The organism is Flavihumibacter cheonanensis (assembly GCF_022352215.1).
Classification (GTDB): Bacteria; Bacteroidota; Bacteroidia; order Chitinophagales; family Chitinophagaceae; genus Flavihumibacter; species Flavihumibacter cheonanensis.
This window is the reverse complement of the sequence record NZ_JAKRWF010000001.1, coordinates 1,787,004-2,017,689: the sequence shown is the minus strand read 5'-3', so window position 1 is coordinate 2,017,689 and position 230,686 is coordinate 1,787,004. Positions and strand designations below refer to the sequence as shown.

The 230,686-nt window shown below is 44.4% G+C and carries 208 protein-coding genes and 4 tRNA genes (2 of these 212 only partly in view); 110 read left to right on the top strand and 102 right to left on the bottom strand.

The genetic code is table 11. The annotated features are described in order from the left end of the window. The 7 genes in view from MD536_RS08920 to MD536_RS08890 are tightly spaced (at most 35 nt apart) and all read left to right on the top strand, a layout consistent with a single transcriptional unit that may run on beyond the window. Positions 1–838, top strand: partial view of an Mrp/NBP35 family ATP-binding protein gene (locus MD536_RS08920; RefSeq protein WP_239597971.1) — the 3' portion only. Its footprint begins 257 nt before the window's first position; only the last 838 of its 1,095 coding nucleotides appear in the window; its start codon lies beyond the left edge, outside the window; the stop codon is at positions 836–838. Positions 839–847: 9 nt separating this feature from the next. Further along, complete coding sequence (locus MD536_RS08915) at positions 848–1,633, top strand: SDR family oxidoreductase (RefSeq protein ID WP_239597970.1); 786 nt, start codon at positions 848–850, stop codon at positions 1,631–1,633. Positions 1,634–1,651: 18 nt separating this feature from the next. Continuing rightward, positions 1,652–2,908: a kynureninase gene (gene kynU / locus MD536_RS08910; RefSeq protein ID WP_239597968.1), complete on the top strand. Its 1,257-nt coding sequence runs from the start codon at positions 1,652–1,654 to the stop codon at positions 2,906–2,908. 20 nt (positions 2,909–2,928) lie between these two features. Next, a complete protein-coding gene (pyrF, locus tag MD536_RS08905) occupies positions 2,929–3,732 on the top strand; it encodes an orotidine-5'-phosphate decarboxylase (RefSeq protein WP_239597967.1) in 804 nt (267 codons plus the stop codon). Between the two features lie 35 nt (positions 3,733–3,767). Further along, on the top strand, positions 3,768–4,946 hold the full coding sequence (locus MD536_RS08900) for an acyl-CoA dehydrogenase family protein (RefSeq protein ID WP_239597965.1): 1,179 nt from the start codon (positions 3,768–3,770) through the stop codon (positions 4,944–4,946). Further along, a complete protein-coding gene (locus tag MD536_RS08895; protein ID WP_239597963.1) occupies positions 4,933–5,454 on the top strand; it encodes a shikimate kinase in 522 nt (173 codons plus the stop codon). Before MD536_RS08900 ends, MD536_RS08895 begins: the two co-directional genes overlap by 14 nt. Then, positions 5,447–5,839: a DUF423 domain-containing protein gene (locus MD536_RS08890; protein ID WP_234864484.1), complete on the top strand. Its 393-nt coding sequence runs from the start codon at positions 5,447–5,449 to the stop codon at positions 5,837–5,839. Before MD536_RS08895 ends, MD536_RS08890 begins: the two co-directional genes overlap by 8 nt. Here MD536_RS08890 and MD536_RS08885 read toward each other — a convergent pair. Then, positions 5,819–7,759 (bottom strand): sensor histidine kinase, encoded by a 1,941-nt coding sequence (locus tag MD536_RS08885; RefSeq protein ID WP_239597961.1) that lies wholly within the window; start codon positions 7,757–7,759, stop codon positions 5,819–5,821. The two genes, MD536_RS08890 and MD536_RS08885, sit on opposite strands and share 21 nt — an antisense overlap. 75 nt (positions 7,760–7,834) lie before the next feature. Between MD536_RS08885 and MD536_RS08880 the strand changes: the two genes are divergently transcribed. Together MD536_RS08880 and lolA1 are read left to right on the top strand one after the other, a co-directional pair. Beyond that, positions 7,835–10,381: a DNA translocase FtsK gene (locus MD536_RS08880; RefSeq protein ID WP_239597959.1), complete on the top strand. Its 2,547-nt coding sequence runs from the start codon at positions 7,835–7,837 to the stop codon at positions 10,379–10,381. A 113-nt stretch (positions 10,382–10,494) separates the two neighbouring features. After that, entirely contained in the window at positions 10,495–11,148 is a 654-nt protein-coding gene (lolA1, locus tag MD536_RS08875) for an outer membrane lipoprotein periplasmic chaperone LolA1 (protein WP_239597957.1), read from the top strand. A gap of 2 nt (positions 11,149–11,150) precedes the next feature. Here lolA1 and MD536_RS08870 read toward each other — a convergent pair whose 3' ends face one another. Both MD536_RS08870 and MD536_RS08865 read right to left on the bottom strand, forming a co-directional pair. Further along, positions 11,151–12,086: an AraC family transcriptional regulator gene (locus MD536_RS08870; RefSeq protein ID WP_239597955.1), complete on the bottom strand. Its 936-nt coding sequence runs from the start codon at positions 12,084–12,086 to the stop codon at positions 11,151–11,153. A gap of 88 nt (positions 12,087–12,174) precedes the next feature. After that, positions 12,175–12,744, bottom strand: a complete 570-nt coding sequence (locus MD536_RS08865; protein WP_239597953.1) for a UbiX family flavin prenyltransferase — start codon at positions 12,742–12,744, stop codon at positions 12,175–12,177. A gap of 34 nt (positions 12,745–12,778) precedes the next feature. On the opposite strand from MD536_RS08865, the gene MD536_RS08860 reads away from it, so the two are divergent. Then, complete coding sequence (locus MD536_RS08860; RefSeq protein ID WP_239597951.1) at positions 12,779–13,303, top strand: thioredoxin family protein; 525 nt, start codon at positions 12,779–12,781, stop codon at positions 13,301–13,303. A gap of 840 nt (positions 13,304–14,143) precedes the next feature. On the opposite strand, the gene MD536_RS08855 is transcribed toward MD536_RS08860, so the two are convergent. Then, a complete protein-coding gene (locus MD536_RS08855) occupies positions 14,144–15,400 on the bottom strand; it encodes an aminotransferase class I/II-fold pyridoxal phosphate-dependent enzyme (protein ID WP_239597943.1) in 1,257 nt (418 codons plus the stop codon). 78 nt (positions 15,401–15,478) lie between these two features. On the opposite strand from MD536_RS08855, the gene pafA reads away from it, so the two are divergent. Together pafA and MD536_RS08845 are read left to right on the top strand one after the other, a co-directional pair. Continuing rightward, on the top strand, positions 15,479–17,131 hold the full coding sequence (pafA, locus tag MD536_RS08850; RefSeq protein WP_239597941.1) for an alkaline phosphatase PafA: 1,653 nt from the start codon (positions 15,479–15,481) through the stop codon (positions 17,129–17,131). 106 nt (positions 17,132–17,237) lie between these two features. Further along, positions 17,238–20,087: a M16 family metallopeptidase gene (locus MD536_RS08845; RefSeq protein WP_239597940.1), complete on the top strand. Its 2,850-nt coding sequence runs from the start codon at positions 17,238–17,240 to the stop codon at positions 20,085–20,087. Between the two features lie 40 nt (positions 20,088–20,127). Here the strand turns inward: MD536_RS08845 and fbaA are convergent, their stop codons facing one another. The 4 genes from fbaA to MD536_RS08825 all read right to left on the bottom strand — a co-directional run bounded on the left by fbaA (position 20,128) and on the right by MD536_RS08825 (position 25,196). Then, positions 20,128–21,195 (bottom strand): class II fructose-bisphosphate aldolase, encoded by a 1,068-nt coding sequence (gene fbaA / locus MD536_RS08840; protein ID WP_239597938.1) that lies wholly within the window; start codon positions 21,193–21,195, stop codon positions 20,128–20,130. Between the two features lie 85 nt (positions 21,196–21,280). Beyond that, positions 21,281–22,387: a hypothetical protein gene (locus MD536_RS08835; protein ID WP_239597936.1), complete on the bottom strand. Its 1,107-nt coding sequence runs from the start codon at positions 22,385–22,387 to the stop codon at positions 21,281–21,283. A 12-nt stretch (positions 22,388–22,399) separates the two neighbouring features. Next, entirely contained in the window at positions 22,400–23,206 is an 807-nt protein-coding gene (locus MD536_RS08830; RefSeq protein WP_239597933.1) for an ABC transporter substrate-binding protein, read from the bottom strand. Between the two features lie 628 nt (positions 23,207–23,834). After that, a complete protein-coding gene (locus MD536_RS08825; RefSeq protein ID WP_239597932.1) occupies positions 23,835–25,196 on the bottom strand; it encodes a pyridoxal-phosphate dependent enzyme in 1,362 nt (453 codons plus the stop codon). Positions 25,197–25,235: 39 nt separating this feature from the next. Between MD536_RS08825 and MD536_RS08820 the strand changes: the two genes are divergently transcribed. From MD536_RS08820 to MD536_RS08805, 4 genes are all read left to right on the top strand, one after another. Next, complete coding sequence (locus MD536_RS08820) at positions 25,236–25,895, top strand: alpha/beta fold hydrolase (RefSeq protein WP_239597929.1); 660 nt, start codon at positions 25,236–25,238, stop codon at positions 25,893–25,895. Between the two features lie 52 nt (positions 25,896–25,947). Beyond that, positions 25,948–28,197, top strand: a complete 2,250-nt coding sequence (locus tag MD536_RS08815; RefSeq protein WP_239597927.1) for a Tex family protein — start codon at positions 25,948–25,950, stop codon at positions 28,195–28,197. A 287-nt stretch (positions 28,198–28,484) separates the two neighbouring features. Next, positions 28,485–29,339 carry an aminotransferase class IV gene (locus tag MD536_RS08810; RefSeq protein ID WP_239597926.1) on the top strand — a complete coding sequence of 285 codons (855 nt, stop codon included), beginning with the start codon at positions 28,485–28,487 and terminating at the stop codon, positions 29,337–29,339. A 45-nt stretch (positions 29,340–29,384) separates the two neighbouring features. After that, entirely contained in the window at positions 29,385–30,695 is a 1,311-nt protein-coding gene (locus tag MD536_RS08805; RefSeq protein WP_239597924.1) for a cryptochrome/photolyase family protein, read from the top strand. On the opposite strand, the gene MD536_RS08800 is transcribed toward MD536_RS08805, so the two are convergent. From MD536_RS08800 to mqnB, 3 genes are read right to left on the bottom strand one after another with little or no spacing between them, the layout of a single operon-like run. Further along, positions 30,671–31,477: a 1,4-dihydroxy-6-naphtoate synthase gene (locus MD536_RS08800; protein WP_239597922.1), complete on the bottom strand. Its 807-nt coding sequence runs from the start codon at positions 31,475–31,477 to the stop codon at positions 30,671–30,673. The genes MD536_RS08805 and MD536_RS08800 overlap by 25 nt on opposite strands. Then, the gene (locus tag MD536_RS21935) at positions 31,474–31,605 is read right to left on the bottom strand and encodes a hypothetical protein (RefSeq protein WP_262915926.1); all 132 of its coding nucleotides are present in this window, start codon (positions 31,603–31,605) and stop codon (positions 31,474–31,476) included. Before MD536_RS21935 ends, MD536_RS08800 begins: the two co-directional genes overlap by 4 nt. Before the next feature lie 13 nt (positions 31,606–31,618). Next, on the bottom strand, positions 31,619–32,275 hold the full coding sequence (mqnB, locus tag MD536_RS08795) for a futalosine hydrolase (RefSeq protein WP_239597920.1): 657 nt from the start codon (positions 32,273–32,275) through the stop codon (positions 31,619–31,621). Between the two features lie 154 nt (positions 32,276–32,429). Between mqnB and MD536_RS08790 the strand changes: the two genes are divergently transcribed. Genes MD536_RS08790 through fabD form a run of 3 tightly spaced genes read left to right on the top strand, consistent with a single transcriptional unit; the run spans position 32,430 to position 34,430 of the window. Then, positions 32,430–32,846 (top strand): 6-pyruvoyl trahydropterin synthase family protein, encoded by a 417-nt coding sequence (locus MD536_RS08790; RefSeq protein WP_239597917.1) that lies wholly within the window; start codon positions 32,430–32,432, stop codon positions 32,844–32,846. A gap of 60 nt (positions 32,847–32,906) precedes the next feature. Beyond that, positions 32,907–33,503: a GTP cyclohydrolase I FolE gene (gene folE / locus MD536_RS08785; protein ID WP_239597915.1), complete on the top strand. Its 597-nt coding sequence runs from the start codon at positions 32,907–32,909 to the stop codon at positions 33,501–33,503. A 36-nt stretch (positions 33,504–33,539) separates the two neighbouring features. After that, positions 33,540–34,430: an ACP S-malonyltransferase gene (fabD, locus tag MD536_RS08780; protein WP_239597913.1), complete on the top strand. Its 891-nt coding sequence runs from the start codon at positions 33,540–33,542 to the stop codon at positions 34,428–34,430. Positions 34,431–34,508: 78 nt separating this feature from the next. Here fabD and MD536_RS08775 read toward each other — a convergent pair whose 3' ends face one another. Together MD536_RS08775 and MD536_RS08770 are read right to left on the bottom strand one after the other, a co-directional pair. Then, the gene (locus tag MD536_RS08775; RefSeq protein ID WP_239597911.1) at positions 34,509–34,955 is read right to left on the bottom strand and encodes a GNAT family N-acetyltransferase; all 447 of its coding nucleotides are present in this window, start codon (positions 34,953–34,955) and stop codon (positions 34,509–34,511) included. 16 nt (positions 34,956–34,971) lie between these two features. Next, positions 34,972–36,198: a trans-sulfuration enzyme family protein gene (locus MD536_RS08770; protein ID WP_239597909.1), complete on the bottom strand. Its 1,227-nt coding sequence runs from the start codon at positions 36,196–36,198 to the stop codon at positions 34,972–34,974. Positions 36,199–36,240: 42 nt separating this feature from the next. On the opposite strand from MD536_RS08770, the gene MD536_RS08765 reads away from it, so the two are divergent. The 3 genes from MD536_RS08765 to MD536_RS08755 are packed head-to-tail and all read left to right on the top strand — an operon-like array spanning position 36,241 to position 38,373. Next, positions 36,241–36,738 (top strand): DinB family protein, encoded by a 498-nt coding sequence (locus tag MD536_RS08765; protein ID WP_239597907.1) that lies wholly within the window; start codon positions 36,241–36,243, stop codon positions 36,736–36,738. 40 nt (positions 36,739–36,778) lie between these two features. After that, entirely contained in the window at positions 36,779–37,330 is a 552-nt protein-coding gene (locus MD536_RS08760; RefSeq protein ID WP_239597906.1) for a hypothetical protein, read from the top strand. Next, positions 37,327–38,373 carry a nucleoid-associated protein gene (locus MD536_RS08755; RefSeq protein WP_239597904.1) on the top strand — a complete coding sequence of 349 codons (1,047 nt, stop codon included), beginning with the start codon at positions 37,327–37,329 and terminating at the stop codon, positions 38,371–38,373. Before MD536_RS08760 ends, MD536_RS08755 begins: the two co-directional genes overlap by 4 nt. Before the next feature lie 454 nt (positions 38,374–38,827). Here MD536_RS08755 and MD536_RS08750 read toward each other — a convergent pair whose 3' ends face one another. Next, entirely contained in the window at positions 38,828–39,820 is a 993-nt protein-coding gene (locus MD536_RS08750) for a beta-ketoacyl-ACP synthase III (RefSeq protein WP_239597902.1), read from the bottom strand. 55 nt (positions 39,821–39,875) lie between these two features. Here MD536_RS08750 and ruvA point away from each other — a divergent pair, with 55 nt between their 5' ends. The 5 genes from ruvA to MD536_RS08725 all read left to right on the top strand — a co-directional run bounded on the left by ruvA (position 39,876) and on the right by MD536_RS08725 (position 49,716). After that, positions 39,876–40,460: a Holliday junction branch migration protein RuvA gene (ruvA, locus tag MD536_RS08745; RefSeq protein ID WP_239597900.1), complete on the top strand. Its 585-nt coding sequence runs from the start codon at positions 39,876–39,878 to the stop codon at positions 40,458–40,460. Positions 40,461–40,553: 93 nt separating this feature from the next. Further along, positions 40,554–47,744, top strand: coding sequence for a T9SS outer membrane translocon Sov/SprA (gene sov, locus MD536_RS08740; protein ID WP_239597898.1), 7,191 nt, complete (start codon positions 40,554–40,556; stop codon positions 47,742–47,744). A gap of 58 nt (positions 47,745–47,802) precedes the next feature. Further along, positions 47,803–48,639, top strand: coding sequence for an alpha/beta fold hydrolase (locus tag MD536_RS08735; protein WP_239597897.1), 837 nt, complete (start codon positions 47,803–47,805; stop codon positions 48,637–48,639). Then, positions 48,636–49,139 (top strand): RNA polymerase sigma factor, encoded by a 504-nt coding sequence (locus MD536_RS08730; protein WP_239597895.1) that lies wholly within the window; start codon positions 48,636–48,638, stop codon positions 49,137–49,139. The genes MD536_RS08735 and MD536_RS08730 overlap by 4 nt, the downstream gene beginning before the upstream one ends. After that, complete coding sequence (locus tag MD536_RS08725) at positions 49,129–49,716, top strand: hypothetical protein (protein WP_239597893.1); 588 nt, start codon at positions 49,129–49,131, stop codon at positions 49,714–49,716. The genes MD536_RS08730 and MD536_RS08725 overlap by 11 nt, the downstream gene beginning before the upstream one ends. A gap of 131 nt (positions 49,717–49,847) precedes the next feature. Here the strand turns inward: MD536_RS08725 and MD536_RS08720 are convergent, their stop codons facing one another. The 10 genes from MD536_RS08720 to MD536_RS08675 form a co-directional block, all read right to left on the bottom strand. Further along, positions 49,848–50,345 carry a hypothetical protein gene (locus tag MD536_RS08720; protein ID WP_239597892.1) on the bottom strand — a complete coding sequence of 166 codons (498 nt, stop codon included), beginning with the start codon at positions 50,343–50,345 and terminating at the stop codon, positions 49,848–49,850. Positions 50,346–50,487: 142 nt separating this feature from the next. Then, positions 50,488–51,246, bottom strand: a complete 759-nt coding sequence (locus MD536_RS08715) for an SDR family NAD(P)-dependent oxidoreductase (protein ID WP_239597890.1) — start codon at positions 51,244–51,246, stop codon at positions 50,488–50,490. A gap of 19 nt (positions 51,247–51,265) precedes the next feature. Beyond that, on the bottom strand, positions 51,266–53,917 hold the full coding sequence (locus MD536_RS08710) for a PKD domain-containing protein (protein WP_239597888.1): 2,652 nt from the start codon (positions 53,915–53,917) through the stop codon (positions 51,266–51,268). A 17-nt stretch (positions 53,918–53,934) separates the two neighbouring features. Next, positions 53,935–54,699 carry an alpha/beta fold hydrolase gene (locus MD536_RS08705; protein WP_239597886.1) on the bottom strand — a complete coding sequence of 255 codons (765 nt, stop codon included), beginning with the start codon at positions 54,697–54,699 and terminating at the stop codon, positions 53,935–53,937. Continuing rightward, a complete protein-coding gene (gene lnt, locus MD536_RS08700) occupies positions 54,699–56,309 on the bottom strand; it encodes an apolipoprotein N-acyltransferase (protein WP_239597885.1) in 1,611 nt (536 codons plus the stop codon). The genes MD536_RS08705 and lnt overlap by 1 nt, the downstream gene beginning before the upstream one ends. A gap of 29 nt (positions 56,310–56,338) precedes the next feature. After that, a complete protein-coding gene (gene guaB / locus MD536_RS08695) occupies positions 56,339–57,841 on the bottom strand; it encodes an IMP dehydrogenase (protein ID WP_239597883.1) in 1,503 nt (500 codons plus the stop codon). 58 nt (positions 57,842–57,899) lie between these two features. Continuing rightward, on the bottom strand, positions 57,900–59,006 hold the full coding sequence (dprA, locus tag MD536_RS08690) for a DNA-processing protein DprA (protein ID WP_239597881.1): 1,107 nt from the start codon (positions 59,004–59,006) through the stop codon (positions 57,900–57,902). A 58-nt stretch (positions 59,007–59,064) separates the two neighbouring features. Continuing rightward, entirely contained in the window at positions 59,065–60,999 is a 1,935-nt protein-coding gene (locus MD536_RS08685) for an OmpA family protein (RefSeq protein ID WP_239597880.1), read from the bottom strand. Between the two features lie 42 nt (positions 61,000–61,041). After that, positions 61,042–61,623, bottom strand: coding sequence for a 7-carboxy-7-deazaguanine synthase QueE (locus MD536_RS08680; protein ID WP_239597878.1), 582 nt, complete (start codon positions 61,621–61,623; stop codon positions 61,042–61,044). An 89-nt stretch (positions 61,624–61,712) separates the two neighbouring features. Continuing rightward, positions 61,713–62,588 (bottom strand): bifunctional 5,10-methylenetetrahydrofolate dehydrogenase/5,10-methenyltetrahydrofolate cyclohydrolase, encoded by an 876-nt coding sequence (locus MD536_RS08675; RefSeq protein ID WP_239597877.1) that lies wholly within the window; start codon positions 62,586–62,588, stop codon positions 61,713–61,715. Positions 62,589–62,830: 242 nt separating this feature from the next. On the opposite strand from MD536_RS08675, the gene MD536_RS08670 reads away from it, so the two are divergent. The 6 genes from MD536_RS08670 to MD536_RS08645 all read left to right on the top strand — a co-directional run bounded on the left by MD536_RS08670 (position 62,831) and on the right by MD536_RS08645 (position 71,877). Next, positions 62,831–66,049 carry a SusC/RagA family TonB-linked outer membrane protein gene (locus MD536_RS08670; RefSeq protein WP_239597875.1) on the top strand — a complete coding sequence of 1,073 codons (3,219 nt, stop codon included), beginning with the start codon at positions 62,831–62,833 and terminating at the stop codon, positions 66,047–66,049. Between the two features lie 33 nt (positions 66,050–66,082). Next, positions 66,083–67,540 carry a SusD/RagB family nutrient-binding outer membrane lipoprotein gene (locus MD536_RS08665; protein ID WP_239597874.1) on the top strand — a complete coding sequence of 486 codons (1,458 nt, stop codon included), beginning with the start codon at positions 66,083–66,085 and terminating at the stop codon, positions 67,538–67,540. Between the two features lie 37 nt (positions 67,541–67,577). Then, on the top strand, positions 67,578–68,546 hold the full coding sequence (locus tag MD536_RS08660) for a DUF1735 domain-containing protein (protein ID WP_239597872.1): 969 nt from the start codon (positions 67,578–67,580) through the stop codon (positions 68,544–68,546). Positions 68,547–68,689: 143 nt separating this feature from the next. Next, positions 68,690–69,490: a hypothetical protein gene (locus tag MD536_RS08655; RefSeq protein ID WP_239597870.1), complete on the top strand. Its 801-nt coding sequence runs from the start codon at positions 68,690–68,692 to the stop codon at positions 69,488–69,490. Continuing rightward, positions 69,483–71,516: a hypothetical protein gene (locus MD536_RS08650; RefSeq protein ID WP_239597869.1), complete on the top strand. Its 2,034-nt coding sequence runs from the start codon at positions 69,483–69,485 to the stop codon at positions 71,514–71,516. Before MD536_RS08655 ends, MD536_RS08650 begins: the two co-directional genes overlap by 8 nt. A gap of 46 nt (positions 71,517–71,562) precedes the next feature. Then, on the top strand, positions 71,563–71,877 hold the full coding sequence (locus MD536_RS08645) for a DUF3467 domain-containing protein (protein WP_234864432.1): 315 nt from the start codon (positions 71,563–71,565) through the stop codon (positions 71,875–71,877). 2 nt (positions 71,878–71,879) lie between these two features. On the opposite strand, the gene radC is transcribed toward MD536_RS08645, so the two are convergent. Further along, on the bottom strand, positions 71,880–72,572 hold the full coding sequence (radC, locus tag MD536_RS08640) for a RadC family protein (protein ID WP_239597867.1): 693 nt from the start codon (positions 72,570–72,572) through the stop codon (positions 71,880–71,882). Positions 72,573–73,000: 428 nt separating this feature from the next. On the opposite strand from radC, the gene MD536_RS08635 reads away from it, so the two are divergent. From MD536_RS08635 to MD536_RS08605, 7 genes are all read left to right on the top strand, one after another. After that, positions 73,001–73,969 (top strand): ribose-phosphate pyrophosphokinase, encoded by a 969-nt coding sequence (locus MD536_RS08635; RefSeq protein WP_234864429.1) that lies wholly within the window; start codon positions 73,001–73,003, stop codon positions 73,967–73,969. A gap of 31 nt (positions 73,970–74,000) precedes the next feature. Continuing rightward, complete coding sequence (locus MD536_RS08630; RefSeq protein WP_239597865.1) at positions 74,001–74,585, top strand: 50S ribosomal protein L25; 585 nt, start codon at positions 74,001–74,003, stop codon at positions 74,583–74,585. A gap of 113 nt (positions 74,586–74,698) precedes the next feature. Further along, positions 74,699–75,277, top strand: a complete 579-nt coding sequence (pth, locus tag MD536_RS08625; protein WP_239597863.1) for an aminoacyl-tRNA hydrolase — start codon at positions 74,699–74,701, stop codon at positions 75,275–75,277. 134 nt (positions 75,278–75,411) lie between these two features. Further along, complete coding sequence (locus MD536_RS08620) at positions 75,412–76,023, top strand: fumarylacetoacetate hydrolase family protein (RefSeq protein WP_239597861.1); 612 nt, start codon at positions 75,412–75,414, stop codon at positions 76,021–76,023. Positions 76,024–76,080: 57 nt separating this feature from the next. Next, the gene (locus MD536_RS08615; protein WP_239597859.1) at positions 76,081–78,147 is read left to right on the top strand and encodes an alpha-ketoacid dehydrogenase subunit alpha/beta; all 2,067 of its coding nucleotides are present in this window, start codon (positions 76,081–76,083) and stop codon (positions 78,145–78,147) included. A 149-nt stretch (positions 78,148–78,296) separates the two neighbouring features. Then, positions 78,297–78,941: a hypothetical protein gene (locus tag MD536_RS08610; RefSeq protein WP_239597852.1), complete on the top strand. Its 645-nt coding sequence runs from the start codon at positions 78,297–78,299 to the stop codon at positions 78,939–78,941. A 135-nt stretch (positions 78,942–79,076) separates the two neighbouring features. Continuing rightward, a complete protein-coding gene (locus MD536_RS08605; RefSeq protein WP_239597850.1) occupies positions 79,077–79,625 on the top strand; it encodes a fasciclin domain-containing protein in 549 nt (182 codons plus the stop codon). Here the strand turns inward: MD536_RS08605 and MD536_RS08600 are convergent. The 7 genes from MD536_RS08600 to MD536_RS08570 are packed head-to-tail and all read right to left on the bottom strand — an operon-like array spanning position 79,595 to position 86,283. Then, on the bottom strand, positions 79,595–79,990 hold the full coding sequence (locus MD536_RS08600; RefSeq protein WP_239597848.1) for a group III truncated hemoglobin: 396 nt from the start codon (positions 79,988–79,990) through the stop codon (positions 79,595–79,597). The two genes, MD536_RS08605 and MD536_RS08600, sit on opposite strands and share 31 nt — an antisense overlap. A 14-nt stretch (positions 79,991–80,004) precedes the next feature. Next, complete coding sequence (locus tag MD536_RS08595) at positions 80,005–80,772, bottom strand: ABC transporter permease subunit (protein WP_239597846.1); 768 nt, start codon at positions 80,770–80,772, stop codon at positions 80,005–80,007. Continuing rightward, positions 80,769–81,488: an ABC transporter ATP-binding protein gene (locus MD536_RS08590; protein ID WP_239597844.1), complete on the bottom strand. Its 720-nt coding sequence runs from the start codon at positions 81,486–81,488 to the stop codon at positions 80,769–80,771. Before MD536_RS08590 ends, MD536_RS08595 begins: the two co-directional genes overlap by 4 nt. After that, complete coding sequence (locus MD536_RS08585) at positions 81,485–82,717, bottom strand: nitrous oxide reductase family maturation protein NosD (protein ID WP_239597835.1); 1,233 nt, start codon at positions 82,715–82,717, stop codon at positions 81,485–81,487. The genes MD536_RS08590 and MD536_RS08585 overlap by 4 nt, the downstream gene beginning before the upstream one ends. Beyond that, positions 82,714–83,730, bottom strand: a complete 1,017-nt coding sequence (locus tag MD536_RS08580; RefSeq protein ID WP_239597833.1) for a nitrous oxide reductase accessory protein NosL — start codon at positions 83,728–83,730, stop codon at positions 82,714–82,716. The genes MD536_RS08585 and MD536_RS08580 overlap by 4 nt, the downstream gene beginning before the upstream one ends. A gap of 48 nt (positions 83,731–83,778) precedes the next feature. After that, a complete protein-coding gene (gene nosZ / locus MD536_RS08575; RefSeq protein ID WP_239597825.1) occupies positions 83,779–85,782 on the bottom strand; it encodes a Sec-dependent nitrous-oxide reductase in 2,004 nt (667 codons plus the stop codon). 24 nt (positions 85,783–85,806) lie between these two features. Continuing rightward, positions 85,807–86,283, bottom strand: coding sequence for a c-type cytochrome (locus MD536_RS08570; protein ID WP_239597823.1), 477 nt, complete (start codon positions 86,281–86,283; stop codon positions 85,807–85,809). Positions 86,284–86,514: 231 nt separating this feature from the next. Between MD536_RS08570 and MD536_RS08565 the strand changes: the two genes are divergently transcribed. Further along, the gene (locus tag MD536_RS08565; RefSeq protein ID WP_239597821.1) at positions 86,515–87,117 is read left to right on the top strand and encodes a Crp/Fnr family transcriptional regulator; all 603 of its coding nucleotides are present in this window, start codon (positions 86,515–86,517) and stop codon (positions 87,115–87,117) included. Positions 87,118–87,181: 64 nt separating this feature from the next. Next, on the top strand, positions 87,182–88,417 hold the full coding sequence (locus MD536_RS08560) for a hypothetical protein (RefSeq protein ID WP_239597820.1): 1,236 nt from the start codon (positions 87,182–87,184) through the stop codon (positions 88,415–88,417). Here the strand turns inward: MD536_RS08560 and dinB are convergent. Further along, positions 88,386–89,537: a DNA polymerase IV gene (dinB, locus tag MD536_RS08555; RefSeq protein ID WP_239597818.1), complete on the bottom strand. Its 1,152-nt coding sequence runs from the start codon at positions 89,535–89,537 to the stop codon at positions 88,386–88,388. The two genes, MD536_RS08560 and dinB, sit on opposite strands and share 32 nt — an antisense overlap. 52 nt (positions 89,538–89,589) lie before the next feature. Beyond that, entirely contained in the window at positions 89,590–92,610 is a 3,021-nt protein-coding gene (locus MD536_RS08550; protein ID WP_239597811.1) for a DNA polymerase III subunit alpha, read from the bottom strand. 116 nt (positions 92,611–92,726) lie between these two features. Here MD536_RS08550 and MD536_RS08545 point away from each other — a divergent pair, with 116 nt between their 5' ends. Both MD536_RS08545 and MD536_RS08540 read left to right on the top strand, forming a co-directional pair. Further along, positions 92,727–93,401, top strand: coding sequence for a carbonic anhydrase (locus MD536_RS08545; protein WP_239597809.1), 675 nt, complete (start codon positions 92,727–92,729; stop codon positions 93,399–93,401). Between the two features lie 79 nt (positions 93,402–93,480). After that, on the top strand, positions 93,481–94,029 hold the full coding sequence (locus tag MD536_RS08540) for a cupin domain-containing protein (protein ID WP_239597806.1): 549 nt from the start codon (positions 93,481–93,483) through the stop codon (positions 94,027–94,029). Here the strand turns inward: MD536_RS08540 and MD536_RS08535 are convergent. The 5 genes from MD536_RS08535 to MD536_RS08515 all read right to left on the bottom strand — a co-directional run bounded on the left by MD536_RS08535 (position 94,019) and on the right by MD536_RS08515 (position 99,018). Beyond that, positions 94,019–94,312: a hypothetical protein gene (locus tag MD536_RS08535; RefSeq protein WP_239597805.1), complete on the bottom strand. Its 294-nt coding sequence runs from the start codon at positions 94,310–94,312 to the stop codon at positions 94,019–94,021. The genes MD536_RS08540 and MD536_RS08535 overlap by 11 nt on opposite strands. Positions 94,313–94,329: 17 nt before the next feature. Beyond that, positions 94,330–94,902 (bottom strand): methyltransferase domain-containing protein, encoded by a 573-nt coding sequence (locus MD536_RS08530; protein WP_239597803.1) that lies wholly within the window; start codon positions 94,900–94,902, stop codon positions 94,330–94,332. Between the two features lie 31 nt (positions 94,903–94,933). Beyond that, positions 94,934–96,235: an exo-alpha-sialidase gene (locus MD536_RS08525; protein ID WP_239597802.1), complete on the bottom strand. Its 1,302-nt coding sequence runs from the start codon at positions 96,233–96,235 to the stop codon at positions 94,934–94,936. After that, positions 96,235–98,577, bottom strand: a complete 2,343-nt coding sequence (locus MD536_RS08520; protein ID WP_239597800.1) for a TonB-dependent receptor — start codon at positions 98,575–98,577, stop codon at positions 96,235–96,237. Before MD536_RS08520 ends, MD536_RS08525 begins: the two co-directional genes overlap by 1 nt. Before the next feature lie 99 nt (positions 98,578–98,676). After that, on the bottom strand, positions 98,677–99,018 hold the full coding sequence (locus MD536_RS08515; protein ID WP_239597798.1) for a hypothetical protein: 342 nt from the start codon (positions 99,016–99,018) through the stop codon (positions 98,677–98,679). A 166-nt stretch (positions 99,019–99,184) separates the two neighbouring features. Here MD536_RS08515 and MD536_RS08510 point away from each other — a divergent pair, with 166 nt between their 5' ends. The 3 genes from MD536_RS08510 to MD536_RS08500 all read left to right on the top strand — a co-directional run bounded on the left by MD536_RS08510 (position 99,185) and on the right by MD536_RS08500 (position 100,896). Next, entirely contained in the window at positions 99,185–100,261 is a 1,077-nt protein-coding gene (locus MD536_RS08510) for a hypothetical protein (RefSeq protein WP_239597797.1), read from the top strand. Positions 100,262–100,272: 11 nt separating this feature from the next. Next, positions 100,273–100,737: a hypothetical protein gene (locus MD536_RS08505; protein ID WP_239597795.1), complete on the top strand. Its 465-nt coding sequence runs from the start codon at positions 100,273–100,275 to the stop codon at positions 100,735–100,737. 85 nt (positions 100,738–100,822) lie between these two features. Continuing rightward, a tRNA-Met gene (locus MD536_RS08500) sits at positions 100,823–100,896 on the top strand. A gap of 216 nt (positions 100,897–101,112) precedes the next feature. Here the strand turns inward: MD536_RS08500 and MD536_RS08495 are convergent. Next, entirely contained in the window at positions 101,113–102,309 is a 1,197-nt protein-coding gene (locus tag MD536_RS08495; RefSeq protein WP_239597793.1) for a pyridoxal phosphate-dependent aminotransferase, read from the bottom strand. Between the two features lie 30 nt (positions 102,310–102,339). Beyond that, complete coding sequence (locus MD536_RS08490; protein WP_239597791.1) at positions 102,340–103,251, bottom strand: polyphosphate kinase 2 family protein; 912 nt, start codon at positions 103,249–103,251, stop codon at positions 102,340–102,342. Positions 103,252–103,846: 595 nt separating this feature from the next. Here MD536_RS08490 and MD536_RS08485 point away from each other — a divergent pair. Beyond that, on the top strand, positions 103,847–104,578 hold the full coding sequence (locus MD536_RS08485; RefSeq protein WP_239597789.1) for a DUF6733 family protein: 732 nt from the start codon (positions 103,847–103,849) through the stop codon (positions 104,576–104,578). A gap of 75 nt (positions 104,579–104,653) precedes the next feature. Here the strand turns inward: MD536_RS08485 and MD536_RS08480 are convergent, their stop codons facing one another. Next, entirely contained in the window at positions 104,654–105,085 is a 432-nt protein-coding gene (locus tag MD536_RS08480; protein ID WP_239597787.1) for a DUF1573 domain-containing protein, read from the bottom strand. 19 nt (positions 105,086–105,104) lie between these two features. Then, positions 105,105–105,542: a DUF1573 domain-containing protein gene (locus tag MD536_RS08475; protein WP_239597785.1), complete on the bottom strand. Its 438-nt coding sequence runs from the start codon at positions 105,540–105,542 to the stop codon at positions 105,105–105,107. Positions 105,543–105,684: 142 nt separating this feature from the next. Here MD536_RS08475 and MD536_RS08470 point away from each other — a divergent pair, with 142 nt between their 5' ends. Together MD536_RS08470 and MD536_RS08465 are read left to right on the top strand one after the other, a co-directional pair. Next, a complete protein-coding gene (locus tag MD536_RS08470) occupies positions 105,685–108,078 on the top strand; it encodes an alpha-ketoacid dehydrogenase subunit alpha/beta (protein ID WP_239597783.1) in 2,394 nt (797 codons plus the stop codon). A gap of 1 nt (position 108,079) precedes the next feature. Next, positions 108,080–108,691, top strand: coding sequence for a trimeric intracellular cation channel family protein (locus MD536_RS08465; protein WP_239597782.1), 612 nt, complete (start codon positions 108,080–108,082; stop codon positions 108,689–108,691). A 76-nt stretch (positions 108,692–108,767) separates the two neighbouring features. On the opposite strand, the gene MD536_RS08460 is transcribed toward MD536_RS08465, so the two are convergent. The 3 genes from MD536_RS08460 to MD536_RS08450 form a co-directional block, all read right to left on the bottom strand. Further along, entirely contained in the window at positions 108,768–109,649 is an 882-nt protein-coding gene (locus MD536_RS08460; RefSeq protein ID WP_239597780.1) for a hypothetical protein, read from the bottom strand. Between the two features lie 132 nt (positions 109,650–109,781). Next, positions 109,782–110,504, bottom strand: a complete 723-nt coding sequence (locus MD536_RS08455) for a YebC/PmpR family DNA-binding transcriptional regulator (RefSeq protein WP_239597778.1) — start codon at positions 110,502–110,504, stop codon at positions 109,782–109,784. A gap of 143 nt (positions 110,505–110,647) precedes the next feature. Then, positions 110,648–112,192, bottom strand: coding sequence for an APC family permease (locus MD536_RS08450; protein WP_234864392.1), 1,545 nt, complete (start codon positions 112,190–112,192; stop codon positions 110,648–110,650). 169 nt (positions 112,193–112,361) lie between these two features. Here MD536_RS08450 and MD536_RS08445 point away from each other — a divergent pair, with 169 nt between their 5' ends. From MD536_RS08445 to MD536_RS08435, 3 genes are read left to right on the top strand one after another with little or no spacing between them, the layout of a single operon-like run. Continuing rightward, positions 112,362–113,597, top strand: coding sequence for a dicarboxylate/amino acid:cation symporter (locus MD536_RS08445; protein WP_239597777.1), 1,236 nt, complete (start codon positions 112,362–112,364; stop codon positions 113,595–113,597). A 23-nt stretch (positions 113,598–113,620) separates the two neighbouring features. Further along, entirely contained in the window at positions 113,621–114,583 is a 963-nt protein-coding gene (locus MD536_RS08440) for a DedA family protein (RefSeq protein ID WP_239597775.1), read from the top strand. A 19-nt stretch (positions 114,584–114,602) separates the two neighbouring features. Then, on the top strand, positions 114,603–115,649 hold the full coding sequence (locus tag MD536_RS08435; RefSeq protein ID WP_239597774.1) for a glycosyltransferase family 9 protein: 1,047 nt from the start codon (positions 114,603–114,605) through the stop codon (positions 115,647–115,649). Between the two features lie 32 nt (positions 115,650–115,681). Here the strand turns inward: MD536_RS08435 and MD536_RS08430 are convergent, their stop codons facing one another. From MD536_RS08430 to MD536_RS08420, 3 genes are all read right to left on the bottom strand, one after another. Continuing rightward, positions 115,682–116,257 carry a hypothetical protein gene (locus MD536_RS08430; protein ID WP_234864388.1) on the bottom strand — a complete coding sequence of 192 codons (576 nt, stop codon included), beginning with the start codon at positions 116,255–116,257 and terminating at the stop codon, positions 115,682–115,684. Positions 116,258–116,488: 231 nt separating this feature from the next. After that, positions 116,489–117,418 (bottom strand): malate dehydrogenase, encoded by a 930-nt coding sequence (gene mdh / locus MD536_RS08425; RefSeq protein ID WP_239597772.1) that lies wholly within the window; start codon positions 117,416–117,418, stop codon positions 116,489–116,491. Between the two features lie 66 nt (positions 117,419–117,484). Beyond that, on the bottom strand, positions 117,485–118,048 hold the full coding sequence (locus MD536_RS08420; protein ID WP_239597771.1) for a TlpA family protein disulfide reductase: 564 nt from the start codon (positions 118,046–118,048) through the stop codon (positions 117,485–117,487). A gap of 104 nt (positions 118,049–118,152) precedes the next feature. Here MD536_RS08420 and MD536_RS08415 point away from each other — a divergent pair, with 104 nt between their 5' ends. The 5 genes from MD536_RS08415 (at position 118,153) to accC (ending at position 122,907) form a co-directional block, all read left to right on the top strand. Beyond that, complete coding sequence (locus MD536_RS08415) at positions 118,153–118,515, top strand: BlaI/MecI/CopY family transcriptional regulator (protein WP_239597769.1); 363 nt, start codon at positions 118,153–118,155, stop codon at positions 118,513–118,515. A 4-nt stretch (positions 118,516–118,519) separates the two neighbouring features. Continuing rightward, positions 118,520–120,304 (top strand): M56 family metallopeptidase, encoded by a 1,785-nt coding sequence (locus MD536_RS08410; RefSeq protein WP_239597768.1) that lies wholly within the window; start codon positions 118,520–118,522, stop codon positions 120,302–120,304. A gap of 85 nt (positions 120,305–120,389) precedes the next feature. Next, positions 120,390–120,956, top strand: a complete 567-nt coding sequence (gene efp / locus MD536_RS08405) for an elongation factor P (RefSeq protein WP_239597766.1) — start codon at positions 120,390–120,392, stop codon at positions 120,954–120,956. Positions 120,957–121,048: 92 nt separating this feature from the next. Further along, entirely contained in the window at positions 121,049–121,549 is a 501-nt protein-coding gene (gene accB / locus MD536_RS08400) for an acetyl-CoA carboxylase biotin carboxyl carrier protein (RefSeq protein WP_239597765.1), read from the top strand. A 20-nt stretch (positions 121,550–121,569) separates the two neighbouring features. After that, positions 121,570–122,907: an acetyl-CoA carboxylase biotin carboxylase subunit gene (gene accC / locus MD536_RS08395; protein WP_239597760.1), complete on the top strand. Its 1,338-nt coding sequence runs from the start codon at positions 121,570–121,572 to the stop codon at positions 122,905–122,907. Between the two features lie 131 nt (positions 122,908–123,038). On the opposite strand, the gene hxpB is transcribed toward accC, so the two are convergent. After that, entirely contained in the window at positions 123,039–123,701 is a 663-nt protein-coding gene (gene hxpB / locus MD536_RS08390; protein ID WP_239597759.1) for a hexitol phosphatase HxpB, read from the bottom strand. Between the two features lie 91 nt (positions 123,702–123,792). Here hxpB and MD536_RS08385 point away from each other — a divergent pair, with 91 nt between their 5' ends. After that, positions 123,793–124,605 carry a lysophospholipid acyltransferase family protein gene (locus MD536_RS08385; protein ID WP_234864379.1) on the top strand — a complete coding sequence of 271 codons (813 nt, stop codon included), beginning with the start codon at positions 123,793–123,795 and terminating at the stop codon, positions 124,603–124,605. On the opposite strand, the gene MD536_RS08380 is transcribed toward MD536_RS08385, so the two are convergent. The 5 genes from MD536_RS08380 to MD536_RS08360 form a co-directional block, all read right to left on the bottom strand. Next, positions 124,602–125,117, bottom strand: coding sequence for an acyl-CoA thioesterase (locus tag MD536_RS08380; protein ID WP_239597750.1), 516 nt, complete (start codon positions 125,115–125,117; stop codon positions 124,602–124,604). The genes MD536_RS08385 and MD536_RS08380 overlap by 4 nt on opposite strands. Before the next feature lie 62 nt (positions 125,118–125,179). Further along, a complete protein-coding gene (locus MD536_RS08375; protein ID WP_239597748.1) occupies positions 125,180–126,280 on the bottom strand; it encodes a mandelate racemase/muconate lactonizing enzyme family protein in 1,101 nt (366 codons plus the stop codon). 34 nt (positions 126,281–126,314) lie between these two features. Beyond that, entirely contained in the window at positions 126,315–127,415 is a 1,101-nt protein-coding gene (locus MD536_RS08370) for an FAD-binding domain-containing protein (protein WP_239597746.1), read from the bottom strand. A 4-nt stretch (positions 127,416–127,419) separates the two neighbouring features. Further along, positions 127,420–127,701, bottom strand: coding sequence for a TIGR03643 family protein (locus tag MD536_RS08365; RefSeq protein WP_239597744.1), 282 nt, complete (start codon positions 127,699–127,701; stop codon positions 127,420–127,422). Then, positions 127,683–129,179 (bottom strand): cryptochrome/photolyase family protein, encoded by a 1,497-nt coding sequence (locus MD536_RS08360; protein WP_239597739.1) that lies wholly within the window; start codon positions 129,177–129,179, stop codon positions 127,683–127,685. Before MD536_RS08360 ends, MD536_RS08365 begins: the two co-directional genes overlap by 19 nt. Positions 129,180–129,229: 50 nt before the next feature. Here MD536_RS08360 and MD536_RS08355 point away from each other — a divergent pair, with 50 nt between their 5' ends. The 3 genes from MD536_RS08355 (at position 129,230) to MD536_RS08345 (ending at position 131,859) form a co-directional block, all read left to right on the top strand. After that, positions 129,230–129,946: an SDR family oxidoreductase gene (locus MD536_RS08355; protein ID WP_239597733.1), complete on the top strand. Its 717-nt coding sequence runs from the start codon at positions 129,230–129,232 to the stop codon at positions 129,944–129,946. 34 nt (positions 129,947–129,980) lie between these two features. Further along, on the top strand, positions 129,981–131,204 hold the full coding sequence (locus tag MD536_RS08350; RefSeq protein WP_239597730.1) for a proline dehydrogenase family protein: 1,224 nt from the start codon (positions 129,981–129,983) through the stop codon (positions 131,202–131,204). 103 nt (positions 131,205–131,307) lie between these two features. Further along, entirely contained in the window at positions 131,308–131,859 is a 552-nt protein-coding gene (locus tag MD536_RS08345) for a DUF412 family protein (protein WP_239597729.1), read from the top strand. A gap of 28 nt (positions 131,860–131,887) precedes the next feature. On the opposite strand, the gene MD536_RS08340 is transcribed toward MD536_RS08345, so the two are convergent. Beyond that, positions 131,888–132,358, bottom strand: a complete 471-nt coding sequence (locus tag MD536_RS08340; protein ID WP_239597727.1) for a free L-methionine (R)-S-oxide reductase MsrC — start codon at positions 132,356–132,358, stop codon at positions 131,888–131,890. 111 nt (positions 132,359–132,469) lie between these two features. Between MD536_RS08340 and MD536_RS08335 the strand changes: the two genes are divergently transcribed. The 8 genes from MD536_RS08335 to MD536_RS08300 all read left to right on the top strand — a co-directional run bounded on the left by MD536_RS08335 (position 132,470) and on the right by MD536_RS08300 (position 140,017). Next, the gene (locus MD536_RS08335; protein WP_239597726.1) at positions 132,470–133,264 is read left to right on the top strand and encodes a thymidylate synthase; all 795 of its coding nucleotides are present in this window, start codon (positions 132,470–132,472) and stop codon (positions 133,262–133,264) included. A gap of 26 nt (positions 133,265–133,290) precedes the next feature. Then, complete coding sequence (locus tag MD536_RS08330) at positions 133,291–133,803, top strand: dihydrofolate reductase (protein ID WP_239597723.1); 513 nt, start codon at positions 133,291–133,293, stop codon at positions 133,801–133,803. Beyond that, positions 133,793–134,596: an O-methyltransferase gene (locus MD536_RS08325; RefSeq protein ID WP_239597721.1), complete on the top strand. Its 804-nt coding sequence runs from the start codon at positions 133,793–133,795 to the stop codon at positions 134,594–134,596. Before MD536_RS08330 ends, MD536_RS08325 begins: the two co-directional genes overlap by 11 nt. Before the next feature lie 69 nt (positions 134,597–134,665). Then, positions 134,666–135,778 carry a Re/Si-specific NAD(P)(+) transhydrogenase subunit alpha gene (locus MD536_RS08320; protein WP_239597719.1) on the top strand — a complete coding sequence of 371 codons (1,113 nt, stop codon included), beginning with the start codon at positions 134,666–134,668 and terminating at the stop codon, positions 135,776–135,778. 10 nt (positions 135,779–135,788) lie between these two features. Next, on the top strand, positions 135,789–136,100 hold the full coding sequence (locus tag MD536_RS08315) for an NAD(P) transhydrogenase subunit alpha part 2 (protein WP_239597717.1): 312 nt from the start codon (positions 135,789–135,791) through the stop codon (positions 136,098–136,100). A 17-nt stretch (positions 136,101–136,117) separates the two neighbouring features. After that, positions 136,118–137,563 (top strand): NAD(P)(+) transhydrogenase (Re/Si-specific) subunit beta, encoded by a 1,446-nt coding sequence (locus MD536_RS08310; RefSeq protein ID WP_239597716.1) that lies wholly within the window; start codon positions 136,118–136,120, stop codon positions 137,561–137,563. 23 nt (positions 137,564–137,586) lie between these two features. Then, positions 137,587–138,960 (top strand): methyltransferase RsmF C-terminal domain-like protein, encoded by a 1,374-nt coding sequence (locus MD536_RS08305; protein WP_262915921.1) that lies wholly within the window; start codon positions 137,587–137,589, stop codon positions 138,958–138,960. Between the two features lie 79 nt (positions 138,961–139,039). Further along, the gene (locus tag MD536_RS08300; RefSeq protein WP_239597713.1) at positions 139,040–140,017 is read left to right on the top strand and encodes a LysM peptidoglycan-binding domain-containing protein; all 978 of its coding nucleotides are present in this window, start codon (positions 139,040–139,042) and stop codon (positions 140,015–140,017) included. A gap of 53 nt (positions 140,018–140,070) precedes the next feature. On the opposite strand, the gene MD536_RS08295 is transcribed toward MD536_RS08300, so the two are convergent. Further along, entirely contained in the window at positions 140,071–140,871 is an 801-nt protein-coding gene (locus MD536_RS08295) for a DUF4382 domain-containing protein (protein WP_239597711.1), read from the bottom strand. Positions 140,872–140,991: 120 nt separating this feature from the next. Here MD536_RS08295 and MD536_RS08290 point away from each other — a divergent pair, with 120 nt between their 5' ends. After that, positions 140,992–142,827 (top strand): gamma-glutamyltransferase family protein, encoded by a 1,836-nt coding sequence (locus MD536_RS08290; RefSeq protein WP_239597710.1) that lies wholly within the window; start codon positions 140,992–140,994, stop codon positions 142,825–142,827. Here MD536_RS08290 and MD536_RS08285 read toward each other — a convergent pair. From MD536_RS08285 to MD536_RS08250, 8 genes are all read right to left on the bottom strand, one after another. Further along, complete coding sequence (locus MD536_RS08285; RefSeq protein ID WP_239597708.1) at positions 142,809–143,708, bottom strand: HAEPLYID family protein; 900 nt, start codon at positions 143,706–143,708, stop codon at positions 142,809–142,811. The genes MD536_RS08290 and MD536_RS08285 overlap by 19 nt on opposite strands. 71 nt (positions 143,709–143,779) lie before the next feature. Then, positions 143,780–144,448, bottom strand: a complete 669-nt coding sequence (locus MD536_RS08280) for a response regulator transcription factor (protein ID WP_239597700.1) — start codon at positions 144,446–144,448, stop codon at positions 143,780–143,782. After that, positions 144,435–145,253, bottom strand: coding sequence for a sensor histidine kinase (locus MD536_RS08275; protein WP_239597698.1), 819 nt, complete (start codon positions 145,251–145,253; stop codon positions 144,435–144,437). Before MD536_RS08275 ends, MD536_RS08280 begins: the two co-directional genes overlap by 14 nt. A gap of 9 nt (positions 145,254–145,262) precedes the next feature. Then, entirely contained in the window at positions 145,263–145,898 is a 636-nt protein-coding gene (locus tag MD536_RS08270; protein ID WP_239597696.1) for a hypothetical protein, read from the bottom strand. Positions 145,899–145,911: 13 nt separating this feature from the next. Then, positions 145,912–146,316: a hypothetical protein gene (locus MD536_RS08265; RefSeq protein WP_239597694.1), complete on the bottom strand. Its 405-nt coding sequence runs from the start codon at positions 146,314–146,316 to the stop codon at positions 145,912–145,914. A 90-nt stretch (positions 146,317–146,406) separates the two neighbouring features. Beyond that, complete coding sequence (locus MD536_RS08260; protein ID WP_234864354.1) at positions 146,407–146,547, bottom strand: hypothetical protein; 141 nt, start codon at positions 146,545–146,547, stop codon at positions 146,407–146,409. Between the two features lie 319 nt (positions 146,548–146,866). Beyond that, positions 146,867–149,662, bottom strand: coding sequence for a heparin lyase I family protein (locus MD536_RS08255; RefSeq protein WP_239597689.1), 2,796 nt, complete (start codon positions 149,660–149,662; stop codon positions 146,867–146,869). Between the two features lie 253 nt (positions 149,663–149,915). Next, a complete protein-coding gene (locus MD536_RS08250; RefSeq protein ID WP_239597674.1) occupies positions 149,916–152,183 on the bottom strand; it encodes an aconitate hydratase in 2,268 nt (755 codons plus the stop codon). Between the two features lie 125 nt (positions 152,184–152,308). Here MD536_RS08250 and MD536_RS08245 point away from each other — a divergent pair, with 125 nt between their 5' ends. After that, complete coding sequence (locus MD536_RS08245) at positions 152,309–152,530, top strand: PspC family transcriptional regulator (protein WP_234864351.1); 222 nt, start codon at positions 152,309–152,311, stop codon at positions 152,528–152,530. On the opposite strand, the gene MD536_RS08240 is transcribed toward MD536_RS08245, so the two are convergent. From MD536_RS08240 to MD536_RS08225, 4 genes are all read right to left on the bottom strand, one after another. Beyond that, a complete protein-coding gene (locus MD536_RS08240; protein ID WP_239597666.1) occupies positions 152,521–153,153 on the bottom strand; it encodes a porin family protein in 633 nt (210 codons plus the stop codon). The genes MD536_RS08245 and MD536_RS08240 overlap by 10 nt on opposite strands. 109 nt (positions 153,154–153,262) lie before the next feature. Then, on the bottom strand, positions 153,263–153,796 hold the full coding sequence (locus MD536_RS08235; protein WP_239597663.1) for a DUF1572 family protein: 534 nt from the start codon (positions 153,794–153,796) through the stop codon (positions 153,263–153,265). Between the two features lie 21 nt (positions 153,797–153,817). Next, on the bottom strand, positions 153,818–155,527 hold the full coding sequence (gene ggt, locus MD536_RS08230; protein WP_239597661.1) for a gamma-glutamyltransferase: 1,710 nt from the start codon (positions 155,525–155,527) through the stop codon (positions 153,818–153,820). A 56-nt stretch (positions 155,528–155,583) separates the two neighbouring features. Beyond that, positions 155,584–156,159 carry a hypothetical protein gene (locus MD536_RS08225; protein WP_239597659.1) on the bottom strand — a complete coding sequence of 192 codons (576 nt, stop codon included), beginning with the start codon at positions 156,157–156,159 and terminating at the stop codon, positions 155,584–155,586. Positions 156,160–156,308: 149 nt separating this feature from the next. On the opposite strand from MD536_RS08225, the gene MD536_RS08220 reads away from it, so the two are divergent. From MD536_RS08220 to MD536_RS08200, 5 genes are all read left to right on the top strand, one after another. Next, entirely contained in the window at positions 156,309–158,816 is a 2,508-nt protein-coding gene (locus tag MD536_RS08220) for a M14 metallopeptidase family protein (RefSeq protein WP_239597656.1), read from the top strand. Positions 158,817–158,885: 69 nt separating this feature from the next. Then, complete coding sequence (locus MD536_RS08215; protein WP_239597654.1) at positions 158,886–161,393, top strand: PIG-L family deacetylase; 2,508 nt, start codon at positions 158,886–158,888, stop codon at positions 161,391–161,393. 1 nt (position 161,394) lies between these two features. Next, positions 161,395–161,556 (top strand): hypothetical protein, encoded by a 162-nt coding sequence (locus MD536_RS08210; protein WP_239597651.1) that lies wholly within the window; start codon positions 161,395–161,397, stop codon positions 161,554–161,556. A 173-nt stretch (positions 161,557–161,729) separates the two neighbouring features. After that, entirely contained in the window at positions 161,730–163,427 is a 1,698-nt protein-coding gene (locus MD536_RS08205; protein ID WP_239597648.1) for a sodium:solute symporter family protein, read from the top strand. A 12-nt stretch (positions 163,428–163,439) separates the two neighbouring features. Continuing rightward, positions 163,440–163,865: a hypothetical protein gene (locus MD536_RS08200; protein WP_239597645.1), complete on the top strand. Its 426-nt coding sequence runs from the start codon at positions 163,440–163,442 to the stop codon at positions 163,863–163,865. A gap of 96 nt (positions 163,866–163,961) precedes the next feature. On the opposite strand, the gene MD536_RS08195 is transcribed toward MD536_RS08200, so the two are convergent. Continuing rightward, on the bottom strand, positions 163,962–164,795 hold the full coding sequence (locus MD536_RS08195; RefSeq protein WP_239597642.1) for a DUF2911 domain-containing protein: 834 nt from the start codon (positions 164,793–164,795) through the stop codon (positions 163,962–163,964). Positions 164,796–164,850: 55 nt separating this feature from the next. Then, complete coding sequence (xerD, locus tag MD536_RS08190) at positions 164,851–165,759, bottom strand: site-specific tyrosine recombinase XerD (RefSeq protein ID WP_239597640.1); 909 nt, start codon at positions 165,757–165,759, stop codon at positions 164,851–164,853. Positions 165,760–165,835: 76 nt separating this feature from the next. On the opposite strand from xerD, the gene MD536_RS08185 reads away from it, so the two are divergent. Next, positions 165,836–166,378, top strand: a complete 543-nt coding sequence (locus MD536_RS08185; protein ID WP_239597638.1) for a YkgJ family cysteine cluster protein — start codon at positions 165,836–165,838, stop codon at positions 166,376–166,378. On the opposite strand, the gene MD536_RS08180 is transcribed toward MD536_RS08185, so the two are convergent. Then, positions 166,375–166,728 (bottom strand): YraN family protein, encoded by a 354-nt coding sequence (locus MD536_RS08180; protein WP_239597636.1) that lies wholly within the window; start codon positions 166,726–166,728, stop codon positions 166,375–166,377. The two genes, MD536_RS08185 and MD536_RS08180, sit on opposite strands and share 4 nt — an antisense overlap. 30 nt (positions 166,729–166,758) lie before the next feature. Here MD536_RS08180 and manA point away from each other — a divergent pair, with 30 nt between their 5' ends. Both manA and MD536_RS08170 read left to right on the top strand, forming a co-directional pair. Next, positions 166,759–167,976 (top strand): mannose-6-phosphate isomerase, class I, encoded by a 1,218-nt coding sequence (gene manA, locus MD536_RS08175; RefSeq protein WP_239597633.1) that lies wholly within the window; start codon positions 166,759–166,761, stop codon positions 167,974–167,976. Between the two features lie 47 nt (positions 167,977–168,023). After that, entirely contained in the window at positions 168,024–168,581 is a 558-nt protein-coding gene (locus MD536_RS08170) for a DUF6580 family putative transport protein (RefSeq protein WP_239597630.1), read from the top strand. On the opposite strand, the gene MD536_RS08165 is transcribed toward MD536_RS08170, so the two are convergent. The 6 genes from MD536_RS08165 to MD536_RS08140 all read right to left on the bottom strand — a co-directional run bounded on the left by MD536_RS08165 (position 168,573) and on the right by MD536_RS08140 (position 174,379). Beyond that, positions 168,573–169,580, bottom strand: coding sequence for a cyanophycinase (locus tag MD536_RS08165; RefSeq protein WP_239597628.1), 1,008 nt, complete (start codon positions 169,578–169,580; stop codon positions 168,573–168,575). The two genes, MD536_RS08170 and MD536_RS08165, sit on opposite strands and share 9 nt — an antisense overlap. Positions 169,581–169,606: 26 nt before the next feature. Next, the gene (locus tag MD536_RS08160) at positions 169,607–170,446 is read right to left on the bottom strand and encodes a maleylpyruvate isomerase N-terminal domain-containing protein (RefSeq protein ID WP_239597617.1); all 840 of its coding nucleotides are present in this window, start codon (positions 170,444–170,446) and stop codon (positions 169,607–169,609) included. 10 nt (positions 170,447–170,456) lie between these two features. Beyond that, entirely contained in the window at positions 170,457–171,656 is a 1,200-nt protein-coding gene (locus tag MD536_RS08155) for an MFS transporter (RefSeq protein ID WP_239597614.1), read from the bottom strand. A 12-nt stretch (positions 171,657–171,668) separates the two neighbouring features. Beyond that, positions 171,669–172,148, bottom strand: a complete 480-nt coding sequence (locus MD536_RS08150) for a GNAT family N-acetyltransferase (RefSeq protein WP_239597612.1) — start codon at positions 172,146–172,148, stop codon at positions 171,669–171,671. Positions 172,149–172,204: 56 nt separating this feature from the next. Continuing rightward, complete coding sequence (gene rnhA / locus MD536_RS08145) at positions 172,205–172,669, bottom strand: ribonuclease HI (RefSeq protein ID WP_239597610.1); 465 nt, start codon at positions 172,667–172,669, stop codon at positions 172,205–172,207. Between the two features lie 81 nt (positions 172,670–172,750). Further along, positions 172,751–174,379, bottom strand: a complete 1,629-nt coding sequence (locus MD536_RS08140; protein ID WP_239597608.1) for an acyl-CoA carboxylase subunit beta — start codon at positions 174,377–174,379, stop codon at positions 172,751–172,753. Between the two features lie 64 nt (positions 174,380–174,443). Here MD536_RS08140 and MD536_RS08135 point away from each other — a divergent pair, with 64 nt between their 5' ends. After that, positions 174,444–175,541, top strand: coding sequence for a DUF3810 domain-containing protein (locus MD536_RS08135; RefSeq protein WP_239597604.1), 1,098 nt, complete (start codon positions 174,444–174,446; stop codon positions 175,539–175,541). A 2-nt stretch (positions 175,542–175,543) separates the two neighbouring features. On the opposite strand, the gene dcd is transcribed toward MD536_RS08135, so the two are convergent. After that, positions 175,544–176,080, bottom strand: coding sequence for a dCTP deaminase (dcd, locus tag MD536_RS08130; RefSeq protein ID WP_239597602.1), 537 nt, complete (start codon positions 176,078–176,080; stop codon positions 175,544–175,546). Positions 176,081–176,155: 75 nt separating this feature from the next. Between dcd and MD536_RS08125 the strand changes: the two genes are divergently transcribed. The 3 genes from MD536_RS08125 (at position 176,156) to MD536_RS08115 (ending at position 179,168) form a co-directional block, all read left to right on the top strand. Beyond that, positions 176,156–176,794 carry a 4'-phosphopantetheinyl transferase family protein gene (locus tag MD536_RS08125; RefSeq protein WP_239597600.1) on the top strand — a complete coding sequence of 213 codons (639 nt, stop codon included), beginning with the start codon at positions 176,156–176,158 and terminating at the stop codon, positions 176,792–176,794. A 61-nt stretch (positions 176,795–176,855) separates the two neighbouring features. Next, positions 176,856–178,427: a hypothetical protein gene (locus MD536_RS08120; protein ID WP_239597595.1), complete on the top strand. Its 1,572-nt coding sequence runs from the start codon at positions 176,856–176,858 to the stop codon at positions 178,425–178,427. A gap of 138 nt (positions 178,428–178,565) precedes the next feature. After that, positions 178,566–179,168: a hypothetical protein gene (locus MD536_RS08115; protein ID WP_239597594.1), complete on the top strand. Its 603-nt coding sequence runs from the start codon at positions 178,566–178,568 to the stop codon at positions 179,166–179,168. Positions 179,169–179,193: 25 nt separating this feature from the next. On the opposite strand, the gene MD536_RS08110 is transcribed toward MD536_RS08115, so the two are convergent. Further along, on the bottom strand, positions 179,194–180,471 hold the full coding sequence (locus MD536_RS08110) for a DUF2130 domain-containing protein (RefSeq protein ID WP_239597588.1): 1,278 nt from the start codon (positions 180,469–180,471) through the stop codon (positions 179,194–179,196). A gap of 66 nt (positions 180,472–180,537) precedes the next feature. Between MD536_RS08110 and MD536_RS08105 the strand changes: the two genes are divergently transcribed. From MD536_RS08105 to MD536_RS08085, 5 genes are all read left to right on the top strand, one after another. Then, positions 180,538–182,220 carry a GMC oxidoreductase gene (locus MD536_RS08105; RefSeq protein WP_239597585.1) on the top strand — a complete coding sequence of 561 codons (1,683 nt, stop codon included), beginning with the start codon at positions 180,538–180,540 and terminating at the stop codon, positions 182,218–182,220. A gap of 1 nt (position 182,221) precedes the next feature. Next, entirely contained in the window at positions 182,222–183,298 is a 1,077-nt protein-coding gene (locus MD536_RS08100; RefSeq protein WP_239597582.1) for a Gfo/Idh/MocA family protein, read from the top strand. Between the two features lie 64 nt (positions 183,299–183,362). Next, complete coding sequence (locus tag MD536_RS08095) at positions 183,363–184,607, top strand: ComEC/Rec2 family competence protein (protein WP_239597581.1); 1,245 nt, start codon at positions 183,363–183,365, stop codon at positions 184,605–184,607. Between the two features lie 94 nt (positions 184,608–184,701). Then, complete coding sequence (locus tag MD536_RS08090; protein WP_239597577.1) at positions 184,702–185,289, top strand: T9SS type A sorting domain-containing protein; 588 nt, start codon at positions 184,702–184,704, stop codon at positions 185,287–185,289. Between the two features lie 170 nt (positions 185,290–185,459). Further along, positions 185,460–188,438, top strand: a complete 2,979-nt coding sequence (locus MD536_RS08085; RefSeq protein WP_239597574.1) for a DUF8696 domain-containing protein — start codon at positions 185,460–185,462, stop codon at positions 188,436–188,438. Between the two features lie 60 nt (positions 188,439–188,498). Here MD536_RS08085 and MD536_RS08080 read toward each other — a convergent pair whose 3' ends face one another. From MD536_RS08080 to MD536_RS08030, 11 genes are read right to left on the bottom strand one after another with little or no spacing between them, the layout of a single operon-like run. After that, positions 188,499–189,542 carry a sialidase family protein gene (locus MD536_RS08080; RefSeq protein WP_239597571.1) on the bottom strand — a complete coding sequence of 348 codons (1,044 nt, stop codon included), beginning with the start codon at positions 189,540–189,542 and terminating at the stop codon, positions 188,499–188,501. A gap of 29 nt (positions 189,543–189,571) precedes the next feature. Beyond that, positions 189,572–191,155 carry a glycoside hydrolase family 43 protein gene (locus tag MD536_RS08075; RefSeq protein WP_239597568.1) on the bottom strand — a complete coding sequence of 528 codons (1,584 nt, stop codon included), beginning with the start codon at positions 191,153–191,155 and terminating at the stop codon, positions 189,572–189,574. A gap of 4 nt (positions 191,156–191,159) precedes the next feature. Next, complete coding sequence (locus MD536_RS08070) at positions 191,160–191,987, bottom strand: alpha/beta hydrolase (RefSeq protein ID WP_239597565.1); 828 nt, start codon at positions 191,985–191,987, stop codon at positions 191,160–191,162. 32 nt (positions 191,988–192,019) lie between these two features. Then, positions 192,020–193,900, bottom strand: coding sequence for a sialate O-acetylesterase (locus MD536_RS08065; RefSeq protein WP_239597562.1), 1,881 nt, complete (start codon positions 193,898–193,900; stop codon positions 192,020–192,022). Next, entirely contained in the window at positions 193,894–194,922 is a 1,029-nt protein-coding gene (locus MD536_RS08060; protein ID WP_239597560.1) for a glycoside hydrolase family 43 protein, read from the bottom strand. The genes MD536_RS08065 and MD536_RS08060 overlap by 7 nt, the downstream gene beginning before the upstream one ends. A gap of 9 nt (positions 194,923–194,931) precedes the next feature. Further along, the gene (locus MD536_RS08055; protein ID WP_239597557.1) at positions 194,932–196,371 is read right to left on the bottom strand and encodes an MFS transporter; all 1,440 of its coding nucleotides are present in this window, start codon (positions 196,369–196,371) and stop codon (positions 194,932–194,934) included. A 9-nt stretch (positions 196,372–196,380) separates the two neighbouring features. Then, a complete protein-coding gene (locus MD536_RS08050) occupies positions 196,381–197,493 on the bottom strand; it encodes an endo-1,4-beta-xylanase (protein WP_239597552.1) in 1,113 nt (370 codons plus the stop codon). Positions 197,494–197,500: 7 nt separating this feature from the next. Beyond that, positions 197,501–200,071, bottom strand: a complete 2,571-nt coding sequence (locus tag MD536_RS08045) for a glycosyl hydrolase 115 family protein (protein WP_239597551.1) — start codon at positions 200,069–200,071, stop codon at positions 197,501–197,503. 9 nt (positions 200,072–200,080) lie between these two features. Next, complete coding sequence (locus MD536_RS08040) at positions 200,081–200,860, bottom strand: SDR family NAD(P)-dependent oxidoreductase (RefSeq protein ID WP_239597548.1); 780 nt, start codon at positions 200,858–200,860, stop codon at positions 200,081–200,083. Then, positions 200,844–202,940, bottom strand: a complete 2,097-nt coding sequence (locus tag MD536_RS08035) for an alpha-glucuronidase family glycosyl hydrolase (protein ID WP_239597545.1) — start codon at positions 202,938–202,940, stop codon at positions 200,844–200,846. The genes MD536_RS08040 and MD536_RS08035 overlap by 17 nt, the downstream gene beginning before the upstream one ends. A gap of 11 nt (positions 202,941–202,951) precedes the next feature. Next, positions 202,952–203,986 (bottom strand): LacI family DNA-binding transcriptional regulator, encoded by a 1,035-nt coding sequence (locus MD536_RS08030; protein ID WP_239597543.1) that lies wholly within the window; start codon positions 203,984–203,986, stop codon positions 202,952–202,954. A 251-nt stretch (positions 203,987–204,237) separates the two neighbouring features. Between MD536_RS08030 and MD536_RS08025 the strand changes: the two genes are divergently transcribed. From MD536_RS08025 to MD536_RS07990, 8 genes are all read left to right on the top strand, one after another. Beyond that, complete coding sequence (locus MD536_RS08025) at positions 204,238–205,728, top strand: xylulokinase (RefSeq protein ID WP_239597540.1); 1,491 nt, start codon at positions 204,238–204,240, stop codon at positions 205,726–205,728. A gap of 17 nt (positions 205,729–205,745) precedes the next feature. Next, positions 205,746–207,074 carry a xylose isomerase gene (gene xylA / locus MD536_RS08020; protein WP_239597539.1) on the top strand — a complete coding sequence of 443 codons (1,329 nt, stop codon included), beginning with the start codon at positions 205,746–205,748 and terminating at the stop codon, positions 207,072–207,074. Between the two features lie 20 nt (positions 207,075–207,094). Beyond that, positions 207,095–208,264: a mannonate dehydratase gene (gene uxuA / locus MD536_RS08015; RefSeq protein ID WP_317208111.1), complete on the top strand. Its 1,170-nt coding sequence runs from the start codon at positions 207,095–207,097 to the stop codon at positions 208,262–208,264. Positions 208,265–208,276: 12 nt separating this feature from the next. Beyond that, entirely contained in the window at positions 208,277–209,143 is an 867-nt protein-coding gene (locus MD536_RS08010) for a transketolase (RefSeq protein WP_239597536.1), read from the top strand. A gap of 18 nt (positions 209,144–209,161) precedes the next feature. Continuing rightward, positions 209,162–210,115: a transketolase family protein gene (locus MD536_RS08005; protein ID WP_239597534.1), complete on the top strand. Its 954-nt coding sequence runs from the start codon at positions 209,162–209,164 to the stop codon at positions 210,113–210,115. Between the two features lie 65 nt (positions 210,116–210,180). Continuing rightward, on the top strand, positions 210,181–210,429 hold the full coding sequence (locus tag MD536_RS08000; protein WP_239597532.1) for a hypothetical protein: 249 nt from the start codon (positions 210,181–210,183) through the stop codon (positions 210,427–210,429). Positions 210,430–210,442: 13 nt separating this feature from the next. Beyond that, on the top strand, positions 210,443–210,655 hold the full coding sequence (locus tag MD536_RS07995) for a YwbE family protein (protein ID WP_239597531.1): 213 nt from the start codon (positions 210,443–210,445) through the stop codon (positions 210,653–210,655). A 235-nt stretch (positions 210,656–210,890) separates the two neighbouring features. Then, a complete protein-coding gene (locus MD536_RS07990; protein ID WP_239597528.1) occupies positions 210,891–211,514 on the top strand; it encodes an HD domain-containing protein in 624 nt (207 codons plus the stop codon). 99 nt (positions 211,515–211,613) lie between these two features. On the opposite strand, the gene MD536_RS07985 is transcribed toward MD536_RS07990, so the two are convergent. After that, positions 211,614–211,991: a hypothetical protein gene (locus MD536_RS07985; protein WP_234864303.1), complete on the bottom strand. Its 378-nt coding sequence runs from the start codon at positions 211,989–211,991 to the stop codon at positions 211,614–211,616. Positions 211,992–212,060: 69 nt separating this feature from the next. Here MD536_RS07985 and MD536_RS07980 point away from each other — a divergent pair, with 69 nt between their 5' ends. After that, positions 212,061–213,104 carry a hypothetical protein gene (locus tag MD536_RS07980; protein ID WP_239597527.1) on the top strand — a complete coding sequence of 348 codons (1,044 nt, stop codon included), beginning with the start codon at positions 212,061–212,063 and terminating at the stop codon, positions 213,102–213,104. 31 nt (positions 213,105–213,135) lie between these two features. On the opposite strand, the gene MD536_RS07975 is transcribed toward MD536_RS07980, so the two are convergent. Next, positions 213,136–214,086: a tetratricopeptide repeat protein gene (locus MD536_RS07975; RefSeq protein ID WP_239597523.1), complete on the bottom strand. Its 951-nt coding sequence runs from the start codon at positions 214,084–214,086 to the stop codon at positions 213,136–213,138. Positions 214,087–214,261: 175 nt separating this feature from the next. Here MD536_RS07975 and MD536_RS07970 point away from each other — a divergent pair, with 175 nt between their 5' ends. Then, a complete protein-coding gene (locus MD536_RS07970) occupies positions 214,262–214,612 on the top strand; it encodes a DUF805 domain-containing protein (protein WP_239597520.1) in 351 nt (116 codons plus the stop codon). Between the two features lie 169 nt (positions 214,613–214,781). Here the strand turns inward: MD536_RS07970 and MD536_RS07965 are convergent, their stop codons facing one another. Further along, positions 214,782–215,378: a class I SAM-dependent methyltransferase gene (locus tag MD536_RS07965; RefSeq protein WP_239597519.1), complete on the bottom strand. Its 597-nt coding sequence runs from the start codon at positions 215,376–215,378 to the stop codon at positions 214,782–214,784. A gap of 125 nt (positions 215,379–215,503) precedes the next feature. On the opposite strand from MD536_RS07965, the gene MD536_RS07960 reads away from it, so the two are divergent. Beyond that, the gene (locus MD536_RS07960) at positions 215,504–216,112 is read left to right on the top strand and encodes a flavin reductase family protein (protein WP_239597516.1); all 609 of its coding nucleotides are present in this window, start codon (positions 215,504–215,506) and stop codon (positions 216,110–216,112) included. A gap of 6 nt (positions 216,113–216,118) precedes the next feature. On the opposite strand, the gene MD536_RS07955 is transcribed toward MD536_RS07960, so the two are convergent. Together MD536_RS07955 and MD536_RS07950 are read right to left on the bottom strand one after the other, a co-directional pair. Then, positions 216,119–217,039 carry a Brp/Blh family beta-carotene 15,15'-dioxygenase gene (locus MD536_RS07955; RefSeq protein ID WP_239597513.1) on the bottom strand — a complete coding sequence of 307 codons (921 nt, stop codon included), beginning with the start codon at positions 217,037–217,039 and terminating at the stop codon, positions 216,119–216,121. An 85-nt stretch (positions 217,040–217,124) separates the two neighbouring features. Then, positions 217,125–217,868 carry a bacteriorhodopsin-like gene (locus MD536_RS07950; protein WP_239597509.1) on the bottom strand — a complete coding sequence of 248 codons (744 nt, stop codon included), beginning with the start codon at positions 217,866–217,868 and terminating at the stop codon, positions 217,125–217,127. Positions 217,869–218,133: 265 nt separating this feature from the next. Between MD536_RS07950 and MD536_RS07945 the strand changes: the two genes are divergently transcribed. Next, on the top strand, positions 218,134–218,889 hold the full coding sequence (locus tag MD536_RS07945; protein WP_239597506.1) for an APH(3') family aminoglycoside O-phosphotransferase: 756 nt from the start codon (positions 218,134–218,136) through the stop codon (positions 218,887–218,889). Positions 218,890–218,896: 7 nt separating this feature from the next. On the opposite strand, the gene MD536_RS07940 is transcribed toward MD536_RS07945, so the two are convergent. After that, positions 218,897–219,547 carry an NADPH-dependent F420 reductase gene (locus MD536_RS07940; RefSeq protein WP_317208110.1) on the bottom strand — a complete coding sequence of 217 codons (651 nt, stop codon included), beginning with the start codon at positions 219,545–219,547 and terminating at the stop codon, positions 218,897–218,899. Positions 219,548–219,640: 93 nt separating this feature from the next. Between MD536_RS07940 and MD536_RS07935 the strand changes: the two genes are divergently transcribed. Further along, positions 219,641–220,015, top strand: a complete 375-nt coding sequence (locus MD536_RS07935) for a winged helix-turn-helix transcriptional regulator (RefSeq protein ID WP_239597502.1) — start codon at positions 219,641–219,643, stop codon at positions 220,013–220,015. 47 nt (positions 220,016–220,062) lie between these two features. Here MD536_RS07935 and MD536_RS07930 read toward each other — a convergent pair. From MD536_RS07930 to MD536_RS07920, 3 genes are all read right to left on the bottom strand, one after another. Further along, a tRNA-Leu gene (locus MD536_RS07930) sits at positions 220,063–220,146 on the bottom strand. 63 nt (positions 220,147–220,209) lie between these two features. Next, entirely contained in the window at positions 220,210–221,376 is a 1,167-nt protein-coding gene (locus tag MD536_RS07925; protein ID WP_239597498.1) for a sensor histidine kinase, read from the bottom strand. A gap of 3 nt (positions 221,377–221,379) precedes the next feature. Further along, positions 221,380–222,210, bottom strand: a complete 831-nt coding sequence (locus tag MD536_RS07920) for a metallophosphoesterase family protein (RefSeq protein WP_239597496.1) — start codon at positions 222,208–222,210, stop codon at positions 221,380–221,382. Between the two features lie 72 nt (positions 222,211–222,282). Here MD536_RS07920 and MD536_RS07915 point away from each other — a divergent pair, with 72 nt between their 5' ends. The 5 genes from MD536_RS07915 (at position 222,283) to MD536_RS07895 (ending at position 225,060) form a co-directional block, all read left to right on the top strand. Continuing rightward, positions 222,283–223,308 (top strand): glycosyltransferase family 2 protein, encoded by a 1,026-nt coding sequence (locus MD536_RS07915; RefSeq protein ID WP_438839266.1) that lies wholly within the window; start codon positions 222,283–222,285, stop codon positions 223,306–223,308. Between the two features lie 47 nt (positions 223,309–223,355). After that, positions 223,356–223,571: a hypothetical protein gene (locus MD536_RS07910; protein ID WP_234864286.1), complete on the top strand. Its 216-nt coding sequence runs from the start codon at positions 223,356–223,358 to the stop codon at positions 223,569–223,571. A gap of 129 nt (positions 223,572–223,700) precedes the next feature. Continuing rightward, positions 223,701–223,773, top strand: a tRNA-Gly gene (locus MD536_RS07905). A gap of 50 nt (positions 223,774–223,823) precedes the next feature. Then, positions 223,824–223,910, top strand: a tRNA-Leu gene (locus MD536_RS07900). A 97-nt stretch (positions 223,911–224,007) separates the two neighbouring features. Beyond that, positions 224,008–225,060 carry a flavin monoamine oxidase family protein gene (locus tag MD536_RS07895; RefSeq protein ID WP_239597491.1) on the top strand — a complete coding sequence of 351 codons (1,053 nt, stop codon included), beginning with the start codon at positions 224,008–224,010 and terminating at the stop codon, positions 225,058–225,060. 24 nt (positions 225,061–225,084) lie between these two features. Here MD536_RS07895 and MD536_RS07890 read toward each other — a convergent pair whose 3' ends face one another. Continuing rightward, positions 225,085–226,053, bottom strand: coding sequence for a sodium-dependent bicarbonate transport family permease (locus MD536_RS07890; protein WP_239597488.1), 969 nt, complete (start codon positions 226,051–226,053; stop codon positions 225,085–225,087). 90 nt (positions 226,054–226,143) lie between these two features. Between MD536_RS07890 and MD536_RS07885 the strand changes: the two genes are divergently transcribed. Then, positions 226,144–227,070: a LysR family transcriptional regulator gene (locus MD536_RS07885; protein WP_239597486.1), complete on the top strand. Its 927-nt coding sequence runs from the start codon at positions 226,144–226,146 to the stop codon at positions 227,068–227,070. Positions 227,071–227,135: 65 nt separating this feature from the next. Next, the gene (locus MD536_RS07880; RefSeq protein ID WP_239597483.1) at positions 227,136–227,408 is read left to right on the top strand and encodes a hypothetical protein; all 273 of its coding nucleotides are present in this window, start codon (positions 227,136–227,138) and stop codon (positions 227,406–227,408) included. A 3-nt stretch (positions 227,409–227,411) separates the two neighbouring features. On the opposite strand, the gene MD536_RS07875 is transcribed toward MD536_RS07880, so the two are convergent. Continuing rightward, positions 227,412–229,052, bottom strand: a complete 1,641-nt coding sequence (locus MD536_RS07875; protein ID WP_239597480.1) for an MGH1-like glycoside hydrolase domain-containing protein — start codon at positions 229,050–229,052, stop codon at positions 227,412–227,414. Positions 229,053–229,198: 146 nt separating this feature from the next. Here MD536_RS07875 and MD536_RS07870 point away from each other — a divergent pair, with 146 nt between their 5' ends. Next, positions 229,199–230,686 carry the 5' portion of a VCBS repeat-containing protein gene (locus MD536_RS07870; RefSeq protein WP_239597477.1) on the top strand. The gene runs 1,818 nt beyond the window's last position, so 1,488 of the gene's 3,306 nt are visible here — the first part of the coding sequence; its start codon is at positions 229,199–229,201; its stop codon lies off the right edge, out of view.

Here is a 230,686-nt window from a genome sequence, read left to right as displayed (position 1 = left end):
AGATCCCGGCCAGATTTTGCCTAAAGTAAAAAATATTATAGCAGTTGTAAGTGGTAAAGGGGGGGTCGGAAAAAGTACTGTTTCTGCTAACCTGGCGCTTGCACTTGCCCAGGGAGGCGCTAAAGTTGGACTGATGGATGCAGATATATACGGACCAAGTGTTCCTATTATGTTTGGGGTTCGTGGTGAACGCCCGAAAATGATGGCAGGCGGAGAGAAGGGCTTGATTGTCCCTCTGGAGCGCTATGGCATTAAATTGATGTCCATTGGTTTATTGGTGGATGAGAAAAATGCAGTGGTTTGGCGCGGACCAATGGCCAGCAGTGCTATCAAACAATTTGTTACAGATGTTTTCTGGGATGAACTGGATTACCTGGTGATCGACATGCCTCCCGGAACAGGTGATATTCACCTTACACTTATGCAAACGGTACCCGTTACAGGAGTAATTGTAGTTACCACTCCACAGGATGTAGCCCTTGCAGATGCAAAAAAAGGAATCGCTATGTTTGGCCAGGCGCAAATCAAAGTACCCATCATCGGTATTGTTGAAAACATGAGCTATTTCACACCCGCAGAATTGCCTAATAACAGGTATTATATTTTTGGTAAGGAAGGTGGTAAAAAGCTGGCTGAGGAATATGATATCCCCTTCCTGGGACAAATTCCCCTGGTGCAATCCATTCGCGAAGGGGGTGATAAGGGAATGCCGATTATGATGACAGATGATGAAGTTACAAAGTCCGCATTTTCTGATTTTGCCGGACTCGCAGCACGCAGCATCGCAATGCGCAATGCCAGTCTTGAAGCCACCCGCGTGATTGAAGTAGTAGCCTAATCCATTTGCATGCAATTATCTCTTGAAAATAAAACTGCCCTGGTTTGCGGAAGCACCCAGGGCATTGGTTTGGCTGCTGCCAGGGAACTCGCCCTGCTGGGGGCAAACTGTATTTTACTGGCCCGAAATGAAGTCGCATTGCAGGAAGCAGTCTATTCACTCGATACTTCCAAAGGGCAACAGCACAGTTACGCTGTGGCTGATTTTTCCAGTCCGGATGAGGTTAAGAAATCGATAGAAGAAATTCTAATGAAGCACACCATCAACATCCTGGTAAACAACACAGGTGGACCAAAACCCGGACCCATCATCGATGCGGATACCAACCAGTTTCTGCATGCTTTTCAGCAACATGTTGTGGTCAACCAGTTGTTAACCCAGGCAGTTGTACCGGGAATGAAAAAACTGGGCTATGGCAGAATCATCAATATCGTGTCCACCTCTGTTAAGATTCCCCTGAATAACCTGGGCGTTTCCAATACCATTCGGGGTGCAGTTGCTTCCTGGTCAAAGACCATGGCAAATGAACTGGGACAGTTCGGAATTACAGTCAATAATGTATTACCAGGATTTACTTCCACTGCAAGATTAAAAAGTCTGGCCCAAAGCCTGGCTGCTGATAAAGGCATAACTGTTGAAGAACAGGAACGTTCCATGGCAGCAGAGGTTCCGCTGAAGCGTTTTGGAAAAGCAGAGGAAACAGCTGCATTGGTGGCATTTTTGGCTTGTCCGGCTGCAGCTTATATTACAGGTACAAGTATTCCGGTTGATGGTGGCCGCACGGGAAGCCTGTAGAAGTATGAAGTATGATTTATGAATTTAGAATTATCATATGCGCAATCACTGGATGCTGCTGATTCGTTGGCGGGCTTTCGTGAGCAGTTTATCATTCCGGAAGAGCATGGACAGCAACAGGTTTATTTTCTAGGTAACTCCCTGGGCCTTCAGCCAAAGAACACTGGACCCTATATTCAGAAAGTGCTCGACCAATGGGCTAAGCATGGTGTGGAAAGTTTTTTCATGGGGGATGATCCCTGGCTGAATTACCACGATCACCTGGTGGGCCCCCTTGCAAAGATCGTGGGTGCGCATCCCAGTGAAGTGGTGGTGATGAACCAGTTGACCGTAAACCTGCACTTGTTAATGGTAAGCTTCTATCGGCCTGAAGGAAAACGTGTTAAGATCATTTGTGAAGCCAAAGCCTTTCCGAGTGATCAGTATATGTTTGAAACACATATCAAAGCATTGGGTTATGATCCGGAAGAAGTATTGATTGAAGTGAGTCCGCGTACTGGAGAAGTAACCATTCATCAGGAAGATATCCTTGCAGCTATTCAGCAGACAGGAGAGGAGTTGGCGCTGGTTCTCTGGGGCGGCGTAAACTATTATACCGGGCAACTTTTCGACATGGAAGCAATCACCCGTGCAGGCCATGCAGTAGGCGCAAAAGTGGGTTTCGATCTCGCGCATGCGGCTGGTAATAGTGAACTCCAACTCCATGCATGGAAGGTTGACTTCGCCTGCTGGTGTAATTATAAATACCTGAATGGTGGTCCGGGTGCTATTGGCGCTGCGTTTATTCATGAGCGTTATCACCAGGATAAAACCCTTAATCGCTTTGCAGGATGGTGGGGCTATGAAAAGAATACGCGTTTCAAAATGGAAAAAGGCTTTGTGCCCATGGAGTCTGCAGAGGGCTGGCAACTCAGCACCCCTTCGCCAATTTTGTATGCATCCCTTCGCGCTTCTCTTGAAATTTTTGAAACTGCCGGATTTGATTCCTGTTTACAAAAAGCAAAACAGATGGCTGCTTATCTCCGGTTTCTGTTAGAGCAGATCAGTGAAGCAAATCCGGGAAAGTTCCACATACTGACACCTGCAGCTGCCACTGCGCGGGGTTGCCAGGTATCACTGTTGGTAAAACAGGGAGGCAGGGAATTATTCGATGAACTGACCCGGAAAGGATTTTTTGTCGACTGGCGGGAACCAGATGTAATCAGGCTGGCACCTGTGCCTTTATATAACCGATATGAAGAAATCTGGCGCTTTGCCCAAGTGCTGGGCGGCTAATCCTTCTTATCTTCGTGCTCATGAACAGGCAATCACTGGTTGAGCAGATACAAAAGAAAAAATCCTATTTGTGTGTTGGATTGGATACGGACCCGGATAAAATTCCAGCGCATTTAAAGCAACGACCAGATGCAGTACTTGCATTTAATAAAGCCATTATTGATGCTACTCTTGACACTTGCGTAAGTTATAAAATCAATACTGCATTTTACGAAGCGATGGGGCCCCACGGTTGGGAGATCATGGAAGAAACCGTGCACTACATTCCTTCCACACACCTGAAGATTGCGGATGCCAAAAGAGGTGATATTGGGAATACCAGTTCGCAATATGCAAAAGCATTTTTTGAAACACTTCCTTTTGATGCGATCACTGTTGCGCCATATATGGGTTCCGATAGTGTGCAACCCTTTTTGGAATATGACAACAAATGGACCATCGTACTGGGACTAACCAGTAATAAAGGGGCTGCCGATTTTGAATGGCAAAAGATGGGTGCTGAATACCTCTATGAAAAAGTAATGAAGACAGTCGCTTCCTGGGGAAATCCGGGTAACCTGATGTTTGTGGTGGGAGCTACCCAGGCAGAAGCATTCAGTGCCATCCGGTCCTGGTTGCCGGATCATTTTTTCCTGGTTCCGGGTGTTGGCGCACAGGGAGGCAGTTTGCGTGAGATTTCAGAGAAAGCACTAAATAAAGATGCGGGACTCTTAGTGAATGCCAGCAGAGCCATTATTTATGCTTCCGAAAAAGAAGACTTCGCGGAAGAAGCCCGCATCATCGCAAGCCAATACCAGGCAGAGATGAGCAACTATTTACTGTAAACTGATTACATTAGTAAGATAAAATAAACGATGCCATGGCCCAGGACCTATTTCAATCTCCCGATTATTTGCAGCTGGATGATTTGTTGACGGAGGAACACAAAATGATCCGCGATGCGGTTCGCAATTATGTGAAACAGGAAATTTCTCCGATCATTGAAGAGTATGCACAGAAAGCTGAGTTTCCCCGCCAAATTGTAAAGCAGATGGGAGAATTGGGTGTTTTTGGTCCCACTATTCCGGCGGAATATGGAGGAGGTGGACTGGATTACATCTCCTACGGATTGATGATGCAGGAATTGGAAAGAGGAGATAGTGGGGTTCGCTCTACTGCCTCAGTGCAGGGTTCATTGGTGATGTTTCCGATTTATGAATATGGAAATGAAGAGCAGCGTAAAAAATACCTGCCTAAACTGGGAAGTGGTGAATGGCTGGGATGTTTTGGATTAACAGAACCCAATCATGGTAGTAATCCATCCGGCATGCTTACCAATTTCAAAGATGCGGGTGATCATGTAATCCTGAATGGAGCAAAAATGTGGATCTCAAATGCACCCTTTGCTGATATCGCGGTGGTTTGGGCAAAAAATGAAGAGGGAGTTGTACACGGACTGGTTGTAGAAAGAGGTATGGAAGGATTCAGCACGCCTACTACGCATGGCAAGTGGAGTCTAAGGGCTTCAGCCACTGGAGAACTGGTGTTTGATAACGTCAAAGTTCCAAAGGCGAATATTCTTCCCAATGTGAAAGGAATGAGAGGCCCGCTCAGTTGTTTGACCAAAGCTCGTTTCGGTATTGCCTGGGGCACTATAGGAGCAGCAATGGATTGTTATGACACAGCACTCCGCTATGCAAAAGAGCGGGTACAATTTGACCGGCCGATTGCAGGTTTTCAGTTGCAACAAAAGAAACTGGCTGAAATGATCACTGAAATCTCCAAGGCACAATTATTGAATTGGAGAGTAGCAGTGTTGATGAATGAGGGCAAGGTTACGCCAGCCCAGGTAAGTATGGCAAAACGCAACGGTTGTGAAGTAGCACACCAGGCTTGCAGGGATGCCCGTCAGATGCTCGGTGGAATGGGCATTACAGGAGAATACAGTGTGATGCGGCATATGATGAACCTGGAAAGTGTGATCACCTACGAAGGCACGCATGATATTCATTTATTAATAACCGGTATGGATGTAACCGGACTGAATGCATTCAGTTAATATGAAAATCTATCTGATTGGTTTTATGGGAAGCGGGAAATCGCATTGGGGAAGAAAACTATCAGATTCCCTGAATATCCCCTTTTTTGATTTGGATGATGTAATTGTTTTCAGAGAAGGCCAACCCATCACTGAAATATTTGCAGAAAAAGGAGAGGAGTATTTTCGCCTGCTTGAAAAAGATACACTGATTAACCTGACCGAAAGCCATGATGATTTTGTGATCTCGAGTGGCGGGGGTACTCCCTGTTTCTTTGGAAATATTGATTACATGAAGGAGCATGGTAAAGTGATCTGGCTGAATACTGCTACACCGGTATTGATTGACAGATTGCTTAAAGAGAAAAAACATCGCCCCTTACTGAAAGATATTCCTGATGAGGAGATGAAATCCTTTATCATCAAGAAACTGCACGACCGGAAAATGTATTACGAGCAGGCGCATCTCGCCTTGCACGAAGAAGAACTCTCTCTTGATCAGATTAAAGCAGCAATAATTCATGAGTAAATCAATACTATCCAGCGCTGCCCTGCTGGGTGCACTGGCAGTTATTCTTGGTGCATTTGGAGCACATGGACTCAAGCAACTCGTTCCGCCGGAAACTGTAACCACCTTTGATACCGGAGTCCGTTATCATTTTTATCATGTGTTTGCTTTGCTTGCTACCGGATTGATTGCGATGCATGTTCAGTCTGCCCATTTAAGAAGAGCCGCACAGTGTTTTTTGGTCGGTATCCTCTTGTTCAGTGGATCTCTATACCTGTTAACATTGTTGAAAGCTACCGATACTGTCGGCCTTTCTAAGTTGGGACTGATCACTCCCATTGGAGGGGTATTCCTGGTAGTTGGCTGGATTTTTCTTTTCCTTGCCTTATTGAAGCGGAATGCTTAACGTTACAGTGGTTCCATTCTCATTCCGGATGGCAAAATGACCATCAATGGACTCCATTCGTTTGCGCATATTCGTTAGTCCGTTGCTGAATTCAGATATATTGATCGATTGGACACCAACGCCATTGTCAATAATTTGAATAACCAGGTGGGGACCAATTTTAAAAAGGATGCGTACCTCTGTAGCGTTTGAATGTTTGAGTGCGTTATTGAGAGATTCCTTGATGCACAAAAAAACATTTCTTCTCTTTTCTCCACTCATTTCTATAGCGGGTAGTTGTTCAGGATATTCTACATAACAACGAATTTCTGTGGTATCAAAAAACTCTGCAGCATAAGATCTGACATAAGCGATCATATTGTCTACCGTATCATTGGAGCTTTTCATGGTCCAGATGATGGTATTCATTTTACTGATAAGATCATTGGCTGAGTTGGAGATCCGCTCCAGTTCAGGCACTGAATGCCCTTTTAATTTGGTTTTTGCCAGTTCACTCATTAACCGGATGGCAGTAACCCCGGATCCAAGTTCATCGTGCATATCTGCAGAGATCCGGTTTCTTTCTTCCTGTTTGGCAGCAAGCACAGCCATTTTTCGTTCAATCGCACTTTTTTCATACTCCAGCAGTAGCCTTTCTTTTTCACGGGCCCTTGCAGAAATATCGAGCCTGTTTTTATAAGAAAGGGCAATCAGGAAAAACATCAGTTCAAACAGAATCCCCATTTCATACCAGAACAGGGAATCGTTCACCAGTGAGCCCAGGTAGGGATTAAACCGGTAGGTGGAGTTAATCAGGAAAAGGGATAGCAATCCGCCTGCAAACAGAAAAGAATGTCCTATGGCAAGGTAAGTCAGTAAGTGATGACGGGTGACCACTGCAAAAATGATAAAGAAAACGGTGCAGGCTGACCAGGCATATTTCACGATATTCTCTACCAGGTTCTGGATATGGAAAAGATCGGTGAAAAAGTGAAGTATGGTAAATAGCAGCATGCCCGAAATGGTTATAACCTGTTGGATCAGTAACACTTTATTCAAGAGAGGAAACTCGGTGGCCGACTGTGTAAATTTTCGGAGAAACATGAAGTAAAACAGGGTGCCGCCGGCTTGCAGTATGAAATCAAAATACGATTCAAAAAAATAATTCGAAACTGTCGGGGTTTTGAACAGGTAGGCCTTGAAAAAGAACATAACCCCGAGCAGAATCGCATACGCGGAATAATACAGGAATACCCGGTTCCTGTTGATGTAAAATTCAGCAAGGGAATAAAAAATCATCATCAGCATAATACCGCATACCAGGAAGGAAATCACGGTATTGATCTTGCGCTCATTTTGCAGTTCGGTTAACAGGGATGGAAGAAAATGCTCAAAACTCAACGTAGGGGTGATGGTGTTGATGGTGGTTTTGATAAAAGCCAGTTTGGTAACATACGTTGCTGTCTCGCCTGGCTGCAGTATCAGTTTGCTCACCACATTGGGATCAAATATCCCTTCCCCGGGATATTCTGGCTCTGGTTCCAGTTGCCTGGTTTTACTATTGTACCGGAATAAATCGATGTCTTCGAAATACATACCTGGCAAAAAATAAACATTGGTAACCGTATCCAGGTCATTTTTTAAGGTGAATTGCAGGTAGACGGGTTTGCCAACAAATGAACTCGGTATTCTCTTTGTGAAGTTGGATCCAACTGGTTGTAAATCAGGTAAGCTGTTCACTGCTTCTTTTTCCGGGTTCCCCTGATTATCTACATACAGCCCTGTTTCCACCTGAATGGATTTGAAAAATCTTACCTCACTGGTTTTAATGGTATCCCATCCCGGCTTTTGCTGCGCCAGCAGAGCCGCTGAACTGCTGTACAGCATCCACATAAATAGCAGGCAGATTTTCAGGATGGTTGGTTTGGTTTGTATGGTCATGAGCAGCTCGATTCCCTGTTGGATGTGCCAAAATACAATTTATTTCCAGCCTGCTCAGCATGTATATTTGCGTTTATGGCGAATAAGGCGAAGACCCGAAAAAAATCACGTCCCGATGCAGTTGATCTGCGACCTGATAAAGAGGAGCAGGTTGAAATGAAAACGCTGGTAAAGGATGAACGAACATTGAAGATTATTGGTGCAGTATGCCTTTTGCTGGCCATCTTTCTTTTCATAGCCTTCAGTTCTTACCTGTTCACCTGGAAGGCGGATCAGGACAAGGTTTTCCGCGGCGGTAGCTATTTCCTGTTTGCGGAGGATATTAAAGTGGCCAACCTGCTTGGAAGACTCGGCGCCTGGGTTTCCCATTTCTTTTTTTACAAGGGATTTGGCCTGGCTTCTTATTTTATCTGCAGCTTGTTTTTTGTACTGGGCGCCAACCTGCTTTTTCGCAAAAAACTTTTCCGGGTAAGCCGGAATATCCGGTATGTGTTAGTGGGACTATTATACTTCAGCGTTAGCCTTGCCTTCTTTTCAGGATCCAGCAGTTTTGCCTGGGGTGGTGCAGTAGGAAACATGATCAGCAAATGGATGACCAGTTTTCTCGGAACCATCGGAACGGCAGCTATTTTGTTGTTGGGCGGGATCGCCTATTTCATCTGGAGATTCAACCCGCAGTTTGATGTGCCCAAGATTCCCAAACTGCCAACCAGGAATCAACAACCCGAATCCCAGAATGATACCCTAACTCCACCGCTGCCAGTTGATGAGGAAGAAGAAGTGGAGGATTCCGGTGCCCGTTTACTGGTTGATGAAACCCTCGCTTCTAAAAATGGATTGAAGAAAAAAGGTGGTGTGGTGGTAGTGCCGCCGGTGGAAGAGGAGGAAATGATTCCGTTTGACATTATTGAAAAGGAAGAAGAGGTCGTTGCTGAAATTACCCCCGAACCAGCCCCTGAAGCAGAACCCGAGCCCGAGCCAATCCATGAAGTGAAGCCCCCGGTTGTTATAGCTCCCCCGGTGAAAAAAAATCAACCGGTGGAAGATCTTCCTCTTGAAATAAAATCACAACCACTATCTGAGGAAACCGAAGAGGATATGGTTAAAGCGGATGAACTACCTCCATATGAGCCAACCCTGGATTTGCGAGATTATAAATATCCGGGACTGGATTTGCTTGAAACTCATGGAAGTGAAAAAATTGTTCAGGATCCGGCAGAACTGGAGATGAATAAAAACCAGATCATTAACACCCTGAAGAACTACGATATTCATATCCAGAAAATCAGTGCCACTGTTGGTCCTACGGTTACACTCTATGAAATCGTACCGGCTGCCGGAGTTCGTATTTCCCGGATCAAAAACCTGGAAGATGATATAGCGCTGAGCCTGGCTGCCCTTGGCATCCGAATTATAGCACCGATACCCGGAAAAGGCACCATCGGTATTGAAGTGCCCAATGTGAAAAAGACCGTGGTGAGCATGAAAACCCTGCTCAGCTCTGAAAAATTCACGCATAACAATTTCAGTCTGCCTATTGCTATTGGTAAGAAAATCGACAATGAAAACTTTATTGTCGACCTGGCCAGTATGCCCCACCTCCTGATGGCGGGTGCAACCGGACAGGGTAAATCAGTAGGATTGAATGCTATCCTGGTATCACTTCTGTATAAAAAACATCCCTCTCAGCTAAAATTTGTGCTGGTGGATCCGAAGAAGGTGGAATTGAGCCTGTACAGAACGATCGAGCATCATTTTCTGGCCAAGCTGCCTGGAGAAGAGGAAGCCATCATTACAGATACCAAAAAGGTGATCAATACCCTCAATGCGCTTTGTATTGAGATGGACAACCGCTATGATCTCCTCAAGGAAGCGGGCACCCGAAACATTAAAGAATACAATGAGAAGTTTATTAAGCGCAGACTAAATCCGCAAAAAGGCCACCAGTTCCTGCCTTTCATAGTATTGGTGATAGATGAGTTTGCCGACCTCATTATGACAGCAGGTAAGGAAGTGGAGATGCCCATCGCGCGTTTAGCGCAATTGGCCAGGGCGGTAGGTATACACCTGATCATTGCAACCCAGCGCCCATCTGTAAATATTATCACCGGTACCATTAAAGCCAACTTCCCTGCCCGGATCGCCTTTAAAGTGTCTTCTAAAATTGACAGCCGAACCATCCTGGATGCCGGAGGAGCTGAGCAGTTAATCGGGAAAGGGGATATGCTGATTTCCTATAATGGAGAGCTTACCCGATTGCAATGCGCCTTTGTGGACACCCCTGAGGTGGAGGAAGTGACTGATTTTATTGGAAATCAGCGGGGATATCCTCAGGCCTTTTTACTGCCGGAATACGTGGATGAAAAAGACATGGAAGGAAAAGATTTTGACCTGGGGGATAAGGATCCGCTTTTTGAGGAGGCAGCCCGACTGATTGTTGCCAACCAGATTGGTTCTACTTCCCTGCTTCAACGCCGGATGAAACTGGGGTATAACAGGGCGGGTAGATTGATGGACCAACTTGAAGCAGCCGGGGTGGTGGGCCCCAATCTGGGGAGTAAAGCCCGCGAAGTACTGATCAAAACTGAGCATGAATTGGAAGAATTCCTAACCAATATGTAGCCTTTCTGTTAAAAACGGCTTAAAGACAACCTGTCGCTTAATCCCTGCATCTTAATTGTAGTCTATACCATTGTCAAATAATTATCTTTGCAACTTATTTTTAATTTGAGTACATGAATAAAATTTTAACACTCGTAGCATTATTGATAGGTTTTGGTTCTGTTAACATCAGCCAGGCACAGTCGGATCCTGCCGCCAAGCAGATCCTGGATGGGGTGAGTGCAAAATTCAAAACATTCAAGGCCGTACAATCCGGTTTTACCCTGAAAGTGGAAGATGGAAAAGGAAAAGTGCAGGGAGAAAAATCCGGTGTTGTGTTTATGAAAGGTGGTAAGTATCGTGTGAATATATCCGGACAGGAAATTTACAGTGATGGAACAAATGTTTGGACCTATGATAAAGGAGCTAATGAAGTGACCATCACTAAAATGGAAGGCGGACAAAATTCACTGACTCCTCAGAAATTATTTACCAATTTCTATGATAAAGATTTCCTGTACAAATTAAATGGGGAGAAGAAAGTGGGGAATCGCCAGATGCAGGAAATAGAGCTTACTCCCATTGACAAATCCAAGGCTTTTCATAAAGTATATCTGCTGGTTGACAAAGCGCAGAAATCTATTTTCAGCGCTAAAATCCTGGAAAAGAATGGTAACGTCTACACGTACACAGTATCAAACTTTAATGGGAAAGCGGTGATTCCGGATGCACAGTTTGTATTCGATAAGAAAAAATATCCCGGAGTAGAAGAGATTGATCTGAGATAAACTCAGGCCCTGATCTCACTCGGCAGTAAGTTGAATTCCTTTTTAAACGCAGCAGCAAAATTGCTGAGATTGGAATATCCAATTTGCAGGCCTACTTCCTTAACTGAATAATCGCCACGTAACAGCAGGTCCCTTGCCATTTGCATGCGTTGCTTCTGGTAATAAGCATAGATGCTGGTTCCGTACACTTCTTTAAATAGTTTTTTCAGTTTGGCGGAACTCATTGCAGCTGCCTGTGCGAGTTGGTCTATAGTAGGCGGACGGGTTTCAACATTTGCTGTTAATAAAGACTCCACGTGCATCAGCTGCTGAATATCGTGACGTGATATTTTGGGGCTGGTTAAAACAGATTTGCTTCGTTCATAGAGCCGGGAAAAGAATCGCTCAATCAGGAGCATGATCCTGTTTTGTATAGTTGCAATGCGCAACGGATTATCCTGTTCAGACTGGAGTATTTCTGTGAAATAGCGCCGGTATTCATTGTCTATAGGTTCCATTGTAAAGGAAGCCGTTTTTAGTTGCAAATAAGTCGACAGTACTTCATCAGGATCTTTAATGTGCAAATGATCGGCTAACCAGTTTTTGTTAAAAGTGATGTTTATACTCTTGTTGTGACTGCCTTTTCTTCCAAAGTAGGAGAGATCAAATAAAGAACTTGTGAGATAAACACCGGAGTGAAGTTCGTTTCGGGTAGACAGTATTTCTCCATCTATTTTCAAGGTCAATTCTTCTGCAATACGGAACTCTTCATAGCGCAGTACATAGAACTCTTCAGCTTCTTTCATCCGTTTCAAGTAAAAGTGATCATTCAACGTGTATTCGGAAAGAATTGCCTGAAGACCATTAGGCAGTTCAAAAACAGTTGAATATCCGGTTGCAACTTCCTTTGGATAAATCAGGGTGTCCCCCTGTAACGAAACTCCTAGTTCGTACGCCATGCGTGAAAGCAGGTGTCTGTAGTTATTTGACTGATATTCAAAACTGAACAAGTTATGAGAATTGGTTATTCAAAAGTACGGAAGAAAATCAATCGCTTCCCCACCGGAATGTACGTATGTCTAGGCCGGCCAGGTCAAGTACTCTGTCCACAACCGTTTCGGCCAGTTCTTCAATTGTTTGGGGCCTTGAATAATAGGAGGGGGTAGCCGGACAAATGATCCCTCCTGCCAGGGTGATGGTTTCCATATTCCGGATATGGATGAGGTTATAAGGAGTTTCCCTTGCAACACAGATCAGTTTTCTTCTTTCTTTTAGAATAACATCGGCAGCCCGGGTAATCAGGTCATCTGATTGTCCTCCTGCGATTCTACCCAGGGTTCCCATGGAACAGGGCACCACAATCATGGTGTTGTATTGACCGGAACCACTGGCAAAAGGGGCTGAGAAATCGTATTTATCAAAAAAGCGGACACCGGCTTGTTCATATTCCAGGAAGGACTCATTATCAAGTTCGGTTTTCCAGACTTCTTTCGCATTTTTAGTCATAACGATCCCCAAAGCATCCCACTGATCCCTGATTTTAAGCAGCTTCTCTATCAGCAATTGAGCATAAATGGATCCGCTGGCACCTGTTATAGCAATAACAATTCTTTGCATTTTGATTCGTTATTTTAGAGTAACAAAAGTAATCATGCCAAGGTTTATTGGGTTTTTAATCATACTCATCAGTTGCAATACATTAAACGCACAAAAAACAACGGATAAGGATATCCGCTGGATGAGTTTGCAGGAGGCAGAAGAAGCAGCCAAAAAAGCACCGCGACCAGTTCTTATTGATCTGTACACCGATTGGTGCGGATGGTGTAAGGTGATGGATAAACGAACCTATAAAAACCCGAAAGTGGTGCAATACCTGAACGAGCATTATTATGCCGTTAAGCTGGATGCGGAGGCCAAAACTCCCTACCATTGGATGGGAAAAACATTTGATTTTAATCCACAATACCGGACCAATGATTTTGCCATTTACCTAACCGGAGGGCAGTTGTCTTACCCCAGCACTGTCATCATTCCGGCCCCGGGGGAGGCTCCACAGGCAGTAGCGGGATTTATGATGCCCAAAGAACTGGAACCCTTCGTTAAGTATTTTGGCGACAAAGCCTATCCGAATACTCCGTTCCCTGTATTTCACAAGCAATTGAAGACGAAATGGTAACTGCCAGATTAAAAACACATTAAAAGATCAAGATAGCTTTAACATCCCTGCAACGTTTCTGATCATATTCCTATCTATACAGTTGGGTTTTCATCACTGACCCTCTCCTGGTCAAAAATTGACGGATCAATCTGCTTTCTTCTAAGGAAGCACTTAGAAAGGATTGATTTTCGTCAACTTCTTGCGTGCTACCCCAAAAAAAATTGCCGGATGCAACCAATGTTTCGTCATTAACATCTTATATTTGAATTTTCATAGGATAAGGTTTAATGGTTAATGGTATTTGATTAGTGCATCCCGCCGTTTCTCGGCGGGATTTTTTTTAAGAAGAAGTGAAAGGTGAAAAGTGAAAGGTGAAAGAGGGATGAAACGTCAAACGTGAGAAGTGAGACAGAGGGAACAGGAAACAAAGGAGAAGGGATAAAAGGAAAAGTGAAAGAGGTAATCTTTAGGGTACTGATTTTTGATGTTCAAAGCATACCAGTATCGAAAATTGAGGATAATCACTCAACGCTTAAAAATGGACTGAATCAGCTTATATGTAATAGTTAGGACTTCATCTGACAATCAAGGTTTTTTTTAGTTTTTTAGGCTCAGTCCCCCCGATTTACAATCACCTTCAGAAGCAGCCAGTAGAATATAGTCCAGGCCTGAAACCGCCGCTTCTATTGCAAGTAGAGACTGCAATTTGACTCAGCCACAACACAAAAAAGCAGTGGGCACCTGACCTCTGGTACCCACTGCTTTTTTTCATCGGCGATCACATCTTCCTTTCCTCCTTTTCTCCTTTTCTCCCTCTTCCTTTCCTCCATCTTCCATGCCGTCTCACGTCTCACCTCCCTACATCGCCTCCGCCATATCCGGAATCTCCGCCACTTTATATGCCCCGGCATCCAGCTTGGCTTTGGTTTCGGTGAACGCTTTCAACGTGAGGTTGATATCTTCTTCAGTATGTACCGCTGTTGGGATCAGACGATAAATAATCTGCCCCTTCGGGATAACAGGATATACTACAATCGAACAGAATATATTATAGTTTTCGCGCAGGTCTAATACCATGGCAGTTGCTTCCGGAACATCTCCCTTCATATAAACCGGGGTAACCATGGTGTTGGTCTTGCCCAAATCAAATCCGCGTTCCCGCAGACCATTTTGCAGGGCATTGGTCACTTTCCAGAGTTTTTCACGCAGTTCCGGCATTGTCTTTAACATCTCCATCCGCTTCAACATACCTTCCACAATCAACATGGGCAGACTCTTCGCAAAGATCTGCGAACGTGTATTATACCGCAGGTAGGATAGCACATCTTTTGGTCCGGCTATGAATGCCCCAATACTTCCCATGGATTTTACAAAGGTTGAAAAATACAGGTCGATTCCAGCCTGGCAGCCCTGTTCTTCATCGGTTCCGGCACCAGTTGGTCCCATGGCTCCAAAACCATGCGCATCATCAATCAGGATGCGGAATTCGTATTTTTCTTTTAAGGCAACGATCTCTTTCAGCTTACCCTGATCTCCACTCATTCCATAAACACCCTCCGTGATCAGCAAAATACCACCACCGGTTTTCTCTGCCATCTTCACAGCACGCTGTAATTGCTTTTCACAATCTTCGATATCGTTGTGCTTGAACGTATAGCTATACCCCAGGTGCATACGGATGCCATCCACGATACAGGCATGACATTCTGCATCATATACAATAATATCCCTGCGATTTACCAGTGCATCAATACAACTCATAATACCCTGATAGCCGAAATTCAGCAACATGGCATCTTCTCTCTGCACAAATCCACTCAATACTTTTTCCAGTTCTTCGTGATAAATGCTGTTTCCACTCATCATCCGCGCACCCATGGGATATCCCATGCCCCATTTTTCAGCAGCAATAGTATCAGCCTTCCGCGTTTCGGGGTGATTCGCAAGCCCCAGGTAGTTATTCAGGCTCCAAACAATTCGCTCTTTGCCCCTGAAAAACATCCTGCTGCCCAGTTCCCCTTCCAGTTTCGGAAATGCGAAATAACCATGCGCACGTTTCATGTGCTGACCAATCGGACCGCCATCTTTCACCAGCTTCTCGAAGATATCTGCCATATGTTATGAATAATTTGTGTTTTTAAATTGTCGCAAAGGTAGTTTTTTTAAGGGTTTATATTTGTAAAAAACAGTATCATGCTTCAACGCTTCTTCGTGTTCTGTATGGCCGTACTTGCCAGTTTAAACCTGGCAGCCCAAACCACACAGAAAACAGGGACGGCATCCGGAATCAGCCGCCCGAAACTGGTTATTGGCTTAGTAGTGGATCAAATGAGATGGGATTTTCTCTATCGGTACCAGGACCGCTACCTGCCTAATGGTGGGTTCAACCGGCTCCTGAAACAGGGCTTTTCCAATGAAAATACCTTCATTCCCTATGCTCCAACTGTTACCGCCTGCGGCCATAGTACCATATACACGGGCAGCGTACCTGCTATTACAGGTATCACCGGAAATGCATGGTATGATCAGCGCCAGCGAAAAATCGTCTATTGCGTGGAAGACAACTCCGTTCAAACAGTTGGTAGCAACTCCAAAGCAGGTATGATGAGTCCCCGCAACATGCATACCACCACCATCGGTGATGAACTAAAACTTGCTACCAATTTCAGATCAAAAGTGATCGGTATTGCAATTAAAGACAGGGGAGGCATCCTTCCTGCCGGCCATACTGCCGATGCTGCCTACTGGTACGATGGTGGCACCGGTAACTGGATTACTTCAACTTATTACCGCAATGAGTTGCCAACCTGGGTAAAATCCTTCAACGACTCTAAATGGGTGGATAAAATTTATGAAACAGGTTGGAACACCCTCTATCCCATAGATACCTATGTAAACAGTGAAAGAGTAGACAAACCCTATAAAAGCAGACCGCTGGGAGCCAAAGCATTGGCACACCCCTACGATCTGAAATCCATGATTGGAAAAAACTATGGGGCGATTTCATCTACTCCCTTTGGGAATACCATGACCCTGGAACTGGCCAAGTCTGCACTCAAAGCTGAAAAATTAGGTAAGGGATCTTTTACGGATATGCTTACCGTTAGTCTGTCTTCACCTGATTATATTGGTCACTCCTTTGGCCCCAATTCTGTTGAGGTTGAAGATACCTATCTCCGCCTTGATAAAGACCTGGGTGATTTCTTTGATTTCCTGGATAAGGAAATTGGAAAAGGACAATACCTGTTTTTTATCTCGGCAGATCATGGTGTTGCTCATATCCCGGCTTATATGAAAGAACATAAAATACCTGCCGGCACTTTTGATGATGGTAAATACAGAGATACACTGAATGCAATTCTTAAAGCAAAAACCGGTTATCCCAACATGGTGATCAGCATGTATAACTATCAGATTCACCTGAACAGACCAGTGATGGACAGCCTGGATCTTGACCGCGAAGAACTGGTTGAAACAGTTGTTCGTTTTATGGAAAAACAACCGGAAGTAATGCGCGTGTTTGATATCGCTGAACTGGAAGAAACAACCCTTCCGGCCAAAATCAAAACCATGATTACGAATGGGTATGCACCTGATCGAGGTGGTGATATTCAATTGGTTCTCTACCCCCAATATATTGATGGCGGGCCAACTGGTACCACCCACGGATTGTGGAATCCCTACGATTCGCATATTCCCCTTGTTTGGTATGGTTGGAACATCAAGCCGGGAAAATCAAATAAGGAAGTATATATGACTGATATTGCTCCTACTATTGCTGCTATGCTGCATATTCAGATGCCGAATGGAACTGTAGGTACTGTCATTGAGGCAATCAGACCATGATAAGTTAAATCCTGAGGTAATCGGGTAAATTATCCCGGACTGTTGAACAGTCCGGGCTTTTTTTTGATATACATTGTAGATTCGCTCACCTACAAATCTTACACATATGAAAGAAATCTCCTGGTTTCGAAAGTTTTTATTGATGGTACTGTTCCTGGTAACACAACTCGGGACAGTGCTTGCGCAGCAATCAATGGACGCTGTACTGCCTCCTGACCCATCCGTAAAAGTCGGAAAACTTGCTAATGGGCTGACCTATTATATACGGTCTAATAAAATGCCTGAAAATAAGGTGGAGCTCCGCCTGGTAATTAATGCCGGATCCATCAATGAAGATGATGATCAGCTTGGACTTGCGCACATGGCTGAACACATGGCATTCAATGGAACCAAAAATTTCAAAAAGAATGAAATTGTTTCCTTCCTCCAGGATATCGGTGTGGGTTTTGGAAATGACCTGAATGCCTATACCAGTTTTGATGAAACGGTTTATATGCTGCCCATCCCAACCGACAAGCCTGGCAATCTTGAAAAAGGTTTCCAGGTGCTGGAAGACTGGGCACACCAGGTTACCTACCTGGATGAAGATATTGAAACCGAAAGAGCCATCATCCTGGAAGAGCGCCGTCTTGGAAAAGGAGCACAGGATCGCATGATGCGGCAGATTTATCCTGCCTTGTTTGCAGGCTCCAAATATGCTGTTCGACTCCCGATCGGATCGGAACAAGTCATCAAGTCATTCAAGCCGGATGCCATTCGCCGCTTCTATAAAGATTGGTATCGGCCCAATCTCATGGCAGTGCTGGTGGTGGGTGATGTAGAACCTGCAATGGCGGAACAACTGATCCGCAAACATTTTGAAGGATTAAAAAATCCGCCCAATGAAAGAAAGCGCGAAACGGTAAAAATTCCCGGATACCTGAAAAAAGAAGCAATAGTTGTTACTGATAAAGAAGCAACAGGGTATTCCATTACATTGAACTATCCGATTTCTTCTGCAGAAGAAGATAAGACCGTTGGAGGATATCGCCGCAACCTGGTTCGCCAGTTGTTTTCAAGCATGCTGAACCAGCGCCTGCAGGAGCTGGCGCAGCAGGCCAATCCTCCCTTTGTTGGAGCAGGAGCGGGTTATGGTGCTTTTGTAAGAGGACATGAGAATTTCCGGGCAGTTGCAGTTGTTGGCACCGGCGATATCAAAAAAGGATTGGAGGCACTTACAACAGAACTGGAGCGGGTAAATAAGTTTGGCTTCACAACTTCCGAGTTGGATAGAGCAAAAAAAACCATGCTGAGTTCAATGGAGCGTTCTTATAACAACCGCGACAAAACAGAATCACAGGTATGGGTAGACGAATATGTACGGAACTTTCTTACTGGTGAAACTATTCCGGGAATCGAAAAGGAATTTGCCCTTGTGAAAGAACTGTTACCTGGTATCAGTCTGGAGGAACTGAATGCTACTGTAAAAAATGCATTGGCAAAAGACAATCAACTGGTATATGTTACCGGTCCTGAACCAGATGCAAACACCAGCTTGCCTGCACCAGCTGATTTGCTGGCAATCGTTAGCTCAGCTGCTTCTAAAAATATTACGGCCTATGAAGACAAAGCCGTAGCCAGTTCCTTATTGGCTGCTACTCCAAAAGCAGGTAAGGTGGTTAAAAAAGAGCTGGATAAAACAATGGGTACTACCAAGCTTACCCTGAGCAACGGTGTGATGGTTACCCTTAAGCCAACTTCCTTTAAAAACGATCAGATTTTATTGGGTGCAACCAGAAACGGAGGTAGAAATTATTATGGTGCAGCCGACAAATACAATGCTCAGTTTGCTGTGCAGGTAGTTTCTTCTATGGGTGTGGGCGAATTCAGTCCCACTGATCTGAAAAAAGCACTGGCCGGTAAAACAGTCAACCTGGCCCCCTCTATTGGAGAAGTTACAGATGGTTTTAATGGATCCTCTGGAAACAAGGACATAGAAACCTTATTGCAACTGGTTCACCTGCAGGTGACCCAACCAAGGAAAGATACTGCGCTGTTTCGTTCCTTCATTCAGCGCTCTGTTGCTCAGTATGCAGCATTGTCAGCGAATCCTCAGGCAGCCTTCCTGGATACCCTGAATCAGGTGTTATATAACAATAATCCGCAGGCCCCGGTCGTGTTCCCCAAAGTGGAGAATTTCAAACAGATCAACCTCGACCGTACCATGGAAATTTACAAAGAGCGAATAGGTGACGCCACTGGAATGCAGTTCGTACTGGTTGGAAGTTTTAAAGAGGAGGAAATTATCCCCTTACTGGAAACCTATCTGGGTAGTTTACCGGTGAGTGGTCAGAAATTTGAGAAAAAAGACAATAAAGTAAGACCCATTTCCGGTAACAAACAACTGATGGTGATGAAGGGTAAGGAACAGAAAAGTCTGATCCTGAATTTCTATACCGGCGAACTCAAGTATAGCCAGGATATGGAACTGAAAGCTCAGGCAATTGCTGAAATCCTGAATATCCGGGTGATTGAAGAATTGAGAGAAAAAATCCAGGGCATTTACGGAGGTGGCTTTTTTGTGGAAGTGGCCAAATTCCCTTACCCTAACTATTCATTTGTATTGCAACTTCCTTGCGGACCTGAAAAAGTTGACACCCTGATAAAAGCAGTGAATGCAGAAATAGACTGGATCACTAAAAAAGGCCCCGACTCTTCCTACTTAAACAAGGTGAAGAAACAATGGATCGAACAATACAAAACCAATCAGAAAGAAAATGGAACATGGTTGCGGGAACTGATGAGCCAGGCTTCTGAAGGACAGGATCCATCCTTCTTCCTGCAGTACGAAGAAAAAGTAAATAAACTAACGGTGAAGGATATCCAGGAAGCAGCTAAACTCCTGCTGAACCGAAAGAATGTATTCAGTGCTATCCTGATGCCTGAAAAGATAACGGAGGCGAAGAAGCCTTTCTAAAAAGAAAAAAGGTGTTAGATTTTTCTAACACCTTTTTTTATTAAGCATTTCTATTGATACAATTCAGGTCAGTGAACGCTTCTTCCAGTCTTTGTACGAAGTGATCCTGTCCTTTACGCAACCACACTCTTGGATCGTAGTATTTTTTATTGGGTTTGGTGGGTCCTTCCGGATTACCCAACTGCCCCTGCAGGTAAGCTTCATTCTTTTTATAATAGCCTAATACACCTTCCCAGAATGCCCATTGCATATCGGTGTCGATATTCATTTTGATTACACCATAGCCGAGTGTTTCATGAATCTGCTCTTTCGGAGAACCACTGCCACCATGGAACACAAAGTATACCGGCTTTTCTTCGGTGTTAAACTGCTGACGGATATAATCCTGGCTGTTTTTCAGGATTTCCGGACGCAGTTCCACATTACCCGGACTATAAACACCGTGCACATTACCAAAGGCTGCGGCAACTGTAAAGAGGCGCCCCACTTTTCCTAGCTCTTCGTATGCATAAGCAACGTGTTGTGGTTGAGTGTAGAGTTTATCATTTTCTACGCCACTATTGTCAACACCATCTTCTTCACCACCGGTAACTCCAAGTTCGATTTCAATACCCATGCCCAGCGGTTGCATTCTTTTGAAATACTGTACAGAGGTTTGAATGTTTTCTTCCAGGCTTTCTTCAGAAAGGTCCAGCATGTGAGAACTGAACAGCGGCTGACCTTTTTCTTTGTAAAAGGTTTCACCTGCATCAATCAGGGCTGAAATCCAGGGCAGCCATTTATGGGCAGCATGGTCTGTATGCAATACAACGGGAACACCATAGTATTTGGCAACATTGTGAATATGCAAAGCGCCTGAAATAGCACCGGAAATATTGGCCTGCATTTTATCATTTGGCATTCCTTTGCCTGCAATAAACTGGGCACCGCCATTTGAAAACTGAATAATTACCGGAGAGTTGACTTTTGCTGCGGTTTCCAGGGTTGCATTGATTGAATCGGTACCGATGGTATTTACCGCGGGCATTGCGAATTTGTTGGCTTTGGCGTCTTTATAAAGGGCTTCTAATTCATCGCCGAATAGAACGCCTGCACTGTACTTGCTCATTTTTTTGTTGGGTTTTTTGATAAAACAGGCAACTGCAATCGTTAAAAAGAAGCGCTAATATAACAATATTGCGGGGAATGACTGGTTAGTCTTCCGAACGGCCCTGAAAGCGGGGGATGAGCAGGAGGTTTTTCCGCAGGCATACTTTCAGGTGTTCTTTCACCAACTGGCCCATATTTCGCGCCCTTAAAAGTCCTTTATGGTGATGGTGCATTTCACTGAGTTCGGAAGCCAGTTGGTGCAATTTCTCCGGAGTGGAAATCGTGTCTTTGCCCATTATGTCCAGCAATTCCTTTAACCGGTAGCGGGCTGATACCAGCCGGAAGGTCATCATGGTTCTTTCCTCTGTCTGGTATTGCTGGATACTATCCTGATTCAAATGTTTCAGCGTGGTTTCTACCAGGGGATAATTTTCTTTAAAAAACTGTGGCAGGTATAGGTTTTTCCTGCCTTCATAGGACTGCTGATCAAAGTCGATGGCTCTGATCCGGTACTGGTAGTCCTCAATATCCGGCGTGATGTCAATTACGAAATTATAACTCCGCATATCGCCGAGCAGCCGCACAAAGCAGCGTTCATTGAACTTCACAAACTCCTTGGCGATGCGGATTTTATTCGTATCGGGTCGGTTCAGGTGTTGCTGAATAAAAACATCACCCGGAATTCCAGGGATATGTTCCTCTACCAGGCTATGATTATTCGTTAAAAAAGTAATCCGGTTGGGGGAGAGCATATGCTCCAGTTCAAGCCCATAGATGCGGCTGGCATCCGCGATTTTGATATAATAATGATCGTAATTGTCATTAAACTTATTGACGATCCGGATTCGGAAAGGTTGGGAATTACCAAAAGCACAGTAATCAATGCGGGCCACATCCAGGTGTTTGCTGAAGGTCATATCCCCTTCCGTCCGGAGCAGGGCATAAATACGAATTAATCCTTCCCGGATAAACTCCCATTCTTTCATATCATACACTACTGTTTCCCAGTGAGTATCCTGTCCTTCTTTGTCTTTCAGGGGTACAGAATACGTGAAGCGCTGCAGATCGCGATAGGAAACAGGCAGTTTAACCTCCCGACCATGTTGTTTCAAAAATCCGCGCAGGGCCTGGCTTACAGGAAACATAGGTTTTTTCCTGGAAGGGCGATCCGGTTCGCCTCTTGAATAGCCTGATCTGAAAGGTGTATACAAAGTGGAAACAAGTTAGGGATTTGCACCAAGCTGATCAATCAATTGCTGAAAATATTCAGGTGCATATTGGAGCCGACTGCCATACCAACTGAATAGTTCGCCGTCTACAAGCAGTATTCGCGAAGCCGGTAGAAGTAGTTGTAATTCGGCAATATCTTTTTCCTTGAAAGGATAAGGTTCTGAAGAAAGAAAAACGAATTCAGGAGCAGCCGCCTGCAAGTCGGCTTCCGAAATTTCAGGATATCGTTGTAAGTGGTCAAAGGCTGGAGTGAAACCACATGTTTTGAGCATGTCTGAAATAAAAGAATCTGATCCCACTGTCATATACGGCTTTTTCCAAATCAGGTAGGCTACTCTTGCAGGATGGGATGCTGGTTTTAGCTGGGCAAATACAGTTTTTATCTGCTGTATCAGCGTAGCAGCTTTTTCAATTTCGCCGGCAAGTTGTCCCACCTGCTGAATCATTTCCAGGGCTGTATCCAGGGTGTTTATATCACTGGTCCATACCGGCACCCGGGTGCGAAGCAGTTCCACCTCAGCTTGCAGGTTTTCTTCTTTATTGGCAATTACCAGATCAGGTTGTAGGGAAAATATCTTTTCGGTATGAATTCCTTTTGTTCCGCCAATCCTGGTTTTACGTCGGAACCAATGTTCCGGATGAATACAAAATTTGGTGATACCCACCACCTTTTCTTCCAGTCCCAGTGTATATAACAGTTCTGTTTGTGAGGGAACCAGGGAAACAATCCGTTTGGGCCGGGAGTCCAGCTGAAATGTAAAACCGGTCTGATCTGTGAACTGCTGCAATTTTTTGCGCAAAATAAAAAAGCTTTTGTTGTAACAGGTACAATTGTCAGGGTAAAATGACAATATACCTTACTACAGCAAAAGCCGGGAAACGGAAATCTAAGGTTAAGTAAGCACAGGCCGTAAGGCGCCATTCGAATAGTAGAGGTTAGGGGCTATCATCAGATAGCTTCATGGGGTTTCGGATAAACTGAATCTCGCTTTTTAAAGCGGTCAGGGTGTATGGATAGTAAAAACGGGGCTACAATTTTTTCGGAACCACTATCGGCCTCCTGCCTTACAGCTTGGACGGGCTACAGGGCAGGAGGGTACCGGATTTCAGGATCTGACTCTCTCGAATCATAGTGGTTTTAAGGACTTGGTGTTTTCCACCGGACAATTGGATAACCTGAAACCAGTATTTCGTTTTGGACGTTGGTTACTGGACATTGGTTTGCGCTGGCTTCAGATTTTTGCTAGTTTTTTCGTAGGATCTTGGTGCTGATTTCTGATTCAAAAGTAGGCTGTCGCCAGACACCGGACAAGAGCGCATTTGCTTAATTTTAACAATACGGATTTTACTCAGGTCCTCGTATCTGACACATGTACCTGCTCGTTAATCTACTTCTGAGTGTATAGTAAAACTACGTGAATTGGCAGCTTATTTGCCCAGGGCTTGCAAGAGATCGTACTTGGTAACAATATGATAGTTCCCGATTTCATCCTTCGCCAGCACAGCCCCGTTTTCCTTATTGATTAAGCTGCTTAATTTTTCAATCGGTGTAGTGAACTCCACCATGGGAAATGGTTTTTCCAGTACTTCCTCTATGATAGCCTGGCGAATTTCCGGTTGTGCAAATACCTGCTGAAAGAGTCCGCCTTCAGATATAGAACCAATCATGTTGTCTCCCTCAAATACCGGTATATGTTCAATATCGTACTTACGCATCAGGTCAACTGCATCTGTTACTGTTTTATCAGGAGACAGCGTGATTAAACGCTGTTTGCCACCTCTTGCACTTACTACATCACGAAAGGTTTTGGCTTCCATGAAACCACGTTCCATCATCCATTGATCATTGTAGATCTTACCGACATAGCGGCTGCCATGATCATGAAAAATACATACCACCATATCATCCGCTTTCAGTCTGTCTTTCAATTGCAGCAATCCCTGTATACAGGAACCAGCACTGTATCCGCAAAACAGGCCTTCTTCCTTCGCAAGTTTTCTTGCCATGATAGCACCATCCTTATCAGTTACCTGTTCAAAATGATCAATCACCGACATGTCGTAGTTCTTAGGAACAAAATCTTCCCCAAATCCTTCCGAGATATAGGGGTGCACTTCATCCATATCAATTTCTCCGGTGCGGAAATACTTGGTGAGCAAAGAACCATACACATCAATTGCCCAGATCTGGATATTAGGATTTTTTTCCTTCAGGTACTGCGCTGTTCCGGTAATCGTTCCTCCTGTTCCTGCTGTACATACCAGGTGAGTGATTTTTCCATCTGTCTGTTTCCAGATCTCAGGTCCGGTTGTTTCATAATGCGCCAGGCGATTTGCCAGATTATCGTATTGGTTGAAATGATAGGAGTTCGGAATTTCCCGCGCCAATCGTTGTGCAACAGAATAGTAAGAGCGCGGATCATCGGGTTCCACATTTGTCGGACAAACAATCACTTCTGCACCAACTGCCTTCAGGATATCCATCTTCTCTTTACTCTGCTTGTCGGTTGTAGTGAAAATGCATTTGTATCCTTTCACCACAGCAGCCAATGCAAGCCCCATTCCTGTATTACCACTGGTACATTCAATAATTGTTCCACCCGGTTTAAGTTTGCCTTCCTGTTCGGCTACTTCCACCATTTTGAGTGCCATCCGGTCTTTAATGGAATTACCGGGATTGAAATAATCCACTTTGGCAAGTATGGTTCCGGGGATACCTTTTGTAATTTTGTTAAGTCTGATCAATGGCGTGTTGCCAATCGTTTCGAGAATGTTATTTTTAATATCCATAGCAGGCTGTTAGTATGCCGCTAAGGTACAATTTTACAAATGGCTGCAATGACCGTTTACTTTATACCGGGATTAGGTGCTGATAAGCGGGTGTTCAAACATATTCAATTGCCACCCGGTTATTCCATTGAACATATTAACTGGTTGCCTCCGGAACAGGGGGAGAGCCTGACGCAGTATGCACAGCGACTCGCAGCTATGATTCCGGAAAAGGAACCCTTTTGCCTGGTGGGATTATCCTTTGGCGGCATGCTGGCAACAGAAATCAGTAAGTTTCGTCATCCTGAAAAAACGATTTTGATTGCCAGTATTCAATCGCCCAATGAATTACCCTTTTATTTTAAATGGGCAGCACCTTTAAAGTTGCATAAAGTAATTCCGGTTGGATTGTTTCAACAGGCATCTATTGCAAAACGGCTCTTCACTACGGAAACCAGTGAAGACAAAGAACTCCTCAGAAAAATTATTCGCGAATCTGATCCTAAATTTTTACGTTGGGCGATGGGCGCTATCCTGGAATGGAAAACAGCGCAACCAATTGGAAAAATTTATCATATACATGGCACGGGCGATCGGTTATTACCCATCCGGTATACAAAACCCACTCACCTGATACCCGGGGCAGGACACCTGATGGTGATGAATAGGGCTACTGAAATAAACCAAACACTGGCTGCAATTTTGGTTGGGAATAAATAGCTGTATTTTGCATGATTCATCCGGCTATATTTGCGGTCCGAATATTGTGACTATGGATCCAAAATATGTTAGTGTAATCGCGCAGAAATTATCGCTTTCTGTAAAGCAGGTAGTGAATGTTTATGGACTGCAGGAAGAAGGGGCCACTGTTCCTTTTATGGCTCGTTACCGTAAAGAAGCAACCGGTAACCTGGATGAGGTGGTTATCACTTCCATCGTTGAAGAGATCGCCTATTTCAAAGACCTGGAGAAGAGAAAGGAAACTGTGCTGAAAACAATTGAATCTCAAGGTAAACTCTCACCTGAATTATCAGAAAAAATTATAGCCTGTATCAATGCTACTGAGCTGGAAGATATTTACCTGCCCTATAAACCCAAAAGGAAAACAAGAGCCAGCCAGGCTATTGAAAAAGGACTGGCTCCCCTGGCAGACTGGATTTGGGAACAGCAGCCTGGCAGTCCGGAAGCAGCTGCTCAGGCCTATGTAAAAGAAGAGGTGAAATCTGCTAAAGATGCATTACAGGGTGCCCGGGATATCATCGCGGAACGTGTGGCTGAAGATCAGCAGGCAAGAACCGCCATTCGGTCTTTGTTTGAATCCTCTTCCATTTTGGTATCACGCGTGCTGAGTTCCAAAAAAGAAGAAGCGGATGCGCAGAAATACCGCGATTATTTTGAGTTCTCTGAACCGCTTTCCAAATGTCCTTCCCACCGGATACTGGCAATTCGCAGAGGGGAAAAGGAAGGCTACCTGTTAATGGATATCAATGTTGAAAAAGCAATTGCAATACCTGAACTGGAAAGATTGTTTGTGAAAAACAACAGTGAAGCAGCAGGGGAAATGAGAGACGCGATTGCGGATAGTTTTGATCGCTTGTTAAAGCCCTCCATTGAAAATGAATTCCGGTTAACTACCAAGAATGCGGCAGATGAAGAAGCCATCCAGGTGTTTGCAGAAAACCTGCGGCAGTTATTACTGGCTTCTCCCTTAGGGTCGAAAAGAGTGTTGGCATTGGATCCCGGTTTTCGTACCGGTTGTAAACTGGTATGCCTGGATGAACAGGGTAATCTGATTCATACCAGCACCATCTATCCGCATCCACCACAGAATGACTGGCAGAAATCTGTGGAAACCCTGAAACAATTGGTGAAGCAATATGATATTGAAGCCATAGGTGTTGGAAATGGAACTGCCGGAAGAGAAACAGAAACGCTGGCCAGGTCAATTGATTTTGGTAAACCCGTGAGTGTATTTCAGGTGAATGAAAGTGGTGCATCGATTTATTCTGCATCAGAAGTGGCTCGTGAAGAATTTCCTGATTTTGATGTTACTGTTAGGGGCGCTGTAAGTATTGGAAGACGTTTGCTGGATCCGCTGAGTGAGTTAGTGAAAATTGATGCCAAATCTATTGGTGTGGGACAATACCAGCATGATGTAAACCAATCGCGTTTGAAAGAAAGCCTGGATCGCGTAGTTGAAAGCTGCGTGAACCATGTGGGTGTAGATTTGAACACAGCCAGCAAACATCTCCTGATGTATGTATCTGGATTAAGTGCCACACTTGCAAAAAATATTGTGGAGTACCGCCAAAAAAATGGTCCGTTTAAATCAAGGGAAGAATTGAAAAAGGTTAGCCTGATGGGACCCAAAACCTTTGAGCAATGCGCCGGATTTTTGCGTATACGCGAAGCCGTTAATCCGCTTGATAACAGTGCCGTACATCCGGAAACCTATCCCGTTGTTGAAACCATGGCAAAGGACCTGAATTGTAAGGTAAAAGACCTGATAGAAAAAGCAGAGCTACGCCGGCAAATCAACAGGAAAAAATACATTTCAGAAACCATTGGTGAATTCACAATTGAAGATATTCTGAAGGAATTGGAAAAGCCGGGACGTGACCCCCGCGCACCAATTGAAGAGTTTCGTTTTGATGACAGTATCAAAACAATGGAAGATGTAAAAGTGGGCATGGTGGTGCCTGGCATTATTACCAATATTACCAAGTTTGGAGTGTTTGTAGATATTGGTGTGAAACAGGATGGCTTGATTCATATTTCACAACTCAGTGATACCTATGTGAGTGATCCTGCTGAAGTGGTGAAATTGCAGCAGAAAGTGAAGGTAACAGTAACGGAAGTGGATCTTGCCAGGAAACGAATTGGCTTGTCGATGAAGACGGGAGAAAGGAAGACGGGAGAAAGGAAGATGGGAGAAAGGAGGATGGAGGAAAGGAAGAAGGGGACTGAGCCGGTGAATGATTTCCAGGCGAAACTGAATGAATTAAAGAAAAAATTCAAATAGATATACCACTTTAAGGTGATGGGGAAAACACCCCCGAAAAGGGTGTTTTTTCTTCACGTTCAGTTCATATTGTAGGCATAGGTTTGCATTTCAACCTTATGCCATGTTAGTGCTACTTTTTACCCCTCCACCAGCAGCCCTCGAGAAAATGCTGTATCCGATTTTGCCTGCCTGTGTGCTTTTGATGATGTTACTAGTACTCGCAGTCGTTATTTCTTTAAGCATCAAAAACAAAATGAGAGCGCATCGCTGATTGCGTTGTAAGTTTACCGGTCAAACGGGCAAGTATGTCGCAGGTTTTATTTGAAGACGGTCAGTTTTACCGGGATGATAAATTATTGATTGGAGCCAATAGCCGGGCTATCCGGTATGGAGATGGGTTGTTTGAAACAATGAAAGTCAACAAGGGCAGCATTCAACTGGCCGACTGGCATTTTGAACGACTGTTTTCAGGGCTGGCGCTCTTGCAATTTGAATGTCCTTCCTATTTTACTCCCGCCTATCTCGGTGATAAAATTTTACAACTGGCTCATCGGAATGGGCATAGCAACCTCGCAAGGATCCGCCTCATGATTTTTCGCGGAAATGGAGGATTATATGATACGGTTAGTCATTTTCCCCATCATGTAATCCAGTGTTGGTCGCTACCTCCAGCCAATCATCAATGGAATGAAAATGGCCTGGTATTAGGCATTCATCGCACGGCACATAAGACAATGGACGTGTTGGCCAATACCAAGTCCAACAATTACCTGCCCTATGTACTCGGCGCCCTTGAAGTGAAAAAAGAAAAGTGGAATGATGCAGTGGTGCTGAATGCTTTTGGAAGAGTGGCCGACTGCACCATCGCGAATCTCTTTCTTGTAAAAGATGGAGTGCTCTATACACCTGCAGCATCCGAAGGTCCGGTGCTGGGCATTATGAGGAGATATATACTGGATTATTGCAGGAAAGCAGGATTGCCTTTCCAGGAGACAACCATCAACGAAGAAGATCTGCAACAGGCAGATGAAATTTTTCTTACCAATACCAGTTATGGCATTCGCTGGGTAGGAAGCCTTGGCGACAGGAAATATACAAACAGCTTCAGTGCCCGCTTGTACAAGGAGGCCATCCAGCCACTCTTTCATCCAAAAAATTAGTTGAACCAAGCATAGAATTGCTTGTTAATGCTCTAAATTCCATTTATGGCTGCAGGCAACATCGCAATTTTCTGGTTTCGCAGGGATCTCCGTCTGGAGGACAATGCCGGTTTGTATCATGCCCTACGTTCTGGATTGCCGGTTCAGCCTATATTCATTTTTGATTCGAATATCCTGGATGACCTGGAAGATAAAACCGATAAAAGGGTTTTGTTTATTCATCAGGCCCTGGAACAAATCCAGGCTCAATTGTTGAAACTGAAATCCAGCCTGGATGTGCGCCATGGAAAACCGATGGAAGTTTTTAGCCAGCTGCTCACGGAGAATAGGATAGCAGCTGTTTACACCAATCATGATTACGAACCATATGCTGGCGAACGTGATGCGGCAATAGCAGCTATGTTAAAGGAGAAGGGTATCGTCTTTCATACCTTCAAAGACCAGGTGATTTTTGAAAAGGAGGAAGTGGTGAAGGATGATGGCAAACCTTATACCGTATTTACGCCCTATTCAAGAAAATGGAAAGCCAAACTGAACGCTTTCTACCTCAAATCCTATCCCACTGCTAATTATTTTAATGGGTTTCATAAACGCAGTCCCAGAGCCTTACCGAGCCTCAAAGAAATCGGTTTTGCAGCTGGTTCATTTTCTTTTCCGGATCCAGAGCTGGATCCCAAGGTTGCCAAAAAGTATACAGAGCAACGAGATTTTCCTGCTATCCGTGGAACCAGCAGGTTGGGAGTACACCTGCGATTTGGTACCATCAGTATCCGCCAACTGGCGAAGCAGGCAACCGAACTCAATGAGACCTATCTGAATGAATTGATCTGGCGGGATTTTTACCATATGATCCTCTGGCATTTCCCCCGGGTTGGAAAGGGGCTCTCCTTCAAACCGGAATACGATCAGATCAACTGGCGGAACAATGAAAATGAATTTGCTGCCTGGTGTGAGGGGCGTACAGGGTATCCGATTGTGGATGCTGGCATGCGGGAGTTGAATACTACTGGTTATATGCACAACCGGGTACGTATGATTGTAGCCTCTTTTCTGACGAAACACCTGTTGATCGACTGGCGCTGGGGCGAAGCTTATTTTGCGAAAAAATTGCTTGACTTTGATCTGGCTGCAAATAATGGAGGCTGGCAATGGGCTGCGGGCAGTGGTTGTGATGCGGCTCCTTATTTCAGGATCTTCAATCCCTATCTGCAAACAAAGAAATTTGACCCGGATGGTGCTTATATCAGAAAATGGGTGCCGGAAATAAATGAGTTAACTTATCCAAGGCCAATTGTGGAGCATGAATTGGCAAGAAAACGTTGCCTGGATACTTATGCAGCAGCAATCCGTTCGTAGGTGGCTTCCAATACAGAGACTGCTTTTTTACCTGTATCACCCAAAGAGAGAGAATATTCATTCACATAGAGGTTGATGTGTTTGCGCATCACCTCTTCACTCATTTCCTGGGCATTGTTTTTCACAAAGGAAGAGAGTTCAGAGTAGTTTGACCAACTGTATTGTATACTGGCACGAATCCATTGGTTCAATTGCTCGTCCATTTCAACTGGAAGATCTTTTCGAATGATAATACCACCCAGTGGTACCGGGCACTGCAATTTTGATTCCCAATAGGCGCCGAGGTCGAGCAGTTTCACCAGGCCCTTAGCTTCATAGGTAAACCGGTTTTCATGAATGATAACACCTGCATCTGCCTTTCCGGATAAGACGGCTTCTTCAATTTCATGAAAGATGCCAAAGTCTTTGTTTTGCGCATCCGGGAAAGCCAGGGAGAAAAGCAGGTGCGCGGTAGTGTTTCTGCCTGGCAGAGCGATCCGCTTCAGGTGAATGTCTTCCAACGCAATAGGTTCTCTTGCAATCAGCAGGGGACCTACACCAAATCCTAACGCTCCTCCTGCATCCAGTAATCTGTATTGATCCTGTACCTGCGGCCAAACTCCATAGCTTATTTTACTAACAGGATACCTGCCCTCCAGTGCCCATTCATTCAGGGTTTGTACATCTTCCAGCACTACCTCAAATTGTTGTCCACCGGTATCAAGCTGACCGTTTACTAGTGCGTCGAATATAAAAGTATCATTCGGGCAGGGCGAAAATGCTATGTTTATCGGATTGCTCATCTTTTCAGGTTCTTTGTCTTTTCAGGGTTCGTCTCCTTTGCCTCCTCTGTCTCCTCTGTCTCCTCTGTCTCCTTTGTTTCCTCTTCCATGCCTCCTTTGTCTCCGGTCTCCTCTGTCTCCTCTTCCATACCATCTCACTTCTTACAACGCTTCCAACAACCTAATCAACACCTTGTTCAACTCCTCAATGGCCAATGGCATATCCCACTGTTTTTTATTCCGAACACCAACCGTATTGGAGATGCTTCTTAGTTGCATGAAAGGAATATTCTCCTGCAGGCATACATAATGAAAAGCTGCCCCTTCCATGGATTCAAGCGCTGGCTGGTAGGCCTCCTGGTAGTACTGGATTCTTTTTTTGGAAGTAGAGATCTCATTCACCGTGATGGCATTCACTTTTTTAAGCCGGCTTCTTTTCAGCAGGGTAGTATTCGGGTTGGTCAGCCAGGATCTCTTAAACGGGGCTTCATTCGGATTTGCCAGTCCCAGCTCAAATACGTTCGCAAATCCCTGTTTTTCAACGGCTCCCATGTCTGCAATGATTTCTTTCTGAACCGCGTAAACTGTCCCGGTAGGAACCTTGGGGTCAAAACTGCCGGCTACCCCAGCCTGTATGATCAACTCGGGACGTTTGTGCTGGAGGTACCGTGTCAGAGCATAAGTGGTGGCAACAGAGCCTACCCCGGTTATCAGGATATCCACATCAAAATCAATATGAATCAGTTTATCTGTCTGAGCCAGGTGTTCTGTAAAAGGAGTGATTTCGGCGGCAGTGGCCGCAACCAGTAAACAATGCATTCCTGAATAGTTTGCCGCAAATGTCGGGAATCCTGATAAATCCTACCGAATGACTAGCTTTGTAAGGCAATCAGACCAGCTTTTTATCAATTTCTGAACAAATTGAATTCTGTTCTGTTAAACTTTCCAGCAACAATTATTAAACAGGTTGGAGATGTCAAACAAAGTGGCCGTTTACAGGAAGGAACATTTTAATGCAGCACACAGGTTGTTTCGGGCTGATTGGGACGATGCACAGAATTTTTCGGTTTTTGGTAAATGCAGTTATCCTCATTTTCATGGTCACAACTATGAATTAGAGGTTAAAGTGCTGGGTGAGCCGGATTCCGCAACTGGATTTGTAATAGACATGAAGCAGTTGTCGGATATCATTAATCGCGAAGTACTTCAATTGTTTGATCACCGCAACCTGAACCTCGACACGCCATATTTCAAAGAAAGAAATCCAACTGCTGAAAATATTGCGATTGTGATCTACGAATTGTTGCGCCCACATATTGATCCGAAACATGAACTGGGTATCCGGCTGTATGAAACGGAACGAAATTTTGTGGATTATCCGGGGAAGTAGGAGGTGAGACGTCAGACGTGAGACGTCAGACATTCAAATTAAATTCAAAAACACTAAGTAATGGCATATCAAAAAGTTGAACAGTACGAAGACAAAATAACCTCCGGACTGATTGAAAATTACCGTGAATCGTTGGCCCTTTTGGGAGAAAATCCTGAACGTGAGGGGTTGCTCAAAACTCCAGAACGGGTAGCGAAAGCAATGCAATATCTTACCCAGGGATACCAGATGGACGCCAAAGCCATCCTCGAATCTGCCAAATTTCATGAAGATGTTAGTGAGATGATTATCGTGAAAGATATCGAGCTGTTCAGCATGTGCGAACACCATATGTTGCCCTTTTTTGGTAAAGCACATATCGCGTATATCCCCAATGGTTATATCACTGGTTTGAGTAAGATCGCCCGTGTGGTGGACGTATATAGCAGGAGACTGCAGGTGCAGGAAAGATTGACCTCGCAAATTCTGAATGCCATCAAAGAATCACTGAATCCTATTGGTGTAGCGGTTGTTATTGAAGCCAAACACCTGTGTATGATGATGCGGGGTGTGCAAAAACAAAACTCCGTTACTACTACCTCGGCTTTCTGGGGAGAATTTGAAAAGTCAGAAACCAGGAGTGAGTTCACAAAATTGATTTCTTCCAAACTGAGCTGATCTGATTATTTTTGCGGTCTAACTAGAACCGCCTATATGAAGCATGCTTATGTTTTTCCCGGACAGGGATCTCAGTTTCCGGGGATGGGTAAAGAGCATTATGAAAACAGTGCCTTTGCTAAAAAGTTATTTGAACAAGCCAATGAAATTCTTGGCTTCAGAATCTCCGATATTCTTTTTTCTGGTACAGATGAAGATCTCAGACAAACAAAAGTTACTCAGCCTGCAGTATTTCTGCATTCAGTAATTGCCTATAAGGGTATTGAACAGAACAAGCCGGATATGGTTGCAGGTCATTCACTGGGTGAATTTTCTGCATTGGTAGCAAATGGTGTCCTGAACTTTGAAGATGGCCTTCAGCTTGTTTCGATTCGCGCCCTTGCAATGCAAAAGGCCTGCGAATTGCAACCTTCCACAATGGCGGCTGTGCTCGGCTTAGACGATGCAAAAGTGGAAGAGGTCTGCGCCCGCGTACAAGAAGAATCTGGTGAAATTGTTGTTCCCGCCAATTATAATTGTCCTGGTCAATTAGTGATCAGCGGTTCTGTAAACGGTATTGAACTGGCTTGTGAACAAATGAAAGCAGCAGGAGCCAAACGCGCACTGGTGTTGCCTGTTGGTGGCGCTTTCCATTCTCCTTTGATGGAGCCCGCCCGCCAGGAACTAAAAGATGCGATCGAAGCCATGAAATTTCAAACGCCTGTTTGTCCTGTTTACCAGAATGTGGTTGCAAGAGCCGTGATCGATAAAGATGAAATCAAACAAAACCTGATTCAACAATTAACTGGAGCAGTTCGCTGGACACAAAGTGTGCAGGCGATGATCCAGGATGGAGCCTCTAAATTTACCGAGGTGGGTCCGGGTAAAGTATTACAGGGATTGATCGGAAAGATTGATAAGACGGTAGCGGTGGAAGGAATTAGCTGAGGCATGGAAGAGGAGACAAAAACTTTCCGCCATGGAGAAAAGCACCGGTCCGGTGATTCGCCATGGCGGATTTTCTTTTTAAACGGAGATAGAACAGTTAACCCATTCCGGGTCGAAGGAAGCATTATATTTTTTATAGAAATTGATAGCAGGTTCATTCCATTCTAGTACCTGCCAAACGATTCCATTCAATCCCTTCTCTTTGGCTTCTTCAATCAACCGGTCAAATAATAATTTGCCGAGTCCTTTACCTCGCATCGATTCCGTTACCAGGATATCTTCCAGGTACATGCGTTGTCCCTTCCAGGTGCTGTACCGGATATAATACAGCGCAAATCCCTGCACTACGCCATTTTCTTCGGCTACAAAGGCCCACCAGACAGGTTGATCGCCAAAACCACTTTTTGTGAAATGTTCCAGGGTAACAGTTACTTCTTCCGGCGCTTTTTCATACAGGGCCAGCTCCTTAATTAACTCGAGTAAACGCGGACAATCAGATTCAACCGCTCTTCGTATAGTGATCATCGTTATAGTTTAATAATTATTGCAATGCCTGTTCCAGATCAGTCAGGATGTCTTCGATGTTTTCAATGCCCACACTCATGCGGATCAACCCATCCGTAATGCCGTAGGATTCTCTTTCAGCTTTTGGTACTCCAACATGCGACATGGATGCCGGGTGAGATACCAGTGTATCGAGCGTGCCTAATGAAACTGCCCTGGTGCAGAGTTGTAATCGGTTAATAAAGCGAACACCTGCTTCAATTCCGCTTTTCACTTCGAAACTTAGCATGCCTCCAAAATTTTTCATCTGCTTTTTTGCGATGGCATGATCCGGATGCGATGGTAATCCTGTAAACATTACTTTCTCCACCTGCGGATGTTTCTCAAGATATTCTGCAACAGCCATGGCATTAGCGCAATGTCTGTCCATGCGTAATTCGAGTGTTTTCATTCCCTGGATCAACAGGTAACAATCAAAGGGATTGGCATTGCCGCCAAGCAATACATGCCATTTCCAGACTTTGGTTTTCATGAACTCAAGGTCTCTTCCCAGTAGAACGCCGCCAATAGCAGAACCATGCCCATTCAGGTATTTGGTGGTGGAATGAAACACAAAATCAACTCCGGGATATTTGAATGGTTGCTGCAGATAAGGGCTTGCAAATGTGTTATCAACCGAAACAAGGTATCCCTTTTGTTTTGCCATCTCGCTTATCAGGCTGATGTCCACACAGCTCAACGTTGGATTGGCAGGCGTTTCAATATGAACCAGCCGGATACCTGGTGTTTCCATTGCTTTCGCAGCCAGATCAGGATTGCGCAAATCGGCAACAATGATTTCGATTTGGTGCTCTTCCACTACTTTGGTCAGCAATTCCTGGGTGCCACCATATAAAGAAAAATGTGTCAGGATTTTATCGCCCGGTTTGCAGGTAGATAAAAACAGGGTGGACATAGCCGCCTGTCCGCTTGCATGTAACAGGGCTTTCAATTGAAGGGGTTGGCCATCCTGCCCGCTAATTCCATGTGCTTCCAGGGCAGCAATTTTTTGTTCTGCCACTTTGAATCCGGGGTTGCCAAGTCTGGTATAAATCTGTGTTTTGTCTTCACCGGCAAATCGCTCCATGCCTTGCTCAGCGGTATCAAAATAGAAAGTGGAACTTGCATAAATCGGTGTGATATGGGAATACATAGGATCGGGTTCATTTCCGCCATGAACGGCTACCGTACTACTTCCTTTCATCTTAAAATCTTTACTCGACATATGTGAATCAGGCTTTAATTTTAGTAAAATTAACTGAAAACCATGAAGACCCTTTTACTGGAATATGCCGCTTATCATATTTGGGCCAATGAACAGCTATATGGTTGTATCAAAAACCTGAACGAAGAGAGCTGGACAAAGGAGATAACCAGCAGTTTCCCCTCCCTGTTAAAAACATTGTTGCATATGTGGGATGCCGAATCGCTTTGGTGGCAGCGCATCCAGGGTAAAACGGAAATGTTTATCCCTAGTAAAAACTTTCATGAACATCCGTTGAAAGGAGCAGAAGCCTTGCTGATGCAGGGGCATGTTTGGAAAGAATGGCTGGAATCAACCTCTGAAGCAAAATTGAACGAAGTTTTTTCCTACACCAACTTAAAGGGGCTGTCGTATGAGAGTTCTTATTCGCATCTCCTCATGCATTTATTCAACCATGGCACCTATCACCGGGGTCAACTGGTCACCATTTTACGGCAGTTGGGAGTTACCGATATCCCGGCAACCGACTTTATTGTCTGGTCGCGGGGCCTGAATAAATAGTGTGTAATTTTCGTACCTTACGGAAAGCAAATGGCGTGTTATGAAAAGGGGATTTTTCCGGGTATGGTTGCTGCTACTTGTTGTCGGCAATTTTTGGTGTAAGGAAGCAGTTGCACAACGATTCGACTGGCGCAGCCGGATTGATGAGTTGGTGCACAAAGCGGATAGCTTATCCCTGGTTTCACAACAGACTTTTCATATCAACAAATTCCTCACTGATGATCGCCCCATCCGGGAAACCTGGCATTACACTGTTTCCGAGGGAAGAGTGGTGATTTTTGAGATCCATTATTTTGTCGATACTATAGAATACCTGGAGGTGTATTATCTCGACCGCGACCAGGTGGTTTGTACCGAACAATACGTAATCGAATACCCTGCGCTGCAGGATGACCGGATCAGATGGGGCGCTGTGGGCTTTTTCCAGGGCCCATTTGTAAAGCAATTCGTGACCATGGGTTCGGTTCCTGATCAATACAGCCGGCTTTCTTCCTATGATTTATGGTCGCGGTTTAAATCCCGCTACCGAGAGCTTACCGCACAGCGAACCCTGCAGGAAAAAAATACCAAAGGCGCTATCTTCGCGCCATGACAGGAATTGATGCCGTTACGCTGGAAAAAGCGATCGTTCATAAAGTAGGAAATCCGACCCGCGGGGAAGCATTGCAACTTTCGCCTAACACACTTACGCTTAATGATGAAATTGTACGAGGATTATTGACCCGCTATTTCCTGGCTCCCTTCAATGAACACGATGTTTATCATTTTACACATATCAGCGATCTGGAGCTGAATGATGTATACCAATATGCCAAAAAGATTTTTGATGATCCGGGTAGTTTTCAGAAAGTATCAGTTTTCCTTGCACAGTTGCTCTATCAGAAATCCACGCATGCAAGAGTAAAGGAAGGGGAATTGTATGTGGTGTTGTTTGATAAGTTGTTAGTGGATGGGGAAGAAAAGAAAGCATTGGGCTTATTTAAATCTGAAACCAAGGAAACCTTCCTGAAAGTGTTTTCGCATGCGGGTGGCTGGGAGTTGGCGGCCGAGGATGGCATCAATATCAATAAGCTGGATAAGGGTTGTCTGATCATCCGGGAAAATGAAGCGGAAGGATATAAAGTGCTGGTGGTGGATACGACCAATAAACAGAACGATACCCAATACTGGATCAGTGAGTTTTTACAGGTACAGCCTTATACGGATAGCTACCACCATACCAACCAGGCATTGGGACTTTGCAAACTCTTTATTGAGAAAGAGTATGCCGAGAAATTTGAAGTAAGTAAATCCGATCAGATTGATCTGCTGAATAAGTCAATGGATTATTTCAAGTCGAAGGAGCAGTTCAATCTCCAGGAATTTGCAGATGAAGTGATTCATCACCCCGAGGTGGTGGACAGTTTCATGGATTATAAACGACATTTTGAAGCCAATCGCAACTATGTGATTGATGAAGAATTTGATATCCACCTGGCTGCTGTAAAGAAACAGCAGAAAGTATTTAAGTCGGTGCTCAAACTCGACAAGAATTTCCATGTGTACATCCATGGTCGCCGCGACCTCCTGGAACGCGGTTATGATGAGACGGTAGGGAAGAAGTATTACAAGTTGTACTTTGATGAGGAGGCCTAGTATGGAAGAGGAGGCAAAGGAGGCAAAGGAGACAAAGGAAGCAAAGGAGACGGGAGGGATGGAAGATGGGCTTAGGAAGATGGAGAAAAGGAGGAATGGAAGAATGGAAGATATCTGACCACCTGATTTTATTGAGAGGTTAAAAATTACTTTGAATATAGCTTAATGTCTGGAGATTAGTGGAACGGTTGCGGAACAATTCACTGACGCTTCACGGACGGTTCGAGAACAATGAAATAAGAGTGCCGGAACGGTTGTAATTGACTGACTGGTTAGAAAAAAGAGGTCGAATGGACGGAGAAAATCACCCGAAAGGCAAAAAAGTGAGATGTCAGACGTGAGACGTGAAACGAAGGAGACAAAGGAGGCGAAGGAGACTAAGGAGAAGGGGAACCCCTTTCACCCTTGTCTCCCTTCTCCTTTGTTTCCTGTCTCACGTCTCACGTCTGACGTTTCACATCTTCCATCTCACCAACGTCGCGCCCCAGGTAAATCCACCCCCAAAGGCAGCAAATACCAGCAGGTCGTCTTTTTTCAGTTGATCCTGCCATTCCCATAAACAGAGCGGAATAGTAGCTGCGGTGGTATTTCCGTAGCGCTGAATATTGATCATCACTTTTTCCTTATCAAGACCCATGCGTTCTGCAGTGGCATCAATAATACGCAGGTTGGCCTGGTGGGGTACCAGCCAGGCGATATCAGCACCAGTTAACTTATTTTTTTCCAGCAGGTCGGCACTTATATCAGCCATACCCTTTACCGCAAATTTGAAAACAGTTTTACCTTCCTGGAAAGCAAAATGTTCGCGGTTGGTAACTGTTTCGATAGTAGCAGGATAGGCTGATCCTCCGGCTTTCATGTTCAGGAAATGGCGACCACTTCCATCTGTTCGAAGCAGACTGTCAAGGATACCATATCCTTCTTCGTCCGGTTCCAGCAGCACCGCGCCGGCTCCATCCCCAAACAGAACACAGGTATTACGATCGGTATAATCTACAATGGCACTCATTTTATCGGCACCCACAACCACCACATTTTTGTACCGGCCACTTTCAATATACATGGCCCCTGTTGTAAGCGCGAAAAGAAAGCCTGAACAGGCCGCACTCATATCATAACCCCAGGCATTTACTGCGCCAATCTTGTCGCAAACAATGTTGGCAGTAGCCGGGAAAACCATATCGGGAGTAACAGTTGCTACAATCAGACAGTCGATTTCTTCGGGTTTCATCCCCCTTTTACTCAGCAAATCCAATACAGCAGGTACCGCCATATCGGAAGTAGCTTTGCCTTCACCACGTAAAATTCTTCTTTCGGAAATGCCAGTTCTGGTACGGATCCATTCGTCGTTGGTGTCAACCATTTTCTCGAGGTCAGCGTTGGTTAACTTATCCTCGGGAACAAAACCGCCTACGGCTGTAATGGCGGCTGTAATTTTTTTGGTCATGCGTTTAATTTCAAAAGCGGCACAAATTTAGGGGTAATAGTTTATTTTGCAGCCTATGATCGCTTTTCTCAAGGGGAATTTCACGCTTCTTACACCCACTTTTGTTCATATTGATGTTCAGGGAGTTGGATATGAGGTCTTTATATCGTTAAACACGTATGGTGAAATTCAGGGTAAAACCCAGGGCATGTTGTATACTCACCTCCAGGTTCGGGAAGATGCCCACCTGCTTTATGGATTTGCCACTACAGCCGAAAAAGATATGTTTTTACAGCTGCTGGGGGTGAATGGAGTTGGTGCTTCCACCGCCAGGATGATGCTCTCTTCCCTGAAACCGGAAGAAATTTCAAGGGCTATTATCCAGGGAAATGCGAAACAATTGGAGTCTGTCAAAGGAATTGGCAAGAAATCTGCAGAGAGAATAATTCTCGAACTTCGAGATAAATTCACCAAGCAGTCGTTGGATCTAAATAATTCAGTGTCAATAGGCAATACAGCAGAAACCGATGCGTTAAATGCTTTGTTGGCACTTGGAATTGCTCGTCCGGCGGCTGAAGTAGCACTCCGTAAGTCTATGCAATTACACCCAGGTTCTGACAAAGTAGAAGAAATTATCAAATCAGCACTTAAAAACCTCTAAGCCTATAGCAGGAGTTCTACCTAACTAATTACCTGGGAAAAAACTGTGGGCATTTTTCGCATGCATGGTGGGCGTCTCCTACTGATCATTTCTATGATCCTGGCATTTCTTTGCCCGGGATTGCCTGGATATTCGCAGCAGGATTCCTCACGCAATCCGCAAGACACAGTTCCAAAGGTTCCTGGGGTTAAAGCTCCTGACACCCTACGCTTCCCCCTGGAAGACCGCCGCGCAGAGCAGGGCATCCGAAAAAACCCCTTCGACCTGAACGATCCTTCAAACATCAATAAATCTGTTGAGTACGATCCGATTACCCGGCAGTATTTCATTGTCGAGAAAATTGGTGATAAATACTACCGGACGCCTACCTACATGACGTTTGAGGAGTATCTCCGGTACCGGGCAGCTATCCAGGAACGGGATTATTTCCGCCAAAGGGCTGATGTACTGAGCAGCCTGAACAGAAAAAACATCAAACCCAAATTGTCGGTTTCCGAATCTTTCTTCAACCGCATATTTGGCGGGGGGAAGGTGGATGTACGGCCTATGGGTAATGTTGATATTATCGCCGGCTACCAGGGACAAAACATCAAAAACCCAACCCTTCCTGAAAGAGCCCGTAGAAATGGTGGTTTCGATTTTGATATGAATGCCAACCTGAGTGTGCTGGGGAATATTGGCAATAAGATGAAATTGCCTATCACCTATAATACCCAGGCCAATTTCGATTTTGAAAACCAGCTCAAACTGGATTATACCGGCGGCCCGGATGAAATCATCAAACGGATTGAAGCTGGTAACGTATCTTTTTCTACAAAGGGCTCTTTGATTCCGGGAGCGCAATCCCTTTTTGGTATCAAAACCCAGCTACAATTTGGTAAATTATTTATTACCGGTATCCTGGCTAACCAAAGAGCGCAAAGGCAATCACTCGGATTGGTTGGAGGAGCTGCTACCACCAATTTTGAATTTAAAATCAATGATTACGAAGAAAACCGGCACTTCCTGATGTCGCAATTCTTCCGTAAAAATTATAACAGGGCGATGGGCAGTCTGCCTGCTGTGAACTCCCTCGTGAATATTCTGCGCCTCGAAGTGTGGGTTACCAACCGGAATGGTGCTACTACCGAAACCCGCGATATCGTAGCACTGGCTGATCTGGGTGAGCGTTTTCCTTTTAATTTCCCAACCCCCGTAACACCTGATTCCCTACCCTCCAATACGGTGAATGGTTTGTACCAGGCCCTGGTTTCTGACCCCGCCAGTAGGCGATCGGCAACAGTTACCGGTAAACTGGGTAGTTTGGGTTTACGTCCCGTACAGGATTTTGAAAAAACCTTTGCCCGGAAACTAGGTCCCAATGATTATTATTTCAATCCACAGGTTGGTTTTCTATCCCTGAGCCAACCTCTTCAGCCAGATGAGGTATTGGGTATCGCGTTTCAGTACAGCTACAATGGCAAGATCTACCAGGTGGGTGAATTTTCGCAGGATGTGCCTCCCGATACCACCGCCATCATTGCAGGTAATCCCAAAGTGTTGTTCCTGAAAATGCTGAAAGCAACTTCCCAGCGAACCACCCTTCCCATTTTCGACCTCATGATGAAAAACGTGTATGCTCTGCGTACGCGGGATGGAGGTTATATCTCAAGTGTGCAGCCGGCAGATTTCAAACTCAACGTATTATATGAAGAGCCCAGTCTGGGTACCAAACGCTATCTGCCTGAAGGTCCCAGAACCGGCATACCTCTTATTACAATCTTAAACCTCGACCGCCTTAATAATAACCGGGACCCTCAACCCGATGGGGTCTTTGACTATATTGAAGGCTTTACTGTGATATCCAACCAGGCAAGAATTATCTTTCCTTTCCTGGAGCCTTTTGGTCGCGACCTCGACAGTGTTGCCTTCCAGGGCGTGCCACAGGAAATCAAGGATAAATATCTTTTCCTTCCACTCTATGATACCATTAAAGAGATTGCCAAAACCTATGCGAACCTGGATCGTTTCATCATCAGTGGTACAGCAAAGGGACAGGCAACTTCTGATATCCCGCTGGGCGCATTCAATGTGCCGCAGGGATCGGTTACTGTTACATCTGGTGGTCGTACGCTCGTAGAAGGTATAGATTACATGGTGGATTATAACCTGGGTTCCGTAAAGATCATCAACCAGGCAATTCTCAATTCCGGCATACCGGTTCAGGTAGGCTTTGAGAACAATGCCACTTTCGGCATACAGCAACGAAATTATATGGGGGTCCGGTGGGATTATATGGCCATCAACACTGTGAAGGAATCCTTTACCATTGGGGGACAAATCGTACGCTTGGGTGAACGCCCCTTCTTCACCAAAATGAATTACAATGAGGATCCGATCCGCAATACCATGTATGGATTGGATTTCAGTTACAGGGCCGAAGCACCCCGACTCACCCGATGGCTGGATAAAATCCCTTTTTATAAGACCACGGAAATGAGTACCATCACCGCTTATGGTGAGGGAGCTATTCTGAAACCGGGTCACCCACCACAGATCGGTAAGGGAGAGAGCGGACTTATTTATGTAGATGATTTTGAAGGCACGCGTAATAGTATTGATCTTCGCTTCCCGCTGATCAACTGGACCCTGGCTTCAACTCCACAGGGAAATGGTTTGTTCCCCGAAGGTGAACTGACTGATTCATTGGCCTATGGGTATAATCGTGCCAAGCTGGCCTGGTACAATATTGAACCCAACCTGCAGGATCGCAGGGCACCGAATAACCCGCTGACTTCCTTTTTCCCGAATGATTATTTCCTGGATCCCAAGATCCGCGCTGTAACGCAAAACCAATTATTCCCTGCGCGAACACCTGATTTTGGAACCGCCCAATTGATTACGTTCGACCTGGCTTATTATCCAAGAGATCGTGGTCCGTATAACTTTGATGCAAGACCGGGAAGTGTCAATGCCAATGGTAAACTACTGAATCCTGAACAACGTTGGGGTGGTATCATGCGAGGCCTGGACCAGGTGGATTTTGAAACCGGTAATGTGGAGTTCATTGAATTCTGGATGCAGGATCCTTTTCTGGATAATCCCAACAGCAATGGTGGTCAACTCTATTTCAACCTGGGTAATATTTCAGAAGATGTGCTGCGCGATGGTCGCAGGTTTTTTGAAAATGGTTTACCAACTCCCAATATTCAGGCAACTGTTGACTCCAGTTCTGCCTGGGGAAATACACCTAATAACCCGATCCAAGTAACAACAGCCTTCAGCAACGATCCTACCGACCGACCCTTCCAGGATGTTGGTTTCGATGGTTTGGATGATGATGCAGAGCGCAGAAAGTTCAATGCTTACCTGAATCAGCTGGCTGCTAATTTTGGAACCAACTCACCTGCTTATCAACAGGCATTGGCGGATCCTGCAAATGACAACTTCCGCAATTACAGAGATGATTTTTACAATAACCCGGAGGGCGACATCCTGGCGCGATATAAGAACATCAATAATCCGCATGGCAACTCACCCATCGCGGCAGCGAACTCAACTGTAACAACCGCATTCACTCTATATCCTGATCAGGAAGACCTGAACCGCGATAACACCCTGAATGAACTGGAAGAATATTTTCAGTATCGTGTGAACCTGCGTCCGCAGGACCTGGTAGTGGGACAGAATTATATTACGGATGAACGCATTATTGCAGGTGAAGGCCCTCAGCGGAAATGGTATCTCTTCCGCATTCCAATTGCTGAGTATGAACAGAAAGTGGGAAATATTCCGGACTTTAAATCGATTCGTTTTATTCGGATGTTCCTGACCGGCTTTGAAGATTCTGTTGTAACCCGTTTTGCCAAACTGGAACTGGTGCGGAACCAATGGCGTCGCTTTGCTTTTGAACTGGATACAACAGGTACCTATAAACCACTACCTGCAAATTCACCTACCGAATTTAATGTGCTGGCTGTGAATGTGGAAGAGAATGGTTCCCGTCAGCCAGTGAACTATCTGATCCCTCCTGGCATTCTGCGTGTTCAGCAATTAAGTAATAACAACGTTAACATCCTGCAGAACGAACAGGCTATGAGTATGAAGCTCTGTAATCTTCCAAGCAGAGATGGTCGCGGGGTTTTCAAAACGATGAACCTGGATTTGCGTCAGTATGGTCAGATGAAAATGTTTGTGCATGCGGAAAGTGTGGTTGGCTCTCCTGCTGTGCAAGACAATGATCTTTCTGCCGTGATCCGGATAGGTAATGATTTCGTAGGCAACTATTACGAAATTCGCATACCCCTTAAGGTTACACCATTCGGACGATATACCGATTCGCAGGCAGATATCGTTTGGCCTCAACAAAATGAGTTGAACCTATCCATTCAGCGCTTGATCAATCTAAAGCTGAGCAGAAATAATTCCACGCAGAACAATCTCTATTATTCTGAAACAGATGAAGATGGAAAAACCTATGCCATCTTTGGTAACCCGAACCTGGGTGAAGTGAGAGGTATGTTCCTTGGAATTGTGAATAATTCTGGTGCGCCTGTATGTTCCGAAGTTTGGTTCAACGAATTGCGTTTGTCATCATTGGATGAGAGTGGTGGTTGGGCTGCTACCGGCCGGGTTGATATCAAACTGGCGGATCTGGGAACTGTTTCTTTATCTGCTGCTGCACGCAGTATCGGATTTGGTAACCTGGAGCAGAGAGTAAATGAAAGGAGTCGCGAAAACTTTACACAGTTTGATGCGGCCACCAACCTGGAACTGGGAAAACTGCTGCCTGAAAAAGCAGGTATGAGTATTCCGGTTTATGCGGGCTATTCTCAAACTGTATTGACGCCTGAATATGATCCCTACGATCTGGATGTAAAGCTGAAAGACAAACTGGACGCTGCCAGTGGCTCCGACCGGGATTCTATCCGCCAGGATGCTGTAGATGTGACTACAACTAAAACAGTCAATTTTACCAATGTTCGTAAACTCAATACTTCTGGGAAAAAACAGAAGATCTACAGTGTAGAGAATTTTGATGTAAGTTATTCCTATACCAAGGTGGAACGTTTCAGTCCCTTGATTGAATCAGAAGAGATGGCCAAACACCGGGCGGGATTGGGATACAATTACGTTGGCACTCCAAAATACTGGGAACCCTTTAAGAAAAAGTTCAAGGGACCATCCAAATGGTACGACCTGGTGAAAGAGTTTAACCTGAACTATGCGCCTTCTTTATTAAGCTTCAGGGCAGATGTGAATCGTCAGTTTGGAGCAATTCGTCCGCGTAATGTGGGAGGACCCAAAGGCATCATTCCTGAAACCTACGACAAGTACTTCACTTTTGATCGTTATTATAATTTGCGCTGGGATCTGACCCGGTCGCTGAATATTGATTTTACTGCGGTCAACCGGGCAAGGGTAGACGAAGATTCAGGCAGACTGGATCAAAGAGAACGCCGGCGCATGTGGCAATTGTTCTGGAGAGGAGGACGTAATACAACCTATGATCAGTCGGCCAATATTACCTATACCTTACCAACTGCAAAGGTACCGCTGCTCGACTGGACTACAGTGAGAGTAGGCTATACGGCCCGTTACAACTGGCTGACAGCTTCGCAGGATGAGTTTGCCAAGAGCCTGGGAAATTTCATATCGAATGGACAGGAGAAAAACATGGCGGCGGAACTGGATTTTACGAGGTTGTATGCAAAATCAAGGTGGTTGCGCGCCATCGACTGGGATGCACCTAAACCAGATAAATCAGCTGCGAAGCCTGCTCCGGATACGGTTCGTACCAAGAGAGGAAAATTGAAAATCAAGCGGGATCCGAATGACTTGCCGGAGATAGGAACAGTCGTAAAAATCGTTGGAAGAATTATAACTTCCGTGAAACGGGTAAGTGTGCAATACAGTGAAACTGGATCCACTTCACTGGCGGGTTATACGGACAGTACCAAATTCCTGGGCATGAATACTCGAACCACTGCACCGGGCTGGGGATTTGTTTTTGGAAAGCAACCGGATACCTCCTTTATCAATGATTTCGCGCGAAGGGGACTCATTACTAATAACCCACTATTAAATAATCTGAACCGGCAGGACTTTAACCAACGGTTAAGCATAACCGCACAATTGATGCCGGTACGGGATCTGATGATTGACCTGAACCTGGATAAGTCGTTTGGAAAGAATTATTCGGAATTGTATAAAGACACTGTGGGTAATGGAAGTTTTGCAAGACTGAGTCCTTATGTAGCAGGCTCCTTTAATGTGAGTTACATTTCCTATCAGACCCTGTTTGGAAAATTCCAACCCAATGAGGTAACGGAAACCTTTAAACGTTTCCAGGAGAACCGGATCATTTTGAGTGAGCGGAATGCAACCAAGAATCCTTACTGGCAGCAATTGGATCCTACAGAACAACGGTTGTCGGATGGCTTTTATACAGGTTATAGCAGGTATGCCCAGGATGTATTAATACCTTCCTTCATTGCAGCATACACAAACAAAGACCCTCAATCGATTTCTTTGATTGAACAGGATAACAGCAGTGTGCGATCCAATCCTTTCCGAAATATTCTGCCCAAGCCCAACTGGCGGGTAACGTATACTGGGCTCACCAGAATACCGGGACTTGAAAAAACCTTTACCAATGTAACCCTGACGCATGCGTATAACAGCAACCTCAGCATGAACAGTTTCAATAACAACCTGCTCTTTGCGGATCCGCTGGCATTGAATGCGCCTGGTTTTATTGATACGGCTACCGGTAACTTCTATCCTTATTTCCTGGTACCGAATATTTCTATTTCCGAGGCCTTTGCTCCCTTCCTGGATATTGATATGCAATTCACCAACCAACTCACCCTGCGCTTTGAATATAAAAAGAGCCGACAGTTGAGTCTGAGTCTGATCGACTTCCAGTTAAGTGAAGCGCGATCGGAAGAATTTACACTGGGAGTAGGCTGGAGGAAGAGAGGTGTGAACCTTCCTTTCAAGGTGAAACTGCCAGGAAGCAAACAGGCTTCCAAGGAATTGTCAAATGATCTGAACATGCGACTGGACCTGGGCTTACGGGATGATGCAACCGCTAATAGTCGCCTTGACCAGGAAGCTGCCTTGCCAACAGCTGGTCAGAAAGTGATTACCATTTCGCCTTCTATTGATTATGTATTGAATAACCGGGTGAACCTGCGACTCTTCTTTGATCAGCGCAGAACCATTCCAAAAATATCTACATCGGCTCCGATTACCACCACCAGGGCCGGATTGCAGATCCGGATTTCCCTGGCCCAGCAATAAATTTTTTAGGGGGTGTAACAATTTGCTTTGGCCTGTATCAAAGTGGAAAATGAATTCCATGAAATCGATACTTATAGCAATTGTTTTTGTTTTTCAGATAACGCTGGTGTTGGGTCAGGCTCCTGCCATTCAGGTTGAAAAATCAGGAAAAGGAACGCCGGTTATTTATCTGCCGGGCTTTGGCTGTCCGGGCAGCATCTGGCATGAAACAGCAGCCTTCCTGGGAAAAGGATATAGCTCACATTTTATTACTTATGCCGGCTTTGCTGGTACTGCGGCCATTGATACACCCTGGTATTCAGCAGTCAGAGACGGATTGGTTGATTATGTAAAGAGCCAGAAGCTTAAAAAAGTATACCTGGTTGGGCATAGCATGGGGGGCAACCTGGCAACTGATCTGGCGGCGCTACTTCCGGATAGAATAACAAAAGTTGTGCTGGTGGATGCCATTCCCTGTATGCGGGAGGTGATGATGCCGGGAGTGAAAGCGGAGCAGATAAAGTATATTAGTCCGTATAATAAACAGTTATTGGAAATGCAGGCGGAACCTTTTAAAAAAATGGCGGCGGGTATGTCATCAAATATGACCCAGTCGAAGGAAAAAGCAGACAGCATTACCAACTGGATGTTGAAAGCCGATCGGAAAGTATATGTATTTGGATACACTGATTTGTTGAAGCTGGATCTAAGACCGGTACTGCCATCTATTAAAGCACCAGTACTAATATTGGGCGCTGGCTTTCCTAACAGGGAGATGATTGAAAAAAATTACAACAAACAATACGAAGCTTTATCAAACAAAGAAATTCTCATAGCAGATAAAAGCAGGCACTTTATCATGTTTGATGAATTTGAATGGATGGCCCGCAACATACAACAGTATTTTTCCAAATGAGCAGGCAGTTCAGCAATCTATTTGATCAGTTGTACAGGGACTATGCTCCCATGGTAAAGCAGGTCTGTACCGGTTTTTTAAACGGTGATCTGGCATTGGCTGAAGATCTTGCCCACGACGTTTTTATCAACGTATGGAATGCCTTATCAAAATTCAGGGGAGAAGCCAACTACAAGACCTGGATCTATCGGATCACTGTAAATAGTTGTTTGCAATATTTACGAAAGCCGGGAATGAAAGCCGGACTGGCTCCTGAACATCTTGAAAATATAAGGGATCAGGATACTGAAGCAACTGTAAAAGGGCAGGAGCAGGTTAGTGAGTTGTATCGTGCCATCGGACAACTGGCAGAAGTAGACCGGCTTATAATAATGATGGTGCTGGATGAACTTGAATACGATCAGATCGCTTCGGTTATGGGTATCAGTGAGGCGACACTCAGGGTTAAAATTCACCGGATAAAAGAACGAATAAAAAAATTACTACGCCATGCAGGATGAATTATTTGAATGGAAACAGTCCTGGAAAAAGGAACAATCGGAGGCGAAAGAATCAATGCATACGGATTGGTCAAAACAGGCAACTGCAAAAAGAAATGCGAGTCTTGTATCACAATACGCAACTATTGTGATACTGAGTTGCACGGTGCTTTTTATTTATTTGTTCCTGGTGCGCTGGTATCCGTATTCAACAGTTGCTGGTAAAACGGGAGTAGGATTGATGATTGGCACCCTGCTATTCAGAATTCTGATAGAAGGATTCAGTATACAGAAAGCTAGAAGTATCAAAACCTGGTTGTCTGCAGAAGCCTATACAAAAGCGACCATTCGTTATCGTAGCTTTAGGAAATTTGTGCATGGGCCGGTTACGATATCCATAGTAGTGATTTACCTGGTTGGTTTCTATTTGCTTATGCCTGAATTCAGCCGGCATGCTCCTTTGTGGTTAACGGTTTTATGTTGCGCAAGTGTACCACCAGGCGCATTTATTATGATTCAGCAAATCCGCAAAGGCATCAAAAAAGAAATGGCTATCCTACAGGATTGGATCAAATTGAATTCAATGTTGGACAGTTAGAAATAACCACATTAGGGTATTGTTCAGGCTTTAATTAGTGGGTACTTTTGTTGTATAGCAACGCTAAAAATTATTGCAGGACGGTTGGTTTAACTAAAGAGGCCAGGATTTGATCCAGGCCTCTTTGGTTTTTATTTGCCAGTGGTGGCAGTTCGTTTATCAGTTCGTTTGAATAACATCACATATCCGCAGAGGTCCTTTTGTTTGTTGTTAATCTGGACGGGCTTGATGATATGATATTCACTGGCTACCGGTTCGTAAGTGAAATTAATGACGTTGGCAGAGGGATCCTTTTTCAGATTTTTCCGGTAGATCACCATTTTCTCCATGTAGTCGTACATACGTACTTCATGTAACCTTGATTCCGGGTTTCCAACATATACAAAACTATACCATTCTCCCTGGGTAAGGGGAACGATGATGGGCATTTCATACTGGCTTTCCATCTGCATGCTGGCTTCTCTCATCAGGGAAAATCCATGGGCAGAATAATACCGTTTTAAACTGTCGATTTGGTGCTGGACCGATTGGGTCTGGCAGGTCTGCTGCCGGATCAGGTCCTGGGCTTGTGTAGTGCCGGTTAGGGCAATGGCCGCCATGGTGAAGGCAGAAAAAATAAGGTTTTTCATCCTAACAGTTTTCATTTATCAAATCGATACCATGGTTGTTGGACTGCTTACTTACCACAAAAACCAGGCTGGATTTGAACAGGGTTTGGAATTCCAGAAATAAACGTCAGGATGGGGCTGCTATTGTAAGACGGCTGGTTTTTTATTCTTTATGGAAAAGATAAGCATTGGCCTGTGCTGTGCAGGTAATTTCCAGGTCGTTGATACAAACATGGGCAGGCTGGCTCGCGCAGAACCAGATGGTTTCCGCAATGTCTTCAGCATCAAGGGGTTTAAAGCCCGTGTACACAGCATCTGCTTTCTCGGAGTCCCCTTTAAACCGCACTTTGGAAAACTCGGTTTCTGCGGCTCCCGGATGAATGGCTGTAACCTTTATGCCATGCCGCAGTAAATCCACCCGCATGGACCTGGAGAGGGCATCCAGCGCATGTTTGGAAGCACAGTACACATTACCTTTTTCGTAAATCTCTTTGCCGGCTATGGAGCCCATATTGATGATATGCCCTTTATTGTGCGCGATCATATGGGGCAGCACAGCGCGGGTCATATAAATAACTCCTTTCAGGTTGGTATCGATCATGGTTTCCCAATCATCCATGTCGGCTTCATCAAAATAGTCCCTTCCTAGTGCCAGCCCTGCATTATTAATCAATAAATCAATCTTCTTCCAGTTATCTTCCAGGCTTTCTACTTGTTGGAATACTGTTTTCTTATCGCGTACATCAACTACCAGCAACCGGCATTTTGTGCCGAACATATTATGCAGCTCTGTTTCCAAAGCTTGCAGCCGATCGCCTCTCCGGCCTGTTAAAATCAGATCATATCCTTTTTCTGCCAGTTTTCTGGCGGTAGCCCAGCCAAATCCGGAGCTGGCACCAGTAATCAATGCAATATGTTTCATGTAAAAAAGTCCTTTGTGGTTACCGTATCAGAACTACAGTTCCTTTTTTGAAAATTACTTTTCCTGTATAATCACGACCCTGCACCATCCATACATAGGTATCTGTACCCTGGTCTCGCCCTCCTACCTTGCCATCCCAGCCACCTCCGGAACTCGAGCTGCTATAAACCATTTGTCCCCATCGGTTAAATACCCTGAAATAGTCAATTTGGGCAATACCTACCGGAATGGGACGGAAAATAGGGTTGGTAGCTTTACCCGGCGTAAAGGCATTAGGGACGAAAATATCAGGTGCAGTAGTAAATACAGTTACATTGATAGTATCCAGCGCAAAACAATCTTCAGGAGTTGAAACCCTTACGATATACGTTTGGTTCTGGGTGATATTGGCAACCGGGTTCGAAATAAAGGGGTCTGTTAATCCTGTTGAAGGCTCCCAGCGATAAATAGCTCCGCCTGTGGCATTCAATTGGAGTGGTTGTCCGACAACAATAGCCGTATCATTTCCTGCAAAAGCGGGTACAGGGGGGCGTACACCAACCAAAACAGTATCTCTTCCGGGTTTGGGGCAGCCAATAGTATCAGTAACGGTCAGTACATACCGGGTACTGAATCGTGGCAGGGCAATTGGGGTAAGTGTATTAGCATCCAGCAATGTGCTTTGCGGCGACCAATTGAAGAAGGCTCCCTGTATAGTTCCAATTAGCAGGGTGGAATCGAGATAACAAATAAACCGGTCTTCTCCGGCATCTGCACCCGGATAGGGTACTGCACGCACGGTAATCTGGTCAGTTGCTGAACAGCCACCAATCCGGGCAGTTACAGAGTAGGTTGTTGTGGCAGTTGGAATTGCAAAAGGTGTTCGACTGGTAGGATCATCCAGGTCAGCTGCGGGCGTCCATTCATAGCGTAAGCCATCACCAAATGCAGCAAGGGGAACAGGGTCAGTCAGACAAATGGTTGTATCAGGAGCTGTACTTAACGTAACCTGATCAACTACCCGAACGCGGATAGAGTCATTTGCAGTACAGCCATTATCATTCAGATTCACCCTGTAAGTGGTGGTTACTTTAGGTTCCACAATAGGGTTGGGGGTGTTTGCAAACCGAATATTGTAATTGGGCGTCCAGGTGAAAACTGGGTTTAAAGTCCCTGGTGCCGTGGCTATCAGAGGCAACTGATCAATACTGCAAATCAATGTGTCTTTAAAAGGTAATACCAGGTTGGGGCGATCCCGGACTTCTACCTGGACTGTAGCTGTACCCCTGCAGCCTTTGTCACTTTCCACTTGTAAGGTTACAGTCTTTATTCCCAGGGAGTTGAACTTATAAGAAGGATTGCGAATAGTAGCAACATCGGTATCGGTTGTTTCATCGCCAAAATTCCAGGCCCATTTGTTCACTGTTCCATATCGGCTCCTGGTGGTATCAACAAAGCTGAAAGGGGTAAGCAGGCAGGAACCTAAGAAAGTAAAACCGGGGAAGAATCCGGGATATACTTTGGCCAGTGTGGTAGTTGAATCCACACACTGTCCGCCGGCTAATAAAACTTTTAATTTAACAGTGTAGGTGCCGGAATCAGCATATTGGTGCTGTATTTGTCCCAGTGCAGTTGAAACCGTATCATTATCGGAACCGTCTCCGAAATTCCAGATATAAACAGCTCCTGCAGGATTCGCCTGCCCGTTTTGAAAGGTCACATTAAAATCGTCGCAAAAACTATAATCCGGGTCCAGGAAGGCTCTTAAAGGCTGGCAGTTAGAAACAGATATATGAATATCTTTTCGATGCGTGTTGATTAATATGCCCCGTCGGTATTCCCGAACACAGGCAGTAACTACATATTGCCCCACTGCATTAGGGGCTACTCCTGTCATCAGTCCGGTGTTCCGGTTGATGCTGACAGATCCACCCAGTGGGTTGGTTCCATTGAAACCTCCCCTGTAATTGATGGAAGAGTGTGGTGGATTGGAAGTTGGATTGGGAGAAGTACAGGTTACACATACACCTGGTTCGCGTCCGCCCCCTACAAATGCATTACAGAATTCATAAGCCAATGAATCGCCGTCCTGATCTTCTGCTGAAAAGTCGAACGTGAAATTGGTGCCTACACAAATGGCAATGGCATCATTTGGGTTAAAGCTGGGACTGGAGTTATTCAATGCATCATTCAGCGCCCTGGTGCCTGGTATTTCACAGGAGTAGGTAGCTCCTACATCACCACTGTTTCCTGCTACATTTCGGATGTTGTCAATCCGGCAACAGCGCTGGAAAGCAACAGAATAGCCATCGTCTGAGTCAGGCAAGGTTACCACAACAGTATAATAACGAAGGCGGTAACAAATATCAGTTGGTGGGTTGAGAATACAGGGGTTGGAATTGGGATCGTATTCAATTCGCTGCTCATTGGTAAAAGGAGCAGTAACGCTTTGCAGCAGACTGATGCCACCTGTCTTTCTGAAAATACTAAAGGATACACTACCGTCCAGTTGGCCTTCACCCCGCGCACTACAATCGACATATAATTTGAGTGTCAGTTCATACCTCGAGGTATTTGGTTGGGTACCGGCACCCAGGTATCGGTATGTTAACTCACCCCCCCGAATATGCGCAGCTAATGCAGCAGAGCTTATCCCAAACAACACCAACAGCAGTATACCGATTGTTTTCATTTAAAATGGTTAACTGACTACATCGGTGTGCTGGAAATAAAATCAACTAGTGCCTGATTGAAGCTTTCGGTTTCTTCCAGCATACCCATGTGCCCGGACTTTTCAAGTATATAAATATAGGACAAATCAGGGAGATATACCTGTTGCATGGAGTCTGTAAAAGGTACTGCCTGATCCCCCCTGCCAACAATAAACAAGACCGGGAAATTGGCCTTCTTCAGGATATGCGTTCTGTCGGGCCGGGCCATCATGGCTTCTAAAAAGGCTGCCAGTGATTCCGGTTTTATGTAAGCATGCCGGGCTACCAGGTCACTTATTAAACCGGTCATGGGTAACCGATTTTCTTCTGCAAACAAATTGGGTGTGGAGGCTTCCAGGTAGGGGAGGGATCCCTGTTTTTTGATAAAGGCTATGCTCTTACGCCGTGTTTCTATTTTTGCCTCACTGTCTGCGAATGCACTGGAATGCAATAAACCGAGACCATTGATTCTGTCCGGGTATAATTCAGCAAAAGCCAGGCTGATATAACCGCCCATAGAATGCCCTAGTAAAATACAGCTATCGATTTTCTCTTTATCGAGTATATCCCGGATACCGGTTGCCATGGATTCCATGGTAAGTTCTGATTCTGGTTCTGTTTGCCCTGTTCCCGGTAAATCCGGTAGGATGAGTTGGCAGTGTGAGTCAAGGAATTCAAGTTGTTGTTTCCAAATGCGACTGTCTTCTCCAAACCCATGGATTAATACCACAGGTTTTCCGGTTCCAATAAGCTGGTAATGCATCAGGTAGTGGTTTTAGCAGTTTTCTTCCTGGTTAAATATACAATGCTCGACCAGGAAACCAGGAGAATTGATAACACAATCATAATCCAGGAGATCCAATCGCCGAATCGAACAAACAGGGTTTGTTTGTCGATTGGTTGAATTGCTTGCTTAATGGTTGCAGAAGAATCCCATCCCTGTTGCTGTACAATGGTTCCGTAGGGGTCAATAAAGGCGCTGATGCCTGTGTTAGCACTTCTGACCACCCAGCGACGGGTTTCGATGGCACGCAAACGCGCGTAGGCGAGGTGTTGTTTATGTCCGGCAGTATTTCCCCACCAGCCATCATTTGTAATAATAACCATAACGTTTGCCCTGTTTCTGAAAAATCCTGTCATGAAATCTCCATAAATGGATTCATAACAAATAGCAGGGGCGATAGCCAGCCCGCTGTTTTGATCCACCAGTACGGTTCTTTCCTCCTGTTTGGCATAACCTCCGGTAGTACCTCCAAACTGTTCAAACCATTTATCTAAAAAGCGAAGGAAAGAAGGGAGGGTTTCTACTCCGGGTACCAGTTTGGACTTGTGGTAACGGCTAAGGATACCCGAACTGTCGAGCAGGGCAGCCGTGTTATAGGCTTCGTATTTCAGATTGGAACCGGGAATGGGACGAGCATAGGGGGATTCCGTATCCTCAGGCAAAAATCCGTATGCTTCAATACCAGACAAGAGCCTGATCTTAGGGTGCCTGCTTAAAAAGTTCCAGATCGGTTCCAGGGAACTGTTCTGTCTTAATCGTGCTTCATCCAGACCATTGGGTGAATTGATGGCTGTTTCTGGCCAAACTACCAGTACCGTCTGGCTGTCAATGGCAGCTTCACTTAGCCTGATTAATTGTTGTAGTTGCTGCTCCTGTGTGCCAGGAAAAAATTTCGCATAGGGATCAATGTTGGGCTGAACAACTACTGTGTTTTTTTGATTGGTGATGGTTGTTTCTTCCTTGCTTAGGGTGAAATTTTTTACCACAAAAGAAATCGCAACAGGTACACCAATGGCGATAAGCAGTAAGCTTCCTGCCGGCTTTAACTGAGGACGGGAAGCATGAGGAAGTTGAATGAGTTTTCGGAAGAACAATATGTTTACAAGTAATACCCAGAGCGTACCACCGGATGTGCCTGTGAATTCGTACCACTGAATCCAGTTGGTGGTATTGGCAAAAACATTTCCGAGGGTTAGCCAGGGCCAGCTTAGTTCCCAGTTGAGATGGATATATTCAAAGGTCATCCAGCAGGCAAGGAAAGCCCAGTAACTGAATTTGGTACCCAATCGCTGGTGAACATTGTAGAAGGCAAGCCAGGGAAGGCTCATGAAAGCGGAATTGGCAATAATGGCGCCTATTGCACCAACATCTGTGGAGTTCCAGATCCACCAGGTAGTAATGCTGTTCCAGATCAGCATGGAAAGAAAGGACCAGGCAACGAAGGCGAATTTGGATGGTCCCTGCTCAAGCAGGTAAAAAAGAGGAACAAAGGCTATAAAAATCAGCAGGGTGGTTGGCATGGGTGGCCATGCTGCTGCTAATAAAAGTCCGCTTGCAACAGATAAAAGAAAGGGATGAAACTTCTTCATTCCAACGAAAATAGTTCATCCCTCTTTAATTATTTCCTGCTATAGTTAGGAGCTTCTTTCGTGATATCCACATCATGCGCGTGGCTTTCCTTCATGCCGGCATTTGTGATCTTAGTGAAGCGGGCTGTTTTTTGAAGGGTTTCCAGATCTTTTGCTCCGCAATATCCCATGCCTGCACGCAGACCACCTACAAACTGGGCAACTACTTCTTTCAGGTGGCCCTTATAAGCAACTCGTCCTTCAATACCTTCCGGAACCAGTTTTTTAATATCGTCTTCCACATCCTGAAAATAGCGGTCGCTTGAACCCTGGGACATGGCCCCGATAGAGCCCATACCCCGGTATTCCTTGAATTTCCGGCCTTCGTAAATGATGGTTTCGCCCGGACTTTCTTCAACTCCGGCAAACACACTACCCATCATTACGCAACTGGCTCCGGCTGCCAGTGCTTTCACCATGTCACCGGTATACCGGATGCCTCCATCAGCAATAAGAGGAATGCCCATTGGTTGAAGAGTGCTGTAGGCTTCCATTATTGCGGTAAGTTGTGGAACACCAGCACCGGCAACGATGCGGGTGGTGCAAATGGAACCCGGACCAATACCCACTTTTATGCAATCAGCACCTGCTTCTGCCAGGGCTCTTGCTCCGTCGGCTGTACCTACATTCCCTGCTATTACCTGTAATTCTTTAAAATTCTTTTTGATGTTTTTTACTGCTTCCATTACGCCCCTGGTATGACCATGTGCAGAATCAAGGGTGATTACATCCACACCTACATGCTGGAGGGCAGCCACTCGGTCAAGCATGTCTTTGGTAATACCTACCGCTGCGCCAACTACCAGTCGACCAAAGGAATCTTTGTTGGCATGTGGAAAACTATGCAATTGCAGGATGTCGCGGTAAGTGATAAGTCCGGCTAGTTTGCCATCCTTCCTTACTACCGGCAGTTTTTCAATTTTATGTTGCTGAAGGATTTTTTCCGCTTTTTTCATGTCGGTTCCTTCAGGTGCAGTAACCAGCCGGTCTTTTGTCATCACCTCGCTCACTTTTTTCGCCTTGGCTGTTTCAAACCGAAGATCTCGGTTGGTGAGTATACCTACCAGTTTATTATTCTTATCAACAATCGGAATACCGCCAATTTTGTTTTCTTTCATCAGGCGAAGTGCGTCACCTATGGTTGCATCCGGTGATAAAGTTACCGGGTCGAGGATCATGCCACTTTCGCTACGTTTTACCTTGCGTACCTGTTCAGCCTGGCGTTCAATGCTCATATTTTTATGAAGCATACCAATTCCGCCTTCTCTGGCCAGTGCAATTGCCAGCTGCGCTTCTGTAACAGTATCCATGGCTGCTGAGAGCATGGGGATCTGTAGAGAAATGGTGCGTGTGAGTTTGGAACGAATGGAAACCTCTCTTGGTAACACTTCTGAATAAGCGGGAACCAGGAGCACATCATCGAAGGTCAGGCCTTCACCAAAAAATTTGTGGGATAAATCGAGTTTTCGGGGAGTGGTCTTTCTTGTTGCCATGTGCAAAGATAGGATGCCGCCAGGGTATGTCCCAAATTTTTGTCCCGCCACCCCCTGCTCAGGAAAGTGTATATCTTCTGCCGGGTAATAATTTGATAACACCACTTAATTCCAGGTCGAGAATGGCTTTAGCGGCGGTACCGGATTCCAGTCCGCTTAAAATGTACAACTGATCAAGAGGTAATATGCCATGTTTTCCCAATAGGTGAACCAGCAGGGTGGAGGAGGGGTCGAGGTCAGGTAGTAATCCGAGCTGAACAGGCTGCCTGGAACCGCTTTCTTTCTCCTTCCATTGCATTTCTTCGAGAAAATCTGAAACGCTGGTAAACAGGATAGCTTTCTGATCGCGTACCATCCGGTTGCATCCGGCACTGGATTTATCAGACAACCTGCCGGGAAGTACAAACACCGGAATATTGTAACTATTGGCCATACCTGCAGTAATTACACTACCTCCCCGTATGCCGGTTTCAATTACAATAACCGCTTTACTGATACCTGCTACAATTCGATTGCGAATTGGAAAATGATGGCGTTGTGCTTTGGTGCCAATGGGGAATTCTGTCAGTAAAGCACCTCCACTTTTAAGGATTTCTTTTGCCATTCCTGTATGGGCAGAGGGATAGATATGATCCAACCCATGTGCCAGCACGCCGATGGTAGTACAATTCTGTTCCAGCGCAGTTCTGTGCGCCAGACCATCAATTCCATAGGCCATTCCACTGATGATGCAGATATTATGTGCCGCGAATTCTTTTACCAATTGTTGCGTAAGCTGTCTGCCATATTCGGTATGGTTGCGGGTACCAATTATTGCAACAGTTCGCGGTAGGTTGAGAGACACAGTTCCTGAATAATAAAGTAAACTGGGTGGATCATAACATTCTTTCAGAGAAGCCGGAAAATCAGGATCTCCATAGCCGATCAGTCGTATCCCTTTGGCTTCGGATTGCTGCACCAGTTTTTGACATTCAGGAAAGCCTGCATATTCCCTGATTTGCCTGGCACGTTGCGGACCAATTCCTTCAATAGCCTGGAGTTCCCGGACAGAGGCGGAGAAGATGGCTTTGGCAGATCCGAAATGTTCCAGTAAGAGCTTCGCATGTACATAACCGACAGATCCTACCCTGGTCAGTGCAACCTGGCAATACTTTTCCTCTTCCATAGATTTCTTTCCGCCAATTTAGTTCTGGGGAAGGAGCTGAGCAAGCGTGAAAAAACGGTTATTCGCTGGTTACTTTCACCTCTGTTCTCCTGTTTTTGGCCCTGCCTTCTTCTGTGTTGTTGTCAGCAATAGGCTGGGTTGCGCCAAATCCTTTAAAGCTCAGACGGGCCGCCTGGATGCCATTTTTGACAAGGTAGTCCACAACAGCCTGTGCCCTTGCATTGGAAAGTGCCAGGTTGTCGGATGCTTTACCAACTGCATCGGTGTGACCATTAATCTGGATTCGTAAACTTGGATTGTCTTTCAGCAGCTGTACGAGTTTATCCAGTTCTACTTCAGAAGAAGTATTTAACTCTTTACTACCGGTTTCGTAAAAAATGTTCTTAAGTATAATACTGGCATCTTTTGTAATGGGCTGTAATTCGATATCAATCACATAGGTGGAATCGGGGGCACGTTGACTTAACTGAAAACTCTCTGAATAAAACAGGTAGCCTTTACGGTTTACATTAAACGCGTAATCTCTACCGGTTGGTAAGGTGATCAGGTAATTACCGGTTTCATCTGTTTCCACGAGGCTGATTACCTGTCGGGTACTGATATCCGTTAGTTCAACTGCAGATGGAAGGCCTTTTTTGGTTTTACTGTCGCGAACGGTTCCTCTGATCCAGATGGTTTTGGTTGGGCGAACGCCTTCGCGCATGGTAAAAGTATAAAGATCGAGACCTCCTCTGCTATCCGCCCGGTCACTTGCGTAGTAGGCCGTAGTACCATCTGCTGTGATGACCAGGCTGCCTTCATTTTCAATCGTGTTGATGGGGTATCCCAGGTTTTGGGGAAGTGAGAAACTGCCTTTCGGACCTTTTCTGGCAACAAATAGGTCATCTCCTCCATAACCAGATAAACCGTTGGACGTAAAATAGAGGCTTTGGTTATCGGCATGGATAAATGGACAGCTTTCATCGCCGCTGGTATTAATTTCTGGTCCGAGGTTTTCAGGTTCACTCCAGCGACCATTGGGTAAACGATGACTTACCCAGATATCGCTGCCACCAAAGCCATCGGGTCTGCGACTGGCAAAATAGAGATCGCGGCGATCTGGTGAAAGGCTGGGAGCAGATTCCCAGAATTCGGTGTTGATTTTGGGCCCAAGGTTTTGTGGTTCTGTCCAGCCGGCCGGTGTATTATAGGAAATATACAGATCGCAACTACCATAGCTGTCCGGGAAATTACAGCCGGTAAAGATCAGCCACTGGCCATCGAGTGAGATGGACTGCGCGCCTTCATTGAGGTTGGAATTGATCTGGCCTGTTAATCCTTTGGCTGAGCTCCAGCCTTCACCGGATTTGCGGGTTTCAAAAAAATCCTCATTTCGGTTACCCACGCGGCGGGTGAATACCAGTTGCTGGTTATCTATGGTGAGTGCCGGATAGTATTCTGATACGGTGCTGTTGACTGAGTCCCCCATATTCAGCGGGGTGAATCTATAGGAGGATAGCTCCGGTTTTGCAGCCTGCTCCAGTGCAAACAAATAGGTTTTGCGGCGGTAGGAAGAAGCCCGTTGACTGGATTCATTCAGGTCGTTGATGGTCATGAAGCGATTCACTGCTTTTAATGCATCCTGGAATCTACCCAATCCGGCCAGGTTGATAGAGTAGGGAAGATTATAATCGCGGAAATAACTGCTGTCGATGCTTTGTGCCTTTTCATAATTGAGCACCGCCTGTTCATAATTTTTGAGTTCACCGTACATGCCGGCGATGGAGAGCCAGGCATCTGCGAACTGGGGATCAATTTTGACTGCTTCCTGTAAGGTTTTGATGCCTTCCGGAAAATAACCTTCTTCGGCCTGTTCCATGGCTTTCTGATACAGCTTCAGTGCCTTGTTATTTACTTTACCCGGATTATAAACCTGTGCCTGCAGGGGGCTCAAGCTTATAAATAATATGATTGCCAACAGGCAAAGAAGATTGGATTTAAACTGCATATGCATAGCAAACGAAATTTAGGCCATTTTATGCAGGTACCCAATGCTTTATGGTACATTTATGAATTTGTGACTCTGGATGCTGAGTTCCCACTGGGGATGCGCCTTAATGTAGTCAATTATGAGTGGCAGCATTTCCGACTGTTTATCCCATTCGGGTTGCAGGTACAATTTACAGGTAGGAGAAACTTGCGCTGCATATTTTTCAGCCCAGACAAAATCGGTCTTGTTGAAGATCACCACCTTTAATTCATGAGCAGCAGCTATGACTTCGGGAAGGGGAAATTTGAACTTTTTGGGGGAAAGGCAGATCCAGTCCCAATACCCACTAAGAGGGCTGGAGCCGGATGTTTCTATATTGGTTTCGAAACCTTCCTTTCGCAATGCCAGGGTGAGTTCATCCAGGTTGTAGAGCAGGGGCTCTCCTCCGGTAATTACGGCCAGCCTGCCCGGATGTTCCAATGCTCCCTTTACAATTTCAGCTACTGCCTGCTGTGGATGTTTGGATGCATCCCAGCTTTCTTTTACATCACACCAGACACAACCTACATCACAGCCCCCCAGCCGCACAAAATAGGCTGCGCGGCCCTGGTGAAATCCCTCGCCCTGGAGGGTATAGAATGATTCCATTATGGGAAGCATGATATGGAAGTATGAATTATGAATTAGGAATTATGAATTAGGAACTGAGAATGAATTCAAACTTCTCAACTCATAATTCATAATTTGTCTATGCATGCTTTGAACGTGTTTTTCATCAGTGCCGCTATGGTCATCGGACCAACACCACCGGGTACGGGGGTGATAAAGCTACACTTGGGAGAAACGTTTTTAAAATCAACATCCCCTTTCAGTGCGAATCCTGATTTTTTGGAAGCATCCGGTACCCGGGTGATGCCAACATCAATAAGGATAGCGCCCTCTTTAACCATATCTTCTTTAACAAATTCCGGGATACCAAGAGCTGCCACTATAATATCCGCAGACCGGCAGATTTCTGCTAGATTTTTGGTATGTGAATGGGTAATAGTAACAGTGCAATTGCCATAGGGGGCAGATTGACTGAGCAGGATGCTCATCGGGCGCCCTACAATATTACTTCTGCCTATCACCACGGCATGTTTGCCTTTGGTTTCTATTTTATAATGTTCCAGCATAAGCATGATCCCGTAAGGAGTTGCCGGAATAAAGGTATCGAGGCCTTGCACCATTTTACCCACATTGGCGGGATGGAAGCCATCCACATCTTTAGAGGGAAGAATTGTATTGATCACTTTTTCATCTGAAATATGCTTGGGAAGGGGCAATTGCACGAGGATGCCATCAATATCCTGATCCAGGTTAAGGTCATCGATAACAGACAGTAATTTGTTTTCGCTGATATCTTCCTCCAGCCGGATAAGTGTGGATTTGAAGCCGATTTCCCCGCAGGCTTTCACTTTGGCACCAACATAAGTTTCACTTGCTCCATTGGAACCTACCAAAACGGCGGCCAGGTGAGGGATTTTTTTACCTTCTGTGACCAGCTGGGCTACTTTCAGCTTTAATTCATCCTTGGTGGCCCGGGACACCAATTGACCATCTAGAATTTGCATGGCGCAAAGGTAAAGGCGTGGCGGGGGAGTAAAAAATGAGATTTGGGAGTAATTGTCGTTATAATATTCTAAGAAAATAGTAAGAATATTAGAGCTATTTGGGCTATATCTCTAATGCAATTTTAATAAATATGTATAAATAACCGCAAAAAATGTAATAAATACCTTAATTTATCTTGTTAATTAAATTTAACAATTAGTTTGCTTCTTAAATTAGCAGCAAATTCTAAAACTAACACGACATGAGAAAAATCCTATCACTCCTGGTGGTCGGGTCTCTTTGCTGTTCATTGGCATTTGGCCAGACCCGTCCGGTTACGGGGAAGATTGTTGATGATAAGGGCAATCCTGTGCCTTACGCAACAGTTAAAGTAAAGGGAAGTACCACTGGAGTTTCTGCAGATGTTAATGGTGTATTTACGATTCGGGTAAAAACCGGAGACGTATTGGAAGTTTCCGCGATTGGGCAGAAAACAAACACAATTACAATTAATCAGCAAAACCTTGTAACAGTTTCACTGGAATCCTCCGGTGAGCAGGGGTTACAGGAAGTTGTGGTAACTGGGGCATATAACATTAAGAGGACCCAGCGCAGTACAAGTTCTACGGTACAAACTATTTCAGACGAGAAGCTGAATACTATCCGTCAGCCGGATGTAAACAATGCTCTGGCAGGGAAAGTAGCTGGTGTACAGGTTAGAAGCCAGTCGGCTGCTAAACTGGGTGCTAACGGTTATGCACAGGTTCGTTTAAGAGGTGAGTCGGAACTGGTTGGCGGGTCCAACGTATTATACGTTGTTGATGGTACCATTATGCCAAGTGGTTCAGCGGGTGATATCAACCCCGATGATATTGAAGACCTTAGTGTATTGCAAGGTCCTGCTTCTGCTGCCATTTTCGGAGCACAAGGTGCGGGTGGTGCCATTGTAATCACAACAAAAAGGGCTAAGAAAAACCAGCGGGGTATCGGTGTGGAATTAAACACTGGCGTAACCCTGGATAAAATTTATATTCTGCCCGATTACCAGAATAGCTATGCTGGTGGTGGTGTAAGCGACCTTATGCAATACAAATGGCAGGCAAACCATCCGGAAGAGTGGAAAGCGCTGGATGGCAAATACTACCATGATTATTCGGATGATGCGAGCTGGGGACCCAGAATGGTTGGCCAGGAATATATTCCCTGGTATGCCTGGTATCCCGGATCTCAGTATTCATACAAAACTGCGAAACTGACTCCGCAGTCTACCAATTCAAGAGATTTTTATAACACAGGTGTTTCCGTGAACAACAACGTTAGTTTGTCCAAAGCTGGAGACAACTATTCAATTCGGGTTTCTTATACCAATCTGAATATTCAGGGACTTATTCCTACTTCCAGCATGAAACGGAATAACCTCTCCGTGTTCAGTACAGTGGATATCACCAGCAGACTGACACTGGGAACCAATATTACCTACCTCAACCAGAAAACAGAAGGACAATTTGATGATGGTTATTCCAACAACTCAACCGGATCCTTTAACCAGTGGTTTCATCGTAATCTGGACATGGACATCCTGAAAGAGTTGAGAGATCTTCGTTCTCCACAGGGAGCCCTGGCAAGCTGGAACCATAAGAACCCGGATGCGTACAGTGCTTCTAACCCACTTAATTTCTATGGTGGTAACTATTGGTATAATTTCTACTCCTATTTTGATAACATAAATAATATCAATAACCGGGATCGTTTGTATGGAGATATCTCACTTGCTTATAAGATCACCAATGATTTAAAAGTTAAGTTTACTTACCGCAAGAATCAGCTGACAACTTTCACGGAGAATAAGACCTATTCAATCGTTGAAAGCAGCGCTACCCAGTCGGGTGCTAAAGCAGGATATGGTACGTCTGAAACCTATAGCAACCGCGATAACTTCGAAGGTTTGTTGTCTTATTCTAAAAAGTTAAAAGACTTCAGCTTTAATGGTAACCTTGGTTTCGATATCATGCGTACGTCCTATAAAGACATCTCTGCAAGTACTGTAAATGGTCTGAACGTTCCTGATTTCTTTGCTTTGTCCAACTCTAAAAATCCCATTTCTTACGGTAACTACAGAGAAAATTCCAAATACCGTTCCGGGTTTGTAAGAGGTGATATCGGATGGAGAAATATGTTGTTTGTTGACTTCACCTTCCGCCAGGACTATTATTCTACCTTACCACCAACTGATAATGGTATCCTGAGTAAATCAGTGGGAGGTAGTTTTGTGTTCAGCGATCTGCTTCGTGATGCTGCTCCCTTTATTTCGTTTGGTAAGTTGCGTGCTTCCTGGGGTGAGATTCCAAAAACAATTGATCCTTATCTTACCGGATTTAACTATGGCATTTCTCAGAACCAGTGGAATGGTAACTTCCTGATGGGAACTCCTAATCGTCTGATTGATCCTGCAATCAGAGGTTCTGTAACTACTCAGCGTGAGTTAGGTCTGGATATGAAATTCTTTAAAAACCGATTTGGATTCAGCTTCACTTACTGGGATGGTACAGTTAAAGAAATTCCGCTGGATATTACTACCAATGGTGCAGGTGGATTTACTTCCCTGTTGACAAACGCAGGTGAGATTTCCAAAAAAGGTATTGAGGTGCTCCTCAATGTTACACCCGTTCGTACCAAAGATTTCAATTGGGAAATTACCGGAACATTTGCCCGTTTGATGGAAAACCAGGTTGAAGCTCTGGCAGGTGATCTGAAGAGAATCACCAATGCTTCCGGAGCTTTTGCAGGTAGTTATGCCGCTTATGTGGTAAATGCAGTTGGAAAACCATGGGGGCAGTTATTTGGTCCTGGTTTCAAACGTATCAACGGTGTTCCTCAATTGAATGCAAGTGGCCTTTTTGTACGCGAACCAGAAGTAAACTTTGGTTCTGTATTACCTGATTATACAGGTGGTGTTCAAAACACAATCGGATACAAAAATTTCTACATGAACATTAACATTGACTTCCAGAAGGGCGGTAAGTTCTTCTCTCTGTCTGATTTCTGGGGTTCTTTCTCTGGTCTGACTGCTAAAACTGCAGCCCTGAACGATAAGGGTAATCCTGTTCGGGATGCTGTTGAAGATGGTGGTGGTGTTCGCGTTGATGGAGTAGATGCGGACGGTAAAGCAGTTACCTTCTATGTAGATGCTCAGACTTATTATCATCAGTTCCAGTCCAGCCGTATTTCTGAAAACAGTGTTTATGACCTGACTTTTGTAAAGCTGCGTGAATTGAGCTTAGGCTACCGTTTCAATGTAGACAAAATGGGATTGGGTAAAGTACTCACTGGTGCTAACTTCTCTATAGTTGCCAGAAATCCCTGGTTGATTTATGCTGAAACCAGAGATTTCGATCCTTCTGAAATCAGCAATACCTATGGTGAAAATGGACAGATGCCTGGCACCCGTTCAATTGGTGTAAACCTTAAACTCAATTTCTAATCCAAACCAGGTTTCACTCAAAAACAGAAGATTATGAAAAGAATATATAGTAAAATGCTCCTTGCAACAGCAACAGCAGCGTCTGTTTGGCTAACAGGGTGTGATAAAATAAAGGATTTTGAAGACACCAACACGAACCCCAATGGTACTCCTGTACCGGTGACCGGTGCCTTGTTTACAAGGGCGGTAGCAGAATTGGGCGGACGTGAAGGTGGTCTGGCAATTTCAGCGTATACCCGTCCGGGTTATTATGCACAATATTTTTCTGAAACCCAATACCCGGAGGCTTCGCTTTATGGTGTACCTCAATTGGAGTTCACAGGAAATTATTCCGGATTCCTGTATGATCTGCAAAACATCATCAACCAGAATACAGATGAAGCAACCAAGAATATTGTTTCCGTATCCGGTTCCAATGCCAATCAGATTGCCACTGCCAGAATTTTGAAAGCATATGCATTCTGGACCATCACGGATCGTTGGGGTGATGTTCCTTATTCTGAAGCATTGCAGGGCAATCCGCTTCCAAAGTATGATACCCAGGAATCGATTTATGCTGACTTGTTGAAGGAACTTCGCGAAGCTGTTGATCAGTTTGACAATGGCTTAGGAATGAGAGGTGATATCATTTTTAATGGTAACACAGCAAAATGGAAGCGCTTTGCAAATTCCATTCGTATGCAAATGGCACTGCGGATGAGTAAAGTTTATCCAAATGCTGGTGGTTTGGCTGCTACTGAATTTGCTGCAGCATTGAATCACCCCGCTGGTTCCATTGAAACCAATGCTGATAATGCAAAGATTGATTTCCCCGGTGGAGCTTATCAGAATCCCTGGTATGTTTCTTATGTTGTAAGTTCTCGTATTGACGATGCGATCAGCAGTACTATGACCAATACACTCTCCGGTTTGGATGATCCTCGCATTAATGATTACGGAACATCAGAAGTAGGTTTTCCTTATGGGCTGGACCGTCCGAATGCGATTGCAGTTGCTCCAGGATGGGGACTTGTACTGGATGGACAATCTATCAGCGATGCAGAAGATGTAATCATCATGAATGCAGCAACTGTTCTCTTCGCGCGTGCTGAAGCAGCCGAAAGAGGATGGACATCTGAAAATGCACAGGAATTGTATAATGCCGCAGTTACCGCCAGTATGGCACAGTGGGGGTATAGTGGTGCTGCAGTAACAAGTTATCTGTCGCAATCCGGTGTGGCTTATGGAGCAACAGATCATCTTAAGAAAATTGGTACCCAAAAATGGCTCGCTATGTACCCGGATGGTATGCAGGCATGGGCTGAATGGAGAAGGACAGGTTTCCCTGAATTAACTCCGGCCCAGTATGCTACCAATACCACCAAGCAAATCCCAAGACGGTTTGTTTATGGAACAGGTGAGTATGGTACTAATAATGATGCTGTAACAGAAGCTGCCGGCAGATTGCAGGGTGGTGATACACAGGATTCCCGCATGTGGTGGGATAAATAAAATTGCTTTTTAACGCAATCAATTAAAACTATAGGATATGAATATCAAAATAAATAAACTGTTATCTCTGGGCTTAATCGCTGGTGCAGCGTTTTTAAGTTCCTGTGAGCGCGGAGAAGAATGGCCGAGTTCCCAGGGAAAAGGAGATGTTATTGTTAAAATGTTGAATGCAGGAGAAAAAGTACTTGCGTTCGATGCGTTGAGTGCTCCTCAGACAGCTTTGCTGGTTGACATTCGGAAAGATGCTCCTTCAGAAGCGGCTTTAAATTCACCTACAACTGTAAAGGTTTCTTTCGATCAGGCGTATATGGATGCCTATAACGAAGAAAATGATACAGAATATGAATTGCTTCCATCGAATTTGTATACGACGGATATTCCTGCCGGTGCGGATGGTTTTACCATCAATATGGCAGCAGGGCAGTTTGCAGCGCCGATTAATTTTACTTTAACCGATGCAACCAAGCTTGATTTTTCCAAGCAGTATGCTTTCCCTTTGACCATCACCAGCATTGATGGTAATGGCAAAATCTCGGAATCAAAAACAGCCTTCGTAAAAGTGCTTGTAAAGAATGAATGGGATGGAGCATATGAAGTAACTGGAACCATGAAGGATGAAGCAGCTGCACTTGGTGGCTTATTCCCGATGAATTACCACTTGATTACTTCCGGTGCAAACACAGTTGATGGTTATGATCCGGATTATTGGGTAAACTATTTCATTCCCATTATGAGTGGAGCTGATGTTTCCGGATACGGAGCATACTCACCAGTATTTGAATTTGATCCTGCTACCAACAAGATAATAAAGGTGACCAATATTTATGGTCAGCCTTCAGCGAACGGGAGATCGGCTGGTCTTGATCCAACTGGTGAAAACTTCTATGACCCGGCTACCAAAACAATTAAGGTTAAATTCTTCATGTATCAACCTGCTTCTATACCCACGCCTCCACATATCCGTGTGTATTTTGACTGGACGATGAAAAGAACTGGTGATCGTTAATCCTGGTCGGCGATCATTTTTAAAACCTCCGTTTTACGGAGGTTTTTTTATTTAAGCAACATGGAACTTAATAGGTTATTTCACTTTACTGTTTACCGTCATTTCACGCTTGACTACTATTTGTCTTTGTTGGATTTTGCAGCATGAGAGCAGTGATAGGTTGTGTGTGTGGATGGTTCCTTAGTCTGCCGGTTTTCTGCCAGGAAACGTCAGGGCTGGGGAACCCTCTTTTTTTCAGTCCCGCAACTGCGTTCGTGTCTCCGGGTTTGTTGTCAGACAGTAGTTCAACTGCTTCATTGTCTGTTTTTGCCAATCAGTTTACAGATATCGCTATTACCAGAAGAATAGTTGCTGCCGGTTCATTGCCTCTTCATGGAAAAGCCGGAATTGGTGTTAGGTTGTCCAGCACTGGAAAAGATCAATTTAAGGAACAGGAAATAGGTATTGCATATGGGCGCGGACTGGGAACTATGCATTCAGATAATGTTCACTGGAAACTTGGATTGCTTTTTCAATACCACAACCAGAAAATTCAGGCTGTTAAAGCAAACCATCAATGGGTGGCCGGTATTTCAGTTGCTGTAGATTCAAGGCAACAGCGCCTTTCAATACTCTTCCTGAAGAGTAGTTCAACGCTGGGTAAAGATCATTTTCAGCTCAATGCCCGCCAGTGCTGGTCTGATCAGGTATCAACTGAATTCTTTGCAGGCTACAATGGTAAGCAACTGATCCAAACCGGGATCAGCTTGCAGTATAATTTGTTGGATCGCGCTTTTCTGAGAATGTACTGGCAAATTCGTCCTGATTTTATAGCATGGGAACAAAGCTATCGGTTGGGTAACTGCTGGTTGATTGTTCAGGCCATTCGGTATCCAATGATTGGTTGGAAATCAGGGTTCGGCCTTGTGTGGAATACTAACAAAACTTCCAAAAAACATGAATAAGGTAGCCATCCTGATCTTGATGCTGTTTTGTCAAGTTGCTGTTGCACAGGAAGAAGAGGCAACAGAACGTCAATGGGAGCAAGTCGCGGAACAACAGGAACATGTGCCGGAACTGGATGAGCAACTGCTGGAATGGGAAGAACTAAAACGCAAACCCATACCAATAAGCAGGTTAACGGCAGAACAGTTAGGCTTGTTCGGTTTAAATCCCCTGCAAATCAATGCCTATCTGAATTATGTTCGGCTCTTCGGCTTTCCCGCAAATAAATATGAATTACAAGCAATTCCCTATTGGAATAAACAACTCATTTTGCAATTGATAACCGTGCTTGATTTCACACCGAGGTCATCCGGCAATAGGAGGCTTGGAGACCTATTTCAAGAGGGGTCGCATCAGTTATTATTCAGGACCAGCTCGGTAGTACAAAAAGCAAAAGGCTTTGAGAAGGATAGTGTGGGTAACCGAAATTATGCAGGCTCACCACAACGGATTTTTGTACGGTATGGATACCAGTTCAACCGGATGATCCAGGCTGGATTTAGTATGGAAAAAGATGCCGGAGAATCTTTTGGGAAGCAGTTGCTTTATCCGGCTGATTTTACCGGCTTTCAATTGTTTATCAGAGGCAGGAGAGCCCTCAAAGCAGTTGCGCTGGGTGATTTTTCAGTGAATGCGGGACAAGGGTTGGTGGTATGGCAGGGAATGGCTTTTGGGAAGGGAGCTGCGGGAGCAGGCGTTTTTAGACAGGGACCATTATTGAAAGCATACCGTTCAGCGGGTGAAATCAATTTTTTCAGAGGAGCAGCAGTTCACCTGGCAAAAGGTAATTGGGAGCTACTAACATGGATATCTAACCGAAAAAAAACCGCCACTATTATTCGCGAAAATGAGGAGGCGGTTGCATTCAGTAGTTTGTCCACTTCTGGTTATCATCGAAGCGTTTCAGAAATTGCAGGAAGAAAACAACTTGGGGAATTGGTAACAGGTTCTATACTCTGGTATCAAACGGGTAATTTGCGAATTGGTTGGAATCAATTGTATCAACGATTTTCGCTTCCCTGGCATCCCAGGGAAGCTCCGTATTCTCAGTATTATTTCAGAGGTCAATCCTCTGTTCATCAGTCCATCGATTACAATTGGGGTAAAAAGCAGTTTTTTCTCTTTGGTGAAGTTGCAAGGGGTGGTAAGGGATTTGGGATAGTGCAGGGTATGCTGGCAAGTATTGATAAACGGCTTGACTGGACATTGGTATACCGGAATTTTCAGCCTTCCTATCATGCAGTATTTGCAAATGCACTAACAGAACAGGCTGCTGTACGAAACGAGGAGGGAATCTATACCAGCCTTGAAATCAGGCCGGCGAAAGGCTGGCAGATACAACTGTATGCAGATTGGTTTCGGTTTCCCTGGTTACGGTTTCGGGCAGATGCTCCGGGTAGTGGGAGAGAAGCGAGATTGCTGGTTCAATGGGAAAAAAGACGTGCCTGGCTGATTTATGGTTATTTCCGGATGCAGGCTAAACCTGAAAATATACTTGCTGGCTTTACCAATTCAATTGTTCCGGTTGCGCAGGAAAATCTGCGGCTGCATGTGCAGCGTACTGCAACCAAAAATCTGTTGATCAGTGCCAGGTTGGATATGGTCTTTTACAAAAAAGCGAACGGTTCTCAATCCGGTTGGGGATTCTATGGTGATAGTAAATGGGCTGTACCAAAAAGAAATTGGCAGTTTTCATCAAGGATTCACTTGTTCAGAACGGATGGATATGAGACCCGTATTTATAGCTATGAACGGGATCTGCTCTACAGTTATTCCATTCCTGCGTTTTTTGATCAGGGATTGCGCTATTACCTGCAGTGGCAAGGAAAATGGAAGATTAACTGGTTGGCTGCGGGCGGATTGAAATGGTGGATTCGATGGTCGCAGACCCGTTTGTACAACCAGGATTCCATGGGTTCAGGATGGGATGAAATTCCCGGCAACCGGCGTTCGGAGTGGAAATTTCAGCTTATACTTGATTGGTAAAGGCAGTTTGCCAACAAATAGTACTTTTGATCTTTAATACTGTATCATGGATAATACGAACAATCAGCAGAACCAGTTAAATATTGAAATATCCGAAGAGATGGCTGAAGGGGAATATGCGAATCTGGCAATCATCACACATTCCCATGCAGAATTTGTAATTGATTTTGTAAATGTGATGCCCGGTACTCCAAAAAGCAGAGTGAAGTCCAGAATTATTCTTACCCCCCAGCATGCCAAGCGATTCATGAAAGCCCTGATTGAAAATATAGATCGATTTGAGGAAGTGAATGGTGATATTAAAGACCTGGAAGAGATTCAGGTTCCAATGAATTTTGGCGGACCTGCGGCGCAAGCCTGATATCAGATCAATCCTTCATCTGCAAAGCTGAAATACCCATCCTGACTAACAATCAGGTGGTCTAGTACCCGGATGTCCAATAGCAAAGCAGCTTCCCTGATTTTACGGGTAAGTTCTTCATCTGCCTTGGAGGGGTGCAGATTTCCGGAAGGATGATTGTGGCATAGAATGAGAGCTACTGCATCCTGTTCAATGGCTTTTCTCATGATGATTCGGGGGTCTGCTACTGTTCCTGTTAAGCCACCGCTACTAATGATTTCCTTGTGTTTGATTTTGTTGGCTCTGTTAAGGAACAGTACGATAAATATTTCATGCCGGTAATCGCCGAATTGTTGTTGCAAAAAAGCCGCTACATCCCGGCTCCCGGTAATGGCTTTAAGTTCCACCGCCTGGCTGAGTTGGCGGCGTTTAGCCAATTCCATGGCAGCTGCAATCGTTACTGCTTTTGCCTTTCCGATTCCTTTCACTTTCATCAATTCAAATACGGATAGCTTACCAAGTTCAAACAGGTTGTTTTGACCGAGTTGAAGCAATTCCCTTGCCATATCCAGGGCTGTTTTTTCCTTGTTGCCATGATTCAGTAAGAGGGCAATCAGTTCCGCATCGCTGAGTTGCATCGGACTTTTACTAAGTAGTTTTTCGCGTGGCCGATCGTCTTTTGCCCATGATTTAATTGAGTGGTTCTGCGCTTGCATGAAGTAAGATTAATGAATATTTTTATGTCTTGAAACAGGGTTTTAACCCTTTTATCCAATGATCCTTTTTTGTAGAAAAACTAAAACCAGTAAACTATGAATTCCCGTACTTTCAACGTATTAGGCGGATTCCAATCCATGCTATTTTGCATAGGAATCTACGTGGTAGCCTTATTCTTTTCCATTTTTATTTGCTCTGCGATTTTTCACGCGTTTCAGAATCGTACCGAACCGATCGGCACCCTGAAAACGGTATCTGCCAGCCAGGCGGCTCCGCAGGTGGTTGCGTCGCGATAAATTCGTTAATGTAGACAGGTAGAAGAGGGGACGCCAATGGTAGTCCCCTTTTCGTTTTTTGTTCAAATTCTTGCTCTACTGGGCGGAGTGTCAACTTCAACTCTTTATCTTCGCCGCAAGAATTTTCTTCTATGACTGCAAAAATCTTCTCCGGTACCGGCTCGCAGTACCTGGCTGAAAAAATCGCCAACAGCTACGGAATTCCATTAGGCAGGATTAATATCCAGAAATTCAGCGACGGAGAGATTCAACCGGTTTACCAGGAAAGTATCAGGGGGGATGTTGTTTTCCTGGTGCAGAGCACGTTTGCACCTTCAGACAACCTGATGGAATTGCTCCTGATGATCGATGCAGCCCGTCGTGCATCTGCCTATAAGGTGATTGCTGTAATTCCTTACTACGGATATGCCCGCCAGGATCGGAAGGACAAGCCCCGGGTGGCTATAGGCAGTAAGTTGATAGCCAATATGTTAACAGCGGCGGGGGCCGACCGGGTAATTACCATGGACCTGCATGCGCCACAAATTCAGGGTTATTTTGATATCCCAGTAGACCACCTCGACAGCTCGGTAATTTTTATACCTTATATAGAGCAACTAAAACTGGAAAACCTTACCTTTGCGGCCCCTGACGTGGGTAGTGCAAACAGGATCCGGGAAATTGCCAGTTATTTCAATGCTGAAATGGTGATTTGTGATAAGCACCGGAAACGGGCAAATGAGATAGCAAGTATGGTGGTGATTGGAGACGTGACAGATAAGAATGTGATCCTGATTGATGATATATGTGATACCGGAGGAACACTTGCAAAAAGTGCCGGGTTGCTTAAGGAGAAAGGTGCTACTACCGTGCGGGCTATGTGTACACATCCGGTATTGAGTGGGAAAGCCTACGAGAATATTGCAGGCAGTGTGTTGGAGGAACTGGTAGTTTGTGATACAATCCCGTTGAAGCAGCAGGTAGATAAGATAAAAGTTTTATCAGTCGCCAATCTGTTTGCAGTGGCATTGCGAAATGCATTTGAACAAAGAAGTATTACCAGCCTGTTCATTCATTCGCAATTAAAGGAACAGCGGGATGCTGAGCTGAACAGAGACTAAATCGTGCTTAATTATTATTAAATAAAACAAAATGAAAACAATTACAATCGAAGGACAACTCAGGACCGAAACCGGGAAAAAGGCCACCCGCCAACTTCGCTCTGAGGGACAAGTGCCAGGTGTAATTTACGGAGGTGAGCAGGAAATTAATTTCGTTGCTCCGGCCAAGGCTTTCAAGCCACTGGTGTATACCGCTGAATTCAACCTTGCAGAGGTAACCATTGATGGCAAAAGCTACAAATGCATCCTGAAGGACATGCAATTTGACAAAGTGAGTGATGCACTTACCCACGTGGATTTACAGGAACTGGTGGAAAATAAGCCGGTAATTGCACAACTCCCACTTCACCTGACTGGTTCACCTGCTGGTGTTAAAGCCGGTGGTCGTCTGGTAGTTAAAGTGAAGGCACTAAAAGTAAAGACACTGCCTAAGTACCTGAAAGAAAGTATCGAGCTGGACATTACCAATCTGGAATTGAACGAAAACGTACGGATCCAGGATGTAAAGACTGAGAATATGGAGATTCTGATGTCTCCCCGTATTCCGGTTGCTTCAATCGTAATGACCCGTCAGCTGAAGCAGGAAGAAGCTGCTGCAGAAAAAGGCAAGAAATAATCGAATTGATTATTCAACTCATACAAAAGCACCGGTATCCCCGGTGCTTTTGATTTTTCCCGGCTCTCGTCTCACATCTCACGTCTGACGTCTCACCTTCTTATCTTCGCGCCATGAACAAGTTTCTCATTGTTGGTTTAGGTAATATTGGAGCAGAATACGCACATACCCGCCATAATATCGGGTTTGATGTGGTGGATGCACTGGCAGAAAAACATGGGGTAAGCTTTCGAACCGACCGGTTGGGTGATGTTGCTGAAATGAAACTGAAAGGTAAATCCCTGGTACTGCTCAAGCCATCTACCTATATGAATCTGAGCGGTAAGGCAGTGAAATACTGGATGGATAAAGAAAAAATCCCGGTAGAACAGGTATTCGTGATTTTAGATGAGCTGGCACTGCCACTGGAAAAAAGCAGGATCAGAGGGGCGGGCAGTGATGGGGGCCACAATGGCTTGAAGAGTATCCAGGAGCAATTAGGGACAACGGCCTACCCGCGACTTAGATTTGGTATTGGAAATGATTATCCGAAGGGCCGTCAGGTAGATTATGTGCTGGGTAAATGGACTTCTGAAGAAGCATCCCTGATCCGAATGAAGATTGATAAAACCATCCCTATAATTGAATCCTTTGTGCTTGCCGGGTTGGCAAATACCATGAATCATTTCAATAATGTGGAATACAAGTTATGATTTATGCATATGAATGGTTATTTTCGCTCTCCATCAGGTAAACCTGCCTGTGATTCCGGTATCCCTATCAAATTCCGGGGAGTAACGTCCCAACCAAACCAGTGATTATTTAATCATTAAACCCTGTAGTGAATATGAAAATATTCTGCATAGGCCGTAACTATGTGGCGCATGCCAAAGAACTGGGCAACGAAGTGCCCGATGAGCCGGTGATTTTTATGAAACCCAAGAGTGCACTCCTGCAAACGCACACTCCATTTTACTATCCTGAATTTACCAATGAGTTGCACTATGAGTGTGAACTTGTTTTGCGGATTTGCAAAAATGGAAAATACATCCAGGACCGTTATGCCAGCAAGTATTATGATGCGGTAACGGTAGGTATCGATTTTACTGCAAGGGATATACAGAATGAATTAAAAGAGAAAGGACTTCCCTGGGAGAAAGCCAAAGCCTGGGATAATTCAGCAGTAATTGGGAAATGGGTGAACCTGGCAGACCTGAAGAATAAAAAGGATATTCATTTCAAACTGCTGAAGAATAAGGAATTGGTACAGGAAGGTCATTCCAGTAACATGATCTTCAATTTTGATAGTATTGTAGCTCATATATCCAACTATTTCTCTGTAAACATTGGCGACCTCATATTTACGGGTACTCCCGCCGGCGTAGGGGAATGTGTTGTGGGCGATGAACTGGAAGGCATCCTGGAAGACGCAGAGATGTTTAACATCGAAATAAAGTAAGCCCCGCCAAACATTACTAACAACTGTTCGTTTATATTTGCGAACCATCGCATCACTATGAACGGACAGGAATTGTTGGTTAAAGCGTATAGGCACATTTGCCAGGCCAAACATATGGCGGCCACCTATGAACAACATAGGAATATCTGTAAATACGTACACAGTACTTCAAGAGGACACGAGGCAGTGCAGCTGGCTATTTCTTATTTGTTGGACCCGGCTGATTATGTGAGTCCCTATTATCGGGATGAAAGTTTGTTGCTTGGATTGGGGTTCAGTCCCTATGAACTGATGTTGCAATTGCTGGCAAAAGCTGCCGATCCGTTTACCGGGGGCAGGGCCTATTACTCGCATCCCGGTTACAGGGGGGATGACAAACCTACCATCATACAACAAAGTAGTGCCACAGGCATGCAGGTGATTCCAACTACCGGTATTGCCCAGGGTATACAATACCTGGAAGCCCACCTTCCCGAAAAACTTACTAGGACCAGCAACGGCAAAATGCCCTTGGTGGTGTGTTCATTAGGTGATGCCAGTGTTACAGAGGGAGAAGTAAGCGAAGCTTTTCAGTTTGCCGTACTCAAAAAATTACCAATTCTTTACCTGGTCCAGGACAATCGGTGGGGTATAAGCGTATCAGCCGATGAATCCAGGGTAATGGATGCCTATGAATATGCTGCGGGTTTTCCCGGAATGTCAAGGGCGCGGGTGGATGGCAGTGATTTTGAAGCCTGCTACAATTTATTTCAGGAGGTAACTGAAAGCATCCGAAGGGATCGGTCCCCCTGGCTGATTCAGGCAAATGTTCCCTTGCTGGGGCATCATACAAGCGGAGTGCGAAAAGAATTCTACCGAACGGAAAAGGACCTGGAAATGCATGCCCTGAGAGATCCCGGCCCCTTGCTAAGAGAACGACTGTTGGCCGCAGGTGTATCAATGGATGAACTTGCTGACATCGACAAATCCGCTGAGCAGGAAGTGCGGTTGGCTTTTCAGCAGGCAGTTGAGGCTGCAGATCCTGATCCCGTTAATGTTCAATCACATGTATTTGTACCCACTGCTGTTACTATAGAAACCGGTCAGCGCGAAACAACAAAAGCAGAAAAGATCAACATGGTGGATGCTGCCCTTTTTGCCATCCGTGAAATCATGGAAGAATTTCCAGAAGCAGTTTTATATGGACAGGATGTAGGCCGCAGGCTGGGCGGTGTTTTCCGCGAAGCTGCGACGCTTGCGGAACAATTTGGTGATCATCGGGTATTCAATACTGCGATCCAGGAAGCATACATAATAGGCTCTACTTCCGGAATGAGTGCAGTTGGGTTGAAACCCATCGTGGAAGTTCAGTTTGCCGATTATATTTATCCCGGACTCAACCAGCTGGTTTCTGAAATCTCAAAATCGTCCTATTTGAGCTGCGGGAAATTTCCTGTTCAAACCCTGATCCGGGTGCCGGTGGGGGCTTATGGCGGCGGCGGACCGTATCATAGTGGAAGTATTGAATCCACCCTGTTGAGCATTAAAGGAATTAAGGTGGTTTATCCTTCCAATGCAGCCGATATGAAAGGATTGATGAAAGCTGCTTTCCTGGATCCCAATCCGGTAGTGATGCTGGAACATAAAGGGCTGTACTGGAGCAAAGTGCCGGGAACAGAAGCTGCCAAACAGCCCGAGCCCGGAGCTGATTACCGCATTCCACTTGGCAAAGCAAGAATTGCTTTGCCTGCTTTCAAACAAACTGTTATGCAGGGAGATTCCTGTTGTATTATCACCTATGGAATGGGGGTTTATTGGGCTAAAGCAGCTGCCATGCATTTCCCGGGACAAGTGGAGGTGATTGATCTTCGTTGCCTGTTTCCCCTGGATGAGGAATTGGTATATAATACCGTCAAACAACATGGGAAATGCCTGGTGCTTACAGAGGAGCAACAAAATAATTCATTCGCTGAAGCCCTGGCTGGCCGGATCAGTAAAACCTGTTTTCAATGGTTGGATGCTCCGGTTGACGTGATGGGCGCATTGAACTTACCCGCTGTTCCCATGAATGCAGCATTGGAGGCGGCTATGCTTCCATCTGCTGAAAAACTAAGGGGACGAATAGGCCAGTTGCTGGCGTATTAACAGGTCTTCACTTTTTTCTAACATCTTGATCAGTCTGTTCATCCTGTATTATTCCCACTGGTGTATAATTAGGTTTTTTGTGTTAGTGGTTCTGTAGATATTTATCTCCGAATCGTTTCGTATAAATTCTGCAAACCAAACCTATCTCGATGAAAAATAGAATGTTGAAAGGAGCACACCTTTCAGAAAGAAAATGCAGGGAGATTTTACATTATTTCTGCGAAGACTTAACTGCTACCCAAATTGCTGCCATTACAGGTGTGAGCCGTGTTACGGTAAATGCTTACCTGAAACTGATCCGTACGAGATTGGCACAATTTTGTGAAGATGCATTTCCTGCACACCAGTTACCTGAAAATGTCGTTTCTCTGAAGGGATCGTTAAGCGGATTACCTAAAACCTCTTATTTCGGATTTACTCGTCATAACGGTCATGTGTATGCGACTGGATTGGAAAATATAACTAAAGAACATTTGCTGAACTGGCAAAAGCAGCACAATGGCCAGCCGGGTTCAGAAATGCAAAGCATTCAGGCAGTTGCTGATTTCAATAACTGGCGATTATACAGAAGAGATATGCTTGCAGCCGGTGCTACGACCAATGGAGATGAAATTTCAGGCTTTTGGGGCTTAACCCGAAACAGACTGATGAAATTTCGCGGAGTAAACCGGAACACCCTCTACCTGCATATCAAGGAATGTGAATTCAGGTATAATCATCGAAATGAAAATATGCAGGCAAAACTGCTTCAACTTATAAATAAGCATCCTTTGCACGAAGTGCATATGCAATAAAAATTTCTTTATTTCTCATGTGTGTGAACGCGGGTAGTTTCTACTACCTGCTTTTTTTTGTTATGACCAGAATCATAATAGATATAAACCGGGTGTAATAGTTTAGATTATTCAATACACCCTAAAAATAACAGTATGAGAAATTGGATTCCCCTCCTGATTGGAGCATCCTTCCTGATGCATTCCTGCGGCGACCAGGCCGCTTCTGACAATGCTGCCGCAGCCGCCGTTGAGACGCCGCTAAGCGGACAATCTGCCGTTAAGGACGATGATTCCCAGAAAGACATTGTAAAAGTGGCAATTGGAAGTGCAGATCATTCCACACTGGTGAAAGCGGTGCAGGCAGCCGGATTGGTAGATGTACTTTCCAACGCTGGACCCTTCACTGTTTTTGCTCCCACGAATGCAGCATTTGACAAATTGCCCACCGGAACACTGGATAAATTAATGCAACCATCCAGCAAAGCTGACCTGGAAAACATTCTTCAATACCATGTGTATGTGGGCGTAATTAAAACCGATCTGATGAATGATGGTCAGATATTGGGTCAGGCAAATGGTGGTAATATCACGATTTCAGTAAAAGATGGAAAAGTGATGGTGAACGGGAAAGCAACCATTCTGGCTTCAGTACCGGCCAGTAACGGCATCATTCATGTGATTGATGAGGTGTTGTTACCATGAACAATTTTGAGTTCCATAACGAGCGCAATTGATTGCGCTCGTTGTTTTATTAATTCTGTATTCTCTCCCTCAAATAACACATCTGCTGTGTTTTTAAACAGTTGTAGCCATTCCGCAAAATCTTCCCTGCTTAGCGGAAATTCCTGATGTAATTGTTTATGCACAGCCATAGGATTTCCATTGTACTGCCCGGTATAAAATAAAATGTTTTCCCAAAAGTTATACATAATTGGCAGATGGTGTTCCCAATTTACCTTCCTGTCTGTAGTAAAGAAATGACCGATCTGATCATTTGCTTTTACCTGATCATAAAAACGATTGATCAATAATTCAATATCCGAACGGTTAGTAATATCTTTTTTCATCTCGATGCAGTTGTTTAAAGGTCCTTGTTTTTAAACCTACGAATCGCAAATAGGATAGGAAGAGTCATCCAGCCCATCATTACCAGAATTACCAGTACGGCACCCAATCCATTTCCAAAGAAGTCCTGGAACAATGCACCGGTTAATCCCATCATGGCAGAAATGTCGAGCTGTATCAACATTCCGATTCTACCGAGGTCAATGGGGTTCAGCATACTCATACCAATCATGGTTGTTTCCAGTGGATAGTCTGCCATTTGGAACAAAACCAGCAATACAATTCCATCGTAAATAAAAGTAAAATAAAACCATAAAAGGAGGGATACGCCAATACCCTTTGCTTTATCACGCGTAAGTACAGCCGAAAGTGTGGCCAGCGAGGAAAACACAATGGTCAGGGCTGCGCTAGTAAGAAAAAGACTGAGTCCGGATATAGTGGGTTGTAGTATCAAAAGAGGTAATCCGATTCCCAGGATCAGTGCGATCAGTAATGCGGTAATCATACCAAGGTAAACACCCCAAAGCAAACGCGACCGGCGGATTGGCTGAGCAACCAATAGTTCAATGAATTCAGCACTGTTATACAAATAGATGGTACAGAAAATGCTGCTTACAAGCGGTACAATCAGCAAACTGATATTCATAAGGCTCATGACCGCTTTTGCAGGGTTGTCTTCCATCAGGAATAAACTGATACTGACAACAGCCAGCAAGATTGTATAAGCCAGGATTACACGATTCCTTAATATATCGAGCAGGCTGTATTTAATAATCTTTTTCATCGTTGTGCCGTTTTTTGTAACATGATTTGTGCCATCACCTTATTCAGTTTGGCTTGCCCGGTTTTTTTCTGCAATTCAGCAACCGATTCATGAAACCGGAGTTGCCCATCCTGCAGATAAATAAGCTCCGATACCAGGTCGTCCAGGTCACTTAGCACATGGGAGGTGATAAGGGTTAGTTTTCCCTTTGCTTTTTCTTTTAAGATTTTGGCTTTCAGCAGTTCGCTTGCAACAGGATCAAGTCCGGCAGTTGGCTCATCCAGTATGAGGATATCCGGTTTGAATAAAAAAGCAAGACATGCACTTACTTTCTGACGTGTTCCGCCTGACAGTGTTCTCATGCGTTTACCATACATACGAGTCAGATCAAATGCCTCTATTAATTCTTCATCCAGTTCTTGTCCGGGTTTATATCGAATATCCCTCACCATGTCAATGACCTGTTCAATGGTCATATTATCCGGGAAGCGGCTGATCTGGGGCATATAACCTATATGTTGCCGGTATTCCCAGGTGCGATGTATGTTTTCCTGGTTAACGGTAATAAATCCACTATCGGGAATAACCATGCCCAAAAGACATTTGATAAAGGTGGTTTTACCCGAACCGTTTGGCCCGATCAGGGCGATGGTCTGTCCTTTATTACAACTCAGGCTGATGCTGTCAAGAGCTACCAGTCGACCGAACTTTTTCTGTACATTGGTTGCGATAATCATAACGGGAAGGGTTTCATACTGGGTTGATTGTCTTTCAGTTTTTCCGGAGTAATGCCGGGCATGATTTTTTCCGCTTTTTCCAGTAAACCCACCATTGGGCTGCGAAATAACATCATAGCACTGTTGTTACGTTCCACGATCAGGGCAAAGAGGCTGAGTGGGCGGTAAGGGATATCTCCCATACCATCCCGGTTTAAATCATACCCTTCGTATTTGTCCCAGTAATTTTCATTAAAACTATTTAGAACCAGGCTTCCATTGGTAGCAATATCAAAACTGTTGGCGATGAAATTGTTTTTACGGATAACATTGTTATCACAGGACGCCTGGATGCGAATGCCATATCCATTCTGCAAAAAACGGTTGGCGAATATGATCAGTCGGCTGGATCCTTCCATGTAGATTGCCGCCGTATTGCGGGAAAATTCATTGTATGCGGCATAGCTGTCTGAAATTTCCTTAAGCAAAATTCCATATGCTGCGCTACCCCAGTTATCCAGGAAATGATTGCGAATCATGGTTACCTGCCGGCTGTACATAACCGCAACACCTGCTCCATTTTCACTGAATGTGTTATTGGTGTAAATATCCTGGTGAGAAAACATAAAATGTAAACCATACCGGATATTCTGATGACTTTTGTTGTTGGTAATAGTAGACTCGGTTACAAACTCAAAATAGATACCATCCCGATGGCCGCTGATGAAATTTCCATCAATAACGAGATGGTTACTTTTCCAGGCATGGATGCCATTACCTGCTTCCAGTTCACTGCCACCTGTGCTGGTGATATCATTATGGGCGATCAGGCTGAAAGAGGCATGCTGGCAATAAATGCCAAAAAAATTTTCGCGTAACCGGTTATTTCGGATTCCCACATAGGAGGCCTGTTTAATTCGAACGGCTGCCAATTCATCCATGCTGCTGTAACCGGAACGAATAATTTCGAACCCCTGCACTACCACATGATCTGCTGTAATAGTTACTACTTCGTATTTATTCTCTCCATCCAGTACCGGGTAACCAATTCCCTGCAATACGAGTTGCTTATTGATAAGTATTCCTTTTTCCCGGTACGTGCCAGGAAGTACTTTAATCAGATCGCCTTTGGATGCTTTATTGATGGCAGCCTGAATCGACTCTCCGGGTTTCACCAGGTGTTCAGCTGCCTGTGCCGGCAGGAGTACTATCAATTGTGCACAAATAATTATATAAAAGAGACGAATCATGGCTGAACTTGTTCTTTCCAGGATGTATTTTTTCCGGATTTGGAGGCACTGAATTTTTGTCTTGCTGCATCTGTAGAGAAAGCCACAATGGTGCCACCCATAGGGCCCCGGATTTCATCCGACTGGAAAAGAAAAGCCTTGTCCAGTTCCAGCAAGTTCCCCGGACGTTCATAATCACTCATGTATGCCTGGTAAGCTCCGGCAGTACCGGGAGAACCTTCACGGATGTATTCAATGAGGCAGGTAAGATCATCGAAATAAAAGGGTTTGCCTTTATCGGAAAGCAATTCAGTTCCAAATTGTTGATTCATCAATGTCATTTTGCAATAATTGCATTCCTGCTTGCCATAGGGAATTGGTTGAGGTCCACTGGCACAACCAGTGAAGAAAAAGCTGCTGGTCAGCAGTAAGAGAAATGCAGGTCCGATACTGCGTTTTTTTCTGATAGCTTTTAGCTCAAGCCATCCTCCGATCAGCAGTAAAATACCCACTACTACAAATATCCAACCCCCGATATCGGGCATAGAGTAGGCTCCGAAATTGAGTAACTGCTTGTAGCCGAGCAGGGGGGGCTGATAGGATTGTCCGGGTACCTTAATAGCGGCAGCCGGATCCAGGTTGTGTCCGTAATTATAGAGCCAGTGATAAAAATCAAGCATGGCTACAATACCAAATAATAAGAGAAATCCAAACCAGCTGAAATAAAACCATTTACGGTTAATGATTGCTGTTAGTAACCCAAAAGCGGCAATGGTGAGGATAATATAGGGTAGTACCTGGAATTCAACAAAGTCTTTTTCTTCAATATGTTTCATTCCGATATAGTGATTGAGTCCATTGATCACATCTATATCGCCTCCAATTTTACCTGCATGGATCTGCAGAAAAAGACCTTCAGGGTATTGTGGTGCAACCAGGTCAATTCTCCAGATCGGAAGAAAAAATACCAGTACCAAAGAAATTGCAGATACCAGGCTGATGATTCGGGTAATTGGAGATAACCTTGTGTTCATGATCAGTGTTTTAAAGAGAAGGCAGGTATTGCCTGCCTTCTCAATTTATTATTGGCCATTGCTATTGTTCTCTTTTGACATTGCATCGGAACTGTTTTTTCCGAGGCTAAAGGTCAGTGGAACATTGGATCCTTTCGGACTTACCCGAACATAACCAGACATTTCCTGGTGCAGGGCACTACAGAAGTCAGTGCAGTAAATCGGGAATATACCGGTTTTTTCAGGTACCCATTTGAGAGTTTGTGTTTCACCCGGCATGATCAACAACTCAGCGTTATTGGCACCTTTTACTGCAAAGCCATGTGGTACGTCCCAATCCTGTTCCAGGTTGGTTACGTGGAAATAAACTTCATCTCCTACTTTCACGCCTTCAATATTGTCTGGAGAGAAGTGAGAACGAATGGCAGTAATGTACACATGTACTTTGTTGCCTTCCCGAATCACTTTACTTTCTTTCTCGCCTTTGGCTACATAAGGATGTTTGTTTTCTTCAATCTTGAAGATTTTTACTGAGTTCTTACTGATCAGTTCAGCAGGAGCGGATTGTGCATAGTGTGGTTCACCAATAGTGGGGAAGTCATTGATCAGTTGCATTTTATCGCCACTGATATCGTAAATCTGTGCACTTTGAGCCAACTCCGGTCCGGTAGGCAGATAACGGTCTTTAGTGATTTTGTTATATCCTACCACATATTTTGCATTCGGTTTCTTACTATCACCACCTGGAATACTCAGGTGCCCGATGGAATAGAAGGTTGGAGCACGGTCCAATACTTTCAGGTCTTTGATGTTCCATTTTACTATTTCTGATGATACAAAGAATGAAGTATAAGCATTCCCTTTGCCATCAAATTCAGTATGCAAAGGACCGAGACCTGGCTTCTGTACTTCACCATGCAGGGCTTCTTCGTACTTGATCACAGGGATACCTTCATATTCTCCTTCAAATGCTTTGGCTGCAATTGCTTTCTGCATTTTAGTGTAGGAAAATACGGGGATCAGGGCAGCCAGTTTACCAGAACCTACTATGTATTCACCAGTTGGGTCCACATCACATCCGTGTGGTGATTTCGGACAGGGTATGAGGTAACAGATATCCTTAAGCGCTACAGCATCCAATACTGTAACTTCTTCAAGTATTTCATGTTTGCCGGTATGAGTGGATTCATCCCAGGTGTTACGGGCGTAACGTACTTTTTCTTTCTTGCCTTTTCCTGCTTTCAGGTATTCTTCGGCTTTTTTCCAGTTTACGGCGAGAATGAAGTCCTTGTCTTTCTGGGAAGCGTTTACTTCCAGCAGTGAATTCGCCTGTTCACTATTATAGCAGGAGAAAAAGAACCAGCCATGGCTCGGACCTTTACCGGCATGGCTAAGGTCGAAGTTTACTCCCGGCAGCAGGAGCTGGAAAGCAATGTCCATTTTACCATCTTCTTTGCCAACACTGATAAAGCTGATGGTGCCTTTGAAATTCTGCTTGTAGGTGCTGATGGGAACATCTCCATTTGCATAGTCAACCGGAACACTGAATCGGGTGCCCGCTACCACGTATTCGGTGTTTTCTGTAATGAAGGGGGAGGAGTGGTTACCAGCGCTGTTAGGTAGCTCAATGATCTCCGCGGTACGGAAGGTTTTTAAATCTACGCGGGCTACGCGGGGGGTATTGTTAGCATTACCAAAAACCCAGCGACCATCGATTTCCCCATTGGTCTGAGATAATTCAGTATGGTGCAGATCGTCCCAGGGAACAAAACCGTGTGAAGTCATCAGCATGGGTTTTGTTTCTTCCGAATACCCCCAGCCTTTTTCAGGGTCAACGGAAAAAACGGGAATTACACGGAACAGGCGTCCGCTTGGAAGGCCATAAACACTTAATTGTCCGCTAAAGCCTCCGGAAACAAAGTTGTAAAACTCATCGTATTTTCCGGGTGGAACATAGGCTTTCACAGCAGCATCGCCACTAACTGCGGAACTGGTGTTTTTGGGTTTACAGGCCTGGAAACCGACGGCCAGCAATGCCGCCGTTCCAAGGCTCAATTTGAGAAACGCATTCATGTTTGTTGTTTTAGGGTTGATGTATTATTGGACCCCGTCATTTTTGCGCATGAATTCATACACATTACGGGCATCTTCATCGCTTAGGTTTTGATTGGGCATTCTGACCAGACATATTTCCAATTGTGCCTGTGCTTTTGGATCGGTATTCAGCATTTCGTCGACATTGGTAACGAAATTCATTATCCAGGCAGCGGTATTTCGTTTGGTAACATCTTTCCAACCCGGACCAACCAGGCGTTCATCACTTAGTTTGTGACAGGAAGAACATTTAACATCATAAACAGATTGTCCCTTGTCTGCCAGGGCGGGATCCAATTTTTCCGGTATCTGAACATCTTTGAATTTACCAACACCATCCGGGTTGTCTGAAGGGGCGGGTGTAGAAGAACTGCTGGCAGAGGAGCTTGCTTCGTCAGAAGCTGTGTTGTCTTGCTGGGTACCACCGCCACAGGCATAAATCAGTGCTGCAATGCCGGCGAGGAGAAGGAGCTTTTTCATGGTGAGTAATTTTATTGTACAAAAGATTATGATGCAATGTTAGCTGAGTGTGATCCGGGTAAATATGATTGGGGTCATATTTTACAAGGAATTGTTCTAAACTGATGAAGATCATATGGATAGGTGATTGCAGTCACAGAAATGCCTGACAAACTCAAGCGGATTCAGTACATTTATCATGATTCTGCGAGAACCCCGTGAATAGATTTGTTGAACGAAATGTCAAATAACATGTCAACAGCTTTCATTTCCGAGGAAACACTGCTGAGTTACGGTGCCACTTTCAAGAAAGTAAATAAAGGTGACCTGATCTTTATGGAAGGAGGTGCTGCCTGTTTTTATTATCAATTGGTAGAGGGCAGGGTGCGTTGGGTAAACATCAATGAAGATGGCCGCGAATTTATCCAGGTGATGATTGAGCCTGGTGAATCCTTCGGAGAATTTCCTCTTTTTGACGATCAGCCATATGCCGCTTCTGCCATTGCGGATGATGATTGTGTGTTACTTCGTTTGCACAAAACCAATTTTCACCAAATGCTCCGGAGCAACTACGATATCCATTTTAATTTTACCAGACTGCTGGTATCAAGGCTTCGGTTTAAATTCCTGACATTACGGGAACTGGCTTATAATAATCCGGAGCAACGAATCTCTACCATGCTGAACTATTACAAGCGATTGAGGGGCATTGAACAGAAACCCTGCAAGTTGCATCTAACCCGTCAGCAATTGGCGGATATGACTGGTTTACGAGTTGAAACGGTTATTCGTACCATTCGAACCCTGCATGAAAGAGGAAGGCTTACTATTCAGCGGGGGAAAGTTTTTTATTAATGGAACCTGATTGCGATCATCTTTTTTGTTGGTTTCACGGTGTTCTTTTGCAGCAAAAACCGGTATGAATGCAACGGCAAACAAGTGGATCCGGCTGGCTTTGTTTAATCTGCTGCTGGTAGCATTGGCGGGATTGGTATTACGATTGAAAATATTGTTACCCCTGCCCTGGATTCACCACAAACATTTATTACATGCTCATTCGCATTTTGCTTTTGCCGGATGGATCAGTCTCTTTTTGATGGGGGCTATCATTGGCCTCTTGCCGGAGCAGAAAGCAAAAACCTATAATACCCTGCTTGGTATTTATACCGCTACTGCTTATGGAATGTTATTGAGTTTTCCTTTTCAGGGATATGGACCGATATCCATCTTTTTTTCTACCGCATCCGTTCTTGCTGGCTGGTGGTTTGCTTACAAAGTTTGGAAAGAGGAATTTCTTGCACGATCAGGGCAATTGGTATTTCGGTTGATCCGGTGGTCAGTACTTTTCCTTGTATTGTCTTCCCTGGGAACTTTTTACCTGGCCTGGTTGATGGGGAATCATATTAATAAAGCGGAACTCTATTTTGGTGCCATTTATTTTTACCTGCATTTTCAGTACAATGGTTGGTTTCTCTTCGGGGTATTGGCGCTCGTGGTTTCCCGGCTTTCTCCAGACGCACAGCATCGCCTGGTTAAACTGTTGATCGGGTTGGCATGGGTATCGATCCCTTCCTATTTCCTGTCGGCTCTATGGATGAGATTACCCTTGTGGATGTTGACTGCTGCCTGGATAGCCGCCCTGATTCAACCAGTTTTGGTTGTATTTATGTTGCGGATAGTTTATCCTGCGGTAAAGCAAACCATTCAACACAGAGGACTTCAGCAGATCTGGTTTTTATCGCTGGTGGCCTTTTGCATCAAGATTCTGCTTCAAAGTTTATCAGTAATACCTGGGTTAAGTAATTATGCATTTGCTTACAGACCCGTTGTGATCGGTTATCTGCACCTTGTTTTACTGGGTTTTGTGAGTTTATTCCTGCTGGGCTGGATGATGGAGAAAAACCTGCTGCCGATGCGTGGCGGACAATTGAGTAACTGGTGCCGGTTATTCATTGCAGGAATTTTACAGACAGAACTAACGTTAATGGCTCAGGGAATTACTGCCATGTTTTACTGGGCGATTCCTTATACCAATGAAATGTTGCTTTTTGCAGCAATTTGTTTGTTCCTGGGTATTGCCGGGATGAATTGGGAAAGCAGGAGATTGGGGATCGCAGGATTACCTATTTCCGCTGGCCTGCAGCATGCCCGATGATTTGTACCCCAAAGCGATTTTTGATGCTGTCAATCGCCTGGTAAAGGCGGATGGATTCCTGGCTGTCTTCAAACAAATTGATCTGATGATTGCCTGGTATCAGGTGCGTGAAACGTACACCAATGAGTCGCACCAATAAGCGACGGTCATATAACGCAGTAAATAATTGTTTAGCAGTTGAAATGAGTATATGATCCGCACTGCTGTAAGGTATAGATACCTGTTTGGTATGAGTATCAAAATTGGCGTATCGGATTTTGACGGTGACACAACCGGTCAGTTTATTTTGCTGGCGTAATTCATAGGTGATTTTTTCGGTTAACCGTACCAGTTCCTGCTGGAGAAACTGCATATCAATCGTATCATTTGAAAAAGTTTCTTCACTTGAAATCGATTTCTGCTCACGGTATGGTACAACCGGAGAATTATCCATTCCCTGTGCCTTTTTCCAAAGTTCCAGTCCGCTTTTTCCCATCAGGTTATGCAGGAGTCGTACAGGTATTTCACTCAGTGTTTTGATTGTCTCAACTCCCATTCGATTCAAAAGTTGGGTCGTTTCTTTTCCAACTCCCGGCATCTTTTGTACGGCGAGCGGTGCGAGAAAGGACTTCTCATTACCAAAAGGAATTTCCAATTGCCCGTTGGGTTTTACTTCATTGGTGCCTACTTTACTAATCAGTTTGTTACTGGCCAGCGCATAGGAGATGGGCAAGCCACTTTCTTTAAAAATTGTTTTTTTTAATTCGGCCGTGAACAGGCTGCAGCCAAAGTATTTCTCCATACCGCTGAGATCAATATAAAACTCATCAATGGAGGATTTTTCAAAAACCGGAACTTTTTCAGCAATGATACTGGTGATGAGTTTAGAATAATAACTGTATTGTTCCATATCGCCACTAATAATTATAGCCTGCGGACATAAGCGCCGGGCCAGTTTCATTGGCATCGCGCTATGAATACCAAAACTGCGTGCTTCGTAACTGCAGGCAGCAACCACTCCACGGTCACCGGATCCTCCCACAATCAGTGGCTTTCCCCGTAGGGCAGTATTGCGCAGGCATTCAACCGATACAAAAAAGGCATCGAGATCAAGGTGGGCGATATGGCGGCTATGGAACATAAAGAAGTGAAAGGTGAAAGGTGAAACGTGAAATGTGAGACGTGAGAAACAATTAGCCTGTGGGAGGAAGGAGATGGGGTTGTGCTGCCTGAGGGGAGTTGCGGGGTTTGAGACCGATTTTTTGCAGGTATGAGACTTCGAGGTTGAGTACGCCAAAATCTTCCACTACAATTCCGGTGAGTGCATAGAATCCATTTCCCTGCAAGGGATAACGTTGAAGGCTATCCGGAAAATGAATGGTATCAAGCCAGTTGAGTGATGCATCTATGAAAGTGCCGAAACACATCAGATCCCCTTTGATAGTTCGCACCGGCTTGTAGGTTATAAGATAACCCAGAACAGTAATTTTTTTACCTTTATACTGCTCCAGTAATGCGGCCGGAATGTATTGATCCAGGTCGGTGTCGGCCAAAGGAAACGGGTTGGAAAGGGGGAAATCGAGCAGTTCCATCTCATCGTATAAATCTTCCAGCGGATAAGCGGGTAGTTCCGGTAGTTGGAAACTAACTGGTGCTTCTTCAAACAACGCCGGGTGAAACAGTTTTTCCTTTGATTTAGCAGGCTCCTGCCAGAGATTGGCTTCCCAAAGTAGTTCTTTTTTACTTTTTCCTGTGAAACGAAAGGCATTCAATCGGATCAGGCAGTTTAATGATTCTTTTCCGATGGCGCTTCGTTCCACCAGGTCTGCCAGGCTTTTGTAGTATCCACCCCTTTTTCTTTCTTCAATCAGGTGTTCTGCTGCTTTCTGTTCCAATGATTTGATATGAATAAATCCGGTATAGACATCCTGTCCTTTTATGCAGGTATACCAGTCGCTATTGTTGATGCAGGGTGCATGAATAGTGGCACCGGTTTTGGAGAGTTCGTAGAAATATAACTCGCGACTGTAAAACCCTCCAAAATTATTGATCACTGCAACCATGAACTCCTGCGGGTAATAGGTTTTAAGATAAAGGCTCTGGTAACTCTCTACTGCAAAAGAAGCAGAATGTGCTTTGGAAAAACTATATCCTCCAAAACTTTCTATTTGTCGCCATACCTCTGCAATTACCGCCGGATCATAACCACGTTCCATACAATTGGAAAAGAAGTTTTCTTTGATGCGAATCATCTCCTGATTACCTCTGTATTTTCCGCTCATGGCCCTGCGAAGAATATCAGCTTCTCCCATATCAATACCAGCAAAATGATGGGCTACCTTAATCACGTCTTCCTGGTATACCATGATGCCATAGGTTTCCTCGAGTAATTCCTTCATGATGGGGTGAATGTATTCGAAGGAGTCGGGTTTGTGGTAACGTTCGATATAAGCTTTCATCATGCCGCTGCTGGCAACTCCGGGGCGTATAATGGAACTTGCTGCTACCAGTGTGAGGTAATCATCACATTCCAGCTTTTTGAGTAACTGGCGCATAGCCGGACTCTCAATATAAAAACAACCAATCGTTTGAACAGAACGGATCTGGTTTCGAACTCCCGGATCTTTTTTGAATTTTTCAATCTCGTGAATATTAATGCTGATGTTTTTATTTTCACGCACGATGCGAATGGCTTCCTTGATATGACCCAATCCCCGTTGACTCAGAATATCCAATTTGTACAGGCCGATCTGTTCCGCAACAAACATGTCAATTTGTGCAGTTGGAAATCCCTTGGGAGGCATGAAAACTCCAGTGTATTGAAAGATAGATGCTTCACTGATCAACATACCACCCGGATGTATACTGAGGTGGTTGGGGAAATTTTTAAGCAACTGTCCGTATTGCAGGATGAGCTGCTGAATCTTATCTTCTGCTTTTTTCGGATCAAAACCGGAAGAGCGTGAAAAATAGCCTTTGGTTGCCAACTGATCTATTTCCCCTTTCGGTAATCCGAACACTTTTCCCAATTCTCGAATCAATGCATTGTATTGAAAAGTGGTAACCATACCCAGCAGGGCGACTTGTTTTTTGCCGTATCGTTTGAAGATATAGTCAATCACATCATCTCGATCAAGCCAGGAAAAATCAATGTCAAAATCAGGCGGACTAGTGCGATGTGGGTTGAGGAATCGTTCGAAATAAAGATCGAGTTCAATAGGGTTTACATCGGTGATCTGTAAGCAGAAAGCAACAATGGAATTGGCACCGCTACCTCTTCCTACATAAAAATAACCCCGGTTTTGTGCATAACGGATGATATCCCAGGTGATAAGGAAATAGGAGTTGAAGCCTAACTGATTGATGATGGCCAATTCTTTTTTAACCCGATCAAATGCGGTTTTATTTCGTCTGCCATAACGCAATACACAGCCATCCATCGCTAATTTCTCCAACAGCATACGATCGTCTTCAGGAGTGGAACTAAATGTTTTTTTGTTTTTATCTGTGTGTAACTCCATCTCGATAGAACTGGCTTCCATCAATCGATAGGTATTGGTAATAATGAACGGATATTGAGCAAATGCTTTCAGTATTTTTTCCGGCGACTGGAAGATCTCTATTTCTCCGGCCTGGAGTTCAGGAGTAAGTCTTGATAAAAGAACATTGTTGTCAATTGCTCTTAACAGGCGGTGGGCATTGAAAAAACGTTTGTTCAAAAAACTAACCGGCTGTAAAACAATGAGTTTATGGCGATAACGGGTAACAGAAAAGCTAAATAATTTAGTAATTTGGTCCATGCGAATGCCAATCCATTCGTGATTCGCTAATTTTTCAGGATAGAAGGATGCTATGGAATAGATAATGGCAACGTTATCAGGGTTGGAAAAAAATGTATCTACACCCGGGTGCTCAGGAAATGCCCGTTCTTCCTGAAGATGAAAGGAAAGAAATTGGTTGATCTGCTCAAAGCCATTAATATTAAGTGCCAGTAATACATAACAAAACCGGTCCTTGTTTCGAATCTCCACGCCCAGTATTGGTTTGATGTTTTTTTTCAGGCACAAATTGTAAAAATCCCAGGCATCTGAAACATTGTTGATATTGGTCAGCGCAAGTGATTCAATACCGTTTTTTTCGGCAAGATCTACCAATTCCTGTGTCGAAAACGTGCCGTATCGAAGGCTGAAATAGGTTTTGCAGTTGAGGTACATGGTAAGTTTCTTTCGTGAAAGAAGGGTTGTAAAAATACTAAAAAAATTAGTATTACAAAACTGCTTTTGTGATGGAGGTTACAAAATGGCAGTAGCCAACTGAATAGTTTTGAGTCATGAAAAAGATGCTTTTATTGGCTTTAACCGGCTGGCTGGTTTTTTGTACGTTGCAAACGGATGCTGGTAAGGAAACTACCTCCGCTCCAACTGCTGCTGCTGCAGTTGAGCGGTTACTAGAGGGAAACAAAAGATACACGCAGTATAAACCTATTCATCCGGATGAATCCAGGTTGAGAAGAAAGGAGTTGACGAAAGGACAACACCCGTATGCAGTAGTTGTTACCTGTTCAGATAGCCGGGTTTCACCTGAACTGGTTTTTGACCAGGGTTTAGGTGATATTTTTGTGATTCGTACAGCAGGTAATATCATGGGAGATATTGAGCTGGGCAGTATAGAATATGCAGTAGAACATTTAAATGTGCCGCTGGTAATGGTAGTTGGTCACGAAGGATGTGGGGCGATTGGTGCATATATGAAAGGGGAGCATGCATCCGGACATCTGAAAACAATTGTGGACAGCATTGCTGCTGAGAGCGAAATAAAGGCCTTACAACTTAAAGGAGATCAGATATTTGATCATTTTGTAAAAGCCAATATTCAGCATGGTGTGCGGGAAATTATTCAATCCTCACCGGTGATCAGAGAAAGGATAGCCAGGGGCTCCCTTACAGTAATGGGTGGCTACGAAAGACTGGAAGATGGAAAAGTGGAACCGTTGAATAGCAACTGATAACAGGTTTTTCTCAATTAATACTGCTTGTAGTTTGAACTGCTTTTCTGTTGATTGATCTTGCCTGAAAATTTCAAGGATGAGTGTTTGTATTGAAAACAAATTAACGGGACAACGAATCGTTTTTCTGATAGAAGGCAAAGGGGAGGAACAACTGGTAATGCGTATGTCATACAGGGGTAAAGGAATTGCTCCACCCTTACATTATCATATTGCACAGCAGGAAAAGTTTTCTGTTATCAGTGGAGAATTAATCTTGTTTCACCAGGGTAAACTGGACCGGGTTAAAGCAGGTCATTCATTTCAGATTGAACCCTTTCAGGAGCATGCGATGTGGAATGCGCAGGATGGTTGTACTGAATTGGATTGGATGGTATATCCCGCACTAAATACCGCCGGTTTTTTGAGGGAAAGTTTTGCCATGGCTAATAAGCAATTTGGGAAGGGGAAAAAGGATCTTAGTTTAAAACATAAAATCGGGTTGGCATATAAGTATAAGCAGGAAATCAGATTGAAATCTGTTCCTTTGTTCCTGGTTCGCTTTCTACATGCCTTATTATATCCCAAAAAACATTTTGGCAACATTTCCCGAAGAACTCATGTAGGAGCAGAACGTATTATGCAATAGAAGGAATTGTTGCAGTGGGGAAGAGCTGGAGTTTACAGATAGCGGTTAGCTGATAAGCTTTTTCCCGGTTATAAAGTTGTTGAGTGTTTAATTGATCCGGTTGGATGGAATCAAGTTCCAGCTCAATTTTATCCAGGAACCGTTTTGTAACGTATCCGTTTACTTTGTGTTCTTTCAGACTCCTGATCGCCGCATTGAAATAGCGGGTGACATGATCTGTTGTTGGAGCCTGCAAAATTTTACTAACCAGTTTACACCTGTAGTCATCCAAGTTTTTAGCCATAACAGTACCAAATGGTTTTACAGTTTAACCCAAAATTTTAATTGATCATTTATTTCTGTGGCTACCAGTTGGAAAGAGGGAGGGATTTCCGTTTCCAGACTGTGGTAGGTAACCAAACGGGTACCTTCAGGGGCTTTGCACAATTGTTTATAAAGATAATGACTGTAGTAATTGAATAAGTCGCTTGAAAAAGAAATTTGATCATCTATTTTTTCACTGTCTACGATATACTCGTAAAAAGAATTATAAAAATAAAAATGATCGAAGTCCTTGAAATTCAAGTCGGTAATGTTTCCATGCAAAAACTCGGCATTTGTTAGACCGGTTATTTCAAGGGCCTGGTTGGCATATTCTACCAGGTTGCGACGTTGTTCGATACCTGTGAATTTCCCCTGGGGGCATTCTCTGGCTGCTGCCAGGCAGAACTTCCCTGCTCCACTTCCAATATCAAGTATTCGGTCCCCGGGTTGGGTCACCAGGAAGCGTGCTGCTTTTCTGGCTACCAACAAAGGTGTCCAATGCCTTCTTGCCATCTGGCTGAGTTCAACCGGATACAAGGTATGGAAAGCCGGATCGTCCTTAAACCACATTGGTTAAAGGTACGAAATCTAATTTAAGGACTTATTGAGTTGGGGGCACTGCTATTTTCCATCCAATCCGTTGACCTGCAGAGGTTTTAACCTGGTAAGCAACCAGAAATGCATCTTCCAGCGGCAGAATTACCGGGTAAGAAGCCATTTCCTCGGGTGAGGTCAGGGCAAATTTGCCAATCGTTTTACCCTCCCTGCTTTTCCATTCCATACCAATGCCGGTTGCAGGTTTTTCACCCATTCTTAGTACTTCATCCCATACAATTCCGATCAACTGATTTGCCAAACTATGTATTTGTGGGTGCCTTGCAGTTTCACTTAGGGTTGTGAAACCTGTAAAACTGCTTCCGTTATCCAGGCTGCTCGTAAAATAAGTTGCTTTCTTAGGTGAGGCAGAATACCAGGCAAAATGAAGACCAGATCTATTGATGGTCATAGTCGGGCCTGTATGAGGACAGGTTTTTACGATCCAGTTATCCTCATGAATACGTTTTGGTGTGCTGAATGTTTTACCTCCGTCCGTAGATACCTGGTGCACCATATCCCGAATTGAGTCCTGAAGGATAGCACGGTAAACTACATGAATCCGGTTTTGTTGATCAATCAGTAACTTGGTGCGGCAGCATTGGCAGGTTGTTTCACTGATTTTATGTTGTTGCTGAAAACCTTCCTGCTGGTAAGTAGTTGCCATAAATAATGCTGAACCCTCCTGGTTACCTGTTTTCCGGTTATCCAGCCAGATTATTACAGCCTCTCCATCCTGGTTAAGAGCCACGTCAAAATAACGTTGGTCATTTCCTTCCGGATCATTTACCAGTGGTCTGGCAGTTGTCCAGTTTTTACCTTCATCAAATGACTGACTGTAATAGATCTGGCCGGCGTATTTACTTTTGGGCGCTGATTTAATTGTAGTTTGTTCCTCATGATTACTGTGTCCATCACTTTCTTCTTTTTTCCCGATGCCCTGCTGCAGGCTGGTGGAGGTAACACCCCATACGGCAATGATTTCTCCAGAAGGTTTAAATACCAGTTTAGGTGCATTTTCAGCATGAGGAGATAATGTAATGGAGGGTGTGACAAATACCGGAGCTTCAAAACTTTTTCCATTATTGGTTGAGATGGCATATCGCATTCGGAACCGGTTCTCTGTTACTTGTTCCACCCAGCTGAGTACGGGCCTGTTCAGATGGTCTTTTGTTAGTCCGGGTATCAGTGATGCATGATCAGCTACTATTTGAGTAACGGATCGCAGGGTATCAGTTTGGGTGTGTGCAGTAGTTTGTAAAGTCCAACTGCAGAGCCAAATACAGATATAGAGTGTTAATTGTTTCATCAGTTGTTTTTTAAAAGGGAACCTAAATCAATACTCATTCCAACGTTTAAAGATCGTTGGTCAGCTAACTGGTAACTATAACCGAAGCTGCTTTTTGAGGTGATATTTGAATAGTATCTGTCACCGGCATTCAAAAGATGAATCCAGGTTTCGATCGCTTTATACCGATAGCCTGCTCTCAGGTGCCAAACAGTATATCCCTGGTAACGAGCAGTGTTTTTCGGATCAACAAAATAGGGACCGACCACTTGTAGTTCGGTTCCTATACGAAACCCTTTCAGGAATGCAGGACGATACCAGGCTTCTGCATTAATAAGCCAGCGGGGAGCATTGTTCATTTCGCGACCATTATAGCTTACCCCTTTTTCCACATATTCTTCAAAAAGGTGTTTACTGTAGGAAGCGCTTGTTCTAAGCTGAAGATTTTTCACAGGAGTAGTATTGATACCCACTTCTATTCCTTTGTGACTGGTTCGGCCACTGTTTTGATTGGCAAAGCTGCCATCATCAAGCCTGACATTCACAATTTCATTTGAACCTTTCAGTTGATATATACTGAAATCCGCAGAGAGTTTGCCAGGCAACCATTCCATCCATCCTCCGATTTCATAGTTTTTGAATATGGAAGGCTGGAGATATGGAACTTTCACTCCTGTAAACAATTCAGTAACCTGCGGAGGTACAAATCCCTCGCTGTAATTCGCAAAAAATCCAATTCGTTTGTTTGGGTTGTAGGTGAATCCGATTTTAGGACTTAGCCTTTTAAAATTAGTGCTGGTATCTGCTGCACCACTAAAAGAAGAGGGAGTTAGATTATTGATAAATTTGTAGTGAAATAGATCATAACGAAGAGAGCCAACCAATCGCAGTCCTTTTGCGGGTTCAAATGCGAACTGAAGATACGTGGCATAATTATTTATTGTTGTTTTGTAGTTGGTAAGTGTGCTGTCTGTTGATTGATAACTGTCATATTTTCCTGCAACAGTGTCTTTATGGATTCTAATATAGGATGCAGCATAACTGGATGGACTTAGATCTGCTGATAGTCCGCCAATCATCTCTGCATTTTTCCATTGGAATCGGTGTTTATGCTGGCTGATGATGGCCAGACTTCTAAAACTGCTTTCGTTGATTTCTCCATGGGCCAGGGTTTTATTACCTTTCCATACACCATTTACTTTCCGGTAATCCTCTTTGATTCTATAGGCAGGATTTTGTCCGATTGAGTTTTTTCTAAGTACAACCGATAAGCTTGAATTTGAATTATCATTCCAATTATGTAGGAGTGTACTTCGGAAGCGCTGTGCTTTTACATTCCGGTAAGTAAAAGTTTGCGGGTTGAAAAATCGACGGGTTGCAAAGGAAACACTGTCAATTCCACTGCGCATATCGCTATAATAATCAGTTAGAGTGTAACTGTTTTGCAGCTGGGTGGTTGATGAGAAATTATAATCAGCACGGACTGTAACAGTTCCTTTGTGGAAGTCGGTATATTCCATAAAGCTGTTTCGTTTATCAGCATAATAACCACTGATGGCAAAGCCCCATTTTCCAGATTGAAAACTGGTTTGTAGATCCCCTCTTTTGTAACCTATATTATTTCCCTGTAGGGAAATTTTCAGAACAGGTACAGGCGTTGGTGCAATACTGATAAAGTTAACAACACCCCCGATTGCCTCACTTCCATACAGGGATGAGGAGGGGCCTTTTATTACTTCAATTTTTTTGGTGGCCGCAAGATTCATTTCCAGTAACGCATTGTGATTGAATAAACCGGTTGTGCGTACAGGGATGCCATCTTCCAGGTAAAGGAATAAACTTTTAGTGGTCATGGGTTGACGAATACTCATCTGGTGTTGTTCATTACCTAGATTTACCATGTTTACACCACTGACTTTGTTTAATAACTGATCGGCGCTTTGCGCTTTGGTTTCGTGGATGGAAGCTGTTGAGATCAAACCAATAGCAATTGGAGCTTCGGTTCGCTTGATTTTTTCACCTCTGCTCGCGGTAACGATGATTTCATTCAGACTCCCGGCAAAGGGTTGCAGTCGTAATGTTCCGGGAGTTTTAAGGAGTTGTTCAATGGGTACGATAAATGACTGGTAACCGGTATGTGTGATTTTTAGGAAGCGGCAATCACGGCAGTTCATTTCAAAACGTCCGGAGGTTTCGCTGACACAACTACAGTTACATGTACTGTTCGTGCATTGAATAGTTGCGCCATTAATGGGTTCGTTATTGATGGAGTCAATGAGGGTGGCACTAACTTTTTTTTGGCCAAAACAAGGCAGGGTAACCAGTAGGATGATTACTGATAACAGCCTGGATAAAACTGACATAGAAAAATAAATTTATCGAGTTGCAAGTAACATACAGGCAAGTGGAAAGTCAAGCCGGATGGTTACGAGCTGTGGAAATTGGGTGTTGATTTGAAGATTTTAGCTTAATACGCGAAAAGCGTTTTCAGGAAATGCCCAGCAGGGGGGATGAAACAACGGATAGGAGCGATCGATGGTGTTGGATACTACATGTATAGAATAATCTTGTACTGAGATTTTCACAGCCAAACTCAGCTCATTGGTAAAAAAGCAACGTGAAGAAACGATATCTGCAGAGCCGGAACTTTTGCTTTCTTTTTTCTCCTGTTCCTCTTTTTGTTCAGCCGCTTTGATTTTTTTCATCAGGATACATTTCCCTTCACAGGCAAGTTCGGGCCTGGATTTGTTTTCACAGTTAGCCAGGAATTCCTGCTTGTTGGTGTAATAGTTTACAACCATCATGGGTACCTGTAAACACTGTAATAGTAGTAATGTCAGTAGAAGAAATGATATGATAAAGCGGAAAAACATTTAGTGTTGTAAAACTAGTAAGGCGTTTGAATATCAAACATGATTTAAGTCATATCCTGGAAAATCGTTTGTAACTTGAAGCATCTTCCGGATTTTAATGCGAATAAAAATTATTTTATACGGATTGTTGGCAATTCAGCTACTGGCTTGTGTTAGTTCTACTAAAACTGTAGGAAGGGGCACTCCGATTAAGGGCGTTTATGGGAATCCTGCAGCTTTATGGAAAGCAGGGTATGATTTTTCTTCCTTGGGAATTAATGCTGTATTTATTCGAAGTGGATCCTTGAATCAGGAATTTATAGAACGTGCGAAAAAAGAGGGTGTAAAGATCTATGTAGAGTTCCCGGTATTGAATGGCAAGGAATACTTATCAAAGCATCCGGAAGCATGGCCGATAACTGAAAAGGGGAATCGGGCAGAGCCGGCTGATTGGTTTATGGGAATTTGTCCTACTGATCCTGGATTCAGGGAGGATCGGCAGCAGGCATTGGCAACTATCCTGTCTTCCTATTCAATTGATGGCATCTGGCTGGATTATTTTCATTGGCATGCACAATTTGAAACGCCGAATCCAATTCTGCCTGAAACCTGTTTTTGTGAACGATGTATGGGGTTATTTGAAAACTATGCCGGACTAAAATTGCCTGAGGGGCCGATTCCAGATCAGGCTGACTGGATATTAAGGAATCAGGAAGTTGCCTGGAGAAAATGGAGAACAGGGGTGTTGGTGGAGTGGGCAGATGTGCTGGGTAAACAGGTTAAATCAGTTGATGGCTCGCTGCTGACCGGTATTTATCATTGCGGATGGATGCCTGCAGATCATGATTCTGCATTGTATAAAAATTTGGGAATTGATCTGGCTGCACTTTCCGGCAAGGCGGATGTGTTATCTCCTATGTTATTCCATCAATTAAAAGGCCGGCCGGTTTCCTGGGTGGGTGAATATATGAACTGGTTATCGGGGCAGTCGTGGTTGAAAGGGGCTGGGGCGCCTAAAATATGGCCGATTGTGCAGGGGTACAATGGAACTGGAAAGGTAACGGCGGAGGAGTTTAAGCAGGTATTGGAATTTGGTTTATTGCCTCCTTCTACCGGGGTAATGCCTTTTTCTGCAGAATCAATAGCAGGAGATACTGCGAAATTGAGGGTGCTGAGGGAGTTTTACAAGAATTAAATTTTTCTGATATGAAGTGTGGATATGTATTTGGGATGTTATTGATGGTTGTTTCCTGTGGACCTGTAACTCCAAAGAAAGATACGAAATCACAAACAACGCCTCCAATTGTGGGTACCTGGAAATTACTTACCGGTACTACTATCAAGGGAACAGATACGGTAGTAACCGATTATACCATTGGACAGGAAATGATCAAGATTATCAGTCCGACACATTTTGCTTTTCTTCGGCATGATATGAATAAGGGGAATGATAGTACTGCCAGTTATGCAGCAGGTGGAGGGAGGGTAAAAATTGGCGACAGTACCTACACCGAACTGCTGGATTATTTTTCTATCCGGGAATGGGAGGGTGGAGAGTTTGAGCTTTTCTATAAAATTTCCGGAGATACGTTGATAACCACAGGCGTTGAAAAAATAGAAGCCCTTGGGATTGAACACCTTAATATTGAAAAATTGGTAAGGGTGAAGTAAAAAAAGCACACCAAGCCACAGCTATTTTTTGATCTTTTGTTATAATCCTCTATTTTTGCGCTCCGTTTGAGAGCATCTCAACCATGGCGAGGTAGCTCAGCTGGTTAGAGCATCGGATTCATAACCCGAAGGTCGGCGGTTCAAGTCCGCTCCTCGCTACATATTAAAGCCCTCTGTGGGCTTTTTTTGTTTGGCGCATTGGATTCCTATCCGCCGTAGGCGGACGGCGAATGGCAGTTAATTTACTCAGCAATCAGAAGCCATTGCACGAGAAAGATGGCTAAAGTCTGGAACTGGAAGCGTCTTTTTACAATCCTTAAAGCATAAATAAAAAGCCCCGTTTTCCGGGGCTTTTTATTTATGGAGGGGCCAATATTATTCAGTTCTGCCCGGATACTGCCGCAGCGCTTCTTCGAGGCAATCCATAGCGGCGTGGATGTCATCAGTATTTAATACATAGGCTAAACGTACTTCGTTTTTTCCAAGTCCGGGTGTGCCATAGAAACCGGTAGCCGGAGCCAGCATTACTGTTTGGTTATTATGGGAAAAGCTTTCAAGCAACCATTGGCAAAAACGATCTGCATCGTCAATGGGCAGTCGTGCGATCGCATAAAAGGCTCCTCCCGGATTAGGACAAAAAACGCCCTTCATAGCATTCAAACGGCTGACAAGGGCATCCCGGCGTTTCAGGTATTCAGCCTTGGGGCCATCAAAATAAGTATCGGGCAGGTCGATGGCTGCTTCAGAGGCAATTTGACCGAAACCGGGTGGACTTAAGCGGGCCTGGGCGAATTTCATAGCGGTGTCCAATACAGCCTGATTACGTGTGACAAAGGCGCCGATTCTGGCTCCGCAGGCGCTGTATCGTTTGGAAACTGTATCCATCAGGATCACATGCTCATCTACCCCTTCCAGTTGCATGGCGCTGAAATGGGTCCCCGTGTAACAGAACTCACGGTATGCCTCATCCGAAAAGAGAAACAGGTTGTGTTTTTGAATGATGGTTTTTAAAACTTCTAGTTCCTCTTTGCTGTAAAGATATCCTGTTGGATTATTTGGATTGCAGATCACAATAGCACGTGTACGGGAGGTGATCGCTTTTTCGAATGCTTCGATCGGAGGAAGTGCAAATCCGTTATTAATGCTGGATGTGATAGGCTTCACTGTAACACCAGCTGCAACAGCGAAACCATTGTAGTTGGCATAAAAAGGTTCGGGAATGATGACTTCATCGCCAGCATCCAGGCAGGCCATGAAACCAAACTGGATGGCTTCTGATCCTCCCGTGGTTACGATGATCTGGTTGTGGTTTACCTTTACGCCAACTTTGGCGTAATATTCTACCAGCTTTTGACGATAGGATTCATTACCGGCGCTATGGCTGTATTCCAGCACTTTCATGTGCGCGTTTTTAACCGCGTCAAACATGATGGAAGGAGTTTCTATATCGGGCTGGCCGATATTCAGATGAAAAACTTTCGTTCCTTTTTTCTTGGCTGCTTCGGCATATGGCACCAGTTTCCGGATGGGGGACGGGGGCATAGCCTGGCCTCTTTTACTGATCTGTAGCATGGCGCAAAGATAGCAGCCCGGCGTTGATTTTTAGTCGCCATTGCTTTCCTGCATCAGTTTTTCACGCATCATTTGCAGTTGTGTCTTTTCCGCATCACTGACTTTTGGATAGGTAGGATCCAGTTTGTCAAATTCCCTGCTTATAATGGCTGCCAGGCAAAGACGAGTGAACCACTTGTCATCGGCTGGCAATACAAACCAGGGGGCAAAGTCCTTCGAGGTTGCTGATAACATTTCTTCATATGCCTGCATATAATGGTCCCAATATTGCCTTTCTTCCACATCGGCACTGGCGAATTTCCAGTTTTTACTGGGGTCGTCAATACGTTCCAGGAATCGTTTTTTCTGTTCTTTTTTTGAAACATGCAGAAAGAATTTCAAAATGAGGGTGCCGTTTTGTGCCAGATTTTTTTCAAATCGGTTGATCTGTTTAAAACGTTTTTCCCAGAAAGCCGGCGTGATATCTTCAGGTTTTTCAATCCCAGGCAGGTTTTCGCCCATTATATATTCCGGATGTACGCGGGTTACGAGTACATTTTCATAATGCGACCGGTTGAAAATTCCAATTTCTCCTCTGCCTGGCAGTGCTTTATAATGTCGCCAGATGTAATCGTGGTCAAGTTCCTCCTTACTTGGGGTTTTAAAGCTGGTTACTTTCACTCCCTGTGGATTTAAACCGCTCATTACATGTTTGATAGCCCCGTCTTTTCCTGCTGCATCCATTGCCTGGAGAACGATCAGTATACTATGACGGTTATGCGCGTATAATTTATCCTGCATCCGGGAGAGATTTTGAATCCCTTCTTCTAATAATTGCTCTCCTTCTTCCTTGCTCATGGATTTATGATCATAGTCTGTTAGAAAGTCTTTTTTGAGAGAAACTTTTTGCTGCGGTTGTACTCGAAGCGTGTCGAGGTAGGACTGAAATGCTAAGTGGTTCATATGGCCAGTTGTTACTGGAATATAATAAAAAGATGCGCTTCCAATGCAAGTAAATACAGTGATCGTCGAAAACGATACGGACAGAAAATATGATTCTTAGTGGGAAAGAGAAACTTCCCAAAATTTCTGAGGTTTTTACAAAAAAAGTATATAAATACATAATATGTATTTGTTTATTCATTTTTTGATTGAAAGTAGAGTCATTATAATTCATTATCAATCTTTAAGATTAATTAGAACTTGAAAAATCTAATTCATTTCTAATATAAAAAAATAATCAAATAAATATTTTCGATCCATAATAAGTGAAATAAATACAATAGACACAATAATAATAATGTATAGAATATATCGTAATACGATTTTCGATTTTTTATTCAATCTTGATTTGATCATATCATCAGAGGAATTATCCAAATCATTTTGCTTAGGTGGTTGGCAACCGAACCGGGCGATTGGATAATGGAATTGATGACGAAGTGGTTTGATCAGTTAAATCTGACTATGCCTTCAGTTTTATGAAACACATCACAAAAAAGCAAGCGGCTGCAGCTAAGCAGCAAAAACGAAACAAAAAACCAAACAACAAACTGTTATGCGAAAAGTATTTTCCATTCTTTCCTTCATTGCCTGTTTATCTATTAGCACTGTATATGCCCAAACTGAAGAGACAAAAGAGAATAAAGTATCGATTGGACTTTCCTTGAACCATGATGCATTTTTTGGTTTTAACCCTATGCTTTCGGGAGCCGTTAAAACCGGAGACAAATCTGCCCTCACTTTTTATGGCATACAATGGGGGGCAGGTACCGCAATAGCATGGGGAAACTGGACGGAATTTGGATTGGGTTATATGTTCCAGGCCGGAGAATCCGTTACCATAAATCCGCAGATAGGGGTTACTATGGGAAACCTGCTTTCATCCTTTACCGCCGGGAAATATGCGTTTGGGGATGGGATTGTACCCAACTTAACTGTCAATCTTAACAACAGCAAGCTGGAAGGTCAGTTCTATGCAGGGTATTATGCAGCATTGAGAAAGGAGGGACCATTAACTGCCAATTATGTTCATTATTGGCTGAATTTTGGTGGAAAACTAAGTTCCCATTTTTCAGTTGGTGCGCATTTTGAGAACCTGTTCCGGCAGGGAGGAAAAAATCAGGCTACGACCACATCACAATACTATACCTGGCTCGGCCCCTACATTCAGTTCACAAAAGGGATTGCCGGCTTACGATTTTCAGCTGGTGGTAATCTTGCCGGTGAATCAGCGAGGGCCAATTTTGACGGTGATTTTTATAAAATGAATTTCTTCCTGAACTTTTAATACCAAACAGAACTACTGGCATAAAAAAGAGGCTGTCGAAAAGGACAGCCTCTTTTTATAATATGCAAAAGTAATTTACTTACTACTTTTTTTATCTTTTGAAGACTCGTACTTGGCATACTCGTCTGCTGATAAAACTTCTCCAGTAATACGCAATTCAACAGGCTGATCAACGCCGGCAACTTTTACAAATACGGTCTTATCGAAGGGGCCGGGCGCTGCAGCGTTGAAGCCCGCTTTGATCTTATTGCCTTTTCCCTGGGCTATAGGCTGTTGAGGCCAGGTTGGTGTAGTGCATCCACAGCTTGCTGTTGCACTTTCAATCACTAGGGGTTTGCCGCTTACATTCGTGAACTCGAAGTCATAGGTGACAGGTGTACCTTGTTTAATTTTCCCAAAATTGTGCTTGATAACGGAGAATTTTACCAGTTCTTCTGCTTTTTTGGATTGCGCAAACAAAAAAGTACCAATCACAACAGCAAACAAGGTAAGCGCTAACTTTTTCATATTTATTGATTTATTGAATTTAATTCGATTGTTTTAATAACTGAACAGAACTGTTTATTGGAACTGCAGGAACCGGTGGTTCTACTTTTCCTTTTACGTAGATGGTTTTTGTTTTGCCTCCGTTGTACACCAGGGTGATTGATTTTTCAAAATTACCTTCCACTGCGGCATTGTATCCCACTTTCACTGACCCGGTTTTTCCAGGCGCTACAGGCTCAGGTGACCATTCCGGAGTGGTACACCCACAGGAAGCCGCAACATTTTCCAGCCTGATGGGCTCTTTTCCATTGTTAACAAATTGAAATGTATGTGTAACCGGACGTCCTCTTCGAATGGTGCCAAAGTCGTGGTATTCAGTGATTTGCAAGGGTTCTTTAGGCGCATTGGACAATACCTGCGCATCGGCTGAAGGGCATCCAGCCAGTAGTCCTGTTGCTAAAATCAACTGCTTAATCATAGTCGGAATTAAAACGTCAAACAAATATAGCTATTGTGATCCAAATCTATTTACTCCACCCGACCGGTGGCGCCGGTCGGGTGGAGTAAGGCGTGGAAAACTAACGGTTGTTCGCATTGTTGAATTCCTTTAGATTTGCCGGATGGAAAATCTGCTTGAAAACGATCTGGTAGCGGCGGAAAAATTAAGTTTTGACCGCTTCCGCGAAGAAGTACTCAGTGATTACCGTTTGGCCTGCGAGAGCCGCGAGGCCAGTCTGATGGGAAGAAAAGAGGTATTAACCGGTAAAGCCAAATTTGGAATTTTCGGTGACGGTAAAGAAGTAGCACAAATCGCAGCAGCGAAATTTTTCCGTCCGGGTGATTATCGGGCTGGATATTACCGGGACCAGACTTTTGTCTTTGCCAGCAAACAGGCTTCCATTGAACAGTTTTTTGCCCAGTTATATGCTAACCCGGATGTAAATCAGGATCCCTTCAGTGCCGGCCGGCAAATGAACTCCCACTTTGCTACACCCAATACAGATTCGGAGGGCAATTGGTTACCACTTGCCCGTCAAAAGAATATTTCAAGTGATATGGCCCCTACAGCATCACAGATGCCAAGGGCAGTTGGTCTTGCTTTTGCCTCCAAACTCTTTAGGAAAGTAGACGAATTAAAAGCATTTCCCGAGTTATCGAATAATGGCAATGAAGTTTGTTTTTGTACGATTGGCGATGCATCGACCTCAGAAGGCCATTTCTGGGAGGCGGTAAACGCTGCGGGAGTATTGCAGATTCCCCTGGCGATTTTTGTTTGGGATGACGGATATGGAATCTCTGTTCCCAAAAAATTACAAACCACCAAAGGTTCCATTTCTGAAGTCCTGAAAGGATTTCAGCAGCGGGAAGGTACCAATGGTCTTGATATTTACAAACTGAAGGGCTGGGACTATGCAAGTATGGTGGAGTTACTGGAGCCCGCTATTCAAAAGATCAGGGATACGCATATCCCGGCTATTTTTCACATTGAAGAAATTACCCAACCACAAGGACATTCTACTTCGGGTAGCCATGAACGTTATAAAAGCCCGGAGCGATTGGAATGGGAGCGCAGTTTTGATTGTATCAAAAAATTCAAGGAATGGATTCTTGAAAATGCGCTAAGTAGCGAAGAGGAATTATCCGATATTGAGTTGAAGGCAAAAGAGTTTGTACGCGATTGTAAGAACAGGGCCTGGGCTACATACCAGCAACCGATCAAGGACCAGGTTAGCCGTGTACTTGAACTGGCAACGGCCCTTCTGCCGCAGTTACCGGAAAAGGCTGGTGTACTTGAAGCTGAGATAAACAAATTAAAAGCCGAAAAGGAACCGATGCGAAGGGATGTTATGAGCAGCCTTCACAAACTTATTCAGCTTGCCGGTAAAACGGATCACGCTTTCTGGTTAAGGGATTATTACCAGGATCTGAAAAAAGAAAATAAAGCATTATACAATTCTCACTTATACAATGAAGGACCCCGGTCTGCTTTGAATATTAAGGGTTCAACCCTGACATTTGCAGCGGATGCTCCTATGGTTAACGGTTATGAGATCCTGAATAAATATTTTGATCAACTTTTTGCAAACAATCCAAAGGTTATTGCCTTTGGTGAAGATGTTGGCTACATTGGTGATGTTAACCAGGGATTTGCAGGACTACAAGCTAAATATGGTGCTGACCGAATTTCGGATACGGGTATACGTGAGTTAACGATTATGGGTCAGGGTATTGGTGCAGCATTCAGAGGACTACGGCCAATTGCAGAGATTCAATATCTGGATTATCTGTTGTATGGTTTGCAGCCTTTGAGTGATGATGTGGCAACCACGCATTACCGAACTTTTGGTAAGCAAAGCTGTCCGCTTATTGTCAGAACCCGTGGACATCGCCTGGAAGGAATCTGGCATAGTGGATCTCCGATGGGTATGATTCTTAATTCCCTGAGAGGTATGCATGTTTGTGTTCCCCGAAATATGGTTCAGGCAGTTGGGATGTATAATACCCTGCTACAGTCAAACGACCCTGCCATTGTTGTGGAATGTTTGAATGGCTACCGCTTGAAGGAGAAATTGCCTCAGGATCTTTTAGGATATACAGTACCGTTAGGAATACCTGAAATTGTAAGAAAAGGAACTGATATAACGCTGGTTTCTTACGGTTCCACACTACGAATTGTACAGGAAGCAGCTGTTCATCTGGCAATTTATGGCATTGATGCTGAAGTGGTAGATGTGCAAACGCTGCTTCCATTTGACATTAATCATTCTATCCTGGAATCATTGAAAAAAACCAGCCGGATTCTATTCATCGACGAAGATGTTCCCGGTGGGGCTGCAGCCTATATGTTCAATAAGGTCATGGAAGAGCAGGGTGGCTACCGCTGGCTGGATGTAGCTCCTAGAACCTTAACGGCACAGGCTCATCGTCCTGCTTACGCGAGCGATGGTGATTATTTTAGCAAACCGAATCTGGAAGATATTGTGGAACTTGTGAAGGAAATGATGGCTGAATAAAATGGAGTTTAATTTCCTGTCCACAATTGACCTGTTGGGTACGTTTGCGTTTGCGGTATCCGGGGCATTTGCGGCTATTGAAAAGAAACTGGATCCTTTTGGTGTTATAATTCTTGCTTTTATTCCTTCTATTGGTGGTGGTTCGATTCGTGATATCCTGATTGGGGATTTGCCGGTTGCATGGCTTAGCAACAATATCACGATTGCAGTCATACTACTAGCCGCAGTATCTGTTTTGTTGTTTGCATCCCGCCTGAAAAAAATGGAACCTGTGCTAACGGTATTTGATGCGTTGGGATTAGGCTTGTTCACACTGGTGGGAATTGAAAAAGGATTGCTTTGGGGGTACCCTCCCGGTATCTGCATTTCTCTTGGTGTGATGACTGGTTGTTTTGGAGGTGTTATAAGAGATGTGGTGTTAAATAATGTTCCCTATCTTTTTCGCAAAGAGATCTATGCATCTGCTGCTATTCTGGGAGGAATCCTTTACTTTCTGCTGAAAAACACAACGCTTTCAATTGAGCTGATTAATATATTCTGCATCCTGGTAATCTTTTCAATCCGAATGCTGGCATTGCGATATCGTTGGAAGTTACCTGCTACCTATCGGTAGCAGGTAAGGGAGGAATGGAAGATGGAGTATAGGAAGATGCCTCCCTTCCTCCATTTCTCCATCTTCCCTTCCTCCATTACTTCCGTACACTCAACTGGTCCGAATGCATCACCAGCTTCCAGATATCACTTCTGACCAGGGTGCGGGTTTGATCAATCTGACCACTCAGGCGAATAAAATCGATATTGTTCGGAATGTTATTAAACGCTTCCTCATATTTTGGATCGATGATTGCAGCGGGATTATCAAAAAAATTAGCGGTTACGAAGTCGAACTCTGCGTTATTAGTAAACGGCAGAAACTTTTCATACAATGCCCAATCGGTCAATGCTCCAATTTTAATGCGTTCCTGGTGAATTGGATAAAATACCTGTGATTCCATCCTGACGTATTCATCTCTTTTTCCGGCCAGGGGCTTCATGAAATCGATCTGCACAAATTTTGATACCGGTGTTTTAGGGTCAAGTCCGGCCCGGTGAATAAAGATTTCTTTTCTCACAGGAACGCGGTACTCCTGAAGCTGGCCAAAGATCTGCTCAAAAGCAGGCTCTTTTGGACTTTTAATCTTATTATAGTAATCTTTCAACGAATTGGAATTGTCAATCATATCGCTGAATCGGGTGGTAACCTTTACTCCAATAAAGTCATACGGTTGCTTGTTTTCAGGGCTCACGATTACCTCATAAAAATACCAGCCCTGGATGGTATTGTCACGTACCATAGCTTCATAAATGCGCAGACCATAATTCCTGACAAGATTGAGGTAGGCATCCGTTTTTCCCTGGGTAACTTTGTACATCGTTACTTCCAGGTAGACCGGAATTTTAGGACTCTGCGATCGAACCTGATTGGGAAAGACAAGCGCTACAAACAGAAATAAAATTGCGAATATGGCAAAAAAGAGGTTTCGTCGGCTTGTTGTATAACAGGCGGAGCATCGTTGATAAATGGCTTCCATATACAAAGATTGAGGGTGATGAATCACTTTGAATATGGTGCGGAATAATAGGGACGGAGCAGGTGCGGAAACTGTACCAGTAAGTTACATCAATTACTGCGCATATCCATAAATCCATAAAAAAACCTAGCACTAAGCCAGGTTATGAAAAACTTTCTGAACATCTTCGTCCTGTTCCAGTTTGTCAACGAGCTTCAGAACTTCCTGTGCCTGTTCTTCACCTAGTTCAACCGTATTTTGGGGAATCCATTCCACTTCGGCACTGATTGTAGTGAGGTTTTTTTCTTCCAGTGCTTTTTGCATGTTTCCAAAATCGGTGAACCCACACCGTAAGACCATTACTTCCTCCCCATTTTCGCCTGTTCCTTCTCCCAGTTCTTCCAGGCCAAAATCAATGAGTTCAAGTTCCAGGTCCTCCGCGTTCAAACCTTCAGGCTTTAATTTGAAAACACCCATCTTCTTAAATTGAAAGCTTACGCTTCCACTGTTTCCCAGAGTGCCATTTCCTTTATTGAAAATCGCTTTTACGTTTGCAACTGTGCGTACATGATTATCTGTTGCGGTTTCAACGAGGATGGCCACCCCATGTGGGCCGTATCCTTCATATAGAATTTCCTCATAGGTTTCCATATCCTTGCCCTGTGCTCGCTTAATGGCTGCTTCTACCCGGTCTTTCGGCATGTTTACGGATTTCGCATTCTGCATGCAGCGACGAAGAGCGGGGTTTGTATGCGGGTCGGGGCCCCCGGCTTTTACGGCGATGGCGATCTCTTTTCCAATTCGGGTAAATTGTTTGGCCATGCGGTCCCAGCGGGCAAACATGGTAGCTTTACGAACTTCAAAAATGCGACCCATATAAATGTATTACTGGTTTGTTAGATTGTTCTTATGGTCGGCAAAGGTACAATAAAGAAAAAATTTTCAGTACTCCGAATAAAAAAAGAGACTGTCGCAATTCAGGCTGACAGTCTCTTTCGGGATATTATTTAATGCTGTAATTATCCTTCGAAATCCGATTTTTTGGGAAGGATCTCTCCAGGAGTATGACCCGGATCATTGAGCTTGGAGTTTTTCCTGCCATACAGGAAATAAACTACAATACCTACCACCATCCAAATAATTGCAACTTCCAGTGTTTGTGCATCCAGGGCAAAAATCATAGCGCTGCATACGAGCACACCCATGATTGGAACAAACGGTACCCAGGGAGTGCGGAAGGGGCGTTTTGTGTTAGGTTCGCTTTTACGCATCAACCAAACACCTGCACTTACCAGAACGAAAGCGAAAAGGGTACCGAAACTGGTGAGGTCACCAGCTACATGTCCGGGTACAAATGCGGCAAATAATCCAACAAAAACAAACAGGATCCAGTTGGCTTTATAAGGTGTTTTGAATTTCGGATGGAGATCTCCAAATACCTTTGGTATCAATCCGTCGTTACTCATAGTAAAAAAGATTCGGCTTTGTCCCATTAGCATCACCAGGATAACCGAGGAGAATCCTGCCAGGATGGCTATAGTAACGGCGGTGGATAACCATTGATAACCGTGCATGTATTCTGAAATGGCATAAGCAACGGAAGCTTCACGACCCTTAACCGGATCCACAAAATCGGTCCAGGGAGCAACTCCGGTTAAAACGTGTCCAAATAAAATATACAATACGGTACAAACTGCCAGTGAGCCCAGGATTCCAATCGGCATATCGCGGGCAGGATTTTTAGCTTCCTGAGCTGCCGTACTAACCGCATCAAATCCGATAAAAGCAAAGAACACGATAGCGGCACCACCCAGGACTCCGCCCCAGCCATGTTTGAAAACTCCGGAATAATCAGCGATCGTTTTACCTGCCTGGTCTTTAAATTCCGGAGTTCCTGCAGGAATCAAATAGGGAGTATGATTTGCGGGATCTATAAACTGCCAGCCTACTGCAATAAAAATCAGTACAATAGCAACTTTAATGAATACGATAATAGCATTCACCATGGCAGACTCCTGAGTTCCTTTAATCAACAAGAGTGTTAGAAGCAGCAGGATTACTAAGGCGGGTGCATTAATGATTCCCTGGTGCAGCACTCCATTTGAATCTGTAAAACTTTCAAATGGAGAATGCGACCATTCATAGGGTATTCGTCCCCCCAGCAACGTATTTAAATATTCACTCCATGCAATAGAAACAGTAGCTGCCCCGAGCGCGTATTCCATGATAAGCGCCCAGCCAATGATCCAGGCGATCAGCTCACCCATGGTAACATAGGAATAAGCATAGGCACTTCCTGCAATGGGAATCATCGCAGCGAATTCTGCATAACAAAGTCCGGCAAATGCGCAACCGATAGCGGCAATGATAAATGAAATTGTTACTGCTGGTCCGGCCGCCTGTCCCGCAGCAGCGGCAGTTCTTACAAACAAACCGGCGCCAATGATGGCGCCTATTCCAAGTGCAACCAGGTTGGTAGCCCCCAATGTTCGTTTTAAACCTTTTTCTGAATCAGCAGCCGACGCCAGCAGAGCGGACAGGGATTTTTTCCTGAATAAACTCATATCAGTTTTAATTGTGTTTTGATAAGCTGTTTAGAAGGGCGTAAAATAAATAATTATTTAATTCGCAGCCGCTAAACTTTGAATGGAAGCGGATTTCGGCCGATTATTTTGGTAGCATCAGGAATTTTTCGAATTTTCGGCCTTCCGTTCAAAAGCTTAAGCACCTAAAATGACGAAAAAGAACAGGTTGACCCTTTACATTCTGATTGCGATGGTATTGGGTATTATCGTTGGATATATCGTTCACAAGAATGCTGCTCCTGAATTTATTGCCTCTTTTTCGGAGAAAATAAAACTGCTGACCACCATCTTTTTACGACTGGTTCAGATGATTATTGCTCCACTTGTTTTCTCTACACTGGTGGTTGGTATTGCCAAATTGGGTGATTTGAAAACGGTAGGGAGAGTAGGAGGAAAAGCATTGCTCTGGTTTGTAACGGCTTCTTTGATTAGTCTGCTTATCGGAATGGTACTGGTGAATTTCTTTCAGCCTGGCTCCGTTATCAATTTGGGAAATGCAGATACAAGCAATGCAGAGGACCTGATTGGAAAGACAAAAGTGTTTTCCCTTCAGAATTTTGTTGAACATGTATTTCCGAAAAGTGTTGTAGAAGCAATGGCAACCAATGAGATACTCCAGTTGGTTGTATTCAGTATATTTTTTGGAGTTGCAGCTACTGCCATGGGCGATTATGCAAAACCAGTGATAAAGGCATTAGATGGTGTAGCACATATTATCCTTAAAATGGTAGGATATGTGATGGCATTTGCGCCGCTGGGTGTATTTGGCGCACTGGCTGCTGTAATAGCAACCAATGGCTTAAGCATCTTTAGTTTTTATGGCCTCTATATGCTGTATTTCCTGATTGGAATCGCAGCATTGTGGATGGTCTTACTTGCAGTTGGCTATTTTATTCTGGGTAACCGTGTTCCTGTTTTATTGAAGAGAATTGCACAGCCATTGTTGATTGCATTCAGCACTACTTCCAGTGAAGCGGTATTTCCGAAACTGACAGAAGAACTGGAGCGCTTTGGATGCAAGGATAAAATTGTTGCTTTTATTTTACCACTTGGTTATAGTTTTAACCTCGATGGAAGTATGATGTATATGACCTTTGCCAGCCTCGCTATAGCACAGGCATATGGTATTCACCTGGATCTTGGAACACAGCTTACCATGCTACTGGTACTGATGTTAACCAGCAAAGGGATTGCCGGTGTACCACGCGCTTCGCTGGTTGTTGTAACCGCAACCTGTGCCATGTTTGGTATTCCTGCCGAAGGAATCGCACTTATTCTGCCAATAGACCATTTTTGTGATATGTTCCGAAGCATGACTAATGTACTTGGAAATGCACTGGCCACTTCTGCGGTAAGCAAGTGGGAAGGAGAATTAGAGAGTTAACGATAGAAAAAAAGATGATGAAGATGAAGAAGTTGTTTCTGTTGATGGTATTTGTTTTTGTTTGTAGTGGCCTTATTGCACAGAAGGAGATCCGTTTGCGGGTTATAAATCAGTATGAATCTTCCGTTGGACAATTTACCCTGATACAGGGTGCCAACTCAAAAGAGTTTGTTGCTGATAAAGAGGGATTTGTGCTCCTGCCGCTCGATTCCGTACAGGAAGTAAAAATTACAGCACCTGTACATGATACCATAAGTTTCAGTTATGCCAAATTAGACAGAACGAAAACAGTGGTGCTGACAAAATCATTTGATTGGAAAGATCTGCTGAACCCGATGTTTTACATCGTGATGGGTGGACTCTGGATCATCCTGCTGATTGTATTTGCGGAAACCGGGTTGTTCGCGGGGTTCTTTTTGCCAGGCGACAGTCTGCTTTTTGTAGCCGGTATCTATAGTACCAACCTGATAAATGAATTGTTCAAATCATTCGGTCTGGATTGGCAGCGAGGAGAATGGTTTGACCTGCTGCTACTGGTTACGCTTATTTCTTTTGCCGGAATTATAGGTAATACAGTAGGGTACTGGTTCGGAAGAAAGATTGGTCCAACTATGTTCCGCTGGAAAGACAATTTCTTTTTCAAAAAACACTACCTGGAACAGGCGCATGAATTTTATGATAAACATGGTGGTGGTGCGATTGTTTTTGCGCGCTTCCTGCCCATTGTTCGGACCTTTGCACCGATCATTGCAGGAATTGTTGGAATGGATAAAAAGAAATTCGCCTTTTACAATATTCTGGGTTGTATCGCATGGGTGGTAAGTATGATATTTGCTGGACATTTTTTACAGAAATGGGTGCAGGCGCAGTTTGGCTTCGACCTGAAGGACCACCTCGAAGCGATCATTATTGTGATAGTGCTGGTTACAACTGCACCTGTGTTGATTAAGCTGATTACAGGGCGGAAGAAGAAAAGTGAGACCTGAGACCTGAGATGTGAGACATATGAAAATTCTGATTATACGGTTTTCGTCTATTGGTGATATTGTTCTAACAACTCCGGTTATGCGCTGCGTTAAAAAGCAGGTGCCGGATGCGGAAGTGCATTTTTTGACCAAAAAGAATTTTGCATCTGTGGTTAGAGCAAATCCGTATATCGACAAACTCCATTTACTGGATGAATCACTGGATAGCACAATCGCCAAACTTGCAGAAGAAGGATTTGACTGGGTGATTGATCTGCACCACAATCTCCGGACCTTGCGAATCAAGAAAGCGCTGAAATGTTCTTCGAAGAGTTTTAATAAACTCAATATCCAGAAGTGGTTGCTTACGAATTTCAAGCTGAATTTTCTTCCGCAAAAGCATATAGTTGATCGCTACCTGGAAACCGTTTCGCACCTGGGAGTGAAAAATGATGGTGCAGGGCTCGATTATTTTATTCCTGCCGGCGAAGAAATAAAACCTGCAGATTTACCGGTTTCCCATCAACTCGGGTATATTGGTCTGGTAGTAGGGGCGGCCCATGCTACAAAACGATTGCCCCTTCATAAATTGAAAGAGCTGGTGCAATTGATTGATCATCCCCTGGTAATATTAGGTGGACCGGAAGATCGTTCAACGGGTGAAGTACTTGCAGAACTGGACCCAATCAGGGTGTATAATGCATGTGGAAAATTCAGTTTGAATGAATCTGCTGATCTTGTAAGAAAGGCCAAACTGATTATCACGAACGATACCGGACTCATGCATATCGCTGCAGCTTTTAGAAAACCGGTGATTTCAGTGTGGGGTAATACCGTTCCGGCATTTGGCATGACTCCCTATATCAATCAGTTAGGGGCTCCAGCAGTTTTGGTTAATGGAATATCATTACCTATAACAGGAAATTCAAATGGAGGAACCGACCAGGTGGAGGTTAACGGGCTTGGTTGCAGGCCCTGCTCTAAAATTGGACACGATACCTGTCCGAAAGGTCATTTCAAGTGCATGGAACAAATTGATTTGCAGGACCTGCATAAAAAAACGCGGCAATTGCTTGCCGCGCGCTAACCATTCAAATTCCAAAAAGGTCTGCCATATTTTTATTTGGCAAATGCACCGGTCCATTCTCCGGCTGCATTAAATATGTTGAAACCCACCATGGAATCTTCGCAGAAAAAAGTGCGGGTCCATTCATCCTGCAGGTTAAAATAATTGTAAGTGTTCGTACTTGTTTTAACCAGGTATCCTTTCCAGATTCCCTTGTCGTCAAAATCCAGCACAACAAACTGATTAGCTATTACGAGGTATCCGGTTAATTTATTTTCCTTATCAAACATGTAATAACCTTTCCAGTTCTGGTTGGTGAGCGGGTGCAGACTGAAAGAATACATGGGATTGATGCTCTGGTTATGAAGCGGACTAAAATCCTTGTTGAATTTTGGATTGATGAGTTTGTTTTTATCCGGATTAATGCCCTCGTTCATAGCCGGATTGATGTTCCAGTTGTGTTTGGGATTGATACGGAAATTTTTCTCGGGGTTAATACGGGGATTGTCAGCAGGGCTAATCGTCTTATTAACCTGCGGGTCGCGTTGTTTGGGTAATTCAAGGGGTTCCTGGGCGAGGACACTAATTCCCAACACACTAAATGCTAATACGAGTAAGGGCTTGATCATGCTCTTTTTGTTTGTATAGGTTACAGAAATCGGCCTTCAAGGCTTTGGTAAACCGGGTATAACCCTAAGAGCTTTAAATAGGTGTTGGAGAGATAGCAGTACAAATCTAATAGAATACTCTTGCCATCAAAATAGTTGGGCTTGTTTTTTTTAAGAAATTAAAAAAAAATTCGATGAATGAAATAAAAAAAGCCGCACAGGGCGGCTTTGTATTAATTCTAATCAGTTGGCTTAGAGAGTTTTAAGAACATCGTTCATAGTACGAACGGCTTCTGCACTTTTGTTGAACAAAGCCTGCTCTTCAGCATTCAGTCCGAATTCAACAATTTTTTCCCAGCCGTTCTTTCCAATTACCACCGGAACACCCAGGCAGATGTCAGAAAGCCCATATTCACCTTCCAGTGCTACGCAGCAGGTGAAGAGTTTTTTCTCATCGCGCACAATGCTTTCCACCAGGGCCGCACCAGCTGCTCCGGGAGCATACCATGCTGAGGTTCCGATTAGTTTGGTAAGCGTAGCACCCCCAACCATGGTGTCTTTTACGATTGCTTCCTGGTCGTTTTGTGAAAGGAAATTCGTGACCGGAACAGAATTCCAGGTGGCGTACCGGATCAATGGAATCATGGTAGTATCACCATGACCGCCCACTACAACTGCATTCAGATCAGAAGGTGAGCAGTTCAGGCGTTGGCTGAGCTGGTATTTGAAACGGGCACTATCCAATGTTCCTCCCATACCGATGATTCTGTTTTTAGCGATACCTGTTGCCTGCAATGCCAGGTAAGTCATGGTATCCATCGGGTTGGATATGATAATGAAAATAGCGTTAGGGGAATATTTCAGAATATTTTCGCAAACGGTACGTACAATGCCTGCGTTAGTGCCGATCAATTCTTCACGTGTCATCCCGGGTTTACGGGGAATACCGGAAGTTACCACTACCACATCACTGCCGGCAGTTTTACTGTAATCATTGGTGCTTCCAATAATACGGGTATCAAATCCGAGCAGGGTAGCAGATTGCATCATATCCTGCGCCTTTCCTTCGGCTAATCCTTCTTTGATATCTAATAAAACCAGCTCTTCACAGAGTTCCTTTCTGGCAATGTTGTCTGCACAGGTAGCTCCTACGGCTCCGGCACCAACTACGGTAACTTTCATGGAAATAAAATTATGCGGTGAAATAATAATTTGCGGTGCAAAGATAGGACTTGCAACTACTTCTGTTCATTTAAAAGAAGCAAGAATCAGGTCTGTTTTGGTATTCCCTTCAAATACTGAGATCAGTTGTCCCTTTTTATCATAGAGGGCAATGAACGGAAGGTTTCTGATCCTGAAATAAGGAGGTAGAAAATATTTCTCATCTCTGCCTATATATATGTTTTTCCATTCATCCAATCTGAAGGACTGGTAAAATCCTTTCAACTCTTCCAGCGGCTGGTAGGTTGCCAGTACAAAATTATAAGCTTTCAATTCTTCCTTTACCTGTTTCATCCAATCCATTTGCTGTAGGCAGTGGTTGCAATCCGGGCTAAAAAACATAAGGATCGTGCCCCGGTTTTTTAGCAGGTTATCGCGTTTGATTGCTTTCCCATCCAGCCCTTTCAATTCAAAAGGGGGGAGGTTTTTAAAACGTTCATAAGGAGCAGGTGTGGCGGTTGCCTGCTCCTGGGAAAAGCTGAATTCCTGTAGTGCAGTTAGTAAAAGGATCGTCAGAACAAATCTGCCCAAAGGTTCAAAGGCCTTATTTAGTAAGCTGTATCGGTACATGCGTGCTTGTTGATTTTCCATAAAAATAGGCTGCCGGTTCCTATTAAATTCATTAACTATTTTTTTTAGAATTTAATTTGGAATTATCTACGAAAATATCGTAGGTTTACGAAAACTTCGTAGAAATGGAAAAGTTGAGTTTACCCGAAGAACAGGCAATGCAGGTGATCTGGCAAACAGGGGAGGGCAATGTAAAAGCCTTTTTGGAGAAAATGAAAGACGCGCCGCCTTATACCACCCTGGCATCTACAGTTAAAAACCTGGAGAAAAAAGGATTTTTAAAAAGCCGGTTGATTGGCAATACCTATGTCTATCGGGCAGCCATAAGCGAAGAGGAATATAAAAAGCGGTTTATGACCGATTTTATCAAAGGTTATTTTGATAATTCCTATAAGGCGATGGTGAATTTTTTTGTGCAACAGGATCAATTGAGCAAGGAAGAATTGAAAGAAATCCTGGACATGATAGAAGGCAAAAAAACAAAGTGAAATCATGAATGACATGCTTCTATACCTGGTGAAATTTACCCTCAGTTTATCGCTGGTAACGATTTTTTACCAGTTGTTCCTGCGAAAGCTGACCTTCTATAACTGGAACAGGTGGTATTTGCTGGTTTATCCCTTAGGTTGTTTCATGCTTCCATTACTGGATATTGGTTGGTGGCTGGAAGCTGACAGGGTCGATTTGAGCGCATTGCAGCAACTGCCGGCATTGGGTAACTGGACGCCTACATCCGCCACTGTCAGTTCAGTAAATTTCAATTATTGGTATTTACTAAATGGAATTCTCGTTTCCGGTTCAATAATAATGGCCATACGCATTCTCATACAGTATCTTTCTTATCGTCGCTTATCCAAAAGAGCTGCATTGTTGGGTGGAGAGGATATAAAATTGTATGCAGTACCGGAAAAGATTATTCCGTTTTCCTTTGGACGTTCTGTTTATATCAATCCTGCTTTGCACAGTGAAGCGGATTTAAATGATATCATTCGCCATGAAATGGTACACGTTCGGCAGCATCATACCGCGGACATGATGTTGGCTGAGTTCCTGTTGGTGTTGAATTGGTTTAATCCGTTTGCCTGGATACTTCGGCATGCCATCCGGCAAAACCTGGAATTCATTGCAGACCGGCAGGTACTAACACATGGCGTTGATCGGAGGCAATATCAATACCTCCTGGTAAAAGTGGTGGGCCAGCGCAATTTCAGCATGGCCAGTCACCTCAATTTTTCAGCATTAAAAACAAGAATTGTTATGATGAACAAAATCAGATCAGCGCGTATTCACCTGCTAAAGTTTGCATTTGCGGTGCCGCTGGCCGCCATACTATTATTGGCCTTTAGAAAAAAGCAGGAATTACAGGAAATTCCTGAATCAGTCAATTCATCAGCGTTACTGCGCCTGGTACAGGACGAGGGACAGGTTGCAGAAAACCGAAACGACACGGTGCCTTCTTCGAAGAAATCTTACCTGGCCGGGCCAACCGATAAAGGATATCACATTCGGATAACCGAAAAGAATGGGGTTGGAGAAGTTACCATTCTTGATCAGAAAAAAAAGAAGGTAAAATCCATGTCTTTGGAGGAATGGAATGCCAATAAGGCACAATATGAGAAGCAGTATGGGGAACTGCCACCACCACCGCCCCCGCCTCCTGCACCTCCTGGCCCCGCTAAGGCATCCCCAGTTGCTCCTTCGGCGCCAGTTTCACCCGTAGCGCCTGCCCATCCAGCGGTACCTGCTGCGCCACCGGTTCCCGTTAAGCAAAATTTGTTAGTGATAAGCGAAGGGGATTCAAAGGTGGTAGTGGATGAGGAACAAAATGCAACAATCAGTGGTAGTCGGGTTAAACTGAATATGCCAAAAGATGGAGGGCCTCTTTATTTTGTAAACGGTAAGGAATGGACAAAAGAAGACGTATCTCTAATCGATCCCAATAGAATCAAAGCAATCCATGTTTTAAAAAACGAGCAGGCAGTTGCAAAGTATGGGGAGAGGGGAAAAGAAGGAGTTATCCTGATCGATACAAAATCAGAAAATGTTGTTGTTGAACCAGGGAGTAAACTTGAACCCATAACCGTTACAGGCTTTGCAAAATCTGAATCCAGTCCGCTGTACATCGTAGATGGTAGTGAAATGAGTCCGGATGAATTTAAGAAAATGAAACCGGAGTCTATTGAGTCCATCACCGTTTATAAAGACAAAAAGGCGATTGAACGATTTGGAGCTAATGGGAAAAACGGGGTGATTGTAGTGACGAGAAAAAAACAGTGATCTGCTAAAAATTTGCTGGCTATTGCCGAATTGCAGTAATTTTGCTCCCTTACTAATTGTATATAGCAGAAAACTGTAATTAATTATGGCAAATACCTCCGATATCAGCCGTGGCCTGATTATCAAACTCGATGGAAGCCTTTACAAGATCGTTGAGTTTGGAGAAAACAAGACTGCACGTGCAGCCGCCAAGGTTTGGGCAAAGCTGAAAGGTGTGGACAATAACCGTACGATTGAACAAACCTGGAACAGTGGCGATACCATTTATCCCATTCGTGTAGAACGGAAGAATTTTCAGTTCCTCTACAAAGATGACAGCGGTTATAATTTCATGGACAATGAAACCTTCGAACAAATCGTTGCCCAGGAGAATTTGGTCGATGCTCCCCAGTTCTTAAAAGACGGCCAGGAAGTATCCGTACTTGTAAATACAGAAACCGATACTCCTATGAGCATTGAACTGCCGGATAAAATAGTGCTGAAAGTAACCTACAGCGAACCCGGCATGAAAGGGGATACGGCTACCCGTACCCTGAAGCCTGCAACTGTGGAAACCGGTGCAACCGTAATGGTTCCGCTTTTTGTAAACGAAGGGGAATTGATCCGCGTAAATACCAAAACCGGTGACTACGTGGAGCGTGTAAAAGAGTAAATTTTTAATGAAAGATGTGAGTGCCCCTCTGCGGAGGGGCATTTTCCTTATCTTAGCCGCCTAAATTGATCACCAACTGTAAATTCAGTACAATGGATTTCAAACAAATTCAGGAGTTGATCCGATTGATCAACAAGTCGAACATCGGTGAACTGACGATTGAAGAAAAAGGGTTCAAGGTCACGATTAAGCAAAAACAAGACAACATTCAGCAGGTGGTTGCTGCTCCCATGTATGCTCCGGCTGCACCTGCGGCACAGGCGCCAACTGCTCCTGCTGCTGCTTCTCCGGCTACTACTGCACCCGGTGGCAATGGAGATAAACCTAAATCCGCTGACGCAGTTCCAAGTAATCTGATTACGATTAAAAGTCCCATGATCGGTACGTTCTACCGTCGTCCCTCACCCGATAAACCACTTTTTGTTGAAGTAGGAGATGAAATTAATCCAGGTAAAGTGGTTTGTATTATCGAAGCCATGAAACTCTTCAATGAGATCGAAAGTGAGATAAAAGGTAAGGTAGTAAAGATCCTGGTAGACGATGCGTCTCCGGTTGAATACGACCAGCCTTTATTCCTGGTAGAACCCGCTTAATGCACTAATTCTTTCCGAAGATGTTTAAAAAAGTATTAATCGCTAACCGCGGTGAAATTGCGCTTCGGGTTATTCGTACCTGTCGGGAGATGGGTATAAAAACCATTGCGGTCTATTCCACAGCGGATAAGGATAGTTTACACGTAAAATTTGCCGATGAGGCAGTATGTATCGGTCGCCCTCAAAGCGCTGATTCCTATCTCAATATTCCGCACCTGATGGCGGCGGCAGAAATCACCAATGCGGATGCTATTCACCCCGGATACGGATTCCTCGCCGAGAATGCACGTTTTGCTGAAATCTGCGGTGAACACGGCATAAAATTTATCGGCCCTCAGCCTGACCAGATTCGTTCTATGGGCGATAAAATCACTGCAAAGGAAACCATGATTCGTGCAGGGGTTCCGGTAATTCCCGGTTCAGAAGGGCTTCTTGACAGTTTGGAGGAAGCCTATTCTATTGCCGAAAATATGGGTTACCCGGTCATTCTGAAAGCGACTGCCGGTGGTGGTGGTAAAGGGATGCGGGTAGTTTGGCAGAAGGAAGAAATGGAGCGTGCCTATAATACTGCCAAAGCGGAGGCCCTGGCAGCTTTCAAAAATGATGGCGTTTACATGGAGAAATTCGTGGAAGAGCCCCGTCATATTGAAATCCAGGTTGCGGGAGACCGCTATGGAAAAGTCTGCCACCTGAGTGAAAGAGATTGCTCTATCCAGCGCCGTCACCAGAAATTGGTTGAGGAATCTCCTTCACCTTTCATGACGCCTGAATTACGCCAGGCCATGGGTGATGCCGCTAAAAAAGCTGCTTCCGCTATCAACTATGAAGGCGTTGGTACGATCGAATTCCTGGTAGACAAACACCGGAATTTCTATTTCATGGAGATGAATACCCGTATACAGGTGGAGCACTGTGTAACGGAAGAAGTAATCAATTTTGACCTGATCAAGGAGCAGATAAAGATTGCAATGGGTGAATCCATCAGCGGACGGGATTATGAACCCCAGATGCATGCGATTGAATGCCGGATTAACGCAGAAGATCCCTACAATGATTTTCGTCCAAGTCCGGGTCGGATTACAACACTTCATACCCCTGGTGGTCACGGGGTGCGGGTAGACAGCCATGTCTATGCCGGTTATACGATTCCTCCTTATTATGACTCCATGATCGGGAAACTGATTACGGTTGCGCGTACCCGTGATGAAGCCATCAATACCATGTATCGGGCCTTGAGCGAGTATGTAATCGAAGGTGTAAAAACAACCATTCCCTTCCATTTGCAACTCATGCAGAATGATGATTTCCGCAGCGGAAATTTCACGACGAAGTTTTTGGAGACGTTTAAGATGAAATAAAGTGAAAGGTGAAAAGTGAAAGGTGAAAGACGTCAAAGGGAAATAAGGTGAAAGATATAAATAGCAAGCCGCTCCATAAAGGGGCGGCTTTTTTCACTTCCTTCGTTTCACAAAATTTCACCTTTCACCTTTCACTTCCATATCGCCTGCAACAACAGCTCATTAAAATTCACCAATGAGCCCAGTTTCAAATCGGCGGCGCTCCATTTTGGTTGGTGAAAAACTTCGGGAGCGGGCACTACCACACATTTCATTTTAGCGGCTTTGGCTGCGATAAGGCCGTTGAAGGAATCTTCAAAAACCAGGCATTGCATGGGTTTTACCTGTAATTGCCCGGCACAATGAATAAATACTTCCGGGTGTGGTTTACCATAAGCCAATTCTCCTGCAGAACTAATCTTCTGAATATAGGATCCGATACCGAGTTTTTGAATAACCATTTCGATCATCCGCATGGGTGATGAGGACGCGATCGCGATAGGATACCCTTTTGTACGGAAAAACTCAAGGATCGTTCCAGCACCGGGCATGGGTTCACCCTGCAAACGGATTTTTTCCATAGCAGCTTCTTCTATTGTCGTAATTGCTTTGGGTGCATATTCAGGATCAATTCCAAACTGGTGAAACCAGTAGTCAATCCATTCAGGTGTTCGGAGTCCGGTACTGGTTACATATTGTTCATGTGTAAGCTGAATTCCGAACAGTTTAAGGGTTTCCATGCCAGCCTGCTGCCATAACGGTTCGGAGTCGATCAGCAAGCCATCCATATCAAAAATTACAGCATTTTGAGACATGCGCAAATATACTGTTTGAGCTTTTGATAAAACCGTTATTGTATTGTCAAATCCTTATATTGCAACTGGTTAGCACACCCAATTTCAATGCATGAGTCAATTCATCGACCGATTGAAACAAATCAGACTGGTTCGTAAACTGGTATATGCGATTGTCGGATTCGTATCGTATCCCGGACTGGTATGGTTCAATAAACTCAAAATTTCTGGTACGGAGCATCTGGAGAAATTACCCCGTAACAATGTATTGTTTGTAAGTAATCACCAGACATACTTTGCAGATGTAATCACCTTCCTCCATATTTTTTGTGCCGTAAAATGGGGAAAGCGAAATGAACTGGGTATTCCCTATTACCTGCTCAACCCCTTCACCAATGTGTATTATGTGGCTGCGGAGGAAACTATGAAAGGAAGTTTGATCAGTAAGTTTTTTATGCTGGCAGGCGGACTAACTGTAAAGCGTACCTGGAGACAGGGGGCAACGGAAGTTAGACGGGGACTTGATCCTTCTGATACCCGAAAAATTGAACGGGCGCTTCAGGGCAGCTGGGTGATTACTTTTCCACAGGGAACAACCAAGGCTTTCGCGCCGGGCAGAAAAGGAACCGCATTGATTATTAAAAAAAATCGTCCGATTGTTGTACCGGTAGTTATAAACGGCTTCTGGCGGGCGTTCACCAAAAAAGGGTTGAGCTTCAAAAAGCGGGGATCCCTGCTTACCGTTCGTTTTAAAGAACCGCTGCAAATAGATTATGAAGCGTCCAATGAAGAAATCCTGGAGCAGATCATGGACGCCATTGAACAAAGTAAAAAATTCATGATGAAAGTTCCGCACCTGGCAGAGGCGCTAAAAGAACAGCAGCTTCGCCGGGAAAGCAAAGCTGCTGAACAATCCGGAAATTAAGCTTCGCTGAACAGCGCTTTCAATTCAGTGGCATCTGCCGCCTTCATTTTTCCTCCCAGGATCAGTCGAAGTTGTCTTCTGCGCAGCGCTCCGTCGTACAATTTTTTCTCCTGATCTGTTTCCGGTTCTAAAACAGGCACCGGACGTGGTTTCCGATTGGGGTCCAGTGCAACGAAGGTATAATAAGCTTCATTGCTTTTATAACGGTATTGATGCGTAAGGTCTTCTCCCCAAACACTCAGGTGGATTTCCATAGAGGTGGTAAAAGCACGGGTCACTCTTGCTTCAATATGTACCACATTACCCAGTTTGATTGGTGATTCAAAGGAGATATTATCCACGGAAGCGGTAACCACAGGTGCATTACAATGTTTGCCTGCAGCCAATGCTGCTGCAATATCCATCCAGTACATCAGCCGTCCGCCCATCAGGTTCCCAAATACATTGGTATCGTTGGGTAATACCAGTTCTGTCATGGTTACCTGGCTTTCAGCCGGTTTTTTCTTTTGCATAAGCTAGATTTTATCCGGCCGCAAACTACGCCAGTTTAAGAACTTTACTGCCAGATTTTTAATCAGATCCTGATCTGCTCTAACTGATGCAGGAATGCATCGTCCACATCTGCTCCCAGGCCGGGTGCGTCAGGCAGTTCAACCAGGAATCCGTTATAAGTAATGCCTCCTGTAACGGGATCTGCTTTATGCCCCAGCAGGCAGGTGTCCATATCATAAAATGCGACATTCCGATGAGCCGTTGCAAAATGTGCGCAGGCGGTAACAGCCAGTCGGCTTTCGAGCATACCACCCATCATGCAGGGAATAGTTCGTTCTGCACAGGCGCGATTGATTTCAATTGCTTCCAGCAGTCCGCCACTTTTCGAAAGTTTGATATTCACATACTGACAGGCGTCCGAATCAATCAGGCGAATGGCATCCCGGTGATCAAAAACAGACTCATCTGCCATGATTGGAACGGGAGAAAGGGCTTTTAGTTGCGGGCCCAGGTGATCGTTATAGGCACGCATGGGTTGCTCACAAAACTGGATGTTGTATTGTTGCATCCCGGTGAGCGCCTGCACAGCGCCTTCGAAACTCCAACCCTGGTTGGCATCAATTCGCAATACAACAGCATCACCAACGGCTTCGCGGATCGCTTTCACTCTGGCAATATCGGTAATTGGATCCTTACCCAATTTGATCTTGATAATGCGGACTCCGTTGCTTACATATGCTACGGCTTTTGCTGCCATCGATTCAACCGTATCAATTCCAATAGTAAGATCGGTCTCCATCCGGATTGTTGAGCTTCCTCCGAGAAATCGATACAGCGGTTGATTGGCTGTTTTGGCGGCCAGATCGTAAAGGGCCATGTCAAATGCACTTTTTACGGTTGAGTTGCGTGCAGTAAAGAGATGGAGTTCCTGCATGCGATCTGCAATCGCCAGGGGATCTTTTCCTTTCCAGAGTTTGGCAAAATCCTGTGCCATCACATAACAGGTGGATTGGGTTTCTCCCACAATCATCGGGAAAGCGGAACATTCTCCCACACCATAAATACCTGCATCCGTGTGGACACGAATGAACAGATTCTGTGCAAAATCCATGGTTCCCGTAGCAATCGTAAAAGGCTCCATTGGAATGCTATAGCGATAAATGTCAATATGTGTAATGATCATACGTAAATGAATGACCGAAAATAGAACAAAGCGCTTATTTCAAGAGGTTTTCTGCTTTTTTCCAGAAGTTAAAAAAGGAAGAAAGTTTTCCAGTGTAACCCGGAATTAACCAGGGATAACCATCCTTCTCACCAGGATAATGCCGGGTCAGGGGATGATCGATGGTATGGATCGAAGGGCATTGCTGCAGTTCAGAAAAATCCTGAGGTGATCCGGTTACAATTTGTATATCAGGGATCAGGTCAACGGCAAGTTCCAATATAAAATCCAGTACTTTTTTGCTGACGGGGTACTGGCTGAAATGGTTGGGATCCAATAACAAAATCCGGTTGGCTGATTCTTCTCTTCGCCAATTTGGATTAAGCCAATAGGAGGTATAGATCAGGACAGGCTGATCCGTTCGGATAACTGGAGGTGCCGTATCCGGTAGGGTAGTTTGGAGACTGAAGGGCTGTGCTGCCTGGAGGCTTTGCGGAATTTCCTGGTTGAAAATTTCACCGTAGGAACGATCAAGAAAAGTTCCGGACTGTTTACTATTCAGGTATTGGTTGATGTTTTCCTGGTTCGCAATGTATTTTTTGGAAGAGAACGTTCCGGCTACCCATTGCCAGCTAAGTGTATTGCTGGCAAGGTCACCGTCAAGCAGGTGGTAATACATCCACTTTGAAGGAGCTTTCCAATGTGCATGACCCAGATTGCAGGTTATACCGGCGATGTACATGCGAAGATGATTGTGCAGGTATCCGGATTTGTAGAGATTTTTAATTCCCTCGTCAATCGCATCAATACCCGTTTCAGCATGTGTGAGTGCTTGCGGTATTTCATTATGTGCAACCGGATACTGGGGGTTCCGGATATCTTCCCAGATGCGATCCCCGAATTGCCACCAGCAGCGTTGAAAGAATTCACGCCAGGCGAGCTCCTGCACCAGTTTGTAAGCGTTTTTTAAAGTGTAACCATCTTTTTTAAGAAGCTCCCAAATTTCAGGTAAGGTAATAGCTCCTCTTGAAATATAAGGGGAAAGATAGGTGACGGCTCCGTTCAGGTAGTTTCTGGTTTTTCCATATTGTTGAGGTGATATGGAATGGACCCGCTCCAATATGCTTGGATAATCGGTTGGAAAGTTGAGATCCATCTGGTTAACGTTTGCTGATTTTATTGAGACTGATCGTACGTTGGCGAGAGCATTTGAATCGTTGGACAGCATCCTCCCGTTTCATGATATGTTTGGTTTTTCTGGATTGTACTCTCTTGCGCCAGCGTTTAAAACTGGAAGGGAGCATTTCTCTTCGCATGAGATGGATGGTTTGTTGTTCTGACAAACCGAATTGAAATTCGATGGCCTCAAACGGGGTACGATCTTCCCATGCCATTTCAACAATACGATCTATATCAGAAGTGGTTAGTGTTGTTGATTCCATTGGTCGATTTGATTTAGAAATTTTTCTGCGTGCTGAAGGTGCAAAGCCTGTTTTTCAAGGGCCATTTTATCAAAGGTCTTTACCAGCATTCCCAGTCGTGGATTGCTGAGGAAAAAATCACGGTGTACATGCATGAATCGCCAGAACAATCCATCCCAGGTGGCCTGCCAGGGACCTTTTTTCCAATCGCCCATTTTCAGTAAGTAATTTGATCCGCTTATATAGGGTTTGGTGGTCATTAGTCCGCCATCCGCGAATTGCGTCATTCCGTACACATTTGGTACCATTACCCAATCATAACTATCAATATAAAATTCCATGAACCATTTGTACACGGAATCGGGATCAAATTCGCAGAGCAGAAAAAAATTGCCGAGCACCATGAGTCGTTCAATATGATGGTTATAGGCAGTCTGCTGTAATTTTTTTATCACGTTGTCGATTGGAAGAATACCTGTTTCACCGGTATAGAAACTAGGTGGGATCGGGCGATTGAACCCCCAGTAATTGCGGGTTCTTTGGCGGCTGCCTGCCCGATAATAAATCTGGTGAATGAATTCGCGCCAGCCAATGATTTGACGGATAAAACCTTCCAGTGAGTTTATTGGAATCTGTTGCTGCCCGGCAAAATCGATAGTTTGATCCAGGATTTCCTTGGGAGTCAGCAAACCTGTATTCAGATAGGGGGTTAGTACACTGTGAAAAAGATAGGATTCATTTTCCAGCATGGCGTCTTCATAGGCGCCGAAGTCTGCCAGGCGTTGTTCCAGGAATTGTTGTAACTGATAACGGGCATCCTTATGCGTAACGGCGTATTTAAAATGGTTGGTGGTGCCGGGGTTATCAGGAAAATTGGTTTTGCAATAATTGATTGCTTCATCAATAAAGGTATTGGTTGGGGTAACCGGCAATGCAGGTATTTTGAGACCTTTGGGGATTTTTTCCCGGTTCTCTGCATCAAAGCTCCATTTGCCGCCCAGGGGCTGTTTTTTTTCATCCAGCAGAAAATTCAGTTGTTTGCGATGCCAGATATAAAAATCGGTTTGAAAAAAATTACTGCGTTTGTTGAAATGAAGGTCGGCATCAACAGGTTGCAGTAAAAAGCCGGGGTTTGAATACCAGTGGAGGGTTAGCTCGTTTTTTTGGGCTGTTTTTTTGATGCGTTTTTCCACCCAGTTATCGGCCGGATAGCATAGATGCAAATCGGTTATATTTTGTTTTTTTAAAACTTCGTGCAGGAATCGAATGGCCGATGTTTTTTCATTGGAATTGATATAAAGTGTAGAATATCCCTTCTCTTTTAATTCGCTTTCAAAAGCTTTCATACTGGCCCGATGGAAGAGGATTTTCTGCTGGTGAAATGCGTATTGTTTAAAGAATAATTCTTCTTCAATCAGAACAATCAAACGATCTTTTTGAAGTGCGGGATGCTTTTCAAAAAGGTGATTCGGTAATAGCAGAACAGCTTGCTTTTGCATGCAGGAATAAACAAAAACCAATGCGCTTTGTTGCTAGGTAAAACAGATTCATGGAATCCATAAAAGGGAAATCGATACTATTGGCAGGTGCAACAGGAGGAATTGGGCAGGCAGCAGCCAAAATGCTGGCGGCTTCCGGAGCGAACTTGTTTTTAACGGGTCGTACAGAAAGTAAACTCAAAACACTGGCTGATAGTCTGAACCTGGATCCGCAAAACTGGATGGCAGCGGATCTGACCAAAGAAGCAGAAGCAGATCGGCTGTTTCAGCAATTTACTGCTGTTATGCCTTCCATTGATGTACTCATAAATGCCTCTGGTATTGGTATTATCAAGCCGGCTGATCAGTTGAGTCCGGATGAGTTTATGCATACCCTGCAGTTGAATTTGTTTGCCCCTTTTTTACTGCTCCGGAAATTCCTCCCGGAGTTTAAGGCAAAGAAAAAAGGACTGATCATTCATATTCCTGGAATTCTGGGTAAGGTTCCTATGGCGGGTGCTGCTGCCTACAGTGCATCCAAATATGGATTGGTTGGTATGTTGCAAAGTATAAGAGAAGAGTTGAAGCGCACAGATGTACGGTTTACTAATCTATTTCTGGGTGGTGTGGATTCGCCGTTTTGGGATACCATTGATTTACGCGTTCAGAGAGATAAAATGGTAACGGCGGAAGAGGCGGCCCGAGCGATCTGGTTTCTCTGCCAGCAACCTGCCAGTGGTGTGGTAAGTGAAATGGTGCTCCAGCCTTTCAATCATCAGGCGATCTGAAATTGCCTTATTTTTGCGGCCTCAATGTACCGGCATGGATCCAAAATCCCTACTGTCTTTCGATAATACTGAAAATGCGTTTGCCTATAAAACTGATAAAGCCTTAAAAAAAGCGGCTTTTCTTTTTGGCTCCATGGGGTTTGCCCCGTTGGTAAAATTAGGAACCTGGATTACTCCCTGGGCTATCAAAGCTGGGTTACCGATTAAAGGCCTAATAAGAAACACCTTATTTGAACAGTTTGTAGGCGGTGAAACACTGGAAGAGACCGCAAACGTTGCTAACCTGCTGGGTAAATACCATGTACAGGTGATCCTTGATTATGGTGTGGAAGGAGGTGATTATGGTGAGGCCGGACTGGATCATGCCTGTGAGGAGTTTTTGAAAGTGGTGAATTATGCAGCCACTCAAACTAATGTTCCCTTCATGAGTATCAAGGTGACGGGTTTGGCCAGATTTGGTTTGCTTCAAAAGCTGGATAACGCGGCACAGGCGAAAAGCGGTTTTGAAGGTCGTATTCATACGGAAGTATTAAGTGAATCAGAACAAGCCGAATGGAATCGGGTAGTGGCACGTATGGAACAGATCTGTGATGCCGCGGCCAGACAAAAGGTGGGCGTATTGATTGATGCTGAAGAAAGCTGGATTCAGGATCCTGTAGATGCACTGGTGATACAGATGATGGAAAAGTACAATAAGGGCATGGCAATTGTTTACAATACGATACAGTTGTATCGGCATGATCGGTTGCAGTTTCTGAAAGACAGTTATCAACAGGCGGAGAAAAAGGATTTTATACTCGGAGCCAAGCTGGTACGCGGCGCTTATATGGAGAAAGAGCGAAAACGTGCGGAAGAAATGAGCTATCGTTCGCCTATCCAGCCAAACAAGGAAGCATGTGACCGGGATTATAACTGGGCGGTTGAGTTTTGCATTGAGCACCTGGAGCGGATAGCAACTATTGTTGCCTCGCACAATGAATACAGTAATCTCCATGCAGTTCAGTTGCTCGATCAAAAAGGACTTTCACACAATCATCCGCATATCCATTTTTCCCAGTTGTACGGCATGAGTGATCATATCACTTTTAACCTTGCAAAAGCAGGTTGTCCGGTTAGTAAATACCTGCCATTCGGTCCTATTGGTGATGTTATTCCATACCTGATGCGGCGCGCGCAGGAGAATAGTTCAGTAGCCGGACAAACCGGCAGAGAATTAAGCCTGATCCGAAAAGAATTAAAGCGCAGGTCAAAAGGTTAAAATCATTTTACAACACGGGTAGTTATCCACTTTTTTTTGCTTTGGTATCATAGTTGTTGCGTAGAAAGCAGCATGGGTTGACTTCTACGCAAAACTACTTTCTATGATTCAGTTATTGGCCGTTACTACCTACGAGGTAGGACGTTACGCGCAGGTAGTAGTGATCTGCAGCATTCCCGTGATTGTACTCACTGTTTTTGGGGTTCTGTGGTTGCATTATCGCCGAAAGAGAAAACTGGATCCACAGGAAGCGCAACTTCGCGAAACCATTTCACAAAAAATAAAAATCCAGGCTATGGAACAGGAGTTCAAGCAAACAGAAACGGATGTCCGCTTTTTGCAGGACATGCTGCAGGAAAAACAATTGCAAATTGAATTTTTACAAAATCAGCTCTCGCAGCGGATTCGTAGTTACCATGATGTGGAAGCCCGCGAGGAGCAGATCCGCCAGGAATTGCAATACAAGGAAAATGCACTTCAGGAATTAAGGCAGACAGTTCAGGTTAAAGAAGGCGAATTGCATGGATTGCAAGATCGTTTGCAGCAACAGGCCCGTTTTCTTTCCGGCTTGCAGGAGCAACTTATGCAGGGACTGGAACGACTTCAGGTACAGCCACAGCGGGAAACGCCTGCTCCTTTGGTGGCGGTAGGTTAGTTTACCCTTCGGGTACCCGGCGGGTGGTTTATTGTAGGAGGGCGACGATTTCTTCCAGGAAGTGGCGGTCGGTTTCGTTGAACTGATCTAATTCGGAACTGTCTACATCCAGCACCCCGATAACTTCTCCGTTACGTAACAGGGGAACCACGATTTCAGACCTGGATAAACTGCTACAGGCAATATGTCCGGGGAATTTCTCAACATCGGGTACAATGAGTGTGCGTGCTTCTTTCCAGCTCGTACCGCAAACACCACGACCCAATTGGATCCTGGTGCAGGCAACGGGTCCCTGGAAAGGTCCGAGTACCAGTTGTCCGTTTTTCACCAGGTAAAAACCGACCCAAAGCCAGCCGAACTGCTCTTTCAGGGCGGCGGCTATATTGGCGAGGTTGGCAATTTCATCCGTTTCGCCATCCAGTAAACCTTTAATCTGTGGAATCAGGGAACGGTACTGTTCTTCTTTGGTGCCTTTTAAAATCTGTAAGTCTTCAGCCATAGTGCAAAATTAATCATTTTGTATCCACAAGTTTCCCACTGATTCTCTCACCCGTCCGGTGGCACCCGTCCGGTGCCACCGGACGGGTGAATTAATCTGTAACTTGCAAGCATGCAACAGTATCATCAGTTATTGCAACATATCCTGGAGAATGGGGTGGAGAAATCGGATCGTACGGGAACAGGCACCATCAGTTGTTTTGGTTACCAAATGCGGTTTGACTTATCACAGGGGTTTCCGCTTGTTACCACTAAGAAAGTTCATTTGAAAAGTATTATTTACGAACTGCTCTGGTTTTTGCAGGGTTCTACTAATATCGCTTACCTGAAAGAAAATGGAGTGAGTATCTGGGATGAATGGGCAGATGAAAATGGGGAACTGGGACCGGTTTATGGAAAACAATGGCGTTCCTGGGAAGGGAAGGATGGAAAAACTGTAGACCAAATCAGCGATCTGGTAAAACAACTAAAAACCAATCCGGATAGCCGCCGGTTGATTGTCAGCGCCTGGAATGTGGCCGATCTGCCTGAAATGGCGCTGATGCCTTGTCATACACTCTTTCAGTTTTACGTAGCAAATGGTAAACTCAGTTGCCAGTTATACCAGCGATCGGCTGATGTGTTTTTGGGTGTACCTTTTAACATTGCCTCCTATGCCTTATTAACACTCATGTTGGCACAGGTATGTGACCTTGAGCCAGGCGATTTCATTCACAGTTTTGGAGATGTACATATCTACAGCAATCATCTCGAACAGGTGAAACTGCAATTAAGCAGAACACCATTCCCATTACCACAATTAAATTTGAACCCGGAAGTGAAAGATATATTTGGATTCAGGTATGAGGATTTTGAACTGGTGGGGTATCAAAGTCATCCGGGAATAAAGGCGCCGGTAGCTGTATGAAGACGTGAGAAGTAAAAGACGAGTTTATGAAAATAAGTTTAGTGGTGGCGGTAAGTGAAAACCAGGTGATTGGTAAGGATAATCAGCTCTTGTGGAGACTGCCCAATGATCTAAAGTTTTTCAAAAATACTACCTGGGCGATGCCGGTTATAATGGGCAGAAAAACCTTTGAGAGCCTGGGTAAACCTCTTACCGGAAGAACTAATATCGTACTGACTACCCGTAACAAATGGGAAGCGGAGGGCGTGATTGTGGTACACGACTGGACAACTGCGCTTACTGCTGCCCGTGAGACAGATGCAAAGGAAGTTTTTGTGATTGGTGGAGGAGACATCTATCAGCAGAGCCTTGCCTTCTGTCACCGGGTTTACCAAACCCGTGTACATACTAGCATTCAAGGCGATACTTATTTCCCGGAATTACCTGCAGCGGAATGGGAACTGCATTCCCGGCTGGATTTTTCTGCTGATGCCAAACACGCTTATCCCTACAGTTTTGAAATCTGGGATCGCATAGGAAATGATCCGAATGAAGCATAAGCCTTACAGTTCAGTTGAATTAGGAGTAAAATATCTGCAATACTGGATAAATGCGGGTAATGGGAAAGGGCATGGTATTCATTCTCCTTTTGTATTTGCCCTGATCCGGGATGTACTAAATGATCATGGTGAATATTATTCCTACTCATCTATTGAAAAACTGAGACTGCAACTGGAGCAGACCCATGAACGGATCGAACTGGTAGACCTTGGTGCAGGGGGGAAAGGTGTTCGCCAGGAACGCATTTCCTCCATAACCAAACGCACATCCAAATCGCAAAAACTGGGAAGGCTGCTTTTTCGCTTGTCTAATTATTTTCAACCTGCCACCATTGTTGAATTAGGTACTTCAATGGGCTTGTCGGCGGCTTATCTCTATGCAGGAAATACGAAATCGGAAGTATATACCTTGGAAGGAGCACCAGCGGTAGCTGAACAGGCCAAAAAAAATTTCAAGCAGCTAGGTTACTCCGGTATAAGTACCATTACCGGAAATTTCGACGAAAGGCTTGAGCCTCTATTAGCGAAACTTGAAAAAGTTGACCTGGTTTACATCGATGGCAATCACCGCTATGGTCCTACACTGCGTTATTTTGAACAGCTTTTGCAGAAATGTCAATCCGGCAGCGTGCTTATATTTGATGATATTCACTGGAGTGAAGAAATGGAAGCAGCCTGGAAAGCAATTCAGCAACATCCTGAAGTGCGCTGCACAGTTGATCTTTTTTTCATCGGGCTGGTGTTTTTTTCAGATTCTTTTAAAAGTCCACAGCATTTTACCATTCGCTTTTGAATTAATTGCGGTAACGTTCTTAAGTATCCGTAATAAAACTTACATTCAGGTAGAAAAATCGCTCCCCTTATGACCATTGGCGTATTGAAAGAGCCCGCTTCAGAAGCCAGGGTCTCCATTTTACCGGAGGCTGTAATTGCCTTAATAAAAGCAGGTCACCAGGTATGGGTGGAACAAGGTGCAGGAGAACTCGCTTTTGCTTCGGACGGGCAATTCGAAAAAGCAGGTGCGGAAGTACTAACCCGCGGAAAAATCTGGCAGGCGGATTGCATTTTATGCATTCAGCATCCGGAAGCCATGCCAATGGAGCAACTTAGTCAAAAGATTCTGATCGGAATCTTCCAGCCATTGTACCATAAAGCATTGATGGATCAATGGGCTAAAGCAGGTATTACCTGTTTTAGCCTGGATATGCTGCCCCGTACAACCCGAGCGCAATCCATGGACGTTTTGAGTTCGCAGGCCAACATTGCAGGATACAAAGCTGTATTATTAGCTGCGGCTACCTATCCCCGTTATTTTCCCTTATTTATGACAGCAGCCGGAAGTATTGCGCCGGCAAAAGTATTGGTGCTGGGAGCCGGCGTTGCTGGTTTACAGTCGATCGCAACCGCACGCAGATTAGGGGCAGTTGTTGAAGTATTTGATACTCGTCCGGCTGTAAAAGAAGAAGTTAAAAGCCTGGGTGGAAAATTCATTGAAGTGGAAGGTGCGGCAGATCCCAGTCAGGCTGGTGGCTATGCAGTTGAACAATCGGAAGAATTTAAACAGCGACAGCAACAGAAAATTGCTGAAAGCATCGCCAAAGCAGATATTGTTATCACTACGGCGCAGATACCTGGAAAAGCCGCTCCTGTACTGGTTACAGACTACATGTTGGACGCGATGCGGGATGGATCAGTAATCATTGACCTGGCAGCTGCAACCGGGGGTAACACCACTAAAACAGAAAATAATAAAACGATTCGATACAAAGGTGTAACCATTATCGGCAATTCCAAACTGGCGGCCACGCTTCCTTCAGATGCGAGTAAATTGTATGGCAAAAATATCCAGCAATTTCTGACACTGATAACAGGAGAAGCCGGCGTGGTAAAATTGAACTGGGAAGATGACCTGGTAAAAGGAGCCTGTATCACTCATGATCATACGCTGGTACATGAACGTGTAAAAGCGTTATAAACTATTCTATATGGAAACACTGCTGGAAAAAATTGCCTTGCACCAGGATTATATCTATATCGTGGTACTGATGATCTTCCTGGGAATAGAGGTGATCGGCCGCGTGCCCAGTGTATTACATACTCCTTTAATGAGTGGAGCCAACGCCATTCACGGGGTAGTAATCATTGGAGCTATCATCGTCATGGGGAAAGCAGATCCCTCTAACTACCTGGCTTTGAGTCTTGGTTTCCTAGCGGTGATATTGGGAACACTCAATGTAGTTGGAGGATTTGTGGTAACGGATCGTATGCTTGAAATGTTCCGGCACAAACAAAAATGAATTAGTAAGATTAGCCTATGTTGCTCACCGTTATATACCTGCTTGCTTCCATAAGTTTTATCCTGGGATTAAAGATGTTGTCGAACCCTGCATCCGCCAGGAAGGGCAACCTGATTGCGGCAGCTGGAATGGGTCTGGCAATCCTTGGAACCATTTTTCTTTACGAGGAATCAGATGGAACAAAACTTGGCAACTATGGATGGATTTTTGGCGGATTGATCATCGGAACAATAATTGGCACACTGGCGGCTAAAAAAGTTAAGATGACTGCCATGCCCGAGATGGTCAGTTTATTTAATGGGATGGGAGGTGCCTGTGCGGCGCTTATCTCTATAACTGAATTCAATCACCTGGCAGAAACCCTGCACCAGCCGCATGATGTTCAACTTGGAGAGATATTTCCGGCAAGTGCAGCCTACAGTGCCTGGGTAGGAAAATCAATTGTGATTTTAGCGGGATTGATTATCGGATCTGTATCATTTTCCGGCAGTGTAATTGCCTGGGGTAAACTGAATGGAAAGATTCACGATTTCGCATTCAAAGGACAGCATCTTATTAATGGCCTATTGTTCCTAGTACTATTGGGGTTGGCAGGCTGGATCGCGGGGGTTTATGAAAATGCGAATACAACGGTATTCTATGTATTGTTGATTTTGTCCTTGATATACGGTGTGTTTTTTGTGTTACCGATTGGTGGAGCGGATATGCCGGTTGTAATTTCTTTGCTGAATTCTTTTACCGGAGTAGCCGCCGCCTGTGGTGGATTTTTGTATAACAACAAAGCGATGTTAACAGGGGGAATCCTGGTTGGAGCAGCAGGTACCTTGTTGACAATTCTGATGTGTAAAGCGATGAACCGCTCGCTGCTTAATGTGCTCATCGGATCCTTCGGTGGTCATGCTGCAGATGTTGCAGCTACCAGGGCACAAGGCAATTATAAAGAAATCACGCTGTCTGATACTGCCATTCTATTGACCTATGCGCACAAAGTGATGATTGTTCCAGGTTATGGACTTGCAGTAGCACAGGCGCAACATGCTTGTCACGAGTTGGAAAAACTGCTGACGGAAAAAGGCGTAGAAGTGAAATATGCCATTCATCCGGTTGCGGGCAGGATGCCCGGACATATGAATGTGTTATTGGCGGAAGCCGATGTAGATTACGATCAGTTACTGGAGATGGAAGCTGCCAATGAACAATTTTCCACTACAGACGTAGTGCTGGTTTTGGGAGCGAATGATGTGGTGAATCCTGCCGCCAAAACAGATCCGGCATCGCCTATATATGGTATGCCCATATTGGAAGTGGAACTGGCAAAAAATTGTATTGTGAACAAGCGTAGTATGAAGCCGGGTTATGCAGGAATCGAAAATGAGCTTTTCTTTCAACCCAAGACCTCCATGTTGTTTGGGGATGCAAAAAAAGTACTCGAAGCGATCAGTACGGAAATAAAAAATCTCTAAGTCGTAGTTTTACAAAAAAAAGATTGACAATTCCTCCTGATTTTATTCGCCATATGACTGGTGCTCCGGGCTGGCAGGAAGCAGCTTATTGCAGGGTGCTGGAAACCGGTGAGCAGGTTCAAAGCATACGGCTCAATCCCCACAAATGGACAGATCCTCAGTCGCTTTCCTTTCCCGTGGAAGCTGCTATACCCTGGACTCAAACTGGTTATTACCTTCCTGAGCGGCCAAAATACACCTTAGATCCGCTTTTACATGCAGGCGCCTATTATGTGCAGGAAGCCAGTAGTATGTTCCTGGAACAGGCGGTAAAACAATTACTGCCGGATCGTGGAGGAATTCGGGTGCTGGATCTTTGTGCTGCACCGGGTGGTAAATCAACACACCTTCTTTCCTTGTTACCGGAAGATGCCGTGCTGGTAAGCAATGAAGTGATTAAATCAAGGGTAACTATCCTGGAAGAAAACCTGGTGAAATGGGGAAACAGCAATCAATTAATTACTAATAATGATCCTCGTGATTTTACTGAATTGGGCGGATTGTTTGACCTGATTGTAATTGATGCGCCCTGCAGCGGGAGCGGCCTGTTTCGAAGAGATCCCAAAGCAATGGCAGAATGGTCGGAATCGGCAGTTGAGCTATGTAGTCAGCGACAAAAGCGCATACTCACGGATATCTGGCCCTGCCTTAAAGAGGGAGGCCTGCTCATTTATTCAACCTGCTCTTATTCGCTTCAGGAAGACGAAGCAATAGCCGACTGGCTGTTAATGAAGGTTGAAGCTGAATCAGAACCGCTGCAGGTTGATCCTGCCTGGAATATTGTAGAAACTAAATCAGCACAAAAAGCTGCCTATGGGTATCGTTTTTATCCGGACCAGGTGAGAGGGGAGGGTTTTTTTCTGACCGCTTTTCGCAAGCGTGAAGCCGCTGGTACTATTGCTGTGAGAAAAGGAAAGAACAAACTGGAGAAGGTGAGTAAACAGCAGATTGCAGATATTTCAGCATGGTTGAAGCCGGGACTTAGCCAGTTTTATATGGTCCGGGAGAATATGGTAGGGATGCCTGTACAGGTTGACACATTATTAGCAGAGATTGGCTCTCTGTATGTTCGGAGAGCAGGTGTAACACTAGGAAAATGGGCCGACAGGAAATTAATCCCGGATCATGCCCTGGCATTGAGTAATGAAGTACATGAGGTTGTTAACCGGATCGAATTATCAGCAGATCAGGCACTGCAGTATTTGCGAAAAGAAGAAATTCATGTGCCAGGCTCAGCATCTGGCTGGAACCTTGCTTGTTATAGTGGACTTGCGCTTGGCTGGTTAAAGGTGATGCCAAACCGGTCCAATAATTATTATCCTAAGGAGTGGCGAATTCTGATGCAATCCGGCAGGTAAATGCCTGTTAACCTGCTTTTGGCAGCTATTTTGCGGAGAAAGCACCATATTTGCACCAACACTAAAATTCATCGTCCTGATGCAACAAAAGCCGATACTCTGGATATTATTTTTATGTCTGTCATTAAGCAGCTTTGCCCAGTCAAAATTGGAGGTGAAAGGCAAATCCCCTGATTTGTTTCTTGAGCATAAAGTAGTTGCCAAAGAAACCTGGTACAGTGTTGGAAGGTTGTACAATTTGCATCCAAAGGAAATTGCTCCATTCAACAGTACTGATTTAAATACCGGCCTGAAGATTGGTCAGCTATTAAAAATCCCCCTGGTTGCCGGAAATTTTTCCCAGGATGAACGAAAAGAATCGGATGAAGTGTTGGTGCCGGTGTATCATCAGGTAGCAGAAGGAGAGTGGATGTACCGGGTAAGTGTGAATCACAATAAAGTGGCACTTGACAAGCTGGAGAAATGGAATGGTATCACAAGGGACCAGATCCGGTCTGGTATGCAATTGATTGTCGGCTTTTTGAAAGTTAAGCGGGAACTGTCCGCATTGGCACAGCAAGCGGTACAAAGCACAGCAGGCAAACAACCTAAAGTGGAGAACCAACCGAAAGCGCCAATTGAGCCTCCAAAAGAAGAAAAGCAGGTAATTGCAACCACGCAGACGCCAAAATCTACAACTGAGAAACCTGCTCCCGTGCCAGTACTGAAACAGCAGGAACCTGTAGCTATATCCGGATCAGTTGATTACAACGGCGGTTTTTTTCGTTCCCAGTTTCGGAATGGTTCCAAATCAGCAAATGGTCAGGCTACCATTTTCCGTAGCACCAGTGGATGGAAAGATGGGAAATATTATGCATTAATGGATAATGTGGCTGTTGGTACAATTGTTAAAATCCGTCATACCGGTTCTAACAAGGTAGTATATGCGAAAGTATTGGGACAATTATCTGATATTAAAGAAAATACCGGACTTGCCATACGAATCAGCAATGCGGCAGCTGCTGAATTGGGAGCAGGAAATGGTGAGGCCCGGTTTTCTGTAGAAGTACAATACTAATAAAAGAGGCTCCTATAACGGAGCCTCTTCATTTGTCCAGATAACCGAGAAATTTATTTTAATTCGAGACGAATCGTATCAACGATTGTTGTTTGTCCGAGTGTAACCGTAATATCTTTCTGTGCTGTATTAAAACTATCGGGAGCAGGATAATAATGCAGGGAATAATTACCTGCTGGTATGTCTGAAAACTGGTAATTTCCTTGATTCGTAGCAGTAGTTGAAACCGTATCTGAACCCTGGAGGGCAAAAACGGTTGTTAGCACAGAATCAGGAGCAACAAACCCTTTAACTATTCCACCTGAAGGAGCAAAGGATAAAACGCGGATAACCGGTTTGAGAATATACTTGCCACTATTACCGGCGGGTACAATGGATTTTGCAGCATCAAAATCTAAAACCAGCCTGTATAATACACCACCACTAAGTTCAGAATTTACTAGAACTTTTAATCCCGATTGCTGTGCACTAGGTGTACTCAGCATTTCTTGTTGTCCGTCCGTTGTTATAACATAATTGTTCTCTCCAAGAATCAAACGAAGCTGGTTCATTTTGCCGGAAGGGATACTTGCGTTAGCAAGCAGGGTATCTCTGCCGTTGGTAAGTTCCAACAGGTTGTAAACACCTGGATAGGTACCGGTTAAGGTGGTCCAGCCTGTGGAATCTGAACCCATATTAATTTGAATCTCTTTAATATCTACCCAAACCTCTTTGATATTGGGATTGGGAGCATCTGTGAGTCTGATTTCGATGCGGGCATCATTTGGATTGGCATCATCCTGTTGGCTGCAAGCCACCAATAAAAAGGTAAGGCCTGTTCCCAGAAGAAGGGAGTGTATTACGCTAGTTTTCATAAGTAACAATATTTTATTGTTGTAAATGCTATTTCCAAAACTGTTCCAAACTAAATAAATGTGAATAAGTTAAGAGGTATATTTGTTAAAGCTGGTTAACACATTCTGAAAAATTGCTGTATGAAAAAAGCACTTCTGGTATTGTTCGTATTACCGTTAGGGTTACTGGCACAGCCTACACAGAAACCTGTATTACATGGAAAAAACTGGATGGCAATTACTGGCAAGCCCTTGGCGGCCACAGCTGGTGCCTCGGTATTTCAAAAAGGTGGTAATGCAGTAGATGCTGCCTGTGCTATGCTGGCGGCAACCTGTACCATGTGGGATGTATTGAGTTGGGGTGGTGAAACGCAGGCGTTGATCTATCATCCCAAACTCAAAAAAGTGATTGGAATAAATGCATTGGGAGTAGCACCAACCGGTGCAACTCCTGAGTTTTTCAAATCAAAAGGGTATGATTTTCCTCCTGAGTATGGTCCGTTGGCAGCGGTTACTCCCGGTACACCTGGTGGGCTATGTACCATACTCGCAGAATATGGAACGATGAGCCTGGCAGAAGTGCTGGCACCGGCCATGGAACTTGCGGCAGGATACCCTATTGAGGCACAAACAGCGAACAGTATGGAGCGGGAGAAAAAAAGAATTAAGGAATGGCCATATTCTGCAAAAGTATTTCTACCGCATAAAGGGCAGGAGCGGGAAGCACCGGAAGCAGGTGAAATCTTTGTGCAAGCCGATTTATTAAAGACGCTTCAAAAAATGGTGGAAGCAGAAAAGGCGGCACTCAAAAAGGGTAAAAGCAGAAAAGAAGCTATTTATGCCGCATATGATCGTTTTTATAAAGGGGATATTGCGGAAGAGTTTGTAAGAGGCTGCCAGGAACAAGGTGGACTCATAACCAAACAAGATTTGTCAAATTGGAAAGTACTAATAGAGGAACCATTGCAGGTAAATTATAAGGGTTTAGAGGTGTACAAATTGTCGCAATGGACCCAGGGCCCGATGTTGTTGCAGAGTTTGCAATTACTGAAACAGGTTGACCTGAAATCAATGGGCTATAATTCTGCTCGCTATATACATACAGTCTATCAGGCATTGAATCTTTCTTTTGCGGATCGCGATTTTTACTATGGTGATCCCTATTTTCCGCCAGCTGAGCCAATTAAAGGTTTGTTATCTGAGTCCTATGCGAAGGAACGATTGAAGTTTTTGCTTACTGAGAAAAATGATCCTGCAATTGTTCCAGGTGATCCCTACCCGCACCAGGGTGAAGTGAATCCATTTAAAAAAGAATTGGATAAATGGACCGGATTTACAGGAACAGAAGTAGTTTCCGCGCCGGATCGCGAATACCTCGACCAGGTTTGGAGGGGCACCACCAGTGTGGAGGCAGCAGATAAAGAAGGATGGGTAGTATCGATTACACCCAGTGGTGGATGGATACCTGCCTGTATTGCTGGCGAAACCGGTGTTGGTATGAGTCAGCGGATGCAAAGTTTTGTTTGTGATGCATCACTGAATCCATTTAATGTGGTCGCACCAGGAAAGCGCCCGAGAGTAACGCTCACACCTACACTTGCATTGAAAGATGGAAAGCCATTTTTATCTTTTGCAGTACAAGGTGGGGATACCCAGGATCAGAACCTCTTGCAGTTTTTTCTTAACATGGTGGAGTTTGGCATGAATGTGCAGGAAGCAGCGGAAGCTCCGAATTTCAATACCTATCAATATTGGTTGTCTTTGGGAGGTAAGGATCGGAAGCCGAAGCCTGGACATTTATTGTTGCATAACAGCACGCCTGATTGGATACGAAAAGAATTAAGAGATAAGGGGTATATCCTGCGTTTTGAACCAAGAACCTCCGGACCCATAAATGCAATCTGGTTTGATTGGAAACACGGGAGCTTTTGGGGTGGTTCCAGTAATCACGGCGAAGATTATGGAATCGGCTGGTGATGGGCTCGTACGGCTTTATGACCGGGTTCATAAATCAACCGGATGAAAGAACTGAACCGTACATTTTCTCGTTGTATAGGTATCCCTGTTACAATTCCGGCCATGAAGTTATCGGAGATGCCTACCCGCATTTGTGGTCGGATAGTCATATCAAAATCATTTTTACGGAATGTTTTGTTGAATTCGAGTCCGATAAAATTTCGGGTACCGCTGATCATGTAATGAAAGTTGCTATTCAGTTGCCAGTGTGTTTCAGTGGAATGATGCTGTGGTTTGTGAATAACCGGTCCTGTATAAATGAGGGTGTGGTAATTGCTACCCCAGCGTTTTGCTGCTATAAAAAATGGATTAAAAACATTTCCCTCAAGTAGATTGCTTTTACTATAATGTTTAAAGGAAGGGAGTTCGAACTCATGAATGTATCCAAGTGCTAGCGAGGTATTTGCCTGATCAGATACGAGTAATGTGTATTGAGTTGCCAGTTTTAAACTGTTAAGGCGGCTTTGCGGAATTGAATTGCGATCATTTCCATTTGCCGGATAAAAAAAGCTGAAAGGCAGTTCCACTTCAAAGCCCAGGCGGTCGACGGGGGCAAATTCGTATTCTATCAATGCTGTATAAGAATCGTATTTATTGTTGTCTGTGATACCCAGACCCAAATTCCATTCCTTTTCTCCTCTACGGGCACCGAGATCGCGAATAAGGTCAATAAAGAGAGGTTCTGCATGCAACACTTTGGGCTTTTGTCTTGGGGATTCCACTTCGGAAATATAAACGCTATCCAGTATGTTTTTCAGTATTTTAACAGAATCGGATTCTGATTGGGCGAATAGTTGGTAAGGCAGGTTCAGGGACAACAACAATACGGTCAGGAGTCTCATCCCGCAAATCTATTCTGCCATTTTTTGAAATTCTTTAAAGAACTTGTAAAATGCAACGTTCTAATCATATTCTAATTTGCCAAAACCCATCCCGCACGTATTGCGTAAAGAACTAAACCAACCCTGCTTTTGACCTGAAGTTTTTCAAATAGGGCTTCCCTGTAGCCGTCGATGGTGCGCTCACTTAACTTCATGGTAAGAGCAATTTCCTTGTATGTCATTTCAGAGGCAGCATGGCGGATGAATTCCATTTCGCGCTCAGTTAACCGGACGCCAGGCTCTGTCGCTTTTTCTTCCTTATGAATGGTATGGACGAGCTTGCCTGTTACAAAATCGGAATAATAAAAACCTTTAGTAAAAATTTCATGCAGGGCTCTGTGCAATTCAGTTTGTGTACAGTCTTTCAGTAAATATCCTCTGCAGCCTGCCCGGATCATCTGTATTACAGATGCTTCATCATCGTTCATACTAAGCGCCAGCAGTTTAATGTCGGGAAAACGAACGTTGATTTCACGAGCTGTTTCTACCCCATTTAATACTGGCATATTGATATCCAGGATACATATATCCGGTAAGGCTTCGGATTTTTCTAAAGCTTCAAGCAATAATTTTCCATTGTTTGCAAGGAGAATAACATTGAATTCCGGGCTGTCATTAATCAGGTAGGAAAGCGATTCTGCGATAAGCCGATGATCATCAGCAATTGCAACTGTATGTTTGGTTGTATTAGGAGGTTGCATGTGGAGCTTGTTTGGGTAAAACAATATTGATACGGGTTCCTTTTGAAGGCTCTGAACTTATTTGTAAAGTTGCACCAATCAATTGGGCTCTTTTCTGAAGGTTTCTCATTCCGGAGCCGGCATCATTTATCGACATATTTACAAGTTGCTCAGGATTAAATCCTTTGCCATTGTCGGTTATATTCAGAATAAATGCAGATTCTGTGTATTTCATTTGAATATGGATTTCGGAAGCATCTGCGTGTTTCAGAATATTATTCAGGATCTCCTGAATCATTCGATACAAAATGATTTCTTTTTTTGCGTCGATTAAAAAATCATCGCCTTCTGTTTCGAACTTGCAGTCAATAAGGGCTGTTTGTGAAATACGATCCAGTTCGAATTTGATGGACTCCCTTAGTCCATAACTGGCCAACATGTCAGAGTTCAGACCTTTGGAAAGCATACGGATATACTTAATAACATCGGCAAGGATCAGGTTTGTATCACGTATACGGTTAACCGAAGGGTGTATTTCCAGTTCTTTTTCAAGAATATTCAAATTGATTCGTGATACACTAAGCAATTGTCCCATATTATCATGGATTTCCTGGCTGATATCCCGCAAAGTCTGATCCCTGCTTTCTATCTGGGTCGTAAGCACTTCCTTTTCATAGTTTTCCTTCATTTGTTCCTGTTCATGTTGAAGGCGAATTCTGCGTTTCTGGCTCGAAAGGATAAAGTACACCACGAATGCACTAAGCGTCAGCATAATGACAACGGCGGCCGCCATCGTTAGGATAATTTCTATCTGACTGGCGTTCATGGTAACAACTTATTCTGGCGATGCTTCTTTTTGCAAGCTGAAATTGAGAACAAATGAACCGTAATATAACCATTCCGATACAATGAGAACATATGTTACCATTTTCTGACCGTCAGCACCAAGAAAATTATGCAATCCAAGAGTAAGAAAGGAGCTTATAGAATGAAGGAGGATGCCTATTGCGATCCAAAAACTATGTTGGTAAATGGTTTCATTCCAGCTGTACTTATCAAACAACCGGGCGACATAAAATAAGACAGCCAGTATGTGCAGCAGGCAGGTGAGACTGATGATAACTGTGTTCAGCGAATCTTCCGGTGGTTGGAGGTACCTGGCATTGAAGTAGGCGGCTATCCATACAAAAATGATGGATAGCCGGAAACTTCTTTTCATCCTACCCAGATGGGGTGCAAGGGCAAGGGTTATTAGGGAATAAAACAGGGGGCGAAAAACGTGATAATAAACAAAATTATGGTTGTAGTATTGGGCCATCAGCCATTCCAGCAGTTCTCCAGCCCCTGCTACAAGAAGGATTAGTAAAAATTCATAATTGGTTCGGGTAAGCTTCTTTTCTCTTGCAAATCCAATGCTAATTCCGAAAACAATAATAGAAAGTTTTATGAGTGTTGTGATCCAATAATTCATTCTAAATACCTGATTAAGGGTTTTTGCCGCAAACGGTAGGGCAGGGATAATAAACTAAATAGATGACATTTTCTGTGCCGTCTGATTTCTTTTCCGTATCCGTAGGTTTGGTACTGGTTGCAAATAATATGAATACTGGGCTGGTATAATCCGGATGTTTGCCATAGTTAACAGCAATTCCTTCAATTCCTGCGGCTTTTCGAATTTCATCAATTACGGAAACTGGCAGATACATGCCATTACGGAAGGCTGCCTTAAAATGTTGATCGGCCTGGTATGCACGTTCATACTCGGAGGCTTGCGCGGCTGTGATTTTTATCGCGATAAATTTCTCATCGGTTGGAATGGTAAAGGGCTTGCCTGTTTTGCACGCAGCCATTCCAATTAAACAGAATAGAATAATTATAACCTGTTTCATGATTGAAAAATTATTAGTTTAAAAATAGATATAAAAATGCCAGGGTTGATACAGATATTTCCCCGGCATTTGGAAGTAAGCACAGTTATTTCAATAATCATTTCCGTTCATGTCTTTGTCCTGTTGTTTTTTCTGCATAAGTACAATAAACATGGTAATTAGAGTAAGCGCTGCAAGAATCAGCATCAACCAGGGGATAGTATGAACAGAAAGATCAAGTAATCGTTTCATGCCGTTTATTGATGTTTTGCCGGTAAGGCTGTGGCGTCTGAGACAACCACAACCATGACCGACCGAACCTGTTTAGAATTCAAAACTAGGGGTGGGGAAGGTGTTGGCCAATGGGAGAATACACATTGAGAGGGGGCATTTTCCCCGTAAAAAAAATAACCTGCCACTGGCAGGTTATAAATAAAGTTGGTTTCAGGGAAGATAAGGTAATGGTTTACTGGTAGTTGATCAAGTGTCATCCCTGAAGCAAATATAGTTCCCGGATTACCCCCTTTCACCCGTTTTATCACGAAGGAAAGGGGGGTATTTTTCCCGGTGTTTATTTAACGATTACAACTTTTTTCTGTAGCCTGTTCCCTTTGTCATCTTGAATTACAAGGTAATAAGAGCCCGGATTCCAGGTCCTTGAATCAATTTGAATGATTTGGCCAGCTTGGTAGTTTGCTATTTGTCGGGTTACTAGTTTTCCGAGGTTGTCAACCACTTCCAGGCTGAGTTTACCAGATCCGAACTCATTTCCTATTACTACATTAATCCATTGATTAGCAGGATTTGGATATATTTTTGTTCCCTGGGCAATAAGGTTTGACGCTGACTCAATTGGGGCAGCTGTCATTGCCTGTTGATTTTGGTTCCCGTTTGGTGTTATTAAAGCCGGATAATAGATGGTTGAATTCTGGTTATCAAAAGTCGCTTTTGCCCATAAATTATTGGAGCTTCTAAACAGGTATGTATATGCAAGGGACCAAGTTTGTCCATTGTCTTTTGAGAACTCAAGACGTAAAATATCCCCCTGTCTTCTTATTCGGATAAAATCACCCGTGGTTACGGTAGCATCAGTTAGCCTATATAGGAACCAGCCTGGAAAATCACCTGCATATAATCGATTATTGGCAACGCCCATCCAAATTTGTCCGGGTGTATATACATGTTGAAGTGTATCATCCGTATCAAGTGCAATGAAGGCACCGGATGATTGATTGCCGACTGTTACCTGTAGACTGAAGTCTCCGGATATAACCTGGGTACCAGATACTGCTGTTGAATTCGGAGAAGCCCCACCTCTCCAAACATTTGCCAGCGACTGGGTAGCACCTCCACCAAAACGATTGTAGTTAACCATGGTAACTACTGGCGGTAATACATTAATCACAATGTCATCGCTGGTAACCGCATTATTATCATCCGTAACAAGGAACCGATAGGTATAGGTGCCGGGTTGAAGATTGGTTATAATAACAGTATTCTGGGTGCTGTCGGAAATATTACCACCAGCAGGCCCATTTATTTTTCTCCAGACTTTTGAATAAACGGTTCCGTCACTGTCCGTTGAAATACCGGTTAACGTCGTACGTGTTGCGGGGATGAATAGTTGCTGATCCTGCCCAGCATTTGAAACTGGTGGAATATTGGCTGCCGCTTTCACAGCAAAATCTTCCAGCCTATTGGATACATTGCCGAATCGTACTTCATCGATAAACAAGGTAATGCGGGATGCATCGGGCCGGATCGCCCAGTTATTTCCAAATGCCCACTTATAAATACCCATTTGTACATAAGGTTCTTTACTATGGAAAGCATCATCCTTCCAGTTGCCACCAAGGTATTCAAATACAAGTTGTCCGTTTTTATATAAGCGCACGTAGCCGGAATCTGCACTGGTATAATTTCTGTTCAGGACCCAATCTTCCCAAACATCTTTTACAACAGGCCCTACATCAGTTGAACTTGTTTGAGTTGAGCCATTCGGAGAAACTCTGGTGAGAATAAACTTATACCGGCCATTCTCCATCCAAAGTGCATTGGGTTGTGGCCAGTCATCATCAACGGCTTTGGTGTTAAAGAGTATACTGGTTGGTGTATTGAAGTCAGTATTGTAAGAAGGAATGAAGGTTGATGCAGCTATCCATCGGAGGCCGAGCGGTTGTCTTGAATAAGCTTCAGTATTGCCTAAAATACCTAATGGTGATCCGGCCGGGAGGAAGTTCCAAACTAGTTCAGACTTAAAGAATGGCCAGGTATTACCCGGGCCGTCGTTCAGCTCAAATTTGTACGAAAAACCACCTGCTCTTTTTTGTTCGGCAGACCTTACAACTGAACTTACAGAAGGGTCACCTTGGAAATGGGCCCATTGTACAGGAGGCTGCAGGTTATAATCCATGGTCAGAAAAGGCATGCCAGGGATTTCACAGTTGTCGTAAAAAATAAAAGAAGGGAGCGGCTGTGGTTGTTGGGGTTGCTGCTGAGTTGCCAGAAATTCAGATGTGGCGGCTGCAGAAGATCCAAATTTTATTTCATCCACATATAATACTGTAGGTGCCAATTCAGCCTGGTTGTTATTGATTACCTGGTTGATATTAGCTGCCCATCCATAGTTGGCAGGACCAATTTTTATATAAGGCTCTTTTGCATATGCAGGGATATCAGTTGGCCAGTTGGGGCCTGTTACATTAGCGACCAGGTTGCCATAGCGGTACAACCTGATAAATCCGTTCGCTGATTGTGTGAAATTCCTTTCCACTACCCAGTCTTCCCAAATGCCAGGCTGAACTTCGCCGATATTGATTATCCTTGTTGTAGGTACACCATTCTCCCAGGTAACCACATGAAAATTATATTGTCCATTTTGTAATATCAAATCCTGAGGTGTGGCATGATCATCCGGAATATTTTTCAATAACAGGCCTATGGAAACCGGATAAGGATTCGGTTGATAATTTGCAGGAACCAATGTAGACAAGCCAATCCATCGAAGGTCCAGCGGGGGTCTGCTTGTGGCAACTGCCTGACCCATTTTAGTGGCATCATCGGTATTGGTGCCTGCCGGAAGGTAATTGTAGATAAGTTGATTTTGCCGGAAATTATCATTTTGATGCGTTGTTGCATCCCTTCTGATTTCAAAACGGTAGGATGTATTACCAGCTCTACTGAAATCGCTTGATACGGAAAAGCTTGTTTTTACTTCATCACCGGTCTTACCACTCCAGAAATTATTGGGGTATGGGTTACCCCAGCCATACTGCGGCAGGGATTCACAAGGGTCATAAAATAATACCCCGGTTTGCCCATAAGCAGCAGAGCTTGCTATTAACAGGCATGCGATTAACTTCTTCACAACAGAAATTTAGTTGTCAATAAATAGAAATGGTCCAGGGATATTTGGATACGGTGGTATTAAGGAAATGATATTGGAGACAGGGTAAGCTACCGTCAGAGTAATGGGAAAGTGTGGATAAAGTTAAACAATCTGTTGGTATGTAGATATACCTAGCAAAAAAACGCGGGTTTTTACTAAGATTCCATGGTTTATGGGTAAAAAAAGAGGCTATCACGTTGATGCGTAGCCTCTGTTTTAATATGTAAGTTGATTAGCCGGCGAATTGCTGGCGGATGATATTCAGGGCCGCTCCAGCTTTGAACCATTCAATCTGCTGTTCATTGTAGCTATGGTTGGCCTGTATAGTATCAGTACTTCCATCAGCGTGGTGTAATACCAGCTCAAGGGGTTGTCCAGGGGTAAAGCTGGTCAGTCCGTTGATGTCAATGGTATCATCCTCGAGGACTTTTTCATAATCGTTTTTGTCGGCAAATGTCAGCGCCAGCATGCCCTGCTTTTTCAGGTTGGTCTCGTGAATGCGGGCGAAGCTCTTAACCAGTACTGCACGAACGCCCAGGTGTCGGGGTTCCATCGCAGCATGTTCACGGCTGGATCCTTCACCATAGTTTTCATCGCCAACTACGATGGAGCCGATACCAGCTGCTTTGTAAGCACGCTGTGTGGCAGGAACCGGACCGTATACTCCGGTCAACTGATTTTTAACGGAATCCGTTTTTTCATTGTAGAAGTTTACGGCACCGATCAGCAGGTTGTTAGAGATATTATCGAGGTGACCGCGGAATTTTAACCAGGGACCAGCCATTGAAATGTGGTCAGTTGTACACTTGCCTTTTGCCTTGATCAGGAGTTTCAATCCTTTGAGATCAGTTCCTTCCCATGCAGGGAATGGATCCAGGAGTTGCAGGCGCTTGGACGCGGGATCTACTTTTACCTGAACTGCACTGCCATCTACAGCAGGAGCCTGGTAACCGGCGTCTTCAACAGCGAATCCTTTAGGAGGCAATTCATTTCCACTGGGGGGATCCAGTTTTACCTGCTCACCTTTTTCATTGGTTAAAGTGTCTGTAAGTGGGTTGAAGGTAAGATCACCGGCAATCGCCAGCGCTGTTACCAGCTCGGGAGAAGCAACGAATGCATAGGTATTTGGGTTACCATCCGCCCGCTTCGCGAAATTGCGGTTGAAAGAGTGAACAATGGTGTTTTTTTCCTGCTTTTCCGCACCCATTCGATCCCACATACCAATACAGGGGCCACAGGCATTTGCAAAAACTTTCGCTCCGATCTGGTCGAATGTACTAAGGAAACCATCGCGCTCAATGGTGTAGCGAACCTGCTCAGATCCTGGAGTGATCGTGAATTCTGCTTTGGTTTTCAAACCTTTTTCAGCAACCTGGCGGGCGAGGCTCACAGCGCGACTGATATCTTCATAGGAAGAATTCGTACAGGAGCCGATCAAACCAACTTCAACTTTTGTCGGCCATCCGTTTTTGGCAGCTTCTTCCTTCATTTTGGAAATAGGCGTAGCGAGGTCGGGAGTGAATGGTCCGTTCAAATGAGGTTCCAATTCGCTCAGGTTGATTTCGATCACCTGATCGAAATATTGCTCAGGGTTCGCATATACTTCAGGGTCAGCTGTTAGGTGTTCGCGGATGCCATCAGCAAGTGCGGCAACTTCAGTACGACCAGTAGATTTCAGGTAACGGCTCATGCTTTCATCGTAACCGAAAGTGGAAGTGGTTGCACCAATTTCCGCACCCATATTACAAATGGTGCCTTTTCCGGTACAGCTCATGCTGGTGGCACCTTCGCCGAAATATTCAACTACTGCCCCGGTTCCACCTTTTACAGTCAGGATACCTGCCACTTTCAGGATTACATCCTTGGGGGCTGTCCAGCCATTGAGTTTTCCGGTCAGTTTGATACCAATTAATTTGGGCATTTTCAATTCCCAGGCAAGGCCACTCATTACGTCACAGGCATCTGCACCGCCTACACCAATTGCGATCATACCAAGACCGCCAGCATTTACCGTGTGGGAATCGGTTCCGATCATCATACCACCGGGGAATGCATAGTTTTCAAGAACCACCTGGTGAATGATACCAGCACCGGGTTTCCAGAATCCGATACCATATTTATTGGAAACGGAAGCAAGGAAGTCGTATACTTCACTGCTTTCATTAACGGCACGGGCAAGGTCCGTTTTGGAGTCGTCCTTGGCTACAATCAGGTGATCACAGTGAACTGTGGAGGGAACAGCCACTTTGTTCCGACCGGCCTGCATGAATTGCAAAAGTGCCATCTGGGCGGTAGCGTCCTGCATGGCAACCCTATCGGGCGCAAAATCTACATAACTTTTTCCTCTTTCATATGCCTGGGTGGCATCTCCCTGCCAGAGGTGGGCGTACAATATTTTTTCGGTGAGGGTTAGCGGGCGGCCAACTACCTGGCGGGCTTTAGCAACCCGATCCGGAAACTGGGCGTACACTTTTTTAATCATCTCGAGGTCAAAAACCATAACGATTGTATGTTTGAAGTTTGCTATTTCAGTAAATTTTCCGAAACACCGCGAAATTACCGATAAAAGCGATTTGTTTTTAACCTTTGCTCATTGTATTTGTTAGAATTTACTAATTTGGTGATATGAAAAACTTCAAACACTTTATAGAATGGCATGTGTTTGGCGTTTGCTCCTATATGGGAGAAAAAATGGGCATCGCCCCTGCCACCATCCGTAAGTACTTTATGTATATCTCCCTGCTCACCATGGGCTCGCCGATTATTTTCTACACAATCGCCGCCTTTTGGATGAACATAAAACAATATATCTACGACCGAAAAAGAAACCCCCTTCGCTATTTCTGATTGCCCCTTTTGTTGAAATGGTAGGATAGTCCGATTCCTAATTGTGCCATTCTTACAATAGGGAGGCTATCGCCATTGGTTATGCTGGTCAGGCCATAAGTGTATGAAGCATCCAGGCTAAGTCCATTCTTAAAACGGTAACCGAAATGAGCCAGCGCATCCACGTTAACGCGGTTGTATTGTGTCATGGCAAACCGGAGCGGGGAGACCCGGTCACCTGATTTTTGAGAACCTGCAATCGCTGCGCCAATGGATGGTCCTATTTGGGCAAAAAAACCCCTGTTGGTTTTAGAAAAATCATATTGAAGCAGAACGGGGATTTCAATGTAGTGAATCCGGAATTGTTGGGCGGGTTCCTGTTTGTCGGCAGGCAACTCGTAACCGTGAAGGCTGTATTGGATGCGGGGGGTAAAATATAATTGCTTATCAAATTCAACTCTTATTCCCGCTCCCGCTATGAAGCCATTCAGATGATTGGTGGAATTTTTTTTTAAGGTTGCTTTGTCAATAATCCGGGCAGAACTGGTATGCCATCCGGCGCGAACCTGCCAGGTAACGGGTTGCGCATAAGCAAGCATAGAAAGGGTCAATAATACGACCATGGGTACGATACGAATAACCATAAAATAGAATGTTTAAAGGGTATTTTATGGTTTCTCTCTGGAACTGGAAGGAATTAAAGAGGATTGGACAAAACAAAATAAAGCGGAATTTTCAGTACTTGCAAACCTTTCAGGGTTTTGCTGCCATTTTTTCGTTGAATGATGCAGTGCCTCCTCTGGGAATGGAGAGTGATTGCCAGTTCGTCTGGCGATACATTTTGCCCAGATACACGATTTGTCCCACGTGGGAGGAATGATGTGCCAATTGCCGGTTGATCGCATCCAGTGCGGAATGCGCTTCAGTTCGGATGGTGACGGTTTTGGTAAGGTCATCCGGCTCCAACTGGTCGAGTGTGTCGAAGAGGCAATTCCAGCCTTCTTCCCAAAGATGCAGAAGATCGTTTTTGCTGAGATGCTTCCCGGGGTTGAATTCTTCTTCCCGCTGGCGCCAGGGTTTTTCACCGTCTTCAGTCAGAAAATTGGTAAAGCGGCTGAGCAGGTTGCCGTGCATATGTTTAACAATAGTAGCAATGCTGTTGGAATCTGCTGCAGGGATGTGGTTAAGCTCTTCTTCACTTAATTGGGAAAAGGTATTATCACCCAGTTTTTTGTAGGCTCTGAATTGCTTTTTCGTGCTGTCGAGGTATAGTTGTCCGAGATTCATATTGCGGGAAATTGATAACGATTAATAAGCAAGTGCGGCGTCATCGCCTCTATTATCTCCAACGGCTTCAATGCTTCCATCTTCTTTTATCAGGATCAGCTCGGTTCTGCCGATGGGCCCTCTTTTTTTAATGGTATAACCCATGGCTTCGAGTTGTTGAATTAAGTTTTCCGGGAAGCCTGGTTCTGTATAAATCACATCCGGCAGCCATTGCATATGGAATTTGGGTGCGTTTACTGTAGTTGCTGCATCCAGTTTAAATTCTAATGTGTTCATGAGGGTTTGGTAAACGGAAGTAGTGATGGTTGTTCCACCGGGAGTTCCTGTAATTATATAGGGCTTGCCATTTTTCAGCACGATAGTGGGAGTCATTGAACTCAACATCCGCTTTCCGGGTACGATGGCATTCGCCTCACCACCAACTGCACCATACATATTGGGTACGCCAGGTTTTACGCTAAAATCATCCATTTCATTGTTAAGCAGGAAGCCTGCACCGCCTACAACTGTATGGGATCCATAATTGCCGTTCAGAGTGGTGGTAACCGCTACTGCATTTCCTTCACTATCGTATACACTCAGATGGGTGGTTTCTTCTGATTCTTTGTAAGCGGTGGGTAGCGTGCCCTCGATAATATCTCTACTGTTACCCGCTTTACCAGGCTCGTATAACCGAAGTCTTTGCTGGATGTATTCCTGGCTCAGGAGTTGTTGAACAGGTACTTTATAAAAATCCGGGTCGCCGAGGTATTTGGCGCGATCGGCATATGCCAGTCGTTCAATTTCCGTCATTAGTTGAACAGCTTCGAGAGAATGAAAGCCATAGCTGGCGATGGGGTAGGCTTCCGTCATTTTCATCATCATGGGAAGAAGCACGCCTCCGCTGCTGGGCAGCGGCATGGTAAGTACCTGATATTCCTTGTACCTGAACAGGCTGGGGCTGCGTTCAATTGCACGATAGTTACGAAGGTCTTTTTTGGAGATAATGCCCTTGCCACGTTGCATTTCCGCAGTAATTAAGCTGGCTGTTTTTCCTTTGTAAAAACCGTTTCTGCCTTTGTCACGGATACGGATAAGTGTAGCGGCGAGCTCGGGTTGAAAAAGCGTGTCGCCTGCTTTCCAGGACTGGTTTTTGGTAAATGCTTGAGGACGGGTATTGTTTTTTTGAAAATCTTGTTGGTCTCCGTTCAGGTTGCGGGCTTCTGCTTCAGTTATGACAAACCCGTTTTGCGCCAGTTCTATAGATGGTTGAACGAGGTCCCTGAACGGAAGTTTGCCATATTGATGTGACTGCCATAAACCGGCTACGGTTCCTGGTACGCCGGCGGCGAGATGCCCGTGCTGGCTTTTATCGAGATTGGGACTTCCATCCGGATTGAGGTACATATCGCGATGGGCTTTCCCCGGAGCTTTTTCGCGATAGTCCAGTGTAATTTGTTTGCCATTGGCTAACTGGGCTACTAAAAATCCACCACCACCCAGGTTGCCTGCTCCCGGGTATACGACAGCCAGTGCCAATTGGGTAGCAATGGCAGCGTCCATGGCGTTTCCTCCTTTTTGAAGAATGGCGAGTCCCGCTTGTGTGGCCAATGGATGGGCTGAAACCACGGCGCCGCTTCTACCGGCAGCCTTTTTGTTACTGGAATAAGAGTAGGGAGTGAGGTTGGTTTGTGCGCTTGCTGCAAAAGTGATCAGAACTGCCAGCAGCACACCAGTTATTCGGGTCTTCATCCCCCGAAATTAGTAAAACTTCCCTTCACCCGTCCGGTGCCACCGGACGGGTGAAGTTAGTCGAGCATGAGGTTCATGTTTTTGAGTAAGTAGTCCTCTGCCTGAGTTTCATGATGTTTTATGAGTTGATCTTGTCCGCCAAAAAAATCCAACATGGTTGAGGTGTCTAAAAAAGATGCTCTGTTATATTTAAAATAACTGTAGGAGGAATATGGATAGTCTTCCCAATTTTCAGTTTTTCCATGGTGTAATGGATTTCGGTGAATGTACCAGAAAACCCAGGCCAACTGGCCATCATTTTTTATAGGGATTCTGTTAAATGGACGTAAAAAAAGTCCGCCTTTGCGCTTGTATTTATAGTTGAACCGTTTGGCATGAATACTTTGAAGACGATTTACAGCTTGACTAAATTCAAATCCACTTGCATGTTCACGAATCCTCACTAGTAAGTGGTAATGATTGTCCAGTATGCAGTAAGCGTTCAAATTAGCTACCGGCAGGATTATTTTTTCGATATCTGTCAGGTAATCATCGTAATCGAAAAAATGTTTGAATAACACATCCTTTCCAACTGCCCTGTTACAAACATGATAAAATATCCCGGGTTCCATTATATGTGTATTTGAAGTCATGTTTCAAAGGTCTTTTGATTGATTAATTCTTGCAAGGGTGGGATTACCTGTTTTGCTTAGGTCTTTTCACCCGTCCGGTGCCACCGGACGGGTGAAGGAAGAATTTCCTTAGCTTCGGAACTTTGTTCAGTAACTTGAATAACATATATATGAGAAGACTAATTTGTTTGGCGGGAGTCCTTCTGGTGGTATCAGGAACCCATGCACAGCTAAAATCACCGGAGGCATTTTTAGGATACAAGGTAGGTACTCACTACACTCCCCATTACCGGATCGTGCAGTATTTTCAGCACCTCGCCAAGGAAGCTCCCCAGCAACTGAAACTGGAGCAGTACGGAGAAACCAATGAAGGGCGTCCTCTTTTACTGGCAACCATCGCCAGTACTCAAAATATGTCCAATATCGAAGCCATTCGAACCAATAACCTTCGGCTTGCGAATTCCACCCGTGATAAAGCAGCACCAAATGAAAACGCACCTGCTATTGTTTGGCTGAGTTATAATGTGCATGGTAATGAAACCTCCTCATCCGAAGCGGCAATGCTGACCGCCTATGAACTGGTTAATCCATCCAATTCCAGATCACAACAGTGGCTGCAGAATACGGTGGTGCTGATTGATCCCTGTTTGAATCCAGACGGACGCGACCGCTATGTAAACTGGTATACAACTGTAATCGGACAAACGATCAATCCGGAGCCCATCGCAAGAGAACATCGCGAACCCTGGCCTGGAGGAAGAAGCAATCATTATAATTTTGATCTGAACCGCGACTGGGCCTGGCAAACCCAAAAGGAAAGCCAGCATCGGCTAAAAGTATACAATACCTGGTTGCCTCAGGTACATGTTGATTTTCATGAGCAGGGAGTTAATGAGCCTTATTATTTTGCGCCTGCTGCGGAACCCTTTCATGAAGTGATAACGCCCTGGCAGCGGGAATTTCAGACCATGATCGGAAAGAATCATGCCCGTTATTTTGACAAAGAAGGATGGTTGTATTTCACTAAAGAGCGCTTCGATCTCTTTTATCCTTCTTACGGTGATACCTATCCGACCTATCATGGTGCTATCGGTATGACCTATGAGCAGGGAGGCATCCGGGCCGGATTGGGAATCATCAATGAAGATGGTGATACACTAACCCTGGTTGATCGCGTTCAGCACCACTTTACAACCGGTATCAGTACGGTGGAAATCACTTCTCAGCATGCAGCCCGCGTTGTGAAAGAATTCAGGAATTACTTTACCAATGTGTTGGCAAAACCAGCAGGTGAGTTCAAATCCTGGGTAATCAAAAATGATGGAACAGATCGCGTGAGTCGTCTCACTTCTTTGCTTGATAAAAACCTGGTTGACTGGAGTTATGCATCCAGTGCCAGTTATTCCGGTCTCAATTATTTTACCGGAAAATCAGAAAGCTTTAAGGCAGAGCCGGGAGATATTGTAATCAACCTGAATCAGCCCAAAGGGAATTTCGTAAAAGTATTGTTTGAGCGTAACTCAGCCATAACCGATTCGGCTACCTATGATATTACCGCATGGTCCATGCCCTATGTGTATGGATTAAAAGCATATGGTGTAACAAATTTTATTACTGCCACCACAAAAACTACCCCCGCCTTTAAGGATATAGCAGTTGATCCTAACGCATATGCATATGCGATTAAATGGGATGGTTTAAACAGTGCTAAATTCCTTGCTGCTGCGTTGAAAAAAGGATTGAAAGTACGATTTACCCAGCAGCCTTTCCAATCAGGAAATCAGAATTTCGAAAAAGGAAGCCTGCTGGTAACCAAAGCTGCCAATTCTGGGAAAGATATCCTTAAAGAAGTTCAGCAAATCGCTGCTGAAACCCAATCGCAGCTTTATTCCATTCCTTCCGGTTTCGTCGACAAAGGATATGATTTTGGTTCCAGTAATGTTCGAATCATTAATGCTCCCAAAGTGGCATTGTTGGCAGGAGAGAATATTTCATCTTTGGGCTTTGGTGAACTGTGGCATTTCTTCGATACACAATTGAAGTATCCTGTAACTGTAATGAGTGCCAATGATTTTATCCGCGAGGGCATGAATACCTATGATGTGCTGATACTGGCAGATGGAAGTTATGATTTCTTCAATAAAAAGGAACTTAATGATGACCTGAAAGCCTGGGTTCGCAGGGGAGGCAAAATCATTGCACTTGAAAATGCCGTTGCGCAAATGGCAAGGGCCGACTGGGGAATCAAAATGAAAGATGGGGAGGATAAAAAATCAGAGGGAAAATCAGATTATTCAGTGTTGAGAAAATTCGAAAACAGGGAGCGCGACTGGCTGAAAAATAGTATGCCGGGATCCATTTTCCGTCTTGAACTGGATAACACACATCCGCTTGGATTTGGTTACCCTGATTATTATTACAGCCTCAAACAAGATGGCAATCTTTACGAATTCTTTAAAGAAGATGGTTGGAATGTGGGCGTGATTAAACGCGATAATTATGTAAGTGGATTTGCAGGTAGCGATATCCGTCCCAAATTAAATGACGCGCTGCTGATCGGTGCGCAGGATATGGGCAGGGGACAGGTAATCTATTTTGCAGACAACCCGATCTTCAGAAGCTTTTGGGAAAACGGAAAGCTGCTGCTTTGTAACGCATTATTTTTAACAGGACAATAAGAGTTTCACCCGTCCGGTGGCACCCGTCCGGTGCCACCAGACGGGTGAACTTTTGTATTTTACAAAACAATGAGCAACTATTTACGCGCCTTTGTTTTAGGGGCATTTTTACCAATCAGTCTGCTGGCGCAACAACCGGTCAGTAAATCTTCTGCCGATATTTTGCAGGGATTACAAAAATTAAAAGTGCTGGGATCTGTGCTGTATATTGCTGCACACCCCGATGATGAAAATACCAGGCTGCTGGCTTACCTGGCAAATGAAAAAAAATATCGAACCGGTTATCTGTCATTAACCCGCGGCGATGGTGGACAAAACCTGATCGGAGATGAACAGGGCGTTTCACTTGGACTGATCCGGACACAGGAACTGCTGGCCGCCCGGAGAATAGATGGTGCTGAACAATTTTTCACAAGAGCTTTTGATTTTGGGTTCAGTAAATCCACAGATGAAGCATTGCGCATCTGGAATAAAGAAAAAATACTGGCGGATGTTGTATTCGTGATCAGGCGGTTTAAACCAGATGTTATAATCACACGTTTCCCCCCTGATAGCCGGGCTGGGCATGGACACCACTCCGCATCAGCAGCGCTCGCTATTGAAGCATTCAAAGCATCCGGTGATCCGAATCGTTTTCCGGAGCAGTTTGTGATGACGGAACCGTGGAAGCCTAAACGAATTTTGTGGAACACCTACAATTTTGGTGCTAATAATACCCAAAGCGAGAATCAGTACAAGTTAGATGTTGGGTTATTTAATCCTTTACTTGGTAAAGGATATGGTGAAATATCAGCGGAAAGCAGAAGCCAGCATAAAAGCCAGGGTTTTGGCGTGCCTGCACAACGAGGTCACCAATATGAATATTTTGCACATACAGATGGCGATCCGCTTAACAATGATCTCTTTGATGGCGTAAGCACAGACTGGTCGAGAGTGAATGAAAACCAACTCAATGCTTCCATTGATTCGATCATTCAACAGTTTAGTCCGGTTAATCCGTCAGCCTCTGTACCTTCCCTGGTGCGCCTGTATAACAAAATAGAGTTGACTGTTCGGGATTATTACTGGAAGACAAAAAAGAAAGCAGAAATTCAGCAGCTGATAAATGCCTGTTTGGGTTTTTATGTGGAAGCAGTAGCCAATCAACAGGTAGCAGTAACAGGTGATTCGCTGCAAATCAGTTTCAATTTGATAAATGCCAGTAAGGTTCCTGTTAAAGACCTGAGCCTTGAACTGGAAGATACAAGTTTCCAATTTGCACCAGTGGCTGCAGGCAATGAATACCTGAGCAAAAAGATTTCGCGCCGGATTGTTGAAGACTTTAATAAAACGCAACCGTACTGGTTACGGGAGCAAATGGATTCCGGAAGTTTTACAGTAAAAACCCCCAGTTTGATTGGCAATCCTGAACTCCAGTGGGATGAGATTGAACTGCGGTATAAAGTGGAGAATACAGAGTTTCGCCAGCGCATTCCGCTTCAATATAAATTTACGGATCCGGTAAAAGGCGAAATCTATCAGCCGGTTATGGTTGTTTCTCCAGTTGTATTAAGCCTGCAACCCGGTGTGGTCCTGCAAAATCTTGTTCCTAAAAATCCTCAATACCTTCAGCTGATTTATAAAAGTTATCAGCAACGGGATACGGTAAAGGGAAGATTACTGTTTGACCTTATGGAAGGGGAGAAGAATATACAAAAAAGCCTTTCCTATACGTTGCCACTTCCAAAAAACACCATGCAGTCGGTTACTTTGCCATTGGATACATTGTTCAAGGGGAAAGTTCCGGATCGTATTTACCCCTGGGTAGAAATTCCGGAGACGAACAGGAGGGTCCGATACAACAATGGCCTGAAAATGATTCAATACGATCATATTCCGAACATGCATTATTTTTTGCCAACCAGCGTTACAGTGGTAAAAGAGGAGATTCGGGTTGTTGGAAAAACGGTTGGATATATTCCTGGTTCCGGAGATGCAATTCCGGAAGCTTTAAAACAGATGGGATATTCAGTTGTAGTATTGGATGAAGTAACGCTTGGGTCCTATGATCTTAAAAAGCTGGATGCAATAATTACCGGAGTAAGGGCTTACAACGTAATGGAATCTCTCGGTAACCATTACACGAAATTGATGGCTTATGTGGAAGGCGGTGGTAATCTTATTGTTCAATACAATACCTCCAACCAACTCGGAACAGTTAAGTCAAAAATTGGTCCCTATCCCTTTTCGATTGTACGTAACCGCATTACGGATGAAAATGCACCCGTTACCTTCATCAATCCAACTCACCCGGTACTAAATTTTCCGAATAAAATTACACAGGTTGATTTTGAGGGATGGAAGCAGGAGCGAAGCATATATCATGCGTCGAATTTTGATTCCCGATTTGAAACTATCCTTTCCATGAATGATCCGGATGAGAAGCCGGATGATGGTAGCCTGATTATTGCGAAATACGGGAAAGGTTATTTCACTTATACGGGATTGGTTTTCTTCCGCCAATTGCCTGCAGGTGTGCCCGGGTCTTACCGGCTGTTGGCGAATCTTATCGGCTTAAATCAGAAAAAGCAATTCTAACATGGCAGCGAATAACAACAGCAGAAGAGATATCGGAATTGCGCTGGCGATCGGCATAGGGCTGATCATCGGGATTTTTATCAAACGGGTTCATATTGGCTTATTAATTGGACTAGGCATCGGCTTGCTGAGCGCCGGCCTGATTTCTGGCCGAAAAAAATAATTTCACTTTAGCACGGCAATTAGCATCCTCCGTGAAGGAGAGAATGAAATGAATTTCATGCAAGAACAGGAAAAAATCCCCGTATTTAAAAGCTGGAAGGCCTGGTACATTTTTGTGCTGGTCCTGCTGGTGCTGCAGATCATTGCCTTTCACTTATTTACCCGTTATTTTTCATGAGTGTATTAGACTGGATCATATTGGCGGTTGTGCTTTGCAGTATCATCTTTTATGGTTTATACCGCAGTGCCAGCAGCAAAAACCTGGATGGTTATTTTCTTGGGAACCGATCTCTGCCCTGGTATCTCGTTTTGTTAAGTATCATGGGCACGCAGGCAAGTGCTGTAACTTTTATTTCTGCACCCGGACAAGCATTCGATGATGGTATGCGGTTTGTGCAATACTATTTTGGACTACCCATTGCCATGGTGGTGATTTCTATCTTTTTCGTACCCATCTTTCACAGGCTCAAAGTATACACCGCCTATGAATACCTGGAACAGCGATTCGACAAAAAGACAAGAACCTTTACCTCTATATTGTTCTTACTTAGTCGGGGTTTATCAACCGGCATCAGTATCTACGCGCCCTCCATCATTCTCTCTTCCTTGTTGGGCTGGAATATTTATCTGACCAATATTTTCATGGGCGGACTTCTGATTATCTACACTGTTACCGGAGGTGCAAAAGCGGTTGCGTATACCCAGCAATTGCAACTGATTATCATTTTCTCCGGCATGTTTATCGCAGCTTATATGATGGTGCATCTACTGCCAGAAGGTATCGGATTTATTGATGCGCTCAAAGTGAGCGGGCAAATGGGCAAATTGAACGTGATTACCAGCGGTCAAACAGAAAACGGTTTCAACTGGTCAGACCGCTATAATATCTGGAGTGGAATCATTGGTGGCTTTTTTCTATCACTATCTTATTTTGGAACGGATCAAAGCCAGGTGGGGCGTTATCTCACAGCAAAGAGCCTTACCGAAAGTCGTATTGGCTTACTTATGAACGGCATCGTAAAAGTGCCCATGCAGTTTGCGATCCTGCTGATTGGGGCACTTCTTTTTACATTTTATCAATTTAACCAGGGGCCTGTTTTTTTTAATAAAGCCGTATCTGCCAATGTGGTAGACGCAGCCGCCAGAGAGGAACTTGCCAGCATTGAAACTGCTTTTGAACAGAAATCAGCAAAACAATCCAGCCTGGTTAGTCAATACATAAAGCAACCAGAGAATACGGTTATAGCTGAACAGATCAAGGCCAATCAACAGGAATTGCAGGAATATCGCAAAGAATACAAATCCACACTCAAAAAAGCGGCACCACTGGCTGACGTGAATGATACGAATTATGTATTCCTTCGATTCGTGGTGGACCATCTGCCGGAAGGCATAGTGGGCTTGTTAATTGCAGTGATCTTTCTTGCTTCCTGGGGTAGTATAGCCGCTGCCTTGAATTCCCTGGCATCCAGTACCGTATGCGATATTCATAAACAATACTCCAAAACTGAATTCACACCCATAGGAGAGTATAAAATGTCGAAATGGTATACACTTGGATGGGGGTTGTTTTGTATTGGTACCGCCCAATTCGCAAATAATATGGGCAGCCTGATTGAAGCCGTTAACGTATTAGGGTCGTTATTCTACGGAGTAATTCTTGGCATTTTCCTGGTGGCTTTCTTTTTTAAATGGGTGGGTGGTACCGCCACTTTCTGGAGTGCAGTAATAACTGAGGCTATAGTGGTACTGATCTTCTGGAAAGGGAAAATGGCCTTTCTCTGGTTGAACCTGGTTGGAGCAGTGGTATTAATTCTGCTTGCTATTCTGATTCATGCAACGATCGGAAATAAAAAGCAGTCAATGCCTTAAAGCAGCGACTGAATGAGACTTATCTACAGCTTACTATTATTTACTACACTAGTCTTACTGACTGCCTGTGGAAAAGAAAATCTCAGCTCCGGCCGGGAATTGGTGGGTAGCTGGGTAGACGTTAATCATACCGCTGATACCCTCGTTTTTTTTAAGAAAGGTGGAATCGTTGTTTTACTGGATAACTCACTCACTTATAGAACGATCCGGCAAAATTCCACCAATTTTGATCTGCTAACGAATCAATATGAAGTACGCATGGGTGGAGGAGAGTTATTTACACGCCCCTTAACTATGCGGGAAACAGGGATAGAAAATTTTTTCCGGGGAAAATTTGAATGGGTGGATGGAAAACAATCCTTTTCCGTAGAACCTAATGGATTCCGACCTTACCTGAGTTGTACCGGTTGTCCCCAGCGCTTCCGCAAAATAGATTAATCCTGGACGGTTAATACAAGGTGAGATGTGAGATGTGAGACGTGAAATGAAAAAGACCGGTAAAAGCCGGTCTTTTTCTATAAAGTTGGACAATCTTTATTTCAAAGAGGCCAGTAATTTTTGGTTGAGTACTACGTAGTCGTCGTTTTTGGCATTTTTAGCCAGTTCCATAGACTTATTGGCGGCAGCAATTGCTTCTGCTTTCTTGCCCAGTTTAGCCAGGCAATTAGCACGCTGGTGATGCACCCAGAAAGCATTCGGATTTTGCTCAGTTGCTTTGGTAAGCCATGTCAGCGCTTTATTCATGTCCTTGCCATTCTCCATATAGTACATGGCAGCCTGGAAGTAAGGGAATTTATCACCTTTCTCCAGTTCCTGAATTTGTGCCATTACCTTTCCATCAATATTGGCCTTGATGGGAACTGTTACTACAGTTCTGTCCCATACGATATCCATATTCATGGATGTAGGCTGGATGTTATCAAAACCAATCATAAAGGATTCAAGACTGAAGGGCAGTGACTCCGGACGAACAGTTACCCGAACCACATCCTGGTCTTGCTTATAAGCGGCCGGACTTGTAACATCTAATTGCTTTGTGAGTATTACCACCCACTCACTTGCACCTGGAATAGTCAGTAATCCATATTTGCCAGCTGGAACAGGTTTGCCACCAAATTCCACATCATCACCAAAGGTAATGGTGGTTGCGGCATTGGCTCCGGTACGCCAAACTTTACCGTATGGAACCAGATCTCCAAATACGGCACGATTCCGTATGGCGGGACGGGAATAAGACAATTCAACATTTGATAAGGCGAATTCCTGCTTTATGTAGGCAGCCGGACTTGGTTGAGGAGTTTTGAGCTGTGCCTGTACTCCCTGGAGGAGACAAAATGCTACAGACAGCGTAAGAATGATTTTTTTCATGATGAGCTGATTTTGAATGACAAATATAACGGCCTACGAAGCTAATTGTTTATGATCAAATGGATGAACGGAAAGCCGGATGAAATTCATGCAGGGTACGACGCAGAAACTCCCGGTCAAGATGTGTATAAATTTCGGTTGTGGTAATACTTTCATGTCCCAGCATTTCCTGAACAGCCCGAAGATCTGCTCCCCCTTCCACCAGGTGGGTGGCAAAGGAATGCCGGAACGTATGCGGGGAAATGGATTTTTGAATGCCAGCTTTTTTTGCAAGTTCTTTTATCACCAGGAAGATCATCACCCGTGTTAAGGGCTGACCGCGGCGGTTCAAAAAAACGATATCCTCTGCCCCCGGTGTAATGATTTGATGTGATCGAACCAGTTTAAGGTATATCTCCAACTGGCGGATCGCTTTTTCTCCAATGGGTACCAGCCGTTCTTTATTTCCCTTTCCAATTACCCGTATAAATCCGCTATCCAGGTACAAACAGGAAATTTGCAGACCAACGATCTCGCTTACCCGAAGTCCGCAACTGTACATCGTTTCCAGAATAGCTTTATTTCTTTCTCCCTCAGGTTTGCTAAGATCAATTGTTGAAATGATTGCCTCTATTTCTTCATAGCTCAAGGTGTCGGGCAACTTGCGCTGAAGTTTGGGTGCTTCGAGCAGGGCAGTAGGATCGGTTTTTGTGATTTGCTCTACCAGGCAATAGGTGTAAAAACTCCTGAGTCCGGATAGGATCCTGGCCTGGGAGCGTTGGCTCATACCCAGTTCGGCAATCCAGCGCAGGAATGCCTGCAATTGTTCGGGAGAAATTTTATCAGGTGAAGAAGCAGTGCCAGCTATATCAAGATACTGAATCAGCAGGTCCAGATCATGCAGGTATGCAGCCACCGAATGATCCGCCAGTGATTTTTCCAATCGCAGCCAGGCTTTAAATCCTTTTTTATAAGATGCCCACATGATAATTTGTTCCGGTATAAGAAGCAAATTAACGCATTGAATCCTTTATATTGCGATTTCATAAACAAGTGACCGAATGGAGCTGGCGACCAATCCCCGTGCTGTTAACCTGCGACAGTTTAAAAAACAGGTAATTGAAAGAAAACGTACCCTGAAGCGATTTTTGACCAAACTGGAAAATGAACGTCCGCGGGGAATTGACAAAATCACTCCCGTAATAGAACAGGAAGTTTGGTCGGAAGTGGATTGTCTTACCTGCGCGAATTGCTGTAAAAAAATGAGTCCGACTTTTACCAAACAGGATCTTATCCGAATCTCCGCGCATCTCCATATGACCGTTGATGCTTTCAAAGAAAAGTGGTTGTTTTTCGATAAAAAAGATAAAGACTGGATGAATGTGAAACAGCCTTGTCAGTTCTTAGACCTCAAAACCAATATGTGTAGTATTTATGAAGTACGGCCTGCAGACTGTGCCGGCTTTCCCCATCTGAGTAAAAAGAAAGCGGTGGATTATATGCATGTACACAAACAGAATATCGAGTATTGTCCGGCTACCTTCAAAATGGTGGAGAAATTAAAAGCAGCCATATCACTGGTTCAGCTCAGCCGCGTTCGCTAAGAAAGGTCCTGGAAATGAAGGATCTTTATTTCATCCGGTGTTAATTCAACAGCAAGCACATCAAAGCTGATGCGTTTCCATTGAGGTTGTACCTCCAGGAAAGCAGCCGCAACAGATTGGATATGCTGAATTTTTTTGGAAGTGACGGCAGTTTCCGGCGAGCCGAAACCTATACCGGTGCGCGTTTTTACCTCTGTGAAATGTAATACTTCGTTGCAACAGGAAATGATGTCAATTTCCTTTCGGAAGTATTTCCAATTGCGATGCAGGATGCGGTGCCCAAGTGTTTCCAGAAACTTTATGGCTTCCTCTTCGCCCAATTTTCCAGTATGCAGATTTGCCTGTTTCACTCACTGATTTTGTCCTAATTTCGGCGCGCTATGGATATTCAAAATAAGTTATTTGATCTGGAAGGAACGGTGCAGCCCTATCAATGGGGTGGTTTTACTTATATACCAGCCTTGTTATCACGGGAGGTTAAAACCGGACAACCAGCTGCTGAATACTGGCTGGGTGCCCATGTTCAGGCGCCATCCATCGTAAATGGAGAAGCAAAACTGGATGCGTTGCTGCAGCAACATCCCCAATTGTTAGGAGGTGCTGTTCAGTCTGCATTCGGACGACTTCCATATCTGCTGAAAGTACTGGATGTCAAAGATATGCTGAGTATTCAGGTGCATCCAACACGTGAAAGTGCAAAGAAAGGTTATGCCGCTGAAAATGCTGCGGGTGTTGCCTTAACGGCCTCCAATCGCAATTATAAAGACGACAATCACAAGCCTGAACTGGCATATGCCCTGGGCGAATTCTGGTTATTGCATGGATTCAGAGAAGCAGCATCATTGAAAGAAGTGTTGTCAGCGCGCTCAGAACTTCAATTTTTACTGGAAGTATTTGCGGAGAGTGAGTATGCGAATTTATATCGTACGGTTATGGAGATGCCGGATGAAGAAGTCGTGGCGCGTTTGCAACCATTGCTTGATCGGATCCTGCCAGCTTATTATGCAGGTAGTTTGGCAAAGTCCAATCCGGATTTCTGGGCCGCGAGAGCCGCAATTACCTATAATCAGCCGGGAAAGATTGACCGTGGAATTTTCAGCATCTACCTCTTGAACCTGGTAGAAATGAAAAAAGGACAGGCCATATTTCAGGATGCAGGCGTCTTACATGCATACCTGGAAGGTCAGAATGTGGAAATTATGGCAAATTCGGATAATGTGTTGAGAGGTGGGCTTACTCCAAAATTCGTTGATGTTCCAGAATTAATGAAACACGTGAGATTTGAGCCATGCGTTCCGAAACTGCTGGAAGGAATGGATGTTCAGCCTTTTGAAAAGGCTTTTCTGACACCGGCGGATGACTTTGAATTGCATATGCTGGAACTGCCTGCTGGAGCTGAACTGCCGCTTTCAACGGATACTGCCGACATATTACTGGTAATGGAGGGAGCCCTTGAAATCTGCGAGCAAGGTACTGGCTTTTCTCAAAACATGTCCAGGGGCCACTCTGTGCTACTGACAGCAGGAGCTAACGTAAAGATTTCCACAGCCGGGGGCTGCCAGGCTTTTCGGGCCACCGTACCTGTCGCTGCCAAGTGAAAATCCCCTATTTTTGTGCCTGATCCTTAACATTCGAGCTTTTGAATATGAAACTGAATAAATCTCTGATAGTATCATTTGTACTGTTGATTGTGGTTGCCGCCGTATACCGCATTATTCCGTCCCGCACTTTTGGATTTGCTCCTCAACTTGCAATGGCCATTTTTGGTGGCGCGCTGATCAAGGATAAGAAGTGGGCTTTCGCCTTGCCAATATTTTCTATGTTTCTTAGTGATTTGCTTTATCATGGACTGTACAAGGCAGGCATTACAACAACGCAGGGTTTTTATAGTGGACAGGTTTTGAACTATGCGCTTTTTGCAATGATGACTGTGATTGGTTTTTACATTAAGAAGATCAATGTTTTGCAGGTAGGGCTAGCATCTGTAGCTGCACCAACCCTGTATTTTCTGCTTTCCAATTTTAGTGTATGGGTATTTGGTGGCGGATGGGGACATCCCAAAACCTTTGCCGGATTGATGGCAACCTTTACAGACGGACTGCCATTTTACCCCGTCAGCGTTTATTCCACCCTATTTTTCAGTCTGCTGTTATTTGGAGGTTATTATCTCCTTTACGGTAACAAAAAAGTAGAGTTAGCGTAAGGCCCCCCGTTCCACTTTCAGCTGTCTGGAGTTGCCGCCCTCCATCTGTTTCCAGTTATTCAGATTGAAGCGACCGTTTCCTTCCAGTGTTCCTTTAATGATATAGGCCCTAACCGGAGCTTTGGTAGGATTCCAGTGTAGCGATTCTCCTGGTTCACAAACCTCGGGTTTGCCTGCTTCATTCCATACAAACCAGGCTTCATTAGTTCCAAAGGCAGTAGCCCATCCAGTTTCATCAATCGCTACGGCTGTTTTTTCATCTACTCCAATCCCGCGGATTGTTTTGATTTTTTCTTCTTGCAGCAGCCTTGCCATCCAACTGATATGCCGGCCCTGCCTGTTGCGCTGACTGTAATGTGAGTCGGTGATGGTATTACGCAGGATGGGGGCTACGATGAAATCTTTTCTGCCAATTGCATTGGCAATATGGTATGGACTTTCAAGTGCAGTTTCCGATTGAATGGTACCGTATTGGGCAGCAAAATAATAATCGCCCAGAATTGCACAACCTGCGCTGGTGCCACCTACCGGCACTTTCTTTTCAGTGATTAAAAAGTTGATCGCGTCTTCAACTGGTGAATCTCTCCAATAACGGGTATAATTCCATTGATCACCGCCGGCTATAAATAAAAGTTCCGCCTTGCGGATTTTTTCTGCCACTATGGGTAAGAATGCTTTATCCCGACTGTTGATCAGGATGGTTTCTACGGAATTTACTTTTGCGAGGTCAAAAAGGTACTGGTTGTATCCATCAGACCCGGAGGATCGGATCACTACCACATCTCCGCCACCAGACTGTTCCAACAACCAAAGCATCGCGGAATTCACATCCGTACTACCTCCTGCGAGCAGTAATCCGGGCTTGGTTATGGTTTGCACATCAGAAGAATCTCCTGTCAGATAAATACGAAGTGGATCTGTATCGCTGATTTGAGCAAACAAATCGACCGGGAGACTAACGGTGAGTATTAAGTGAAAAACAAAATTCAATATTTTCATGTGTCTTGTTGTTTATTCAAATTTGATCAGGCCATTACCGCAACCAGGTTCAATGCTTTTTTCACCAGGTTTGGGTTGCCCTGAATTTTAATTGTTTCCGGATCTTGAATCAATACATCCTCCGGTCGAATGGCTTTAGTAAATAATTTCCAGGCAATGGCGGGATGAATTTCTATTCCTGCAACAGCATTTGTTTTCATTTTTGACAATCTCCAAGTTGCCGGATTTTTTATCAAAAACCAGGTTGCAGATTCAACTTCGCGTATGCTAATTTTAATTACTGTGCCTTCTTCAGCCTGCTGATTGCGATACTGAAAGGGAAGACCGCGTATGATAGTTTCCAGAAATGGCAGGTAATATTTCTGTTCAAGTAACGGTTGAAGTGCACCAACTGCTTCCCGAATCTGTGCCTGATGATGCCATTTTTCCGTGTATTCACGCGCGATATGAAACCAGTTTTGCGAGGATTGCTCACCCGCCCAGGCAACGGAAAAAACGGCCGGACCAAACGGGTCCAATTTCCGGTAATGGCTTGAAACTTGCGGATTGGTATAGGAGAGTAGTTCTATAAGTACAGCAGGACTTACTCTGGCAAAAGCTTTTATCCAATCTGCATTGAGCTGATTAAGCCATCCAACCAGGTCCTGGTAATTGTCAATAGGTGGCGGCTTTTCTCCAAAAAAGGCATCTCTACTCATAGAGAGTGTTCTGATATTCCCATCCAGCAAATGCGCTACAATATCCTTTACTTTCCAATGGCGGGCAACTGTTGGGCGATTCCAGTCTTCTTTCGTTAGAGAACGCAAACAATCAAGTAAGAGGTTGTCCAGTTCCTCAAATAAATCTGATATGAATATGGGTTCCATTTGTTTATCCTTACAGTAGTTGATCCGGATAATTTACAGGGGTTGATTTATTCCCTGCACTTTGAAGATACCGATTCTTCCAGGCAGTTGCAGCTGCAAGTAGTGCCAGAAAAAAAATGACGCTAAGGCCGGTTGCCATAGTAAACTTTTCTGAAATGATGCCTACCAGTGAGGGGCCGGTGAGAAAGCCAAGTAAACCACCCGTTGCAACAGCCGATATGCCACTGACGGCGCTTACTCCCGGTACCTTGGTGGCCGTGCTGAACAACACTGGCACAACGCAGGAAAATCCAAGTCCTACGAGTGTAAATCCCGCAATTGCAAGAGGAATCGAAGTAAAACTAACCGTCAGCAGATAGCCAGTTGCAGCTATCAGACAACCTCCAATCACCACATTTTTATCACCAATTTTTGGAATCAGCGCATCGCCATTAAAGCGGCCAAGTGCCTTTGCAATGGAGAAACCTGCAAATCCGATTCCTGCAATTGCCTTTGTTCCATTCAGGGATTCACGAAGGTAGAGGGCGCTCCAGTCTGCAACACAACCTTCTCCCATAAAGGTGACAAAGCAGATAAAGGAAAGTCCGATCAGACCTCCGGAGGGTAAACGAAAGCGGCTATCTGAAGCAATCTCTACCTGATGTGCCAACAATTCATTACGTAACAAAAAAAGGCCAATTGAAAGTGTTAGCGCCACCATCGCGATCTGCCAGACGGCTGGTATCTGCAGCCAGTAAAAAATGGAGGCGAGTCCGGCGCTGATACCTCCGCCTAAACTATACATGCCATGTGAAGTACTCATCAGGCGGCGCTGCAATTTTTGTTCCAGTTGATCCACCATTGCATTGGTTGACACACCGTTTAGAAAGCCGGAAAGTCCGGTTGAAAAAAGTGCAATCATCAATACCGGTACAGTAGGGGCGGTTACCTGCAGAATAAAGGCGGCACAATAAAAGAGGCTACCATAATACATCCAGTTACCTACAGATACCCGTTTAAAAAACCAGGGCGCGATGGCAACTCCGGTGAGTGCACCCAGCGGCGCAAGCAGCAGGGTGAGCCCAAGTGTGGCATCTGTGAGTTCCAGTCTTTGTTTTACCTGGGGAATCGCAGCCACCCAAATGCCCAGTAAAATACTGGAAACAGCGAACAGGTATCCGATGCTTAAGCTGGAGCGCTGACGCAGGTACAATAAAGTATTGGTAAGCATCGGGTAGGGAGATTATAATGATTTATGTAGGACCAGTTGATGTTTGCAAACGATTCCCTCTTCCATTATCGGTTGTGGATAATGGTGAGTAAAATAATTCCAGCGTACATCCGTAAGTTCAAAGCCTGCCTGCTGATACAACTGGAATGGTTTGATACTCGAGTTTCCTGTGCATACCTGGAGCTCAGTAAAACCGAGCCGCCGCGCCCTTTCACCGGCCTCTTCCAATAATAATCTACCAATTCCTTTTCTCCGATAACCGGGAGTAACCGCCAATACTTTAATTTCTGCTTTGGTTTTGCCTTCGGGTGACAGGGCCAGTACGCCTACAGTAAGGTCGAGGTGATTAGCAACCAGGATAAGACAATGGGGCAGGTATTCTGCAACTTGTTCCTGGTTTGGGTCAGCCATAAGGATCAGATCCATTGGAGGAGCTACGGTATCCGGGAGTGAACTAATCCGGATATCCGCAGGCGGTTTGGTTTCGGTCATGTATCAAATATCCAATATTTCCAGCATCTGAAAACAGGAGATCGTAGTTTGATATTTTAGGGATTCTCTGCTTCGTAGACGGAGTCGATCAGCAGGTGTTTCCCATCTGCTGCGGTAGTGGCCAGTACGTCACATCGGTTGTTAAATGGATTATCGGCATGTCCTTTTACCCATTTGAACCGGATATGGTGCTGCTTCGCGAGTTCGTGATATTTGGTCCAGAGATCCCGGTTTTTTTTACCCCCTTTGAAGTTGGTCGCGATCCAGTTTTTTAGCCAACCCTCTTCAACGGCTTTCACAACGTATTGGCTGTCGCTGTAGATCGTGATTTTTAAACCGGTTTTAGTAAGTGCTTCAAGCCCTGCGATAACTGCCATTAATTCCATCCGATTATTGGTGGTTTTGCGATAGCCGTTGGACAATTCTTTTTCCCTGGTGCCCCATTTAAGTATGGTACCATAGCCACCCGGACCGGGATTTCCCCGGCTGGCACCGTCTGTATAGATGATGAGTTCGGACATGAGGAAGTGAAAGGTGAAAGGTGAAAAGTGAAACGTGAGACGTGAGACGTGAAATGTTTTTTTCGTCTCACGTCTAACGTCTCACGTCTGTATTACTCCTGTTTTAAACACGGGCATTTCCGGATTATGATTAGCGGCTTCAATACCGTTTGCGATTACCCGACGGGTCTGCAAAGGATCAATGATTTCGTCTACCCATAACCGGGAGGCTGCATAATAAGGGGTAGTTTGTTCGTCGTATTTCTGTTTGATGGATTGTAATACCTGTTGTTCCTGCTCAGGTGTAATTTCTTCACCCTTGGCTTTCATGGAAGCAACCTGGATCTGCATCAGGGTTTTCGCCGCCTGGTCGCCGCCCATCACTGCAATCTTTGCGGTTGGCCAGGCATAAATGAAACGGGGATCATAGGCTTTACCGCACATGGCATAATTACCTGCACCATATGAATTACCAACAATGATCGTGATTTTAGGTACTACGGAATTGGCCACTGCATTAACTAGTTTGGCACCGTCTTTAATGATGCCCGCATGCTCACTTCGGCTGCCCACCATAAAGCCGGTTACATCCTGCAGGAAAACCAGCGGAATTTTTTTCTGGTTGCAATTCATTATAAAGCGAGCCGCTTTATCAGCACTGTCATTGTAGATTACACCTCCCATCTGCATTTCACCTCTTTTGCTTTTCACGATCAGGCGCTGGTTCGCTACAATACCAACTGCCCAACCCTCAATGCGCGCATAACCGCAGAGAATGGTTTTCCCGTATTCGGCTTTAAATTCTTCAAATTCGGAATCATCTACCAGGGCTGTGATGAGTTCCCGCATGTCATAAGGCTTGCTGTTGTTTTCTGCCAACAAGCTATAGAGTTCTTCGGTTGCTTTTTTGGGTGCTTTGGGTTGGGTTCGATTAAAGCCGGCCTGCTGCGGTTTCGCCAGTTTACTCATGATTTTTTTGATATGATCCAGGCACTCTTTTTCTGTCGGAAATTTATAATCCGCAATTCCGGAAAGCGCATTGTGCGTTTCAGCGCCACCCAGCGTTTCAGCATCGATATCTTCACCGATGGCTGCCTTTACCAGGTAAGGGCCGGCCAGAAATATAGAACCGTTCCCTGCCACCATCAGGGTTTCATCGCTCATGATTGGCAGGTAAGCACCTCCTGCTACACAGGGTCCCATAACTGCTGCGATCTGCGTGATACCCATTGCACTCATGCGGGCATTGTTGCGGAAGATCCGGCCAAAATGTTCCTTATCAGGGAATATTTCATCCTGCATGGGCAGGAAAACACCGGCACTATCTACCAGATAGATGACAGGCAGGTGATTTTCCATGGCGATTTCCTGCATCCGCAGATTTTTTTTCCCGGTAATAGGAAACCAGGCTCCGGCTTTAACTGTCTGATCGTTGGCAAGAATCACACATTGTCTGCCGCTCACGTAACCAATACCGGCAACTGTTCCACCTGCGGGGCATCCACCCTGGTCTTCGTACATACCATATCCTGCAAAACTTCCGATTTCCAGAAACTCCGTTTCGGCATCAATCAGGTAATCGATCCGCTCGCGTGGGGTCAACTTATTTTTTTCGTGTTGTTTCTCAATGGATTTTTTACCGCCGCCGACAAAGATTTTTTCGCGGCGTTTCTTCAGATCACTGAGCAAGAGCTTCATAGCATCTTCATTCCGGTTCTTTTCGATATTCATGGCAGGCATTTTTGAATTTTCTTTTTGCATTGAACATTCTATTATTGCGAATAGTTGTAACAACATGCAGGAAAGAACGGGGCAAAGATACCGGTATACAGGTTTATACCTTCTGGCAGGCACAGCTTTATTCATTAAGCTGGTGTCAATTTTTCCTGATTTGGTGGAAAAATATTATTCGACCGGGGTTTACCCGGTGATCTCCAGGGTGCAGCGCTTTTTGTTTGGATGGATGCCACTCAGTTTCGGTGACCTCCTCTACGCGATAGCAACTATCGGACTGGTATATGCGCTGGTAAAATTTATCAGGGCTATAATGCAAAAACGCATTGATCTTAAGTGGTTGCTTAGGGCAGGCGTGAAAGTAATGCGGGTCTGGTTGTGGGTCTATATTCTGTTTAATCTGTTATGGGGATTGAATTACAACAGGGTAGGTATTACCCGGCAGGCTGGTATACGGCCGGGGCAATATACAACTGCTGAACTGGATAGCCTTGTGCAGGTTTTATCCAAAAGGATGGAAGCCGACCGAACCATATCGCTTCCCGAACGCCAGCCTCTCCGGCACAAAAGAACCCTTTTTACAAGGGCTTTCAGCGCCTATCAGCAACCGGGTACGCGTGCTCTGTTTTTAAAATACGGCGGCCAAAGTGTTAAGCCTTCCCTTTATAGTTATCTGGGAAATTACCTGGGTTTTACGGGGTATTATAATCCGTTTACCGGAGAGGCTCAGGTGAATACCACCGTTCCTGTATTTGTTCAGCCCTTTACCACCTGCCATGAAATCGGCCACCAGCTTGGGTATGCAAGGGAGAACGAAGCCAATATGGCCGGCTTTCTGACGGCGAGTAAAAGTGAAAGTCCGGCTTTCCGCTATTCCGCATATTTTGATCTCTATCTATATGCTATTCGCGATTTGAACTTACGGGATTCAGCACTTGCACAGCAGCGCATGAACCAGTTGCCTGCTGGCGTAAAGGAAGATATTATCACTTTGCGAAAATTCAACCAGGAGCATGTAGGGTTACTGGAGCCTTTGGTCAGAACTCTGTATGCGCAGTATTTACGAGCCAATCAGCAACCATCCGGATTATTAAGTTATAACCAGGTGGTGGCACTGGTGATCGCCTATGGCAGAAAATATGGATGGGAGCGCCTCTGAACTCAGAATTTATTCTTCCACATCATACTTTCGATGGGCTTGTCTGGCTGTCCGCTGTATTTCGCATTTTTCTTCTGGTTGTAGGCTACTTCAATAGGTCCTTCTACCGGGAAGTAGATCAATTGCCCAATCGGCATGCCTTTGTACACTTTAACCGGTTGTTTTACAGAAATTTCAAGGGTCCAGTTACCGCAGAAACCAACATCGCCCTTGCCAGCTGTGGCATGGATGTCAATGCCAAGGCGACCGGTAGAGGATTTTCCTTCGAGGAAGGGGACATGCGCATGGGTTTCCGTATATTCCTCCGTTACGCCGAGGTAAAAAATATGAGGATATAACACGAATCCTTCCTCAGGGATTTCAAAATATTCGATCTGGTTATGCTTTTTGGCATCCAGGATATGTTCCTTGTAGGTGGCAAGCCATTTGCCCAGGTGAACATCGTAGGAATTGCTTCCGAGGCATTCGCGGTTATAGGGCTCAATTTTGATGGTGCCTTTTTCAATTTCTTCCAGTATGCGCGTATCCGACAAAATCATGTGCTTGGCTTAATTTATATTTGTTGCGTGGGACTGTTTAAGTGCCGCTGCAATGTTAGTGTCTTAATTTCAACCTTGGCCTTATTTTATCAACATAATATCAACCAAACAACCCGACTCGCAATTTGGCGTATTGAGGAACCGGAAGAATTCTTTCTCTCCAGCGTATCCCTCCACCAGGATGTGACCCATCCTTACAAGCGGCTGCAGCACCTTGCGGGCCGGTATTTATTGCCTGTCTTGTTTGATGATTTTCCATTGGAAGAGATCCTGGTAGCCGACACCCGGAAACCCTATTTGCCCGGGGAAAAATATCATTTTTCGATCTCGCATTGTGGCAATTATGCGGCGGCAATTGCCAGCAGCACGAACCGGGTGGGGATCGATATTGAGCTGGTAACGCCGCGGATTGAACGGATATCACCCAAGTTCTTATCAGAGGAGGAAAAAGCATACCTCGCTCAATGGGAATTGTTTGATCAATTGCAGTTGGAGATGACAACCGTAATCTGGAGTGCAAAAGAGGCGGTGTACAAGTGGTATGGGTTGGGTGGCCTGGATTTCAAAACGCACATGCAGCTCAGCGGCCCCTTAAAATACAATTCCAATCAGTGGATGGAAATTCCTTTTCGGTTTAACCTGGGGCAGACAATAGAAGTGCAGTTAGAAGCCAAAATTTTTGAACCACTGGTGATGGCTTACCTGGTGACCTGATTTTTTCCATGGGTTGCAATTCTCGCAGATAGTTTCTATCATTGGCGAAAATTTTTATCCTGTGAAAAAACAGCTCCTCTTTTTATTTTCTTTTTTCCTCTCTATCAGTGGATTTTCTCAATTACGTTTAGTAGCCGAAGGACCCGTATTTCCGGAATTGGAAGGGGGCGTTGGAAAAGTGCTGCTCCTAAAAGATGGAACTACCGCGTATCTGGCGGGAGAAAAGAATAAATATGAATTACGTGTGTACGGCATAGATCACAGGGAAAAATATGCGAAACAGCTAAATCTTGATATTCCCAGGAGTACTAAACTTGAAACCCTGTTTGAACATGCAGGTGAGCTGGTGTTGATGGCAAATGAAATTCACGACAAGCACACCGCACTGGCACGCTTTCGAATCAATCTGGCCAATGGAGCAGTGATAGAACGCAAGGAGTTAATGCAAATGCCAAGAGTACAAGGACCGGCAGGATTTGCAATTGGATTTGGGGCGTTGGCATCGCCCGATTTCACCATACGTATTGATGCTGAAACAGATCATTACGCGGTTGCGAGATTTAATACACTTGAATCGGATCGGAACAAACGGTTGGAAATAGTGCATTATGGTCCTGGGCACAAAGAGATTGGAAGGGCCTATTACCGGTCTCCACAGCAAAAATTCAAATACATCCATTTTGTGGATTTATTGGTAATGGGCAGTGACCAGGTGTTTACGCTCGTGTATGCTTATAATACTAAATCCAGTGGAGGGAAGGAATATGAATTACTGCTTGGGTCATTTTCTTCCGATAAAAAAGACATCGAGATGATTAAAATCAGTGCAGGCAAGGAACTGGGATTCTCCGGAGGATTGTTGAAGTTTAATCCCGTTACAAAAAAGATATTCCTCTTATCAAATATAATGAGTGAAGATCGGAAAGGTTTTATTCCAATGCTGGTAATTCTTGATCCTGTTTCAAGAAAGGTTGAAAAATCAGGAGTGGCTTACCCTGGTAATGCAGATAACATTGATAAGGAGTTATTTGGAAAAAGAAGTTCATTTCGGGGCTTGCCGCAGAATGTTTATATCAATCGTGATGGAAGTTATACTATCCTTTTTGAAGAAATTGTCATTCTTCAAGGTGATAAAACATTTACCACCGTACTTGGAAATGCTGCTGTTGTGTATTATGATTTGTTTGGAACGCCAATGGGGACCTATTATATTCCAAAGTGGCATTCGCATGATGCAGTAACGGTCCCAACTTTTTACCTTGCCAACAGGGAACGGGAGTTTACTCCATTTTACAGGGGCAATCAATTCCGGACCCTTGCTTACCTGGATGGCAACACCCAATCCTATTTACTGATCAATGATTTGGAAGAAAATGTGGAAGCCTGGAAAAAGGGGAAAGTGGAAGGTATCCGGAAAGTGGGTAGTACTGAAGCGTATCAATTCCAGCTAGCGGCAAAACAAGGAGTTCCGGATCGCTCGCTACTTTTTGCGGAGACAGGGGGAAAACGCTTTCACCAACTGGCGGTGATGGGGGTAAATGATTTTGACCGCAAGCGGAATGTTTTTGTAACGCTGAAGTTTGAAAAGGAGGGGCGAGACCGCGGTATTCGATTGGCCTGGTTTCAACCCTAAGCCTCCATTATCGGTCAGCGCCAATTTGTTATGTTGAATGTCAGGTAACTAGAGGCGCTTAAATATTTTTTGAGGAGGGATACAACGGAATAGTATCGGAAGCGCTCAGATAGCATAACTTCATAAAAACCCTTCTACATGAAAAATTTTATCAGTTTAAGTTTAGTGATTGCTATTACCATCAGTTCCCTCACGGCGTCTGCGCAGCGGATTAAACTGGAATCCGGAGATATTTCGGCACTGGCCGGCGAAAAAGAGATTAATACCGAGTTTGTGTACGATGGCATGTCGGTAGGTAAATTCAAGACAGAAGCCGAGTATGTAGCCAAAAAGACGGAGGAATACAATAAAAAAGAATCGGGCCGGGGAGATAATTGGGCCAAGTCATGGGTAGCAGATCGGGAGAGTCGCTTTCATCCAAAGTTTAATGAGTTGTTTGGCAGAGAAAGTGGGATTGCTTCAGGAAGTGCACCTGCTGCCAAATATACCATGATCGTAAAAACGGTTTCAACTGAACCTGGTTATAACATTGGAATCACCCGTGGTAACGCTAATATTTACCTGGAGGTTACCATCGTTGAAACAGCCAACCGCAGCAAGGAAGTAGCCAGAATCAAGGTGGACAAGGCACTGGGTCGTACCTTTGGCGGTTTTGATTTTGATACCGGTCTGCGCATCGGCGAAGCGTATGCAGATGCTGGAAAAGCATTGGGTGCTTACGTTAAAAAGAACGCAAAATAACATTCTTTCCGCCAGGGCGGAAGGCTTACTCAAGCAGTCCGGTGGGGTCATCTTCCTCATCAAGGAGTTGCAGGCTTATATTATCGGAGCCTGCAATTCCTTCGATACTGCCGCGGATATGGGCTGCGTTCAGCAATACTTTTTCCAGTTGTTTTTCCCGGGCTTTCCAAAGTTTTTCCATAGCATCCCGTTCTTTCTGAATGGAGAGTTTCATGCTCATAAAACCTTCGCGGATCGCCTTCCATTGTTCCGAAAATTCATTGCTCGTGAGGTAATCATAGAGCATATGCATCTTATCCCCTTTGTTTTCCTGGCTGCGCACGGCATTGAATACTTTGATAAGGCTTTCGCGTAATACCTGGGCCAGGGGTTTGACCTCAGTGAAAGAACAGATCCAGATACCGTTTTTTTCTCCGAACTGATCCATATCGTCTGGCATGGTCTGCGTTACCAGGATTGCGAGATCCGCTCCCTGGCTGCGCATATCAGCTTTGAGTTTTTCTATCCAGTCGCGGGTGAACCCTTTCGTTCTTTTACTTTCATAGATGATCTTCCCACATTCCTGACCGAATTGATTGCGCACCGTCTGGATGCAGTCTGCTCCCCGAACCCCTTTACCTACTTCAGTAATCAGGTCAAAAGGGAAACTGCTCTTCAGCATTTCCTCGAGGGCCAGTTCCTGGACTTCGCCCTGCAATTGCATGCTGCCCTGTTCGGCTTTGCGTTTCATTTCTTCAGCCAGTTTTTTCTGGTCTTCCAGCTGTTTTTCAAGTTCCTTTACACGCAGATTGAATTCGGATTCTTTTGCAGCAATTTTCTGTTCCTCAATTTTGCGGAGTTCTTCCGAGAGCCGGCCTCTTTCTTCCTGTAACCTTCGCTGGAGGCTGATCTCCAACTCTTCTTCCCTGGTTTTCAATTCCTGCTCTTTGCGCAGGAAGTCCAGCTCTTTCTGGCGGGCTGCCTTCAGTTTTTCCTCATTATCGCGATTGGCATCTTTAAGCAGGATGAGCTGGTTTTCGTAATCGGAGTGGAGTTGCTGTCGGATACTGGCCTCCAACTGCTGGTTCTGCTTTTTCAATTCCAGGTCGAGTTGCTGGCGGTAAGCCATTTCCTGCTGACGGCGGAACTGCTCAAAAGCTTCGTCTTTTTTTCGGAGTTCTTCCTCTTTCTGCTTTCGGTATTCCAGCATTTTTTCCCGGAGTTCCTGCTTTTCCTTTTCGATGGCTTCCTTCAGTTCATCGTTCAACGCTTCTTCCAGCGGGAATTCATGCGCACAATTCGGGCATTTGATATTAGTAGGCATACTGTACCAATTTGCGGCAATTTATTGTATCCTGCTGATTAATCGGACCGTTCGTATATTTAACACATGGCAGGTAAATACGACGCAATTGTTATAGGTTCGGGCATTAGTGGTGGCTGGGCCGCAAAGGAACTTTGTGAAAAGGGATTAAAGGTGTTGCTGCTTGAAAGAGGGCGGGATGTAAAGCATCTGAAGGATTACCCTACTGCAACTATGCATCCCTGGGAGTTTCCGCACCGGAATAAAATACCCCTGGATTTCTTAAAGGAAAACCCCATCGCAAGCAGGTGTTATGCGCTGAGTGAAAGCTCCGAACATTTTTTCGTGAAGGATAAGGAGCATCCCTACACACAGGAAAAACCATTTGACTGGATCCGCGGCTACCAGGTTGGTGGAAAATCGCTGTTATGGGCCAGGCAAACCCAGAGATGGAGCAAATTCGATTTTGAGGGGCCGGCCAGAGATGGTTTTGCCACCGACTGGCCGATCCGCTATGAGGATATTGCTCCCTGGTACAGCCATGTAGAACGATTTGCCGGTATCAGCGGAAATAAAGATGGATTGGAAACCCTGCCGGATGGCGAATTTCTGCCACCCTGGGAAATGAATTGCGTGGAGAAAGACATCGCTTCGGCCATACGTTCCAGTTATACCGACCGCTTTCCGGTTATTGGTCGTTGTGCGCACCTAACCGAACCACAACCGATTCACCTGGAGCAGGGCAGGGGTAAATGCCAGGCCCGGAGTTTATGTGAACGAGGTTGTCCCTTTGGCGGATATTTCAGTTCAAATTCTTCAACGATTCCCTGGGCAGCCAAAACAGGTAATCTGGAACTGCGCCCCAATTCGGTAGTACATTCCATTTTGTATGATGATAAATCACAAAAAGCCAGGGGTGTGCTGGTTATTGACAGCATTACCAAAGAGCAGCATGAGTTTGAGGCAAAGATCATTTTTGTGAATGCGGCAACCATGAATACGAACCTGATCCTTCTGAATTCTATCTCCTCCCGCTTCCCTAACGGATTGGGAAATGATAATGGATTACTCGGAACCCATGTGGCATTTCATAATTACCGTGGCATACTGAATGGAAGGGTGGAAGGCTATGAAGATACGTATTATAAAGGCAGAAGACCCTGTGCAGTGATGATGCCGAATTTCCGGAATGTTCGCAAGCAGGAGATGGATTTCCAGCGTGGATATATGACTTTCTATAGTGCCTATCGTCCGAGTTGGGGTAGAGGGGGAGAAGAAATAGGTGCAGCATTAAAAGAATCACTCACGGATCCTGGCGGGTGGAGCGTGTTTATGATGATGCAGGGAGAAACGATACCAAAGGAATCCAATCGCGTTAGCCTTGATAAAAATAACGTAGATGCCTGGGGTATCCCACAGCTATCCATAAACGTAGATTATGATGAGAATGATCTGAAGATCCTGAATGATTTTTTTGAACAGGGGCAGGAAATGCTGGAAAAAGCAGGAGTGAAATCGATTACTAAAACAGATACCAAACAGGCACCGGGATTGGATATCCACGAGATGGGAGGCGTAAGAATGGGGCATGATCCAAAAACCTCACTGCTGAATAAATGGAATCAGCTGCATGCCTGTAAAAATGTGTTTGTAACAGATGGAGCCTGCATGACATCCACCGGTACGCAGAATCCATCACTCACCTTTATGGCATTGACGGCAAGAGCTGCCAATTATGCGGTTGAAGAATTGAAAAAAATGAATTTGTAATATGGAACGGAAAACAGTTAGGGTATTGGTAGTGGGTTGCGGTAACATGGGAGCATCCCATGCATTAGCGTACCAGTTACTGGATGGTTTTGAGATAGCAGGTATTGTATCGCGGGGCGACAGTAAAAAACGCCTGAATGAAAAACTCGGGGGGGAGTATGCGCTTTTTGATTCCTTTACAGAAGCGCTGGCTGAAACCAAACCCGATGCGGTTTGCATCTCAACCTATCCCGATACCCATGAAGAATATGCTATTCTGGCAATGGAAGCAGGTGCGCATGTTTTCCTGGAAAAACCGGTTGCGGATACGGTGGCCGGAGCGGAGCGAGTAGTAACGAAGGCCAAAGAGTTGAATAAAAAACTCGTAGTGGGTTACATATTACGTCATCATCCCAGCTGGATCTATTTTATTGAACAGGCACAGCAATTAGGTAAACCATTGGTAATGCGCATGAACCTCAACCAGCAAAGTCATGGACTGATGTGGCAGGTACACCGCAACCTGATGAAAAGCCTGAGTCCGATTGTGGACTGCGGTGTTCATTATATAGATGTGATGTGCCAGATGACCCGGTCCAAACCTGTACAGGTTTCGGCTATAGGTGCCCGTTTGACAAATGATATTCCGGAAAGCAATTACAATTACGGTCAATTGCAAATCCGTTTTGAAGATGGATCGGTTGGCTGGTATGAAGCAGGGTGGGGCCCGATGATCAGTGAGACTGCTTTTTTTGTAAAAGATGTTATCGGTCCCAAAGGATCCGTATCAATTGTGGCGAAAAAAGCCAGTGCGGAAGGTCAGTCGGATGATGTATCCTCGCATACCAAAACCGAATCCATCCGTATACATTCAGCAGATTTGACCGCAGATGGCCGCTTTGCGAAAGAAGATAAATGGGTGGACCTGGAAGATGAACCGGATCACCAGGAATTATGCAATCGCGAGCAGGCTTATTTCTTACAAGCGATACAGGAAGGACTTGATTTGACTGATCATATGGAAGACGCAGTGAATAGTTTGCGCATTGCATTTGCGTGTGACGAATCGGTGCGGACGGGCAGGATCGTTGAACTTTAATACTACTTATATGCGGTTGTTTTATTGCTTGTTATTAGCCTTGTTGTGTTGTAAGCAAGGTTTGGTGGCGCAGATTGCCCAACCTGGTGCTGAGTTACCTGCCTGGAAAGAAGGTTACCTGGATATGCATCATGTTAATACAGGCAGAGGGAGCGCCGCATTTTATGTATTACCGGATGGCACCACGATGTTGCTGGATGCGGGAGAGATGGATATTCACGACGGTCGGGTTTTCACACCCAGGAACAGTGTGATAGTGCCAAACGACAGCAAAAAGCCATATGAGTGGATTGCTTCGTATATACAGCGTTTTCATCCTAAGTCAAAGCCGGTATTGGATTATGCATTGATCACACATTTTCACGATGATCATTTTGGCGCCTGGTATCCGGAAATTCCTTTGCATAAGAAGGGAGGATTCGGACTCACGGGAATAACCGGTGTGGCCAGTCTGATTCCGGTGAAAATGTTGCTGGACAGGGGCTATCCGGATTATAATTACCCGATTGCAAAAAACCGCTGGCTGGAGCAGGTGGGTAAGAATGATACGCCCTATCGCAGAACCATGGAGAATTATTGGCGCTTTATCGAGTTTGGCGTTAAAAACGGAATGGGGGCTGCCACTTTAAAAGCAGGTTCGGTTAACCAGGTTCGCCTGCAGTATAACAGAGAGGCCTATCCGCAATTCAGAGTACGAAATCTAAAGGCTAATGGGTTGATCTGGAGCGGGCAGGACAGCCTTGCTATTGATCATTTTCCTCCCGCGCATCCACAATTGCCGGCAACCTGGCCGGATGAGAATAGTATGAGCCTTGCCATTCTTATAGAATATGGCGGGTTTCGGTATTATACCGGAGGTGACAATCCAGGGAACCTTTTTTATGGAAATCACCACTGGCGAGATGTTGAAACACCAATGGCAAAAGTGACTGGAAGGGTAGATGTGGCTACCCTGGATCATCATGGAAACCGGGATGCGGTCAATGAATTTCAGGTGGAGACATTACAGCCGAGGGTCTGGATTGGTCAGAGCTGGTCGGCAGATCACCCCGGGCATGAAGTACTGGTGCGCATGGTGAGCCAGCATTTATACAATGGTCCGAGGGATTTATTTGCCACCAATATGCTGGAGGCTAACCGGCATGTGATTGGACCATTGATCGATCGGTCGTACAAAAGCCAGCAAGGCCATATCCTGGTTCGGGTGTTACCTGGGGGGAGCCAGTATTATGTAATCATATTGGATGACCAGCGGGAAGAAGCAAAGGTAAAAGCGGTCTTTGGGCCATACGATAGCCTGTCGAAATAATTCGAATTTGGCAGGGTTTAAGTAAATAAGGGGTTTCTACTATTGCAGGTATTTGGTCCCGGGTATATTTTAGTACACTGTTCAATAATCCCATATGACTAAACCAACCCGGATCTTTACCTGGCTAACCTTCGCTGCCATTTTTCTGATGCAGGTCTCCCTTGCGCAAGTGCCTGATGACTGGAAACAAATTTCAGCCCATCAGTACAAGAACCAGATTGCATTGAATTGGGAAACATTTGCAGAGTATAATTCCAAAGAGTTTATGATTCAACATAGTGTAGGCGGACAAGCCTGGACACTTATCGGCTCTGTGCCTGCAAGTGGACAGAGTGGTACGATTAAAACGTATAAATACCTGCACAACGAACCAGTTACGGGTACTAATTATTATCGTGTGGTGCTAGTGAATGAAACTGGCAGGGCACAGTTTAGCCGGGTGGTACAAATCGAATTTGAAGAAACCATTCCATTGAAAATTTATCCTAATCCGGTTATCAATGGTATCCTGAATCTTCAGATGAGTACAGATTCAGAAGTAACGATTTTTACAAGGCATGGTAAAGCGGTTATGCAAAAACAGTGTAAAGCCGGTAAATCTAAATTATACGTCAGTGATCTTCCGACAGGTTTATACCAGATCAAGGCAGGAGATGAAGTGAAACAGTTTTTTATCCGGTGATGAACCGGATTTTTTTTGCTCTTTTCTAAGTGGTTTTTATTAGCGGCTACAGGTAAGCACCTACAAATAAGTTTGATAAAGGTCAAAATAACACGTTATAAGTGTTTTCTATTATTGTACATGGAGAATCTGCCTTCTATTTTTACCTCACCCTAAATGAAATCCACCGTATGAAAAGAGCCGTTCTCTTTTGTTTCTCGCTGTTGCTACATCAATTCATGTTTAGTCAAACAGCCAGTACTGTCAATGTTACCGGTAACCCGGCAGTTAAATCCATTACCAATAATGTGGCAACTGTTATTGATCCCGAACTTGAAATTATTTCAAATGGAACCCTGAAAGATTTTACCGTGTCCATCACTGATAGTTATACATCAGGTGATGCATTAAGTTATAGTGGTTCTTTGCCATCTGGTATTACAGCGGGTAGTTTTAATGCTACTAGCCGCTCCATTGAATTTACAGGAATTGCTACGGCTGAGGTATGGCAGGAATTGTTGAGACGCGTTACTTTGAGAACTACTTCTGCTGTTTGTAATCCTGAAAGTCGTCGGGTGAGTTTCACTGTTGGAAAGCGTTACTATAATCCGTTAAACGAACATTTTTATGAATTGCGGTCTGCCGGGGCTAACTGGACGAGTGCGCGTGATTATGCGCAGACACAATCCTATTTTGGAAGACAGGGTTACCTGGTTACGATTACATCACAGGGGGAAAACAGTTTCATCTATCGTATCGTAAACGTAAATGCCTGGATAGGCGCTTCGGATAATTTCAGCGCTGTGAATTCTGCTGCAGGTTATTCAAAATATGCGAATCAAAGTGCGGCAGATGGCAAATATCACTGGGTAACCGGTCCGGAGCGCGGAACTATGTTTACCAATCAGAATGCCTGGCAATCCGGTGGCGTTTCCCCGGTTAACAACCGATACAACAACTGGGATAACAATGAGCCCAACGACTGGCCTGGATTTACAACTTCCAATCCAGGTGAAGAGGATTATGGACATATAATCGGGAGTAATGGAAGGTGGAATGATTATGCCAACGGCCAGTCTATTGGCAGCATTATTGAATATGGTGGAATGCCTGGAGATCAGTCGCACTCCCAGGTTGTGTTTACCAAAAAGATAACTATCAATAATGCCCCATCTGGCACTATTTCAGGAGGTAATACTACGGTTTGCTCCGGAACCAATAGTACGGTATTGACCTTAAGCGGACTGAGTGGTTCTGTGGTTCGATGGGAATATTCCCTGGATAATTTTTTAACAGCCGGAACTTCCGTGTCAAGTACATCAACTACACTGACCGTATCCAATATTTCCCAAACCCGTTATTACAGGGCAATCGTAAACTCCAACTCAGGTTGTACAGGTCTTGCAACAGCTGCCACTCCGATTTATGTGAAAGCATTGGAAGCAGGAAACATTGTTGCTCAAAATAATACGGTTTGTCCGGGTGGCACCGCCCAACTCACACTCTATGGGTTTACTGGTGAAATCACGCAATGGCAACGCTCTGCCAGTTCCGATTTTTCAAGTGGCGTAGCTTCCATTTCGAGTACGGAAGCAAGTATCAGCCATGTATTGGCTTCTATCGGAACCTATTATTTCAGAGCCACTGTAAAAGCGAATGGATGCAGTAACTCAACTAACAGTGCAGTATACACGATAACCGTTAGTTCAGGTACAGCACCAGTGGGAGGAGCGGTTTCGGACAGGGAGCATTGCGGAAGTTCGAATTCGGGAAGTCTCCAGTTAACCGGGCATTCCGGTACCATCCAGAAATGGCAGTATTCTACGGATGGAGGTATAATTTGGACAGACGTGGCCAATACTACTTCTACATTAACTTATAGCGGAGTGTCATCTACCCGAAAATACCGGGCAGTATTGACAAATGGTGCTTGCGGTACGGCCTATTCATCGGAAGGTACTGTAACTATATTGGGTACGAACCGGTTTAAGTGGCAGGGCGGATCAAACCGACAGGCACAGCAATCAACCAACTGGGACTGTGGCAACAAGCCGCTGCGTGGTTCGGATGTGCTTATCAGTTCAACCGCTGCCAATGATATGGAGTTGGATACTGATTATGTTTTGGGTACCATTGATTTTGCCGGTTCCAATCGTAAAATTGTTTTGGGTAATCATAATTTGACAATTAATGGAGTGGTTGGAGGCAATACCCAAAATCATATCATTACAAATGGTAGCGGTAAACTTATGATTAGGGTAGCACCTGGAGTTAGCGTCGTTTACCCGGTTGGTAACAGTAGTTATAATCCGATTCGCATTACCAATAATACAGGATTGGAAGATGAGATTTCTGTTCGTGTGGTGGATGAAGTATACCTTAATGGTTCAGATGGATCCGTATCTGATGTGCCAAGAGTAAAGCGTACCTGGGATATCAGTAAAGCCAATGCAAATGGAGGGAATGGGTTGGATTTTACATTTTACTGGAATGAAGATGAAGCAATTAATCTTGTTACTCCGGCCTTGTATCATTTTGAAAATAATAGTTGGAATAAACAGCCACTAACTGGATTGACAGCAGGTACAAACAGTTTAACCTATTCTGGTTATACCGGAAGTTTTTCACCTTTTGCTATTGGCGATGCGATGATTTCATTACCTGCAGACTGGAAAAGTTTTACTGCCAGCCGATTGAAGAAATCAGTTATACTGAATTGGGAAACCTTTGCAGAATACAATACGCAGGATTACCTGGTGCAGCATAGTGTATCCGGAACTGCATGGACAACCATTGGTTCTGTATTATCCAATAACAATTCGCAAACCATACAACGCTATCAGTTTGAACATGTAAAACCAATTGCCGGAGTCAATCATTACCGGATCATGCAACGTGATCAGAATGGAAGGACCCGATTCAGTAAGGTGCTGGCAATTAAACTGGATGCTGATGCAGTAGTTAGTATTTATCCAAACCCGGTAACAGCAGGGCAGTTAACTGTGCATATGGAAACAGCAGGATTAATCCAGGTGTATAACCAGGCAGGTATTCCTGTTTATCAGACCGACGGAAAAGCAGGATTAAACAGGCTGGATTTATCTCTGCTTTCCAAAGGCATGTATACATTGAAATGCGGATTGCAGTCAATTCCTTTCCTGGTAAAATAAGTAGTGGTCCACATACCAGAAGGTGAGACCCGGCCCTCTTGTGCAGGCAAGGGGGCATTTTTATTGTACCTGTAGGGAAACGTACCGGATATTTTTTCGGTCAAGTGTGTATGTGATATGTACAATATTATTACGGTCTTGAACAACCGCTGGATAACTGTATTCACCTTCCGGATGATTTTCCAGTTCAAGGATATCCTGCCAATTGCTACCGTCTTTTGATACAGCGACATTGAGCCGGTTTCTGCCGTTCCACCAGTCTTTACCGGCGGGAAGCGGGTTGTACACAAGTAATTGCCAGCCATTATGAAGTGTTACTGCATCTGAACCGGCATTCGGATTGGGAAGACTGGTTTTGGTAAGTGGTCCCCAGGATGCACCCTTGTCTTTCGACCAGGTTTGGATGATGTAATTCTGACGACTCCTGGAAAGCAACTGCAGATCACCGTTAGGATAAGTAAGGATACTGGGTTGGATTACACCGAAACTATCGTTATTGATGTTAATGCGACTCCAGTTCTGAAAATTGCTGTCTGATTTTTCCAGATGGATATGCCAAATTTTTTCGTCCGGACTTTCAGTGCTCGATGGATGCAGAATAGATCCATCTGTAAGTTGAATGGGTTTGTTCTTGATTGGACCCAGGATGCCTTCAGGTAGTTTGACTGCGGCTGACCAGGTTTTGCCCTCATCATTGGAAATTTTGTATTCGCCCCACCATTCACGTGGGTTGGGACCGACTTTATAAAACAGCGCAAGTTTACCGGATTGCGTGCGGAACAATACAGGATTCCAGGTAGGATAACGCAGTGTGTCATTTATAATTCCGTCAGCAACTGGCTGGGGCTTGCTCCAGGTTCCGTTATGATGGATGGCAGCATAGATAAGTACTTCTTTATGTGATTCATGCGGACCTGCGAACCAGGCGGCCATCAGGCCGCTGCCGGGAAGATCAACAATTGTGGACGCATGGCAACTTGCAAAAAGCGGACTGTCAACAATGTTTTCCTGTTTTAGAATCGTTACGCTTGGAAACTTTTGATGGACCGGATTGGTGCAGGTGGTGAATAAAATAGCAAAACAGATCAGTGGGCTCCATCGCATAGGTTAATAGTTTTGACATCTAAGGTAGCTCATTCACCCGACCGGTGCCACCGGACGGGTGAATGGTTGAAATGATTAAAATCGACGAATCCTCCGGGCTGTAGAGTAGAGAAGTTGAAAAGACCGAAGCGATAACCCATAAAGTGTGGCAGGGTATAGCTCATTTTCAGGGTGGTACCGATGTGGTTCCAGGTCTGACCATCAAGACTGTAAGAGAAATGTGCTGTATCTGTTTTGTTGGTAAAATCACAACTGGCACGGAGATGTAAAGTAGATTGTTGTATGGGAATATCAGCAACCAGTTCTGGAGATCCGGTAGAGTTGTTCAGCATTTGGAGATGATACCTGTCCCCGATTTTTTTGAGTCCTACCCATCCATAGTTTTTTTGTAGCAGGGCTAATCCGGCAATATCACCATTTTTCATATGCGAGCAATCGATTTCAATACTTGCCTCAGCTTGTGGACCAAATGTTCTTTGTGTTAATGTGTTACGCGCTGTTAGCAAACTGGTGTCAATTCGGCCTGTAGTCAAGCGAAGAAAACCTTTCCTTGATTTCACCGACCACAAAGAATTATCAGGATTGTGATTCCATTGCCAAACCAGTGGCAGATCCCGCTCATTGCGTTTTCGGGTGAAATTATCAGATGAAACGATACCAGGAACCAGGGATTGATTCGGGGGAAGATTTAGTGTCATGGGTACCTTTCCGTTTTCACCTAAAACCGGCCAGTCGTTTACCCATTTTACTGGTACCAGAAAAGGAATCCTGCCAACTGCACCATGGTCCTGAAACAGGTAGGCATACCAGTTACCATTTGGCATATCTATAAGTCCGCCTTGCGCCACTCCCTGATCCTGCAAAGCAAGTTTACCTTCATAAGGGCCTGTGATTTTTTTTGAACGATGAACGATCACTGTACGCATCCCACCCCGGGGCCATGTGATGTTAAACAGGTAGTAATATCCATTAAGCTTGTATAATTGCGATCCCTCGGCTCCCAATCCGATAGTTGTGCCGGCTGGAAGGCTTGCATTTTCAATCACCACCTGATGGATGCCTGCAGGCTCTATACCAGAAAGATCATTCTTAAGTTCAACAAGGCTGAGTTTGCCATTGCCATAAAGCATATAGGCTTTGCCATCATCATCAAAGAATAGTGTATGATCGTGCAAACTGGGTTGAAACTGTATTCTTGTCCAGGCTCCTTTTTCAATGTCAGGTGTAGTATAGATATAGGTTTTTCCGGTGGTTGATGAAAAGGTGGTGACGTAATAAAGTCCTTTGTGGTACCTTATACTACTTGCCCAGGAACCTGCTCCATACGCATTTTTACCATTTTGAAGATTTAATGCATCAACATCAGCGAGGGTATCATATGCATAATTTACAAGTCTCCAGTTGACCAGATCAGTTGATTTCATGATAGGTACACCCGGACTCATATGCATGGTTGTGCTGCTCATGTAATAGGCATTGCCAACCCGAATCATGGACATGTCCGGAACATCCGCATATATAATCGGATTGCTTGCTGTTTCCTGTGTTTGCGCAGGTTTGCCAAAAATTACCACTAGCAAAAGCAATAATAGGTGGCTGGATTTGATGGTCATTGTCTTAGAAAACTAATTGAGCAAATTGGTAAAGCCCGTTTTTCCAAACGTTGAAATCATGATCACCTGGTTCTATCTGAAATTGGTGCGGTACTTTATGTTGTTGCAGATAATCGTGCGTTCGCTGGCTGAAACTCAGCAACCGGTCTTTGTTGCCACAGGAAATCCAGAGTAACTTGAGCATGCGTGTAGCTTTCGCAGGATCCGGAATTAATTCTTCCGGTTTTTTGGTGTTGGGGGCTGATGAAAAACCTCCCACCCAGGCAAACTTGTCCAGGTTGCCTAAACCAAAATTGAGGGATTGTCCTCCACCCATAGATAAACCTGCGATGGCACGGTTATTCCTATCTGTAAATACCGGAAAATTTTTCTCAACATATGGGATGAGGTCGTTCAACAGATCTTTTTCAAAATTGGCGAAAGCCTGGACTTTATCCGGTGCCATAATATTACCAACTGCCCGGTCATCCGGCATGGCTCTTCCATTGGGCATTACCACAATCATCGGTTTTATTTTTCCTTCTGCATATAAATTATCCAGAATGATATGAGGCACACCTCCGTTAAGCCATTCTTTTTCATCGCCTCCAATACCGTGTAATAAATAGAGAACCGGATAGTTCTGCTTGCTGGAATAGCCGGGTGGTGTATAAATCAGCGCTTTTCTGGTAGTTCCAACTGTTTTGGATACATATGAAATTGTATCAATTTTCCCTTTTGCAATGCTGGTTTTTTCCCTATCAAAACCTTGGGGAGCAATTTTCACCTCCTGTTGGGCTCTTGAACTGAAGCACACTAAGAATACTATAATAGCCAATGCGATTTTTTTCATAGCAATAATGTTTGTTATCTCTAATAATTTGGTTAACGGTCGGTTCGAAAGGGAGAAGCTGGCAGTCCTTCCCGATTATAGAGATTCGGCTGAGTGGGATTGTCGGCCCAGGCATAACGTACATACATGGGGTTGGAAACCTGGTCACTTGAAACCACCACGCTATTGCCTTCAATACGGGCTGAAGCCCAGACGAATTTCTTATCAGCTCCGGCAATGGCGAAATTACCGGGAGCTTCACAATCGTTGGTGATTAGTCCGCCACCTGTATGATCAAATTCCACAATAATTTTACTAGCTTCAACCCGGGCTGTTCGATATAACGGTCCCGAGTACACGATCTTCTCTCCATAGGCCAGTTTCATCGCACCCAATGCCAGTCGGTCACCAACTTCTTTTTTATTATCCGGATGGATATCATTCCATTCGCCCAGGTCAATAGCTACTACCATTGCCGTATTTGGAACATCCAGTGCATCCATTTGTGCTTCCCGCATTTGTGCCCAGTTGCTTTCAGAAGGTAGGTAATTGTATTCCATGAACCCGGGTAACTGAACATATAAAAAAGGAAGGGTACCCAGGTTCCACGCGCTACGCCATTGGTTGATTAACTGGCGCGACAATGAAGCATATTCCATAGGTCGACCTGCATTCGATTCACCCTGGTACCAGCAAAAACCTTTGATTGTATAGGATGTAACGGGTGCTACCATGGCATTGAATAAGGCAGATGGTTTGTTTTGATTATTGCCTCCTCCACCGTAAAAAGAACGCACCGGTTCAAAGGCAGCGCCAACTTTATACTCCCATTTCCCCGTTAACTCGATTGTATCCTTTCCGGAAAAAAGACAATAGGGCTTATCCGGTACAAAACCGCCTTTACCATTTTGGTTGGTTACCCGAACCACGATCAGATTTTTTCCCGGCTGTAATACATCCTGCGGGATAGCGTACCGGCGTTGTGGGTACAAATAAGTTGTTTGACCGATTTTTTTTCCATTTATGTACACTTCATCCATATCCACGATCCGGCCCAGAAACAATCTGCCTGGTTTTCCGGTCATGTTTGCCGGTACCATAATTTCTTTGCGATACCAAACCACTCCATTCAGCTCTTTGATACCCTGGTCTTCCCAATAACCCGGAACAAAAATGGAACGCCAGCCTTTTGGAACATAGGCAGGATCATACCATTTCAATGTTTCATTCATTCCCTTATCGATTGGGGGTTCGGGTCTTTGAACCGGATTTCCAGGCCTGTCAGGAGTTGCACTTGCCTGCGGCGATGGCAGCCCGCCTGTCCAGGCTTCAATAGGTGTTCCACCTACGCTTGCATTTATTATTCCAATTGGAACACCATATTGCTGGTGCAGTTTTTTCGCCATGAAATAAGCTACTGCGGAAAAGGGTCGTACAGCTTCTCCCACTGCAGGCGCCCAATGGCCGGCAGTTATATCCTCTTTTTCTCCCTCCAGGCTCGTAGCTGTCGGAATCCAGAATTGTCGGATCTGGGGAAAATTCGCCGTAGCGATTTCATCTGCATAGGTAACATCGTGAATATTCAGTTGATGAACCATATTACTCTGCCCACTACAAAACCATACGTCACCAAATAAAACATCTTCAAGTGTTATGTTATTCTTTCCCCGGAAATGAATGGAATATGGGCCGCCGGCTTTAGTGGCCGGGAGTTCTAATTTCCATTTTCCATCTGATCCGGCACGGGTACGAATTATTTTTCGGTTAAACGATACTGTTATCTTTTCCAGTGGCGATGCCCATCCCCAAAGTCGGACAGGCTGGTCGCGTTGCAATATCATGCTGTCGCGAAGTAACTTCGGCAGCCTTATTTGCGACTGGCTTTGATAACCTGCCACCAGTAATAACAATAAAATTGTTAATCGCTTTACCATAACCGGAATGTTTTATTTGAATAAGGGTCTATGGTTTGAATCCGACCATTTTCATCATATTTCAGTTCAGTAACTTTTACTGATCTTAAATGGGTAACACCCTCACTTAAACTGCTGTCGTGATAGAAAAGATACCATTTTCCATTAAACTCACAGATGGAGTGATGGGATGTCCAGCCAATCACCGGTTCCAGGATTCGGCCGGCATAGGTAAAAGGACCGTAAGGTGAATCACCGATCGCATAACAAATAAAATGGGTATCGCCGGTGGAGTACGAGAAATAATATTTCCCGTTGTATGTATGCATCCAGCTTGCTTCAAAGAAGCGCCTGTCCTTATCTCCCTCCAGTAAAGGCTCACCCTTTTCATCCAGGATCTGTAAATCACGAGGCGGCTCAGCAAATTCCAGCAGATCATCCCGCAGGCGGGCCACTTTTGGGCAAAGAGCAGGTTCTGTATCGGTAGGCAGGTGTGCAAAGGGGCCTTCTTCTTCAGCCTTAAATTGCCCGGTACGCCAACGTTGTAATTGTCCGCCCCATATACCGCCGAAATACATATAATAGCTACCATCTTTATCCTTAAAAACAGCCGGGTCGATTGAAAAACTATTATTGATGGGTTCCGGTTGCGCGGTGAATAGACCTACGGGAGATTCACTCACTGCTACCCCTATACGAAAAATGCCTTTTTTATCCTTTGCAGGAAAAAACAGGTAATAGTTCCCATCTTTTTCTGCGGCATCAGGTGCCCATAACTGTTGAGATGCCCAGGGTACTTCGCTGAGGTGCAGGGCACAACCATGATCCACTGCCTTCGCATCTGGATGTTCCATTGACAATACATGATAATCCTCCATTGCAAAATGACTGCCCAGGTCATCAAAGGGGATATTGGATTCTACATCATGGGAGGGATAGATATAAATTTTTCCATTAAATACATGCGCGGAGGGATCCGCTGTGTAAATATGTTCCACCAGGGGTTGGGAAATTGCCTTGCGCCTGAGTTGTTGAATATTCATTGTATATGGTTAGGTTGTTCTTCGTTGTTTTAACTCGTTTTCAATCAGGTTTTCCATCGACTTATTGATCTCGTAAAAAAACAGTAGTGCAATCCCGATAAAAAAGGGAATCGAAGGATAAATGCTAACCAATAGTTTGGTTCCATTCACTGCGGTAGCTGTTTGCGCGGCATCGCTATTGGCCTGGTACTGGTACAAGCCAAGAATCCAGGTAACCAGGGCGCTGCCAACACTGAGTCCCACTTTTAAGCCAACCATCATTGCTGAAAAAATAATCGCAGTTGCTCGTCGATTGGTTTTCCATTCACTGTAATCCGCTACATCTGCGATCATGGCCCAGAGCAGGGGGATGGTCAGGCCATAAAAGAATCCATGCAATATTTGCGAGCCAAATATCAGACCAATAGCGTCAGGTGAATAAAAATAAAAGAACAGGATAAAAAGTGTAGAAATAAAAAGAGCCCAGCCAAATACATCGCGCTTGCCATATTTATCTGCAAATGCTTTGGAGAGCATGATACCCATAATCATGAATAAAATACCACCTGCATTAAACAAGCCAAATCCCGCTGATACAGGGTCTTCTCCAAAGAAATTTATTCCCATAGACTGTAAACCATTCAGGATCGGCTGGATGAATTCCGTTAGAGCCTGACTGTTTACATAGTTTTTGAAATAGTACACGTAGGAGCCACCTTTCATCGCAAGGGTGATAAATACCAGGGTGGTTAGCAATAACATAAGTAACCATGGCCTGTTGGAAGAAAGGTCCTTGAGATCCTGCGACACACTTGATTTTTGCTCCGGTTTGGGAACGATTCGTTCTCGGGTACTGATAAACGTTATAAGCAACAACACCGTTCCAATAATAGCCAGCCAGGTCATGACAATTTCTATGCCCGCTGCCTTATCTCCCTTACCAGCAGATTCAATAATGGGTAACATAAATACCTGCACAAAAAACTGGGCAAACATTACCGCTACAAACCGATAGGAGGAAAGACTGTTGCGCTCTTTCATATCACCTGTGATCACACCGCTCAGAGCAGAGTAGGGCAGATTGTTGGCCGCGTAGAGTAATAACAGCAAGGTATAGGTTATAGCGGCATAAATAAGTTTGCCTTTATAGGAAAAATCCGGTGTACTGAAGGCCAGTAAGGATACCACTCCAAGAGGAATAGCTGTCCATAAAATCCAGGGACGAAATTTACCCCACCTGGAAACCGTACGATCAGCAATGGCCCCAATAATTGGATTAAAGGCAAAAGCTGCAATCAATCCCACTGCCAGGATGATGGCGGAAGCGTGTTGCGTTTCCAATCCATAGATATCGGTATAAAAATAGGCGAGATAGGTCATGAGGGTTTGAAAGACCAGGTTGGCGGCCAGGTCGCCCAGGCTGTATCCCAGCTTTTCGGTTATAGATAACCGTTGATTGGTTGTGTTCATGAGCGGGATTTATTTTTTTAAACCCATCAGTTTGTGATAGGCAGGTTTAGGTTGTAACTGGCGATCGAAGAGCAGGGGGTAATTGGTTCTACCTGGCACGGGCCAGCCATTAAGCCAGCTTTGCCCATCGTCCACTCCCCAAAATGTAACTCGGGTGATTTTGTCCTTATGCTTCAGGAAAAGTTTGAACAGATTTTCATAATCGGTTGCCTGTTGTTGGAGTATGCTGTCCGGAATTCCCTGGGCATAAGGATTCAGGGAAGGGTCGCTTGCCATTCGCTGTGCCACATCAGCTCCCTGGAAATTACGTGGTAATACTTCAATATCCAGTTCGGTAATCATTACTTTTAAACCCAGTTCATGGTAGGCGAGTATGCTTTCTTCAATTTCTTTGAACGGGACTTTACCCAGATGCCAGTGCCCCTGGATACCAACACCATCAATGCGTACACCGGCGGCCTGGACTTTTTTTACGAGTTCAATACAACCAGCTCTTTTTTTGGGTTGCTCGTTATTATAATCGTTGTAGTACAATTCTGTATTTGGTGATGCTTTTTCTGCCAAACGAAAGGCTTCCGTGATGTAATCCGGACCCAGTTTTTGCAGGAAGATGGAATTACGCAGTGTGCCATCTTCATTCAGTGCTTCATTCACCACATCCCAGGAGAATATTTTGCCGCTGTATCGGGATGCTACTGTATTGATATGATTTTCAAAAAACGTTTTGAATGAATCCACACGCTGGATACGACGTGCAAATGCGGGTAACTGACTATGCCAGATGAGCGTGTGTCCATTCAATTTCAACTTATTTTTCTGGCTATAGGCTACCAGTTTATCAGGAATTGTGAAATCATAGCGATCCCATGCTGGATGTATGTGTTCTGCTTTCATACAATTTTCTGGTGTCACAGCATTGAACTGGGAAAGGATCAAAGCGTTGCTTTGGGCATTTCTTTCTTCAATTTGTCCTGTATTAAGCGCCGCTCCAATCAGAAAATCGGAATGGTAAGCTTCTTTTAGACCATTATTGATACTTGAATTGGTTTTGGAAGAACTGCAGCTAATTGTAATTAGCCAGAAGGCAGCTGTTGCGAAAATAAAATGTGGAATTTTTTGCATGATTTTTTTATTTGGCAGTTAGTTGTTGAGAAGATGGTATTCGCGTTTCCGGCGGGCCCAGGTAAGTTGGTTTCAGCCCGCCCAGGTCCAGCACCAGTTTTTGCAATACTACTCCGTTGCTTACTCTCCAGAAACGAACACGGTGTTTACCAGGCTGGGAAAGAAAATGGCGACTTGTTTTAACGATACTGTTATCGGCTACCCATTTGTTCCAGACACCGCTGATACTGGTTTTATCCTCCTTATTCAGGCTGATTAGCTGAGCTTGTTCTTCATCAATTGAAATCGCATATTGCAGGCCGTTATCCGAGCCATAAAAATTCAGGCTGGGAGAGAAATAGGCATATAGGGTAATGCTGTCCTGGCTGTAGCTAAAAAATTCATATTCCAAAAAGGGTGAGTTTTCCTGAAGTTTGTTTTCCGTTTCTGTTACCGGGAAGGATGTAATCGCGTCACCTGTTCTGCCGTGATCCGGCAATTTTTTCCATTGAATTTCAGCTGTTTCCTTTTTTCTTGAGAAGTTGGCCGCCTCCATTGATACTACACCGTTGAATTCAAAAAAGGCCGGATAGTTGAGGTTCTCTGGGAAAGGGGCTTTTGCAATCTGAATAAGGGTGTCTGACAGGGTTTGATAATCTGTGCCGGGTGGAAGGGGTTTTAAGTTTGGTATTTTATTCACCGGTGGCTGTTGCCAATAGGTATACCCGATATGGGTCTGGCTCATCATATGATTCCATTTTCCCTTATTGATACGATGGTATGCCAATGTAATAAGGGAATCTCGTTCATAAAACTCCTTTACTTTTTTGGCATGATAATTCGTGGATACTGATTTTTCTGCATAAGCTTTGTGGTTGAGGGCTACCTGGTAATAAAGCTGATAAAGATTGGAACTGGCGGCAATGGGATGCAAGACCAGTTGAAAATAAGCATCCTGGAATTCTGGTGCAAGGGCCAGTTGAATCTGTTCCGCTTTTTCTTTTAAGGCATTATACTCAGCAACTACTGTTTCCCATTCGTTGTAGTGAAAGCTGTAACTGCCGTGATCCAGTAGTTCCGGTTTACGGCGACCATTGAATTTTCCATAAGCTGATAATAGGTGCGCTATGGCATCCGAATGGGTAACACCAAATTGTTGTGCAGCCCACTGCCTGGTATATTCGAAAAGATCATCGGCGCCAATACGATCCGGATTCCATGCATAATCGAGGAAAAAGGAAATGGGAAATTCCATGGGCTTGATATCACCTACGTTTACAATCCATATCTGCTTCACATCGTGCTGCCAGGCCAGGTTCATTTGTTCCCAGATCCGGGGCAGGGGATTGGTGTTGATCCATTTGTAATTTCGCGGCCCACCTACATAATCGAAGTGATAATAGATGCCATAACCTCCTTTCCGCCTTGGTTCGCCAGGTTTTGGTAGCATCCGGAGGTTCCCCCAGTTATCATCGCAAAGCAGGAGGGTGACGTCATCGGGTACCCGCATTCCTTTTCGGTAATAGTCCTGTACTTCTTTGTACAGCGCCCAAAGTTGTGGAGTTTGGGAAGCGGATTTACCGGTAGTTTTGGAAATAATGTCGCGCTGATCTTTTACAATTTTTTCAAGTAGTGCGGTGGCGGTTTCGCGGCTCATGGGTTCATCGCCATCACCCCGCATTCCCACACTTACAATTTTTTCATTCCATGCCCGCTTCATTCCAAACGTCCAGAATTCCTGCAAACCTGCCTGATTAGTATCATAGTTCCATGGCTGTTTTTTTCCATAACGTCTCCATTCATCATGCGCACGCATAAGTGGTTCGTGATGCGACGTACCGATAACAATCGCATAGTCATCTGCTACTTTAATATTGAGTGAGTCATCGTCATAAAATGCATTTCCCCACATGGCGGGCCAGATATAATTTGACCGGAGTCGAAGCATCAGTTCAAATACCCGTGTATAAAATCCGGAATTGAATCCGCCGAATTTTTCTTTACTCCAATTACTTAAGGCAGGCGCTTCATCGTTGATAAAAATGCCGCGGTATTTCACTTTAGGGGCATCCTGCAGGATGGAATCGCGGGCTATCCATACCTGCATCTTTTTTCTGACCGGAACATCCGCCCACCAGTGCCAGGGCGATACACCAATTCGCCTGCTGATTTCCATGGCGCCATAGGCCGCACCCCGACGATCACTGCCCATGATAAACAGCAGGTGTTGACCAGCATTTTGAACCGTGAGTATTTTATATCCTTCCCACTTTCCCTTGAGATCTGTAATTGAAATCCGGTACTGGCGAATCAATTTTTTCAATAAGTCTGATTTATCAAGGCTTCCAATAACAATAATCACCTCCGAATCTTTTCCAGGTCTAAATAGGACCTGACTTTTCCGGGTTGTAATCGATTGCAAATCGGTCGCCAAAAAAAAAGCTGCTTTTTTCACTACTTCATGGTCTGTTGAATCTACCAGAATGGAAGCTCCGCCGAGATCATAATTCGCATTGACGTTAGCCGATACAGGCAGTTGCGCCTTTGAGAAACTAACATTTGTGAGAAGTACTAAAACAAACAATCGTATTCTGAACATGGCAATCAATTAATAACTGATACTATTGCCGCCATCTACAGGCAACACTACTCCTGTAATATAACGGGCATCCTCACCTGATAAATACAAAGCGGCAGCACCTATATCTTCCGGTTGTCCCATTTGGCCCATTGGAGTACGAGCCATTACTCTTGCTTTACGCTCTGGATCAGAATCCAGTGCTTTTGCGGTCATATCACTGTAAATAAATCCGGGTGCTATGGCATTCACTCGAATACCCATTGGCGATAGTTCAACTGCCATGGCACGGGTCATGCCTTCAATGGCAGTTTTACTGGCAGTGTAAGCGATCACTTTGGGTAGGCCATACTGTGCCGCCATGGAACTGATGTTGAGGATGGATCCTTTTTTTCGTGTAAGCATCTTTTTTACCACCTCTCTGCTCAAGACAAAAACTGCTGTTACATTCGTATTCAGCATGTTGGTAAATTCGATATCGCTTACTTCAGTAAATTCTTTTTTCTGGTTGATGCCGGCATTGTTTACCAGAATATCAATTGGCCCGTATGTTGATTCGATTTCCTCAATAAAGGCAGGTACTGCCTTGTAATCAGTAACATCCAACACCTTAAAAAAACAAAGCGGACCTAATTGTTCCTGTGCCTTTTTTAGTTTCGCCTGGTCTCGTCCGGCAATTATGGTGGTGATTCCGTTTTGGGTAAAGGCTTTCGCGATCGCGAATCCAAGTCCGGATCCTCCACCAGTTACAATCGCTGTTTTCTTCTCTGTTTGCATGATAATGGTTCTTGCTTTAATGCCCCGGCGCATATGGAAATCGCAGGGATTTATAATAGTCAAGGCTCTTCGCCGGTTGTTCGTAAGAGGTTGGTATTGGTAACCTGGAAATGTTTTGGAAATAAAGGAGGCAGGCATCTCGCCACCATTTCGCTTCCTGGTGCTGTATATTCAGCAGCATTTTAACCTGCTCGAATCGTTGTTCATCCAGTTTGGGTTGCTGGCGATTCCAGACCATTTGCATCCAGCTTACGCTATCTACTCCCAGGTTGTAGCGATAGCAGAGTTCATTCCATAAAGTCCGGCCGCTTTTCATGTTGTAATTCCAGGGCAGGTGATGAAACCAGAGCAGGTCTTTATCCGGACAGGTTGCAGGATCACTCCATTTTTTAGCAGCGTCGGGATGGTATTGTGAAAGTGCATCAGAGCCGGTTGCAGTTCTGTTGAAACCAATACCTATACTGTCGGCGCGGTGGTAATAAGTTGGATTCCATTCGGGGCGATTCAGATTTGCAACCCAGGGACCAGGTCCGTAATGATGTCCGGTAGCCATGATATGATGAAGGCCGATAGGATTCATATAATTCACCAGTATCTCCCTTGATGCAAGCATCATCTGGGTAAGGTCTGCCACCAGTGAAGGATCCGTTGAAAAACTCATGCAAATCCATTCTTTGGCAATGCCTTCAGAACTGAGTTCATGGTTCCAGGCCAGTCTGCCCAATGCATACCAGTTTGCCTGACCGAACAAATGACCGGTCCAGTTAATATCTGTTCCTATATTGGATACGCCTGCCATTCCACTTAGTGTGGATGCTACTGTAGTTCCCTTCCCTTTTTGATAAGTATCACTTTCCAGGCATTCCTTAAATAAAGGTGCCAGGTACACCAGGTGCGTGCCCTGTCCAAGATATTCCTGCGTTATTTGGAATTCCATCATTACCGGTGTTTTGGGAAGCGCACCAAATAAGGGATGGAATGGTTCCCGGGGCATAAAATCAATTGCTCCGTTTTTCACCTGAACGAATACGTTGGATCGAAATTTTCCATCGAGTGGCAGGAATTCAGAGTAAGCTTGTTTATGTCGGTCGTCGGGTACTTCTGCACTGTATACAAAAGCCCTCCAGATCACATTTCCTTTGTATGGGGCAACAGCATCCGCCAGCATATTGGCGCCATCTGCATGGGTGCGTTTATAATCCTGCGGACCCGGCTGTCCCTCACTGTTAGCCTTCACGAGGAAACCGCCAAAATCAGGAATGATGCCATAGATCTCGCGCGCTTTATCTTTCCACCACTGTTGAACAACAGGATCAAGAGGGTCGGCCGTTTTTAGTTTACCAATTTCTACCGGTGCACTAAATCTTGCTGTCAGATACACTTTAATTCCGTAAGCGCGAAAAAGATCTGACAGCGCTTTAACCTTCTGCAAATAAGGCTGTGTTAGTATTGTGGCATTTGCATTTACATTCGTGAGCGATACCGCATTGATCCCAATTGAAGCATTCGCCCGGGCATAGTCAATATATCGCTGATCGATATAGGTTGGCAGGGTATGCCAGTTCCAGATAGAAAATCCAGCATATCCACGCTCCACGGTACGGTCCAGGTTATCCCAGTGATTGAGCATACGTAGTGCGAGCCTGGGTACTTCTTTGATATTCAGTTTTTCAATTGATTGTTCCGTCTGCAGCAGGCGGATTAAGTAAAATACTCCATAAAGCAAACCAACTTCTGAATTGGCGGTGATCAGCAATGGAGTTTTACTACTGCTTGACCGAATCAGAAATCCTTCCTCACCAAGCGAGGCTAATTCCCGCTCACTAACCCTGGCTGAGGATTTTTCTATTTGCAAAACGGCCTGTAGATTCCGGCTTTCCGGAATGCGTACTGTTTTTCCAAACAATCCGCTCAGGGCCATTTGTAATTCTTTGCGGGCTACCTGGAGCGTGGGGGAGTTGCCTGGCAGGGAAATACTGGCAAGTCGGGACTCGTAACTATTTCGAAGAGATTTGTTTTTCAACTCATCATAGCGTAACCAAAGGCGGTAGCCATCTTCCGCCTGTGCGAAAGAAAACAACAATAACAACAGGGCAAGCAAATTTACTTTCATGGCAGTGATCGTTATTTATTTCCTTTTTTGAGGGAAGACTGTCGAATAATTAGTTCTGATTTGGCAATGATGGTATTGGTTTGCCGGATATCTGTATCGCCTTTAAGGTGCGCAATCAGGTTACGGGCTGCCATTTCTCCGATATCCATACCTGGGTAATTGATGGTGGTTAATTGTGGTTCAATGATTTTGCAGATGGCATCGTTGTTAAATCCAACAATGGCAATATCCTGCGGAATCCGGATGCCTTTTTCTTTGAGAGTTTGCATGCAGACAGCTGCTGAGAAATCGTTCGTTATAAATGCTGCATCAGGTCTGGGTTTCATTTGGAGAATCTGTAGAGCTGCTTCACGCCCGCATTTCTCGCTTAAGTCTTTGATCAATACAAGCTTTTCATCGAATTTGATCTGGCGCTCCCTGAGTGCTTCCTTGTAACCACGCAAACGCTCGGCGTATACGTTTCGGCTAAGGCTGGCTGTTACTATGACAATACGCTTGCATCCCTGTTCAATCAAGTGTTTGGTGGCCTGGTACCCAGCCTTGAAGTTGTCGATGATCACTTTGGTATTATCAGCCTTTTCCTCTACCCGGTCGAAAAAAATTACTGGTATATTTTTATCAAAAAATGATTGAAAATGATCCAATCCCCTGGTGTCAAAAGCCAGGGAAGCTATCAATCCATCTACTCTTTTATGAAACAGGTTCAGCACGTTGGCAGTTTCTTTTTTAAAAGATTCGGATGAGTGGGCGATCAGGAGGTCGTAACCCGCGTCTGCCGTGACTTTCTCAATGCCCGCTAACACAGATGTGATGAAGTTACTGTTAAGTTCATGAACAATAATACCGATGGTATTAGTCTTTTGTTTACGCAGGTTACTGGCGAAGGTGTTTTGCCTGTATCCCAGTTCCCGTGCGGCTTCCTGTATTTTCCGTCGGGTATTTTTATTAATGACCGGATTGTTTTGTAAGGCTCTGCTTACGGTAGCAGTAGAAATGTCCAGTTGCTGGGCTATATCATATATGGTGACTTCCTTCTTAATCTTCATTTTGCAATCAGTTGCTGCTTCATAATTCCGGTAAAATTTCCGTTATACTTAATTATTAATTCCTCTCTTCCTCCAAAAATATTGCTTTTTGCAATAAATTAATGCAATCAGTTGCAATTTTTCATAATTCCCCTAAATTCGCGTTCCGGAGAGTCGGCCTGAGGTCCGGATTACTTGTTGGTAGTGTTTGATCACTGCTGTATTTTAATTGGGCTTCAGTATCTTTCCAATCCATTTGTTAAACAACAAACATGTTATTAGTAGGCATCGACCTGGGTACATCTTCCATAAAGGTTTCCATTGTAGAAGCCGATTCACAATCGATTCTTGCCACTGCCAGTTATCCTGAAACAGAAGCGGATATTATCAGTGTGCAACCCGGCTGGGCTGAACAGTCGCCGGACTTATGGTGGGAGCATGTGCAGCAGGCCATTTTAAAATGCCATGCCACCAAAGCATATGATCCAGAAGCTATCGGAGCAATTGGTGTTGCTTATCAAATGCACGGACTCGTACTAATAGACAAAGATCAACAGGTTTTGCGCAACTCTATCATCTGGTGTGATAGCAGAGCTGTAGCCATCGGCGAAAACGCATTTCAGCAAATCGGTCCGGATCGTAGCCTTGCCCACCTGCTCAATTCACCCGGCAATTTCACCGCTTCCAAACTCGCATGGGTAAAAGCCAATGAGCCTGCGATCTATGAAAAAATTGATCAGGTTTTGTTACCCGGCGATTTCATTGCAATGAAAATGACCGGTGAAACCACTACTACAGCATCTGCATTGTCGGAAGGCGTGTTCTGGGATTTTAAAGAAAATCAGTTGTCCGGGGATGTTATGAAAATTTATGGGTTCAACAGGCATCATATACCGGAGCTTCGGCCATTGTTTTCATCACACGGACAATTAAAACCTGCAGTAGCTGATCGCCTTCAACTCAAAGCCGGTATACCGGTTACCTATAAAGCAGGAGATCAACCAAATAATGCTCTTTCTTTAAATGTGCTGGATCCTGGGGAAGTGGCTACTACCGCAGGAACTTCGGGTGTAATATATGGCGTGAGTGATGTACTGAGTTATGATCCGCAATCGCGCATCAATAGTTTTGCGCATGTGAATTACAGTGAGGAACTCAGGCGTATCGGTGTATTGCTCTGCATCAACGGAACCGGCATCTTCAATAGATGGATCAAAACCCTGGCCGGCGCTGAACTCAGTTATGCCGCACTTAATGAACTGGCAGCTGGTGTGGCAATTGGGGCCAATGGATTAAGGGCCTTGCCATTTGGGAATGGGGCTGAACGCATGTTGAACAATCGAATCATTGGCGGTCATATACAACAACTCGACTTTAATATTCATACAGCAGCGCATATGGTACGAGCCGTACAGGAAGGAATTGCCTGTTCTTTCCGTTATGGATTGGATATCATGCGTGAAAACGGCATTCAACCTTCAGTTGTACGTGCAGGCAAAGCGAATCTCTTCCTTAGTGAAGTCTTTACAAAGGCATTTGCCACGCTCAACCAGGTAAGTGTAGAATTTTATGAAGGCGATGGCAGTTTCGGGGCAGCTATTGGTGCGGGTATTGGTGCCCGTTACTATGCGACTGCACAGGAAGCTGGCAGCAGGCGCAAACCTATTGGAGTGATGGAGCCCGACAACCAGGAAACATACGAATACATATACCAGGACTGGAAAACGCTGTTGGATCAGCGGCTTGCCAGCCAACATTCATAATCAATCAACAAGCAACCATGGCAATTACACTTGGACAAAAAGAGTATTTCAAAGGCGTGCCGGAAATCAAATACGAAGGAAGAGAGTCGGACAATCCACTGGCTTTTCGCTGGTACGATGCTAATAAAGTAGTAGCAGGAAAAACCATGCAGGAGCATTTGCGTTTTGCAGGCGCTTACTGGCATAGCTTCTGTGGAAACGGATCAGATCCTTTTGGTGAAGCTACCCATCTTTTCCCCTGGAATGAAAAAGGTGATGCAATTGAGCGTGCGAAAGACAAAGCCGATGCAGCATTTGAATTTTTCACCAAACTCGGACTTCCTTTCTACTGTTACCACGACGTGGATGTAGTGGACTATGGTACAGATGTTTCGGAAAATGATCGTCGTTTACAAACGCTTACCGAATACCTCAAAGAAAAGCAAAAAGCAAGTGGCGTTCAATTGCTGTGGGGTACGGCCAATCTGTTTAGTAGTCGACGTTACATGAATGGTGCTGCTACCAACCCGGATTTCCATGTGTTGGCACACGGTGCCGCACAAGTGAAGGCAGCGCTGGATGCAACCATCGCTTTGGACGGACAGAACTATGTATTCTGGGGTGGTCGCGAAGGTTATATGAGCCTGCTTAACACCGATATGAAGCGTGAGAAAGACCACCTGGCCCGTTTCCTGCATGCGGCAAAAGACTACGCACGCAGGAATGGCTTCAAAGGCAAATTCTTTATCGAACCCAAACCTTGTGAACCCAGCAAGCACCAGTACGATTACGATTGCGAAACAGTGATCGGCTTTCTGCGTCAGCACGATTTGCTGAATGATTTCAGTCTGAATATTGAAGTGAACCATGCTACCCTGGCGGGACACACCTTCACTCATGAACTGCAGGTGGCGGCAGATGCCGGACTGCTGGGCAGCATTGATGCGAACAGGGGTGACTACCAGAACGGATGGGATACTGATCAGTTCCCGAATAATCTGAATGAGCTGGCAGAAGCCATGCTGATCATCCTGGAAGCCGGTGGGTTTGGTGGCGGCGGTATCAATTTCGACGCCAAGATCAGAAGAAACAGTACCGATGTGGAAGATATCTTCCATGCACATATCGGCGGAATGGATACGTTTGCACGTGCATTGCTGATTGCGGATGCAGTGTTGCAAAAATCTGCTTACAAACAAATCCGTAAGGATCGTTATGCTTCATACGATGCCGGGAAGGGTAAGGAGTTTGAGGATGGCAAGCTGACCCTGGAAGACCTGAGAGCGTATGCCATTGAAAATGGGGAACCGGCAGCGAAGAGCGGCAAGCAGGAATTGCTCGAAAACATCATCAATCAGTATATTTAACGGAAACCAATTCAGGAAATATGCTGATGCACCAAACCATGCGCTGGTATGGTCCGAATGACGTGGTAAGTTTATCAGACATCCGTCAGGCGGGCTGTGCCGGCGTTGTTACTGCTTTACACCAGATCCCAGTAGGAGAAGTATGGCCTGTTTCGGCTATTGCTGAGCGTAAGCAGTTAATAGAATCCGCAGGCATGAGCTGGACCGTAGTGGAGAGCCTGCCGGTAAGCGATGATATCAAACGCCAATCAGGTGATTACTTGCGCCATATCGAAAATTACAAAGCAAGTTTGCACAACCTGGCGGCTGAAGGAATTAAAGTGGTAACATACAATTTCATGCCAGTACTCGACTGGCTTCGAACCGATGTGTACTACCCTAAAGGGGATGGCAGTACCATGTTGTATTTCAACCGGCTTGATTACCTGGTATTTGATCTTTATTTACTGGGTAGGCCGGGTGCTGAAAAAGAATATACCCAGGAGCAGGTAGACAAGGCAAAACAGCGCTATGAAGGCATGAGCGAAGCACAGCGTCAGCACCTTTTTGGCAATATGATGCTGGGACTGCCGGGCAGTGATGATTCCTTTACTGCTGCGCAGGTGTTGGGTGAGCTGGAAAAATATAAAGGCATAGATGTTGTTAAGCTCAAAGAACACCTGTTTTATTTTCTGAAGCAGGTAGTGCCTGTTGCTGCCGAAGCAGGGTTGAAGATGGCCATCCATCCGGATGACCCTCCTTATCCTGTTTTGGGACTGCCAAGAATCATGAGTACAGAGCAGGATGCGGCAGATTTACTGGAAGCCGTACCTTCACCGGCCAACGGACTCTGTTTTTGTACGGGGTCCTTTGGGGCAAGGAAGGACAATAATGTGCCGGCCATGCTCAGGCGCTTCGGCGATTCAATACATTTTTTACATATCCGCAATACCAAGCGGGATGAAGAAGGCAATTTTTATGAAGCCGATCACCTGGGTGGAGACACTGATATGTATGAAGTGGTCAAGGAGGTGCTGACGATCCAGCAACGCAGGGGGCTTTCGCTGCCGATGCGGCCGGATCATGGCCACCAGATGCTGGATGATCTGAAGAAAAAAACCTATCCGGGTTATTCCGCAATAGGCCGTTTAAAGGGGCTGGCGGAAATCAGAGGCGTGGAATACGCGCTTTACCGGACAATGATGACATAAACCAAACCAAACATGAAATTAGAAGAATTAAAATCGACAGCAACACAAGTGCGAAGGGATATCGTGCGCATGGTGCATGGTTGTCAATCGGGTCATCCGGGTGGCTCGTTGGGTTGTACCGATCTGGTTACAGCGCTGTATTTCCATGAAATGAAAATTGATGAGAGCAAAGGAGCGGATGGCTACCTGAATTTCTCACGGGAAGCAAAAGGAGAGGATCTGTTTTTTCTGTCTAACGGTCATATTTCACCGCTGTTTTATTCGGTGTTGGCAAGACGTGGTTATTTCGACATAAAAGAGATGAGCACCTTCCGTAAGATCAATTCGCGTTTACAGGGACATCCAGCTACCCATGAACATTTACCAGGTATCCGGGTGGCATCCGGCTCATTGGGTCAGGGGTTGTCAGTAGCTAACGGAGCCGCTTATGCGAAGAAATTACGTAAAGAAGATAATGTAGTGTATGTGCTGATGGGGGATGGCGAACAGCAGGAAGGCCAGATATGGGAAGCTGTGCAGTTTGCACCACATTATAAGCTGGATAACCTGGTAGCGATCGTGGATTGGAACAAACAACAGATTGATGGCAGCACGGATAAAGTGATGAACAATCGTGATCTGAAAGCTAAATACGAAGCCTTTGGCTGGCTGACGGTGGATCTGTTGGATGGCAATGATATGCAGCAGGTACTGGATGCATTGGCTGCGGCTAAAGCTATGTTGGGCAAGGGGCAGCCGGTTGTGATCCTGATGAAAACCGAAATGGGTGCCGGGGTGGATTTTATGATGCACACGCACAAGTGGCATGGAACCGCGCCGAATGATGAACAATTGGCAACAGCACTGGCACAATTGCCGGAAACCCTAGGGGATTATTAATCAAGCAAGCAGCAAATCATGAAGAAATATACCTATACGGAAAAGAAAGATACAAGATCAGGCTTTGGTGCCGGGATGGCCGAATTGGGCAAGTCGCACCCGAATGTAATGGCGCTTTGTGCTGACCTGGTCGCTTCTTTGAAACTGGATGCCTTTATCAAAGAAAATCCGGATCGTTTTGTGCAGTGTGGCATTGCGGAGGCCAATATGATTGGAGTAGCCGCAGGGCTCGCCATTGCGGGTTATGTGCCTTATGCTACAACCTTCGCTAATTTTGGATCGGGACGTGTATATGACCAGATACGTCAGAGTGTAGCATATTCCGGTGCGAATGTAAAAATCGCAGTATCGCATGCGGGATTAACACTGGGAGAAGATGGTGCTACGCACCAGATACTGGAAGACCTGGCAATGATGCGTTCTATGCCGGAGATGACCGTGATCAATCCCTGTGATTATAACCAGACCAAGGCGGCAACCATTGCCCTGGCAGATCATGTAGGTCCGGCTTACCTGCGATTTGGCAGACCAGTAATGCCTGTTTTTACAGATCCCAACCAGGAGTTTGTGATCGGAAAAGCATGGATGGTAAATGAAGGAAAGGATGTCACCATTGTAGCTACAGGTCACCTGGTATGGGAAGCGATCCAGGCAGGTGAACTTCTGGAGCAGGAGGGGATTGATGCAGAGATTATCAACATTCACACTATCAAGCCGCTGGATGAAGAAGCGATTTTAAAATCAGTGGAGAAGACGCGCTGTGTGGTAACTGCCGAAGAGCATCAGTTGAACGGTGGTTTGGGAGATGCTGTTTGTCAATTGTTGAGTCGCAAACGTCCAACTCCTGTTGAAATGGTCGGTGTTGACAATTCTTTCGGTGAAAGTGGTACACCTGCGCAGTTGATGGAAAAGTATGGCCTGAATGCCGCTGCGATTGTGGAGAAAGTGAAGCAGGTGATTAGTCGGAAGTAATAATTTTGGACTACCCGACCGGTAAATTTTCCGGTCGGGTGATCCCGACAGGTAAATTTACCTATATGGATCTTCGTGAAACCTTACCACCCAAAGGCAGCTTTTATAAGTTGGTTGTTGAACTGCATCAGACTCAACAAAAGGCCTCTTTGTTATATGAAGACTCCGGCGTTACCCGCGCCAGTGGAATAATTACCATGGTATATTCAAAAGACAACCGCCAATTTCTGCAACTTGATAATGGGTTAGAAATTCCCATTGATCAGATCTACGCGCTTAATGGCCTCTTTTCGGCTGATTATTCCGAATGTTAAGCAGTGATTTTCTATGGACGGCCAGTATCGTAAAAATATTTACCCCGGTCAGGAAGTTGCAATCATCCTAAAAAAAGACCAGCGTTCAGGTCGTTTGACTTACGGCATTGTCAAAGACATTCTTACCTCCGCCGCCTTCCATTCCCGCGGCATCAAAGTCCGCCTTGAAGATGGCCAAATTGGACGGGTAGCCGAAACTGAAGTTGTAGATCCGGAAGAAGAATAATTCGTACTGAATTTATTTACAAAGATTTACTGCATACTGCTTGCAGGATCATTTCGTTGTACTTATATTGTTATTACTTATCCTTTGAGTCCATCTGCTGGGACTTATGTGGCGAAGCATTGACTAAAGCTTTTGAATTTGCAGGGTTAAATATGCTTGGTTACAATCAAATAAACCTGACGATATTCAAATTTCTATAAAACAGATAAGGAGTAAAAATGTAGGGCGGAATCAAATGATGTTTGAAGAACACTATAAGGAAGTGCTGTCCGGTTTGAAAATTGATCCTGCTATTCAAGAGAAGTATTGGAAGGCTATTCGGCGTGAATATTCCAAAAACAATCGATACTATCACAACGTAACTCATCTTGAAAATTTAATAGCTGAATTACTACCAATAAAAGACTCTATTCTTAATTGGCCGGTTGTAATTCTTTCTATTGCATACCATGATATAGTTTATAGCACCCTCAAATCAAACAATGAAGAAAAGAGTGCAGTATACGCTCTCAGATGTTTACGACAATTGGGTGTAAATTCTTCTATAAGAGAAAAATGCGCCGAACAAATACTTGCCACTAAGGGACATATTGTTTCGCCAGATATCGATACTAACTATTTTATAGATGCAGACCTGGCAATTTTAGGCGCGCCTTCAGAAGGTTACCGGAATTATGCAATATCCATTAGGAAGGAGTATAAGTTTTATCCTGATATTATGTATGTTCCTGGAAGGAAAAAGGTTTTAACTCACTTTCTTACCATGCCACGAATATTTAAGACAAATTTTTTTTATGAAAAATACGAGGTGGCGGCACGCATAAACATGAAAGATGAATTAGACCGTTTTACTATTTGAGAAAAAATTTATAGATAGCAAGTGACCTGCCGGTGTTTAAACAAGAAAAATAAAAAGCACCCATTTTCTTAGAGTGCTTTTTATTTTAATACATCCTATTTATCTCGTGCAATTCGCAACCCAGGCTTCGCCGTCTTTTGTATAGGCAATTGTAAGTTCATTGGCTGTTATGCGAATCATTTTTGATTCATCGTTATCAACAGAAATAACAGCTGTTGCACCGTCGCTTTTAAACTGTACACCCTTCAGATCGGGAATGCCATCTGAAAAAACGAAATTGTAATTATTTCCAACCTTTACAACAGTTACTTTTCCGTTGTCAGTGGATTTGTTTTCTCCCTCTTTTACATATCCGATACTTCCTTCATAAGACCCTACAAAGAGGTTATTGTCGGTTGGATCATCTTTCTTGCTGCAGGAAATAAATACAAGACTTCCTATCAGCAATACGCTCAATAACTTAAGAATGTTTTTCATGTTTTCTGTTTAGTAGCATTCTTTCTAAAACCATGCCACCGTATTTCAGTATAACTAATTTAACATATCATGAATCGTTTCTTTTTTTACACAGTCTGTTTTGCCCTTTTCCTCAGCTCCTGTGGAATTCGTGGCATAGAAGGGCCTGAGCGTCCGGTTTACTTTACGGCAGATGATATTGTATTTACAGACTCCCTAGATAAAAAGCCGCATATATTATTTCATGGGAAATATTGGATCGATTATCCTTGTATGAATACGGTGAATTTGCAAAAGGGAATCGAAGCAAAAGCGTATATATCCGGACCAACCATTTTCCGAATGGATCAGGTGCCTTTCCTGGTGTATCCCGGAGACCGTATCCATGTTGTTACTAATCCGGATAAAAACTGGGAGGCTACTTTCTTTTCCAAAAGAAAAGACAAACGTAGAAATGCTGAATTACAGGTATTGAAAAGATTTTATCAATTGGAAAAAAGTCCAGAACTAGTACGCCTGCTTGAGTACTCCTATCAGGATATCCTGGATCTTGAAACCAGGTTAAAAACAGAAATAATTCCTGCCAGGATCGCATCCCGGCAATTATTAGATTCTTTATCCGCGGCTTATAAGGTTGGGCGAAAATTCAAAAGGGCAACAAAAAATTATCTTACAGATGCCTACAATTATAAAGTATTAAGTTTATACTGGTTGTATCGTGATACGTTGCTGAAAAGGGAAGTTTTTTTTAGTAAAGTGAGAGAATTCCTGCCTGCAATTAATAACCTGAATAAAAAGGTTCGGCTTGATGCTAATTCCGGGGGATTTATTGGTTCTGTAAATACCGCACTGTATCCATCAATGGGTGTGAGTTCGATGGTTAGACAAAACTTGTTTGAAACTTGTTTTGATACCTTAACAACTACCTTTAAGGGGCCGGCCAGAGACTTGTTGCTTACCCGTTTAATGTATCATGCAATCCTGTTCGAATATGAAGTGCCTGAAGACTATGTATCAAGATACAAGGAGTACTCATTGCATCCCGCTTATCGGAGAATATTAAAAAGGGCCCGGAAATTGTACGGCTCCGGACAACAGGATAATCAAGCCGCTTCAAGTGTAGTCTTATATTAATGACTTCCGCAGAAATGCTGGAATCGGGCAATTATAAATTGTCAAATATGCAGTGTTTTTTCTTTAGATTTTCAACCTCATCACCATACATGCCTGTAAAACCTAATTCCAAAGCCTCGGTAAAATCTTTACATGCACGATTGGGGTCTTTCATGGCCAGGTAAATTAACCCTCTAACCCGATAGGCATACGAATTTCCAGGATACAACCGGATCGACTCGTTGATGTCTTTCAAAGCTGCTACATACTCGCCCAATTTGTATCGGTTATAACTTCTGTTACTGTATCCAAGCGCTTCTCTGGGATCCATTTCCAATACTTTGTTATAATAGCTAATAGCAGTTTTATAATCTCCCATTTCCTGGTACTTGAATCCGATATTAGCATAGGCCCCAATAAAGTTTGGGTCAATGGTGATTATTTTATTCAGGTATTTCAATGTTAGATCTCCTTTGCCTATCTCATCACATACCCCCGCCAAATTATTTAAAACAGCGATATTCAGGGAATCGTAGGATAATGCTTTTGTGTAATCTTCATACGCTCCTGTGAAATCCCGGATGCTGGTTTTTATAGATCCCCTGTTAAGATATAAGCCCACTATTCCGGTATCCGGAGGGTTTAAATTGATAGCATCATCAAAATCTTTAAGGGCTAATTCGTATTCCTGAAGCCTGCTTAATAAAAGCCCCCGATTGTTATAAGCGATAAAATCCCTGGGATTAAGTTGCATTACAGTTGTATAGGTATCATAGGCTGCCTGGTATTGGCCAGCGTGTTCTAACGCACTTGCTTTTAACAGTAAGAATCGGGTGTTTTTTGGTTCTATGGAAAGCGCCTTGTTAAGTAAGTCAATGGCTTTGACCATGTTTTTGCGATCGTATTCAGTACTGGCTGCTTCGTAAAGTTCTTCTTTCGATTGGCTGTAGCCAACCCATGGTAAACAAAGGAGGAGCAGGATGCAATAGGTATAAGGTTTCATATTGCGTTTAAGGGGGTAATGGAAACTGATTTCGCAAACAAAATAGTAAAGGTTATCTGAATTTGCAATTAAGTAAAGATATCCGTTGCTTTCCCTTGCATTATTCAAAATTGTCTTGTATATTTCTTGATTCCTATTATAAAAAGGAATTCATTCTTATTAAATTAACTCCTTTATGTTTCAAAATCCATTTTCTTTTAACGGGCGTATTCGCAGAATGGAATACGGCATTTCTTTTATTATTTATCTGGCGTTTATTAGCATTCTTGAGTACATTATTGGTACAGATGAATCCATGGGATGGCTGGGTTTGGCTATAATTCCAGTTTTGTGGTTCATGTTAGCCCAGGGCGCCAAAAGATGCCATGATCGGGGAAATTCCGGGTGGTATCAAATAATCCCATTTTACGGTTTCTGGATGTTATTTGCTGATAGTATGCCGGGCCCGAATGAATATGGGTTAAATCCAAAAGGGGATGGAAATTTTGCTATGGAAATCGAAGAGATTGGAAAAGATTCTGTTTGATAAATGTCGTCAGCTTTAAAAATGACGAAATGCGGAAGTTCTGTTTTAAATTGGGATAAGTCCGATTGAATGGAGCCGGATTCGATAAAGTTAAAAGTCCCGGTAGCAGCCGGGACTTTCTCATGAGTGTGTAGTCGTAAATGGCCCTTTGTCAGCGAACTTTTTTGGTTTAAATTTTTTGAACAGTTAAGCGCAATACAGCAGCTTCTCCTGAATGAAATGGGCCTTCGTTGAGGTTCAGGTCCTTCTGCTGGCAGCTTAGTACATGGAGAAAGGCAAAGTCATTGCAAAGGGTAGGGGCATCGTATAAAAGGGCCGGGTCTTTCGGTCCGCCAGAATTGTATTCTATCTGCTCTTTTGCAAAAGCTTCCAATAAGAGGTATCCGCCCGGACGAATGGATTTGATAAGTTCCTGGTGGTATTGTTTGCGCAGGGCGGCAGGCAGATGCACAAAGATGATGGCAACCAGATCATATTGCTGATTGGCGCGAAAATCTTCAATGGATTGATTCCAGTAGATAATTTTTAATCCCGCTTCCTCTGCTGCTTTTATTGCTTTTTCCCGCGCCACCTCACTGTAATCGAATGCATGTACAGTCCAGCCTTTTTTAGCGGCATAGAGGGCATTTCTGCCTTCCCCTTCGGCCGGCAGGAGTACTGTGCCAGGTTTATGATTGTCTATAAACTGCTTGAAAAAGGCATTGGGTTCCGTACCGTAAACAGTTTCGTTTGCTGCATAACGCTGATCCCAGAATTCCTTCGCCATGTTTTATTGATTAATCCTTGCAAGGTATCAGGAGTATTGCAGTTTTATGGTGACATGCATCACAAATGGTTAGGTCGTTAACCATTTCAGTACTAAACTGTTATCTTTTCCAAAATCAGATCGAAATGGTATTCACAAAGGAGGAGCTATCCGGTTTGGAAAGGAGGTACCGAGCCAATCTCATAAATTCTATTGGCGGGTTCAAAAGCCTGGTACTGGTAGGTACAAAAAGCGGGGAAGGGAAGGAAAATTTATCCTTATTCAGCAGTCTGGTACATATAGGTGCAGATCCCGCTTTATGCGGATTGGTTGTACGCCCGAATAAAGAAGGCCAGAATACATTAGGAAACATCCTGCGAACCGGTGTATACACGATTAATCATGTGCAGGCCGGATTTATTGAGAAAGCGCATCAAACCAGTGCCAAATACCCGGAAGGCGTTAGTGAATTCGAAGCAGTTGGGTTAACACCTGATTATGTGGAGGAAATTGCCGCCCCTTTCGTAAAAGAAAGTATTATTCAATTTGCCTGCGAACTGGTACAGCGGATCCCAATTGAATTTAACCAGACACATTTTATCATAGGAAAGATTACGCACGTGATGGTTCCAGACTCGTTGTTGGGGCCGGATGGTTTTATTGACCTTGAATCAGCCGGCACAATTACCTGCAGCGGACTTGATAGTTATCATACTACTAAGCGGCTTATTCGACTTCCTTATGCCAAACCTTAGGGATATTTAATTCGATCTCATCCATTTGTACAGTCGATGCATTACCAGCATATGAGGTGCGGTAAGTAGTGCCAAGGTGGCAAAGCAATACCATAAAACCTGGTAATTGTTTTTAATATCACCAAAGTATAAAACAAAGAAGGATGTGCCTGCAAGTGCAATTCCACTACAAATCAATAAATGTTTAATCAATTTTTTAGGATAATAGGATCCGGCATTTTTGAGTCCACTTATAATGGATTCCAGTGAAAGACTGGAATGCCAGATAATGAAATAAAAACTGAATCCGAGTAAGAGCGGAAGTTGGTGTAAGATTAGTAAAAGCAAAGCGAGTCGCAATAAAAAGTTTCCTGAATCAAATTGCTGTTTTTTTACTTGTTGGGAAAAAAATATAAAACTGATTACCAGAAAAACAATAAAAAGTATTCCTAATAATAATTGTTGATATTCCTCAATAACAGGAGTCAAACCATTCAAAACGGCAGTATCATCTATGAGAGAAAGAATTGGGACTACTTCATCAATATGAGTAAGCAGGAGAAAAAATAAAATCAATAATCCGTAACTGCTGATAAATAATTTTCCAATCCAGTTATCCGCAGGTATTTTTTTAAGATCCGTTTCACCAAAATGATAGGCTGATATACAAAGAAAGAGAAGTAAAGCCGGCATAGGAAAAATCCATAGACATAATCCAAATAAAAGAATTTGGAGCAGGTATTGAAACAGGAAATTTCTTAGAGAAAAGTAGGTTCGTGTAGCAGATGATTGATATTTCGCTACCAGAATATCTGCAGCTCCGTGAGGAATACCTAAAAACACAAATCCGACTATAAGAATCCCTGCCTGCACCTGGAATGGAATGGGTGTCCACCAATGATGCAGCATACATAACAGAAGTCCTAATGCAATAAAACTATTTTTCATGTAGTAGTAGAAGTAAACCCGGCGAGGTACAGTTGGTAAAACCGTACCCCACCAGGTTAATTTACCTGTAAAACTAAAAAACGAGTCAAGCTGTTTTGCTGGTCATTGCCATTTCACGTTGCGCCAATGCATAAATGGTTAATCCAAAACCAATTTTATTGATAGCATCACCAATATTATAAACGACATCCAGGGAAACGCCTTCCAGCACTTTCATTCCAAATAATCCACCTTCAGTGCCAGCGATATAACCAATCGGATAAATGGCCCATCCAACCAATACAAACCAGGCCAGGGTGCGATTGGCGGCTGCAACAGCCGGACTTGTATTGTTAGCTAATTTTGCAACATCTCCAAACCAGATCAGGTACACTATATAGAAGTAACCAAGGCTGCTGATAAAACCCCAGATCCAGCTTTGTGTTTCAGTTGGATAAATGGCTTCGCCTATATATCCGGTAACCAGCATGAATACAGATGCTGTAATAAGCTTGGTTAACAGGCTGGTGGTTGCTCCTGATTTTTTGGTAATGAGATAGAATTCAACGCACATGAGCGGTACTGTTAGTAGCCAGTCTACATAGCGGAAAAATGTGGGAGATTGACCTGTTGCGAGATTGTAATCCCGCATGTAATAATAATGTACGGCAGCAATAAACGTGATCAATCCGGATATAAGAATGGATGTTCTCCATTTCTTATCAACGTTCCACATTTCAAAAAAGAAAAAAACAGATGCCCCAAGCATAGCCATGCAACCAATAAAGAAAGTAAAGGCAACATAATTGTTGTTGGCGATCGGCATGATCTCCAGAAGTAATGGATTCATTTTTTATTAATTTAAAATTTGTTGGAAGTAGTAACGGGCTAATCCGGAAAAGCTGTTGAACTATTGAACTACCTTTATTGAACATATTGTAGTTTCAAATAGTTTGAAGGTTTTTAAAATATTATATTTACCATCCTTTATTTTGATTTTCCTTAAACAGTTTTGAAGTCTTTTTTTTATGTGTGGAACTAATTGGTTGTAATGAATGCTGATCTCTCCACTGACAGATTTTATTTTTGTATAGTGTTCTATTTATATTGATGGTATGAATTCAAACAGATTTCCTGCCGGAATGAAACTGGTAAAGCAATTGGAAGGTGGTAGTACTGCCAGTATATTTCTGGTAAAAGATGAGCAGGAACAGTTGTGTGTGCTTAAGGGGGCAGTCAAAACTGATGAAAGTAAATCGCTTAAGCATGATTTTTGGGTGTATGAATGGTTGGCTGGTAAGGTTCCAGTACCTGCTGTCCATTTTTTCAAGGAGGATGACACGATTGAATGGCTTTGTATCGAATGGATAGATGGTACTACACTGGCTGAACTTCCTGTAGCTGAACAAAGGGTTAGGATTTATGCACAGGCACTTAGATTACTACACGAAGTTCCCCTGGATTCACATGCACCTGTTTATTCACTTGATGCCAGATTGAATGAAGTCCGGATTCGGATAGAGAATGGCTGGGTGGATTCAACCGATTTTGAGGAGGAGTTTTCGAATTATACTACGGAGCAATTGTGGGATGAGTTAAGCAAATACAAGCCAACAGAAGCAGACCTGGTTTTTACTCATGGCGATTATTGTCCGGATAATTTGATTCTAGATGATGGAGTAGTTTCCGCTTTCATTGATATGGACTGGGGTGGGGTCGCGGATCGTTACCAGGATTTGGCGCTTGCGATAAGAAGTCTGAAACATGAAAGCCTTGATAACCTGATTCCTCTTTTTTTACACAATTATGGGTTAACATACCTGGACGAAAACAAACTTCTTTTTTACACATTGCTGGATGAGTTTTTTTAGTAAACATTCATCGCTTCAATAATTTAAAACCAATTTCCCTTCCCTGTCCCTGGAACATGGCCAGGTTGATCCAGAACCAGGCGAATTGTTCCATCAATTCAAATTTGTCGTTTCCACCAATATCATAACAATTGGCAAAGCCAGCATCTTTTGCCAACTGTTTGGCAGCATCCTTGCCTTTGGTACTATCTCCGGCAACAAAGAGGTCCAGTGCTGTATCACCATACATTGAATTGACCATATTGTTGTAACCTGTAGTGTTGAAACATTTTACGATATCGCGAGTGGATGTATGGGCCAAAATTGCATCGGCTGTGGTGGTAAAACCGGCTGGACCTTTTTTCATAATGATGTTCATCGCATCAATTATGATTTTTCCGCTGGTATCGCCCAGGCTTTTGGCAATATCTATGGCTGCTGGTGCCGGAGTCGCAAGTAGAATGCATTCCGCAGCGGTAACTGCTTCCTGAACAGACATCGCTCTGGTATTTGGATTATTCAGTAAGTCCTGACCTTTGAATTGATTCAGATCCTGAACTCCAAGAAAAATTTCATGTCCGGCATGGGCCCATTTGGTTGCCAGCGCACCTCCTACATTTCCGGTTCCGATGATTGCAATTTTCATGTTGCTGCTTTTCGTATTTAGTAAATCGCTCACTTGAATTGTGATTCTTAAAGTTGGTTTTTTTACTGATGATTTGGAATATTATATCTAATTTGATAGTCACTATCTATTTGGATAGTAATGATTATGCCTGACTTTATTTACGAACACAAAGTATATTATAATCCAGTTGAATTTGCCATGCATTTTATTGGTGGTACCTGGAAAATGCCCATCTTATGGCGCCTGAACCAGCGTACCATGCGGTATGGAGAAATTCGTAAAGCGCTGCCGCATATCACCGATAAAATGTTATCGAGCCAGTTGAAAGAACTGGAAAAGCATGAATTAATAACAAGAAAAGTATATGCGGAAGTACCTCCCCGGGTGGAGTACTCCATCACCAAAAAAGGCAAGGACGTTATACCGGTGATTGAAGCTATCCGGAATTATGGACTAAAAAAAATGAAGGAGAAGGGGTTGAAGGAGGGAGGTAAACCTAAATTGTCCCCTGGAAAATAAAAAAACCCTGAAAGCTACTGCTATCAGGGGTTTCCCTTTTTATTCCGTGCCCAGGACTGGATTCGAACCAGCACGCCGTTTCCAGCACCACCACCTCAAGGTGGCTTGTCTACCAGTTTCAACACCTGGGCTCGCTTTAAAGCGGTGGCAAATGTAAGGATTTCAGTGAATTGCTGCCAAGTATTCAACTGAATTTATTTGGAAAGACCCGTCAGTTTCGGCAACAGTATCCGGAAAGTGGTGCCCTTGCCTGGCTCAGATTGCTTCACACTCAGTTCTCCCCGGTGAAACTGTTCAATGATCCGTTTGGAAAGCGAAAGTCCCAATCCCCAGCCCCTTTTTTTAGTAGTAAATCCTGGGTCAAATACCCGGCTGATATGTGAGGCCGGTATGCCTTTGCCTGTATCGGTTACATCAATCAGCACCTCACGTTCGTTATCCTGGATATGTACCGTGATTTGTCCCTGGCCTTCCATGGCATCCAGCGCGTTCTTCAGGAGGTTTTCTATGACCCAATCGAACAAGGTAGCGGAAAGGGGAATGATCAGGCTACCGGTTGGCGGCGCCATAAACTCAAACCTGATCTTTCCGGATGCGCGGCGTTTGATATAATCCAGCATTGCATCAACCTGTACTACAATATCTGTAGGTTCCAGGTTGGGGATGCTACCAATTTTGCTGAAGCGATCACTCACGAGTTTCAATCGGTTTACATCTTTTTCCAGCTCACGCGTGATTGCTTCCTGTCCGCCGGATTCCTTCAACATTTCAACCCAGCCCTGTAAGGAAGATAAGGGGGTTCCCAACTGGTGCGCCGTTTCCTTTGCCATACCTGCCCAGAGCTGGTTCTGGCTGGATCGGTGTTGAGTCGTCAGCAACAGTAGTAATAAAGTGATCAGCAAACCCACAATTACCAATTGAATGATGGGGTAATATTTTACTTCCTTTAATAAGCGGGTATTGCCATAATAATATTTGTTCGCGATATAAGGCTCCTGGCTCAGTACCAGGATAAAGGGTTCATTATTGCGTTTGAATTCCCTCAGTTTATCTGAAAGATAACTTGGGTCAAGTGCTGCTTCGGTGCTGTCGAGATTGATATAATTGACAATGCTGTCTTTTTCATTGGTTTCGATAATCGGAATATTCGTCTGTTCATTGCGGATCATATTGGGCAGCGTAAGGGGCATGTCCGGGTTGTCAAAAATTGCCTTGCTGGCATTCACCCAGAGTTCTACTTTATCACGTTCTTCCTGGGCAATTTTTTTTGCCAGGTATCGCGAATAAAAAATCGTACCGATTACAATGGAGAGTGCGAGCAGTGCCAGCCAGCTGCGCCAGTTTGTAAGAATGGATACCATGAATTAAAGCGAATTGTAAATGGAAAGTTCAGCCATCTTTTCAACCGGGCTCATCATATAGGTAAGCAGACTGTTGTCAGGCAGTATTTCCACCACCCGAAAGCCGCGATAGTTCACGCCCCAGCTGCCCCCAAAATGTCCGTCAAATAAAAAAGGAATCGATCCAAACATTTTAACTCCATCTTCCTGATGGTCGTGTCCGTTAAAAGCAGCGCGGACATTTTTTTGTTCTTTCAGCAGTTGTTGAAAGGCGGTTGCATCCACTGCATGTTGAGTCCATTTGATGGGTGTGATATGAAAGAAAAGGAAAATGTTTTTAGCGCCACTGTATTTTTTAAATTGTTCCGCAAACCAGTCGGTATTGGGTGAAAGATAAGTGCCTTTTTCATCGGAAGTGGTACCGAGTAGCAGGATGTTATCTCCGAGTTCTACGGCCTGGTTGACATCCTGTTTCCAAACTTCTTTCCAGCGTGCATCACTGACCATGTCATGATTGCCTTTGGTAACATAAAGGGGGGTAGCGATGGGTTTCAATGCTTTGGCCGCCGCTTCCAAAAAGGCGGGATTATCATGAATAAGATCCCCATTGGCCACTGTAAACTGTAAGGGAGATCGCTGATGAAAAGCATTAATCGCATTGCAGATTTCCCTGTAAAAATCATCATAGGAAGTTTTCGGTTGTCCATAGTGCCCATCCGAAGTAATGGCAAATCGGAATCGGTCGGGTGCCTGTGCTGAAAGGAGCCCAGCTGCCTGAAGGGGTTTGATCCCGCCATTGGCCAACAGCAGGAGGGCCGAGCAGGACAGATCGCGTAGGAAATTTCTTCTTTGCATACTTGTAAGCTAACTAAATAAGCTGAATAGTTTTATACCTGTATTTTTGCCCCCTAATCAAAGATGCTCCCCTTGCAACCACTGGTTTCTGTTGTGATTTTAAATTGGAACGGGCAACAGCACCTGTCTAATTTTCTGCCCTCGGTGAAGGCACATGCCTGTGCGGGTATGGAACTCGTGGTGGCTGATAATGCTTCCACAGATGATTCGGTGAACTGGTTGCGGAATCACCATCCGGATGTACGGATTATTCAATTGGAAAAGAATTTCGGTTTTGCAAAAGGATATAACGAGGCGCTGAAGCAGGTGCAGGCGAACTATTACGTTCTCCTGAACAGTGATGTGGAAGTCACGGCGGGATGGCTGGAGCCGATGCTGAAACTCCTTGAGTCGAATGAACGTATTGGTGCCTGTCAGCCGAAGATTAAGATGTATCACGATAAAACCTCTTTTGAATATGCGGGAGCCGCGGGGGGATGGCTGGATTCATTGGGTTACCCCTTTGCACGCGGACGTATTTTTGATTTTTGCGAACAGGACCTTGGCCAATATGATGATACAGCGGAAGTTTTCTGGGCAAGTGGGGCTGCTCTTTTGGTGCGGGCCGATTTATATCATCGGTTAGGCGGCTTAGATGAATTCTTTTTTGCACACCAGGAGGAAATTGATTTTTGCTGGAGGCTTCAACTGGCTGGCTATAAAGTGATGGTTTGTCCGGCCAGCGTGGTATTTCACGTAGGTGGCGGTACCCTTCCCAAAGGCAATGAGTGGAAAGTATTTTTAAATTTCCGTAATAACCTGATCATGCTGGCGAAGAACCTGCCCTGGTACCAGGTCTTGTGGAAAATCCCTATCCGGTTTCTGTTGGATGCCATTTCGGCCTGGAAAAGTTTGCTGGAAGGCCAGGGTATCTATTTCAAGGCGATCCTGGAAGCGCATTTGGGATTTATGGGATGGATTGTATTCCGGCATCGCCGCTCGGTTTTTCCAATCAGTAAAAAAGGGAAAGTGCGGGGATGGTACAGGGGATGTGTGGTGTGGGATCATTTTGTAAGGGGACGTCGATATTTTTCAGAAATAGTGCGACCTAAAAAATGATTTTTTGGCCTGAACCGTTATTTTTGCACAGCATTTAAATAAAAAATATGGCTCATAATCAGGCACATGAAATAGAAAATCCGCTGGAGAAAGACTTTAAACACAATTGGGTGAATTCTTCCAGTTTCCTGTTTTATCTGCAGGTGTTTTGCATCCTGGCATTTGTTTTAGGAGGATGTTTTGGCTTGTATGCGAACCGTTACAAGGGTAAGGGTAAAGTTTCTGTGCCGGAAAGCACTATGTACACACCGAAGTACAAATAATTTTCGAGAAAAATTTGGCAGAAAGATGGGAGTTCTTATCTTTGCCATCCCAATTGAAAAACAGCTCTTTAGATACACTATCTGGTACTATTTTTTAGGTTCAATTGGAAGCCGGTCAGATAGTTTTTTGCGGAAGTAGCTCATTTGGTAGAGCACAACCTTGCCAAGGTTGGGGTGGCCGGTTCGAGCCCGGTCTTCCGCTCTAAAAGATTCCAAACCTACCGTTTGGAATTTTTTTTTGGTAGATGTTTTGCCCGGGTGGTGGAACTGGTAGACACGCAGGACTTAAAATCCTGTTCGACGAAAAAGCGAGTACGGGTTCGATTCCCGTCCCGGGCACGAAAAAGCCGATTCAGTGATGAGTCGGCTTTTTTGTTGCTATCTATAACATACGAAAAAACGGTTGTCAGCAACACCTGTAACTGGAAATTAAAACATGGAAAAAATACTTATTGTAGGCGCAGGATTAAGCGGGCTCTATCTTGCGAATTTATTGCAAGAGGCCGGCAAGGAGGTAGTAGTGCTGGAAGCTGCAGACCGGTTGGGAGGTAGAATTCAAACGATTCAGGGAGTAGAAACTACCCCAATGGAACTCGGGGCAACCTGGTTTTCGGATATGCATCCCCGTATGCTGGCCCTGCTTGCAAAATTGAACCTGGAAAAATTTCCGCAGTTTTCTGCCGGCATTTCCCTGTTTCAGACCAAGTCCTTTGAACCTCCCCAGAAATTTTATATTCCGGAATCTGAAGCACCTTCGTACCGGATAGCTGGTGGAACCGGTGCGCTTATCACAAAACTGGCTTCACAATTACCGGCAACTGTCATTCAACTAAAGCAGCGGGTGCAGGAAATTCATGAAACTGAAAAGGGATTAGAAATCGTAACCGGAACTGATAATCGTTATTCAGCAGACAAAATAATCCTTTGTATTCCTCCACAATTAGCTGGTGTTAGCATTCAATTTAGTCCTGCTTTGCCAGAGTCGCTCGCAACGGTATTGTCATCGGTGCAAACCTGGATGGCTGGCGCGATCAAATTCACCATTGAATATGCAGCCCCCTTCTGGCGCGAAGCCGGGTATTCAGGCATGCTTTACTCACATGCCGGTATCGTAATGGAAATGTATGATCATACTAATTTCGAAGCAACCAAATTCGGATTTACCGGTTTTCTAAGCGGAGGAGCAGCCAATTACGCGGCTGCTGTTCGAAAAGAACTGGTTTTGCAACAACTTGTACTCCTGCTCGGAGAAAAAGCGGTAGATGCCTTGAGCTACCAGGATAAAATCTGGATCGATGACCTGCTAGTTTCCGGTAATCCCATTGCGCAAAGGCCCCATCAAAACAACGGCCATCCTTTATTACAAGAAGGTTATATGAACGATCGGTTGTTCTTCTGCAACACCGAAACGGCTACTGCTTTTGGTGGTTACATGGAAGGTGCAGTGAGAGCCGTGGAGGCATTATTTAGTACCTATTTAAGCCACTGATTGCAGCAATTGAACCTCTTTTTCTTATCCGCAAAGATAGAGTGCCAGTTGACGGTAAAGTGGTATCCCGATGATGATATTAAAGGGAAAAGTGATGGCCAAAGCCGCTGTGAGGTAATAGGATGGATTGGCTTCCGGAAGCGCCACCCTGCATGCCGCCGGAGCTGCAATATAGGAGGCGCTTGCCGCGAGTATCCCCAGGATAGTGGAACCACCCACACTGAGACCGGCTATATGACCAATTACAATTCCAGCAATCGCATGCAGTACCGGGAAGACAATTCCAAAAAAAGTGAGCATCCAGCCTCCCTTTTTAAAATCTGACAACCGTTTGCCTGCTGCAAGTCCGGCTTCCAGCAAAAACAGTGTCAGCAATCCTTTGAAAGGTACATCCAGCAAGGGTGCCACTTGTTCCCAGCCTGTTTGACCTACCAGCCAGCCTATGATCAGAAACCCAATTAATAAGAGTGTGCTTTTACCTGCCAGTAACTCCCGCGCTATCTGGTCTATGGATGCCGGTTTTGTATCCTGCCGGTTGGGGGCATACAGTCTCACGAGTGCAATCGCGATCAGGATACCGGGTATTTCCATAATGGCCAGTAAGCCCGGCATAAAGCCTTCGTATTCGATTCTGCTGCTTTCATGAAAAGCGATGGCTGCACTAAAGGTGGCTACTGATACCGACCCATAATGAGCTGCCAGGGCGCCTGCATTATACACATCAAATTTGCCTGATTTGCGCATAATCCAATAGGTCCAGACCGGAATACAACAACTCAGTAAAACAGCGGCCACTAAGGGTACAATCATCTCACTGAAGTTTACGGTGGATAGTTTATAACCGCCTTTCATCCCGATGGCAATCATCAGGTAAATGGTGAGCGACTGGTGTAACGACTCCGGAAATTTAAGGTCACTTTTCAGCCGGGTTGCTATAATACCAAGCAAAAAGGCGAGGACCATTGGAGAGAGCAGGCTTGTTGTTAAATTCATGCTGGTGGTTTGCTTTTTTCGGTCGCAAAATTCAGTAGTTTTATACTTAAACGATATTTATATTAATTATTGGGAGCATAAATACTGTTTATGAACTATACACTACATCAGCTACAGATCTTTTTGAAGATTACGCAAACCAAAAGCATTACGCAGGCGGCGGAAGAGTTGCATCTTACACAACCGGCGGTATCGATTCAGCTCCGGAATTTCCAGAATCAGTTTGATATTCCGCTTACGGAGATCGTTGGACGAAAAATTTATATTACGGATTTTGGCAAGGAAATCGCTCTTGCAGCCGAGGAAATACTTAACCAGGTGCAGGCTATCAATATGAAAACGATGGAGTTCAAGGGGCAACTGGTAGGTCGACTCAAAATTTCCATTGTATCAACCGGTAAATATGTGATGCCTTATTTTTTATCCGGTTTTATGAAGGAACATCCGGGGGTTCAGCTGCAAATGGACGTGACCAATAAATCCAGGGTGATAGAATCCTTACAGGATAACGAAGTGGATTTTTCACTGGTATCGATCCTGCCTCCTAACCTGAATGTTGATAAACTGGAGCTGATGCAGAACAAATTATTCCTGGTGGGTAGTTCTTCATCGCAGTTTCAAAAAAAATCATACGATAAAAACATTTTTGAAGAGTTACCACTCATTTACAGGGAGGAAGGCTCCGGCACCCGAATGACTATGGAGCGATTCATTGAACGCAACCGGATTACCGCAGTAAAAAAAGTAGAACTCACTTCCAATGAGGCTGTCAAACAGGCTGTGATAGCGGGATTGGGCTATTCCATTATGCCGTTGATCGGCATTAAAAACGAATTGAATGCAGGTGTGTTACGAATTATTCCTGTAAAGGGACTACCTATTGCTACAAAATGGAGTATGATCTGGTTAAAAGGAAAGATGTTTTCGCCTATAGCAAAAGCTTATCTCGACTATGTCAGGAAAACTAAAAAAGAGATAATTGAGCAACGATTTAACTGGTATGAACAATATTTATAGAATCCATTTAAAATATAAATGAAAATATATGAATCGCCAGGCAGATTTTTGTTCAAATATTGATCATGCAGATTCATTTAATTGATGGGCATTTTACGGTAACGGAAGCTGAAAAATTATTAAATGCAATAGTTAAGGCAAAGGTTGCCTTTCACGAGGAAAGGCTGGCAGCCAAACAGCCCACCATTGATGAAGTTTTACATTCTGAGCGTCGGATCAAAGATATCCAGAATGAACTCAGAAAGGCACTGGTTCGGGTGCGTGCCAGTGGTGGTGAGAAGATTCATCTGCAGGCAGCTATCGATATAGACTTTATTGCTGTTATGGATTGTGCCTGATTCTCAGATTTTATTCACTCCGGGTTTAATATCAACAGTGTCCGAACCACCTGCCCAACTGAGTTTTAATTTGAGTGGAAGGTTTGATTGAATGGTCAGGGAAGGTTTCTGTTTTTCGCTGGTTCTTGCGGCGGCCTGTAATGATAAAATGCCTTCTTTTCCAATCGGGTAGCGATCAATTCCGTGTTCCTCTGTCAGTCGTACATCCCAATTGATGGTATTGGTTTGAATACTGGATCGGATTCCAAAAATTCCTTCAAATAAAATAGAGATGGGTACGAGGCCGGTCCAGCCGATAAAATCAGGTCTTGCCAGTAACCCGGGAGTAGTTGTTTCAGGTGCATAATATTCCCAGAACGTGCCGGTGTCTTTGAACACCTGTAATACCTGCTGGTGGTGTTTTTTGGCGAGATCAAAGGCGAGGGTGTGAAGGTTATTTTGTCGCAGTCCGGCAATCACCATGTAATTAGTCGGTGCCCATACACCTCCCTGCCAGTAGCGTCCATCCGGCTGGTATTTTTCATGATTGGCCGGCATGGAAGGAATTGGATGTTTGCGGGCAAAAGTTTGGGGATCTGTTAAGTGTGCAGTGAATTTTTTTAGTTCATCAGGTTCCAGGATATCTGCCCAAAGTGCCCAGTAGGCGCCGATTGATTTGAAATCACCAATTGAACCGTCGGCATAACGGTCATAGAAAAAGGAAGTTTTGGGATCCCAGAGATTTTCGCGGATCCATTTCTTCAAGAATTTGGTTTCTGATTCAATGTCTTCAATTTCCTGCCAGCGTTCTACATAAAAGCCAAATTCAACCAGGATTTTTCCAATGTACAACTGTTGCAGGCAGGTATCCAGCCAGGTCATATGGCCGTGTGAAAAGATCGGGTTGTATTCTTTATGCACACGGGGCTGATTATCCATACCGGTACCCCATCCACTGGACCAGTAAGATCCATCTTTCCAGGTACGGTTAAGCCGTAGCCATTGATAATAAGCGCACAATACCGGGAAGATGTTGTGCAGCCGCTGTAAGTCACCGAACTGGCGGTAATATTCCAGTTCGCTCCAGGGAATCAGATTGGGGCCTGTGCTGGTAGGATCGTAGCGATGGAAACAATCTTTGCCGGTTAGTCCCCATATTTCGCGACAAATAAATCCATCCGGATGTTGTTTGCCATAGAAATTATCCAAGGTTTGTTGAAACGGATAGGCCCGTGTGCCATATCGCGCAAACATGGTGATAAAGGTGGAATCCCACATGAAAATATTGCCATTGTAGGCAGTGTCGATATAGGAAGCGATAAAACCGGATTTCGGAGCGGGATCCTTGATGTTTTTAAACGCAATCTCCCAAGCTTTCCAGTACATATCAATAGCAGCCTGGTTGCCTTTCCAGTTAGGCAGGGGCAACAATTCCTTGGCTTGTGCGAAGGAAGGGGCCGGTACCAGGTTTGGCTTTGCATTACGAAATTCATTCTCTGTAACAAATACGTTTTTTACGTAGGTATTTTTGAAATCGTTCTGCAGTTCAATATCCTTATCGGGAGCGGAGGAGCCACCTTCACCTGCTAATAGGGAGGGTGCTGGTAATGCAGCAGACCCAGCCAGTAAAAAGGAGTTGCGTAAAAATTTTCTTCTCGAATCCATGCTGCCAGTTTTGAGTAAAGCTAAAGTTAACTTTGCTATTAGTCAAGTATTTCGCTTTTTGCGAATAATAGTCTTCAAAATACGTATTACTCCCTCTTAGCCGGCCAGGAATTGTAACTTGTAGCTTGAGTGTATATCTGATTTTTATGATACGAATTAGCTTGTTGTGTTTTATTCTTTTTGGTTGCTGGTCCTGCAAGCCGGAAGCCCAGGAAAATTTTCTGTTTGAGGAGCTGTCGGCACAGCAAACAGGCATTCATTTTACCAATGAAATAAAGGAAGATGAACGACTCAACATCCTGAGTTTTGAATATTTCTATAACGGAGCTGGAGTGGGGGTAGCGGACTTTAACCAGGACTCCCTGCCAGATCTCTTCTTTTCATCCAATATGGGTGCATCCAAACTCTATCTTAATAAAGGAAATTTTCAATTTGAAGACAAAACGGAATCTTCGGGTATTGATACCCGTGGTAAATGGGCTACGGGCGTATCCATTGTTGATATCAACCAGGACGGTTTCCCGGATATTTATCTCTGTTTTGCTGGTCCGCATGCAGCAGACAAGCGGGCAAATGCGTTGTATGTAAACGACGGAAATGGACGCTTTACAGATCAGGCAGCAGCCTATGGATTAGCAGATACCGGTCATACGGTACAGGCTGTTTTTTTTGACTACGACAGGGATGATGACCTGGACTGCTACCTGCTGACCAATAACACGGATGAAATGGGACCGAATATTATTCGTCCCAAGCGGGTAAATGGAGAGATGATCAATACAGACCGACTTTACAGGAATGAAGGAAATGGAAAATTCAGCAATGTATCACGGGAGGCCGGAATCTTAAAAGAAGGATATGGCCTTGGTATTGCAGTTTCGGATTTAAACCGGGATGGCTGGCCGGATATTTTCGTTTCCAATGATTACGTATCCAACGACTTGTTATATATAAACAACCGGGATGGAACATTTACCGACCAGGCTACTTCAGCGTTTAAGCATACAAGTTATTCTGCCATGGGTAATGATGTTGGTGATATCAACAACGATGGTTTCCCTGACCTGGTGGAAGTGGATATGTTGCCCCCGGATAATTACCGGCAAAAGCTGATGCTGGGTTTTACCAATCACGATCGCTATCGTTCAGAATTGCAGGTAGGTTATGCACCTCAATTCATGCGGAATTCATTACATCTGAATACCGGATTTATTGAAGGGGATGTACCGAAATTCAGTGAAATCGGTCAACTGGCAGGCATTTCCGCTACCGACTGGAGTTGGAGCCCCCTGCTGGCTGATTTTGATTTGGATGGTCGCCGTGATCTTTTCATCACTAATGGCTATCCCCGGGATATTACGAACAGAGATTTTATTACCTACCAGGCGCAGGGTTTGTCGCGCACGGATCCAAAAGCTCCGCTAACCAGGGAGCAGTTTGCAGTACTGCAAAAACTGGAAGGTGCCTATCTGCATAATTTCATGTTTCGAAATGAAGGCGACTATCGATTTTCAGATCAGTCAAAGCATTGGGGATTCAGCACAGATGCCTACTCAACTGGTGCTGCCTATGGTGATTTTGATAATGATGGTGACCTGGACCTGGTTGTAGTGAATACAGGAAAACCCGCTTCA

Excerpts from the sequence above, each read along its gene's own strand:
- MD536_RS08915 (WP_239597970.1), top strand. The coding sequence starts at position 848 with ATGCAATTATCTCTTGAAAATAAAACTGCCCTGGTTTGCGGAAGCACC.
- kynU (WP_239597968.1), top strand. The coding sequence starts at position 1,652 with ATGAATTTAGAATTATCATATGCGCAATCACTGGATGCTGCTGATTCG.
- pyrF (WP_239597967.1), top strand. The coding sequence starts at position 2,929 with ATGAACAGGCAATCACTGGTTGAGCAGATACAAAAGAAAAAATCCTAT.
- MD536_RS08900 (WP_239597965.1), top strand. The coding sequence starts at position 3,768 with ATGGCCCAGGACCTATTTCAATCTCCCGATTATTTGCAGCTGGATGAT.
- MD536_RS08895 (WP_239597963.1), top strand. The coding sequence starts at position 4,933 with ATGCATTCAGTTAATATGAAAATCTATCTGATTGGTTTTATGGGAAGC.
- MD536_RS08890 (WP_234864484.1), top strand. The coding sequence starts at position 5,447 with ATGAGTAAATCAATACTATCCAGCGCTGCCCTGCTGGGTGCACTGGCA.
- MD536_RS08885 (WP_239597961.1), bottom strand. The coding sequence starts at position 7,759 with ATGACCATACAAACCAAACCAACCATCCTGAAAATCTGCCTGCTATTT.
- MD536_RS08880 (WP_239597959.1), top strand. The coding sequence starts at position 7,835 with ATGGCGAATAAGGCGAAGACCCGAAAAAAATCACGTCCCGATGCAGTT.
- lolA1 (WP_239597957.1), top strand. The coding sequence starts at position 10,495 with ATGAATAAAATTTTAACACTCGTAGCATTATTGATAGGTTTTGGTTCT.
- MD536_RS08870 (WP_239597955.1), bottom strand. The coding sequence starts at position 12,086 with ATGGCGTACGAACTAGGAGTTTCGTTACAGGGGGACACCCTGATTTAT.
- MD536_RS08865 (WP_239597953.1), bottom strand. The coding sequence starts at position 12,744 with ATGCAAAGAATTGTTATTGCTATAACAGGTGCCAGCGGATCCATTTAT.
- MD536_RS08860 (WP_239597951.1), top strand. The coding sequence starts at position 12,779 with ATGCCAAGGTTTATTGGGTTTTTAATCATACTCATCAGTTGCAATACA.
- MD536_RS08855 (WP_239597943.1), bottom strand. The coding sequence starts at position 15,400 with ATGGCAGATATCTTCGAGAAGCTGGTGAAAGATGGCGGTCCGATTGGT.
- pafA (WP_239597941.1), top strand. The coding sequence starts at position 15,479 with ATGCTTCAACGCTTCTTCGTGTTCTGTATGGCCGTACTTGCCAGTTTA.
- MD536_RS08845 (WP_239597940.1), top strand. The coding sequence starts at position 17,238 with ATGAAAGAAATCTCCTGGTTTCGAAAGTTTTTATTGATGGTACTGTTC.
- fbaA (WP_239597938.1), bottom strand. The coding sequence starts at position 21,195 with ATGAGCAAGTACAGTGCAGGCGTTCTATTCGGCGATGAATTAGAAGCC.
- MD536_RS08825 (WP_239597932.1), bottom strand. The coding sequence starts at position 25,196 with ATGGATATTAAAAATAACATTCTCGAAACGATTGGCAACACGCCATTG.
- MD536_RS08820 (WP_239597929.1), top strand. The coding sequence starts at position 25,236 with ATGGCTGCAATGACCGTTTACTTTATACCGGGATTAGGTGCTGATAAG.
- MD536_RS08815 (WP_239597927.1), top strand. The coding sequence starts at position 25,948 with ATGGATCCAAAATATGTTAGTGTAATCGCGCAGAAATTATCGCTTTCT.
- MD536_RS08810 (WP_239597926.1), top strand. The coding sequence starts at position 28,485 with ATGTCGCAGGTTTTATTTGAAGACGGTCAGTTTTACCGGGATGATAAA.
- MD536_RS08805 (WP_239597924.1), top strand. The coding sequence starts at position 29,385 with ATGGCTGCAGGCAACATCGCAATTTTCTGGTTTCGCAGGGATCTCCGT.
- MD536_RS08800 (WP_239597922.1), bottom strand. The coding sequence starts at position 31,477 with ATGAGCAATCCGATAAACATAGCATTTTCGCCCTGCCCGAATGATACT.
- MD536_RS21935 (WP_262915926.1), bottom strand. The coding sequence starts at position 31,605 with ATGGAAGAGGAGACAGAGGAGACCGGAGACAAAGGAGGCATGGAAGAG.
- mqnB (WP_239597920.1), bottom strand. The coding sequence starts at position 32,275 with ATGCATTGTTTACTGGTTGCGGCCACTGCCGCCGAAATCACTCCTTTT.
- MD536_RS08790 (WP_239597917.1), top strand. The coding sequence starts at position 32,430 with ATGTCAAACAAAGTGGCCGTTTACAGGAAGGAACATTTTAATGCAGCA.
- folE (WP_239597915.1), top strand. The coding sequence starts at position 32,907 with ATGGCATATCAAAAAGTTGAACAGTACGAAGACAAAATAACCTCCGGA.
- fabD (WP_239597913.1), top strand. The coding sequence starts at position 33,540 with ATGAAGCATGCTTATGTTTTTCCCGGACAGGGATCTCAGTTTCCGGGG.
- MD536_RS08775 (WP_239597911.1), bottom strand. The coding sequence starts at position 34,955 with ATGATCACTATACGAAGAGCGGTTGAATCTGATTGTCCGCGTTTACTC.
- MD536_RS08770 (WP_239597909.1), bottom strand. The coding sequence starts at position 36,198 with ATGTCGAGTAAAGATTTTAAGATGAAAGGAAGTAGTACGGTAGCCGTT.
- MD536_RS08765 (WP_239597907.1), top strand. The coding sequence starts at position 36,241 with ATGAAGACCCTTTTACTGGAATATGCCGCTTATCATATTTGGGCCAAT.
- MD536_RS08760 (WP_239597906.1), top strand. The coding sequence starts at position 36,779 with ATGAAAAGGGGATTTTTCCGGGTATGGTTGCTGCTACTTGTTGTCGGC.
- MD536_RS08755 (WP_239597904.1), top strand. The coding sequence starts at position 37,327 with ATGACAGGAATTGATGCCGTTACGCTGGAAAAAGCGATCGTTCATAAA.
- MD536_RS08750 (WP_239597902.1), bottom strand. The coding sequence starts at position 39,820 with ATGACCAAAAAAATTACAGCCGCCATTACAGCCGTAGGCGGTTTTGTT.
- ruvA (WP_239597900.1), top strand. The coding sequence starts at position 39,876 with ATGATCGCTTTTCTCAAGGGGAATTTCACGCTTCTTACACCCACTTTT.
- sov (WP_239597898.1), top strand. The coding sequence starts at position 40,554 with ATGATCCTGGCATTTCTTTGCCCGGGATTGCCTGGATATTCGCAGCAG.
- MD536_RS08735 (WP_239597897.1), top strand. The coding sequence starts at position 47,803 with ATGAAATCGATACTTATAGCAATTGTTTTTGTTTTTCAGATAACGCTG.
- MD536_RS08730 (WP_239597895.1), top strand. The coding sequence starts at position 48,636 with ATGAGCAGGCAGTTCAGCAATCTATTTGATCAGTTGTACAGGGACTAT.
- MD536_RS08725 (WP_239597893.1), top strand. The coding sequence starts at position 49,129 with ATGCAGGATGAATTATTTGAATGGAAACAGTCCTGGAAAAAGGAACAA.
- MD536_RS08720 (WP_239597892.1), bottom strand. The coding sequence starts at position 50,345 with ATGAAAAACCTTATTTTTTCTGCCTTCACCATGGCGGCCATTGCCCTA.
- MD536_RS08715 (WP_239597890.1), bottom strand. The coding sequence starts at position 51,246 with ATGAAACATATTGCATTGATTACTGGTGCCAGCTCCGGATTTGGCTGG.
- MD536_RS08710 (WP_239597888.1), bottom strand. The coding sequence starts at position 53,917 with ATGAAAACAATCGGTATACTGCTGTTGGTGTTGTTTGGGATAAGCTCT.
- MD536_RS08705 (WP_239597886.1), bottom strand. The coding sequence starts at position 54,699 with ATGCATTACCAGCTTATTGGAACCGGAAAACCTGTGGTATTAATCCAT.
- lnt (WP_239597885.1), bottom strand. The coding sequence starts at position 56,309 with ATGAAGAAGTTTCATCCCTTTCTTTTATCTGTTGCAAGCGGACTTTTA.
- guaB (WP_239597883.1), bottom strand. The coding sequence starts at position 57,841 with ATGGCAACAAGAAAGACCACTCCCCGAAAACTCGATTTATCCCACAAA.
- dprA (WP_239597881.1), bottom strand. The coding sequence starts at position 59,006 with ATGGAAGAGGAAAAGTATTGCCAGGTTGCACTGACCAGGGTAGGATCT.
- MD536_RS08685 (WP_239597880.1), bottom strand. The coding sequence starts at position 60,999 with ATGCATATGCAGTTTAAATCCAATCTTCTTTGCCTGTTGGCAATCATA.
- MD536_RS08680 (WP_239597878.1), bottom strand. The coding sequence starts at position 61,623 with ATGGAATCATTCTATACCCTCCAGGGCGAGGGATTTCACCAGGGCCGC.
- MD536_RS08675 (WP_239597877.1), bottom strand. The coding sequence starts at position 62,588 with ATGCAAATTCTAGATGGTCAATTGGTGTCCCGGGCCACCAAGGATGAA.
- MD536_RS08670 (WP_239597875.1), top strand. The coding sequence starts at position 62,831 with ATGAGAAAAATCCTATCACTCCTGGTGGTCGGGTCTCTTTGCTGTTCA.
- MD536_RS08665 (WP_239597874.1), top strand. The coding sequence starts at position 66,083 with ATGAAAAGAATATATAGTAAAATGCTCCTTGCAACAGCAACAGCAGCG.
- MD536_RS08660 (WP_239597872.1), top strand. The coding sequence starts at position 67,578 with ATGAATATCAAAATAAATAAACTGTTATCTCTGGGCTTAATCGCTGGT.
- MD536_RS08655 (WP_239597870.1), top strand. The coding sequence starts at position 68,690 with ATGAGAGCAGTGATAGGTTGTGTGTGTGGATGGTTCCTTAGTCTGCCG.
- MD536_RS08650 (WP_239597869.1), top strand. The coding sequence starts at position 69,483 with ATGAATAAGGTAGCCATCCTGATCTTGATGCTGTTTTGTCAAGTTGCT.
- MD536_RS08645 (WP_234864432.1), top strand. The coding sequence starts at position 71,563 with ATGGATAATACGAACAATCAGCAGAACCAGTTAAATATTGAAATATCC.
- radC (WP_239597867.1), bottom strand. The coding sequence starts at position 72,572 with ATGCAAGCGCAGAACCACTCAATTAAATCATGGGCAAAAGACGATCGG.
- MD536_RS08635 (WP_234864429.1), top strand. The coding sequence starts at position 73,001 with ATGACTGCAAAAATCTTCTCCGGTACCGGCTCGCAGTACCTGGCTGAA.
- MD536_RS08630 (WP_239597865.1), top strand. The coding sequence starts at position 74,001 with ATGAAAACAATTACAATCGAAGGACAACTCAGGACCGAAACCGGGAAA.
- pth (WP_239597863.1), top strand. The coding sequence starts at position 74,699 with ATGAACAAGTTTCTCATTGTTGGTTTAGGTAATATTGGAGCAGAATAC.
- MD536_RS08620 (WP_239597861.1), top strand. The coding sequence starts at position 75,412 with ATGAAAATATTCTGCATAGGCCGTAACTATGTGGCGCATGCCAAAGAA.
- MD536_RS08615 (WP_239597859.1), top strand. The coding sequence starts at position 76,081 with ATGAACGGACAGGAATTGTTGGTTAAAGCGTATAGGCACATTTGCCAG.
- MD536_RS08610 (WP_239597852.1), top strand. The coding sequence starts at position 78,297 with ATGAAAAATAGAATGTTGAAAGGAGCACACCTTTCAGAAAGAAAATGC.
- MD536_RS08605 (WP_239597850.1), top strand. The coding sequence starts at position 79,077 with ATGAGAAATTGGATTCCCCTCCTGATTGGAGCATCCTTCCTGATGCAT.
- MD536_RS08600 (WP_239597848.1), bottom strand. The coding sequence starts at position 79,990 with ATGAAAAAAGATATTACTAACCGTTCGGATATTGAATTATTGATCAAT.
- MD536_RS08595 (WP_239597846.1), bottom strand. The coding sequence starts at position 80,772 with ATGAAAAAGATTATTAAATACAGCCTGCTCGATATATTAAGGAATCGT.
- MD536_RS08590 (WP_239597844.1), bottom strand. The coding sequence starts at position 81,488 with ATGATTATCGCAACCAATGTACAGAAAAAGTTCGGTCGACTGGTAGCT.
- MD536_RS08585 (WP_239597835.1), bottom strand. The coding sequence starts at position 82,717 with ATGATTCGTCTCTTTTATATAATTATTTGTGCACAATTGATAGTACTC.
- MD536_RS08580 (WP_239597833.1), bottom strand. The coding sequence starts at position 83,730 with ATGAACACAAGGTTATCTCCAATTACCCGAATCATCAGCCTGGTATCT.
- nosZ (WP_239597825.1), bottom strand. The coding sequence starts at position 85,782 with ATGAATGCGTTTCTCAAATTGAGCCTTGGAACGGCGGCATTGCTGGCC.
- MD536_RS08570 (WP_239597823.1), bottom strand. The coding sequence starts at position 86,283 with ATGAAAAAGCTCCTTCTCCTCGCCGGCATTGCAGCACTGATTTATGCC.
- MD536_RS08565 (WP_239597821.1), top strand. The coding sequence starts at position 86,515 with ATGTCAACAGCTTTCATTTCCGAGGAAACACTGCTGAGTTACGGTGCC.
- MD536_RS08560 (WP_239597820.1), top strand. The coding sequence starts at position 87,182 with ATGAATGCAACGGCAAACAAGTGGATCCGGCTGGCTTTGTTTAATCTG.
- dinB (WP_239597818.1), bottom strand. The coding sequence starts at position 89,537 with ATGTTCCATAGCCGCCATATCGCCCACCTTGATCTCGATGCCTTTTTT.
- MD536_RS08550 (WP_239597811.1), bottom strand. The coding sequence starts at position 92,610 with ATGTACCTCAACTGCAAAACCTATTTCAGCCTTCGATACGGCACGTTT.
- MD536_RS08545 (WP_239597809.1), top strand. The coding sequence starts at position 92,727 with ATGAAAAAGATGCTTTTATTGGCTTTAACCGGCTGGCTGGTTTTTTGT.
- MD536_RS08540 (WP_239597806.1), top strand. The coding sequence starts at position 93,481 with ATGAGTGTTTGTATTGAAAACAAATTAACGGGACAACGAATCGTTTTT.
- MD536_RS08535 (WP_239597805.1), bottom strand. The coding sequence starts at position 94,312 with ATGGCTAAAAACTTGGATGACTACAGGTGTAAACTGGTTAGTAAAATT.
- MD536_RS08530 (WP_239597803.1), bottom strand. The coding sequence starts at position 94,902 with ATGTGGTTTAAGGACGATCCGGCTTTCCATACCTTGTATCCGGTTGAA.
- MD536_RS08525 (WP_239597802.1), bottom strand. The coding sequence starts at position 96,235 with ATGAAACAATTAACACTCTATATCTGTATTTGGCTCTGCAGTTGGACT.
- MD536_RS08520 (WP_239597800.1), bottom strand. The coding sequence starts at position 98,577 with ATGTCAGTTTTATCCAGGCTGTTATCAGTAATCATCCTACTGGTTACC.
- MD536_RS08515 (WP_239597798.1), bottom strand. The coding sequence starts at position 99,018 with ATGATGGTTGTAAACTATTACACCAACAAGCAGGAATTCCTGGCTAAC.
- MD536_RS08510 (WP_239597797.1), top strand. The coding sequence starts at position 99,185 with ATGCGAATAAAAATTATTTTATACGGATTGTTGGCAATTCAGCTACTG.
- MD536_RS08505 (WP_239597795.1), top strand. The coding sequence starts at position 100,273 with ATGAAGTGTGGATATGTATTTGGGATGTTATTGATGGTTGTTTCCTGT.
- MD536_RS08495 (WP_239597793.1), bottom strand. The coding sequence starts at position 102,309 with ATGCTACAGATCAGTAAAAGAGGCCAGGCTATGCCCCCGTCCCCCATC.
- MD536_RS08490 (WP_239597791.1), bottom strand. The coding sequence starts at position 103,251 with ATGAACCACTTAGCATTTCAGTCCTACCTCGACACGCTTCGAGTACAA.
- MD536_RS08485 (WP_239597789.1), top strand. The coding sequence starts at position 103,847 with ATGCGAAAAGTATTTTCCATTCTTTCCTTCATTGCCTGTTTATCTATT.
- MD536_RS08480 (WP_239597787.1), bottom strand. The coding sequence starts at position 105,085 with ATGAAAAAGTTAGCGCTTACCTTGTTTGCTGTTGTGATTGGTACTTTT.
- MD536_RS08475 (WP_239597785.1), bottom strand. The coding sequence starts at position 105,542 with ATGATTAAGCAGTTGATTTTAGCAACAGGACTACTGGCTGGATGCCCT.
- MD536_RS08470 (WP_239597783.1), top strand. The coding sequence starts at position 105,685 with ATGGAAAATCTGCTTGAAAACGATCTGGTAGCGGCGGAAAAATTAAGT.
- MD536_RS08465 (WP_239597782.1), top strand. The coding sequence starts at position 108,080 with ATGGAGTTTAATTTCCTGTCCACAATTGACCTGTTGGGTACGTTTGCG.
- MD536_RS08460 (WP_239597780.1), bottom strand. The coding sequence starts at position 109,649 with ATGGAAGCCATTTATCAACGATGCTCCGCCTGTTATACAACAAGCCGA.
- MD536_RS08455 (WP_239597778.1), bottom strand. The coding sequence starts at position 110,504 with ATGGGTCGCATTTTTGAAGTTCGTAAAGCTACCATGTTTGCCCGCTGG.
- MD536_RS08450 (WP_234864392.1), bottom strand. The coding sequence starts at position 112,192 with ATGAGTTTATTCAGGAAAAAATCCCTGTCCGCTCTGCTGGCGTCGGCT.
- MD536_RS08445 (WP_239597777.1), top strand. The coding sequence starts at position 112,362 with ATGACGAAAAAGAACAGGTTGACCCTTTACATTCTGATTGCGATGGTA.
- MD536_RS08440 (WP_239597775.1), top strand. The coding sequence starts at position 113,621 with ATGAAGAAGTTGTTTCTGTTGATGGTATTTGTTTTTGTTTGTAGTGGC.
- MD536_RS08435 (WP_239597774.1), top strand. The coding sequence starts at position 114,603 with ATGAAAATTCTGATTATACGGTTTTCGTCTATTGGTGATATTGTTCTA.
- MD536_RS08430 (WP_234864388.1), bottom strand. The coding sequence starts at position 116,257 with ATGATCAAGCCCTTACTCGTATTAGCATTTAGTGTGTTGGGAATTAGT.
- mdh (WP_239597772.1), bottom strand. The coding sequence starts at position 117,418 with ATGAAAGTTACCGTAGTTGGTGCCGGAGCCGTAGGAGCTACCTGTGCA.
- MD536_RS08420 (WP_239597771.1), bottom strand. The coding sequence starts at position 118,048 with ATGGAAAATCAACAAGCACGCATGTACCGATACAGCTTACTAAATAAG.
- MD536_RS08415 (WP_239597769.1), top strand. The coding sequence starts at position 118,153 with ATGGAAAAGTTGAGTTTACCCGAAGAACAGGCAATGCAGGTGATCTGG.
- MD536_RS08410 (WP_239597768.1), top strand. The coding sequence starts at position 118,520 with ATGAATGACATGCTTCTATACCTGGTGAAATTTACCCTCAGTTTATCG.
- efp (WP_239597766.1), top strand. The coding sequence starts at position 120,390 with ATGGCAAATACCTCCGATATCAGCCGTGGCCTGATTATCAAACTCGAT.
- accB (WP_239597765.1), top strand. The coding sequence starts at position 121,049 with ATGGATTTCAAACAAATTCAGGAGTTGATCCGATTGATCAACAAGTCG.
- accC (WP_239597760.1), top strand. The coding sequence starts at position 121,570 with ATGTTTAAAAAAGTATTAATCGCTAACCGCGGTGAAATTGCGCTTCGG.
- hxpB (WP_239597759.1), bottom strand. The coding sequence starts at position 123,701 with ATGTCTCAAAATGCTGTAATTTTTGATATGGATGGCTTGCTGATCGAC.
- MD536_RS08385 (WP_234864379.1), top strand. The coding sequence starts at position 123,793 with ATGAGTCAATTCATCGACCGATTGAAACAAATCAGACTGGTTCGTAAA.
- MD536_RS08380 (WP_239597750.1), bottom strand. The coding sequence starts at position 125,117 with ATGCAAAAGAAAAAACCGGCTGAAAGCCAGGTAACCATGACAGAACTG.
- MD536_RS08375 (WP_239597748.1), bottom strand. The coding sequence starts at position 126,280 with ATGATCATTACACATATTGACATTTATCGCTATAGCATTCCAATGGAG.
- MD536_RS08370 (WP_239597746.1), bottom strand. The coding sequence starts at position 127,415 with ATGGATCTCAACTTTCCAACCGATTATCCAAGCATATTGGAGCGGGTC.
- MD536_RS08365 (WP_239597744.1), bottom strand. The coding sequence starts at position 127,701 with ATGGAATCAACAACACTAACCACTTCTGATATAGATCGTATTGTTGAA.
- MD536_RS08360 (WP_239597739.1), bottom strand. The coding sequence starts at position 129,179 with ATGCAAAAGCAAGCTGTTCTGCTATTACCGAATCACCTTTTTGAAAAG.
- MD536_RS08355 (WP_239597733.1), top strand. The coding sequence starts at position 129,230 with ATGGAATCCATAAAAGGGAAATCGATACTATTGGCAGGTGCAACAGGA.
- MD536_RS08350 (WP_239597730.1), top strand. The coding sequence starts at position 129,981 with ATGGATCCAAAATCCCTACTGTCTTTCGATAATACTGAAAATGCGTTT.
- MD536_RS08345 (WP_239597729.1), top strand. The coding sequence starts at position 131,308 with ATGATTCAGTTATTGGCCGTTACTACCTACGAGGTAGGACGTTACGCG.
- MD536_RS08340 (WP_239597727.1), bottom strand. The coding sequence starts at position 132,358 with ATGGCTGAAGACTTACAGATTTTAAAAGGCACCAAAGAAGAACAGTAC.
- MD536_RS08335 (WP_239597726.1), top strand. The coding sequence starts at position 132,470 with ATGCAACAGTATCATCAGTTATTGCAACATATCCTGGAGAATGGGGTG.
- MD536_RS08330 (WP_239597723.1), top strand. The coding sequence starts at position 133,291 with ATGAAAATAAGTTTAGTGGTGGCGGTAAGTGAAAACCAGGTGATTGGT.
- MD536_RS08325 (WP_239597721.1), top strand. The coding sequence starts at position 133,793 with ATGAAGCATAAGCCTTACAGTTCAGTTGAATTAGGAGTAAAATATCTG.
- MD536_RS08320 (WP_239597719.1), top strand. The coding sequence starts at position 134,666 with ATGACCATTGGCGTATTGAAAGAGCCCGCTTCAGAAGCCAGGGTCTCC.
- MD536_RS08315 (WP_239597717.1), top strand. The coding sequence starts at position 135,789 with ATGGAAACACTGCTGGAAAAAATTGCCTTGCACCAGGATTATATCTAT.
- MD536_RS08310 (WP_239597716.1), top strand. The coding sequence starts at position 136,118 with ATGTTGCTCACCGTTATATACCTGCTTGCTTCCATAAGTTTTATCCTG.
- MD536_RS08300 (WP_239597713.1), top strand. The coding sequence starts at position 139,040 with ATGCAACAAAAGCCGATACTCTGGATATTATTTTTATGTCTGTCATTA.
- MD536_RS08295 (WP_239597711.1), bottom strand. The coding sequence starts at position 140,871 with ATGAAAACTAGCGTAATACACTCCCTTCTTCTGGGAACAGGCCTTACC.
- MD536_RS08290 (WP_239597710.1), top strand. The coding sequence starts at position 140,992 with ATGAAAAAAGCACTTCTGGTATTGTTCGTATTACCGTTAGGGTTACTG.
- MD536_RS08285 (WP_239597708.1), bottom strand. The coding sequence starts at position 143,708 with ATGAGACTCCTGACCGTATTGTTGTTGTCCCTGAACCTGCCTTACCAA.
- MD536_RS08280 (WP_239597700.1), bottom strand. The coding sequence starts at position 144,448 with ATGCAACCTCCTAATACAACCAAACATACAGTTGCAATTGCTGATGAT.
- MD536_RS08275 (WP_239597698.1), bottom strand. The coding sequence starts at position 145,253 with ATGAACGCCAGTCAGATAGAAATTATCCTAACGATGGCGGCCGCCGTT.
- MD536_RS08270 (WP_239597696.1), bottom strand. The coding sequence starts at position 145,898 with ATGAATTATTGGATCACAACACTCATAAAACTTTCTATTATTGTTTTC.
- MD536_RS08265 (WP_239597694.1), bottom strand. The coding sequence starts at position 146,316 with ATGAAACAGGTTATAATTATTCTATTCTGTTTAATTGGAATGGCTGCG.
- MD536_RS08260 (WP_234864354.1), bottom strand. The coding sequence starts at position 146,547 with ATGAAACGATTACTTGATCTTTCTGTTCATACTATCCCCTGGTTGATG.
- MD536_RS08250 (WP_239597674.1), bottom strand. The coding sequence starts at position 152,183 with ATGGTTTTTGACCTCGAGATGATTAAAAAAGTGTACGCCCAGTTTCCG.
- MD536_RS08245 (WP_234864351.1), top strand. The coding sequence starts at position 152,309 with ATGAAAAACTTCAAACACTTTATAGAATGGCATGTGTTTGGCGTTTGC.
- MD536_RS08240 (WP_239597666.1), bottom strand. The coding sequence starts at position 153,153 with ATGGTTATTCGTATCGTACCCATGGTCGTATTATTGACCCTTTCTATG.
- MD536_RS08235 (WP_239597663.1), bottom strand. The coding sequence starts at position 153,796 with ATGAATCTCGGACAACTATACCTCGACAGCACGAAAAAGCAATTCAGA.
- ggt (WP_239597661.1), bottom strand. The coding sequence starts at position 155,527 with ATGAAGACCCGAATAACTGGTGTGCTGCTGGCAGTTCTGATCACTTTT.
- MD536_RS08225 (WP_239597659.1), bottom strand. The coding sequence starts at position 156,159 with ATGACTTCAAATACACATATAATGGAACCCGGGATATTTTATCATGTT.
- MD536_RS08220 (WP_239597656.1), top strand. The coding sequence starts at position 156,309 with ATGAGAAGACTAATTTGTTTGGCGGGAGTCCTTCTGGTGGTATCAGGA.
- MD536_RS08215 (WP_239597654.1), top strand. The coding sequence starts at position 158,886 with ATGAGCAACTATTTACGCGCCTTTGTTTTAGGGGCATTTTTACCAATC.
- MD536_RS08210 (WP_239597651.1), top strand. The coding sequence starts at position 161,395 with ATGGCAGCGAATAACAACAGCAGAAGAGATATCGGAATTGCGCTGGCG.
- MD536_RS08205 (WP_239597648.1), top strand. The coding sequence starts at position 161,730 with ATGAGTGTATTAGACTGGATCATATTGGCGGTTGTGCTTTGCAGTATC.
- MD536_RS08200 (WP_239597645.1), top strand. The coding sequence starts at position 163,440 with ATGAGACTTATCTACAGCTTACTATTATTTACTACACTAGTCTTACTG.
- MD536_RS08195 (WP_239597642.1), bottom strand. The coding sequence starts at position 164,795 with ATGAAAAAAATCATTCTTACGCTGTCTGTAGCATTTTGTCTCCTCCAG.
- xerD (WP_239597640.1), bottom strand. The coding sequence starts at position 165,759 with ATGTGGGCATCTTATAAAAAAGGATTTAAAGCCTGGCTGCGATTGGAA.
- MD536_RS08185 (WP_239597638.1), top strand. The coding sequence starts at position 165,836 with ATGGAGCTGGCGACCAATCCCCGTGCTGTTAACCTGCGACAGTTTAAA.
- manA (WP_239597633.1), top strand. The coding sequence starts at position 166,759 with ATGGATATTCAAAATAAGTTATTTGATCTGGAAGGAACGGTGCAGCCC.
- MD536_RS08170 (WP_239597630.1), top strand. The coding sequence starts at position 168,024 with ATGAAACTGAATAAATCTCTGATAGTATCATTTGTACTGTTGATTGTG.
- MD536_RS08165 (WP_239597628.1), bottom strand. The coding sequence starts at position 169,580 with ATGAAAATATTGAATTTTGTTTTTCACTTAATACTCACCGTTAGTCTC.
- MD536_RS08160 (WP_239597617.1), bottom strand. The coding sequence starts at position 170,446 with ATGGAACCCATATTCATATCAGATTTATTTGAGGAACTGGACAACCTC.
- MD536_RS08155 (WP_239597614.1), bottom strand. The coding sequence starts at position 171,656 with ATGCTTACCAATACTTTATTGTACCTGCGTCAGCGCTCCAGCTTAAGC.
- MD536_RS08150 (WP_239597612.1), bottom strand. The coding sequence starts at position 172,148 with ATGACCGAAACCAAACCGCCTGCGGATATCCGGATTAGTTCACTCCCG.
- rnhA (WP_239597610.1), bottom strand. The coding sequence starts at position 172,669 with ATGTCCGAACTCATCATCTATACAGACGGTGCCAGCCGGGGAAATCCC.
- MD536_RS08140 (WP_239597608.1), bottom strand. The coding sequence starts at position 174,379 with ATGAATATCGAAAAGAACCGGAATGAAGATGCTATGAAGCTCTTGCTC.
- MD536_RS08135 (WP_239597604.1), top strand. The coding sequence starts at position 174,444 with ATGCAGGAAAGAACGGGGCAAAGATACCGGTATACAGGTTTATACCTT.
- dcd (WP_239597602.1), bottom strand. The coding sequence starts at position 176,080 with ATGATTTTGTCGGATACGCGCATACTGGAAGAAATTGAAAAAGGCACC.
- MD536_RS08115 (WP_239597594.1), top strand. The coding sequence starts at position 178,566 with ATGAAAAATTTTATCAGTTTAAGTTTAGTGATTGCTATTACCATCAGT.
- MD536_RS08110 (WP_239597588.1), bottom strand. The coding sequence starts at position 180,471 with ATGCCTACTAATATCAAATGCCCGAATTGTGCGCATGAATTCCCGCTG.
- MD536_RS08105 (WP_239597585.1), top strand. The coding sequence starts at position 180,538 with ATGGCAGGTAAATACGACGCAATTGTTATAGGTTCGGGCATTAGTGGT.
- MD536_RS08100 (WP_239597582.1), top strand. The coding sequence starts at position 182,222 with ATGGAACGGAAAACAGTTAGGGTATTGGTAGTGGGTTGCGGTAACATG.
- MD536_RS08090 (WP_239597577.1), top strand. The coding sequence starts at position 184,702 with ATGACTAAACCAACCCGGATCTTTACCTGGCTAACCTTCGCTGCCATT.
- MD536_RS08085 (WP_239597574.1), top strand. The coding sequence starts at position 185,460 with ATGAAAAGAGCCGTTCTCTTTTGTTTCTCGCTGTTGCTACATCAATTC.
- MD536_RS08080 (WP_239597571.1), bottom strand. The coding sequence starts at position 189,542 with ATGCGATGGAGCCCACTGATCTGTTTTGCTATTTTATTCACCACCTGC.
- MD536_RS08075 (WP_239597568.1), bottom strand. The coding sequence starts at position 191,155 with ATGACCATCAAATCCAGCCACCTATTATTGCTTTTGCTAGTGGTAATT.
- MD536_RS08070 (WP_239597565.1), bottom strand. The coding sequence starts at position 191,987 with ATGAAAAAAATCGCATTGGCTATTATAGTATTCTTAGTGTGCTTCAGT.
- MD536_RS08065 (WP_239597562.1), bottom strand. The coding sequence starts at position 193,900 with ATGGTAAAGCGATTAACAATTTTATTGTTATTACTGGTGGCAGGTTAT.
- MD536_RS08060 (WP_239597560.1), bottom strand. The coding sequence starts at position 194,922 with ATGAATATTCAACAACTCAGGCGCAAGGCAATTTCCCAACCCCTGGTG.
- MD536_RS08055 (WP_239597557.1), bottom strand. The coding sequence starts at position 196,371 with ATGAACACAACCAATCAACGGTTATCTATAACCGAAAAGCTGGGATAC.
- MD536_RS08050 (WP_239597552.1), bottom strand. The coding sequence starts at position 197,493 with ATGCAAAAAATTCCACATTTTATTTTCGCAACAGCTGCCTTCTGGCTA.
- MD536_RS08045 (WP_239597551.1), bottom strand. The coding sequence starts at position 200,071 with ATGTTCAGAATACGATTGTTTGTTTTAGTACTTCTCACAAATGTTAGT.
- MD536_RS08040 (WP_239597548.1), bottom strand. The coding sequence starts at position 200,860 with ATGCGCCGGGGCATTAAAGCAAGAACCATTATCATGCAAACAGAGAAG.
- MD536_RS08035 (WP_239597545.1), bottom strand. The coding sequence starts at position 202,940 with ATGAAAGTAAATTTGCTTGCCCTGTTGTTATTGTTGTTTTCTTTCGCA.
- MD536_RS08030 (WP_239597543.1), bottom strand. The coding sequence starts at position 203,986 with ATGAAGATTAAGAAGGAAGTCACCATATATGATATAGCCCAGCAACTG.
- MD536_RS08025 (WP_239597540.1), top strand. The coding sequence starts at position 204,238 with ATGTTATTAGTAGGCATCGACCTGGGTACATCTTCCATAAAGGTTTCC.
- xylA (WP_239597539.1), top strand. The coding sequence starts at position 205,746 with ATGGCAATTACACTTGGACAAAAAGAGTATTTCAAAGGCGTGCCGGAA.
- uxuA (WP_317208111.1), top strand. The coding sequence starts at position 207,095 with ATGCTGATGCACCAAACCATGCGCTGGTATGGTCCGAATGACGTGGTA.
- MD536_RS08010 (WP_239597536.1), top strand. The coding sequence starts at position 208,277 with ATGAAATTAGAAGAATTAAAATCGACAGCAACACAAGTGCGAAGGGAT.
- MD536_RS08005 (WP_239597534.1), top strand. The coding sequence starts at position 209,162 with ATGAAGAAATATACCTATACGGAAAAGAAAGATACAAGATCAGGCTTT.
- MD536_RS08000 (WP_239597532.1), top strand. The coding sequence starts at position 210,181 with ATGGATCTTCGTGAAACCTTACCACCCAAAGGCAGCTTTTATAAGTTG.
- MD536_RS07995 (WP_239597531.1), top strand. The coding sequence starts at position 210,443 with ATGGACGGCCAGTATCGTAAAAATATTTACCCCGGTCAGGAAGTTGCA.
- MD536_RS07990 (WP_239597528.1), top strand. The coding sequence starts at position 210,891 with ATGATGTTTGAAGAACACTATAAGGAAGTGCTGTCCGGTTTGAAAATT.
- MD536_RS07985 (WP_234864303.1), bottom strand. The coding sequence starts at position 211,991 with ATGAAAAACATTCTTAAGTTATTGAGCGTATTGCTGATAGGAAGTCTT.
- MD536_RS07980 (WP_239597527.1), top strand. The coding sequence starts at position 212,061 with ATGAATCGTTTCTTTTTTTACACAGTCTGTTTTGCCCTTTTCCTCAGC.
- MD536_RS07975 (WP_239597523.1), bottom strand. The coding sequence starts at position 214,086 with ATGAAACCTTATACCTATTGCATCCTGCTCCTCCTTTGTTTACCATGG.
- MD536_RS07970 (WP_239597520.1), top strand. The coding sequence starts at position 214,262 with ATGTTTCAAAATCCATTTTCTTTTAACGGGCGTATTCGCAGAATGGAA.
- MD536_RS07965 (WP_239597519.1), bottom strand. The coding sequence starts at position 215,378 with ATGGCGAAGGAATTCTGGGATCAGCGTTATGCAGCAAACGAAACTGTT.
- MD536_RS07960 (WP_239597516.1), top strand. The coding sequence starts at position 215,504 with ATGGTATTCACAAAGGAGGAGCTATCCGGTTTGGAAAGGAGGTACCGA.
- MD536_RS07955 (WP_239597513.1), bottom strand. The coding sequence starts at position 217,039 with ATGAAAAATAGTTTTATTGCATTAGGACTTCTGTTATGTATGCTGCAT.
- MD536_RS07950 (WP_239597509.1), bottom strand. The coding sequence starts at position 217,868 with ATGAATCCATTACTTCTGGAGATCATGCCGATCGCCAACAACAATTAT.
- MD536_RS07945 (WP_239597506.1), top strand. The coding sequence starts at position 218,134 with ATGAATTCAAACAGATTTCCTGCCGGAATGAAACTGGTAAAGCAATTG.
- MD536_RS07935 (WP_239597502.1), top strand. The coding sequence starts at position 219,641 with ATGCCTGACTTTATTTACGAACACAAAGTATATTATAATCCAGTTGAA.
- MD536_RS07925 (WP_239597498.1), bottom strand. The coding sequence starts at position 221,376 with ATGGTATCCATTCTTACAAACTGGCGCAGCTGGCTGGCACTGCTCGCA.
- MD536_RS07920 (WP_239597496.1), bottom strand. The coding sequence starts at position 222,210 with ATGCAAAGAAGAAATTTCCTACGCGATCTGTCCTGCTCGGCCCTCCTG.
- MD536_RS07910 (WP_234864286.1), top strand. The coding sequence starts at position 223,356 with ATGGCTCATAATCAGGCACATGAAATAGAAAATCCGCTGGAGAAAGAC.
- MD536_RS07895 (WP_239597491.1), top strand. The coding sequence starts at position 224,008 with ATGGAAAAAATACTTATTGTAGGCGCAGGATTAAGCGGGCTCTATCTT.
- MD536_RS07890 (WP_239597488.1), bottom strand. The coding sequence starts at position 226,053 with ATGAATTTAACAACAAGCCTGCTCTCTCCAATGGTCCTCGCCTTTTTG.
- MD536_RS07885 (WP_239597486.1), top strand. The coding sequence starts at position 226,144 with ATGAACTATACACTACATCAGCTACAGATCTTTTTGAAGATTACGCAA.
- MD536_RS07880 (WP_239597483.1), top strand. The coding sequence starts at position 227,136 with ATGCAGATTCATTTAATTGATGGGCATTTTACGGTAACGGAAGCTGAA.
- MD536_RS07875 (WP_239597480.1), bottom strand. The coding sequence starts at position 229,052 with ATGGATTCGAGAAGAAAATTTTTACGCAACTCCTTTTTACTGGCTGGG.